We start from the raw sequence: 230686 nt of genomic DNA, 5'->3' as shown, positions 1-230686 counted from the left end.
CAATTTCTCTGATCGGGGCAGCGATCATCGTCGCAATCTTTGCACCAATCACGGTTCGTGCTTATATGCGCCGGACATAATTGAACAAAAGCCACTATCTATGGATTACTCCATGGTAGTGGCTTTTTAAAAGTTAATTGCCTAACTCCGACTTCTAACCCTACTTCTTCATGTCCTTCGATGGTAATATGATATAAAAATAGAATGGTAAACACGGGAAAGGGCGACAGTATGAGAAACTATCTAATTTTGGGGGCAAGTAAAGGTCTGGGAGATGCATTTGTGAAAGGTTTGCCTGAGTATGGTGATCAAGTGTGGATCGTTTCCAGAAGCAGGCCGGGCAGTCTGGATCTTAATGATGGCATACAGCGGATATGGATTGCAGTAGATCTATCGCAGCCAGATGCCGCACAAGTCTTATCAAAGGGCATTCAAACGGAGAAGATTGATGTTCTAGTTTATAACGTGGGTATTTGGGAGAAAGAAGGTTTTGAGGATCACTATACGTTTGACAAGGATGAGGCGACTGACATTGCCAACATTATTAATGTGAATATAACTTCAACAATTACCTGCATACAGGCTGTACTGCCTAATCTTCGCCAATCGGAAGCAGGAAAAATTATTCTAATTGGCTCGACAGCAGGACTTGACCATACCAATAATGCCCAGGTATCATTTGTAGCTTCCAAGTTCGGTCTACGTGGCATTACTCATGCTTTGCGTGAGCATGTTCGTAAGGATGGCATTGCAGTTACTTGTGTGAATCCGGGTGAGCTGGCAGCAGAAATTCCTTATGAGGATGGCGCGGAAAAAGCGATTGCAGCATATAGTGGCACAAGAATTCCTGTTCAGGATATTGTCTCCATTGTGAAATGTATCGTTAACCTCTCTAGAGCTTCCTGTGTCAAAGAAATTCATATTCCAGCAATGGCGGATTTGAATGCATAATAAACCTTATATGTCCTGCACATAAATTAAGAAAAGACGCTATTTATGGATTATCCGACGATAGCGTCTTTTTGCTATGGTATAAAGCCGTAAATGATATCAATTACGGTCACAAAAAGCAAGCTCATCCGCATCAAGACATGGATTAGACTTTTTTTGCCTATTTTTCCCTAAACTACTTCATCTGTCGTAGTAATTATGTTATACTGCAACTACTACGACAGATGAAGTAATCGAGGAGGTATACCATTTTTGATCAGCAGTGATGTTATACGTGGCTACAATGATACGCTGATCCTCTACATGCTGTTGGATGGAGAATCCTATGGGTATGAAATTTCCAAAAATATCAGGAAGGTGACGCAGGAGAAGTACGTTATGAAGGAGACAACATTGTATTCCGCTTTTACCCGGTTAGAGAAGAACGGTTACATTGAATCCTTTTTCCAGGATGAGAGTCTTGGCAAGCGGCGCACGTATTACCGGATTACTCCGCTAGGTCTCGCCTATTACAAGGAGAAATGTGAGGAATGGAAGGTCACACAGGAGGTTGTTAACCAATTTATCAGGGAGTGGTGATAGTACATGGAGACGATTATAGTATATCTGGATAATATGTTCACTGGTCTGCCAAAAACCCCGGAACTGGAGCATCTGAAGCAGGAGCTGCTGTCCGGGATGGAAGAGAAGTATCAGGAGTTGAAGCGTGATGGCAAGTCGGAGAATGAAGCGATCGGCATTGTCATTTCGGAATTCGGTAATATTGAAGAGTTGACTGCTGAGCTCGGCATCCATCCTGTCGAATCGGAGCAGGTTGTAAATGTGCATGTTCTGACAGAAGAAGAGGCTTACACTTATGTGGCTGCCAGACGTAGCTCGGGGTTATGGACCGGTATCGGTGTTTTTCTCTGCGCATGTGGGGTTGCGCTTCTGATTGGTCTTGATACACTGTTTGAATATAAAAATGCTATTGTGGCTGATAAAGGTTCGATGTTAGGGCTGGTTGGTATGTGCGTGCTGGTTGCCGTGGCAGTGGGGATGTTCATCCATAGTGGAATGAAGCTTGAGCGCTTCAAAAGTCTGGAGAAAGGCTTTCAACTACCTTATGCTCTAAAAGCGTCACTTCAACGCAGTCAAGCCCTTTTCGCTCCGACTTATCGCCTTTCTCTGATTACTGGAGTTTGCATATGCGTGTTGTCATTAGCTTTTATCTTCGCAACTTCATTTGTCAATGATGACTTCGCTCCTTATGGAGTCTCGGCCTTCCTACTGATCGCTGCAGTGGCAGTGTTCCTGTTCATCTATTATGGAAACATTCAAGGTGCATATACGAAGCTGCTAGAGGAGATGGAAATCACTGCACTGAAGAAGGAAGAAAATCGATTTATGGGAGCTGTGGGAGCAATTTTGTGGCCATTGGCGACAGTGATCTTCTTGTTCACGGGCTTTGTTTATCAGCGCTGGGATGTCAATTGGGCCGTATTCCCGATTGCCGGTATTCTGTCGGGCATGTTCAGTAATGTCTATCATATTCTGAAACGCAAAAATGTCTCCTGATTGTGCTTTATTGTTGGTGTCGAAACAATAACGGGTTTCATAATGCTGTGAAAGGGAAGATGACAAATTTAAAAAAGCCGCAAGGAAATGCAAGGGGAGACTGTATACCTGTTCCTAGGACCACACATGTGGAGTGTTGTCACTGTTGGTGAAGCAGTGTAGCCCCACAATAAACTTGTAGCATTAATAATAAAGTCACTACTATCCAACCCGACTCAGTTATAATAAAGTCTTTGCTCTCGATCCCTCCGGCGGAAATAGTAAAGAGGGGTGGCGAACCCCTTTTTTGTGTTAGCGTCCGCTATGGTACTATTTTAATTCTTGAATATATACAGGGAGCATCACTTTCAATAACGAACGGATGTTGTACTTGCAAGCCTCCCACGCTCCAAATCTTGTTCTTTGGATATGCTGTAAAATGATTACGTAGAACAATTTTATTATGGAGGAATACATCAAATGTCAGACGTAGTTGAAGAGCTCAAGAAAATGTCTCAAAAAAAGGGATTTGAAAATAAAATTGATTTCCAACAGCTGCTAGAAAAATGCAAGACCATAGCGTTGTCAAGTGCAGATGTTGAATTTTTAACAGAACTATATTCTTTAGCAAAAAAATTGTACATTCGTAACACGATAATGATGTCACTTGTGTTTTGTGAGGATATTGATTTAAAGGATTTTTTCTTCAAAGCCTTTAAAAAAGAACGCTATCTAGATATGAGATTGACTGCAATCCGAGGATACGCGAATCATGCCACTGAAAAAGAAGTAGAGAAACTGATGTCTAAGTTTATAGAGATTCTGATGAAGCGTCCTGAAAATACACCATATAACTATCAAGAATATGAGTTGATTCGTTCTGCTTTTGGGTTACCGTATTTAGTAAATAGATTTGGATACGCTTGTTTTATTCAGGCATATACACAAGAAGAAAAACAATACAATGCAATGCCAGATGCTTTCAAAGGACATTTTACGATAAATGAAAAAGGGAATTCTGTCCAACTTCGGTCACCAGAAGAAACCAAGAAAATGCTTGATGAATTTTGGGGCAGAGTATAAGTATTTTCTAATTAATTCATTTATAGATTATGTAAGTCGGTGGGGGAAAGCAACGCTAGAGCATGTCGATGAAATTGCGATTAAAGGGAACTTGTAATTTGCCGATCCCGTTTATGAAATGTATAAGGAGGAAAGAGAATTGAATCCGAAGAGAATATTGCTTACAAAACCGAGCAAAAATTATAAACAATATATTCATTTGATGATCACGGAGACTTCGTCAGATCTACATATTTTAAATATCGTGAAAGGCCGGTTAACATTACGGAAAAAAACCACGAATGCGGTGTATCAACAATATCCAATGGAAGAAGCGCTTTATCAGCTTGAGCAATTGTCTCTGGAATACCAAGCGAAAGGATATATCGAAGAGCCTGAATCGATTCTAGATGCAATAATGATTCCTGAGGATCGTGTATTAGATAAAGCGAAGTGGCACTATGAAGGGGATTTCCCGGAGGATTTAACAAAAGATGCTGCTTACACCGCTACGGGCATGTTCATCACTTGGTTAATTAATAATAATTGGTTTTCAGAGGAAATAGAGCATCAGTTCGCTACTGAAATAGAGAAAGTAAAGCAGAAGCAGCTTACGGGTGCTGAATTCTATCGGAAATGTCTGGACGGCGTGTTTTCAACCCAAGAACTTGCAGATGGGATTAAACCATTCGTCAATGAATATTTGAATATTCAAAAGGACATTTATACAGCCGAAGACTATGTCCATACCTTTCAAGGAGTTGGACTTACATTTTATCATGTTGCTAATACATGGGAAAATTATGACTTGATTGAACCTGTAATTGAACAACGTTTTAAAGAATTTTGGGAGAGAATACAAAAGATATAGGATGATTCATTACGTGGAATTCACCTGAATTTTTCTTCCTTGTACGTACAGAAAGACATTCGTGAAATTTTTAGATGGGTATAACAAGCCTTAACTTCGGCTCAATTGTAATAACTATTTCGTCAGGCACTGGGTGGGGGGATAATAAAAGAGCGACTGTTGTCAGCCGCCCCTTCATTGAGCAAATGCTATTCCTGTAACTTGTTTTCAGTGTTTATACATCACATGTGGAATGTGGTGTGTCGCTGTTAAGAGAGAATATTTTGGAACCATATTTAACACTAGTATTATTTGTAGTTGTAAGTAATTAATAAAGAGCGTTCCAACATGTTTTCTGTCGTTGGTACGCTCTTTTTTTAATAGACCTTTCGTTTTGTCATAATTACAAGTAATAAAAGCAAGATCAGCTGGTTTCCAATTTTTTTATTTAAAATTTATATATTCGTTAAGATTCCATTAAGATTCAAAACGAAGATAAACCATATAATTGGATTATGGTGATCAAAAAAGTGTTACGTAAGCGCGCCAACCAGCACGACGTATTATTATGTAGTGGTAACGAAGTGGCGAAAACGCGGCACAGTTTGTATTGTCTACTCAATAAAGGAGAAGCAACAAGCTTCACGATCAAAGCGAAAGATGGTTTGGCAACAGGCACCTATTCTGCAATAGTTACCATAACTGCAGAAAGTCCGATCCCAAGATAATGCTCTTGCAATATTTCAGATACTTTATGCATTTCAACAAGAAGCTCTAACTTTTCCTCATCCTTCCGAGAAATATCTAATAAATGATGTGTCATGGCGTTATAATGCGACATGAGCTGGCCAATTTCGTCTATTTTCGAATCCTCTAGTACAGTGATTTCACATTCATCCTTCTTCATATGGTAATAAATCTATCTTGTAAAGAATCTATGAAGAAAAGGATGAATTCAAAGAACTATTATCTGCTACTATGAGAGCGATGGAACATGAACCAGCTTTTGTAGGTACTTGTGGATCTAATCGATGAAAGAATAATTAGTTACCTTACACATTACACCAACGAATGAGTGAAGAACTAATTTAACTTGCTAGTTTTAAATGAATTTCAGAGAGCAAAGCAGTAAAGATAAAAGGCAGTCTACCAGTAGGATCATACTGGTAGACTGCTTATTTCTGTTGGAGTTTAATAGAGATTCGGGTGGATCTATTAAAAAGAAGGCATATAAATTCCCAACTCTTTTTGGACATATATTGGGATAACGAGAATATAAATATACAATAAAACACTTGTTGAAGAAGACGAAAATACATTAACGGTTAGGAGAAATGAAAGATGGAATTCGAACTAGGCAGCATCTTGAAGCTAGTGAAACGTAGGCTGCTGTTCATCATTGTGTTATGTATCGTTGCGGTCGGTCTCGCTAGTTTCGTTAGCTACTATGTTTTGAAGCCGAAATACGAGGCGACAGCTTCTATTCTTATTCAAGGTGACAGGCAACAGAAAGCAATCAATGACATTATGGCTGGGCAAAAACTAGTAACCACTTACGGGGAAATTATCCGAAGCAGTAGAATCGCTGAAGAGGTCGTTAGAAGGCTGCAATTAAACATGACCCCTGAAAAACTATTAGAAAAAGTTAAGACAAGAACAAATAGTGAGTCACTCGTGACGACGGTTATTGTGACGGATTCTAATGCTCAGCGGGCAACGGATATCGTGAATGGTTTTGGGGAGGCTTTCAACGAGAACATCCAAGCGATTATGGGGGTAGAGAATGTTGTGTTTCTCGACCGAGCCAAGGTTCCTTTCGAGGCGATCACGCCCAAGCCGCTCTTCAATATGGTCGTTGCTTTCGGACTTTCATTGATTGCTGGGATCGCAATTTCCATTCTACGGGAATTGGCGGAGAAACCTGTGAGAAGCGCCAAAAACATTCAGTTGGATTTGCAGCTTCCTCTTCTGGGAACGGTGGGGAAATTGAAGCCACGGAAACGGCGGGCGAAGACGAAATCCAATTCAGTAGAAGGAGCCAGCAGACATGAAGAAGAAAACGCCAAGACTGTATTGCCTGGAACAACCGAAATCATCTAGTGGAGATCAATTTCGAACGATACGATCCAATATTCGCTATACCCGAGTAGGTGGAGAAATCCGATCTTTATTAGTCACAAGCTCTCTTCCAGATGAAGGAAAGTCGACAGTGGCGATGAACTTGGCCATAGCGATGGCGGAAACCGGAAGAACCGTGCTACTGATAGATGCAGATTTGCGCACGCCAACCGTGCATAAGGCATTCGATCTGCCCAATTGGGTCGGATTAAGTAGTATCTTAGTGGATCAAACCCGTGTGGATGATTGTATTTTTCCTATTGAGGATTCAGAAGGACTTTCTGTACTGACTTCTGGTCCAATCTCCCCGAATCCGGCTGATTTACTAAGATCATCAGGAATGAAGAGGTTATTCGCAGAGCTTAGCGATCGATTTGATACGATTGTCATCGATTCTTCTTCTGTGTTAATGCCCTTCTCGGATGCCCTTATCTTGGGAAAGATGACAGAAGGGGTACTGTTAGTTGTGAAATCTGGGAAAGTGCTCTTAAAGCATACGAGCTCTGCGAAACAGATGCTTGAGCAGCAAGGGGCGCATGTATTGGGAGCAGTTTTGAATTATCGAAAGAGTAGCAAACGCTACAAGATTCGCAGTGAAGATTTTGCCGATTGGGCTTCATCTTCCGGAATGGTCTAACGTATTATGACATTTGCTTCTCTTCGTTATTTATTCGGGAATATCACTTACGCAGGTGCTCAGTTCGTGATTGTAATACTTCTTAATAAATTTGGGTCACCCGAAATCGTTGGGCAATATTCACTAGGGCTTGCGGTAACCGCTCCCATATTCATGCTGTCGCATTTACATCTTCGTTCGGTCTTGATCGTTAATACATCGGGGAAATACCTTTTTGGAGATTTTTTTGGGCTTCGTCTCGTGACAACCGCTGTTGCATTCACGATCACAGCAGGTTTTTGCATAGTCAGTGGTTTTGATTGGAATACAGTTTTAGTCATATTTTTCATCGGATTGTATAGAATTGTTGAGTCGGTCAGCGATATTTTATTGGGTATTGTTCAGAAGCAGGAGAGGCTAGATCAAATCTCTTTCTCGAGAGCTGCTAAAGGATTGTTCTCCATACTTGTCTTCGCCCTCGTATTTATCCCTACACAGAGTCTCGTTCTAGCGTTATTAGTCATGATTATCGGATGGTTAGCGATAACGATTGGATATGATGCTCGCAAAGCGAGAGTGTATACGTCGCTCAGGCCACTTTTTAACAAAAGACGCCTATGGGGATTGCTGATCGTTAGTTCCCCCCTTGGTGTTGTGTTGGCGTTGATGTCGCTAAATACGAATATCCCACTATACGCGATCTCTTATTTTAAAGGGGAACATGACCTAGGTGTATACGCTACGCTCTCATACATGATTGTTGCCTGCAATGTTGTTGTTACTGCACTCGGTGAAGCGATAACACCACGTCTAGCCCGTTGGCATGCTGCCGGACGACATAAGGAGTTTGTCTCATTACTCAGTCGAATGATTGCAATGGGCGTGGGAATTAGTGCGTTCGCTTGTTTGATCGGGTGGATGTTTGGTCATCAGCTACTAACCCTATTGTTCAGTCCTGAAGTGGCTGAGGAGATAAGTTTGTTTCATTGGTTGCTCGTTTCTACCACGTTGGTATTTGTTTCGTCTTACCTGTGGTATGCCATAACAGCCACCGGGAAGTACAAAGCGCAGATTCCATTGTTTCTGTGTTCGGTGATCACTAATGGGCTTTCATGTCTAATATTCGTACCTAATTACGGGGTGATAGGCGCTGCGATGGGGGCCAGTTTGGCATTATTCGTTCAGATGATTGGCAGTGTGATCGTACTTTTCTTGGTAATCCGTCAGGCAAGGAAACAGGTACAACGGGAATTGGCTGCATAGAGGCATCTTCTCATAGGAAAGTAGGGGCTTGTATGACATCTGTATCGGTTGTAGGGAAACCCTACACCATGCGTAATTTATTTCTGTTTGCGGTTATGGGTTACATCATCTGCCTTCCGGCTCAAATTGATTTCGGTGGCGCCTTTCGAATCGCACTCTCTGACCTTTTCTTAATGCTTGGTTTGTTTGCAGCAGGTTTACACCTCAAATTGGACCCGAGGCAGTTCAGTTCATGGCATTGGGGGATGTTATTTATTTTCGTCCTCGCTTCATTTGTATCCATTTGGCGCAATGGATTCATTACGCAATACGCTCTATTGCAAAAAGATTTTGGGTTTATACTCCTACTGCTGACTTATATCATGCTTATTCAGGCTGTTGACAGCTGGGATCGGTTATATAAAATGCTACGAGCTTTTCTGATCAGTGTACTGATCTTCAATGGCGTCGCTTTGTTCGATTTTTTTAGTGGAGTCAAGGTCCCGTTTATGGTGCAAGACGGTCGACTGTCTGGGATGCTAATTGATCCGAATGCATATGGTGGATTATTAGTGACGGCTTTTGCCATTCATATCATGACGAGTGGGGATGGGGTGAAGCTACTTAGGGGATGGGTGAGTACCCTAGCGACAATAACCCTAGCCGGGGGAATTATGATGACCTTTTCGCGATCGTCATGGATTGGTCTGTTCCTTGTCCTACTTACGCTTCTGCTGACTAATCCATCTCGACTTCTCAAGATTGGTATGGGGTTTAGCGTCGCATTTGTAGCACTGCTGTTGTATAAAGGAACAGCTTATCTGGATGTTCTTGGGAATATGTCCAGTAGACCCTCGCAGATTCAGTCACGCCTCGACATCATTGGGAAGGCGGTGGATTGGATCGCACAAAGTCCGTTGTTAGGAATTGGACTTGGCTCCTATAACTATGAACTGCGCATTATTATTCATAACACTCCGATTTGGTTTATGACAGAATTCGGACTACTGGGCTTGATCGTGTATGGCGGATTCATGATCTGGTTCTTTATCGTAGGTATCCGATCTTATCGCACGGCAGAACCGATTCACAGACCGATCATTATGGCATTACTGCTGTCTCACGCTGCGATGATTGGACTTTCGATGGGCATCGAAGCCTTATTCCAGCGGTACTGGTGGTTCATGATGGCTATGAACGCAGCTTGCATCCGATTAACGAATACTGGACGGAAAGGAGTGATGCGGTATCGAACCAAGGGCATTGAAAGGTCAACCGGACGTAAGTTACGACAACAAACAGAACAAGCGCAACAAGCGCAATAACAAGAGGTTTGGGAGCACACCTGCTGAAGGCTGTGGGCCATTAAAAGCTGCTTTTGTAGCCTCCATTTATGGGCATTTCGAGAGTTTTCATTTACCTTACATGGAGTTATTGCAACAAAAGGGGTGTGAAGTGCATGCTTACGCGCAGCCTGGGGAAGCGAGGTTACGGTTAGAAGAGAAGGGGATCGTGTGCCACGATGTGCCTATACAACGTAGCCCTTTGCAGGTGCAGAACTGGGCCGCTCTAGGGATATTAACTGAAAGCTTCATGAAGGAGGGGTTTCAGTTCGTCCATGTACATACGCCAGTCGCTTCGATTCTCGGACGGATTGCGGCCCGTAGGGCAGGTGTGCCCTGCACATTGTATACAGCTCATGGCTTTCATTTCTTTAAGGGAGCCCCACTCCTGAACTGGATGCTTTATTATCCGCTCGAGCGATTGATGGCTCGCTGGACAGATGTGCTGATCACCATAAATAGTGAAGATTATGAACGCGCCCAGAAATTTTCTGTACGAAAAAAAGTGACCTATGTGAGTGGTGTCGGACTTGATCTCCAGGTTTACGGCAGCGAACAGGAACATCCTGAAGCTGCGACGGAAAAAACAGATAGGCGACGCCAACTATTTGATCTACCGAAGAGTAACAATGATGAACCTCCCTTTGTCGTACTATGCGTTGCTGAATTGAACGTTAACAAGAACCAGAAGCAGCTGATCGAATCGCTGGGTCAGTTGGGTGATGAAGCGGGCAATATCCATCTGGCTTTAGCTGGTACGGGGCCGTCCGAGCAAACACTACTGGAACTAGCCAATCGGCTAGGTGTTAGCGATCGGGTGCATATGCTTGGGTACCGTAAGGATATTCCAGATCTACTTAGAGCGTGTGATGTTGCCGTTCTTGTGTCCTATCGCGAGGGACTACCTCGGGCGATTATGGAGGCGATGGCAGCAGGTAAACCTGTTATCGGTACGCATATTCGGGGGATTCACGATTTGATCGAACATGAATTAACAGGCATGTTGGTTCCAGTTGATGATATTACTGCTACCGCTAAGGCATTAATTCAACTACGAGATCATCCAGCATTAACCGCTACGATGGGAGAAGCAAACAAGGACAGGATTATTCGCTACGGGTTGCCTGCGGTGCTCTGTGAAATGGACTCGATCTATATAGAAGCGCTGAATATGGGGGGAAGGAAGCGAGTTCCGTCTGAAATGCATGTGAGCCTGTCAGGAGATTGATCATTCGCTCACACATAAAAGGCTAGTAAATGAACATTTTTAGTTAATTAGGGAGAAAGAAGTGATGAGAATGCGGATCTTCCGTTTGGTCATGTTGGATGCGGGGATTATTGCGGCTTCAGTGTGGCTGGTGTTTTTACTTCGGTTTGATTTTCAAATCCCAGAGATGTACGTGTGGATGCTTCCGTGGGCAATATTCATTCACATTTCAGTGTACGCGGTCTTCTCATTCGGGTTCAAAGTGTATAACAGTATTTGGCGATACACCGGAATGGGAGAGATACTGCAGCTTCTTAAAGTGAGTGCTTTAACACTCGTAGGAGTCATTGTTGTTAATGTATCCGCTCATGTACTCGTCGCTTCATATCGACTGCCGATATCCATTTATTTTGCAGCTGGATATGTGTTTCTTGGCATTGCTGGTTTGCGAATCGTCAACCGTCTTATGAATGATGGGTTAGTCTCGTCGGGAGCGAAGGATTCATTCGAAGGTAATCTTCTAATCATTGGGGCTGGAAAGGCAGGAATCCTCGTTAACAAAGATATCAAGCATTCAAAGTTTAAATTTATGAATCCGGTCGCCTTCATTGATGATGATACATCCAAACAAAAGCTGGAGATTATGGGTCTGCCGATTGTGGGTAACCGAAATTTCATTCCCGAGGCAGTGAAGCAGTTGGACATTTCTTTCATTATTATTGCGCTTCCGACGGCTCCACAAAACGACTTAATGGAGATCATCGAGATCTGCAAATCTACAAAAGCACAGATTAAGCTAATGCCTAGTATGACGGATATTTTAGATGGAAAAACGGCAATCAATCGGATCCGTGAAGTGTCCGTAAATGATTTGCTAGGTAGAACTCCAGTAGAAATTAACACGGAAGAGATACGCGAGAATTTGGGGAGTGAGTGTATTCTCATTACGGGTGCAGGAGGCTCCATAGGCTCGGAACTGTGCCGGCAACTCGCTGCATATCGTCCGAAGGAAATGCTGCTTCTTGGACATGGAGAGAACAGCATTTACCTTATTGAACAAGAGCTTCGCCAGTTATATCCCGAACAGAATATTCAACCCATCATTGCTGATATTCAGGATGTGTCGCGAATCGAAAGTGTTTTTCAGAATTTCCGACCTACGATCGTGTATCACGCCGCCGCGCACAAACATGTTCCCCTCATGGAAATGAATCCGGTGGAGGCAGTTAAGAACAATGTCATCGGAACAAGGAACGTAGCGGAGGCCAGTGCCAAATATGGTGCTAAACGGTTCATTCTCATCTCTTCAGACAAAGCGGTTAATCCAACCAGTGTCATGGGAGCTACGAAACGAGCTGCAGAAATGATTATTAATGATCAGAATTCATCCAGCAAGACGGTTTTTGCCGCTGTACGTTTCGGTAATGTACTCGGTAGTCGGGGAAGTGTTATCCCATTATTCAAAAGACAAATCGAGAGTGGTGGCCCGGTTACTGTTACCCATATGGATATGGTGCGGTATTTCATGACGATCCCTGAAGCTGTGCAGTTGGTTATCCAGGCGAGTGTGCTGGCACAAGGGGGCGAGGTGTTCGTGCTTGATATGGGTAAGCCGGTTCGTATTTACGATCTAGCGAGAGATTTAATACGTTTGTCGGGCTTAGAACCCGATAAAGATATCCCTATCGTGATCACGGGCATTCGTCCTGGAGAAAAACTATATGAGGAACTCCTGACGGAAGAGGAAGGATTGATGGTCACCAATAACTATCGGATAATGATCAGTCGTCCTCAAAGTGTTTCCAGATCCGAACTGAATTTGGTCCTTGGTGTTCTGGAGAATTTGTGCAAACGGTACGAATTTGTGCCAAGCAGCTATCAGATCAAGAAACTATTAAAGCAGCTTATACCGAGCTATTCGGGCTTTCAGGAAGAAGCACAGGTGGCTACTCAAGAGCTTGAACGGATCAAATCCGAAGTTCGTGCGGGGATCTGAGTGATGAAGTGGATTATGAGTAGTTGGAAAAAAAGATTGCCTGGCAAGCGAGACCGGGAATTCACAAGAAAGCGTATAGTCATGAGGCGAATTGGAAGATTCGCCCTGATTGGTTTTCTTATTGTGATTGTCGTTGGTGGCATCTGGATCAGAGGGGTGCTAAATCCTGAACATCGCTTCCAGAAGGCTGTCCTTAATCCCTTGACGATACCTAATTCTGAAATTTCTTTGGTACCTGTGGGGAAGACGCAGTCGGATGGCACTCCGAATAACTCTCAAAATACGAATGAGCTTGCACTGCCACCGACTACACCTCCGCCTACAGCAACACCAGCGGCAACAGACAAAAAAACATCATCCTTCAATGTTGTGTTAATTGGAACCGACACCTGGGGCGGGGAAAGCTCACGTGCTGACACGATTATGGTAGCGCATGTGATGCCGGATCAGCGAAAGGTGAATATTGTCTCAGTGCCGCGAGACACAAGGGTTTATGTGCAAAATGTCGGATATACCAAGATTAATCATGCTCATATTGTTGGGGAGTCCAAGGGTGGGAATCAGCAAGGAACGCTGACGCTTATTCAAGCGGTGAGCGACTTTATGAATATCCCCATTCATCATTACATCAAAACGAACTTCTCCGGTGTACGTGATTTCGTCGATTCTATCGGCGGAATTGATATGGTGATCGATCAGGATGTGACCATAACCCCAGAGATTACCATCAAGAAAGGTGAGCAGCATCTGGATGGCGTGCATGCACTCTACCTAGCGAGGGAGCGGCACTCGACTCCAGATGGTGACTTTAGTCGTCAAGAGGAGCAATTTAATATCGTTAGAGCTGTGGCCAATAAGCTGTTGAGCCCTGAGCATCTTCCGGATCTGGCGGGATTATTACTTCATGAAAAGAAAGACATTATCGATACAAGCTTCAGCGACAGTGATTTGCTCAGCTTAGCTTGGTTGTTCAAGGGGATAGCTTCTCAGGATTTCACATACGAGCAGATTCCGGGTAAAAACAGTTTCGCACCTGATCCATTAGTCGGAACTAAGGTGTACTACTGGAGTGCAGATTCGGAAGAAGTAAAGTCGCTTACGGAACGTCTTTTTACGGATTAAGAGAAAGGCGGGAGGAGTACTGACATGTATCGCCATATGAAACGAGGCTTCGATATTGTAGGAGCGATCGTTATGTTATGTATATTTAGTCCAGTCATGGCTGTGGTGGCGTTGTTGATTCGAATGAAGCTTGGAAGCCCAATCTTGTTCAAGCAGCAGCGACCAGGACGGGGAGAGAAACCCTTCTTCATCTACAAATTTCGGACCATGGCTGAACTGTATGATACGCAGGGCCAGCCGTTACCGGATGAGCGGCGATATATCAAGTTTGGCGGAATAATCCGGAAGCTAAGTCTGGATGAGCTACCGCAATTGGTGAATGTTCTGAAGGGAGAAATGAGCCTGATTGGCCCAAGACCCTTGCTCATGCGTTACAGCCCTTATTACTCCGAACTGGAGAGGATGCGATTCTCTGTAAGACCAGGAATTACGGGATTGGCACAGGTGTCAGGACGCAATACTTCATCGTGGAAAGACCGGCTTTCGTATGATGTCACCTATGTCGAGAAGCTAAGTTTCAGACTTGATGCTCTCATATTATGTAAGACCGTATTGAAGGTGATTCGACAAGATGATGTTGTAGCCAATCCAGGTCGGCATAGCCTACCTCTGGATGAGTATAGGCTGAATAAAAAGGAGGGCCAGGCATGAATGTGCAGTTTAGACCGCTGCATGAAGACGATATTAATCATGCATGCCGGCTCTTGAAGAGCAACTTACCGGAGCATGTTTACAATCAAACGATATTTGCTTGTGCAGGTTATCCAGCGTATCTGCAAGCGGCTTGTAAGTGTGGAGGCCATTCAGCCACATTGTTGATTGGAGCCTATATTGGAGATGTTCTCATTGGATTCGCTGAATGGCGAAGAATGGAACAGATGTTAGTTCTGAATAACTTGAATGTGGATGCGGCCTATCGTAAGGATGGCATTGGCGGAATGCTCATGGCTTACGGAGAGAAATTAGCCAAGAAGGATGGCATCCAGAAGCTGGTACTTGATGTGTTCTCATGGAATGAACAGGCTCATGCTTGGTATCTTCGCCTTGGCTTTACAGAGGAAGGACGTACTTATTGGTACGTGAGGGATTTGGATCGTTCAGTAGCGGCAAGTGCGGATGTTACTGCTACTGGAGCACATATAGATGACGAAGAAGTGGTGTACATCATTGATGATTACCCAATGGCAGAGGCACATCATCTAAAGTACGGATTCTCTTCTTTTAGGATTAGAACGAAGCAGAAGACTTCTGTCGTAGGTCGGCTCGGCGAGCAGTATTTTCGCATCCAACTGCAAAGTGGAGAGTGGGATGGAGGTTATCAACTGACCGATGTGTTACTCGACCTAGACCGGGAGAGAAGGTTGTTGTTACTCTCATCCGATGCATTCTTACGTGAGAGAGACCCCGAGCTAAGCTTAAGCACTGAAAGTATACGTATGATCAAGATATTGGATTAGCAGCGAATGCTTCCGAAGTAAGTTTTGTCGAAGTACCTCAAGGAAGCATACGCTAACATAACTTTTAGGAGGCGACGTATGAGTAATTTCCTCGTTCTTAATAGCTCGCATTCTGAAGAATGGGATGCTTATTTGAATCAGATGGAAAGAAAAGATATCTATTTCTCTGCTGATTTTTTTCGGCTGTTCGAGGATGATGATCATCAACAGGCAGAGCTATTTGTATTTAAGCAGGGTGACCAGCTTATTATTTATCCATACTTGCTTCGCTCCATAAGCCATCTTCCCGCAATAATTCAACTGGGGCTTGAAGGTGAGTGGTACGACATTAGCACACCTTATGGATACGGGGGACCGATATCGAATGTGCCGCCAGGAGCTGAACGAACGGAGCTGTACCGACAGTTCAGTGAAGCGTTCACCGAATACTGCAAAGCGAAAAGGATCATGACCGAGTTTGTAAGATTTCATCCGTTAATAGGTAATGCCACCGAATACCAAAATGGGCTTACTACAGAGTTGAATCGGAATACAGCTTATATGGATTTGACGGTTGGCTCGGAGTCAGCACTTATCCAGAATTATGGCAGCAATCATAAAAGAAATATTCGCAAAACAAAGTCATCTCCATTAACCATTCGAAAGTCGGATCTAAGGGATCGGATCGAGATTTTCACCGAATTATATTACAGAACGTTAAATGATTTACAGGCAGATTCCTTCTATTATTTCCCCAAAAAATTTATAGAAGATACAAGCCGTTTGTTAGACGGGCGGGTAGAGTTGTTCGAGGCGATGGATGGGGAGAAAACTGTAGCGGCCAGTATTGTGCTTCATGATGGACCATGGATGCATTATCACTTATGCGGTTGGGATCGGGCCTATCTGCAGTGGTCACCAACCAAATTTCTCATCCACTCAGCAGCCGTGTGGGGGATGGAGAATGGATACGAAAGATTTCATTTGGGTGGGGGATATAACGGCAACGACGAACTATTTCAGTTCAAACTAAAATTTGCTACTCAACTAGAACCACTGGACTATTACCTTGGTAAGCGAATATTTTTTCCTGAAGTGTATGATCGCATTTTATCGCTCTGTGACACTGGGTTAGCCGGGAATTATTTTCCACTATATCGGAATCCGTCTTTTTTGAATCAAAATATCATGGACCACGCTCATAAATAAATCAATTTGATATGTATTCCATCTGGATGAAAGCATCCAAATGGAGAAAGGAGCAAGGCATGAGTATTCGTCAACCAAGCATTCTACCACGAATCTTGTTATCCCCGCCGCATGTAAGTGGACGTGAACAGGCCTATTTAGAGGATGCAATTCATTCTGGCTGGATCGCTCCTATTGGACCGCAAGTCGATGCTTTCGAGAGAGAGATGGCAGAATATACAGGTTCAAAGGGTGCGCTTGCGTTAAGCTCTGGAACAGCGGCAATTCATCTCGCACTTCGTCTAGCTGGCGTCTCCCGAGGAGATTATGTGATTTGTTCGACGCTAACGTTCGTAGCCAGTGCTAATCCTATTCTATATTTGGGGGCTAAGCCTGTATTCGTAGACTCAGAGCCAGAGACGTGGAACATGTGTCCACTAGCCTTTCAGAGAGCCTGCCAAGATTTGAATGACAAAGGGCTACTGCCTAAAGCAGCTATTGTCGTCAATTTATACGGACAGAGCGCAGACATGAAGCCTATTGTAGAAATCGCTAATCGATATGGTATTACTTTGATAGAAGATGCTGCTGAATCGCTGGGCGCTTTTTACCACGGAAAGGCAAGTGGTACTTGGGGCCGATTCGGAATCTATTCTTTCAACGGTAATAAAATCATTACAACCTCAGGTGGAGGCATGCTTGTGTCGGATGATACCGATGCATTAGATCAGGCTCGTTTCTGGTCTACACAAGCACGTGACGCTGCACCACACTATCAGCATTCCGAAATGGGTTACAACTATCGGCTCAGTAACCTATTGGCAGCTATAGGCCGCGGTCAATTGGAACTGCTTGAGGAAAGAGTCGAACGGCGTAGACATATTAGTCAAACGTACTTAGAGCGATTGGGATCCGTTCCGGGTCTTCATTTCATGCCGGAAGCGCCAGATTGTCGTAGTACACGCTGGTTAAGTGCGCTAACGATTGATGAAGAGATCGCTGGATTCTCCGCTAATCAACTCTTAAAGTGCCTTGAATTTAACAATATAGAAGCTAGACCTGTATGGAAGCCATTGCATTTGCAACCTCTGTTCGAGAACGCCATCTATTATCCATACATGGAGGGACATAGTATATCTGATCAATTGTTCACAAAAGGTGTATGTCTACCCTCTGGAAGTTCCTTATCGGATGATGATCTGGTACGTGTAATGGATGCGATAGAGTCATGCATTCAGAACCGCTGAAAGTTTACTTGGCAACCCAACCGTTAGCACCGGTTCCGCTTTCTTTCACATAAAAAGTGGCTTTTGGTATACCATCTGTTCGCATAGCTAGACTGCCAACCGGAGCGGTTATGGTGCCCTCGGGCGAACCTTCCACGATGAATACTGCGGGAAGTAATGTACCCCCAACGAGTCGAATCGCTCGTTTGAAGTTGCCATAGGTAGAGAACCATTCAGTTAGTGAATACGGATTATACAAGGTGCCAAGAGACGTACCCTGCATAGCAACCAACGTTTCGAATTCTAGAATGCGTTTTACCTTTACAGCACGAGTATCGAACACTGCCACATTGTTCAGGAGCAAGGAAGGTTTAGCTGTACCATAAGAAGAGACTAGCACTACCTGATTAGTTCCGCTGTTACGGACAATCATATTGTCGACAGTAACCATCGTGTCTGATTGCGTTGTGAACAAGTACAAGGTACTACCCATTAAGTCCTGTGCATCCATCGTCCCCACATAAAGATCTCCTCCGTCGATTCGGACTCCGCTAGCTAAGTTGGAGCCTGAGCCGTACATTCCTAAAGATCCAATATGCAATCTTGGTCTACCTCCGGAAGCATTGAACGCAGCATAAATGGCAGGACCTCCAATGCCGTCGAACTTAGCGCTCGCTATATCGATAAATTGTGAATAAATCGTCTGTAAACCGTAACTAGCTTTATGATCAGTGGAACGAATAGACAAATGACTAATTTTCATAGTCAGTCCATAAGACAGTAATGCTGGACTTACGGATCCACTAACACGCATATCAAGTGAACCGATGTCCAGGGTCCAGAGTCTGGCGATTTCATCTGTAAGTCCTGCTGACAGATCATTACCGAAACCAATGGTAGTTAAGGAGTCGAAGCGTTGATAAAAGCTGCGCGTTCCCTTGAATTCGTCGGGTTCCAAATCTAACGAGTTGGCCCCATTGAAGCTAGGCGCTCCACCGCGACTGTTGTTTAGGACTGCGCTGTTGACATGAAGCTGATCTACAAAATGGATGACGAAGTTCTTTCGTCCAGCCGTCTCACAGCGCGCATACCCGATCTGCACATTAACGGATGGAACTTCTTCCGTACCTCCAATAAAAATATTATCACCGTAGCAATCATGGGAGTAGACCGATTCGATGGATATATTTTGCGAAGAAGAAATGAACAAGCCGTGAAGTTGATCGTTGACGGTTGATTTCACAGTCGAAGCACTTCCATCGATTTCGAGAGCGCCGGTTATCGTGATATTAGCGGCGTTTAAGATGACAAGTACTCTAGTATCTGAAGGTGGGTTCGATGCTAGTAACAGCTTGGACCCTGGTTCAAAGCTTAGATTGGTTCCGGATGGAATGCGAAGACACCACCATTCAAGGCTGGAAGGATTACGCATGCGACCAGAAGAGACTTTGTATACACCAGGCGGGAAAATAACAACTTTACGTTTGATGTTTCCAGCATTGATTGCATTTTGAATCGCGACTGTGTCGTCTTTGAGACCATTCCCTACGGCTCCATATGATCGGACATTCACATAACCGTTAGTCTCAGGGTCTAATTTAATAGAAGTGACTGCGCCGTCCACAATTACGGACGTTGTTACAGAATTATCTGGAATAGGGGCAGTTGCCATATACTTCACTCCTTTATTCTTTGATTTAGTATTTTATGTGAACTTTAAGAAGATGCCTGTACAAAGAGCACTCTTATAGGGCGAAAGGAGTTTTTTATTTGAAAGTACTAGTAACTGGGGGGCTTGGCTTTATTGGGTCTCATGTTGTTGATCGGCTCATAAGAGAGGGTATAGAAACTGTAATTGTAGATAATTTATCGGGTGCCTCCGGCTCATTCTATAGAAATCCTTCCGCACTTCTATATCAATACGATATTCGGGATGAGACACTGGGCGAAGTCTTTAGCCGTGAGAAGCCGGATGTGGTCATTCATCTAGCAGCACAGATTGACGTAAGGGAATCACAGCGGAATCCGTTGTTTGATGCGAACGTGAATATTGTCGGAACACTAAACGTCCTGCGAATGTGCGAAGCTCATCATGTTGAAAAGATCGTATACGCCTCGTCGGCGGCTGTATATGGGAACCCTGAATATTTGAGCATTGATGAGAAACATCCCTTGAATCCTGAGTCCTGCTATGGCGTATCCAAAAGTGTTCCTGAGACCTACATTCGGATGTTTGCCAGCATGCATGGGCTGAAGTATACGATACTTCGTCTTGCTAACGTATATGGACCTCGGCAAAGTTCGCATGGTGAAGCTGGTGTAGTTTCGATTTTTCTGGATCGCATGAAGCAAGGCAAAGAGCTCTTGATCTATGGGGATGGTGAACAGACACGGGATTTTGTCTATGTTGAGGATGTGGCACAGGCGTTTGTAGATGCGGCACTTTCGGATGACAAAGTAGATAATCAGACCATGAATATTAGCTGCGGAGTAGCTACCTCGATTAATACTGTTGTGGAGATGATAGGCAGCATTACGGGACGTGAATCCCAGACAACCTATGAACAAGCTCGGCCAGGCGATATTCTTCACAGCTATTTAAACAATAGCAAAGCACAAGAATTGATGTCCTGGTCTCCTAATCATGACCTCTACAAGGGGCTCAAGAAGACGATCGCTGCCCGATTAACTGTAGGAAATGCTGTGGATCACTAATCGTAAATATCGAAAGGGGTCATCCCCATGGAACGAAAATTGAATTCGGAAATGTTTGTTCTGCGTAGCATAGCCTGCTTAAGTATAGCGTTGCTGCATGCTTTATATCGAGTCTATGACGACGGAAATACGCCTTGGGTAGAGTCGGTTGGTCTACTGCTGACATTTGGCACGCCGGTATTCGTATTTATCTCCCAATTCGTATTGTCGTTTGCTTACCCAGATGGAATTCCTGCGAGATTTTGGGAGAAGCGGATTAAGTACATTTTACTTCCCTACTTTTTTTTCGGGGCTTTGTACGCAGGATTAAAAGGACTGGACATGTCGAGCAGCGAAGGTATTCCACTTCTTCAGGCTTTTTGGTATTACCTCTGGCGTCATTTGTTACTCGGAGATTTTCACGGCTACTTTATCCTCATTATCTTTCAGTTTTATGGCTTGTTCATCTTGTTTCAAAAGCATGCAAAAAAATTCACTCCCCGCACTATGCTGATTGCATCGTTCGTAATAAACGTAGTGTACTTGGGTTTCTTCAACGTCACCAAGCCCGTGGATACGGTAGCCGCTCATTATATCTGGGATAAATTGTATTGGGTTTTCTCTCCGGGGTGGATTTTCTACTTTACTGTGGCTTATTACTTGGGGCGAAATGAGAGTTGGTTCCGGGAAAAATTAAAACAGTTCCATTTAGCCGTCTACATTCTTCCGGTTGTAACTGGGGCGCTTGTGCTGTTCGTGAATGGGCAAGGCTGGATTACAGCGCATAGCTCCAAGAGAATTGATATGTTACTATTCGCTATGAGTATGATTCTATTACTCTTCACAGTTGCTTCTTCATTGAAAAAAGTGCCGCGTGTGCTGGAGTGGAGCAGTAGATACTCCTTCGGCATATACTTGCTTCATCCGTTGCTGTTGGCTCTATTCGTCAAACTTCCTTCTTCGTTCGGATTGCAAAACCTTGGACTATTCAGTGTTCTACAACAATTTGTGGGATGTGTAGTGGGTTCGGCGATCATAATGAACTTAGCGAATCGTATTCCAGGCGGAGCCTATGTATTCGGTCGAATTGGGATTGGGATCAATCAGAGAAAACCCCCGAAACCGCTGGATAAGTCCATAAGCTCGAGTATTGGGAACATAAACTAGCTAAAAATTGACCACTAACATTCCGTTTTTCAGGTGATTAGTGGTCTTTTAATATTCTCTTGGTAAATCACCATTACATCGCACTAGTTACCCCTCAATTCTCGTTAAAAAAGCTAAATAGTTGTAAAAAGTACAATTGCGCTTTTTCGTTTGCGGCTTAGTCCCAGTTTAATTGCATACCTGTACAACTATTTTTCGAGAATTCCGCCATATGGAGGTAAATGTTCATTTTTAAGTGTATAGAGTGCAACTAAATCCCAATAAACTACCTTCAAAGTTAATGTAGTTGCACAAAATACAATTAAACCAACTTCGTGATTGCAATGCATTAGCTAATCTCTCGCACATTAGCGGCGTAATCCCAGTTTAATTGTTGTGTTGCAGCCAGATAGCACGTAGCCCTGCCGTTACGGACCGTAATGCAGCTATTTGAGTTTGGAGTAAATAGCTGCATCAGAGTTCGATAATCTAGCAGAAATGGCCTAAATCATTAAATTAAGGGCTCCTCATACCGATTTATTATCGAGGGGATCTGAAATAGTTGGAATTATCGGGGAATCCTATTATAATTGACTTCTTGCTTAAAAGTGATCATGAATAATTAACCATTTACAACCAGAGAATAATGCAACGCGCAGACATTAGGAGGAAATGAAAAGTGGAACTTGGAATAAGTACCTTTGTCGAGACAACGCCCGATGTCCAAACGGGTGAGACAATAAGTCATGCAGAACGGCTACGTGAAGTAGTGGAGGAAATTGTACTTGCTGAACAAGTGGGACTAGATGTATACGGAGTGGGTGAGCATCATCGTCATGATTATGCGGCTTCATCACCGGCGGTTGTGTTAGCTGCGGCTGCATCGTTGACTTCCAAGATTCGGTTGACCAGTGCCGTAATGATCCTGTCTTCAGCTGATCCGGTACGGGTATTTCAGGATTTTGCAACGCTGGACGGAATTTCGAATGGACGTGCGGAGATTATGATCGGCCGTGGTTCGTTTACAGAGTCTTTTCCATTATTCGGCTATGATCTGAAAGATTATGAAGAACTGTTCAATGAAAAGCTGGAATTGTTATTAGCCATCCAAAAGTCAGAAAAAGTAACCTGGAGCGGCAAACATCGAGCGGCTATAGACAATCTGGGTATTTACCCACGACCGGTTCAAGATCCTTTACCGATTTGGATTGGAAGTGCAGGAAGTCCAGAGTCTGCGATCCGCACAGGATCACTAGGTTTGCCTTTTGTTTTAGCGATAATTGGGAATGTTCTACCGCTTGATTATGCGACACATGTGCAGCTCTACAAAAAAGCAGCGGCTGAAGCCGGATATGATATTTCAAACTTGCCCATTGCATCACACTCTCACGGGTTCATTGCTGAGACTAATGAGTTAGCACTGGAGAAGTTTTTCCCTTCAACGCATGCTCGGACCAATGTGCGGGCGAAGGAAAAAGGGACGCCACCATACCATCGTTCCGATTATGATGCAGCGTGCAGCTTTGATGGCGCTTTATACGTAGGTGATCCAGAAACAGTAGCTAACAAAATCATTCATCTGCGCAAGCATGTGGGGATTACGCGATTCTTTTTACATGTGCCCCACGGTACAATGCCTCATGAGGATGTTATGAAGGCGATTAGACTGCTGGGAACGGAAGTAGCCCCTCGTGTTCGTGAAGAAGTATCGCGCTGGGAAGCAAGTAATCGTTAAATTAATAAGCTGCGTCCTTAGGACGTGGCTTTTTTGTGAGGTATACTGGAATGAATAACGTTTTACACAGGAGGGGCAATGGAGAATATTCATTATTTATCTCAATTCAATTTGCTTCAAGTGTTAGAACTTGATGATCTAATTGAAATGGAAGAGTTAACTCGAATAACAGTAGTCCCGAAAAATACATATATACAAACACCAGAAACCTTTTCTGAAGGATTGTTTTTTGTGAAAAAGGGGAAGGTTCGCTTATACCAATTGAACGCAGACGGTAAGCAATTTACGTCGGATATCCTCAGTGAAGGCAATGTTTTTGGTGAAATGGATGTGATTTCTTTTGGAACTAGGGAACATTACATTGAAACAATCGAGGAATGTCATATCTGCACAATTGATCCTACAAGATTTGAAGAATTCATCTCTCACCGACCTAGATTTTTGAAGTCACTACTTCAAGTATTGAGTGATCGCATAAAAAGTATGAGTCAGTTAACACAAAATCTAGCCATCGGAAATCTGCATGATAAAATATTGTGCGTTCTTTTAAAGCTATCTGATCAGCTTGGGGTTAAAAACGAGGACAATTATTACAAAATCAATGTTCCTCTTTCGCATCAAGAAATCGCTAATTTGATTGGTGCGAGCAGAGAAGCGGTTACTGTGGCATTGCAAGAATTGGTGAAAGCTGAAGTGATTCAGACAGGGTTCAGAACTATACTTATCCATCGTGATAAGGTCTTGGAAAGAAAGTTATAAAGATTATGAGTTGTAAATGAGATTACATCTTTATTTTTAGAAATACCCGATCCTAGATATAACAAGAAGGTTATCCAAGCCTTTAAAATCATAGGTGAAGGGACGATTTCTATGGAGCATAGGAAGGGAACTCGAAAAGTTAGCGATATTCCCGCTGAGGTTGTAGAACTACTGCATAAAGGAGAATTACAGACTGTAAATCTAACGGAATGGCTTGCTGTGGATCATCTTGTGCTGTTGGAAAATGTGCTGGACGAGCTAGGTTTTGGGCAGGAATCCAAACCTATTTTACATAGGCTGCGCGATTCATCGGAAAAGAAAATAATGAAGCTCATACCGGCTATCGCGCGGGAGTGGCAACAAGTATTGGACTGCAAATCAGAGGTGGAACAATCCCGGGTATTCACAGCTTTAGCACAGCATCGTTCCGATAGTGTTCGGTGCTGGGCTGCTTATATGGTTGGTCAGAATCCACAATGGAGTCTAGATCAAAAACTAACAGCAATACGTCCTTTTGCAGCTGATGATCATTTTGGGGTGCGTGAGATTTCTTGGATGGCTTTAAGGGAATCGGTGATTGCAGAGTTGAGCGAATCCATTGCATTGTTAGAGGACTGGGTTCATGATCAAGATACGAATATTAGGAGATTTGCGATCGAATTGACACGACCACATGGGGTATGGGCGAAGCATATTATAGCGCTCAAAGAAAATCCAGCGATTGCACTTCCGCTATTAGAACCGCTTATGTCTGACCAGGCAAAATACGTTCAGGATTCTGTAAGCAATTGGTTAAATGATGCTAGTAAAAGCAATCCAGCATGGGTACGGCAAATCTGTGACAACTGGTTGATAATTTCAGATACCAAGGAAACGAAGCGGATTGTAACCCGAGCTATAAGGAGTATTACTGATCAACGTTGAAATTAAGGCATCACTTTAGGATGGAAGAAGAAACGCCAAACACTATGGGCAAGTGGCTCCTGTATTCAGCAGGAGCCCTTTTTAGTGCAGAATGGCGGTATTTGGATTGATGAGTCAATGCGATAAACGAGAATAAATTGTTTTTATGTGAAAAGTGAAAGGTGAAAAAGTGGAAATTATGTTAAGATTATAGGATACACGTGATTTTTGGATTAACATGATAGTCTAAAACCATAATAGAAAATTAGGAGCGGTAATTTGAGAAGACAAAAACCAATGACAATGGAAGAATTGATGAATGAGTTACAAGGTCAGAAAACGAATCAAGAAGATCCCAATCAAATATCTTTAGAGAAGTTGTTTAATGAAGATTTCATGAGTAAGTATTCCAGTTGCAAGAGTTTCAACGAGTTTTTAATCAAAGGGAACTTTCAAGTAAAGACAGAAGAAGATGTCGATAACATACCTGACGAACTTTTTGATCGTCATGTTGTTAGGGAGACGGAGTTTGCTGATTGGAAATCTATGTTGGAAACAGCAAATAGGGAATACACCCGTATTTCATAAAACAATTTGCAGAAAAAAATCCCCTTAACGGGACCGAGTCCGTTTGTGATACGGATTTAAACACCTTACAAGTTTAAGTAGCCAGTCACCGGAAATCCATCGGTGACTGGTTATTTAGTTTCGCATGAATCCGAATTGAGTTAGATGCTGACACCTATGTATCTTGTGATAAAGTCTTGATAATCAACAATCCAAAGAGTTATCTCGTTTCAATTTCTCAAGTTGCGTACCATTCGATAGACATGATACATGTCCCCCCTAAGCTGACGAGATTCAGGTATATATCCTGTTTTTCGCTCGGCTTTTTCTTTTGACAAGAGTTTTGGATTTTCGGGGTAAGTGCGAGAATGATCAACGCTACAACCTATTTTATTCGTTTATACTCAGTGTTTCGTCCATACACTTTTCTTCTTTGGTCATAAGATATTTCGAAAATGAGTAAAGGAGGATTTATATGGCAGAAAAAGTGAAGGTTAGCCCGCAATTCAAAAGACTTTGTATGCAATTCGGAAAAATTCTAGGTGGTGAATCGGAAGTTGATGCAGGTCCGGTTTGTTTTGTCATGCGCATGACGAACTTAAGGGAGACGATCCTGGGAAGAAGAACGCGCTCGCCTTTGGTGCAAATGCAAATGTTTTCGTTTGAATCTCTTGATAAGTCGGGCCGCGCGCTTTGTTTGGGCGAGACTGCCGTACATCAAAATCAAGTGAATCGATTGATGTCGAATCTCCGTAAACGTGGGATTAAAGTGACTTCGCTTCATAATCACTGGCTAAATGAAAACCCTCGTTTAATGTATATGCACTGGGAAGCCATTGACAATCCTATTGCGTTTGCTAGAAAAACCAAAGACTCCATTGCGTTCTTGGGTTAATGCAGTGGAACGATGAAATTGTATTCTTAACTTATTCTGAAAGGATGATTTCGAATGGTCGAACAAGTGAAAGCAAGTCCCCGTTTTAGAAGACTATGTAACCAATTTTCAACCATTTTAGGTGGAACCGAGCATGAAATTACAAAGGGGCCGGTTTGTTTTGTCACCAGAAACAGGAAAATAAACGCCTCAATTTTAGGAAGAGTTACCACATCTCCATTGGTCCGTTATCAATTGTTCTCGTTTGAATCACTGGACAGTTCAGGCCGCGCACTGTGTTTAGGGGAAACAGCCCTTTTTCAGAATCAAGTCAATCGATTGCTGTCAAACCTTCGCAGGAACGGGATCAAAGTAACAGCAGTCCATAATCACTGGCTGTTTGAGAATCCACGGCTTATGTATATTCACTGGGAGTCGATCGATAATCCCGTTGCATTTGCAAGAAAAGTAAAACGTTCGATTGCCTTCTTAGGTTAATGATGAGGAATAATCTGCAATTCTTATCTCCCTAAAAGTGGGTTTTAGTGTTAATATATAATTCGAAATCTTTCTGTAGGCATTTCGGGGGATCGGCGCTTACTGGTTTTCTCACTGGACACTCGACACATGTGGAAACTATCGCTCTGCTGAGACGTATAACATCAGTATTGTTAAGAAATAATTAAACTTTAACGAGCCCTACCTGTGGCAACGTCAGAAATTATTTATGCATCAGGATCTGTGCTTATTAGGAAAGTGGGGCAATAAGAGAATGAAGTTTTTAGGAGCAGGTACTTTTATTCTATATAGCATCGTTACAGGAGGGATTGTTGGGCTTTTCGTATGGAGCTTTCTCGCTATTCTTTCTGTAACGACTCGCTTTTTATGGGTTGATTTGCCGAATGTAATTGATATTGGATATTGGACACTAATCGTGAGTGTAGTTGGCGGTATTTTGATAGGTTTATCTCAAAAGTACCTTGGTAATTATCCGCGATTAACAGATGAGGTAGTAGCAGAATTCAAGCAAACAAAAAGAATTGATTACAGATCAGTGTTTAAGGGCGCCATAATTGCAATTTGTGTACTTTCTTTTGGAGCCAGTCTTGGTCCCGAGGCGGCTTTGGTCGGGATTGTAGGAGGCCTTTCTACGTGGGCAGGAGATGTTTTGAAATCATTAGTAAAGAAAAAATCTGTATTAAATGAACATGGAGATATCATCATCGAATATAGTATTGAGACAACAATGGGTATGGTTTTTAGGGCGCCGCTATTTGGAGTTAGTACATTGTTTGAAGATAATAAAGAATCAAGGTATATTAAGCTAATAAAGACAATTGTATATTCATTAACTACTGCCGCAGGTTTTTCTGTATTTATTCTATTATCCAAAATAGATAACAGACAATTTTCCATAGCGGACTTTGGTACACCAACATTAGGCGGATATGAAATATTAGCTATAATTCCGCTGATCCTTTTAGGAGTATTGCTTGCAAAATTATATGAATTATTTAGTCATAGTGCCCAAAAAGTACTTAAACCACTTGAAAATTATAAAGTCATTAGAGCTGTTATTGGCGGGATAGTACTAGGATTAGTCGGTACGATTCTCCCTATTACTTTATTTTCGGGGGAGCATGAGTTAACCGAATTAGCTGCTAAGTGGACCGATATGTCAGTTTATTTATTATTGGCAATAGGTATTTTAAAGCTATTTTTAACTGAATTTTGTTTAGCCTCTGGTTGGCGTGGAGGACATATCTTTCCTATTATTTTTGCAGGGGTAAGCATAGGCTATGGAATTGCGTCGTTATTCTCGATAGATCCGGTAACATCCATTGCCATAGTCACTACATCTCTAACCAGTGCAGTACTCCGGAAGCCGCTGGCAGTTTTGTTGCTTTTAATCATGATCTTCCAAGTGAAGCTGTTTATACCTATGTTAATTGCAGCATATTTGCCAGTGTATTTATTAAAGCTGAAACGGGGATAACTTAAGGTTACTCTCTGGGGAAAACTTAAATTTGTAAGTTAGTATTAGCTGAATTCAGCCACATCTTTGTTTATTTTACTGTCAGTACTCGATACGTGTGGAGTGCTTGGTGGTTCGCAATGTCTAGATGAGATGTGACAGTATTGCTCAAAAAAAGTAGAGAACCGTAACTGTTGTCATCATCATTGGTAAACCTGGTATGAAATACGATAGCAAGGCTCTTATGCATGTTGCATGGAGCCTTTTTTGTGCGTTCGCCAAAAGCAGTTATATTACACATACTCCAGATCTATAATTCAACACTATCGGGAAGAGGGCTTCGTTTCTGAGGGAACTTCTAATATCCGTCGGCGGAGGATAAGCATTCGTAAGCAAGTAGGATGGAGATATGAACACTACCCTAGCCTCCATACCTAGACATCAGACTATTGAATGTGATGTATGCTTCAAGTTTAAGAAACTTTAAGAATTATATAGTCAATCTATTAAGCTTCTTCCTGTAGTATTGATTTCAGTAATCTACAGTAACAAAAGGAGGAAGTGGTAACTTGGATGCAAGTAACAAAATAAAAAAAGGATTCCTGATTGCGACCGTTGTTTTACTTTTAGTTCCCGCTCTGTTTATTTTAAAAGGATACTTTGACGGGGCTTTTAGCTCTATGTCAGCATCTCAAATATATATCGGGCAGCTTGGTTGGTGGGGACCCATTACGCTGACACTCTTCCAAGCACTTCAAGTAGTAGTTCCAGTCCTTCCGGGCTGGTTAGGATGCGCTGTGGGAGCGGTAGTGTTTGGACCTGTCGTGGGATTCATTTGTAATTTTATTGGAATTAGTGCAGGGTCTATTGCCGCTTTTTGGCTTACCAGAAAATACGGCGTTAAACTTGTAAAGAGTATCATTAAAGAAGAAAAATATGAGAAGTACGCATGCTGGATCAGCAATAAAAAAAGTTATTCGCTGACGCTTTGGCTCATGATCTTATTACCGTTTGCACCGGATGACTTTTTCTGCTTTTTTTCAGGTTTGACTAAGATGAGTGCAAAAAAATTTACATGGATTATCATTACCGCGAAGCCATGGTGTATATTACTGTACAGCATATTTTTCGGCGTTTTCGCATTGAATTGAGGAGGAACATATGATTGGTTATTATAACTACACAGTAGTGCTTACTTATTTAGGAATGCTGATTTCTTTCGCAGGGATCATGAATGCAATGAATGGAGATGTAAAAGGCGCGGTGATCTGCCTTATCCTTTCGGGAGTTTGTGATATGTTTGATGGGAAAATTGCCAGCACCAGAACCAGGACGAGCTCGGAAAAGCGCTTTGGAATCCAGATTGATTCGTTAAGCGACTTCCTTAGTTTTGGTGTATTGCCCGCGGTCATTGGATATTGCCTTAACCAGGTAAGCAAGGGCTACTTTTATATCGCATGTATTTATGTATTGTGCGCCTTGATCCGCCTTGCCTACTTCAATGTGAATGAAGAAGAAAGACAGAGAGATACTACGGCTGCAAGATCAACCTATCAAGGACTTCCAGTAACGACAGCAGCAATCATCATCCCTGTAACTTATGTAATAAGTTCGATGATGAATCAATCCTTCGTATATTCTTTCGGATTAGCTTGTATGGCCATATGTTTCTTGCTTCCGATAAAAGTTAAAAAACCGAACAGGAAGGGGAACATGATCATCGGAATTGCCGGATCTATTGAACTTGTTCTCCTTATGATAGGAGTTGGAGGGTATTAAAGATTTGCTTGAAGATCACAGTCAGGTATCATAGATATAGTTACATTGATAATAGCTCGATAAGGAAAAAATTATCTGCAAGAGAGAAAGGTAATTATCATGGATCAAAAAAATATTTTAATCGTTGACGATCACCCGGAAATCCGTGAAATACTCAGAGTTTTATTAAGAAGTGGAGGATACCATGTCATCGAGGCAGTGAATGGAACAGAAGCTTTGGAACTGCTGAATCAATCGATTGACCTCGTTATTTTGGACATTATGATGCCGGGGATATCAGGATTAAAAACCTGTGAAAAGATCAGAGAAGACTATAATGTTCCTATTCTTTTTCTGACCGCCAAAACACAGGACTCTGATAAATCGATGGGCCTTCTGATGGGTGGGGATGATTATCTTGCGAAACCCTTTTCTCATTCTGAACTGACAGCAAGGGTAAAGGCATTGCTGCGAAGGTACCATGAGTATAAGGGAAAAGATACTGTCGAACGCGATCATTATTTAAGAATTGCTGACATGCAAATCAATAAGGACTTTAACGAGGTTTTCCTTAACGGGGAGGAAATAAATCTGACCGAAATCGAGTATCAGATCCTAAGGCTGATGGTAAGTTACCCTAGAAAGATTTTCTCGACACAAATGTTATACGAATCCGTATGGAACGAGCCTTATTTCTACACTTCGAACGGAACGGTGATGGTGCATATCCGAAAGCTGCGCCTCAAGCTGGAAGACGACCCGCAGAACCCTAAGCGTATTGTTACCGTATGGGGAAAGGGGTATCATATTGGATAAAAAAAGAACCTGGATAGGAAAACTGCATTTGGAACTTATCTTGGCCGCAACGCTTTCATTGGCTATTTCAGCTATATTCTTTGTTATCCTACAATTTGCCACTACCTCTGTTCTTGATCATTATTTTGAAACATCAGAATACATGGATAAAAAGAACAACCAAACAGCCTCCGAGCTGCAAAATTTTATTACAGAAAATAAGCTATCAGTTACAGATACCGATAAAATTCTCAAATGGGTTAAGGAACAAAAGGTCGTTTTTGTAGGAATATCCGTTGATAATAGAATTGTATTTAATTCTTCTCAGTACAACACGCCGGAGTATGAAAGATATGGCTTTGATGGAGATATGCCGTGGTTTAAAAAGTACACGATTACTTTTTCCGATACAGAAGCGACTGCATATTTGATGGGTTTTTTTGATTACCGGACATATGTGAATTTATATTATGCAGAGGTTGTTATGTCTGTTCTGCTGTTTATTGTCATACTTACGCTGTTGATACGAAATAAGCTGAATTATATTACCCTACTAGAGAAAGAAATCAAAATACTAGAGGGCGGGAATCTAAAGTATGCCATCACAGTCCAAGGAAATGATGAACTGACGTCCTTGGCAAGCAGTCTGAATGATATGCGGGTATCGTTTATCAATCAAATAGAAACAGAGGAAAAGGCGCGGCTTGCCAACAAGGAGTTGATCACCGCTCTGTCTCATGATCTTCGTACACCACTGACAACACAGACGGGTTATTTAGAAATCCTGAAGGAAAAACATTGGTCAACGCAAGAGGAACATGATCGGTATGTAGAAAAATGTCTGGCCACCTGTGAGCAGATGAAGCAAATGACAGACCGGTTATTTGAATACTTTTTGGCATTTAAAAGTGATATGGATGAACCGGAAATGGAGTTGAAGGAATTTAATTCACTCGAACTGTTTATGCAGTTAATTTCTGAAAAAACATTCCTTTTGGAAGAGCAAGGGTTTACCTTTACGATTTCAGTATCTGAGACGGACTTTAAGATTAAGGTATATATAAGTTCCTTATTACGGATTTTCGATAATATATTTTCTAACTTGATGAAGTATGCCGATAAAACAGAGAATATACGAATATCCATCGAAGCCGATGAACACTACTACATGATTCAGTTTGATAATCATATTTATGAGCAAAATGAAAAAAATGCAAGTACAAAAATAGGGTTGGGAAATATAAGGAAATTAATGGAACAGCAACAAGGAAAATTGATCATACATGAGGGTGATAAACATTTTTCGTTGAAGCTTAAATTTCCTATCGTTTATTAAAGAAAATCGACACGCTCACAGAAATATCAAGTCGTTTTGATAGGCTGAAAAGCCTGTCAAAGCGACTTTTTTAAAAAGACAAATCTGAAACGCTTTCGCTTCATAATAGAACGTGCTTATTGAAATTTGTAGGACGCCACACATTGCTGAAGTTACCCCTTTCGTGTATTACGATAATCGGTAGGAGACTTCCCCATTATTTTTTTGAAAGTTCGCGAAAAATAGTAAGGATCATTGAACCCAAGTCGAATGCTAATTTCTTTGACGCTTTGCTCGGTTAAGTCAAGATGTTGGCAGGCTAGCTGTATTTTGAGTCGCAAATAGTAATCGATTGGCGAGTAGCCAGTCGTTTTTCTGAATAGTAAAGAAAAATGAGGGACAGAGAGATCAGCACGATCAGCTAACTCTTGCAAGGAGATATTCGTCTCCAAGTGCTCTGTCATGAACTGGAGCGAGTGTTCAATATCGTGTTTCTTCTTATGATTCAATTTTATGTGTGGCTGTTGCTGCGAGAATCGAATTAAAGCTGCGAGATGACAGGCCAATTGAGAGACGTAAATAATTCGGTTTAACGAATATCCTTTCTCCAGAAGATCGTAGCATTCATTAAAGAGCTCAATAAATGTGGTGGATTTCTCGACGGTTATATGGGTAGGTGTAGCATATTGATCGATGCCTTCAAAAAATGCAGAGGCATTCTCCCCCTTCATATGAAACCAATAAATAGTCCATGGATTGGTTTTTGAAGAGGCATATTCGTGGGGCATATGAGCGGGAATAACTATGATTGATCCTTTATGCATGATTTGCTTCTTTTGACCATTAAGGCTAACCCACCCTTCTCCTGTGATACAGTAGATCACGATATGAGCTTCGCTGCCTGTGGGGCGCTTATGATAGTGAGATATCAAACGCGGGAAAAATCCAATGTCTGAAATAAAAAGAGGTCGGATGAGCGGATGCATTGCGCATTCAGAAATAATATTATCTGGAAGGATGATCAATTTTTCTGAAAAGTAGCCGTCTTGTTTTTTTATATGATCCATGTAAACTTCCCCTAACTCATTTGTCGATTTCGTAAGTAAGAAAAAATCATAATATAATTCATGATGAAGAAAAGGGTATCGACTTGAATGGATTTTACTCATCTGGAATTATTCGACAAACGCTCTAAAATACCTTGTTGTGAAGGATTGTCTTCTTCCTTAAGAGATTTGAGAAAGATATAATAATTTTTAAAATATCATAATATAATTCATCTTATAATTATATATTACATTGCACTAATTTGAAAGCGCTTTTATACTTGTCGATGTAAGCAATATATCCATAAACGAAAATGAAGGGGAGGCAATTGAACATGTATAAAAAAATAACGGGTATTTTGCTAAGTGCTTTGATGGTTTTTGCACTTGTAGGATGCAACTCGGGTACCGAAAGCAAGAAAGAAGACGCTGCTAAAGGCGACAAACAAAACGTTGAATTAAAAATGTTTTTCTGGGATAAAAACCAGGAACCCGGACTTAAAGCCATGGCCGACGATTTTATGGCCAAAAATCCAACTTACAAGATTACGGTAGAAACCATTCCGTGGAACGAATATTGGACGAAACTTCAAGCAGCCGCTACTGGCGGCGATATGCCGGATATCGTAGTCATGCATCCCGACCAAGTGGAGAATTATGCACAGGGCGGCATGCTCATGGATTTGACGGATATGCTAACGAATAGCCAAACAGCCAACAAGGACAAATTCCCGCAATATGTAGTAGATGACTTTGAAGTAGACGGTAAATATTACGGAGTGCCGAAAGACGTTGGAACCTTGGCTTTAGTCTATAACAAAGATTTGTTTGATCAAGCAAAGGTACCTTACCCGAATGACAATTGGACATGGGACGACATGATGAACGCGGCGCAGAAAATAACGGATAAATCAAAGGGCATCTACGGTATTGCCGCACAAAATGATGGTCAAAACTTTTATTGGAATCTAATTTGGCAAAACGGCGGCGACATGTTTTCAAAGGACGGCAAAACCAGCACCTTTGATTCGCAGGAAGCAATCGATGCTGTGAAATATGGGGTATCCTTTATTGAGAAAGGTTACTCGCCGACTATCGCAGATTTTGCCAACTTGTCACCCAATAAATATTTTTCATCTGGAAAAGTCGGGATGGTGTTTGACGGTTCCTGGATGTTGACTGAATATCTTGCCGTGAAAGATCTGAATTTCGATGTGGCGGAGCTGCCGAAAGGTAAAGAGCGTGCTGCGATTGCCAGCGGTATGGCGTTCTCGGTTTCAGCAAAAACAAAGAATAAGGATGCCTCATTGAAATTTGTGGAGTACCTGGGGTCTAAAGAGGCGCAGGAGATTGGAGCGAAATTGGGTATTTCCATCCCGGCATATGAAAATATAGCAGATCCTTGGGTTGCCGGCTTTAAAACCATTGATGCGTCCCCATTCGTAAAAGTTATCGAATATGGACATCGCAGTCCTGGACTTAATACAAGCAATGAGGGATCGGCGGTTGTTCACAAATATATGCCTGAAGTCTTCTCCATGAAACGGCCTGTTGATGACGGTTTAAAACAAATAGCGAAAGAGATCAACGCCCTAAATAAATAGTCGATGATCAATTTGGTACCTATTAGCGAACCTAATAGGTACCAATATCGATCAATGATATCTTCTTATGGCGTGATCAGTTTGGGATATGGCAGGAGGGATACAATTAATGAAAATGGTTAACCAACAACATTTTCTGAAAAATCGTAAGTTCACTACTTGGTTCTATGGTTATCTTTTTATTGCCCCGACAATATTGGCGATTATCGTATTGTATCTCTGGCCGATGGTGCAATCGCTGTATTATAGCTTTAACGAAGTGAAGGGCTTTCAGTCACCCGTATTTGTAGGCTTGGACAACTATGAACGGTTGATTCAGGATACGGAAGTATTTGGGGCGCTAGGTAATACCTTTTTATATGCCTTGCTGACAGTTCCGCTAGGCATATTTATCTCGCTTATAACTGCTGTATTGTTAAATACAAACATTAAGGGCAAAGGGATTGTCCGAACTCTTTACTTTTTGCCGGTTGTTTCGGCTCCGGCCGCTGTCGCTTTAGTATGGAAGTGGATTTATAACAATCAATACGGCCTGCTCAATCAGATTTTGGGCTTTTTCGGAATACCGGGTCAGGATTGGCTAGGAAATCCCAAGCTGGCTTTGATATCCATTGCCATTGTGGGGATCTGGAGCATGGTCGGCTATAACATGATTATTTTAATCGCAGGCTTGCAGGATATCCCACGCTCTCTATATGAATCTGCCGATATCGATGGGGCGGGACCTGTAAGGAAATTTTTTAATATTACGTTACCGATGGTATCCCCGACGTTATTTTTTGTATCCGTGACGACGGTTATGGGTTCGCTTCAGGTCTTTGACCACATTTATATGATGTTGACTCCAGAAAGCCCGTCATTCAAATCTACAGAATCCATCGTCTATTTGTTCTTTCGCTATACGTTTCAAAACTATAACAAAGGTTATGGGTCTACCATCGTTATTTTCTTGTTGCTGATTATCTTAGCCCTGACATTCGTTCAAATGAAGTTGCAAAAGAAATGGGTTCATTATAATGATTAGGGAGGTATTGTTGGCGTATGACAAATAGAAAACAAGGGCTGACGATCGTCTATCTCATTTTATTAGTGGGATCAATCATTATGGTTTTCCCCTTTTTATGGTCAGTTTTGACATCTTTCAAAACACAAGCAGAATCGTTAGCAGTGCCTCTTAAATGGATGCCGGAGTCCTGGGGCTTTTTTAATTATAAGAAAATCAATGAAACCTTGCCGTTTGTAAACCTATTCTTGAATACCACTCTAATGGTCATTTTCAGATGCATATTTTCGGTCTTCCTAGCTGCATTGGCGGGATATGCTTTTGCCAGGCTCAAGTTTCCATTAAGGAATTTCTTCTTTATGATGGTGCTGATTCCAATGATGGTACCCGGTCAGGTCTTTATCCTTTCTCAGTATTTAATTGTCAGTAAATTGGGCTTACTGAATACCGTCACCGCTTTGGTTATTCCCGGCATCGTAAGTACATTCGGTACCTTTTTACTTAGGCAGTTCTTTTTAGGCATTCCCAATGACTTGGAAGAAGCGGCTATATTGGACGGATGCTCCATTTGGCAAATCTTTTCGAAGATTATGCTTCCGCTGACCAAGTCCGGGTTGGTTTCGGTCGGCATTTTTACGGCACTCTTTGCCTGGAAGGATCTGATGTGGCCGCTAATTGTCAACATGTCCGTTGACAAATTGACATTATCCGCAGGTCTGGCCACGTTGATCGGACAATATTCCATCAATTATCCGGAATTAATGGCCGGTTCGCTGATTGCCATTGTTCCCATGATCGTTTTATTCTTGTTCCTCCAAAAGCAATTTATAGAGGGCATCGTCACGTCAGGGATCAAAGGATAATCACGAATCCGTCATTCCGTGCAATGAAGAAAGAAGTCGGAAAAAAAGAGAAAATATGTTTTGGTGGAGGAGTTCCAGATGTCGATAACGGTTTATCAAGACAAGTATTTCCTGCTTAACACGAAGCACACATCTTATGTATTATACGCCGATCAGGATCAATTGCTTTGTAACGTGTATTGGGGCAAGCGAATAGAACGCATCGAAGATTTCGCAGGTATGGAACTGCAGAAGTATCACGAGTCTTTAAGGTTTCAAGAAAGGATGGAAGAATGCTCCTCCTTTGGAGGCATGCGATTTAAAGAAACCTCGATGAAAGTCACCTTTGCCGACGGAGTCCGTGATTTTCGGTATAAGATTAAGGAATATCGGGTGGAAGATAACCATCTTGCCATCGTTTTGGAAGATATATATTATGCTTTGCGGGTTACCTTGCATTATCATGTGTATGAAGAAGAGAACATCATTGAAAAATGGCGGCAAGCTGAAAATATCGGACAGGACAATATCATTCTGGAACGGTTTTATTCCGCTGAATATGGGGTAGCCGGAACCGGATTTCAGACCATCAATTTTAACGGACATTGGAGCAGCGAATTCCAGCAATACAGTGAATCGATAGACTGTGGAAAAAAAGTGTATGAAAGTCTCTATGGACTGACAGGCCATAATGTGAATCCGTTTTTTGTTGTTCATCAGAATGCGAATGAAGATCAGGGCGATGTATATTACGGTGCTTTGCAATATTCTGGCAACTTTAAGACAGTAGTAGAAGCCGTTTCTACTGAGTATGTCAATATACTCACTGGAATTAGCGATACGGATTTTGAATGGGTATTGAAGCCGGGAGATATATTCAAGGCCCCATCTGTCTTTTCAGGATATTCTTCAAACGGATTCACCAATATGTCGAATACTCTTTCCACCTTCGCAAGAAAACATGTAATGCCCAAGCCATTAGCGGATAAAGCGCTGCCGATCCTTTACAATTCATGGTACGCCACCTTCTTTGATGTACGGTATGAGGATCAAATCAAATTGGCCGAAAAAGCGGCAAAGATAGGTGTCGAGCTTTTTGTCATTGACGACGGTTGGTTTGAGGGGAGAGCAAACGATGAAGCGGGATTAGGCGATTGGTACGTCGATCGTGAAAAATTTCCTTACGGACTGGAACCCCTCATTAAACGAGTGAATGAATTGGGCATGCAATTTGGGATTTGGATTGAACCGGAGATGGTTAATCCGAATAGCAATTTATATCGAAACCATCCGGATTGGATTTACCGGTATGCTACCCGAGAAGTTCTTATGGGAAGAAACCAATATATACTGGATTTGACGAACAACGAGGTAATCGATTACTTGATCAATTGCTTTGACGCTTTATTGTCCGAGAACAATATTGCCTACGTCAAATGGGATATGAATCGATATGCTGCGGAAATCGCATCTTCTTCTCAAGATACCGGGGAATATAAATCGATCTGGCATAAAAATACACAAGGTATTTATACGATTATTCAAACCTTAAGAAAATTGCACCCTACCGTTGAATTCGAGGCTTGTGCTGCAGGCGGCGGCAGAGTTGATTTTGGTGCGATGGCTTACTTTGACGAGTTTTGGACAAGCGATAACACAGATCCTTTGGACCGTCTTTTTATACAGGAGCATTATAGTTTAATTTACCCGATCAAATATATGCGTGCGTGGTTGACCGATGATAGCATGAACCATCGTACCACTCCCTTAAAGTTCAGCATGTATTCTGCGATGTGCGGCTCTCTTGGCATCGGTACGAATTTGAATGAAGTTGAAGAAAACAAGCTGAAGCAGATCAAAGAGTATATCGAAGAATATAAAGGAATTAGGGAGATTGTGCAGTTCGGTCATGTATATCGGTTAAAATCGTTGAAAAACGCCGACATTCAAGCCGTTCAATACGTGAACGAGGATAGTAGCGCTTTATTTGTTTTTCTGGATCATGGGAGATATGGGAAAAAATATCATTGTGTCAACCTGAAAGGATTGGATCCTTCCTCTATCTATCGGTATGAAATAGATGGAACGGAGTGGACGAAATCTGGCGCCTTTTTAATGAATAGGGGCATCGACGTTCAATTGGTTGGCGACTTTGACAGTCTATTGGTTCGTTTTGAAAAAATATAAGTTTTGTAGCGGACAAATCCGCAGAGCAAGAATAAGCAGATACTCTATAGGATAGCTTATTTTTGCTCGTCGAGTCGCAAAGGGTGGACTTGAATTGGCTGTAAAGAATCCGCTCAGTGAGCGGGTTTTTACCTTTATTCCTAATATATAGAAATGATAGTGTTGATTGTTAACGAAATCAGTTGATTAAATCGAGAATGCACCTGATTTTCAATCGGGTGTTTTTCTTTTGAAAGACCTTTAGTATTCCTAAAGAGTGTTACGTGGGCCTCACAACGATTATAATGAGAAGTTGAAAAGTGTTAGCGAGGAGGGATTGATGAAATGGATCATCAGATCGCTGCAGCTTCATAAATTAAATGTTCTATATCATTCACTTCACTTTTAATAGTCCGCCACTGCATAGCGAATAAAGCCCCATAGGAACGACAGTTCACCTGTTTTCCTGTCATTTATCCGCGACTCTCCCCTCAAGTGGAGGTTTTTAAGCCTCTCCTTATCTTCTCTAAAATATCTTGCTGCATTGGTCCAGATTCGGGCCTACGGTTCTAGCTCCTTGAGTTGAATGCTGGCTATCGTTATATATTCGAAACAGGTAGTCTAAAGCTACCTCACCAAGCACTTGTAGCAGAACACTCCGAAGGATTGTGGATTTGTATAGCCACGGTTAGCTACATGAATTTCGAACTGAGAAAGAAGCTGTCGCAGAGTATCCTCTATGATGGCTGCTTTTTCTATTACATCCTCAACAGCTAGTAGTTTTTGATAATGTATCCTAACAAATCTTTCAACTCCAAGCACTGAATTTTTTTCAAGATCTTAAGTGTAGATAAAGAATCACATGCAAACCTTCTTTTGTTTTTAAAATCAAATAAAAATAAATTTGTACCTTTCTTTGTTGCGGAAATAAATATGTTTACAAAGTGTAAAATTGCACTAGCTTTATAATTCGGATAATTATATAGTTTATACAATCAGTTACATAACCATGTTGCTAGATTCTTAAATACATACAATAGTTCCAAAACATGGATCGGGAGGCGGGGTCTATAAGAGTTACCGATCGAAATAAGAGAAGTAGGTAGGTTTACCGCTGACTGGTTTGAACGACGTAATTGTAGTCGGCAAGACGCGTATGAGTGAGCTGACTAAGGTGTTGGGGGCCATCTATCCAAGGCAGTTGTCTGTGTTCTATGGCAATGAGATTCAAGGAATACCTAATGTTACGCGTTGCCCTGCTCGAAAAGCGAGGGTTTTTTCTAGAGGGTGCTATCGCAGAAATGGTCACGACAAGCCCGGAGGAATTAAGTAGGATATGAAATTTTCAATGCCCGATTTAAGGAAAGTTGATTTGTATATGAAAAAAAAGGTCTTCAGCGTTAGAGATTAACATAAACCCAGAGGGGGAATTTTGTATGAAGAATAATAAACGATGGCCGATAGGCGGATTACTACTCTCTTTTCTTTTGGCGGCAATGCTGCTTCCGGTGGGAGCGAACGCCTTGGCGGCGGAGCCCGCTGCCCAAGTCGTGGAACAGTCTGTCGCTTACCCTGTCTCCGTGAAGGGGAAGCCGGCCAACCAGCAGTCTGCAACCGTGTATCGCTACACGCCAGCCAACTTCAAGTTCCATGGAAACAACACGCCCATCGTATTCGTTCTGGGCGATAAGCCCTATACCGTAGCGTCTGCGTCCCAAGCTCTCACCGATTATGGCTTTGACCGGATGATGGACGATGAGAGCGGGCACGTCGTCTTCGTGAGTCCTTCCAAGGGTAATACTTGGACGGAAGCCGATTATCCCGTCCTCCAGGCCCTGGCCTCCAACATCAACGACGAATACTCCTATGAGAAGGAACAGGCAGGAGCCTACAAAAAGGGCGTTCGGGAGGATGGCTTCTTCTATTCCAGCCGCGCTCGCTTCTACGTCTACGCTGAAGGCTCGGCAATGGACTTTGCCAAGAAGCACCTTGACACCAAAGACGCCAACTACCCGATTACCGAGTGGAGCAGCATGGTAGACGGCTTTGGCGCGGGTTTCCATTATGCCAGTCGCTTCGACAAGAATGATAATTTGAAGGCTTGGGAAGAACTCAAGCGCAAGAACCGCATCATTATGATGGACGGGGTTACCTATTTAGACAAGTACGATGTCTACAAGGACTATAATATTGATGTGAGTATTCATACCTTCACGACCAAAGCTAACAAAACTTTCGAATATTATCAATACGTCCCCGCAAATGTTGATTTAAGCAGCAAGACGAAATCTTATCCGCTGCTCTTCGGCTTCCATGGACATAACTTGCATCCAGACGTCTTCATGCAGCTCTCCAAATGGCCCATCATCGGTAGTGAGCAGGGCTTTATGTCTATCGCCATCAACGGCAACCAGGCGGATGAGGACATTCTGGAATTCTTGGACTGGATTGAAGCCGCTTATCCTATTGATGCTTCGAGAGTCTATTCCACCGGTTATTCCATGGGTGGAATTAAAACCTGGAGCCTGGGCTTTAACCATCCCGAACGTTTCGCCGCCATCGCGCCTACCGAAATGATATGGTCGTTCGACGCTCCTCCAGCGAAGACGATTCCGACCTTCTATGTCGCCGGCGAAAAGGAAATATTCGATATGTTCCCGTACAACACCGATAAAGCAATCACCACGATATCTCATTTGGGGACAGCCAACGGCTTCTCCTATAACGGCAAGTACGAGGCAGATATCAACCATTATTGGGGGATGGATTTTGACCGGAGTTACACGTATTTGCAACGTCCTTCTTCTCTCGCATCAGGAAAGGGAGTCTGGACGCTTAACGAGTTGAAGAGCGAAGACGGTAACGTCTACACCATTCTCTCCTCCGTCTCGGACATGGGCCACAGTATCTATCCCGTTACCGCCGAGCGCATTTGGTCTTTCTTCTCCAAGTTCAGCCGCAACACCGACGGCTCGCTTAATGTCCTGAAGAGCCCATACAACGACGTTGTTGATAACGCGTGGTATGCCACGGCTGTGAATGGAACCGCAGAAAGAGGGCTCATGGCAGTTTCTTCTGGGAATGGATTTTCTCCCTCCGCTTCTATGACCCGAGAAGACCTCGCCGAATCTCTGTATACCTTGGCCGGGCGTCCCGCAGCGGACAGCGCGGCAGACTGGATGGCTTCCAACAACCTGCTGTCCGACGCAAAGGGCAGTCTCACCCGGTCGGAAATAGCCGATATTTTCTACCGCTTCGCCGGTCAGATGGGGGCGAACACCACCGCCACCACCGACCTTTCCGCCTTCTCCGACAGCGCGGGAGCTTCCGACGGCCTACGCTGGGCCGTGGGCGCCAGCCTCATGAACGGCAAGGGCGGTGGCGTCTTGGACCCGAACGGCAGCGTTTCACGGGCTGAAGCCGCGGCGCTCTTCATGCGCCTGACGGTGTACTTGGCCAAATAACATCGCACTTTCCACCTTTCGGGCCCGTCCCATGCCGTCCCTCTCTGTTTCCGAGGACGAAGGGGGCGGGCCCCTTTTTTTCGCCTAATTCCGTCGGTAGACTGCCAATTGCGGCCTCTTTCTCACATTGTTACTTGACTGTAGGGCTGGGCCTTGTTTTTCGATATAATAAATGAAAATAAAGTAGAGAGAAATTTATTGATCTCAAGTTCTCATAGTGAAAATGCTAAAAAGGGCTTCCGATGAACTTTTGATCTCCGGAAGATCATGATTTGCAGTTGGTGGATTCTGACGCAGCAGTCGAATGATAATCATCATCTATGATAATCAAAATAACCTAAGGGCAATCGCTATTCTCAGCGATTGCCCTTAGGTTATGGAGCTATGAATGAATTCTTATAAGACCCGATTCGATCTTCCCGCCCGAAAAAGCGTTACTGCCTCGCTGGACCTGCAAAGAATTGAGGAGGAACATAACCGGCTTCGTGAAGGTGAATAGCTGTAGGATTTCGTAACTCTGATGCTGCAATATATCGGCAATCCATTTTTATAAAAGAGTCTGATCATTTGAATGAATTAAATCGTGTGATCCTCTCTCTATAACATAATTAAAAACATTATATATTCTGAACTTCGATTTTCTCCAACTCTTTCTGCCTCTTCGTTGAAACAACTTTACGGATTCAGTATCTATAACAAACGAGGTTCTAACTTACAAATTCGGTACATGAAATGAACGGCAGTCGAATGATAAGCTTCATCTATTTTGCTGACATCTGCATTGAGAGGAGTTTTTCCTGCCGTGCGTCATGTCATTTAAGTTTCGTACGCGACAAATCCGAATGACTATTACTGAATTTTATTACTATAGTTCTAAGAGAGTCACCTTGTTAAACATATGCATCAAAACGCGGCGGCCAATTGTGGATTTGCACAGCCACGGCTCGCCTCCACCATGTAAATCCAAACCGCATGAGGTTGTGGATTTTGCTTTCTATTACTTTTAACTTTAGTATAACTTCAACATGTTCTTTGTAGATGATGACTTTTTCTACATAGCTTCCAATGAACTTCTTGATCTCTGGAATGTTTCTCTCGGCTACATGCTGTTTGAGTGTAGAAAATTGCTGCTGCAGGCGGCGGCAGAGTTGATTTTGGTGCGATGGCCTACTTTGACGAGTTTTGGACAAGCGATAACACAGATCCTTTGGACCGTCTTTTTATACAGGAGCATTATAGTTTAATTTACCCGATCAAATATATGCGTGCGTGGTTGACCGATGATAGCATGAACCATCGTACCACTCCCTTAAAGTTCAGCATGTATTCCGCGATGTGCGGCTCTCTTGGCATCGGTACGAATTTGAATGAAGTTGAAGAAAACAAGCTGAAGCAGATCAAAGAGTATATCGATGAATATAAAGGAATTAGGGAGATTGTGCAGTTCGGTCATGTATATCGGTTAAAATCGTTGAAAAATGCCGACATTCAAGCCGTTCAATACGTGAACGAGGATAGTAGCGCTTTATTTGTTTTTCTGGATCATGGGAGATATGGGAAAAAATATCATTGCGTCAACCTGAAAGGATTGGATCCTTCCTCTATCTATCGATATGAAATAGATGGTAAGGAGTGGACGAAATCTGGCACCTTTTTAATGAATAGGGGCATCGACGTTCAATTGGTTGGCGACTTTGACAGTTTATTGGTTCGTTTTGAAAAAATATAAGCTTTGTAGCGGACAAATCCGCAGAGCAAGAATAAGCAGATCTTCTATAGGATAGCTTATTTTTGCTCGTCGAGTCGCAAATGGTGGACTTGAATTGGCTGTAAAGAATCCGCTCAGTGAGCGGGTTTTTACCTTTATTCCTTATATATAGAAATGATAGTGTTGATTGTTAACGAAATCAGTTGATTAAATCGAGAATGCACCTGATTTTCAATCGGGTGTTTTTCTTTTGAAAGACCTTTAGTAGAGTAAAAAGGCGCGGCACGAGCCAATCAAGAGGGGGAATTCAGAAATCGGAGGAAAAGCTAGAATAGCATAAGTGAAATTGCATTTCGTGAGAGTTATAGAAAAGACACTTAGAAGTCTAATGCTTCTTTTGTAATCTTTTTGATATCAACAGGACAATTGGAACTTTCCTCAACAAGATCAGGAAGTATGTGCTGCAAGAAATAATCTACACAATGTAGTTTGATGTTCTTGATTTTAATCAATGCCTCGCGGTACATGACAACAAATTCTTTCTCCGTGTTGCCCCTTCTTAGTTCAGTAAAGGCTTCGTAGACTTGATCGAGTTTGTCCGCCATTTCAAGAATTAACCCTTCTACGGAATCATCTTTACCTTCACGTAATTGTCTACGGAAGATCGATTTGAGTTCCTCAGGAATATTTTCGTCAATGAAATGTGCAATCATTCCTTCTTCTACTTTCTGGAGCATACCACGAAGTTCGAGAGAATAATGTTTCACGGGAGTTTTGATATCTCCAATAAATATTTCACCGTAATCGTGGCTGCTTGTAATTTCGTAAAGTTTTTTCCAATCCACAGTTACGCCATTACTTTCCTCAATATCGGCTAGTGTTTTAGCATATTGCACAACTTTCCATGAATGAGCAGATACACTGTGTTCTTCAAATTTGAATTTACCTGGACAGCGAATAATACGTTCGAGATCGTTGAGCGATTGAAAATAGGTGTGAATCCCCATAAGTGTCGATCCTTTCTGTATATAAAGTGATGGTATTACCTTATCCTAGTATAGGGATGATTTGTTATAGGAGAATTAAACCGAAATAGTAGATTATAGAATCTGTAATGTGCTGTGTTTATATTTTCCCTGAATCAGGTGCATGAATAAAGTATGGAGGTTATACTAAGTATAAAGAAGAACCGATGCTTACTGACCGTCAGTACAATAGACCGCGTACCTTACGAGGGGCGATCTATTTTTTTTGGTGTTAGGTTTTTATGGGAAAACTGTGGCTATAAAATGGGGTCTTGACCAGTTAACAGACCGGTGTTATTTCTAGTTGGAATAACGTCTTTCAAAAAGAATTTCAAGTTAGTGAGTAAATCGGATTTACTACTAATTTTATTTCTAGGTGTTATTGATGTGTTTATAAATCAATGGTCCTTTTTTAAGGGATTGCAATTGCAAACAGCTGATCCAACAACATATGTAATAATTTTAGCTATGACTCCTATTTTAACTGGCTTGTTAGCAACTCTTTTTTTAAGGAAAAACTAACGATCCGTATGTTGATGGGGTCAATTCTAGTGATCATAGGCATTTATTGTGTCGTTGTAAAGGGCGTTTCATCCGCTTTGCATATTGATAACGTATCAACGAAAAATGCTATATAAGCGAACAATGATTCTTTAGTGAATCTTCGTTGGGAATATCACTACTATGGAGTGATATATTCGGACAGGGGTTCGACTCCCCTCACCTCCATACAACAAATCCACAACGGGGACCTTAAAGATAACTTCTACATGCTTTTCGTAGACGATTACCTTTTCCACATAGCTGGCGATGAACTTCTTGATTTCGGGAATGTCTCGCTTTTCGATGTGGTCCCTGAACTGAGAAAGCAGTTGTCGCAGAGTATCCTCTGTGATGGCTGCTTTTTCTGTTATGTCCTTAGCTGCAAGAAGCTTCTGCTCGAACTGTAGTTTCTGCGCCTCCAGTTCCCCGAGCTTGCTGAGCAGTGTGGGATTGGTTCAGCCTTCTTTATTGACATTGACGATTGGGAAGGCGGACCATTCCTCTCGGGGCATGGCGAACAGTTCTGAAAAAACCGCACTAGTCCTCATTGATCTACAGAAAGGAATTACTGCCTTAAAAGGTGCTCCTCACGACACTTCCAAAGTTATTCGGAATAATGGGTTTAATAAAGAAGATGTAATGAAATATTTAAGGAATAATGGTGTTATAGGATAGACAATCTTATCAAATACCGTCAAAAATCACAAAAACCATTGAATCTATGATTACTTTATAGATTCAATGGTTTTTTAACTGAGGACTGAAAAAACAAGTCACTTGATGGTTACATATAACCGCAAAGTGACCTGTTTTATTCGTAGTCTTATTCTTTGAATGTGTTTATAAAAAGCTGAACGCTTCTGGGCAAAAGGCGATGTTTTAGATAAACGAGAGCGATTTCCGAACGGATGGAGGTTCCTGTCAAATTTTTAATGCTGAGCGGAAAATGGATGGATGAAGCGATTGCCTTATGGAGAACAGTTACGCCGATCCCTTCCTTTATTATGCTGAGAATGGTGCTTATGTTTGAACATTCGCATACCACATTGGGTTCAAATCCGATACGTCTGCACGCTTCTTTGATAATGTCTTGAGTACCGGTAGCGTTCTCGCTTCGAAGAAGAATGAAAGGCATCTTCTGCAGATCGGCCAGTTGAATGTCGGAGTTTGTTCGGTCCGGGTCCCACTCGGGCGGTAAAATAGCCACAAACGACTCTTCTTTGATCTTGATGATTTCAAACTGATTGGAATCGTATTCCGTTTCCAGAGGAAGTCGGATGATCCCGATGTCGATCTCGCGTTTTGCGATCCGCAGCGTCAATCCATTCGGATCACCTTCCCAAATTCGAAATTTTACTTTCGGATAGGCTGCCCGGAATGACTGGATGCGCGGCGGAAGAAGAGGACTGCAGGAAAGGGCTGACCCAATCATCAAAGTACCGGTTATTCCGTTATGAAGTTCCTTAAGTTCCGTAACCGTCTCTGACAATTGATGAAAAATCGATTCCGCACGTATGCTCAGAAGTTCCCCTGCTTGTGTGAGCTGCATATGTTTCCTCGTTCGTTCGAATAAAACGACACCCAGTTCCTCTTCCAACGCTTTCAGCTGCATGCTTAAGGGCGGCTGCGCCATGTTTAGATTTTGAGCCGCACGGGTAACTTGTCCTTCCTTGGCAATAGCCAAGAAATATTTGAGCTGTCTCAATTCCATTAATGAGCCTCTTTCGATATATTTTATATATAGTATACCAATAAACTATATATTTTACATATAAAAAATACAATGATACCATGAACTCATCAAAACAAAAGTCGGAAATTATGAAAGAAGGTGATGGATATGATTGATGTGATACGAAGCGAAGACATGGGGAAGGCAGATTTCGGATGGCTACAAAGCAAATCCGTTTTTTCATTCGGGGTATATTATAATCCTGACAGAATCAAATTCGGACCACTTCGGGTGTTTAATGACGATATTATTCAACCAAATGAAGGATTCGGTCTACACCCTCACCGCGAAATGGAAATCGTGACGATAATGATTGAGGGAACAGCACGGCATGGAGATTCGCAAGGGGACGTTCACCTCATTCATGCTGGAGAAATCCAACGAATCAGCGCAGGAACTGGGATTGAACATTTTAACTATAACGATTCCGATATCCATCCGCTTCGATTGCTGCAAATTTGGCTGTTTCCGAATCAATCCGGCTTAACCCCGTCTTGGGAACAACGAAAGTTCGAGCCGGAAAGCATGCAAAACCTTCTTTTACCGGTTGTATCGGGGGCATCACTGGAAAATACGCTTTATATTAATCAGGATACGACGTTTTATATGTCTGTTCTCGAAGCGAATCATTCACTTTCCTACGAGCAAAAACCAGAGCGTCTGACGTACTTTTTTCTGATCGATGGCAAGGTTTTATTGAATCAGGAGAGCTTCTTTCAGAGAAGCGATGCTGCCTGGATCACTAATTTGGATCATTTGACGATTGATGCTATAGAGGATGCCCGCATTTTGATCATTGACTTGCCTCAAAGCTAATCGAATTTCACTTATAATGGAGGATTTTTATGAAAACATTAGTCATTGTTGCCCATTCCAATCTTGAAAGCTCGAGAGCGAATCGTCGCCGTGTGGAAAACGTAAAGAAGTATTCCGAAATTACTGTACATGAGTTATACAAAGCATATCCGGACTGGCATATTGACACTCAGAGAGAACAGCAACTTTTACTTGAGCATGACCGGATTGTTTTTCAATTCCCGTTGCACTGGTATAGTACGCCTGCCTTGCTTCAAAAATGGCTCGAGGATGTGCTTGCATTTGGTTGGTCCTATGGTCCAGGCGGAAACAGCCTAGCGGGGAAGGAATTTATCCTGGCAGTTACATCAGGCGGAGCCAAGGAATATTATCGTCCTGAGGGAATCAACTTATTTACAGTCGAGGAGTTATTGAGACCGTTTCAGGTCACGATTCATCGTTCGCAAGGAAAGTATAAGCTCTTGGATGTGCTCTACGGAGTCAAAAACTTGACAGATGAGGAACTGGATCGAGATGCAGAAGCATATGCTTCTAGAATATTGGGATGACAGGCAATTCAGTTGAGGAAGAAAAGAAAACGTTCTGGACGCGAAATTTCGTTCTCGTCTGTTTATCGAATCTGCTGATCTTTGCCGCATTTCAGATGCTGCTGCCGATTATGCCTTTCTATATGAAAGCAAACGGCGAGAATCCTTCACATACCGGATATGTGATTGGCATTGCGACACTTGCCGCCGTACTTGTCAGGCCTTTTATCGGAAAGGGGCTTGATACCTTGGGCAGAAGACCTCTATTCCTTGTTGGAATCATTCTGTTTTCCATTGCCGCTGTCAGTTTTTATTTTGCCAAAAGTGCAATTTGGATTTACATGTCGAGTATATGGCTGGGTTTGGGATGGGGGGCTACAACGGTTTCTTTAGCCACTATCGCTTCCGACTTTGTTCCCAAACAGCGGCAAGGAGAAGGGATGGGTTATTTCGTACTATCCAGTCTATTGGCGCTCGCATTTGCTCCAGGTCTCGGTTTGAGACTGGCGGCGGGAACCGATTGCATCGCACTCGTTTTTCTAGTATCGCTCATGTTCCTTCTATTGACTCTGGCCCTTAGCAGTGCGATCAAGCTGACAAAAAAAGACACGAGTAAGCAAGCATCTCCACGCTTCTGGCCGACGAACAAATCCATCCTGCTTCCTCCTGTCGCGATGATGACCTATGCATTCGGTTATGGAAGTATCCTTTCCTTTCTCAGCTTGTATGGAGAGAATCAGCACATCGAGCATATCGGATGGTTTTATGTCGTCTGCTATGCGATGGCTGCCTTAACGAGACCGTTTGCCGGAACTTGGTATGATAAGAGCGGTTATCGACAAGTTCTTGCATCGGGTCTCGCGCTATCCATGATCGGATTGTTCCTGTTGTCTTATACCCGCAGTGACATTATGCTAATTGCCGCAGCGATCTCATTCGGACTTGGGTTTGGATTGGTTCAGCCTTCTTTATTGACATTGACGATTGAGAAGGCGGACCATTCCTTTCGGGGCATGGCGAACAGTTATTTCTTTATGGGCATGGACCTTGGAATTTCCATCAGTTCCATGGTATTAGGAGGTCTTGTCGATGCAATCGGTTTTCCATGGATATATCGTTTTGTATCCTTCCTTATGATTCCTTTGATTCTGGGGGTTACGGGAATCGTTAGGTTCGGAAGCGCGAACAAGAGCTACGATGCCGACTAATATATCGAACATTGGAGGATAACTTATGTTAATTGTTGGGTGGGATGAATCTTAGTGTTGTACATGCTCAAGGATGATGATCTGATAAATTGTTACTTTGCTGCTGTTGAATTAAATTCTGATGAAGATTTTCTACAAATTTTGTTGGAAGAGATCAAGCGTAGACACTTGGATAACAATATACGAGGTATAAAACCTACTAACTCACATGAAATATAATCCGACTGCATGACCGTTTTTTTTTTTTTTTTTTTTTTGATTCTTTCGCATGTCTAAAAAGAGAAGGCCATCCCACAAAGGATGGCCTTTAGACTTGCCTTTACAGCCAACGCGGTGAACTGATAGCATGTGCAGACAATCTCGAAATGGTTCGTAAGAGGGGACTGGAGGCAGCCTATTTTTACTATGTTGAGCATCAAATAAGGCTGTTGTGCAGAAGGACAAGGGTTTTATGATAACAGGCGAATTGTGGATTTGCCAAGCCACGGCTCGGCTCCACCATGTAAATCCACAACTACATGAGGTTGAGGATTATTGCGATTGTTTTTGTAGCCATGGTCGATTTCGATTGGGGAATGGCGTTATATGTGCGCAGTTTAGCTCATGTTAGATCGATTCTGTTAGGTGTATAGCACCGCTTTCTTCCGCATTAGGTTTGCGTACCGGCATTCATTATCCGCATTCCCCAAAAAAGAAGCTTGCGCCTTGTTTATACAGGTACTTATAATGTCATTAACATGTATTCTAAATGGAGGATGACAATGTCTCCTATTCCGTATGACATAAATATTGCTCTTGAGATTTTTGGCGGAATCATTATGTTGGCCATTGTTGTCATTCTTTCACTCAATGATTTTCGAAATAGAAGTCAGACGCGGTATTTTATTCTTATGCTTTGCAGTAATATGGCAATGCTGATAAGCAACGCTTTGTCGTGGACATTTGAAAGCACTACACAGCCTTCCAGTCATTATGCAGTAAGCATGTCCAACTTTTGCGTTTACTTTTTTGGATACCTTGCCACCGCATTCTTTGCGAATTATTCGATCAACATCATCTCAAACAAAATCAAGACTCCGAAAAGCCTACTATATATGTTTTACGGAGTATGCAGTGCTGCAATTGCGTGCCTCATCATTTCGCAATTTAACAATATGTACTACTACATTGATGATTACAATCGGTTTCATTTGAATAGCCTGTCGTGGCTGGCTTCTTTATGGATGGTTATTTTTGCTTTTATACAGATAGCAGTTGTCCTCTATTACCGGAAAGCTTTGGGTTATCGAGAGAGTTTCCTTTTGCTGTCTTATATGGCGCTGCCCATGTTGGCATTGATATTTTCAGACAAGTTTCAAGGATTGGATTTATTTAGTATAGCAGTACCTGCTTCCATGCTGCTTATCCTTAAGGGACATAAAGCTTCCCAAGGCGAAGCTACAAATACTGTAAAATTAAAAAACTCCATTAAAACGAAACTTTGGTTGTCCATCGGATTTTTTGCGGTAATTGTTTTGCTTGTAGGGGGTGTTGCCGTTCTTAATCAGGAAAGAACAACTGTCCGTGAGGAGTCCTTGGACGATGCACAACAATATAATGCGTTGCTTGCGGCAGATTTGAGTGCCTATTTCCAAATTGGAGCTGCTTTGGCTGTGAAAACGTCGTTAAATGATTCTATTATGAATTGGATGAAAGATGATGATGATTTAATAGCTAAGAAATTGGCTTTTGAAGAATTATCTGATGCTTCGAAATTTATTAATGGCAACATGTTCAATATCGTACTGCTTCAGTCGGGAAATGTATACAAGGTTGATGAAAATACAGTTTTTTACGATTTTAAACCTTATAAAAAACTTGCCAAAAGCAATCGGTTTAAAGAAATAATTGTAAATCCCGATACATTTACATACTTAATTGACTCAAGCAGGTATAACCTATTGAATAAAATATATATAGTGACAAATGTGATGGATGGAGAAAATTCAGTCGGGACAATTGACATTGGCGTGGGCTTAAACGACAAAATCAAAAGCATTTTTGATGCGAATCAGAAACAAGGCATGAAATCCGTTATCATCAACAAAGAAGGTCAAGTGGTTATTGATTATGACACAAAGAATATCAACAAAAATCTGCTGAGTGATGATATGACAATGTATAGTGACGATTTGAACGACTCTGCGGTCAATTGGCTCACACAACGATTGAATGAAGACTCGGAGCCGGCTTCCATTCAGCTTGATAAAAATAGGAATCATTATATTGCGTTTGCCCCCATTCATGGGACGGATTGCTATGCGGTTACTTTCTATGAGACCTCCGGTTATTATATACGAAATGTTGGCACAAGTTTATCTCTCATTTTTATGCCTATGTTCCTATATCTGGCTCTGCTTATTTATATCCTTAGAAAAAGTGTTATGGTACCGCTCAATGAACTCCAACGAGTTGTTAATGAAACAACGCTGTATAAAGAAATGGATATGACGATAGCAAAGCGTAAGGATGAAATCGGGATATTGGCTCAGAACATTAAAAACATGGCTGACAATTTGGTGAAAAGTATACCAGTAGGGATATTCATAACGACTCCGGATACAAGCTTCGAATATGCCAACGCTTATTTCTTGCAGCAGTTTAAGTTCGATTCCTTGGAGGAATTTAAGACTGCTCTGATCAATAACCCTGATTCTTTCCACGTTAATATCGAAGATTACTTTAAGATTAAAGATATTGTTGTGGAAGGTAAGTTTGAATTTGCTGACAAAATCCGGTTCATTGACAAGGAAGGTACTCCGTTCTGGGCTGAGATGAAGCTGACAAAAAAAGAATTGGATAACGGAAAATTCTGCTATGAGGGAATATTGATCAATGTCGATGAAGCCGAGGCACAAAAAAAGAGTATGATCGAAAAGATGTATACCGACCGATTAACCAATGTTTATAACCGTGTTTATTTTTATGAAATTGCTATTGAAAAGGTTAAAGAGTGCAGGGAGGCCGATAATTCGGTCTACTTGATTATTTTTGATTTGGACAATTTCAAACAAATAAATGATACCTATGGGCATAATGTTGGTGATGAGGTTCTGATTGAGACTGCTGAAATTGCAAAAAGCTGTTTACGAAGCGGGGATATATTATGCAGATGGGGCGGAGAAGAATTCATAGTTATCCTGTTAGGTGCATCAACCACATCAACATATAATGTGGCATCCAAAATAAGAGAGCAAATGGAAGCTCACACCAGCAAAACGGCAGGAAAAGTTACTGCGAGCTTTGGCTTTGCTGAGTTGTCTTATGATGATTCCATTACGGAATTGATCAAACATGCCGACGAGGCGCTTTATGAAGCTAAAAAGACAGGTAGAAACAAGATTATTCAATACCAAGTGAAGCTGGATTAGCATCAGAACTTTGAACTTAGAAAGCAGTTGACGCAGAGTTTCTTCTGTGACAGCTGCTTTTTTGTTTCATGCTCTGTACTCTATGATGTGTTATTCCAGTTAGCTTCAATAGTACATGATACACATACGTGGGTTTATTACGAAATGTAGTTAGATTAAAAAACCACATCTTTTGAAATAGGCATAAAGACCTATTTATTGTCGAATAAAGTCGACCGATAATATAAAAAAGGTCTTTTTTCATAATAAAGGAGTGGGGCTAATCATGAAGATTTCTACCTGGCTTAAGACGATGAGTGGAGTTTTTATTTTTCTGACAGTCCTGAACGGAATTAGTATTTATAACCTTCAAAAGAGCGTAGCTCAGGAACGCGTCACTGTAAAAAGGCAAGCAGAATTTAAGCAGTTAGGTATCGATTTAGCCAACTCCTCGGACTATTTGACGAACGAAGCAAGAGCTTTCGTGCAGTTCGGAGATAAAGTCCACTATGACAACTATTGGAAGGAAGTAAATGAGACCAAAACGAGAGATCATGTAGTGGAGAGATTAACTGAATTGGGTGCGCCCAAAGAAGAGCTGGATCTTATATCACAGTCAAAACAAAATTCGGATGCTCTTGTCAAAACGGAAAATGCGGCAATGAAAGCTGTGGAAGGCAAAGATTTTACCAAAGCCCGGGAGCTCATGTTTGACAGCAATTACGATGCAAACAAAAAGACCATCATGGAGCCGCAGCAGCAGTTTCAACAAAAGATGAATATTAGAGCGGAAAATGAAGCAAACACTGCAAAGCAAGAAGCAAGCTTGATGCTTACGATAACTGTGCTTTTGCTTATAATTACATTCCTGGCATTACTTGCAATATTTATTATTATTTTTGTTAAGTTGAGACCGCTTAAGTTAGTTAATGAAAAAATCGCCGAAATTGCGCAGAGCGGGGGTGATCTAACCGGAAGACTGGATTACTCCGGCAAGGATGAAATCGGAGAAATCTCGAAATCTTTAAATGCTATGTTGGAAACCCTGCAATCCATTATTAAAGATGTCAGTGATACCTCCCGTAGTGTATTGAGTTCGTCGAGTAAACTGGTTGAAAATACGAAAGAAACTGCAAGTGCGACGGAGGAAATTACGAGACAGGGAGCCAGTATTGAGCGAGGGGCGACAACATCCGTGCAAAGCACACTTGATGCTTCTCATGCAATCAATGAAATGTCTACAGGTGTGCAGCGTGTCGCTGAATCCGCGGAGGATCTTGCTAATGCCGCAATTGAGACGGAGAAAGAAGCAGCAAGCGGCGTGAACTTTATACAGCAAGTTAGCGAGCAGATGGCCCAAATTAGCGATTCTGTAAGTTCAACAGTAGAAATTGTATCTAATTTGAAAGAACGCTCTTCTCATATTGAGAAAATTGTTAGTGCCATCACGGAAATATCGAGTCAGACGAATTTGCTTGCGTTAAATGCTTCAATCGAAGCGGCAAGAGCAGGCGAACATGGAAGAGGCTTCTCGGTAGTGGCCAGCGAAATCCGAAAATTATCAGAGCATTCCTCTACTTCAGTAGGGCAAATATTCGGATTGCTGCAAGATATTGTGAAAGACTCTCAAGAAACTGAACGTGCGATGCAGCAAGTGACGGGAGAAGTATTGACGGGCCAAAAGAAGATGGAAGAAGCAATCGAATCCTTTGAAAACATTTTGAAATCCACTCAGAGAGTAGCTTTCCAAGTTCACGAGGTTTCTGCGATCAGCGAACAAATGGCGGCAGGCTCAGAAGAAATTGCAGCATCTGTTACCGAAATGGCAACTGTAGCTGAAGCATCGCTTACAGGAGTTAAAGCTGTGAACGATATGACAGCCAAGCAAAACTCTTTAGTTCAGGAGGTTGCTTCACTTACTAACATGCTTAGCAAAGATTCTCGAAGCTTGGAGGCTCTCGTGATGAAGTTTAAAGTGTAAAATGAATAGTACAGTGAATCATACGGGCCAAAGTTACCTCCCGAAACAATCTCAACATCACGCGGCGGCGAAATGTGGTTCTGTACAGCCACGGTTCGCCTCCATATGGTGCACACAGAAAAGACACCTTAATCGGTGTCTTTTTTCGTTTTAACGACTGTTTTGGACTATGTGTGATGGTTAAAATGCTTGCGGAGAACGTGCTCCTTTTGGGTATCACCGGAAACGTGATGGTGCCAAAGTCACGTATTGCCTGGGACCGAATGAAGAGGTGGGATTGTCAGAATTATTTTTGAGCTGGGGCTGTTGAAGGTTGGAGCGGAAAGCGTATTATGCGTGAACTGAATCGTATAGGTGCTGGTTGGAGACGGTGGACACCCTCAACTGTGCTTTCTATTCTTAGCAACCAGGCTTATCGCGGCATCGCATATGGAATAAAAAATGCATTGTAGAAGGCAGCAGAAATGCTGAGGTAGAATGGATCATCGTAAAAGACGCTCATCCCGCAATCATAGATGATAAGCTCTGGAATGCTGCTCAGTCAGTTTTGGAGTTACGTAGGCCAACAAATTTCAAATGAGAAATACCCAATCGAACAGCTTTTCCCAAGCAGGTATGCCGCATTGATAGTGTACCTGCTTTTTTTGTGCCAAAAATAATCCATACAAAGGAGAATGAATGCAATGAAAGTAGTCGTATATGTAAATTTTCTGCTTCTCCAACCTCTCCAACTTCTGCAGTAGTGCAACTTGTGCCATGCCGCCAGCGATGGCATTTACAAGTTTGTCGATCTGCTTTTCCGTCTCCCGTAAATTCTTCTCCAGCCTTGCTCCTTCGTTTTTTTTAGGTTACGTCCTATTCGCTTGGAACTCCCATCAGTTGAATTTTCTAAAACTGGAATTGCATCGTCGTTAAAAATTTTATCTAGCAGTTCAGCCGGAACGTAGGTTTCAATGTACTCGCGCCGAAGTTCCGTATTCTTACAGGCTTTGGTACGATCACGGTAACCGATAACGGTAGATGAGGTATTTCAGCTTGTTACGTCCGCAATGCTTTGTATTGCCCATCATTGCGTAATCGTAGCCAAGGTTCCTCAAGCATTCTCCGTAAATCGTAAGCCCACTTAGAAGGTAAAAGTTCTTTAGCTTTTTGTCTACCAGGCGCGTGCTTGTTGGCATCCATCTTATCTTGTACTTGCTGGAACAGTTCCTTGGAGATAATCATCGACATGCCGCCTTCGACTCGAATCACATCCTCTGAGTCCTTTCTACGATGACGGCTTGAAACAGTCCTTTACTACTATCATTAATCATGTTCTGTTAGTCAGAACGCTTGTCCGAGGTTGCAGTCTTGGCGCGGTCGGCGTAGATGGATTCGTCACGCAGGCATAAGACTTATCCTTAGGTTTAACAAGCAAATAAATTCCATTGCTATTTACATTTCTTGTTGGTAAAATATTTAGTAAATTAAACCGAGGGTGTGATGGTGAAATGGTCACAATAAAGGATGTTGCAAAAAAAGCGGAAGTTTCTAGTGCTACGGTTTCGCGCGTGTTGAACAAAGACTATACATTGCAGGTTTCAGAAGATACGAGACAGAGAATCATCGTGGCGGCTAAAGCATTGGGTTACCGAAAGGGAGGAATCCGTTCGAAAAGACCGGTTGATACAGAAATAGTGAAGAAAAACGTAGGGCTGCTTATTACGTGTTCGGAGCAATTAGAGTTTTCAGACCCCTACTTTTTGTCTATTCGACAAGGAATCGAACAAGAATGCGTTAAACAAAACATCAACGTATCCAAGATATTTCGGCTCATGGATGAATCCGAACATGCTATCGACTCGAACGAGTTGGATGGTTTGTTTGTCATCGGCAAAGTACACAACGAGCTTCTAAACCACTTGACACGGATGAAACAAGTTATTTCCGTTGACTACATGATCGATGATAAATTCGACTCCGTCATGATCGATTTGCAAAAGGCGACTAGCCAAGCCATTCATCATCTCATCGCGCTTGGTCATCGAAAAATCGGTTATATCGGCGGAATCAGTTACATTCGTAAGATAAACGGTAGATGTTATGCTATGGATATTCGTCAACTTGAATACGAAGCGATTATGAAAGAAGCAGGATATTATAATCCGAAGCACATCTTTGTGGGGGAATGGCGAACAGAGGAAGGGTATGCGCTCATGAGACAAGCATTGGAACAGGATGATCGACCTACAGCTTTCTTGATTGGGAGCGATCCAATGGCCATTGCGGCGTTGAAGGCCGTGAGCGAGTTCAAGTTCAAAGTACCTGAAGACATTTCTATCGTGAGCTTTGACGATATTCCGTTCGCTTCTTTCGTTACTCCTCCGTTGACAACCATAAAAGTATTTTCCGAAGAGATGGGAAGGACAGCCGTAAAATTAATGGTCGATCGCTTCAATGGGCGTGAAATTCCTCTTCATGTCACAATACCTACGAATCTTGTCATCAGGAATAGCTGCGGATCGGACAGCGGAAGTACTAGTATTGATTTACTAAATAGTGATGCTATGAGCTAAATGCCGAGTATTGAAGAACCGTTATGCGGTTCCTGAGCTTCTGGCATTTGAATTTAAATTCGATAAAAACGATAGCCTAACTCGGGACTGGATGTATTGGCTGTCGTTCGCTCGATCTTGCATGAGGAAGCACTCACTCTTCCAAACCTGAAGCAACTTGTTTCTCCTCCCTCAGATGGTAAGCAGTGAAGTCGTCCTTGCCCCTATCCAGCACCTAAATACCTTATTGTTGCAGTTTATTTCACCCAGAAGAGTATCGATGTTCAAGTGATACTATGTAATAAGTAAAATATTTCAGTAGATGTATTGACATTTACTGAAATATAGGTAAAATAAAGCCATGTTTATTGTTTGTTTTACTAAATATACATGCTTTACATTGTTATCAAGTTCAAAAAAGGGGAAAGTCAGTGCGTGCAGAAGGAGGAGCTTTTTTTTTAGATTCGGAATGAAAGCGGTGTCATTGTTGGATGTCAACTTTATTTCTAACGAGAGAAGGGATTTCTATGAAAAAACCTTAAGGGTCGTTCTAGCGTTAATCTTGGTCCTGTCCACGCTTGTTTGTTAAATTTCAATTCACCTAGAAGAGTATCGATATTCAGGTGATGCTGCATAGTAGGTAGAATATTTCAGTAAATGTATTGACATTTACTAAAATATAGGTAAAATAAAGTCGTATTCATTGTTGTTTTACTAAATAACACAATGTTATCAAGTTCGAAAAAAGGGGAAAGTCAGTGCGTGGGGAAGGAGGAGAATTTTTTTTAAGATTCGCAATGAAAGCGGTGTCATTGTTGGATGTCAATTTATTTCTAACGAGAGAAGGGATTTCTGTGAAAAAAACCTTAAGGGTCGTTCTAGCGTTAATCTTGGTCCTGTCCACACTTGCGGCATGCTCGAATAAGAATAACGGCGGCAATGAGGCGCAAACTACCCCATCCACTACTGAATCCGCATCCACAAATCCGGAGGCCAAACCGAACGAGTTTGGTTGGGAACTCCCGGAGAAAACGATTGAATTTAGCTATTATGCGGGTCAAGCCAATCCGGATAAAGCGGGGAAAAACGCCAAGCAACTGCAGCAGTACATCCTAGATAAATTTAACGTAAAAATCAACAAGCTCGTTTACGACGTTAAACGCGACGAAAGACAAAACCTGATGCTCGTATCGAATGATTATCCTGAAGTTATCGCAGGTATGGACGAAGCAACCGTATCTAAATGGGTTGCCCAAGGCAAGGCGATCGAGCTTGGTCAATTCATCGACAAGTATGCTCCGCATATCAAAGAGCAGCTTGGCGACCTGTACAAAACTTACTTAACCGACGGAAAGTTGTATGCGCTTCCTAGCTATTGGGGACTATTGCCGATTCCGGACTACGCCGCACATATGCGTTATGACTATTTGAACGAGTTGGGCAACCCGACATTCGAGACGCCCGACCAATTCTACGACATTTTGAAGCAAATGCAAGCCAAGCATCCAAAGAACGATAAGGGAGAAAAAACGTACGCGCTTACGTCATACGCTCCGGTTACGACCAATACTGTGCCGACGCTTGCGGGCATTTGGGGTCTTAAAGAAGGTTATAAAGTAACGCCGGAAGGTGTAATGACGCATTGGGTCAATACGCCGGAAGGTCTCGAATTGACGAAATTCATGAATAAAATTTTTAGGGACGGCCTGCTTGATCCCGACTCGTTCATCAATAAATACGAAAACATGAAAGCGAAAATGTCCACCGACCGCGTCATGGGCTATGTCGGCGCTTGGTGGATCGGCTGGAACGCCGGCCACGAATTATGGCAAAAAGCGGATACGAAATGGACGGAAGACAAGCGCTTCATGCAATATGCCCTGAAAGCGCCTAATGCGGAAAAATCGTATATGTCCGGTAAAAATGCTAGAAGCGGCAATATGACGATTATTACGGACAAAGCGAAAAACCCTGAAGACATCGTCAAATGGTTGGATTTCTCCATGACTGATATCGGAACCCGTTTGATCGGGTGGGGCGTTCCGAATACGGATAAATCCACTTGGAAATTCGAGAACGACCAACCAAGCTTCGTCGACGCTGCAAAGCAAGCGATTCTCGATTCGACGTTCGACTATGACGCCGGTGAACTGATCGGCATGGATCAATTAAATTTGGTTTCGCCCGATGGAACGATGAAGGACGACGGCAAGAGCACCTACTGGTACGATCAAAATTTCAATGAAGAAGCCAAATGGAAGAAAATGTTGAACGACAACCTGAAGGATACAATCTACGACAATACTTTCGGCAACATTCCGATCCTGGCGAACAATCCGTTGGCAGTAACCGATAAACAAATCACCGATTTGCTAGAAACGTTATGGGCGAAAGCGGTCATGAGCAAGACTGAGGAAGAAAGCGTCGCGAATTTCAAAGCGATGCAGGATAAGTTGAATGACGCGGGTCTGAACAAGATCGAACAATTCAAATCGGAAGAATACCAAAGAAGATTGAAGGAGTGGAAGTAAGGACGCCCGGGAGGAAGGGGGTTCCCCCCCTTCCTCTTGTTAAAAAAAAGATTTGGAGGCGTATGCGTGAACAAATTGAATCAATTACATCCAACGGCACCATCGCAAATGAAAATTCGGAACGCGATGAGAAGTTTGTATCGGGAACGGCAATTATGGCTGATCAGCATCCCTATGATCATTTGGGTTCTAATATTCAGCTATATGCCGATGTATGGTATTTTGATGGCTTTCGTCAACTATATTCCCGGCAATACGATTTTACAGAGCGATTGGGTAGGGCTTACCCATTTTAAAATGTTCTTTGATTCGCCGGACTTCTCGCTCGTCTTGCGAAATACGTTGGCTATTAGCGGACTGAGTATCTTATTCGGATTTCCGGCGCCGATCGTGCTGGCCATCTTGCTGAACGAGCTGAATAACAAACGATTCAAAAAGACGATTCAGACGATTTCTTATTTGCCTCACTTTATTTCATGGGTTGTCGTGGCTAGCATTCTGTTCGCCCTCCTAGGCAACGAGGGTATCTTGAACGACGTGTTAATGCGATGGGGTATCATTGATCAACCGATCTCTTATCTGGGCGAAGGAAAATACTTCTGGGGGATCATCACTTCAGCGAATTTGTGGAAGGACGTCGGTTGGTCCACCATTATTTACTTATCCGCGATGGCGGGCGTCGATTCGGAGATGTACGATGCCGGCAAAGTCGACGGGTTGAACCGATTCGGACTGATCTGGCATATTACGCTTCCAAGCATTCGGTCGACGATCGTACTGCTCTGGATACTCGGCATCGGCGGCATCTTGAACGCGGGATTCGAACAGCAGTTGTTGATCGGAAACGCGCAAACGAGAGAGTACTACGAGGTTATCGATACGTATGCCTATAAATACGGCATCGAGCTAGGGAACTATTCGTACGGTGCAGCCATCGGGCTATTGAAGGCGATTATCGGGGTTACTCTCGTGTTCGGTGCGAACAGGTTCTCGAAAAAAGTGCTGGATACGTCGATCTTTTAATACGATATATGTCAATGACAGGAGGCGCGACCCGATGAATTCGTCTTTTCAAAAGAAGTCGCTCGGAAGCAAAATTTTTGATTATGCCAATGTCGGCTTTATGTTGCTTTTTTCAGTGCTCATGATATATCCCTTTCTGAATTTGCTGGCCCTCTCGTTAAACGACGGTGCGGATGCAGCGAGAGGGGGCATCTTTCTTTGGCCGAGAATGTTTTCGTTCGATGCATACAGCTTCATGCTTCACGAGAATAAATTGTTTTCGGGGTTCGGCATTTCGATCCTGAGAGTGCTTGTAGGTACGACCACCTGCGTGATGGCAACAGGTTTGCTGGCTTATTTAAGCACGATAAAGCATTTTTCGGGCAGAAGATTTATGCGATTATTGTTTTTGATGACGATGTACATCAGCGGTGGATTGATTCCGACGTATATGTTGATCGTGAAGCTGGGGTTGATCAATTCATTTCATGTTTATTGGATCCCAAGCCTATTGAATGCGTACTACATGCTCATTATGGCTTCCTATATGCAAAATTTACCCGAATCGCTATTCGAATCGGCGCGCATCGATGGGGCCAATGAGCTTGGCATATACTTCCGGATTGTCATTCCAATTTCGTTGCCGGTATTCGCGTCGATCGCCGTCTTCAGTTCGGTCGGACATTGGAATTCTTGGTTCGACGTCGTCTTGTACAACTCGAACGGACATTGGGATACGCTACAGGTTTACTTGCGGAAATTGCTACTCGAAGTGGAATCGTTCGAAGAGATCAAAAATCAGCAGATCGCGCAATCCAAATTCAGAACGTTGTCTCCGGTCACCTTGCGGGCTGCGGTTACGATGGTCGTGACGCTACCGATCGTGTTTATCTACCCGTTCCTTCAAAAATATTTTGTCGGGGGCATTACGCTGGGCGCGGTAAAAGGTTAATCCGACGCGATAGAGAGGAGTTATGATGTGCAAAATATTTCTTCAGGCGGTTATACGTTTACCTTGACGGGAGGAGAAGAAGATTTTAATGTTTCGCTCTCCTTGAAACAATCGGCAACTGGCATTATTCGTTTGAACATGAAACTTCAGTCCGATGAACCTAGAACTCCCGGTACGATGGAGTTGACCTGGAAACTTCCGGTTATCGATGTGTTCGCCAGCTGGCATCCGGGTTTTTATCGGAACAAGAGGCTTCGAGTGGACTGGGAGAATGGATTCCGTTCGAAGGCGACATCGTCCGCACCAGTTTGCGTCCTTTACGGCTTCCAAGGAAACAACAAGATGACGTTTGCTTTTTCCGACGCGCTTAATCCGGTCGAATTGAAAGCGGGCATTCACGAAGAAACATCGAATTTTCTTTGTTCTGTCAAGCTGTTTCAGGATCAGAGCTCGCCGATCCAGTCTTACGAAGCGACGCTCCATATCGATACGCGTGACATTCCATACGAAGAAAGTCTTGCGGATGTGCAACGATGGTGGTCTACGATGCCGGGATACGAACCGAGCCCCGTTCCTGATACGGCAAAGCTTCCGATGTACGCGACCTGGTATAGCTTTCATCAGCAACTGTCGGCAGAGGCGGTCGAACGACAATGCGAGATGGCCAAAGCTTTGGGCTGCGAAGCCGTCATCGTTGACGATGGGTGGCAAACGGCAGACAATGCGCGCGGGTACGCCTATTGCGGCGATTGGGATGTGTTCGAGGGCAAAATTCACGATATGAGGGCGCATGTCGATCGCGTTCACGAGATCGGAATGAAGTTTCTGCTCTGGTATTCCGTTCCGTTCGTCGGCAAGCACAGCAACGTTTGGCCAATGTTCGAGAATAAGCTGCTCGGCAAAATCGAAGATTTGGGCGCGGGCGTGCTCGATCCGCGATTCCCGGACGTCAGGGAATATATTATTGGAACGTACGAGAACGCTCTGCGGGACTGGGATTTGGATGGGTTTAAGCTCGATTTCGTGGACAGCTTTAATCTCACATTAGCCAGCGACATTGAAGGAAGAGACTACGAATCGGTACCGGAAGCGGTCGACCGTCTCTTGAGCGACGTGATGTCCAGGCTAAGAGCGATCAAACCGGATATCATGATCGAATTCCGCCAATCGTACATAGGACCGCTCATGCGCAAATACGGCAATATGTTCCGTGCGCTGGACTGTCCAAACGATGCGTTGGAGAATCGTTCACGTACGCTGGACGTTCGTCTGCTCGCGGGAGATACCGCCGTTCATGCCGATCCGCTCATGTGGAATCCGGAAGAGCCGACGGAGAACGCGGCGCTGCAATTGGTGAATACGTTGTTTGCCGTCCCACAAGTATCGGTTTTGCTAGATCAACTTCCCGAATCCCATCTCCGGATGTTACGGTTCTGGCTGTCATTCTGGCGCGAGAAGAGAGAGGTTCTATTGGACGGACGGCTGACCGCGAAGCATCCGGAGCTGGTCTATCCGCTGGTGACTGCCAGCGACGATAACGAAGCCATTACTGCCGTTTATGCGGATATCGTCGCGAATCCAGGATCCCGAATACCGAAAACGTGGTTCGTCGTCAACGGCACGCTTAACGATAGAATCGTGATCGAGCTCGAGGAAAGTATGGGCGAGCGAAACGTCGTCATTCGGGATTGCCAAGGCCAGGTAACGGCTACGTACAAATCAGTGTTCGCGATGGGGCTTCATCCGATCGCGATCCCTCCGGCGGGCATAGCCGTATTCGAAGCGTAATCCCGACCGCGATCAAAAATTTGTGGAAGGATGAATCCACCAATGAGCATTTATGATCCACAACTCGGACGAGTGACGATTGACTCCTCGAGCCCGAAACTTATTGCAGGCTTCGACTGGGCGAAGAGACAAGCGCTTGCCTATGTCTCGGACGGAAAGCCGGTCGGTAAATTTTACGAAGCCGCGCTGCCGGGCAGGGATGCCTTCTGCATGCGCGACTTAAGCCATCAGAGTGTCGGGGCTAACGTACTCGGTCTGCAGGACTATACAAAAAACATGCTGTTCAAGTTCGCGGAGGGCATTTCCGATTCTCGGGATTGGTGCACGTTCTGGGAGATCGACAAATACGATCGGCCAGCTCCGGTCGATTATACGGATGATTCCGACTTCTGGTATAACCTTCCCGCGAACTTCGACATGCTGGATTGCTGCTACAAGCAATACCTGTGGACGGGAGACCGCGATTACGTGGATCATCCGGTATTTCGGAATTTCTACGAGCGGACCGTCACCGATTACATCGATCGTTGGGACAAGGACAAGGACGGGTTTCCGGAGCATTACGCTTCTTACGGCCGAAGAGGTATCGCCTCCTACGTGGAAGACGGCCTTCATCCGCTTCTTGGAGGCGATGTGTTGGCGGCTCAATATGCGGCGTTCGGCGCCTATTCCCGTTTTCTCGCGATAAGTGGACAGGCGGCTCTGGCAGAGCTTTATGAGAATAAGGCGAAAGTCATCCGGGAGCTTTACAACCGTGAGTGGTGGAACGAAGAGAATGGCAGATTCAACGGTGCACTCATGCAGGATCGCCGGGGTTATCCTGGTTTCTACTACTCGGCTACCTACTTGCCGTTCTATTTCGATCTGGTAGAGCCGGGCGACAGAAAAAAACGCGCCTTAAGGGATGTTGTCCATCACGGCGGCTCGAATGTCGAGGAAAAGTCCCACTTGGCCGAGATTTTCTACAAACACGGCTTGAATCGGGAGGCCTATTCGGCCTTGCTGGAAATGATGGATCCGCAACTGAAGAGACGGGAATATCCCGAAGTAAGCTACAGCGTCATCGGAGCTATGTTCACGGGTGCGATGGGCTTGTCCGCAGACGCTCATCGTCAAAGCTTGGTCACCATGTCCCGCCTGACGGATACGATCGAATGGATCGAAGCGAAGAATATTCCCATAATGAGCGGACAAATCGATATTGCTCATGCGAACGGTCGCGAATCGACGTTAACGAACGGGACTGGGCGCACGATTCGGTGGGAGGCGCGATTCTCCGGTAGCCATAAGAAGTTATGTGTGAACGGAACCGATACGCCTGCGTCGATCGGAGGCGACGGGAATGGAGAATTCGTGAGTACGGCGGTAGTTGAGTTGAACCCGGGCGACCGGGCTACGGTAAAAATATAATCTAGCAACATAGAGGAGTTGGGGAAATCATATGTCCAAAATTACTTTTCTCGGTGCGGGAAGCACCATTTTCGCCAAAAACGTTTTAGGGGATTGCATGCTGTCGCCAGCGCTTCAGGATTTCGAGCTAGCGTTGTTCGATATTGACGAGGAACGTTTGAAAGATTCGGAGAACATCATACTGAACTTAAAACAAACGCTCGGCAGCAATTGTTCGGTTAAAGCCTATCGTAATCGTAAAGAAGCGCTTCACGGGGCCAAGTATGTCGTTAACGCGATCCAAGTCGGTGGATATGATCCGTGCACGATTACAGACTTCGAAATTCCGAAGAAATACGGCTTGCGGCAAACGATCGCTGATACCATCGGCATCGGCGGTATCTTCCGCAACCTGCGGACAATTCCGGTCATGCTTGATTTCGCAGAAGACATGAAGGAAGTTTGTCCCGACGCGTTGTTCTTGAACTATACGAATCCGATGGCCGTGTTGACGAACGTCATGAATACCTACGGTGGAATTAATACGGTAGGCTTGTGCCATAGCGTTCAAGTGTGCGTCCCGCACATTTTCGACCATCTGGGGATGGATCACGAGGGTGTGCAATGGAAAATCGCGGGCATCAACCATATGGCCTGGTTACTAGAAGTGACGAAAAACGGCGTCGATTTGTATCCGGAAATCAAACGACGGGCGGCGGAAAAGCAAAAGGAAAAGCACGACGACATGGTACGGTTCGAGCTGATGCAGAAGTTCGGATACTACATCACGGAATCGTCCGAGCATAACGCTGAATACCATCCGTATTTCATCAAACGGCAATATCCGGAGCTGATCGAGCGATTCAACATTCCGCTGGACGAATACCCTCGTCGGTGCGTTAACCAGATTGAGCGTTGGAAGACGATGCGGAACGAATTGATCGGGAACAAAAACCTATCGCACAAGCGGACGTCCGAGTATGCTTCCTATATTTTCGAAGCGATGGAGACGAACGTACCGATCAAAATCGGAGGCAATGTTATGAATACTGGCCTTATCACGAACTTGCCTAAGGAAGCCTGCGTGGAAGTGCCGTGCATAGTCGACTCGAGCGGAGTCACTCCGACATTCGTCGGGGATTTGCCACCGCAATGTGCCGCGTTGAACCGCACAAATATCAATACGCAATTGCTAACGATCGAAGCGGCGATGACGGGTAAGAAAGAACATATTTATCACGCAGCAATGCTCGATCCGCATACATCCGCGGAATTGTCTATGGACGAAATCGTTTCCTTATGCGACGACCTGATCGAAGCGCACGGCAATTGGCTACCTGAATTTAATTGAGCGTAAAGTTCCGCTTATCAAATATCGACATGTTGTCGCGTCTGTCACTTTGCGTCGTCTTGTTGTCGACCGGGATGACGTTGGTCTGGCCGATCAACATCGTGTACATGCACGATGCATTCGGGCGGACAGCTTCTGCGGCGGGTTTGGTGCTTCTTTTCAATAGTGGCGCGTCTTTCGTCGGCAATGTACTCGGAGGGTTTATCTATGACCGCTGGGGCGGCAAAACGACGGTATATGCGGGAATTGTTGGTTCTGCCTGCATCGTCACGGCCATGGGGATCGTTCGTGACTTTTATGGTTACGCTGCTTTGCTGACTCTGCTCGGATTTTTCGGCGGTCTCGTCTATCCGGTTATCAATGCTGTTGCGGTTGCCAGCAGCCCGGGAGACGAACTGAAAGCTGTCAATCGGATATTCGTGTCGCATAATATCGGCATGGCATTGGGTGCGTCGTTAGGCGGCTTGATCGCCGATATGTCCATCCAGGCTTTGTTCTTCGGGAATGCATTGCTGTACGCTTTGTTTCTGGTCGTGTTCGCCGCGTTTATCCGTGAGCCGATCACGCCGGGGCAAGCCGCGCGTTCGAATCGGAGCGGAGATGGCAGGGAGGTCGCGCACGGGAGCAAGTTTATCGTCATCATATGCATCGCCTTTGCCATATCGTGGCTTTGCTACAGTCAGTGGGCCGCAATCGTGCCGCTGCATTCGCAGGCAAATGGTATCTCCTTTCGTTCGTACAGCATGTTATGGACGATTAACGGCGCACTCATCATGCTTTCCCACCCGGTGAAAATGAGATTATTAATCCGGTATTCCGTTACCGCGAGAGGGCAGGTTGTTATCGGCTCGATGCTGTTCGGACTGGGCTTGTTGGCCGTCGGATTGTCCGTCCATTACAGCCAGTTTGTCGTCGCTATGATCGTCATGACACTCGGGGAAATTCTTGTTTTCCCGTCAGTACCGGCTTGGGCGCTGGAGAAGGCGGGCCCTGGGGCAAGAGGCAGAGTCATGGGCTGGGTAGCGGCTTCTTCTACGGCGGGCAGGATGGCTGGACCGTTTATTGGTGGTATCCTATACGAAAACATTGGCGGTAAAGGCATGTTTGCGATCATGGCGGTCGTCTGCGTCGCGGCTATCAGCTTGTATTTGATCGCCGACAAGCTGTCCGATGTGCAAAGGGTACGGACAGCTTCCGAATAATGCGAATAACTCATGCGGCAAGAGATCCCCGCTCCCTCACGGGAAGGGGATCTTTTTCACACGTTTCGACAGTTACTTCAAGGGTTATACTGGTGGGAATGCTAACGAATCGTACGGGTTCGTCGCATATAATATTGATGGGAGCGGTCAGCAGCAAACCGCAAGGAATCGCCTTAATGAATAACGTAGCATTCATCTCCGATCGTTAGCTCAAGCGTTCCCTCCGCCATCATCAAGAACTCTTCCACGACGTCATGATGGGCATCCGATCAGTGAACGCTTTCCGGATCCATCACCACGGAATAAATCTCCAAATGAGGTTGGGGATCGAAAGGGAACAAGGGATATGAACGGAATTTACCGTCGTCGGAAGCGAGCGGCACGATGTCGGATTGACGAATGACGGCAACTTCGGGGTGCGATTCGTTGATCAGGCGTAGCCTATTGGCTTTTTCCATATCGTCGAAATGTAAGGGCTGGACTCGCCTTATTTCGGAAGTGATCACAATTGCTTAAACCCGAGCAAAAAGTATATTGAACAAAAAGAAGAAGGGGTGATGGGAATGAGCAGTAAAATTCTAATGACGTTTCTTCAGAACGGTCTATCCGAATTGAAGAGCAAAGGTTTATATAACGAAATCGATCCCCTGGAGGGGCCGAACGGTCCTATCATTATGATCGGGGGCGTGAAGCGGATCAACCTATCCTCTAACAATTATCTTGGCCTTGCAACGGACGATAGGCTTATTGCTGCTGCCGTGAAGGCAACTGAGAAGTACGGTGCCGGATCAGGAGCCGTTCGAACCATCAACGGAACGTTCGACCTGCATGTGCGACTTGAAGAGAAGCTCGCCAAATTCAAGCACACGGAAGCTGCAATTGCTTACCAATCCGGTTTCAACTGTAATATGGCCGCCATCTCGGCCGTCATGGACCAACATGATGCGATTTTGTCCGATGAGCTGAATCATGCCTCCATCATCGATGGATGCCGCTTGTCCCGAGCGAAAATCATTCGCTATCGCCATTCTGACATGGAAGATTTACGCGCAAAGGCAGAGGAGGCTACCAGATCCGGTGCATACGGCAAGGTAATGGTGATCACGGATGGCGTGTTTTCAATGGATGGGGACATTGCGAAGTTGCCCGAGATTCAGCATATCGCTGAAGTATTCGACTTGATTACGTATGTCGACGATGCTCATGGCTCAGGGGTGCTGGGAGACGGAGCTGGGACGGTCAAACATTTCGGGTTATCTGATCGAATCGATTTTCAAATTGGGACATTATCCAAGGCAATCGGCGTGGCTGGCGGTTATGTGGCAGGGCGTCGCGATTTGATCGATTGGCTGAAAGTACGAAGCCGTCCGTTCCTGTTTTCTACTTCGCTCCCTCCGGCGGCGATAGGAGCTTGCATCGAGGCGATCGGTATTTTGGAGCGGAGTACGGAGTTGCAAGATCGTCTTTGGGCAAACGGAGACTATTTGAAGCAAGGGCTTATTAAGCTCGGTTACAACGTCGGAGCGAGCGAAACGCCGATCACCCCGTGTATTATCGGAGACGAAACGTTGACTCAAGCGTTCAGTAAGCGGCTGATGGAGGAAGGCGTCTATGCGAAAGCGATCGTGTTTCCGACAGTACCGAAGGGTACGGGACGCATTCGCAATATGCCAACAGCGGCGCATACAACGGATATGCTCAATGAGGCGTTAGCCGCATATGAACGGGTGGGACGCGAGATGAGCTTGATATGACAAGACTATCGGGAAAGGAGAGTTATGCAGTATGAAAAAGATCCTAGTAACCGGTGCCCTCGGGCAAATCGGATCTGAACTGGTGTGCCATTTGCGTCAACTTTATGGCGCGACTCAGGTGGTGGCAACGGATATTCGATTAAGTGATAATGCCGCGGTTCATTCGGGACCTTTTGAGCTGTTGGATGTCATGGACGGCGCGTCGATGCTGGAAATCGCGAAGGCGCATCAAGTCGATACGATCCTGCATCTGGCTGCTCTACTGTCCGCCACCGCCGAAGCCAAACCGCTTCTAGCTTGGAACCTTAACATGGGCGGATTAACCAATGCCCTAGAGGTCTCGCGGGAGCTAGGCTGTTCGTTCTTTGCACCGAGCTCGATCGGCGCGTTCGGGCCCGGCACGCCAAAAAAGGGAACGCCTCAAGATACCGTTCAGAGGCCGATAACGATGTACGGCGTGAGCAAAGTAGCAGGTGAACTGCTCTGCGACTATTATCATCAGAAGTATGGTGTTGATACGCGTAGTTTGCGGTTTCCCGGGTTGATATCGTACATGGCGCCTCCCGGGGGCGGAACGACGGACTATGTCGTCGATATGTACGTCGAAGCCCTTGCAAAGGGACAATATACTTCTTATATTGCAGCGGGCACCTTCCTAGATATGATGTATTTGCCGGACGCATTGGAGGCGATCGTGAAGTTGATGGAGGCGGACCCAGCGCGGCTTCAGCACCGCAATGCTTTTAACGTAACGGCCATGAGCGTAGATCCAGAGACAGTTGCAACGTCGATTCGGCGTTATATCCCTGGCTTCGTCCTGAACTACAATGTGGATCCGGTTCGTCAAGCGATCGCAGAGAGTTGGCCGAATTCGCTCGATTCGACCGCTGCAACGCAGGAGTGGGGGTTTTCTCCAGTATACGATTTAGGGGGCATGACCAAAGACATGCTTGAAAACTTGAGCGGTCGTCTGACTTAGCATTTTGACCGCAGGAGTACGGTATCATCCAAAGGTACGAAGATGGGGCATTCCACCCAAGCAATACGATCACCCGCCAAGAAGCAATGGCAGTGATTACGAGCGATGAAGTGGACTGGACTTTACGCGAGCGTCAACAGAGCAGAGGCAGAATCCGCACTTGCCTCGTTTACAGATGGATCGGCGGTAGATGCGTGGGCGAAGCCAACTGTTGGCGCGGCGGTGAAGAGCGGTCTGGTAAAAGGTTCTGACATAGGACTGAAGCCAACAAGCCCCATCACGAGTGCGGAGACGGCGGCCATCGTACAGCGGATGCTGGAAAAGATCCAACTGATCGACGTGAGAAATTCCAAGTAAAAAGCAGCCTTGAGCGGGCCGTCCACAAGCGGAAATGAAGCTGAGGGACGGCCCTTGCTTTGGTATTAGAAGATTGTGGCAACCAACATCGGTTACAGAAGGAGGATGTTTCACGGTTAAGGTTAATGGTCGTAGACGATCAGTATTGATGAGGGTACTCATCAAAGGGCATGATCCACAGCAACGGGCATGAACTCGTAGGTGACGGTCACTAAGCCGTAAGGCTCTATGCTGGGGTTAATCTAAATCATCATGTAGTATTGAGAAGAACGGAGTTAGATTACAACGGTCCAACAAAAGAAGCATCGAAAACAGAGCTTATAGCTACTGTTTGTTCGGTGCTTTTTTTCTCTCATAACGAAATAGAGCTTGAAATAAGCTAAAATAAGAAATATTAACGAGAAACTTTCTCTTTTTAAATAGGGACTTCGCCTTTATTCTTAAATCGTAAGATGAATTGGGCAAGAAGAGGAGATCAACATCATTGAAACCAATCATTCAACTACTGCATTTTGGCTATCATCAGGCGATGAGCTGTATTTTTCCAGTTGTGATCTTTGGAACTTTAGCTCTCACAAGTGTAATAGATATACCTTTCATTTACCGTTATGATGCCATTCTACTGATACTACTTGGTGTGCAATACTTCATGTACCGCAGCGGATTAGAAACACTTGATGAAATCAAAGTCATCTGTGTATTTCACGTTATTGGTCTGATGCTGGAATTATATAAGGTATCGATGGGTTCATGGGCATATCCTGAGCCTGGGTATACTAAGTTGTTCGGTGTCCCACTTTATAGCGGTTTTATGTATGCAAGTGTAGCAAGCTTTATGTGTCAGGTATGGCGGAGATTGCGGATGGACATGACAGATTGGCCTGGGTTAATGCCTTCGGCGCTGCTTGGAGGGGCTATCTATTTAAACTTTTTCACACATCACTTTATTCCCGATTTTCGTTGGTGGCTGACGGCGCTTGTGTTTATCGTCTTCTGGAAGACACGGATTATATATCGGGTACGGACTACAACTTATCGGATGCATTTATCAGTTGCTTTTATCCTTGTAGGTTTTTTCATCTGGTTAGCGGAGAATATCGCCACATTCTTTGGTGCTTGGAAATACCCAGATCAGGAGCAAACCTGGCAGTTGGTGAGTTTCAGTAAGATCAGCTCTTGGTTCCTTCTGGTAATCATTAGCGTCATCATCGTGGCCCAGCTTAAACATGTTAAAGCTAGTCGAACACAGTGATTTAGCTTTCTTGTCCTGATTTGTTAAGGAGTCGAAATGCGGTTGGAGATAGACCGTAGTTTTTTTAAACAGTTTTGAAAAGTGGAATTCGTCATAAAAATGCAGGGCAGATGCGATTTTCTTCGCCGATAAACTTGTCGTATCGAGAGATACTTTTGCAGACTCTAGCTTTAGTTTTAACATATAGTTGCTGGGGGATAGGCCAGTTATGGAACGAAAACGGGTAAACCTCAGTCATTTTACCAGTTGCAACGATCTCACCGACGGGAAGCTGGAGAAAGTGGGTCATATCCAGGCTACTAAAGTCAAGAAAGTAGAACTTCCAATCATCATTTTGACATCTATAGTGAGACGGAATACCTTCCTGAACGAAAAAATATGAATCTGCATGTAGTTCATATTGGTTTGTTGATTGAGATAAGGTTCCTTTTCCTTTATAGGTGATAAACAAGCCGGGAGCATTGAATCCCTCTCCTTTACTGACTTGGTACGTGTCATTAGCTAGCACTTTCCAGATGGAAATAAAATTACAAAGTGGAATAGCCAACTGTTCCACTAGACCATAGGGATGTTCAAGTAGGACATTGTAATCCATCACCTCAAATAAGTTCTAAAATACATTGAAATAAGGAGACAATTCAAATATTTAATACATTTATTGTACAATTATACATGAAATAAATACAAAAGCCGCGAGGGCACTTTAAATAAAGAGAAGAATTACTCTGTATCCATTCTACTCGCAGCTTTAGCTGATTTAGTGATAAATTATTTAGTCTATTACAGCAGGAATAATACATTCTTTAATCAGAGTCCACCGATCTCTAGGATGAATAATGAATTCTGATGCTATAGCTACGACAAGGTCTTTCTCTGGAATGCAACAAATGATATTGCCGCCATCGCCTAGTGCGGAGTAAGTAAAAACACCATCCTCTTCGCGTAGCCACCATAGATAACCGTAATTATTGGAATTCATCGCTGTTGATGCATCAATCCATGTCTCCGAAATCATATGATGATTATCCCAAAGGCCACGGTTCAGATATAGAAATCCAAAACGTGCCATATCACGTGGATTTAATGTTAGACCCCAGCCTCCTGTGGAGTTACGGTTGGGGTCTTCAACCCATCCTTTCACATTTACTCCAAACAAATCATTAAACCCAAATGATTTCATCTCATAATCCGGGATTTCCTTCATGCCGATAGGTTTGAATAAACGCTCGTTGGCAAACTCACGGGCACTTTTTCCTGTGCAACGAGTGATGATAGCTGAAAGCATGTGCGCCCCTGCGGTGGAATATTTAAAAGCTCCAATGTTTCCTTGGTGGCCAAGTATGTCTAGCGTGTATTTGACCCAGTCAGACGCTATACACATTTGGTCCAGCGGTTCGTGCCAGTCCTCAAAAGCAAAGGGGGCTGTCATGGTGAGCAAATGCCGTATGGTGATTTCTTGTTTTTGCAGATTGGCAGCTGTATCGTCGGGAACATATTCGGGGAAAAAATCCAGCACCTTCTGATCTGCATTTTTGATATATCCAATATCTATGGCAATACCAATGAGGGCGGATATGATGCTTTTCGTTACAGAAGCCGCATGATGCATATCATTCGGGCCATAGCCATTAAAGTATTTTTCATAGGCTATATATCCATTTCTCACCACAACAATCCCGTTTATATTGCTATAGTCGGATTTAATCTTCGCTTCTAGTTCTGAAAGTTGTTCAGCGTCCATTCTCAAGGTTGCCGAATCTGACGTTTGCCAGTCTGTCGTGGGCCAGTAGTTTCTGTGCATATAGGTAACTCCTTTAATCAAATTTTTGTGTAGATATCAGTTTTGCTACGATCTTTTCTTAACAGGAAAATACACCTCAGTAACAAGATCCTCAGGAACAGTAGCTTGCGTGGGGTCCGTTAGATATATCTCATAGGGTGATTTCACCAATTCATATCCTTCATTTTCTATCCATTCTCTAAGCTTCGCATAAACCGAAGTCAATTCTGAATAGGGGCCCTTATAAACAGACTTCGCGCACAGTCCCACTGGTATTTCCCTCGTTTCTTTAACGATTTCCTCAATAGGTAGGGCAAACTCTGTATCATTCCCGGCAGGATTATATTCATGACTGTGATAAATTGTTATTGGCGTGCCAAGCAAGGTCAAACTTTCAGAAGCTATTTTTTCATACAGTCTGCTAAAATACATTCCATATCCAAGCTCATAGTCATCACTGCTCAACATCTGACGTGTAAAAAGAATATTCATCGGTTTGGTATCAACAAGTTGTACTTCTATCTTGTTTAGGTAGGACATCATAGATATACCATTCTCTAAATTTATAACATCACTATTGATTTGTTTTAGGGTATATTCATAAGCCCGTAGTTTCTCCTGTATTTCTCTTTTTTTGAGATTTAGGGCTGCGCAGAGCTTCTCTTCAGATTGATCTTGTTCCCATTCCAGAATGTCTTTGATTTCTTCCAGAGAGAAATAATATGATTTCAAACGGTTGATAAAGAGTATTTTTGTTAGTTGTTTGGTGGAGTAATACCTATATCCGTTCTCAGGATTAATCTCATCTGGATGAATTAATCCAATTTCATCATAATACCGCAGTGTTTTGGTCGAAACTTCGCATATCTTCGAGAATTCTCCAATGGATAGCAATAATCTCATCTCCATTTCTTAGTTTTTTTATCGATCTAAAAGCTTTATTTTCGAGGGTTTGTTCATTTCCACTATGCACCTTCCCCTAAGGGTAAAGTCAATAGCAAAACTAGTGTACCTATTCCAAGGTTACGATAATATTGGTGCATGCGGGTCAACACTGGATATACGATACAACTGAAGAAGAACCCCAAAACCACCTGTATGGTGATTTTAGGGTTCTTTTTTGTTTTATTTTTGCACAAGAATTCTGTAAATCAGCATAGCTGCTTCGGCACGTGTGGAATGGGTAGTTGGTATAAGCTGCTGCTGTGCATCTCCTGTAATGAGACCTGCTGCTACCAAAGCCGCAATATCAGGCTGAATTGGGGCAACGCATTGGCAAACGGTATATCGGTAGTGGACCGGTTATAACGGCAACATTTGCGGCTCAGAACGCGAGGTATATTAAAGTGGTGCAGACCGGGACAGCTACAAGTTGGTGGTCTGTGCGTGAAGTGAACTTGTATAACTAGATAGCAGCGAATTTCTCCGCTTAGATCGGAAAAGACCATCCCCGAAGTCATCTAGATAGTGATGATGACCGAAGGGATGGTTTTTGTTATAACGGTTGTTTCTTAATAAATTGGGTTAGATCATTTAAATATTGATTATCAACCAATTGTCGTGGGAACAAGACTGCGGTTAAAAAAGTTCTTAATGGGGATGCGGCATTCTTCTTCGATAGCATAGAGTGGTCAGCGTCAGGAAAATAAGAGACGGAGAGCAAGCTGGCAGGAATTTTTTCACGGTAAATACGTTCGGTTTCCTCAATATCTACATTGATATCTTGACCGCCAAGCACTAAATGGACAGGAGCGTTGAAGTAACTAAGTTCTTCAGTGGCATCAGACTGATAATTTTTGGCGATAAATCCCCATCTTTCCCTTGGAATCAAATCCTCGGATTGTGCAATATGCAAGTAATCTTCATAAGATGCTCGTTCGTTAAGTAATTGCAAGACTTGCGAGTTATAATGTTCATTCACTTTGATCTCATGTTCCGATAGGCCTTCTTGTTTCATTACTGCGCGGGTATTGTATTTACCTTGAGAAATCCAGTTAACGGCAGGCGATACAAGAATGCTGAACGCGAGATCAGGAACTTCTCTTACGATTTTGGGAATCACCCATCCGGCCTGACTTGCTCCCCACAAACCAATGGATTGCGTATCAATCATAGGTAAGGACTTCGCCCAGTTAATCGCAGATATAGTTTCCTGAGCACGATCTTCCATACTTTGCTCCAACCAGTTACCAGAGGAACCACCAATACCAGGCTTGTTAAGAGACAAGGAAGCATATCCGGCAGACGCGAACTTCTCCCACAAAGGTTTATATGCATCATCGTATGTGTCATTAATAGGGCCATCACCATGGACAAAAACTACTAGCCCGATGTTTCCAGAGTATTTTTCGGGCAGGATTAAAGTTCCAGTTAGATTACCCTGAGAAGTTTCGATTTCTATCTTTTGCTCAGTCATCGCATATGAATGCTGCTTTAATACGAACAAGAATCCTGCAACTACTAGACCAGTGATTATCCATGTGGTTAATTTAATATATTTTTTCATTCATTGAACTCCTAGGGTGTAGCGGTGCTCTCCATGTCATGTAATGCCAAATAGGCTCTTTAAAAAGTAGGCGTCTAATCCCGTTATAGTTAGATTGTTCGATATCAAAGTCCATCTGCTGGTACATGTTAATGGCTCGTTTATTGTTGTCAGCAACATGTAGCGTTAATTTGTCAATTTCGGAACGATTGTTTGCAAAATCTATTGCCCAACTAAGCAACTGCTTGCCAATTCCCTTATTGCGGTGGCTTGATCGAACAGCCAAGTGCTCTACATAACATTCATTTGCCTCAGGCTGATAATTCAAAAAATATAACCCAACCATAAACTTGCATACATTTAGGTATCCAAACTGCTTAAATAACTGCGAAAAGGAGATCGGGTGAGACGATTTTAATTTAATTCTGTCTGAGGATCGGTTGTCTTTCCACTTTAAGCTGAGCGTACCGACAACTTCTCCATTTTCTTTGGCGACGATTTGTTGTGTTGTTGCGGACTTAGGATCTTGCTCCCAGAGCCCAATGAGTAGGTTAGCAATATCATCGTCTTCTAGAGGAACAAGAGTTTGGAACTTTCCTTGAAATGAATTTACTAAAAGTCTACTTACAGTTATATGGTCTTGTTCATGGAAAGGATCAATGGTGATCGAGTTCAGACTTATCATGCTACACCTTCCGGGTTAGGATTGATTTTAATTTGTATTTCATAATGAAGCTTGTCATTGTTGAACATGGATAGATAGGATTTTTCCAAAATGATCAATTGCCCCTGTGTTGTGTAGTGATGTTGTGTTAAATAGAGTTCCAGCTCAGCAATCTCATGTTCAATGTCCTGATCATCCGTCACGAAAAATGATTTATAAAGGTAGCTACCTTTTTCTAGAATGATGTCCGGTGAGTGAGTGGTTTCAAAACATAATGTTGCTTTCTTCGAATCGTACAAATAATGCAGATCCGTTTCAAACAAATGAGACAGTTGCGGCTTTTTTTCATACAGACTTCGAGCGGTAAGTGTCGTATTTTCTTCGAGTTCTATCCACTTTTTTAGATGACGAGTGTCCACATGTTTAATGTGATAATTGCCCTCCAGGTTGTTCCAATCTTCATGCTCTTTCAGTACCTTTTGTATAAACTGCTGTAACATAATAAGCTGGTTTATTTCAGTGGTTACCTTGCTTAACGATTGCACCAAAAGCTGATGATAGTCATTTGTGGTGAAGCTATTCAAACTTTTGTTAATCGTGCTGACAGGCACGTTCAATTTGCGGAGTAATAAGATTTGGGCCAACTGATATATTTCATCGATGCCGTACATCCGGTACTGATTATTGTCTGTATAGGCTGGGTATAGAATCTCTTTTTCTTCAAAATATCGTATTTGGTGTACGGACACATTCATAAGCTTTGAAAGTTCACCAATCGTAATGTAATGATTCAATGGCGGTGCTCCTCACTGTAAGTTATTTGTTGAATTAACTATAAACCTTAGGTCTGACCTAAGGTCAAGTGTAGATTAACAGTCAGGCTCAATGCCAAAACACCTTTTTATTCTAAATGTCCTTAGACCGAGGTAATATATGTAGCGGATTACGGTGGTCTTTTTTATTCTTACTGTTGTTTGTATTTATCTTTCTTATGAACATTTTGAATTCGGATGACGCTTGGGTGGGCGACCCAATATTTGAAAGTAACTTAGCCAAGATATTCGTTTATTGCCGCCTCTTTAGGCGGTTTTATTGTGATTGATAAACCATATTGGGATACCAGATGAACGTAACGGACCGTAGAGCGCCCCTACAAAAGTCAGACTTAATTTAAAATCGCGGCACATAGGATACGTTGAAAAGAGGCGAAATCAAATGGGATTGAATCCAATTATTAATGATGTATTTCAGGCAGGACAATCAGGGGATGCTTTGCGACTTAATGAAATCCTGGAAGCTCATCCGAGTCTAGTAAATACGGAAAATAACGACGGTCTTACGCTTTTGGGATATGCAGCTCATTTTAGTAAAAAGGCAGTGGTGCAGGTATTGTTAGACAATGGTGCACAGACCAATATTTTTGATAGTGATGGACATACTGCCTTGCATTCTGCAGCTTTTCATGCTGATAATGTGGAGATGATCCGCTTGTTGATCGAACATGGAGCTGATATCCATGCTAAAATTGAAGGTGGTGAATCAGCATTAGCTGTGGCCATCCAACAAGGAAACCATAACGTTAAGGAATTTCTTATTGAAAAAGGAGCAATTTAGAATGGAAATCACAATAAACCGCAAAGACAATTCAACAGTAGCTTTGATCTCCGGCGAGGGTATCGTAATTCATAATGTAAATGATGCTTTGGATCTAATGGCAAACGTGAAATATCAAGAATTCGATAAAATGCTTTTAAGAAAAGAACAAATCACTGATGATTTTTTTGAGCTAAAGACGGGAATTGCCGGAGAGATTCTTCAGAAATATACAAACTACCAGATGCGAGTGGCTATTGTAGGAGAATTTACTGGCTATAATAGTAAAAGTCTGAATGATTTTATTTACGAATGCAATCAAGGGGATAAAATCCTATTCAAAGGTTCAGTAGAAGAGGCTTTGACAGCCCTGCATCAAAGTGAAACGTGAACTTGAAACTGAGAGGTGACTTATTATGGAAGGTAAAATTTCGTATGAATCGATCGATGACTATATTTCCAAGTTTCCACCTGAAATTCAGGAAATCCTTAGTACATTAAGAAGAGTTATAAAAGAAGCGGCACCTGAAGCAAAGGAAAAGATTAGTTATCAGATGCCTACTTTTGCACTGCACGGAAATCTGGTTCATTTTGCTGCTTTCAAAAACCATATTGGATTTTATCCAACCCCTAATGGGATTGATGCTTTTAAAGAAGAATTGTCAGGCTATAAAGGAGCAAAAGGATCCATTCAATTCCCTATTGATCAGCCGATGCCTTATGAATTAATTAGTAAGATCGTTAAATATAGAGTGGCTGAGAATATCAAAAAAGCAGAAGATAAGCGCCGAAGTAAATAGTATCTCTGAGGTGGCTAGTTTTTTAGGAAGTACAGGTGCTTCAACGATCGCTGGGAACTCCTGATAGTTGAACAGAAGGTTTTCGTGAATGCCGATGATTATCTTACATTAACAATAGCATACTTATACCATGAAGCTATCCATTATTTAGTATTACTATATTCGTGTACCGAATTATTCCTTAGCGCCTGCACATAAATCGACATGACCAAGAAGCCTTGTCCCAAATTTACACTGCTCCCCATGTAAGTTGATGAATATGGGCTTTTCAAGAATGTTTTTTATTTATATAGTATGGATGACATTGAGTAAAAAGGCTGTTTTAGCTCAATGTGAGCATTTCTGCGAATTCGTTCGGAAATTCCAAGCTCGGGTTGAATAGCTTCAATCCTTGCTGCAATAGCTTCATTATCAGAGAGCATATTTCTGCTAGCCAATTGAACTGATTTTTCAATGCCGATGCCCTGTAATATATAGTCTAAGGTGAACACACCCAATGTAGCAGAAGCCAAATCATGGACAAACCATAGATGTCCTAGAACCTCCTGATAAGGGCTTACCAGAGACTGGGCGATACCAATAAAATTCATGCTGTTATGCCGAACATCTGAACAACCGCTGTAGCATGCATTTAATATGAGGCGTCTTCCGGATTCTCTGGAAAATGAAAACTTTTGCAGTTCCCAAGCAGTTACAGTTTCTGTTGGGGAGACATAAATATAAGAATTCGGCGGGTTATTAAACTCAAATTGTCCATGAGTAATAATCCACAATAAATCATAGTCAGCATCCTGGTATTTTTCCAGAAAAAGCTCTTTGGTTAATTCCTCTCCGCTATAAATATCTATCTAAACATTATTCCGCCGCAATAAAATCTCCAAAGCCTCCAATTCAAATTGGGCAAAAGACATCCCCTCATCGTTTATCCAGATCATGGCCTTGTGAATAGCGGATGCAGGCTTAGTCTCATATCCACTTGTGATAAAGAAAGGGTTAGACAAATCAGCGGACAGTACAGAGATGATAGGTATGTTAAGCCACGTTGTCTCAATATACTCAAAAGAAATATCCTGCGGAATATCTGCGAAGTTCTCAATTAAAGAATCTATGTTGATGAATTCACGGATTTTTTTTATGTATTCTACCGAAGCGTCGACCTGCCGTTGTTGTTCCTCTAAAGCCCGTAGATCATAGTTCAACGCTTGCCTGGTGATGAGATGCCAACCTTCCTCAATTATATTTTTCAGATCAAGAATCTCATCAAGCGTTACCTCGCTCTGAAGTGGGATTATCTTAATCGTTTGATTATATTTCAGAATAATAATGACACCATTAGGACTTGGAAGGTTAGGTAGCAGCACACAAATATTCTTGTCTTCAACCGATTGGAAATCCGTATTTTCTGGTTTATAGGCATTCCAGTTATACGTTAGTGAGATCACGAAATCATAATTTCCTTTTTTCATAGATTCATATAATAAGTAAGTATACAGCTTCGAATTTTTTTGTTTGCACAAGTCAAACATCATTCGATCGCTGCTCATTTCATTTGCTATTCCTAAAAATTCCCACAGAATGTTCAAGGCCTGCTGCTCATTGAATGTTTCCGCGTAGCACGCATGGAGCAGAAGCATTTCATAATATCCTTCCCAATCGTAAGTTTCGCGTTCTTGCAGCGCCGCTTCAATCCAGGACTTTTCTTTTAATGTTTTTGCAAGTGCAGAGGCGATTAAGAATCTGTGATTAGGGTTCCTTTCTTGAGCATACCCATCTTTAAGAATAGAGATTACTCTCTCGATTTCAGGGGAGTAATCCAAATTTCCTGTATAATAAACTTCCAAATAATTGGCATAAAATTTAAGATCAAGCAAAGTTAATTCGGATTCCACTGCATAAATTTTGTACTGTTCGAAAGCTAAGCCGGCCTCATTATTAACATTGCCCAAGACGGATAATAATTTGAAGTGCGTATAGGCACGTCTTAGAAAAAACGAACGAACGAGCTCCGGATTAATTTTTCCAATGTCCAACAGAAAAAGGTCCATCTCTAATGTTCTGCTAAGTGTAGCTCGACCCTCACGTGTAACAAAATCAAAAGGGTGTACACATGGATCTTTGGATTTACTTAGAATGTTAAATGATTTTGCATATAATCCAACATTCTCCAAATATATGGAAAGGCTTGAATTTATGAAGGCAATCGTTAGGTGGGGAAAGCTTAATGAGTCTTTGCCGTCCGTACGGTTGTCTTCTTCCAATTGTAAAAGCTCATCGCTTAATCTTTCGACCATATTTATGGCGGAATTGTATTTTTATTCACGGAGAAAAACCAAGATTTGTTCTATTAAATCCGCGATCTCAAAGAAAGAAGTTACATCAATAGCACCACCCTTTAGTATCGAAATTAACTGGTTTATTCTCCCCTCTGTTTGCTCTGAAATTCCATCTAAAATTAACTCTTCTAGTATTTTTATAGTTCTACTGAAAATATTGATTCCACCTTTATTAACCAACGAATAATATAATCAAATTTATTTTGAAAGTAAGGCAGTTTTTTATATGAAGAACTTAACTCTAGCTACTTTGTAATAATATCACGGCTTATATGAGATTTTAAAAGAATCAAAGTTTACCGATTATATAATTGAAACCATAAAACAAGATTTAACTTAAATATACAAAAAAGCAATCCTTGCCTTGAGGCAGCAGGGATTGCTTTTTGTAGTTTATTCAGCATTTATTATTGGATTCAATGTGAGTTCGGTAGTTGTTGGACAGCTATTCTTAAAGCTCTTTATCATTAATGCTGTTCAACCATCCTTCAATATCCCCGATAACCGAGCTGATGCAGCCATCTTCAAAAGGCGAAGTCAGACCCGCAAGCTCAACCAGCTTAATAAAGGACTTGCTTCCTCCAGCTTGGCACAGCTCCAAATAATCGCTCCAAGCGGTTTTGAAATCTTCATTTGAACGTTTCCAGAACTGGAAGGCACATAGCTGTGCTAGTGTATAGTCAATGTAGTAGAACGGTGAGGCAAAGATATGGCCTTGTTTATGCCAGAAACCACCTTGTTCCAGATAAGTGTTACCTTCATAATTACGATGCGGTAAGTATTTCTTCTCGATTTCTCTCCAAGCCTGTTTGCGTTCGGTAGCGGTTGCTTCAGGGTTGCTATAAACAAAATGTTGGAATTCATCGACAGAAACACCGTAAGGAATAAACTGAAGGCTATCTGATAAATGATTGAAGCGGTATTTGTCCGCATCTTCCTCAAAGAACAAATCCATCCATGGCCAAGCAAAGAATTCCATACTCATAGAATGAATTTCACAGGCTTCGTAAGTTGGGAAAGCATATTCAGGTACGTTAATATTACGGCTTTCGTAAACCTGGAAGGCATGACCCACTTCATGAGTTAGGACATCAATATCCCCAGAGGTTCCGTTGAAATTCGAGAAAATAAAAGGGGCTTGGTATTGGCTGAAATAGGTGCAATATCCACCGCCTTGTTTTCCTTTTTTGCTTACTAGATCCACTAGATTATTCTCTAGCATAAAAGTAAAGAATTCATCCGTTTCAGGGGAGAGCTCTTTATACATCTTCTTTCCGTTAGCTACAATCCAGTCTGGATCTCCTTTAGGGGTAGCGTTCCCGGTCTTAAAGCTAAAGTTCTCGTCGAAATATTTCAATTCATCGAGACCCAGGCGTTCAGTCTGACGTTTCTTTAGCTGTTGGGATACAGGTACGATATATTCAAGAACTTGTTTGCGGAAATTAGCAACCATTTCAGCATTATAGTCGGTCCGCATCATTCGGTCATAACCTAGCTGAACAAAGTTGCTGTACCCAAGCTTTTTAGCTATGCGGTCACGGACCTTGACGAGCTCGTCATAGATACGGTCAAACTCAACCTCATGTTCGGACATAAAACCAAAACGAGCTTCTGAAGCACTTTTACGCATAGCACGGTCTGTAGACAATTCGAAAGGTGCGAGTTGAGGCAGTGTACGCTCTTCACCTTCAAAAAGAATCTTGGCAGATGCGATAAGCTGGGAGTATTCTGTTGAAAGTTTGTTCTCCAATTGTAAATCTTCAATGATTTCCGGACTAAATGTCCGCAGCGAAACTTCAGCAAGCTGGAGTAACTGAGCACCCCATTCCTTTTCAAACTCGGCTCTATATTTGGAATGTACGAGTGCTTTGTAGTAGTCGGTTATGTATTCCTGAACGACAGGCCCAATTTCGTCCATGAATTCTTGTTCGGCTTTGTAAAATTCATCCGTCGTGTTGATAGAATGGCGAACGCTAACCAATGTCTGCATGGTATCAAACTCATTGCGAAGCTTGTTAATGGCAGTGACGGAAGCTTTTTGTACCTCTAATGGTGATGTGTCGTTGAGATCTTTCAGCAGGTTGTTAAAGTCTTGCTTGAACTTCTCTACATCTGGCCGTTCGTAGCGGTAATCATCAAATTTCATAAACGAATCAACTTCCTTTCTATTCCATATAGTATCTATTATATATTCTGAACAGCCATTTACGATAGACCTGTGTAAGCTTTTTATGGTCGAAAAAAGAACAAATGAGCAAAAGTGTAAAAACTTGTTAAGAGAAATGCGGCTTGATATTATTTAAAAATAGAGTTGATTAATGCTGCAAACTACATTCGTATTTTTTTAGAGGAGGATTTATGTGTTCACGCAAACTTCCCGAGTATTGATCCATGCATCAGCGAAGAAGGTATGGGATGCAATTACAAAGCCAGAATTAGTTAAACAGTGGCAGTATGGGAGCGATCTACTTACAGATTGGCAAATCGGCAGCGAGATTCGTTTTCATAGTGAGTGGGATGGGAATGTCTACGAACAGTGGGGGAAAGTATTGGAATATGAACCCTATAAGTTGATCAAGTACACACTCTTTGCACCTCGTCCAGATTTGGAAGATAAGCCGGAAAATTACTTCATCATGAGCTATACACTGATTGAAGAAGGAAATGAAATTTTATTGATTATCGAACAGAATGATAATAGACCAGGGACAACCCATCAGGAATCTCAAGGTGAGGAAGGTCAGTCGATTTTAGCTGTACTTAAGGATGTGGCAGAGTCCGTATTCTAAGAAGATAACTGCTGTAACTAAAGCGAAGGGTGCCCCTGAATGGGACACCCTTTTTTCATGTATCAAATCCCGCCAACGTAATAATGAAATTCTGCTGTGATCTCAAAGCCAGCTCTAAGATATAGATTTAGAGCAAGTTCATTATCGGTGACGACGCCTAAGCGGATGTGTGTAAATGGATTGGAAACCAGAAGATCTACTGCATGTATTAGAATTTCCCGCCCAAGACCCTGCCCTTAAAAAAAAGAACGGTTGTAAGATTCTTTTTGAGGATGGTATTTATGGAGAATACGTAGTATTTGAAGAACAGGAATTAGAGGGGTGTACCTATTCCGAAGGAAGAATAGTCTGGAAGAAATCATTTTATGAGAATGAAAGTATCGTGAAGCCTATGAAGCAAGCTCCTAGCTTGAGATCAGAAACTATTGACCGTGAAGTGAATGAAGCGTTAACCAATTTATATGTGGGACTTGGCAGATACGCTAGAGGAGAAAAGTTATCTGCTACAAGGTTTGTTGAGGGGCATGCAGTGGACAGATTATTGTCGGAAACGCATTTACTCGAGTCAGAAGTGTATGGTTATCCCGACATTTTTGGAAACGATAGAAGGTTTGAGGCAATATATCTCAATTTTCGAATACTCTGGGTGAAATGTTACAGGGCTATAACAAAGTACCGGAATCTGCAATTAATATATTGAATTATTTGGATCAAATCTATCCAGTCAACGAAAGGATGTCCTCTGAAATTAGAAGGCTATCGGAGTTATGTTAGGCAAAAAGCTAAGGGAAAACACAAAAAAAACGCACATGAAAGGACAGGAATAACGCTGTCATATCTCAGCAATAGCTCAACCACTTAAATCCCATTAGGCCTTATTTATGGTGACACATGTGAAAATAACTTATGAGCACACTTAGCTTCTGAACTGAGGCGGACCGTATAGCCCTTATTGCCATACATTTGGTCAGAATAGGGGGGGCATTTGAACAAATAACTGCATCTGAGTCCAATAGGACGTCGAAATGACATGTTTTTTCAAAATAAGGACTCCTCAGTTCGAACCAACGATGCGAGAATGGAAAACCCGCAATAGGATATCTCAAAATAAGTCTCCCAAAAGGTTACCTTAAGGCAAAGACAATATTGGTATTTGATTAGTTTAACCTTTATCTCGGGATCAAATTTGCATGACCAAAACTCAATTTCCACAGATTTACTTGGAATTACCAACGGAGTGAAGACAGAAGTAGGGAATAGCTTGACCTTCCATTTTTAAAAGAAGATTTATGCAAGTCCACCCTGATAGATGAATAGAGCATTGATTCATTAAATCCGCGCTGGACGCGGATTTTTTGTTTTGGACTCGTTCTTTTTTATACTGTAAATATGAATAAAGTTTTGCGCTTATCTTTGTGACATTGATCACAATTACCATTTCTTATCTTTGTGAAAATAATAACTTTTCGTAAATGTCGAAATGAGGTTGACGAATGAAAATATCAGTCGTATGATTGACTCTACCGAGTATGCTAGTAATTAAAAGTAAGTTAATGAATATTATATAACAGTGGGAGGAATGAAAGTGGAATCATCAACATTTGTGCTTTTTGGCGCTACAGGAGATTTGGCAAAACGAAAAATTTATCCTGCACTATATAACCTCTTTTTAGATGGTCAAATTTCAGGTCCTCTCTCAGTGATTGGATTAGGAAGAAGAGAAGTTTCGAACGAAGCCTTCCGCAAGCAAGTCCTGCAATCTTTACAGACATTTTCTAGACAGCCGGCGGTTGATTCTCCGCAGTTGCAGATTTTCTTGGAGGCCTTTGAATATAGCGTTCTAGATGTGGGGAATACGGAAAATTATATGAAGCTTCTGGAGCATGTTAAGCGCCGCGAGCAATTGCTCAATATTCCTGAGAATCGGATGTTTTATTTATCGGTGGGTCCCGAGTTTTTCAAGGAAATCGCAGCCAATATTCACTCCAGCGGTCTGGGTTCCACGAAGGGCTGGAAGCGTCTGATTATTGAGAAGCCTTTTGGTACCGATTTGAAGACAGCAAGAGAGCTAAATGACAGCTTGAATGCTGTGTTTGCTGAAGAAGAGATCTTCCGGATTGACCATTTCCTAGGTAAACCGATGGTGCAGAATTTGGAAGTCCTGAAGTATTCTAATCCTGTGCTTAGAGCATTGTGGAAAAATCGATTTATCGCGAATGTTCAAATTACGGCGAGTGAGACTGTCGGCGTTGAAGAACGGGCAGGCTATTACGATAAAGCTGGCGCACTTCGTGATATGTTCCAGAACCATATGCTGCAATTGCTTATGATGATGGCGATGCAGCTTCCTAAAGGCAGTACACCTGAAGAAATCCGTGGTAAGAAAAGGTATGTTATGGAGCGCCTCATTCCACTTAGCAAAGACGAGGTTAATAAACATGTTGTCCGTGGACAATATGCAGAGGGTGAAATTAAAAGGGAATCTGTTGCAGGTTACTTGGATGAGCCAGGAATTAACCAATCTTCGCAAAATGAGACGTTTATCGCAGCGCGTTTATTTATAGATGATCCGCTTTGGAATGATGTACCTTTCTATATTCGTACCGGTAAGAGAATGAAGGAGAAATCCACACGTATCGTTATTGAGTTTAAAGAACCGTTTAATGATAGTAATAACATGAATAAAGGGAACGACGTACCGAATCTGCTTATTATCGAGATTGGTCCGAATGAAGCGATTACGCTTCAGTTGAATACGAAAGATCAGTTGCAAAAAGGTAAGCTCGAGCCTGTTCGCGCTACTTATGAAGCCGGCGCTTCAGATGTTCCGGAAGCTTATGAAAATCTGATTTTCGATGCGCTTCGTGGAGATGCTACCTTCTTCGCTCACTGGAGAGAAGTTGAACTGTCATGGCAGTGGGTTACACCTATCCAGGAGGTAATGGAAGAGGGGCTTATGCCACTTCACACGTATACATCAGGTTCTTATGGTCCAGATGCGGCGATGGAGCTTTTGGGGGAAGATCGCTGGTGGTTTGATGAGGCCGATCAGGAGACAGAAGTTCTCACTGTTCAGGCTGAAGTTGCAGCAACGCAGGAATCTATACGGCCAGGGGCGTAAGCCCCTGTCTGTTTTTTTTTACCAATTTAAGCTAAATTACATCATAAGAATCTATATATCGGAGGGGAATTACATGAAAGTAGGATTAGTTGGGTTAGGAAAAATGGGCTTTAATTTAGGCCGGAATTTGCTCGATCATGGACATGAGGTTGTTGCATTTGATCTGAATACACCTGCTGTGGAGGAAATGAAAGCAAAGGGCGCTAATGGAGCAGTAACACTTACTGAACTGGTACAGCAATTGGAAACGCCTAGAATCATTTGGATCATGGTTCCGCATCAGGTGGTCGACTCAGTAATCGCGGAGCTTACACCTTTGTTATCTAAAGGAGATATCGTTATTGAAGCGGGGAATTCGCATTATAAGGAATCTATTCGCCGATATGAGCAATTGAAGGAACACGGGATCAGCTTCATGGATGCAGGTACATCCGGAGGAATGGAAGGGGCGCGTAACGGCGCTTGTTACATGGTTGGTGGAGATCCTGAAGCTTGGGAGGTTTTGGAGCCGATCTTCCATGATACGGCTGTGGAAAGCGGCTTTTTATATGCTGGTAAAGCTGGTAGTGGCCATTTTCTGAAAATGGTGCATAACGGTATTGAATACGGTATGATGGCTGCCATCGGTGAAGGCTTTGAGGTTCTGGAAAAGAGTGAGTTTGATTTCAACTTTGAGGAAGTTGCTCGTGTGTGGAATCATGGTTCTGTAATCCGTTCTTGGCTGATGGAACTGGTTGAACGTGCGTTCTCGAAAGACGCTAAATTGGACGAGATCAAAGGGATTATGCACTCCTCCGGTGAAGGCAGATGGACACTCGAAACCGCATTTGATTTGCAAGCAGCAACTCCAGTTATTGCGATGGCGTTATTGATGCGCTACCGTTCACTGGAGACCGACACATTTACTGGCAAAGTAGTAGCTGCGCTTCGGAATGAATTTGGTGGACACGCTGTTGAATCGAAGTAACTAACGTAAATAATAAGCTCGAATCTCCCCGTAATTCATCCTGCGGAGGAATTTGGGCTTTTTATTTTGCAAAAAATAATAAATGGAAAGAATAGATCGTGTACGGCTTTAATCTTGTTAACATATTTTAGAACTAGATGGGAAACTTACGAAACAAGGGGGAGATTACATGCGAAGCGGAGTTCGAGAGAGACTTCATTTTCTGTATAAATTTCTGCATGCACCCCGACAATTTGGAAGCGTTACTCCCAGTTCGCGCTGGCTGGCAAAAACGATGCTGGGCACAATTCCATGGCATCAAATGCATAATATAGCAGAGCTGGGTGTGGGTACTGGAGCAATCACAAGGTTTATTCCAAGCGGGGAAGAAAGCGATATGAACGTGCTCTTGTTTGAGAAGGACCCTGATTTTCGTCACCAATTAAGATTTAAATTCCCTGACCGTATTTATTATAAGGATTGTCTACGACTACGGCTTGCTCTTCATAATATCAGGTTGGAGAAGTTAGACTGTATTGTGAGTAGTTTGTCTTTTAAGAATTTTTCTACCTCTGATCGCGCCCTATATATAGAACAGATCACATCTTCTTTAAAAGAAGGTGGGTGGTTCATAACTTTTGAATATCTTCCTCAGATGAAAAAGGAGCTAATGCAGCATTTTGAAATCTTGAGCATAAAATGGGTACTGCTGAATTTTCCGCCTGCTTTTGTTTATATTTGTAGGAAGAAGGCCACTGCGCAAGTAAAGCAGCCCGATAATACTAATCCTTCAGTGGAAGTAATTTCAATTTCTCAGGTTTCTACGAAAAGTTAATGATGAATATACAACAGATGCCGTCACCCATAGCTCGCTGGGGAACGGCATTTTTTTTAGTCCTAGTTAGAGCCTACAAACTGTTAATAGAGAACCTCAATATTCTCCTCGTTCAGATGTTTCAGCCAAGCTTCAGAAGGCTTACGGTCAGTGATCAAAAAATCGATATGGCCAAGCTCTATCAGCTTCGTAAAAGCAGTCTTGTCGAATTTGGTGTGATCTGCCAGGAGCACGACCTTATTGGCTTGCCGTAGCATGTACTTCTTGAGCTCACACTCGGGTTCGTTGGAATCTGTGATGCCTCGTTCCATATCAATTCCTTTACAACTAATTACCGCAGTATCCACATTGTATCTTTGAATGGTGTCATGGGCTACAGGTCCAACGAGTGACATGGAGCGGTAACGTAGCGAACCGCCAGTAGATATAATATCCATCCCTGAATTCGAGAACTCATGCAAAATATTAATGGAGTTTGTGATGATGCTCAGATTGTTTTTGTTGCCGAGTAATTTTAGGAACTCAAAGGCTGTAGAGCTTGGATCTACCATTAATGTATCTCCATCATTGATTAAATCGAGTGCCTTCAGGGCGATTCCCCGTTTTATATCTGTATTTAGCGCATTACGTGTAACAAAAGGCAAATCCTCATTCGTATGACGATTAAGCATAGCACCGCCATAGGTACGACTAAGGATGCCATCCTTCTCGAGCTTCTCCAAATCTCTGCGTATCGTTTCTTCTGTGACCTCAAACATTTTACTTAGGTCGGAGACTAGTACTCGTTTATCTTGATGGACAAGATCTATTATTTTTTTGCGTCTTTCGGCTGCAAGCATAGGAATCACCTTTCCAAAGCTATATTTTACAATCATAGCGCTAAATATCTGTGTTTTGCAATAAAAACAACGTATAAACATCTGTATTTTCCAATAATATTCACAAAACAGATTCAAAACAAACAAAAACAACATAAATAATATTTAAATTGTTGACAACAAAGATTTCGGAGCATACGATGAAGGAGGAAAGAAATCCCTCAGAGATTAGTCGATTTAGAGAATTACCAGAGCAGGCCCAGTTGCGATTCAGAGGCCAGCCTGAGGCGCTACAGCCGAAATATTACGCTCTTGCTTGCAGAACAAAGTGGAAAAACTTTGGTGTTGATTAATTATCATTAGGAGGCTGGTCAAGAAATGAGCACGCATGTGTATTACGTTCCATCGATCAATATTATGGGCAAGGGATGTTTGCAGGAAATTGGTCCTTATATTCAAGATCTAAAATTAAAAAAGGCACTTGTAGTCACTGACAAATTCCTTATGAAGAGTGGTATTGCCGGTAAATTGCTGGCGGTATTGGATGAAGCGGGCATTGAATATGCCATCTATGATGAAGTGAAACCCAATCCGACCTGTAAAAATGTTCATGATGGCGTGGATTATCTTAAAGCACAGGATTGCGACTATCTGATTTCCATCGGCGGCGGTTCGCCACAGGATACGGCCAAAGCCATTGGGATTATCGCCACGAATGGCGGACATATCAAAGAATATGAGGGTGTGCACAAGTCGAAGCATAAATCGCTGCCGATTGTTGCTGTTAATACTACAGCTGGTACTTCGGCCGAAGTAACGATTAACTATGTAATAACAGACGAAGAACGTAAAGTAAAGATGGTAATGGTGGATAAGAATAGCATTGCTACAATTTCGGTTAACGATCCTAAGCTTATGATTGATAAACCCGCTGCGCTTACGGCAGCAACAGGAATGGACGCTTTGACTCATGCGATTGAAGCTCTGGTGACGCCGGGGGCTTATCCAGTAACCGATGCTACCGCGCTTGCCGCAGTGGAGATTATTTTCGCTAACTTGGCTCGTACCGTTAAGAATGGTCATGACATCGAGGCTCGTGAGCAAATGGTGTATGCGATTTTCTTAGGTGGATTGGCCTTCAATAATGCAGGACTTGGATATGTGCATGCTATGGCGCATCAGCTTGGCGGTGTATATGATCTACCGCACGGTGTATGTAACGCGATGCTACTTCCGTATGTGGAAGAAGAGAATGCCAAATATGTGCCTGAAAAATTCAGATCTATCGCTAAAGCCATTGGACTAAACGTAGAGGACCAAACCGATAAGCAATGTGCGGACTTCGTAATCGAGTCGATCAAGGGGTTATCTAAAGAAGTAGGAATTCCATCTAAATTATCTGAGCTTGGAGTAGATGAGGTCGATCTTGATCTTCTAGCCGAGAACTCCATGAAGGATGCTTGTGCACCTGGTAATCCGTTTATTCCTACTAAAGAAGAAGTCATTACATTATTCAAAAAAATACTATAAATCATCCCTACCCTTAGGAGATTCTCTATGAATAATCATATCGCCGTTGATATCGGTGCCTCTAGTGGGCGGCTGGTGCGCGGAATACTTAAGGAGGGCATCCTCACATTAGAGGAGCTTCATCGGTTTAGCAATAGTTTTACAGAACAAGAAGGTTCCTGTTTCTGGGACATTGATTATTTATTCGAGCAGATTATTATAGGCCTTCAGAAAGCCAAGGCTCAAGGAATTACAGCTTGTACGCTGGGTATAGATACATGGGCTGTGGATTATGTACTCTTGGATGCGGAAGGGCATCGTGTCCAGGAAGTTTACGCTTATCGTGATCGTAGAACCGATCTGGTTATGGAAGAGGTAGCTAAGCATATTTCCCCACAAACGATTTATGAAAAGACTGGCATTCAGCAGTTATCTTTCAATACGTTGTACCAGCTTTATGTTCATAGTGAGGAGGAAATAGCCAAAGCGGATCAAATCCTACTCGTGCCCGATTATCTGTATTACAGATTAACTGGCTGCAAAATCAATGAGGTTACTAACGCATCTACAACACAGCTGTTGAATCTGGACAGTCGGGATTTCGACGACGACCTGTTATCTCTTCTGAATATTAAGAAAGAACAGTTCGCTACTTTGACTGAACCGGGATCAGACCTTGGTCCCCTCGACGAATCACTAATACAGCAATATGATCTTCCCGAGTGCCAACTGATCTGTGTTGCCACACATGATACAGCTTCTGCTGTATTGGGTGCTCCTCTCCAAAAGGCATCGGCATATATCAGCAGTGGAACATGGTCTTTACTCGGTGTGGAACGAACCCAGCCTCTTAATTCTATGAAGGCCATGGAGGCCAACTATACCAATGAATGGGGCGCATACGGCACTTATAGATTCCTCAAAAATGTTATGGGCCTCTGGCTCATCCAAGAGGTTCGCAGGCTGATGAACGAACGTTATAGCTTTGCGGAGCTAGCAGAGCTTGCATGGGGGGAGGAAGGCTTCCGCAGTCTGATTTCCTGTAATGATCCAAGATTTCTCAATCCGACGAACATGATCGAAGAAATTCGTAGTGCTTGCGCGGAGAGTGGTCAGCCAGTTCCTGAGACGCCGGGCCAGTTGGCTCGTTGTATTTTTGATAGCTTGGCATTATCTTACCTTACTTATTTGGTAGAGCTGGAGAAGATGACAGAAAGTCTGATCGAGGGGCTTCAGATTGTCGGCGGAGGTGCGAACAACACGCTGTTATGCCAACTGACTGCTGATGTGATTGGCAGAGAAGTTAAGGCTGGGCCAACAGAAGCTACCGCACTTGGAAATATAGTGGTGCAGATGATTAGCTCGGGGAGCATTTCTGATATCAATGAAGCGAGAGACATTATTGATAAATCTTTTGAGATTAAATCGTATATTCCGCGCCCGATAGCTCATTTTGAAAGCATTCTAAGTCGTTGGAAAGATCTTCAGAGATTCTAGGAGGAACTACAGCATGGATCTAAGTATTATCACTAGCTTTAACGAAGCCAAAAAATTATACGCAGCTCATGGTATTGATGTAGATGAAGTGTTGGAGAGGCTAGCGCAAATCAAGATATCTCTGCATTGCTGGCAGGGAGATGATGTGCAAGGGTTTCTTTTTAAGGATAAAGAACTAAGTGGGGGAATTGCGGTAACTGGTAGTTATCCCGGTCGAGCGGGCACTCCAGATGAATTACGTCAAGATTTAGAAAAGGCATTATCCCTTATTCCTGGTAAGCACAAGGTGAATTTGCATGCGATCTACGCAGATACAGATGAAGAAGTAGACTTGGACGGATTAGAGCCACGCCACTTTCAATCTTGGGTAGACTGGGCGAAGGAACAGGGGCTGGGTCTTGATTTTAACCCTACCTGTTTCTCGCATCCGAAAGCAGCAGATGGGTTTACGCTTAGCCATGCGGATGAGGAAATTCGTAACTTCTGGATTAAGCACTGTAAGGCTTCTCGCACGATTGCTGAGCATTTTGGTAAGGAGCTGGGTCAACCTTGCGTAACTAACTTTTGGGTCCCTGACGGATATAAAGATACACCAGTCGATCGTTTAGCTCCAAGAGTGCGGTTAAAGGAGTCCCTGGATGAGATTTTTAGTGAGGAAATAGATCCTCTTTATAATATTGATGCTGTAGAAAGCAAACTGTTCGGAATCGGTTCAGAGAGTTATGTGGTTGGTTCACACGAGTTCTATATGGGCTATGGTTTAACTCGCGGCAAAGCCATCTGTTTGGATGCCGGACATTTTCATCCTACAGAGATGATTTCGAATAAGTTGTCTTCGATTCTTATGTTTAGTGAGCAGTTGCTGCTACATGTTAGCAGACCCGTCCGTTGGGACAGTGATCACGTAGTAACTATGGATGACGAACTACTGGAAATCGCCCGCGAATTGGTGCGAGGAGATTTACTCTCCCGAACGAATATCGGACTAGATTTCTTTGATGGCAGTATTAATCATATCGCCGCATGGGTAATTGGTACACGCAATACCATTAAAGCGCTGCTGCGGGCGATGCTGGAGCCGATTGAAGAGCTAAAACGAATTGAATTATCTGGAGATTACACCACACGTTTAGCATTGGTTGAAGAATTCAAATCGTATCCGTTTGGAGCGGTATGGGATTACTACTGTGCGTCACAAGATACACCAGTTCGTGAGCAATGGCTGGCTGAAGTGAAGCAATATGAACAGGAAGTTCTGTCTGCAAGATAGAGTGTTAGAGTGGATTTGGAGAGCAACATATACAAAGGAGAGATTGACAATGAGTACATCCGTATTAGAATCCAAAGGGTATATTGCCAGTAGTGAGGCTCCATTTATTCAGGAAATGTCAGAGATTACCCGTCATATGTGGGAGCTTGGCTGGGATGAGCTGAATGGCGGTAATGTCAGCTATCTACTGGATGAGAATGAAGTTGCAAAATATATTAACGTTTTGGAGCCGCTACGCACCATTAAACTTACCTTTCCGGTAAAAGAATTAGCTGGCAAGTATTTTATCGTAACTGGTTCGGGCAAATATTTCAGAAATGTGATTAAAGACCCTGAAGCAAATCTTGGTGTGCTTCGTGTTAGTGACAATGGAGAGAGCGTAGAAGTGCTATGGGGATTGCGTAACGGAGCTATACCTACGAGTGAGTTGGCTTCCCATTTCATGAGCCATATTGAACGCCTGAAGGTAGACCCGACACACCGCATCGTTCTGCACACGCATGCTACCAATGTAATTGCGATGACCTTCACTCATGAACTGGATGAAAAGAAGTTTACGAAGACATTATGGGAAATGTGTACAGAGTGCCTTGTTGTTTTCCCAGATGGCGTTAGCGTTATTCCTTGGATCGTTCCTGGCAGCAGTGAAATCGGTCGCGAAACGGCTAAGAAAATGAAGGATCACCGCTTAGTCATCTGGCCGCAGCACGGGATTTTCGGCACAGGTTCAACTATGGATGCCACCTTTGGTCTAGTAGAGACTGTAGAAAAAGCTGCCACGATCTACAACCTGATTGGCGGAAGAGAAATTAAGCAAAAGATTACGGATCAGCAGCTGTGGGATTTAGCTAAAGCGTTCGGAGTTACGCCTAAAGCTGGTATTCTTGAGGTTTAAAAAGTTCTTAATTGCAATGATGAGAACCGGGCATTCGCAGATTCTGCGGTGTTCGGTTTTTTTTTAATATTTTTTTGAAAATCATTCATTGAACTTATTAGCAGAATTTAGTAGCTTTAATAGTACAAACCGTCACGTGGATTACTAAGGAGAACATACAAGCATAAACGACTTTGGCGTCCTTATAAGGACGGTAAGCGTTTAAGCGAGAAATATTAGACGTAAAGTATAGGTGAAAACCTTATACTTTCTAGTATTTTGAAAAAAGTTTTTATCATTGGAATTGTAGCTAGTGGTAAAACCACATTGGCAAAGCTGCGGAAGCGTAAAATCAGAATTTTCTTTCGGTTTCTAAAGCAGAAAATGGGTATTGAGAAGTGTCATTATAAATCGGATATTATGATGTTAAAAAAGATGTATCAATGGACACATGATTTTGAAAATCATCGAGATAAATTTGAAGCTAAGTTGCTGTTATATCAGAACAAGGTTAGTAGATTATACAATAATTAAGATCTTAAAAATTTGCATTTTCCATCTTCTGGGTAGATAATTAGCCTTACTTAAAGTAATCAAATAATCAATTGGAGGTAATATGTATGAATACAGAGCTATTATTTTCACCTTTTCAAGTGGGGAATCTTTTGCTGTCAAACCGAATCGTCATGGCGCCGATGACTCGGGTGTACTCACCGGATGGTGTACCAAGAAGTAATGTTGCTGCATATTACCGTAGACGGGCAGAGGGTGGAGTTGGATTGATCGTTACCGAGGGTACAGCCATTAATCATCCTTCGGCAGTCAGCCACGCCAATATTCCCAATATACATGAAGAAGCAGCTTTAGAGGGCTGGAAGCAGGTTGTAGAAGAGGTTCACGCGGCTGGTGGTAAGATCATACCGCAATTATGGCATGTGGGAATGGCACGTACTATAGGGGAAGGTCCTAATGTTGAAGCTCTTCCTATTGGCCCTTCTGGTCTGAATTTAGCAGGAGAACCTGTGACAGAGCCACTGACTACAGCTGAAGTTGAAAGCTTAGTCTCAGCATTTGCTCAAGCGGCAGCGAACGCGAAAAAAGTGGGTTTTGATGGCATCGAGATTCACGGCGCACATGGTTATCTGATAGACCAGTTCTTCTGGGAAGGAACGAACAAACGTACCGATCGTTATGGTGGCGATTTGGTAGGTAGAACTACATTTGCAGTAGAGGTTATTGAAGCGTGCCGTAAAGCGGTTGGGCCAGATTTTCCGATCGTGCTACGATTCTCTCAATGGAAATTGGGTGCTTATGATGAGAAGCTGGCAAAAAATGCAGATGAGCTCGAAAGCTTTCTAACTCCACTAAGCAATGCTGGGGTGGATATCTTCCATTGCTCCACTCGTCGCTTCAGCCAACCTGAATTTGAAGGATCTGAGCTTAATCTCGCAGGGTGGACCAAGAAAATCACGGGGAAACCATGTATTACGGTGGGTTCCATCGGTCTTCACAGTGATTTTTTTGCAGAAGACAAAGCTCAGAAGACAGAAGATAACATTAATGAATTACTAGAAAGAATGGACCGTGAGGAATTTGATTTGGTTGCTGTTGGCAGAGCATTAATTAGCGATCCAGCTTGGCCTGCCAAAGTTCAAAGTGGAGCTATAGACGAGATCATTCCATTCACGGCTGAATCGACAAAAACTCTATACTAAAGGAATAGAAAAGTGGGTTATGGACAGCTCTATTTTTAGAATAATTTTCATTAAGGGCTAATATTATCATAGATATTAAAAAGCATAATAGGTAGGGAGGATATGGATTGATAGATATCACAGAAGTCTTCATAGATACTCTAGCACCGAACAGTGCTGCGATTAAGAACGGGCAAGGACTAGTTAAGAAGAAACGATTCGTACAATTTAATCAGTCGGAAGACGGCGTGGTTCTGTTTGGTGAATGCGGTGGTAGCGGTAGCAGCAACTATTATCCTTCTGCTGATTTTGTTGTATCTGACAAGCCGGTGATGCGTTGTACTTGTCCAAGTAGGCAGATTCCTTGCAAGCACGTTCTTGGATTGCTATATGCCTATGTGGGCAAGGAGACTTTCGTATCTGCAACGATTCCTGAAGATCTTGCTGCTAAGCGGGAGAAGATGAGTAAGCGTGAAGAACGAAAGTCTGAGCTTGCTGCGGAAGGGGCTAATGCTAAGCCCAAGAAAGTGAACAAGTCCGCACTCAAGAAAAAGATTGGAGCTCAACTGGAGGGCTTAGCAGTACTGGAGAAACTGGCCCTCTCGCTTATACGCGCAGGACTTGGAACAATAGACGCCAAGGGTGTAAAGGATATTCAGGAGCATGTGAAAAAGATGGGCAATTATTACTTAAGCGGTGCACAGATTGAATTAAGACGATTAGCCTTATTGCTCTCCTCTTCTGATAACCGTGACGAGTCTTATTCGTTAGCTGTAGAGCAACTAACACGAATTCATGCGTTCATCAAGAAAGGGCGCGCTCATCTAACGATGAAGCTGGAAGATCCGGATATGGCATTGAACCATGAATCTACGATTGAAGAATGGCTTGGTCATGCTTGGCAGCTAACTGAGCTTAAGGAATATGGTTTGATGAGTCAGGATGTGGAACTGATCCAGCTTTCATTTGTCAGCTATGATGATGCAGCCAGACAGGAATATGTAGACTTGGGCTACTGGATAGAAAAGTCTACGGGTGATATACATCGTACGCTCCAATATCGCCCTTATAAAGCAGCTAAGTATATTCATGAAGAAGATAGTTTCACTGATGTTGCACTCATCCCTTCCTTATATCGTTATCCTGGTGACCGGAATCAGAGGGTCCGTTTCGAGAATATGTCAACACGGCCTCTAACAAATCAGGATTTAGAGTGGATTGTTTCTAGGGCTTCTCGTTCTTATTCCGAAAGCTTCAAACAGATAAAGAATCAGTTAAAGAATCCGCTAGCAGATAAGAATCCTGTGATCTTGCTGCATGTGGATAAGATTAGGAAAACTAAAGAAGATCAGTTCGTCATTACGGACGAATCGGGTCAGCATTTGGTGTTAGATCAAGTAGTGGCACTCGATCAGGATACACTCCCGCTGTTACAATACTTTGCACTCGATCAATTATCGGATACTACGATGCTGCTTATGTTTGAGCACCAACTTGATACTGGACGATTGAAAGCACAACCGTTAACCCTTATCAAAGGGACGAGTATGATCCGTCTCTTATATTAAAATATAAGAAAGTATAAGTTTCACATTTACTTTGGGAGGAATATCCATGAGTACTGCATTACTACAAGAGCTTCATCAAGAGGTAAAGCGGCTCTATATAGCAGGAAGTGAGCTTGCTGCTGGGGATTTCCGCTTAAAGCGGCTATTGCCGCAGTTTCAACAGTTGGGTGAACGTGCTCCCATATTCAAAAGATTAGGTGAAGGAATCGTTGCGGTCATTGAACCAGATCATTCTGAAGGATCTTCGTCTGCTCAGCATCTACAGGAGCTGAGTCTGCTGCTAAGCTCGGTGCTACATACACAGGGAGCAACTTCTCCTAATGGTGAACTGCTAAAGGTGCAAGTCCATCCGGTAAAATTACCTACTCAGTTCTCTTATCGTAAGTTGTCAGCGGTACAAATGTCACTAAAGACTCGTGGTGGAGGACGTTATGAGATCATCAAGGAAGCTTATGAGGCTGGATTGTTCCAAGATCTTCGAATGATTCATCCCGCGTTAGCAGCCCTCCAAGATCCATATGTTGAGATCGCCGAGCTTGTGATGAAGCAGATACTGCCAGCCTATGGCCCTCAGATTATTCCGATCCTCATTGATCAATTTGATCCTGCTGGAGGAATAGTGGAGACGAGAAAGCTGTACGTGATCGCAACATTAGGTGGTGATACCGTTCAGGATCTGATCTATCAAGCTGCTGATTCAGGATCAGAAGATGTTCGGGCCATGGCTATTTCTCTGCTCGCAGGTAAGGGACAATATGAAGAAGAATTGCTTGCTTGGAGTACAGATAAGAAGAAAAAGATTCGCGAAGCTGCCTATAATGCGCTGGCTAAGAGCGACTCGGCAAGTGCGCTGAATCGGCTGCATCAGGCATTTACTGGAAAAGATAGTGAACTGGTAGTGCCTGCACTGAGACAGTGTCAAGCCCAAGAGCTCACACAACGACTTGTTGAAGAGTTCTCAGTTATGCTTCAATCTGTCCCGGAGATTATGGGCGATACGAAGAAAAAAGACGGATTATGGATCAGGGTAGTCCAGTATCTTCGGGTTTTATCTTACAAACAAAGTCCTGAACTAGAAAAACTATATTTAAATGTACTTGAGCAGTATCCATTATATATGAACCAGTTGAGCTGGAATTCATTGATCGAGGAAGCGACCTCCTATTTTAGACAGATAGACTCTATGGAAGCCAAGCGTGTATTACAACAAACACTTGAGCAGGATCTTGTCTACTATAGAAACAACAGACGATACGTAAATGATGTTTTCAAAGATGCGTATCTCTACTTGTCGCCAGAACGTGTGTATGAACAATACCTAGATGTTTTAAAGATTCATGCGCCTTCTTCAACTAACCGCGCTTCTGCTATTACGCAGCAATTGCTACACTCAATATCTGAAATAGTAGTTCAGCGATATCATGGAACTTATGATGCAGTATGGAATTCACCTGTAGATCAAATTCAATATATGTATAAGGTCGAAATGCAGCCATCAGAAGTACTTGCTACACAATGGGATTTACGCTGGCTTGATGCTTTTATAGAATTTGACCAATACGAACTGGTAAGTGCCTTTGCCCGGCCGGGACATGACAAGGCATTGCAGTATTTGCTTCGCAAATTGACCGATAATCCTGAATTTCGCCATCGGCAAGCCAATATACTATTGATGGGCCTAGAGCGTATAGGAATAAGTAAACAACACCTGCAAGAGGCTCTCCTAACAGCTTTGGAGGATGAAAGAAATACAGAATGTCGATTAATTGAACCGTATACGTTTGAGCAGCTATGCCTGCTTCCTACAAATTCTGTAAATCGAATAACAACAGTCTTACCTCGATTCAGTGATGTTGCAGAAGAACAACTTGGGTATGTCATTCGCCTCATGCAGGGGCCATCTAACTCAAAAGAAGAGGTGTAATAAACGATGAGTCAAGAACTATTACAAGATATTATGCGTCTGCCAGCAGAAAGGTTGTATCAGCACGAGTTGGAAGCGCTTCGGAAAGCGGACACCGGTAAGGTTCCAGCTGGATGGCAGATGTCGCCCCAATCTGTGCTGACGTTTATCATTGGCGGTAAAGCAGGGAGTACCGAGATTACCCCTAAGTACATTGGTAACAAGCGATTGATAGAGATGGCAATAGCCACGCTGGTAACCGATCGTGCACTGCTATTAATCGGTGAGCCGGGTACAGCGAAGTCATGGTTATCTGAGAATTTATCAGCAGCCATATATGGACAATCAGGACTTGTCGTACAAGGGACCGCGGGTACGAGTGAAGAGCAGGTCCGCTATTCGTGGAACTACGCAATGCTTCTAGCACAAGGCCCTACGCCGGAAGCATTAGTGAAGAGCCCCATCATGCGAGCTATGGAGGATGGGGGCATTGCGCGTTTCGAGGAGATTTCTCGCTGTGCATCTGAGGTACAAGACGCGTTGATCTCCATCTTATCGGAGAAGACAATATCAGTTCCTGAGCTAGGTAAGGAGATGAGCGCGCGTAAAGGCTTCTCAATTATTGCAACAGCTAATACGAGAGACCGCGGTGTCAATGACATGTCAACTGCCTTGAAAAGACGTTTTAACATTATCGTCCTTCCAGCACCTGCGGATTTGTATACTGAAGTTGAGATTGTGAAGAAACGGGTACGTGAGATTGCCTCCTCCTACGATTTGCAAGCTGCGCTCCCTGCAGATGAAGCTTTACATAAGGTCGTGACAATCTTCCGTGAGCTGCGCAGCGGGATGACATTGGACAAGAAGGAGAAGGTGAAGTCTCCAGCAGGGGTCATTTCCACAGCTGAAGCGATCTCACTCTTAACGAATAGTATGGCGCTGGCCGCAAGCTTCGGCAATGGAGAACTGACGGACGAGGATCTGGCCGCAGGGCTGCAAGGTGCCATTGTGAAAGATGATGATAAGGATCAACTCGTCTGGAGAGAGTATCTCGATAATATTATGAAGAAACGTGGCGCAGAGTGGCGGGGGTTATATACGGCTTGTAAGGAGATGAACTAGTGGAGAGCGAAACTACTGGAGCTGGCGTGCATATTTTTGGGGTGCGGCATTTGTCTCCTGGTGGTGCGCAGCATCTTTTAAGCTTCCTTCATGAAATAGAGCCCACAGCTGTGTTAATTGAGGGTCCATCGGATGCTACACCTGAGATTCGCCATGTCATCAACATGACAACCAAACCTCCTATAGCCATTCTAGCTTTTACGGAGGAAGTTCCTGTGCGAACAGCTCTTTGGCCGCTTGCGTCATATTCCCCCGAATATCAAGCGATGAGATGGGCGGAGCAGCAAGGAGCTTATACAGCATTTATAGATTTACCTTCATCAGTGGTCATAGCGTTGCAGGATATACGAACCCAAAGCAGAGTGGCTGCTGAACAGAGTGTGCATTCTGAAGATAACGATGCTGTAGTGCAAGCTCCTGAAGAAGCTTCTCTCTATGATAGAGTAGCTGAGCTGGCTGGCGAGCTTGATTATGATATGTATTGGGAGCGCAATTTCGAACACAACACTAACAAGGGTGCGTATCAGGAAGCGATCATTTCTTTCTCATCCCAGATGCGTCAGATTTCGGAAGAGAATGAGAGACATAACAACGTAATAGAATATGCACACAACACGATACGTGAAGCTTATATGCGTCGTCAGATTCAGGATACAATCGCTGCTGGCCATCAACCAGATAAGATCGTTGTTGTATGTGGAGCATACCATGCAGCGGCGCTTGCTGATCTGGTGTCTGGCATGTCGGATGAGGAAATAGATGCTCTTCCTTCACTAAATACGAAGCTAACACTTATGCCCTATACGTACTATAAGTTATCTTCTTTGTCTGGCTATGGAGCAGGGAACCTCGCTCCTCATTATTATCAAATGATGTGGGAACGTATGATGAATGGTTCACTTGAGGACTTGCCACATCATTATCTGTCTACCGTAGCGAGATACTTGCGTAATACCGGGACACACCGTTCTACAGCAGAAATTATCGAGGCCGTGCGCTTAGCAGAATCATTAGCTGCCCTTCACGGTGGAAGTGCGCCGACGTTAAGAGATCTGCGAGATGCGGCGCTGACGTTACTGGGGCGTGGAGAGCTTAGCGTGATCGCTGAAGCGCTTGCGCGTACGGATATTGGGACAGCTATCGGTGAGCTAGCAGAGGGGATCAGTCAGACACCGATTCAGGATGATCTGAATCGGCAATTGAAACGCATGAAGCTTGAGAAATATAAGACCCCTGTAGCAAATGATCTTGAACTAGATCTCCGAGAGAATCGAAGAGTGTCTTCCGAGGAAGCGGCTTATCTAGACTTAAACCGTTCATTTCTTTTCCATAGGTTCAGATTGCTCGGGATCGATCTAGTGAGCTTAAGAGCAAGTGGTCAATCTAGTGCAACTTGGGCAGAGCACTGGGTAATGAAGTGGTCTCCTGAAGTTGAGATCCAGGTCGTTGAATCTACGCTACTTGGGGAAACGATTGAGATTGCTTCAGCTTATGTATTGCAACAAAAATTAGATGGCAGCAGTACAATTGCGGAAGCGTCAGCACTTATTCGAACGGCTTATGAGTGTGGAATGTTACACCAGATGGAAGCAGGACGGCAGACGCTTCAGCGTCTAGCTGTTGACACTCGAGATGTGGTGCAGATTGCTGCTTCCATTCATGAGTTATCCCTTCTGATTCAGTATGGCGATGTTCGCCGGATCGATACCAAACCGCTCATTCCTTTGCTGGAACAACTGTTCAGACGAGCCTGTCTATTCTTACTGGATGCGAGCCAATGTAACGATGAGGCTTCAGGTGAGATGCTTAGAGCTATGAACATACTGAATCAGGCAGCTATTGAGCATAGTGAGGAAGTAGATGAGCTGTTATGGGTACAAGAGCTAAAGCATTTGTCGGAGAGGGATGACTGCAATCCGCGTTTGTCTGGAGTGGCGTGTTCCATTTTGTTGGAACGTAATGCAATGACTGCACAGCAATGTTCAGAAGAAGTATCCAGGCGCTTGTCACCAGGTATACCCGCAGAACTTGGAGCTGGCTGGTTCGAAGGGATGTCAATGCGTAATCGATATGTACTTTTGTCTCGATTAAGTCTGTGGGAGCAATTGAATGAGTACATTAATTCTTTGGGTGATGAAGAATTTGTACGTGCGTTAGTGTTCTTAAGGCGTGCTTTCAGCACCTTTGAATCAAGAGAAAAGACGATGATTGCCGAACTGTTAGGTGAATTGTGGGGTGTGAACACCGAGCAAGCTGCTGAGATTCTGACGGGTGAGCTGAAGGAGGCCGAAGCGAAGATGATTGAGGATTTGAATGAATTTGACTTTGGAGATATATGACGATGAGTACATCAGTGGATTCAAGTGTTGTAGCTCGGTGGCGCCTTATACTTGGTCAGTCTGCAGAAGAGCAATTGACGGTTTCTAGCGGAAACACAAGTATTCACCTGTCTGAAGATGAACTCATCATGGACCAAGCACTGGCTGCTATCTATGATGAGACAAGCGATATCGTAAATAGTGGTGCTGCTAACTCTTCAGCCACGGGACAAAGAGGAGCAGGATCAGGTAAATCAGCACCTCGGTTGGCAAAATGGTTAGGAGATGTTCGCAATTTCTTCCCAGAGGATATCGTATCGGTTATTCAACATGATGCGATGGAACGGAAGGGCTGGAAGCAACTATTGTTTGAACCGGAAGTTCTGGCAACAGTGAAGCCTGATATACAGTTAGTAGGTACACTACTATCACTAAAAGGGAAGATTCCTGAGAAGACAAAAGATACGGCTCGCCAGTTAGTGAAGGCGGTTGTGGATGATCTTGTAAAGCGTATGGAAGAAGATCTGCGTCGGGCGGTGACGGGTGCGTTGAATCGCAGACAGCATTCTCCATTGCCGTCACTTAGTGGTATAGACTGGACTCGGACGATAAAGCGTAATCTGAAGCATTACGATACCGAACGTCGGCAGATTATCCCTGAAAGATTCTACTATTATGATCGGGCAAGACGCAGTAAGGAATGGACGGTCATTGTGGATATCGATCAGAGTGGTTCGATGGCTGAATCGATTATTTGGGCTTCAGTAGTTGGTTCTATCTTTGCAAGCATCCCATCACTAAGTACTCGAGTAGTTGTATTTGATACAGAGGTCGTTGATCTGACTGAGCAATGTGCGAATGATCCTGTTGACATGTTATTCGGGATACAGTTAGGTGGCGGCACAGATATACAAAAGTCTGTTGCTTATTGTGAACAGTTTATTGACCAGCCGAAGAAGACATTATTCATCGTCATTTCGGATCTGTACGAAGGTGGGAACCAGGCAGGCTTAATCCGTCGTATGCGTCATCTGAATGAATCAGGTGTTAGAACGATGTGTTTACTCGCTTTATCTGATGAAGGCAAACCTTTCTATGATGAGCATGTGGCGAGATCCTTGACTCGTGATGGAACGCCCTGTTTTGCGTGTACACCTGCACTGTTGCCACAGTTAGTAGAAGGTGCACTAAAAGGACAGGATCTTTCTGAGTTGGCCAAGAAACTTGGAACGAAAGGAATTTAACTGGGTCATTAAGTCACAAGTTTCATAAAAAGTGCTTTTCAGACGAAAACTGTGTTTCATGACAGTTTTTGTGGCGTATATAGATATTATACCCCCTTTATACAATAGAATTTGGCCCTGTCGCTCGTCGGCAGGGTATTTTTTATGGAAATCTAAGGATAGGTTCGAAATAGTCCTTATTATATTGTCATTCTGGGATTTGATTTAGAGAGTCATTGAAGTTTAGAGTATGCTCTGCAATTGTCCTGTGGTAAAATAGACCTGATTTTTCAAATAAACTAAATTTTTGAATAATGGGATAAAGAGATCTATCACAAACTAAAATGGCATGCAAAGGTTGACATCTAAGATGGATGTAATGTTACAGAATGTGCTATAATTTTATATTGGGTTAAAACATCAATGAGCTATATTTTAGATAGAGGACGTGAAAACAGCATGACTAAAGGGAACCACAACTCACCGGACTTAAAATCCGGCAAGGGTTCGAAAGATTATTCGAAATATTTTGATTTTAGCGATGCGAAGGTAATCAGTGAAGAAGAAGGTAAGGTTACCTACCGGATCAAAGGAAGAAATGTGCAAATTAATAGCCAGCCTGATTATAAAGAAGGAAAACGGCGTGGCAAGGAAGAAATAGAAGTGCATTATGATTTCGAGATTCCTGAAGAGATGCAGAATTTCGGAGTAGGAAAATTTTATCATATTACGACTTATGGCTGCCAAATGAATGAGCATGACACGGAAACGATGAAAGGCCTATTGGAACAGATGGGCTATAGAAGCGTCGCTGACCGTAATCATGCTGATCTCATTCTGCTCAACACTTGTGCAATTCGTGAGAATGCTGAGGATAAGGTATTTGGAGAGCTAGGCCATCTTAAGAACTTGAAGATCGAGAAGCCAGGTCTTCTACTAGGCGTGTGTGGTTGCATGTCGCAGGAGGAAGGCGTAGTTAATCGAATTATGTCTAAGCATGGATTCGTGGATATGATTTTCGGTACGCATAATATTCACCGGCTGCCGCACCTCATTAAAGAAGCCGTATTCAGCAAAGAGCTTGTGGTTGAGGTATGGTCTAAGGAAGGCGATATTATTGAGAACTTACCGAAGAAACGCGAAGGCATGCGCGCTTGGGTGAACATTATGTATGGCTGCGATAAGTTCTGTACGTACTGCATCGTTCCGTTTACACGTGGTAAAGAACGCAGTCGTCGTCCGGAGGATGTCATTGCTGAAGTAAGAGAGCTCGCTCGCCAAGGCTTCAAGGAAGTGACCCTGCTGGGGCAGAACGTAAACGCATACGGCAAGGATTTTACAGATGTAGATTACACTTTCGGTGACTTGATGGATGACATGCGTTTAATCGATATTCCGCGCATCCGCTTCATGACATCGCATCCACGAGATTTTGACGACAAATTGATTGAAGTACTTGGCAAAGGTGGCAACCTGGTGGAGCATATCCATCTACCGGTTCAATCGGGAAGTACTGCCGTACTTAAGAAGATGAGTCGCAAATATACTCGTGAAGCTTATCTGGAGTTAGTTCGCAAGATCAAGATAAGTGTGCCTAATGCGGTGTTGAGTACCGATATAATCGTCGGTTTCCCTGGAGAGACGGATGAGCAATTCGAAGATACCCTTTCCCTGGTGCGCGAGGTTGGGTATGATATGGCATATACGTTCATTTATTCCCCTCGTGAGGGCACGCCTGCGGCTGCCATGGAGGATAATGTACCTATGTCGGTGAAGAGCGAACGTCTGCAAAGACTAAATGATCTCATTAAAGAGAACAGTCGGATCATCAATGACCGTATGTTAGGTGAAGTCGTCGAGGTGCTGGTAGAAGGGGAGAGTAAGAATAACTCGGAAGTCCTTTCTGGCCGTTCCCGTGCGAACAAGCTGGTCCATTTTGAAGGTCCGAAGGAGCTTATCGGCACATTTGTAAAAGTGAGAATTACAGATACCAAAACATGGTACATCAAAGGGGATATTGTAGCAGAAGCTGCAGCTGTTCATTAATAATCACATACGAATGGGGAGATGGCTTGTGAGTACAGAGGAACAACGATTGAATAAATATGGAATGAAGACTTATAATACCCGTGACTTGATCGTACGCGAGGATATTATGGGCAAAGCTAAAGAACTAGCTACATTGATCTCGACAAGTGAAGAAGTAAAGCATTTTCAGCAGGCTGAGCAAAAAATCCTGAACCACGAGCGGGTACAAGGCCTGATTGCAACGATTAAGAAAAAGCAGAAGGAGATTGTCGCCTTCGAAAGCTTTAATAATAAAGACATGGTAGCCAAGATCGAGCGTGAAATTGAAGTGTTGCAGGATGAAATTGACGGCATTCCGGTCGTGAACGAATTTCAACAGAGCCAGAGTGACATCAACTATCTACTCCAGCTCGTCATTTCCGTGATTAGAGATACCGTTTCGGAAAAAATAAATGTGGAAGCTGGCACTGAAGCGCCTCCGACCACATGCGGATAACCACTCAGTTCAGGGGGCGGATGTAGATCCGTCCCTTTAAGTTTCACACTATACATAATCCTAATCTTTCTATTGTCCAGTTGTTGATTTTAGAAGTTAAGGTTTGGTACATTTAAAGATACGAATCAGTAAAATTATAGCTTCGGAAAAGGATGGGGCAATTATGAGCGAGAATGGGGAACAAACCTATAACGCCAAAAAATATCGTACACCGGACGGGGTTCCGGCCGACATCGTAATGTTTACACTGACCAAACGCGAACGTAAGACGGTCACGAAGACGCTTCCCTTACGTGAGCTAAAGGTAATGTTAATTAGACGTAAGAAATGGCCATGTGCTGGAATGTGGGCTCTCCCAGGCGGATTCTGCCAGGAGGATGAGTCCATTTATGCTGCGGCAACACGTGAACTCAAAGAAGAGACTGGCGTAGATGGCGGTCATTTGGAATATCTGGGCGTCTACAGTACACCAGGCCGCGACCCTCGCGGATGGATTATCAGTCATGCCTTTTTCGCCTTAGTAGAGGAATGGATGCTTGAGCAAAGACAAGCTTCGGATGATGCTGGTGAGGTAGGTTTATTTACATTGCAGGAAGCGCTTGAAGAGCTGGAACTCGCTTTTGACCACCATGATATCATCAAGGATGCATACTTGCGTATTCAACAACAAATGCTGCAGACTACGATCGCAAGACAGTTTTTGCCTAGACATTTTACCCTTAGTGAGCTCTATCAGGTGATTCAGACCGTAGTGCCGGAATTTAAGGAACCCAATTTTATTCGTAAAATCACTTCAACGCGTAGTCGTCAGGGTATATTAAAAGAAGTGAGGGACGAAGAGGGAAATGCACTTAGTTCCAATCAATACTCCCAGCGTCCAGCTCAACTCTATATGTTCACAGATCACGAGCCTTTGTTATCCATCTATACGTAGTGGCTTAAATCCGGAGAGGGGATTAATCTCATGAGAGCACTAATAGTAATCGACTTTACCAATGATTTTGTGGACGGAAATCTCCCGGTTGGTCAGCCAGCCGTAGATATCGAGCTTAGAATCAGCCAATTAACGTCTGAGTTTGTCCAGAATGGCGATTATGTTGTTATGGCCGTAGATTTGCATGAAGAGAATGACCCTTACCATCCGGAGAGCAAGTTGTTTCCTCCTCATAATGTCCGCGGGAGTGAGGGGCGTGAGTTGTTCGGAAGCTTGAAGTCTGTTTATGAGAACAATCGCGATTCCATCTATTGGATGGACAAAACACGTTATAGTGCCTTTAGTGGAACCGATCTGGAGATCAAGCTGCGGGAACGCGGCATTACTGAACTTCATTTAATTGGGGTCTGCACAGATATTTGTGTACTGCATACGGCAGTGGATGCATATAACAAAGGGTTTGCTATTACTGTGCACGAAGATGCGGTCGCCAGTTTCAATAAAGATGGCCACTCTTGGGCATTAGAACATTTCCGGGGAAGTTTAGGAGCAGACGTTGTAAATGCATAATACTATAACAGAACTTACACATACAGCAGCGTAGATATTAGGAGATGAGGACTTGAGAAGAGAACTTGCGCTACATACGGATAAATATCAGATCAATATGATGTATGCTCACTGGGTGAATGGAAGTCATAAACGAAAGGCAGTATTTGAAGCTTATTTCCGTAAGTTACCTTTCGGTAATGGCTATGCCGTGTTCGCAGGGTTAGAGCGTATTATAGGTTATATCGGAGGTTTGCGGTTTACCGAAGATGATATCCGTTACTTGTCGGAGCAAGAAGAGAACTATGCTCCCGCTTTTCTGGAGGAACTGCTGCAGTTTCATTTTCAGGGAACGGTTTATTCGATGAAAGAAGGAGCGTTGATTTTTCCGGATGAGCCATTAATCCGTGTGGAAGGGACAATTATGGAGGCTCAGCTGGTGGAGACAGCCATTCTGAACTTCATGAACTACCAGACGCTGATTGCTACCAAGGCTTCTCGAATCAAGCAGGTGGCTCCGAATGATATCTTACTGGAGTTCGGTACCCGGCGTGCGCAAGAAGCTGATGCAGCGGTGTGGGGAGCCAGAGCAGCCTATATTGGCGGCTTTGATGCAACCTCCAACATGTTGGCGGGCAAAATGTTTGGTATTCCTACAAAAGGAACACATGCGCATTCCTGGGTTCAGAGCTTTAGTAGTGAGCAGGAGGCTTTTGATGCCTATGCCAAGGTGATGCCGGACGAGGTTACGCTATTGGTCGACACCTTCGATACACTTCGTAGTGGTGTGCCTAATGCGATCAATACGGCCAAGAAGCTTGAAGCACAAGGTAAGAAGATGGTCGGTATCCGTTTGGATAGTGGTGACTTAGCTTATCTATCTCGTCAAGCACGTAAGATGTTGGATGATGCTGGCCTTGATTATGTGAAGATTGTCGCATCCAATGATTTGGATGAGAACACGATCATGGATCTGAAGCTGCAAGGTGCGGCAATCGATACTTGGGGTGTGGGTACACAATTGATAACTGCTTCGGATCAACCGTCTCTGGGTGGTGTCTATAAGCTGGTGGAAATTGAGTCCGCTACTGGAGAAATGATCCCGACGATCAAAATTTCCTCCAACCCTGAAAAAGTATCCACGCCTGGTAAGAAGGACGTGTTCCGGATTATCGGTAAAAATGGCAAAGCGCTTGCTGATTATATCAGCTTCCCAGATGAGGAATCCCCACGCAATGGTGCACGGTTGAAACTGTTTAATCCGCTGCATCCATACATGCATAAGTATGTTGAGCGTTACGAGGCGCTGCCTATGCTAGAACCGATATACGTTAACGGATTTCAGGTGTATACATTACCGGATTTGAATGAAGTTCGCCGCTACCATCGGGAGCAAAAGGACCTATTCTGGCCGGAATATCAACGTAAGCTGAATCCCGAGGTGTACCGGTTGAATTTGAGTGAAAAGGTCTGGACTAGCAAGCAGCAGTTAATCGCTGAGCATATACGACCGGATATTGAATAGATTTTGCAGGATTAATTCTGTCAACAGTGTTAACGCGGGAGAGTGATGTACCCGCGTTTTTTTGTTTTTTCAGGGGCAAGTAAATAAGGAGGAGAACTTAATGGAAAAGGGTAAACTTGCTTTTGTGCCGAACAGGAACATTAAGCCTGGCGAGATTATTACATTCGGCACGTATTCACAATCAAAGGACGGTAAAGAACTGCCGATTGAATGGCGTGTTCTCCATAACTCAGGTAGCAAACTGTTTGTTTTGAGTGAGTACATTTTGGAATGCAAGAGGTATCACGGCAAGAGTGTAGATATAAAATGGCGTGATTGCGTGGATATTACGTGGCACGACTGTGATTTGCGCGAGTGGCTGAACGATGAATTCTATAACACCGCATTCAATATCGCCGAGAAGGAATTTATAAAGACGACTCATTGCACAGACAATGGAGAAGGCAGCCCGGATACAGAGGACAACGTTTTTTTGCTTAGCGTTAAGGAGATAGAAGCATTCTCTGATATACACAGCAAAGATCTGCGGCGTGCCGTTGGAACGGACTTTGCCAAAACGAAAAAGCCCGATGGATGCAGCTTATATGTATATGATAAAACGGACAAAGATAACTATATCATCAGAGACGGCGAAGAAGTTGGCTGCTCCTGGTGGTGGCTGCGAACACAGGGAAACAAGCCTTCACGTGCGTTTTTTGTCGGTCCGAGCTACAGTATTCGCAGCTATGCGAATGTCAGTGTAGCTCGTGACGGCGTGCGCCCCGCTTTAGTAATTATTCTTCCATGATAAAGGAAATCCGGTTTGGTGTGGCAACAATAAAAAGAGGAGTTTCCCTCTCTTCGCTAAAGTGAAGAACAAGGGATACACCTCTTTTTGATAAATCAGTCTGAGCTAAATGCTTCAGTTCTTCTTTTTGAATTTCACGAATGACCAGATCGTAAGCATCACCACTACTGCCAGACACGAGCCTATACTGATGCGGTTTTGAGCATCGAAGAGGAAGGAAATCGCGATAACCGCTAAGCAGACAAGTGTCAGAACGGTTATATAAGGGAATCCCCATACCTTAAAGGTCGCTTCTTTCGGATAGGATTTTCTCAATTTTAGCTGTGACATACAGATACTGATCCAGACCAGTAAAACTACAAAGCCTGGAACGGCCATCAGCACACGGAACAGTCCATCCTGCGCGAAGTACGCTAACAGGGAACCAATAACAAGAACAACGGCGCAAAGCTTCAGACTGTTGATCGGTACGCCTTTTGTAGAAGTTTTTGCCAAGCCACGGGGAGCTTCGCCCTGCGAGGCCATAGAGTGCAGCATCCGAGTGGCACCATAAATACCAGAATTGGCAGCAGAGAGTACCGCTGTAATCAGAATGAAGTTCATAATGTGATCGGCACCCTTGAGTCCTGTTGCAGCTAACACCTGAACAAACGGGCTGGTATGATCATTCAACTGATTCCATGGAATTAAGCCACAGATGACTAAGATTGGCAAGGAATAGAACAGAATAACGCGCAGAATGAAGCTTTTGACAACCTTAGGTAAGACCTTCTCTGCATCCTTTGTCTCCGTCAAAGTTAGTCCAATTAACTCCGATCCACCGTATGAGAACATTACGACGAGAAGGGCAGAGAAAATCGGGGCCCATCCACGTGGGAGAAATCCGCCATGATCCGTAAAGTTGTGTAAGTAAGGAGTAGCCTCAGTCATGGGTAACAGTCCAAATATTAATGAGGTTCCCAAAACAATAAAGATGATGATCATTGCAATCTTGATTCCGGCTAACCAAAATTCAGTTTCCCCGTAACCGGCTACACTCATCATATTGATGCCAATAATTAAAGCACCACATGCTAGACTAAGCAGCCATAATGGAGCATCCGGTAACCAGTATTGCAAGAAGCTTCCTGCCGCCAGCACTTCAATTACACAGACGGTCAACCACATGAAGCAATATAACCAACCCACGATAAAGGAGAGTCGTTCTCCAAAAGCCTCACGGATGAAGTCCTTCATGTTCCTATTCGGGTATACCGTAGCCATTTCGGCTATTGCCCCCATTACCACTAAGAGTAGCAAGCCCGCTAATACATAGGTAAGAATAACCGCAGGTCCAGCAATGCTTATGGTCTCAGAACTTCCTTTAAAAATCCCTGTACCGATTACTCCGCCCATCGCCATAAAGCTGATATGCCGAGGAAGCAATTTCTTCTGTAATGATGCTTCGTTTGACTTCACATTTAATGCCTCCTAAGCTGTGTTCGAAAAATTACACCAAGCATCAGTTTATCCTGAAATGGACTAGTTGAAAAGTAAAAATAACACACATTTTTTTGAAAACGGGTGACTTTTCACTGGAGTGTGATATTTATCATGTGGAATGTGATAAATTTAACATCTTAATTTTTAATTTTATTGCTAAATAAAAGTAGATAAATAAGCTTAGGTAACACATGGAAAATGCAAGATTTGTCACTTCGCGACTTGCAAAATCAAGTTACAATCGTTGAAAAAGTCAAAAGGATATTATACTGATGACATTCTGAAAGGGGCTATGTCGGTGGTACAGTTACCAAAAGTGAACGAACTCGGATTTTTTGAGATTCGTCTGGAATCAATTGGAGGGCTAGGCGCGAACTTAGCTGGTAAAATGCTTGCAGAAGCAGGCGTTGTCGGTGCTGGAATGAATGGAGTGAGCTTTTCATCCTATGGTTCTGAGAAGAAGGGATCAGCGGTAAAAGCGCATATCCGTTTTTGTGATTTGAACACGCATATTCGTGACACTTCACCTGTTGAACGTCCACATGTCGTAGGAATATTCCATGAAGCGTTGGCAAAGACCGTCAACGTGACTAGCGGAATTTATGATCATAGCACGGTGTTAGTGAACTCGGCCAAGTCGCCGGAGGAATTGAAGTCTTCCCTGAATATGATGGCAGGAACCATAGCAGTTGTTGATGCCACAACGATCGCATTAGATGAGAAGAACCGCGTAAACATGGCGATGTTAGGTGCATTGTTCCGGATGTGTGATTTCTTGGATCCTGAAATAATGAAGGGTGTTATTGAGAAATCGCTTGGTAAAAAATATCCGCAGGCTGTCCAGTCAGCACTAACTACTTTCGAACGTGGATTTAATGAAGTTACTTTCATGCATTTTCCATTGCCAGAAGGTGCGATTATGCCTGAGTACGTTCGGTCCGATATTTCGACCTTAGGTTATGAAACACAGCCTATCGGTGGAACCATTACGAATCCTGGCAGCAGCTTTTTAAAAAATCTCAGTATTTCACGTTCCGGTTTATTGCCTCATTTTAAATTAGATGATTGTATTCATTGTGCGCAGTGCGATACGGTATGTCCTGATCTATGTTTTGTTTGGGAGGAACAGCCTGATAAGAAAGGGCGCCCGCAAATGTTCCTGCAAGGGATCGATTATCAATACTGCAAAGGCTGTTTGAAATGCGTAGAAGCCTGTCCGACAACTGCCTTGTCTGGCGAACGTGAGGAAGATGGATACGCAGAGAGCCATACGGTACGTCATATTTTTGATCTCGTTACTGAGGCCTAATTAACAGAGGAAAGGTGGAACACACGTGGCTATAGATTTTGAAAAAGAAGTAAGCTCTACGAAGGTTGAGCAGAAATTCCTATATGAATCCGGCAATGAAATGGCAGCTTATGCTGCTCATCAGATTAATTATCATGTCATGGGTTATTTTCCAATCTCCCCATCGACAGAAGTAGCACAATTTCTTGATACAATGAAAGCCAATGGACAGCATGATATTATGCTCATTCCATCAGATGGTGAACATAGTTCTGCTGGAATCTGTTATGGAGCTTCGACAGCTGGTGGACGTGTATTTAATGCTACAAGTGCGCAAGGTTATATGTTCATGCTTGAGCAATTGCCAGTACAAGCTGGTACACGGATGCCTATGGTTATGAATCTGATCTGCCGCTCGATTTCCGGTCCGCTTAATATCCATGGTGATCATTCTGATTTGTATTTTGCGCTAAATACGGGCTGGCCGATTCTGATGTGCCGTGATCCACAATCTGTTTATGATATGAACCTGATGGCATTAAAGCTTGCTGAGCACGCCAAAGTGCGTCTTCCAGTAATGGTAGCATCAGATGGGTATTTTACATCTCACCAGAAACGTCGAGTACAGGCATTTACTCACCGTGAGGATGTTCATAAATTCGTTGGGCCACAACCTCCGGTAGGCTTTACAGATACACTGGACCGCAATAATCCAGTTACCGTAGGTCCTTACATGAACGAACCTGACTATATCAATAACCGCTATCAGCAGTCTGTAGCGATGTATAATGCGGGTGAAGTTTTCGAAGAAATCGCTAAGGAATTCGCTGAATTGACCGGACGCCACTATCCAATGATCGAAGAGTATCGGATGGAAGATGCGGAAGTAGCTGTATTCTTGATGAACTCTGCGTCAGAGATCATTAAAGATGTAGTGGATCAGCTTCGTAAGCAAGGTATCAAAGCAGGTTCAATTTCGCCAAATATGATTCGTCCTTTCCCGCAAAAGCAAATAGCTGAAGCACTGAAGAATGTTAAGGCAATCACCGTAGGCGACCGCGCGGATTCGGTTGGTGGTCACGGCGGTAATATGGTAAATGAAATCAAGGCAGCCTTGTTCACCTATGGTAACACTACTACAAAGGTAATTAGCCGTATTTACGGGTTAGGTGGTAAGGACTTCTACGCAGAAGATGGTCATGCGTTCTTCCAATTGGCATTGGATGCCGTTGCTGCAGACCGTGTTGAAGTTCCATTTGACTACTATGGCCACAATCCAGGTACACCTGACAAAGCTCCACAGCGTCTTTTGAAGCCGATGGACTTTGATTCGCTTAAGACTGGGTTAATTACTGTGAAACAAGACGAAGCAACAGGCAAATTAAGTGTGCGGATACCACCTCTGCGGAGCTTGACGAAGAAACCTAAACGGCTTGCACCAGGTCATGGCGCATGTCCGGGCTGTGGGATATTCTCAGGACTGGAGACTTTCTTCAAAGGCATCGAAGGGGATATCGTAGCGCTTTATCACACAGGTTGTGCTATGGTAACAACTACGGGATATCCATATTCATCTCATAAATCTACGTTTATTCATAACCTGTTTCAAAATGGTGCAGCTACCTTATCCGGTGTCGTAGAAATGTTCTGGGAACGCAAACGCCGTGGTGAGCTTGATGGTTTAGGGCTTAAAGACGACTTTACATTTGTAATGGTAACCGGTGATGGCGGTATGGACATCGGAATGGGGCCTGCGATTGGGGCTGCACTACGCGGTCACAAAATGATTATCGTAGAGTACGATAACGAAGGATACATGAATACTGGTGCTCAGCAGTCCTATTCCACACCACTGGGTCACCGTACTTCTACATCCAGCATTGGTAAGAATCAGCAAGGTAAAGTAACACAGCATAAGGATACTGCGCAAATCATGGCAGCTACTAACATTCCTTACGTCTTCACTGGATCCGAAGCTTACCCACAGGATCTTGTGAAGAAAGCGGCAAAAGCTCAGTGGTACGCACAGAACGAAGGACTAGTGTACGGAAAAATCCTGATCGCATGTCCATTGAACTGGATGTCTGAAGATAAAGAAGGCACCAACATCGTATCGCTTGCCGTTGAATCTTGCTTCTTCCCTTTATATGAAGTGGAGCATGGTTCTACGAATATTACGTACAATCCAGAGGACAAAGGCAAACGTGTTGAGCTTTCAGCTTGGCTGAAGACGATGGGTAAAACTCGTCATTTGCTGAAGCCTGAGAATGAGCCAGCTTTACGCAGCTTCGAGGAAGAAGTGCAGCGCCGCTGGAATCGTCTAAAAGCGAAACATGAGCATCCTGATTTGTAAGATGTAATCATCATTCATCCGCAAATTGGATATAGATAGTAAGAAATAAACCCGGCAGATTGGTCTGCCGGGTTTGTTGTATATATTGGAATAGGGGAGGAATGATTCTATTGAGCTGGATTCTTTGGATATGCTTCTTTGTACATTGAAGTTAAATGACTGGATGATAATCATTGGGGCTTTTTTACTTTGTGAGTTCTATGTCAAAAAGATAAAAATCCAAAGCTGTAGACGATCCTCATGTAGCGTTCAATATATGGGTTCTCCAGCATAGAAATGAAGCTATTAGAGAATTAGATTTTATGTTGTTTTTAATGAAGTTGGGTACATGGGTGTTTTTGAAAAAGAGAATGAGAAAGAACCCTATTATCTTCGAACGATCTATGAGTTTGACCGCCTTAAAGAATGGACTCAGATGATACCCTAATTATGACTTTGAACAAAAAACTTTCATGAGCTCCAGCTCACACCTAAGAATAAAAATGTTATTTCCTCTTATTAATCTATACCTTTCGCTGGAGTAGAGATGTCAGAAGACAAGAATATAGTTCTTTAAGAACCCGCGCTCAGCGTGTTTTTTTGTATTTTGAGGTACCAAGTACTTGTCCTTTGCTCGGGACAAGAACTTGGTACCATTGCCGATAATGGACAAGAACATAGTCTCGTTCCCGATATGGTTAATATCCAATAATCGGGTTAATTGCCAAATAAAAATATTAGACCAAAGCATAAACTTGTACTCTAATAAAAGAGAAGATTACTAGGCGGTATTCTAGGAAAAGGGAGCATTTCGTCTTAGAAATCGCTAGAGAAGCTAAAGAGATTTCAAAAAAATATGCAAAGAACGACTTTATCATAGATTATCACTTAACAGTGTAGATATGAAATTTTTCGCTAACATGATATTCATTAATATTTTATAAAAAGCCCAAATACATCCTCCAATGTCAATCCATACTTAAAAAGAGCCCAGCTAAATTTTTATGCTGACTTCTCCACTTGAAAGATATTCCTCGTCACCATTCTCGTATCTGACTTTCAGAAGACAATCGTTATTGATATCAATGGCTGTTGCTCTACGTTGTTTATTATCCTTCATCACCGTTACGGGTTTTCCCAGTGAAATTATTCGTTTTCTATATTCGGAAAGAAACAATCTGTCCGTTAAATGCTCATAAAATCCCATGAAATTATTTAGTATTTCTGCCACGAGTCGATTGCGAAGAGCACCATAATGATTGCTTTCGGAAATTACAGATGTTGCAATCTCGGTAAGGTCGTTTGGAAAGCCGTCGGACGGTAGCGCTACATTAATACCAATGCCGAGAACGGCATAATCAAGCCAGCCGTTTTCCAGTGACACGGAAGCTTCGGTAAGGATCCCGCATACCTTTTTGCCTTCCATGAAAACGTCATTAACCCATTTAATCTGCGTGTCTTTACCAGATACGCTCTCGATGGAAAGGGCAACAGCAACTGCGGTGCAAGTGGTCAGCAGAGCGGAGTCTGTTGCTGACAGCTTGGGACGCAGCAGGATACTCATATAGATACCCGATCCTGGTGGAGAAAAGAATTTTCGGCCCTTTCTCCCACGGCCAGCTGTCTGTTCTTCCGAAAGGATCACCTTACCTTCAGCTTCTCCATTTGAGGCAAGAATTTTTACGGCTTCGTTCGTTGAAGATATTGTTTTAAAGACTTCAACACGTAACTTTTGCCCCTGTGTATCCAGGAACTTTGAAATGGCACTGGCAGATAAGATATCCGTTTGAGGTGACAAGGAATATCCTTTATTGGTTACAGCTTGTATGGAATAACCGTCTGTCTGTAGCGATTTTATGGCTTTCCAGACAGCGCTGCGCGTCACGGATAACTGTACTGCTATTTCCTCGCCGGAAAAATATTCACCTTTGTTACTGTCGAGCAAGGCTAGAATATGTTCTTTAACTGTCATGGACTTAAACCTCCAGAAGTATAACTCTCCGACCAAAACCCATCGAATAGATTAACATTCAACGATTGCGACTGAATACTCTAATTCTATATAACAATAGGAAAAACTCAAGCGTGGTATTCCACTCAATTGTAAACCTGAAAATATATTAAGGTTTACAATTGAATGTGCCTCCACTATAATTCAGCTTACTGGACGTATTTTCTAACCAGAATACAATTATTCTTGCCCAATGGAGGTCATTTTCTTGAAGACAAAAGAACTTATTTATGCTGCATTATTCGCAGCTCTCATCGCGGTGTTGGGCATGATTCCGCCCTTACCCCTCGGCTTCCTCCCCGTTCCGATTACTGCCCAGACGCTTGGCGTCATGTTGGCTGGATGTTTTCTAGGGAAACGGATGGGCACCCTCAGTCTAGTCATTTTCATCATTCTCGTAGCCATTGGCTTGCCTGTACTGACCGGCGGTCGCGGCGGAATCGCGGTTCTCGTTGGACCTTCTGCAGGGTACATATTCAGCTGGCCGATCGCGGCCGGCCTCATCGGCTGGTATTCCGAAAAAATCTGGCCGAAGCTCCAAACTTGGAAGCTGTTAGCCGTCAATCTGATCTTTGGCGTAATGCTGGTGAATCTGATTGGCGCACCCATCATGGCATTAATAACAAATACGTCGATCTGGACCGGACTTGTCGGTGCGTTGGTCTTTCTTCCGGGAGACATCATAAAAGCCGTTATTGCAGCCGTCTTAACAATGCAGCTTAAAGCAATCAGCCCTATTGAAGAAAAAGCGCAGGCGTGATGAAATCTATGCACCTGATACAGCACATAATAAAACGTGCATTGAGAATCACAGTATTGCGATCTTAGACGGCCGGGAAGAACGTACATATTCTCAGTTCATGAGGCCGGTTCAACAGGTTTCAAATGGATTGCGGCATGGCAGACATGCGAAACGCAACATCTCTATCCTGTCCGGAAACCGCATGGAATTCGCCGAGTGTGTTCTCGGCGCCATCTACGCGGGATGCGTTTGCGTGCTGCTGGACCCTAAATCAGCTACATTACAATGGCTATCAAAGAAAGAAAGTTTGCATGAGGGGAGATACGATAGACGATTTTTACTCTTTATCCAATCTTAGCAAAAAGCTTTTTAAACAAAATGTTGATTCCTTTCAAACAGTTGATCCTTATATAAGAAGAAGGCTAGTAAAAGATCATTTACACTCTATTAGACAATTTGGCGTCTTCTTAAAAATGAGGATGAAAAGTTTCCTGAGATTTGCCTTGTTGCGTATTTTTTGCCTAATTGCTGCAGGCGATGGCGGAAATGGGACTCGGCGCGGATATGGTAAATTTTTGCAGGCTGGCGTAGATAATTTCCGAGAAAAGTTTTATAGAGGATCCCTTATGTATTGGAACGTGCTATTACTTGGAGGCCCATCACTGTAAGCTTGACCTGGAATATCTACCACTAGAGGCAAGAATAAAGTATCCTCGTCCCAGCCAATAAGCAGGTGTGGAAAAATGAAGGAAGAAGGAAACGCATATACTTGCTGCAGAGTTTCATAAGGAAAGTGATGCGTGAGCGCCTTTTACTTAGTTCCTCAATCAAATCCTTTACAGGTCCACTGGTTTCACCTAGGGAAAAACTTCTCTCCGATCCACTCATCCACGCTACAACTGCACTTAATGTGACTTTTTGGTTCATCATTAGGTACACAAGCTCTGCATCAGGAAGGTTACTCAGCATGGAGATCCCTTGGTGGCATGAAATAGGAGCACCTATTCGATCCGGAAGATCGTGAAAAGGGCTGACAATTGTTTTGATTTTTCGATTTAATGTGGGGAGTGAGCTCATCTCATTCCTTTCCGATTAAATGTTTGGTTAATCAAAAACCACTTTCGCGTAAAGTGTTCAGAATTATAGGGTGAATGGACCATGTTGTCAATTGTTTTATGCAGAAAAAAAGCGAGAGAAGTCCCAGTGCATTTAGCACTGATCTTTCGCTCACTTATAAGATACTTTTAATAGCGACGTGAAGTAGAGTTATCTTCTGCCTCTAGGCATCATGGAGTTATCGCACATCACATCTTTAACAGAATAAGTGTAGCAGTGACGAGGTACAGGTACACAGTGATGGCGTCTCACGATTTCCACAGGGTGAATAACATTCACTACTTGAGGGTGGAAGTAATCTTGATAAACCACTCTTGGTGGGTCAGTAACGGTTTGATCCGGGCATTTTGGACTTTCAGGCATTTCCTTCAGCTCCTTTGTGTGTGAACTTACCGTATTATACGCACAGAACAAAAGCCTGATTGGTTGTTTGTCTATTGTATATAAAAATGGGTACTTGTTTAATGCTTGTAAATTTCGCGCATAACATGGCGAAGTTCCGGCATAATTAACCGTTCCATAGCCAGTTTAACGGCTCCAGTAGAGCCTGGCATAGAGAAGATTGCGGTCTTTCCCATGGTACCGGCGATAGCTCGACTAAGAATAGCGGCTGAACCGATGTCCTCTGCGAAGCTTAGCATCCGAAAAATCTCACCGAAGCCGGGTAATGTTTTATCTAGTAAAGAGGAAACAGCTTCATAGGTCGTATCTCGTGGAGAAATCCCTGTTCCACCAGTCAGTAGAACGGCTTCTATTCCGGTATGATCGACGCATTTATACAGTAGCTCACGAATATCCTGATAATTGTCTTTAATAATGGTGCTGCCTATCACTTCATACCCGGCTTCTTCGAGCAAAGATTTAATCAAAGCTCCTCCGGTATCTGTTTCAGTAGTCCTAGTGTCCGAGACAGTAATGATATAGCAGGAAACGGTTTGAGGCGCTTCTTTCCGATGTTCTTCAACAGATGACAAATGGCTCAACTCCTAAATTAGAGATGTTATTATGATAGGGTATAGCTGAAGTAAAGACAAGCTGACTTATACCCACAGAATGCAGCTGGAATTTTGGGTGCAGCTTGCGTGCTTCGCGCGCATGTAGTACACTCGCTACACATAACTGTAATTTGCTGGGGAGCGATGAAACATGGAACAGGTCGTACCTGTGTATATATTGTCAGGATTTCTGGGCAGCGGCAAAACAACATTGCTGCAGCGCCTACTAGATCATTGGAAAAGTCAGGGTTTACGCCCCGCAGTAGTGATGAATGAGCTGGGTGAAGTGAACTTGGATGGATTGCTAGTTGAGCAAACTGTCCCTATGGCAGAACTACTTGGTGGATGCATATGCTGTTCTATCCGAAGTGATCTCAGTACAGAGCTAGCAACACTGATCAAGAAGGAGTCTCCGGATGTCGTAGTGATTGAGGCAACAGGCGCTGCGAATCCGCTGGAAATTGTGGATGGAGTAACCGAGATTTCGTTATATCAAAAAGTTGAACTGAAAAGCTTGATCACCGTCGTTGACGCCGCGCATCTTCTTGAACTGTATCGCGCACAGCAGGGGGCAACTTATCGCTTGATGCAGGAGCAGATTCGCTGCGCTTCTGTCTTAATATTGAATAAAGTCGATCGTGTGACAGTTGAAGAGGTAGAAGAGGTTACCGCTGTACTGCGGAAATGGAACTCATATGCTCCTATCCTGCCAACTGTGCTTTGTGAGGTGGAAACAGAGGAGCTTCTGCGTAATGCAGGTGGAGTGCTTACGGATGCACAACTGGAAGAGGTTGGAGACGTCAATGAAAGTTCCGTACATGATGAAGATGAACATACTACAGGTGGCACACATGCTACCCACGATCACGTTATGGCGTACACACATTATTTCAAACGTCCGGTAAACAGTGAGGAATTCGAACAGTTCGTTAAGGAACTGCCGCGAGATGTATATAGAGCTAAAGGGATCGTGACCTTTAATGACACCTCCAGCCGGTTTCTTTTCCAATATGCCTATCGTGAAGCTGATTTTATGAAAATTACACCACAGGGCGAAGTGCCTGACGTAGCCGTATTTATCGGTGAACATTTCTCATCTAGTGAACTACGCACTAGGCTCTTGGAGATGGAGCGACGCACTTTCGTTCGTCCTGGCACAGTTAAAAGAAGTCTGTAATTAGTTCTCCTTGTCAGAAGTTGTAATGGTTCATTCCTAATCTTGTAGGTTAATAGTATCGCATACCCTATAAAAATACAGGAGGTTTAAGGCTATGACCCGAATTCAATATCAGGAGTGCATTGACGCTTGTCTAGAAAGTATGAATGCCTGTAATTATAGCTATGTCTCAAGCCTAAAAGAATATGATCTTGCTTCTCTGCGTGAAAGCATGCGACTGGATCGTGAATGTGCGGATATTTGCTCTTACGCCATACAAGCGATGACCCGCCAAAGTCCGTTTGTATCCGGAATTCTCCGTCTGTGTGCAGAAATTTGTGAAGCCTGTGCAAATGAAAGCAGCAAGCATATACATACTCATTGTCAGGAATGTATCGATGCCTGCCGCAGATGTGCTGAGGCGTGCCGTTTGATTAGCGATGCTGTTAAGGTATACGCATAAGGTTGTATATCCTAACTCACTATATAACAAGTTAATGACCCGACCATTGCTGTATATGTACAGCAATGGTCGGGTTTTCTTTTTATCACAGATATAATTTCGATTCTAGAAGAGGAAATTTGCAAGGAACTGGAGAATTAACAGTAGATGTGAAAGGGAACACATACTTCTTCGAATCACCTGGATGATACCAGTTTATTATAGGCCCCTGGCAGGGCATACAGAAGTGAGGGGAAAGATGAAGCATACACAAGTACCAGAGAGTGAACAATCGAAGGAGTTATTTGCGTATTTTGGACTAGCAGTCTATTATGGTCAAGCCTTAGAACAGCAGTTGACCAATTTGTTATTGCTCACCAAATTATCACAAGGGAAAGCGCCCACGGAAGCAGATCTGACTGATCTGTATCAGCGAAAACTCAGCAATTCACTCGGTCAACTCATCAAAGAAATCCAGCATCACTTTCCTTTCTCGGAGCAAGAAACCGCTCAGCTAGAAGAAGTGTGGAAACAACGTAATCATATCGTTCACGATTATTTCAAAGAACGGATACAAGAAACGTTCACCCCTGCTGGAAGGGCAAAAATGATCGTGGAGTTAAAACGATTCAAAAATAAAGCTAGAAGGCTAGAAATCAAATTACAGGGCTATTGCACAGAAATGTTCACGAAGCTGGGGTTAGAAGAGGAGACTTTGTTCTAATAATCCTTCTAACCCGCAATCCTCTACAACCTCCGGTCTAAATTGAATCTTAGAAGCTCTAACGCAGCGTGAGAGTGCAGATAGTGCTTCGCCTAATGCCGGAAGCATCTCTGGCGTTAGGCGCTCACCTGGTTCCCACCACCAATTCACAATGTTCAATGTTTGGCTCTTCTTATCCATCACCGGTTCAAATCTCCCAATAAAACGATCATTATATAATAACGGCAGTACATAATAACCATACTCCCGTTCCAAGGCAGGTTTATAGACTTCCCAGCGGTAATGAAATCCAAATAATTGTCGGATTAATTCTCGATCCCATAACAAGTTATCTAGTGGAGCTAATGCAGCCGCAAACGAATAACTTGAATGACTCTCAGCATCTTCAGACTCCTGCTGTATTACAGCTTCTAAGGTTAGAGCGTCCATGCTACGGATGTAGAGAGGAAGCTTAATACCCTCCACTAGAACTTCCCTGAGACAGTCCGTCAGTAACAGCCTTTGAATCGCTGCATTACGCTCCTTGCTCTTCAGACCGGAAATACCAAGCCATCCGTCTCCGGATTTATTCCATAGCATTCCGATGCTGCCTATTCTACGCAGCACATACCAATCATGAAATTGTTCATCAGTGGGGTTAGGATCTTCAGTGTTTAAAAGATTATGAGGAAGCAGACGTTCAGTGAAATCGTAATAACGACGGGTATGAACACGATGATGAACGACTACTTCACCCCAAAAGTACATACTTTCCAAAGCGGCCCGTGTTAATCTAGCCGGAGCCCAAGCCCAATCTACCTTGTCCTTACCATCTAGATCCAGAGAGGAGAGGGGACCACGCTTTAATAGCTCTTCCCGAACCTGCTCTACTGTAACCATTACAGGCTCATTGACTTGATGATACGAGGCTGATGCCTCTCTTCTACGTTTAAAATAAGGCCAGTCCTCGGTACAATAAATGGACATGTTCTTGTCCCAGCCATCTAATAGAAGTCTGTCTTGATACAGTAGCTCTTGGGCTAGTTCAGGTGTAAACCCGGGAACTCGTGCTTGGAGGACAAGCTCATGGTTATGGCCTGCGATGTTAAGTGGATCATATTGAATACAGCCTACGTGACGGACATAATCATAAATGCTAAGTTTACCGGCAGGAAGAGCACCCGTAGTTAACTTTTGGTGAGCCAGGAGAAAAAGTCGAGCTTGCTTCTTAGTTATAGTGTATGTATGCATCAAATGCCTCCTCCACCTATATGTATTATTTTTCATTTTACAGAACAAACGTTCTAATATCAAGTATAGAAAAACCCTGAATCACTGGATATGACTCAGGGCATCGATTACATTTTCTCAAACGATGGTTGCAAGCTACCTAACGAAGGTTGGGAGGGTGCACCATTATTATTGTCTATACTGTTAGAACCAGCGCCTACTTGTAGCTGATACATCCGGAAGTATCTACCGCCGAGTGCCATTAGCTCATCGTGGCTACCGCGTTCTACGATCTCGCCGTGATGCAGAACAAGAATCTGATCTGCACTGCGAATCGTGGATAGACGGTGCGCGATGATGAATGTGGTGCGTCCTTTTTTAAGGACTTCTAGCGCATCTTGAATGACGCTTTCTGTCTCCGTATCGATATTGGAGGTAGCTTCATCAAGAATCAGAATAGCTGGGTCGAAGGAGAGCGCTCTGGCAAAAGAAATCAATTGCCGCTGACCTGCTGATAGGGTGCTCCCTTTTTCAATAACAGGTTCATTAAAACCTTGAGGAAGGTGGGCTAGCAATTTATCTGCTCCGACTTCCCGTAAAGCCCGTTCAACCCGTTCGCGTGAGATTCGTTCATCCCCTAGGCTGACATTGGAAGCAATAGTGCCAGTGAAGAGGTAAGGGTCTTGAAGAACAATCCCCATGTGATTGCGTAGCCATTGCTTCGGAATATCTGTAACCTTCTGGCCATCAATCGTGATTTCCCCTTTTTGTGGATCATAGAACCGGAATAACAAGTTGATAATCGAGCTTTTACCAGATCCCGTGTGACCCACAAGAGCAACAGTTTCACCAGGGCGTGCTTCAAAGGAAATATCGCGAAGGACGAAGTCTTTTTTATAAGCAAAGGATACGTTTTTAAATTCCACTTTTCCTTTATAGCGCGGCATGGAACCGTCGGTAACATTCTCTCCGGGCTCATCCATAAGTGTAAATACACGACCCGCAGACACCATAGAAGTGTCGAGGTTTGCGAGCTGATTCACCATACCAGTAATCGGTTGGAACAAACGTCCAAGTACATCGACGAAGGCGTACAGAACACCTAAAGATACAAATGTAGAACCCGTAATACTGCCATGTCCGAAATACCAAAGCACCATCACAAAAGAGAGACTGCGCAGAGAGTTCACCAGGTTGTGGGAGGTGAAGGCATTCAGATTCAGCATTTTATTCTGATATTTCAAGTAGTCATCGTTCAGATGCTCAAATTCTTCACCAAGCTGCTTCTGACGGCGGAATATACGAACAATGGACATTCCTTGAATTGATTCATTAATGATTGCGTTGATCTCACTCAGACGTGAGCGGATGATTGTATTGTATTTTGTAGCAATTTTGCGATAGAGCACGATCCATAGAATAAGAATCGGGATGATGAACAAGCTGATCAGACCAAGTCGAACGTCGAGCAAGAACAAGGCGATGTAAACGCCAGTAATATTAATAATACCGGTACTGAAATTGGAGAGAACGGCAATAAATAGATCCTTAATCGCCTCGGTATCATTGGTTACGCGGGACACTACCTTACCTGCTGGCAAGTTGTCAAAAAAGTAAACCGGAAGGCGCTGGATATGCGCATACACATCGGTCCGCAGTTTTCGAATAACCTGATTTGCCGAAGATTGTAGCCAATAGGTTTTACCGAATTCAGCAAAGATCGAGATCACTAGGAATATAGCGTACAAACCGACTAACTGATAAATGCCAGGTAGTTCAGGTTTGTAAAAAGCGAAAAGCTCATCACCTGAAAGCTTAACCGCAGGATAGATAGCTTCGTCATGCCCGCGCGTGATATGCATTTCCCCATTGCTGAATTTTCGCTCACCATCAGGCTGTGTTACGGGTTCGTTAATAAAGTAGAAACTTCTTCCCTCTTGAAGAATGCGAATTTCTTGACCTTTAGGTTCCCCTGGTTCAAAACGGTCTCCGCGTTTGTAATAAGTATTGTTATACTGAACCGCCTCATCTGGAGACGTAGTGCTAAAATAAGGCTTTTCGATGGCCAGCATATGATTGTCAATCATGCTTTTGGCGATAAATGGACCTGCCAGCTCAGCCGCTACCCCGATGGAGAGGAGTAGAAGGGCTGCGATAAAAGTTTTTTTTGCGGTCAATGCGTATTCAAGCAGGCGTTTGCCTGTGCTCTTTGTCAACGGTGACACCTCCTAAAAATTTTGCATAGTCATAGCTAGTATGTCTTTAATCATTCGATAAATTATTCTCTACTTGCTGCCGGTCATACTGCTCACGGTACCACCCATTCAAATCCAGTAGCTCTTGATGCGTACCACGTTCAACGATATGTCCGTTATCAAGTACGATGATCATGTCGGCATGTTGAACAGCAGAGAGGCGGTGCGTAGAGATCAATGTAGTCTTTCCCGCACGCTCTTGGCGAATATTCTCAATGATCTGAGCTTCAGTACGAGCGTCAACAGCGGATAAGGCATCGTCCAGAATCAGTACATCTGGATTTGCGATAAATGCTCTGGATAAGGATACACGTTGTTTTTGACCACCGGATAAGGACACACCACGTTCACCAACCAACGTATCTAAACCATCGGATAAAGTTCCTAAGTCATTTTGGAAGGCGGCAGCTGTGATGGCTTTCATGATCGTATCGTCATCCGCGTTGTCTAAACCAAATTGAATATTCTGACGTACTGATTTGGAGAAAAGGATCTGTTCTTGAGGAACATAACCCATCCAGCTGTGTAGTTGATCCAATGAAATCTGTTGAATAGGAACACCAGAGATGAGAATTTCACCATTGCCTGTCGGATATTCACGAAGCAGCTGTTTGAGCAACGTTGATTTACCGCTTCCCGTACGACCGACTACACCTAGTGTTTGCCCTTGGTTCAAGGTCAGACTGACATTAGTTAGATTGTCAATCGTCGATGAGGGATAACGGAAGGTCACATCGTTAAGTTCAATTCGGGTAGGATTAGCAACATGAACCGGGTTGGTAGCACTCTGAACATCAGCTTTGGAATTTAGCGTCTCATCAATACGTTCGAGAGAGGCACCACCACGTTGCATGATGTTAATTAGCTCTCCAATGGCGAACATCGGCCAAACGATCATTCCGAGGTACATATTGAAGGAGACAAGATCACCTAGCGTGATCTGATTACGGAACACAAGATAAATCCCATAGGTAAGACCGATAATGTAGCTGAGTCCTACGCAGAACCGAATCGTCGGTTCGAAGAAGGCATCGACACGGGCGACGGCCATGTTCTTGTTGTATACATCTTCTGTAATATCCGAGAATCGCTTCTCATCGAGCCTCTCTTGGACATAAGCACGGATAACTCGCACACCTGAGACAGATTCGAGCACCTGATCATTCATATCTCCGAACGCATCTTGTGCTAAGCTGTAACGATCATGGATCGCTTTACCATAAAAAATCATAGCTATTGCAATTAGTGGTAATGGTAAGACTGCTGCAAGAGTCAGCTTCCAGCTGACGAGAAAACCCATTGCGAACAGTACGACTGTGAGGTAGATTGTAGAATCCACCAGTGTGAGCATCCCGAAACCAACGGTAGCTGAGACAGCTCTGATATCATTGGTTGCCCGAGCCATCAGGTCGCCGGTTCTATTACGTTCGAAAAACGATGGAGTCATGGTCATCAGATGATTCATAAATCGCGAGCGCAGCAGGCGCTCTACGAGGTTGGAACCTCCGAATAATTTGTGCATCCATATGTAGGTAATCCAATAAATAACTAACAGTAAAATGAAGATCATACCGATATACTTGGCTAGAGATGCTGTAGTAATTGAACCGCGTACTATGTCGTCAATGGCATTGCCTAGCAGACGAGGGGGGAATAATTCAAGAACACCTACACCAATAAGTAAGATAAGGCCAATCAGGTAACGCCTTTTTTCTCGACGAAAGAACCAGCCGAGATTGCGGAGAACGGAGAACAAGTAAATCCCTTCCTTTCGGGTTGTAATAATAGCTGTGTCGTTGGTAAAAGTGCAAGTGGTTATCTCAACAGCCAAGAAAAAACGACGTTGTCGTCCTTCAAAGATGACAACCGTTTCTCGTAGAAATATAAGGAAAATTTATATCGTGGAATATATAAATTCTTATATTTAAACAAAAAAGGCATATCATCCGAAAACGGACGATATGCCTGTAATTTACAGCTATCATGCGCACGGTGCTTTACAGCACCAGGCATGTGAGAGACCTTCAAGAACTAAAGTTATACGATCAATTACACTCGCAGGGAACTTCAGGACGGTTTCACCACTTGGGCTGCTTCGGTATTCGGTTGATTGGAAATTCCAACAATAGTAATATGATATGGCTGTAACTTCGTAAACACCGCGCTCACCCCTTTCATTGATTTAATAATAACTTTTGGTAATAACTAGTAGACGGTAAGTTATGTTCAGAGTTTATCACTCGCTTTGCAAAGTTGTCAAATTAATTTTTGAGGAGCTTGGGAAATTATTAATTGTATAAAGGTGTTTGAATATCGATTCATTTTCAGTATGATTAGACTATACAAAGGAGCTGAGAGAGATGAACATGGAAATTAGTCAAGCAGCGGCAGCTTGGTTTAAAAGAGAACTGGATCTTAACAATGGAGACTATATTCGTTTATTTCCCCGTTATAGCTCGGGAGGTGGACTTCACCCTGGCTTCTCACTGGGTATCGCAACAGAAGCACCTGGACGTCCGGCAATACAAGTTGAACAAGACGGTATTGTGTTCTACATGGAGGAGCAGGACTTATGGTATATGGAAGGCTACGGCTTAACTATTGTGTATTCTGAAGCAGAGGATGACATTGAATATAAGTATGAAGCTAAATCGGTGCCTGGCGGCATACAGGTTTAAATGTCTTAATTTTGTTTATTAACTAATGATGAAAAGCCCTTGCCAAAAGGCAGGGGCTTTTTCTACGTTGATATAATCAGTGCGAATTGCGGAATGTTTCTTCCTCCATAGCAAAATCGAAATCGTCAATGTCGTATACTTGAACAGGGACTCCGCCTTCAATAATGCGTTGAATCAGCTCGAATTGATCGGTAAGAATAGGCACCTTCTCACGTTGAGAGGACAATAGTAGTTCCGTTTCGATGGGATCGAACGTTTCGCCGTAGACAGCGGTATCCATGCTATTAATAATGGTAATCTTTGATTGTCCGCCGAGCAATATACCAGAGCTTTTTGCCCAAGGAACGGCCAGACAGCGGTTGATTTTTTTAGCATTAAGTGGCTCTTCGAAATAGGCAATGAGCTCACCAATCTTGAGTTTGACATGCTTGTCATCATCTGGACGGTTCATTAACGGATCATCGCTGTCTCGCAGTTCGTATAATTCCATCACGGTCGTATAAGGCACTATATATTCTACAGGGCTGCTCGATATGAGAAGTTGGCCGTAAATCGCCATCATGACGGCTTCCGTCACAAATTGTCTAGACATCTTTATCCTCCTGAAGTTCGGGTACTGCTATCGTACTTATGGACTTAAAAATATAAAAACACTGTAGAGCGCAAAAGTCAACTGTACTTAGCAACTCAGTAAAGAGAAAGGACAGAATAATCCTGTGAAACAATGGAAATCATATTTTACTTTCGTACGCCCTTACATGAAATGGATTGTGTTTACGCTCTTTATAGGAATGATCAAGTTCAGCATCCCGTTGACATTGCCTATGATTCTGAAATACGTAGTCGATGACCTGCTAATGAACCCTGTCATGAGCGTAGAGGAGCGGGTATCCCAATTGATGCTTATCCTCGGAGGCGCTTTTATTTTATTCGTAATCGTGAGGGGACCGGTGGAGTATTACCGTCAGTATTTTGCTCAGCTGATTACAAGCAAGGTATTGTTCGATATGCGTAATAAGCTATACAGTCACTTACAGCGGTTGTCGCTGCGGTATTATCAGAATACAAAAGTGGGCGAAGCGATTTCGAGATTTATTAATGATGTGGAACAGACCAAAAATTTAGTAGAAGTCGGCATGATGAATGTATGGCTGGATTTATTTACGCTAGTGTTTGCGCTCGGTTTTATGTTTTATTTGAATCCGGTGCTGGCGCTAGTATCTATCGCTGTACTTCCGTTTTACGCCTTCGCGGTAAGTAAATTGTATAAGCGACTTAAGGTGTTAACCAAAGACCGTTCGCAAGCTCTGGCTGGCATTCAAGGCTATCTTCATGAACGGATTCAAGGCATAGCGGTTATTCGCAGTTTCACCATGGAAAAAGTGGATCAGAAGCAGTTTGAAGATATCAACGGTAACTTTCTCAAAAAAGCGATGGCTCAAACCCGCTGGAACGCAATTACCTTTGCAATCATCAATACACTAACGGATATTGCACCACTTCTGGTCATCGGTTACGGTGGTTATCAAGTTATTCACGGTAATTTGACGGTAGGAACCTTTGTTGCTTTCTTCGGATATCTTGACCGAATGTATGCGCCGCTGCGGCGTTTGATTAATTCCTCGACAGTGCTCACACAGGCCTCGGCTTCCCTTGAACGGGTGCTTGAGCTTCTGGATGAGCCTTATGATATCGTGGATAAACCGGGAGCGAGACCTCTGACTAATGCACGAGGTGAAATAGATTTTCATAATGTATGGTTCAAATATAATGAAGAGAATGAATGGGTACTGAAGGATATCAATTTAAGTATCAAACCTGGACAGACCGTCGCTTTTGTCGGAATGAGTGGTGGTGGGAAGTCCTCTCTCATAAGCTTGATCCCACGATTCTATGACATCAGCAAGGGGAGCCTTCAGATGGATGGTCAGGATATACAGGATTTGACGCAAGAGAGTTTGCGAAGATCCGTCGGGATGGTGCTTCAAGATAATTTCTTGTTCAGTGGATCTGTACGTGACAATATTCGGTTTGGTAATCCTGAAGCAACGGAGAATGAAATCCTCTCAGCGGCGAAAGCTGCCAACGCGCATGATTTTATTGAGCAGCTGCCGTTAGGCTATGACACAGAAGTGGGAGAGCGTGGAGTGAAGCTGTCTGGAGGACAGAAGCAACGGGTAGCCATTGCAAGGGTGTTTCTCAAAGACCCGAAGGTACTTATATTAGACGAAGCTACATCAGCGCTAGATCTGGAATCGGAGCATTTAATTCAGCAAGCGCTGCAATCCCTCTCGTCGGAACGTACTACACTAATTGTCGCACATAGACTGTCTACGATTACACATGCTGATCAAATTGTGGTGCTTGAGAACGGTGAAATCACGGAGCGTGGTACCCACGAACAATTGATGGCGATAGATGGAAGTTATGCGAGGTTGTTTAATGTGCAGCATTTGGATGCTTGATACGATCTAACATTTCTTTAAATACTTTAGTGGTCTTCTCCGGAGAGAAGGCCACTTTTTGAATTTAAAGAGATGATTTGAGCACAGTATTTTATATCTTGGAAAATAATTTGAACTCCACTTGAGTCTTTTTGAATATCACGGGCGTCTAAAAAATATAAGCAACATGAAAGGTAGTGAGAACTTGTATACAACTGAGCTGGAGGAAATGGCGATAGCGGGTGATGAGGACAGCTTTACAGCATTGATTGACGGGATGCAAGAGCGGATTTACCGTATGGCATACTCCTATGTGAGGAATAAAGATGATGCGCTGGAGATTGTACAGGAGACCGTCTATAAAGCGTATATCTCTATTCATAAACTACAGCAACCTCAATATTTTAAAACTTGGATCATAAAAATAGCTGTCAATTGTGCCTTGGATTTTATCCGAAAATCTAAAAAAGTCGTGTATATGGACAAAGATCCCGAGGCCAGCTACGTTTCTAAACCCATTGAAGATGTCATCGATCTTCAGGAGGCATTAAGTGTCCTAGATGAAAGATCAAGAATGATCATTGTCATGAGATATTTTGAAGACTTGCCCATAAAGGGAATTGCTGAAGTGTTGGACATGCCAGAGAGTTCCATAAAATCTGTCATTTATCGGGGATTAGGAAAATTAAAAATTAATTTGAAGGGGAGTGGATACTTTGGATAATCGACTTGAACGTTTGCAGCAAGCATACAGCGATATTGAAATCCCTGAAGAATTGTCATTGGCTTCTCGTAAAGGCATAGAAAGAGGAAAGCAATATAAACAAGATCAAAGTCATCAACTAGATAATCAAACTAAACAAGTGAAAAGAGGAACAAAAATGAGTGGATTGAAATGGACAGGATCAGTTGCAGCAGCTATATTAATTTCTTTTACGGTGGGCGTAAATACAGTACCGGCCTTCGCAGACAGTTTACATGATGTGCCGGTTCTCGGTAAGCTGGTAAGTGTATTGAAATTTACGGATGGAAGTGCAGGAGGCGGCACGATTCAGGATGGAGTAGATGTTAATTTCATTTCGTTGAAACAAGATAAGAACAGTGATCAAATGATCCTGAACTTTGCGAATTCGGACAATACACAAGACCTTGCAAGCTCGTATAATGTGAAATTCACGGACAATCCTTCTATAATGACCGTTACTGTGCATGGGGCTAGAAATTTCTCAGCTGTCAAAGATCTCGAGACTTTAAAACAAAGTAAGTATGTTCAGGATGCGTATCCTTTAATAACATTGGATGACTCGGCTATACGTTTCAATGTAACTTTAAAAGAGCCGGTTGCTTATGAGGTGAAGGAATATAAAGATCCAGCTCAGGTGGCAATTACATTGAAGGATAAGAAGGGTGACGTGGGGGAAGGAACTTCTATATATTCGCTTAGAACGGTCTCAGAACCTTCCGGCGAGAGTCAGGGAATGGCTGAAGAAATGCTATTCGAGTTAAAGGACGTACGCGTATTGAAGGATCAGAAGGGATTATTCCTCGTGGAAGCTGGATATTTCAATACTGAAGCAGAAGCTTTGGATCAGTTGAAAAAAATTCAAACCGAGTATGGTATTGGAGATTTATTGTTTGTAGAAAAACGATCTTCTCAGGAAATTCCACAGTCTATTTCTCAGGCTGAATAAAAAGACAGTAGAGCAGCGATTCTCTCGTTAGTGGAGAATCGCTGCTCTACTTTTGTGTTCAGTGGTTGCGCTACTTTTACATTTTGCCAATCAAGAGCGATAACATACCGGCTGCGATAAGCGGTCCTACAGGGACACCCTTGAACAATGCAACGCCAATCACTGTTCCGATCAGGAGACCTGCAACAACTGTAGGTTGGTTGGTCATAAGGATGGCTCCGCGCCCACCAAGATAAGCGACGAGAATGCCGATCGCAATCGCAAGAAGAGACTTCCAGTGGAGGAAGGATTGCCCGACCATCTGCAGCGATATTTTACCGCTGGCCAAAGGTGTCATGACCCCGATCGTAAGAATGATGATCCCGATGGTTAAACCATATTTTTCAAGCCAAGGGAAGGTCTGCTGCAGGCCAAGAACTCTTAGCAGTAGTAGGACGACCATTGCTATTGTTACAGGGGAATTACTGCTTATAATACCGAGCGCAGCAAGTCCAAGCAAAAGCAAAGAGGTCATGTCCATCTTAAACGTTCAACTCCTTATTGTGAGAACTGCGCTTCGCAAGAATGTGATCAGCGATAAGTTTTCCATGCCCACGTCCCGTCTCAATAAACACTTCATTCGCATTGCGACCTGAGGCGATTACTCCTGCAACGTAAAGACCTGGAACATTACTTTCCATGGTTGAAGGATTAAAAGCTGGCTTATCCAGATCGTCATCCATGACAACGCCCGCTGAAGTAAGAAGCACCCGGCTAGGCCGGAAGCCAGTCAAAGCAAGAACGAAATCATTATCTAATGATTTCTTGTCACCATTGTGATTCGTAACAATGACCGAACTTGCAGTAATTTCAGTGACACGTGCTTCCAAATGAAGAGCGATTTTCCCTTTTTGCACCAGACCTTCAAAGATTGGCCGAACCCAAGGTTTTATATTCGTGGAAATGCTCTCACCACGATAGACCATATCTACTGTAGCTCCAACGCGCATAAGCTCCAGAGCTGCATCTACCGCGGAATTACTGCCACCAATTACTGTAACCTTCATCCCTGTATATGGATGGGCTTCACCGAAATAATGGGTAACTTTAGGAAGTTCTTCACCTGGAATACCGATCATATTCGGCTGATCAAAGTAACCCGTAGCGATAACTACATTTGCGGTGATACGTGTTTGATGCTCACCACTCATATTGGACGTATGTACAGCAAAAGTCCCATCTTCCAGAGGCTCAATGGATAACGCTTCTTCGTAAGCTGCGATATCTAGACCATACTGTTTCGCAGCTCGGCGGTAATAGACAAGTGCTTCATGACGATAGGGTTTATCATTGGTCGAGGTGAAAGGAACGTCTCCGATCTCCAATAACTCAGCTGTACTGAAGAATTGCATATTTGTTGGATACAAATAAATGGAGTGAACGATAAAGTTTTTTTCAATAATGAGACTGGATAGTCCTTGGCGCTGGCATTCGATAGCTGCCGAGAGGCCGCAAGGACCTGCACCGATAATAATTACATCTTTCATACAGCGGGTTACCTCCTGATTGTTACTATCTTTTCTTTAAATCCTACTCTAAATTCATGAATTTTGCCATAAGCGCTAGATTAAACACAATAACCATTGCAAGTGTAATGTTGATTGTTATATAATTAGATATATATCTAATATGCATTTTGCGTGTGAAAGCTAAGGAGTGTGATTCCAATGCAGTTGGAAAAAATAGTGAACTATCATAAAGCTTTGGCTGATCCAACGCGTCTGCGTTTATTGTTGCTTCTGTCTCAAGGAGAAATGCACGGACAAGCGCTGGCCGAGAAATTGAATTTATCGCAACCAACAGTAACTCATCATGCTGCGAAATTACGTGAAGCGGCTCTAATTAAGGAACGACGTGACAAAAATACGGTTTATTTTAAGTTGAATCCAGAGTTCATTAGTAGTGGCGCTGAGGCTTCACTTCAGTTTATTTTTTCGAAAGGAGCGAGAAATATGGAAGAGAAATCACCTGAGAATAGTCTAAAGGAGTCTGTGCTTCGTAATTTTTTCTCGAAGGATGGGCGGCTTCGGCAAATCCCGGCACAGTATAAGAAGAAGCTGATCGCACTTCAGTACATGGTTGAGAAGCTAGAGCCTGGGATGGTTTATACTGAAAAGGAAATCAATGAGTTCATTAAGCAATTTCATGAAGATTTCGCCACGATTCGGCGTGAATTTATTATGCATCAGTTTATGTATCGTGAGAATGACAAATATGAGCTAAATCCCCGAGAAATATGGACACGTTGGGAAGATGTCAAATAATGATCATAAGATTGTTAACAATTTGTGTCGATTAGAAATATGCTGATTAAGAGGGAGGAATTCGAATATAATAGAATTGTAAGCGTTAACAAAGATGGTTTTTCGAAAGGAGACTTGTCTTATGTTTTTCAAACGCACAAAAAAACAACCCCAAACCGATCATGTCACTGTTACCTTAAATCAAGTCAAGCAGGCGATCAGACAGTTTGAAGAAGATATGCCTGCGCTCATTAATAGAACATCCTTAATCCTTGACGACAAAAGAATAGATTTGAGCCGACTAAAACGCTATTTAGGTGGAGTTCCAGAGCAGAATTTCTATATGTCACGTGAGACGTATGAAGTTTTCGAGGAAGGAGATAAGCTTGTTCCGTATTACCTTGATATGGTTCAGTCCGCTGTAGACAATTACATCAGTGATACAGGTCAGCTACCACTTGTTGAAGATGCTTGGTTACCTGAAGTCCATTATCGATTGCTAGCCACAGAAAGTTATCTCAAAGAAACCCCTCCTTTCCCACTGTATATCACAGAAGAGGAAATGATGCTGACACATCGAGCGGAGCATTTTGAGTAAATGAATAAATCAAATATAAAGCCTATAAAGACTGTTCGGTAGAAGGGGAGACAGCTATTCCTTTTTACAGAATGGTCTTTTCATTGTCTCCAAAGGCATAGTACAATAGATTACTGAAAGTTTAATTCTTATAATCAACAGCATATAAGGGGAATCGCTTTATGAAAGAAGTACAAGCCATATTATTTGATCTGGATAATACTTTAATGGATCGCGATAATACGTTTCGTAGTTTTAGTACTCAGTTTGTTCAGGATTTTCTAGAACATCTAGAACCTGCGGAAGCGCAGGGTGTTATAGAAGATATGATCCACAGAGACGCTGATGGATATCGTGATAAGGACGGATTCTTCGCAGAGCTAAGTGGGGTACTACCTTGGGAAACGCCAGTTTCGGCTGAACATATTCGTACGTATTATGACGCGAGCTATATCAACCACGGAGCAACGATGAAGGATGCTGTGGATGTTCTGAAGTACTGTAAAGTGCGTGGTTATATACTTGGACTGGTTACCAACGGCAAAGTAGATATCCAGAACACTAAAATTGATACCCTTGGCCTGCGAGAGTACTTCAAGACTATTGTCATTTCTGGAGAAGTAGGTATCGCTAAGCCCGATCCTAAGATTTATCAACTTGCATTAGAGAGATTGGGAGTTACTGCGGATCAGACGTTGTTTATCGGAGATCATCCAGTGAACGATATCTGGGGTGCAGGCAAAGCGGGGCTTCAAGGCATTTGGCTGCAAAGAAAACATGCCTGGGACGATCAGTTGGACATACAACCTTGGAAGAAGATCAGTGAGTTGAATGAGCTTAAGTCCATTTTGTAATTTTTTTTAAACTTGCAGTTGACATTTTACTGCTAAGCCGATTATGATAACACCATCTTATTTCGGAAGGAGACGATGTTTTATGACAGTTTTTAACGTAACGAATTTAACTGTTGTGGATACGTGTCTTCCGGGAACAGCGGCTGCCGAATAAGTTATTCGTGCAGTTTAGCAGGTAAGCTCTATTACGCTTATTAGAGCCGCGGGAACCGTATCGGGTCCGGCGGCTTTTTTGCGTGTATAGAACTGATAGAATTTGTAGTTAAGTGTCTATTTGTCTATATATCGCACGGAAAAATGAACTTATCCTAGTCTTTAGGATGAGACACTTTTCTGATTGTGTGTGCACTGTTTGTCCTTTTCGTCACAGAAAAGTTCATGAGTGTAAACCGCCGCCGGAGTCTTAAGTTCCGGCGGCTTTTTGTGTTCTCGGAAAACGCTAGAAGTACAAGAATAATAAAAACATAAACATTTCTTTAGGAGGATTCAAATGACTAACATAAAGCAATATGGATGGAATGAAAATTGGAGCACAAAATGGGTTGAAAAGTGGAAACAACCGGAGGATAAACAACTTGTTCCCGGAAGGATTGTAGGTGATTTTGGAAGTAAGTATAGGGTAATGACTGATTTGGGAGAGACATGGGGAGAGCTATCAGGTAAGCTGAGACATACGTTTGTTGCTTCAGGTGATTTTCCAGCGATCGGCGACTGGGTGGCTCTTGCAATGCAGGATGGCGGTGAGCATGCGATTATACATGGGATATTGCCTCGACATAGTGTCATCTCACGCAAGGTAGCAGGTAACACACAAGAGGAGCAAATTGTTGCCTCGAATGTGGACACCTTATTTCTGGTCAGTGCTTTGAATGATGACTTTAATGTTCGGCGCATGGAGAGATACCTAATCATGGCTTGGAACAGTGGGGCAAATCCAGTCATTCTGTTGACCAAAGCGGATCTTTGCCTAGATGCAGAGAGTAAAATCGCCGAAATGGAAAGTGCAGCTCCAGGAGTTTCAGTACATGCAGTTAGCGCTTTGCAAGATGATGGGCGTGAGAAGCTGCTTCCTTACATCGGCAGTGGACAGACAGTGGCACTAACGGGCTCATCAGGCTGTGGTAAATCAACTATGGTCAACTGGCTTTGCGGAAAGAACCTTCAGCTTACACAGGATGTTAGAGAAGGAGATAGCCGCGGACGTCATACTACTACGCACCGTGAACTGTTTGTTATGCCAGACGGTGGGATTATAGTGGATACACCGGGGATGCGCGAGCTGCAGCTGTGGGAAGATGAGGGTGGGCTGGATCTAGCGTTCAGTGATATCAGCAGCTTAGGTGCTACATGTCGTTTTAGTAACTGCAGACATGAACGAGAAGAGGGCTGTGCCGTTCTGGAAGCAGTTCGAAGCGGTGAGCTGGAAGAGAAGAGACTGCTGAACTACAGAAAGACACAGCGTGAGCTGCTGTACCAAAGTACCAAAGAGGTGAAACTCAAGAGAAAAAGCGCTGCTTCTTCTAAAGTTGGTTCGTCAAGGACCAGAGGGTACGGATGGCGTAAAGAACTGGATGAGTATTAGAAGAACTTTGAAAGACAGCGACGGGGCCATTCGTAGTGTATTGATAGCATAGAAAATCAAAAAAGGGTGACCCTAAGCGATAGTGATATGCTCCCCATACAGTAGACAGGTGAAATAATAAAAAACTGTTGCTGTATGGGGAGCATTTTTATGGAACGAAAAAGGTTTACGGCACTTGAAAAACTAACGATTCTTCAAGAAATCGAATGCGGCCAAATCGGGTTGAAAGCTGCGGCGCGAAAGTACGGATTATCTAAAACATCTGTAGTGAAGTGGCGGAGGCGTTATCAATTGTACGGTTACGCTAGCCTGGAAGTTCGAACCCACAATCAAAAGTATTCAGCAGAACTCAAACTCCAAGTGGTTAGGGATTATCTCGAGGGGGATTTGTCGCAAAGCCAAATCATCTACAAGTATAAAATTGCAAGTTCAACTCGCCAATTGGATTAAGAAGTATAATGGTCATAGCAACAGCTTAACTGCTAATCTAGGAGGAACTAGAACTATGACCAAAGGACGCGCAACGACTTGGCAGGAACGGATGGATATCGTGCTGTACTGCCTGGCGAATGGACAAGACATATCGAAGGCGGCAAGCCATTTTCACGTTTCTTACCAATAAGTATATAGCTGGGTAAAAAAGTACGAAGCAGGCGGCGAAGAAGTGTTGCGGGACGGCAGAGGACGTACCAAAGCGCCTGAAGAGCTTACGGAAGCAGATCGCCACAGACTCGCTATGAAAAAGCTGGAAAACGAGAATGCACGGCTGCGTGCGGAGAATGCTTTCCTAAAAAAGTTAGAGGAATTCGAAAGGGGGAGAGATTAAGTCAGATTCGTCAGGAAAACATCTGTTCAGTTCGCCTCATGAGGATCCGGGGCATTCAGTCCGTTATCCGCAGAAAGAGGAAGAAGACGTAGGCTCCACGCCTCAGCAGGTCGCAGAGAATGTGCTAAACCGTAACTTTGAGGCGGAAGCTCCAAACTAAAAATGGGTAACAGATGTAACGGAATTCAAATACGGCAACGGGCAGAAGGCGTATTTAAGTGCAATAAAAGATCTGCATGACAAGTCCATTGTTGCTTACGTTCTAGGCCATGCTAATAATAATTCGCTGGTCTTCAAGACGCTGGGCGAGGCGAAATTGACGCAAAGCATGTCACGAGTGGGATGCTGCATTGATAATGGACCGATGGAATCCTTTTGGGGAACCTTGAAATGCGAGAAGTACTACTTACATACCTACCGAACCTTTGAAAATCTCCAAAAAGATATTGATGCCTACATTCACTTTTATAATAACTAGCGGTTACAGGCAAAACTAAACGGCCTCAATCCCATTGAATTCAGGACTAAGGCCGCATAAAATACTTTTATTTTTTGTACTGTCTACTTGACGGGGTGCAGTTCAAAGACAGCTTAGGGTCACCGTTATATATTGAATTGGATCTAAATAGGCTTGGATTAGAACGACGCAGCAGTTTCCTTGGCCAATTGTAGTCCGTTCTCAATGATTTCAGCGGATTGCGCAGGAAGTTGGTTGTGACCTTCGATGATTACTTGTGTAATATCTTTGATACCCCATAGGTTAAGGTTACCAACGATGAAGTTTACAGCCATTTCAGCACTTGCTGCAGGACCTTCGGAATAAATGCCACCTCTAGCGTTCAGAACGATTGCTTTCTTACCTGTCAAAAGACCAACTGGGCCTTCAGCAGTGTAAGAGAATGTTTTGCCAGCTTGGCAGAGGTAATCGACATAAGTATGCAATACTGCTGGTACGGTCATGTTCCACAGTGGGAAACCGAATACTACTTTATCTGCAGCGATGAACTGTTCCAGATATTTATTAACTACAGCAGCACCTGCTGCTTCTTCAGCTGTTAGTTCGTAACCTTGAGCTGCTTTGTACATGCCAGTAATCAAGGTATTGTCGTAGTAAGGAAGTTGCTCTGCGAACAGATCAAGTTCAGTGATCTCATCTTCTGGGTTGTTGAGTTTGTAGTTCTCCAAGAACTCGTTGTAAAGCTTAACACTTACGGATTGTTCTGCTGGACGGTTATTTGCTTTGATGAATAAAACTTTAGACATTATGATTACTCCCTTGGATGTGTGTATTTAATATTAACTATAAATAATATAGCACGTATTATTTTGTTTGTAAATTATTAATTTGTAATTTCTTTTTTTGGAATTGAGTATTTTATAAAGGTACAAGAGTTTGAAAAACAGAATTCCCGGTTAAAAAACTTACAAGGAAACAGGAAAAAATTCCCTATATCCATGAGTATCTGAATGAATTAAAAGGAGCGATGGACATGTCCATTGATCGGTTTATCATTAAGAAATTGGATAGCTGTCACGAAGAGCATACACGCCAAAATTTAGTGAGACTATTTAAACTTCGAATACAGAAAGCTGAAAAAGCAGAGAAGGCAGAGAATAAGAACTACAAAATTAGCTGAAATTGCCTAATACCTGTGTAATCCTTCACTGAAGCTGCAAAACTTTAAAACAGCAAGTCTCATTCAGAGACTTGCTGTTTAGTGTGCGAAATCCTGAAACTTTACAAAAAAACTACCCCTCTATTAATAGAGGGATAGCGCCAATGAATCATTCTCACTATAACTGTGCAATATAGCTTCAGAGCCTTTAATTTCGATACTAATCAGAGAATTTAGGCATTTCTGGATGGCATTTTTGCCCTTTTGAATTTTGAGCTCCAACGTACTGTTAAGTAATCTAAGTACTTTTTGTGTGGGCTGTTTATTTTCTGTTGTGAAATACACAGGTACAAGTTTGTTCTGAAATGTGATGAGCATTCTCATTTTGAAGACACCTCGCTAAAAGTATTTCATGTTAATGATAATACCCTTTGTTTCTTAATTTTACCTTAAAATTAGCTTATGATAACATAAAGATTGTTAGATTAATATACATATATATGAAATACAGGAAGGATGCAATGGTGTGAATGACAATGGATTGACCGATTTAACGCATTTTTTATTTCCAGATGAAGCAAAAGGGCAAGTAGTTCTGGACCAGTTACATACAGGTTTAACCACAAAACGGATCTGTAGATTGAAATATAAAGAAAAGGAGGAAATGAAGGATCTGTGTCTGCAAATACATAAAGACCGAATACTAGTAATCTGCAATAGTAAGCCAGAAACCCTACCCTATGAATTAAAGGATGAAATCGAAACGGAGGGCTTTTGTCTTCAGCTGTTCGAATGTGAGAACATGAAGGAGCTCTACAATCATAGGATTCCGGCATTACTAATGTCAAAAAAAAAGTTTGAGGAGCTGAAAAAAAGCTCATGCTCATCCACGCTGCAAATGCTCTCAGATTGTTTAGCCGCAGAGACAGGGGATGATGTACATTCCATCCAATTAGCACGGGTGATGAAATGCTACATGGCGGAAGGAGAATTACGACTCTGTACGCCCAGTGACAGTGGATGGAAGTTCCAAAAGGCTCGCTTCATGGGCGATCATTCCAGTGGCTGGTTGCTACGAATGAGCAGTGATCCATCCAAAGACTGGCTTATAGCTCTCCCGATTACAAAAGCTCAATTATGCGGATCAGTAACAAAGTGGGTGTTGCATTCCTCCTCATATCTTACTCTACAATAACCGTTGAATAAGGAGGAAGGGAAAGTTGATCTGAATTCAAAGTAGCTTTGTCAGCAATCGTCTTAAAGATCTTGGAGTAAGAGATACCATCAACGCTGGGATGTAATGCAATTTTTTGTTCTTCACCGGTAAGGTTATGAATAACGAGTACCTGATCTTGCGTTGTTAGTCGTTCGTAGGCCATAACCCCGGTGTTGCCAGATGCATAGTCACGGATTCCGCCATCTCGGAGCGCAGGAACTTCATTTCTTAATGCAATGAGTTCGCGATATCTTTCTAGCAATGAGCTGCTGTTATTAGTCTGGCTCTCGACATCAACGCCGATCGCATCAGTATTATTGCTTCCAGCCTCCCAAGTAGTCTGCCCCTCGACTTGATCCGTTGCCATCCATCTCATAGGCTCTCGAATCCCTTCATCTGGTTTCACACCCAGCATTCCGATTTCTTCACCATAATAAATAAAAGGATTTCCAGGCAAAGTTAACAGTAGGGCTGCTGCCATTTTAGCATGATTTGGGTTGTTGTCTAATTGACTCATGACTCTGTTTTGATCATGATTCGTCAAGAAAATAGCATCGGTAAAATGGTTATCGGATATTTTGGAATACAACTTATACGATCGTTCCAGCGTAAAGGCAGTCCCACTGTCTTTTTCGGTTTTTACAGAATTAACCAGTGTTTCAGCTAAGCCAAAGTTAAAGCTTGAGTCAAAGGCTTGGTCTAAATAAGCACCGACAGTGACAGCAGAATTTTCCCATACCTCGCCGACTATATAGGCCTCTGGATTTACTTCATTCATGGCTTTGCGGAACTCTTGCCACCAAGATACATTTTTAGCGGTTGTAGCCTCACTTTTGTCACTCAAAAGATCTTCGTAGATATGTTTCGCAGCATCTAGACGGAATCCATCCACACCTTGCTCCAGCCAAAACTTTCCGATGTCCTTCATTTCAGTGCGAACTTCAGCATTATCGAAATTTAGATCAGGCATGCCTTCCCAAAAGCCGCCCAGATAATGACTTCCAAGTAAAGCGTGCCATGCATTTCCACTGCCGGCGGCGCTGGCTCCATTTGCTGAACGCCCTTGATCTTCTGCCCAGACGTACCAATCGCGATATTTGCTGTCGGTGTTTTTAGCCGAATCTACGAACCATGGGTGTTCTTTGGAGGTATGATTCACAACTAGATCCATAATCACTTTAATTCCCCGCTTATGTGCTTCCTTAGTTAGCTCCTGCAAATCCTCAAGTGTCCCATAATCAGGATTAATCGCACGATAATCGGTTACATCGTATCCATGATAGCTTGGTGATGGGTTGATGGGCATGAGCCAAATCCCACCAATCCCCAAATCAGTCGTGGTTTCAGGATTCCCATCATTTAAGTAATCCAGCTTTTGGGTGATTCCTTTGAGATCTCCAATGCCATCCCCGTCTGAATCATAGAAGGAACGAACAAATAATTCATAATAAACCGTGGAAGGTTGTTCGTCCGTTTTATTTATGACTTTTGCAGCTTGGGGAGTAACGGTACTCTGAGAAGTGTTTGCTTTTGGGGAAGGAGAGGCCGTTGATTGATTGTTGCTTTGATTTCCAGTACAACCGGACAGCAGTAATGTGGTTAGGCTGATGCCCACCAGAGAGCATATTGTGATTTTTTTGGTTTTGAATGTAGCACCTTTATACATATGTAATAACCCCTTTTATTGCAATTTTTCTTATACAAGAAATGGAAAGCGCTTTATTTCCTATAGTACTCGAATGCATCCCCTTAGGTAAAACGTTTGCACAGATACAAAAACAGCAAATTAATCGATATTTATCCATTATTTCAATAAAAGTCGCAAGTATCATGGTTATACTTGGATTTCCATATGTTATTGGAGGTTTTAACCTTTTAGTAGGCATCTGCATATGCTTTAAGCAAGGGCGAAGGACCCGGTAAGAAAGGAGAATGAAGAATGAAGATTAGGAAAAAGCTGTCATTGTCGCTCATGATCATTACTTTATGCTTTTCAGTGCTTGCCGGTTGCGGCGGAAAGTCAGAGATGGTAAAGGTGAAGATTGGTGAAGTTACCCGTTCTGTCTTTTATGCACCCGAATATGTTGCCTTATCACAAAACTTCTTTAAAGATGAAGGTCTTGATGTAGAACTACAGACGATCCCCGGTGGAGATAAAACCATGACTGCACTCCTCTCAGGTGCCATCGATGTTGCGTTGGTAGGTTCTGAAACCTCCATTTATGTGTATCAGCAGGGTTCAGATGATCCGGTCATTAATTTTGCACAGCTGACTCAGAGGGATGGAACGTTCCTGTTTGCCCGTAAGGCTGACGGAGCGTTTAACTGGGATAAAGTGAAGGGGTCTACCTTCCTGGGGCAAAGAAAAGGTGGTATGCCTCAAATGGCTGGCGCGTTTACTTTATCTAAAAAAGGAATAGATCCTACAAAGGACATTACCTTAATCCAAAATATTGACTTTGCCAATATTGCTGGAGCATTTGCTTCAGGTACTGGCGATTATGTTCAGTTGTTTGAACCACAGGCTTCTATCTTTGAACGTGAGGGACGAGGGCAGGTAGTGGCTTCGTTTGGGGTGGAAAGCGGCTATTTACCGTACACCGTGTTTATGTCTAAGAACAGTTATATTAGTGAAAATGGAGACACAGTACAGAAGTTCACAAATGCGATCCAGCGTGCTCAGCTTTGGGTGAAGGAACATAGCCCTGAAGAAATCGCGGATGCGATTATGACTTATTTTGATAAGACGGATAAAGATATCGTGGTTTCTGCAGTCAAACGTTATAAGGAACAGGATACCTATGCGGTTAATCCAATTATAGATCAAGAAGAATGGAACAATCTGCTTGATGTCATTGATAATGCTGGTGAGCTTAAAGAACGCGTACCTGCTGACAAAATAGTGAATAACAGTTTTGCTGAGAAAGCTGAGAAGAGCATAAAGAGCAGCACTTCAAAATAAGAGAGAACCCAAGATTCTAAGTAAGATGATGTGAAATTGAAGGAGGGGCTGACAATGCTTCCAGTAGTGCAATTAAAGGGAGTAACGCATGCCTATCTTGGCGACCGTGAAGCTTCACTGGCCGTTGAGGACCTGAACCTTATTGTCGAGCAAGGAGAGTTCGTTAGCTTAGTTGGACCAAGTGGTTGCGGCAAGACGACTCTCCTATCGATTATTGCAGGACTGCTGCAGCCATCTCAAGGTGAAGTAGTCGTAAATGGCCAACCCATTATGGGTCCCTCACCAGAGGTTGGATATATGCTGCAGCAGGATTATCTTTTTCCTTGGCGGAGTATTCTGGACAATGCCATTCTGGGTCTAGAGCTGACTGGAAGCTTGAACGAGGAGAGCAGAAAGCGGACGCTGGAGCTACTTCGAGAGATGGGTTTAGAGGGGAAAGAGCACGCCTTTCCTTCTCAGTTATCAGGTGGGATGCGGCAGAGAGTAGCTCTGGTACGGACCTTGGCTACGAATCCTGGACTACTTCTACTAGACGAGCCGTTCTCGGCGCTTGATTACCAGATCAAATTACAGCTGGAAGATTTGGTCTCAGAGACCTTACGTAGCAGGGGAACGACTGCAATATTAGTCACTCATGATCTATCAGAGGCTATTGCGGTAAGTAGCAGTGTTATTCTTCTACAACGAAATCCAGGGAAGATCCGCAAAGTGTTTTCAGTGCCAGAGCAAATCCGGACAGCGCCTCCGCTGTTTGCGCGTGATCAGCCAGGCTTTTCGGAGCTTTTTCATGAAATATGGAAAGAGATGGAGATTGCAGGGAGGGAAAGCTAATGAGGCATACGGAGCAATCGGGGTTATTAGCTTCCCGTGAACAGTGGCTACAACAAATGCATGGCGATTATAAAAAAACGAAGCACCGCTGGCGCAATCAGGTGATTGTCGTGAGGAGCACCCTGTTACTATTGTTTTTTGTTCTCTGGGAAGCAGGTGCAAGAATGGGCTGGATTGATGAGCTATTATTCAGCTATCCCACAAAAATATTCCAGCAGATCTGGGCAGATATGGTTAGTGGAAGCTTGTGGCCGCATCTGGGGATTACGGTAGGTGAGACTGCGGTAGGCTTTGTACTAGGAACGCTGCTAGGGACACTGTTGGCTGTGATCATTTGGTGGTCTCCTTTTTTATCAGCAGTACTTGATCCGTATATGGTCGTATTTAACAGTATGCCGAAGGTGGCGCTGGGGCCGATTTTTATCGTCATGTTCGGGGCCGGATTCACTGCTATCGTTGTTACTACTTTATCTATAACGGTGATTATTACGACGCTTGTTGTATACAATAGTTTTTGTGGTGTGGATCCGAATCTGGTCAAGGTGGTTCGTTCCTTCGGAGCTTCCAGAGTTCAGGTGTTCTTTAAAGTGATTCTTCCAGCCTCATTCGGAGCGGTGGTATCCACCCTAAAGGTGAATGTGGGGATGTCATGGGTAGGGGTTATCGTAGGGGAGTTTCTTGTCGCTAAATCGGGGCTGGGTTATCTGATTATATATGGTTTCCAGGTCTTTAATTTCACGCTCGTGATGTCCAGTCTTTTGATTATCGCGGCCGTGGCTACGGCAATGTATCAACTAGTGGTATATCTAGAGAAGCGATTGTTATCCAGGCGATGAACCTTATATAATATTGTGTCTGTACACAAAATCTTGTAACATGTCTATATCTTTACCTATATATTGGGTTAGTGCTTGTAAGGAGAGATAAGGTTATGGGATTTCGTGTAATTAAAACAGCTGCAGCTACGTTATTATCCGTACTAGTTGCGTCTGCAGTGGGTATACCTAATGCGCAGAGTGCAGGCTTACTGGCAATTTTAGGTGTAGAGGTTACTTTGAAAAGGAGTTTCCGAACGATAACGGCTCGTTTTTTAGCCTCGCTCGTGGGACTCTTTTTTGGCTGCATCCTTTTCTGGCTTCTAGGGTTCCATTACTGGGTACTCGGGCTGTATGTACTCGTAGGCTTCCCGATGATTGTAAAGTCTGGCTACAAAGAAGGAATTGTCACCAGCTCGGTTATCGTGTTTCGCGTGTTTGGACAAGCTGAACTATCGCTCCATGTCCTGCTGCAGCAAATAGAGCTTCTGGCTATTGGGCTCGGTTCAGCAGGGCTGGTGAACTTGGTTTACATGCCTCAGACTGGTGGAGTCATTTATGGGATCCGTAAGGAAGTGGATCGCTATTTTTCGGTTATTTTTACCCAGATGGCCCGTACGCTTCGTGATCCTGCGTATATTTGGGATGGCAAAGAATTAATTGATGCAGATAATGCAGTGCAGCGGGGACTAACGGCAGCTACCCGCGAGATGGAAAATCATGTCATTCATCCTGATGAAGCATGGAATGTCTATTTCTATATGCGGAAGGAGCAACTGGAATCGATTCAAAGTATGATGCAGCTGCTTTCTCAAGTGTATCGCCACTTACCACATGGGGAGATGGTTGCAGAATTATTCGACCAGCTTAGCGGGGATGTGCTTGCGGAAGAATATACTGGACGAACTGAACATTTGCTGGACGAGCTAACACGAGAATTCGAAGAAATGGATCTGCCAGAGACACGTGAGGAATTTGAAGTGCGCTCAGCTATTCTTCAATTATGTAGGGAACTGGCACTTTATTTAAAGGTCGCTAAGCGACATAAAATCCCGGTCAGTTACAAACCGGAGAAACGTCTGAAGATTCGAAATAAGGCTTAAATTGAGCTTTAATATAAACTGAAGTATTAACTATCTCTGTCAAAATCACGATAAGATATGTATGAGCTAAAAGTTGATCACTGGATATGATTAACGATTTTATGGTGAGTTCAAATAATAGCAGGAAGTTCGGTAGTCGAATTTTCCGCATTGGCAGGTGAGGCGTATGGACAAAGTTATGGAATCATTTATAGGAAAACAGCTTGTAGCTAACCTTTTTAATGACAAAGGAGTATTTGTTTTACCCGCATTGACTTTATTAAATGCTGAGCATATACGATTAATCAGTCAACATAAGATCATCCTAGAGTCTCATGACGTCGTACACTTGGATAGCGCGGAATTTTTCCAACTTGCAATTGATGATTGCACAGCGGCAATAGAGAATATTTTTGATCAGATTCGTCATAACAAAAACAAACGAATTCCTATGCTTGAAGTTAGAAATGAAGTCATTCCGTTTATTCAGCAGGTAAGCGAAAAGAATGACTTCTACGGCGTATTGGCTGCATTGCAGTCCAAGGATGATTATACCTACAGACATAATGTAGCGGTTGGTATTTTATCTACATTGTTAGGTAAATGGCTAAAATTAAAGCCTGAGGATTTGAGTACGCTGACGATCGCAGCGACCCTTCACGATATCGGTAAAATGAGGATTCCGGATGAATTATTAACCCGGCCAGGCCCGTTGACCGATGAGGAGTATCAGCTTATGAAAAAGCATACGACCTATGGTTACGAGATGATCCGGGATACCATTGGAACCAATCATTTGCAAGCGCTCGTCGCCCTGCAGCATCATGAAAGAATGGACGGCAGCGGTTATCCATTCGGCGTGCTTGGGAATCGGATTACTGATTTCAGTAAAATTGTTGCAGTAGCAGACGTGTTCCATGCGATGACATCCGACCGGTTTTATCGTAAAGCCTCACCTCTTTATGAAGTGTTGTTACAGATGGAGGAAAGCGTATTTGGCAAGCTTGACCCTTATATTTGTAGAGTCTTTATTAATAAGTTAATGCAGTCAATGATAGGGAATGAAGTGGAATTGACAGATGGACGGACAGGGAAAATCATTATGATTCTTACTACTGATCCACTGCGTCCACTCGTGAATATTGATGACGATTTTATTGATCTGAGTAAACATAGATCCATTGGTATTATGCGCGTAATCCCGCAATAGCGGGCTTTATAAGGTTTTTTTAACGTTCAGAACGGATATGTATTAGGCTGGACCATTTTTATAATCTACTCATATCTGTACAAAATTTGAAATAAAATGAACTATAAGTCTCCTGATAAGACCCTCTGGAGGGCTTACTCAAATTTATTTATAGACTAACAATCAACAAATGCCTAGAACCTGCATACACTTGATAGTGAATGATTGTATGGAGGAGGTTTAAAGATGTCATTAAGCCATAAACGTCAAACAAGGGAGATCATTACGAAGGCAATTTGCGGCAAAGGTCGTAAGTTCTCTACAGCAACCCATACCGTGACTCCGCCACATCACCCGACTAGTATTCTGGGGGCTTGGATTATCAACCACCAGTACGAAGCGGTTGCCGCCGGGAACGGAATCGAAGTAATTGGTACTTACGATGTAAACATCTGGTACTCGTACGACAAGAACAAGCAGACCGAGGTAGCTAAAGAAACGGTCTCCTATGTGGAGCTCATTCCACTTTCGTACCTGGACACGAGACACCGCACTTCTACCGTTGAGGTCTCTGCGGAGGCAACGCAGGAACCCAACTGTGTAGAAGCAGGCGTATCGCCAGGCGGAGGCAGTGTGACACTTCGCGTAGAGCGCGAATTCGAAGTGGAGTTGGTGGCTGAGACCAAAGTCCGTGTGTATGTCACTGAGCAAAGTGATGATCCAGAAGACAAGGATTATGATTTTGACGGTGATAGCTTCGATTACGATGATCTGGACCCTGACAATCTGGATGATGAACTGTAAGGAAGGATACGCCGCCGTTAACTGAGTATCGATGGGTTATGGTCCATTATATGTAGGGAGGGCGGCGGCGTAGAGGGCGAATGCCCTCCTTTTTTTTATTTATTTTTCAGATGGGAATTGCAATTAGAACCTGATATGGGAAAAACTTGGTTTGGCTTCATTGAAAAGGTTTAAACCGTTTACTGCAAAGACGGACGGACTAACATTAGGGCGAGTAAAAGTAACATTTTTTCGTTTTATTAGCTAAGGACTGAAGGGGTTGTACGCTACTACAGGGCTTTCAATCTTGGGCTGCGATGGATGGAGGGGCGAGAGAATGAATGAAGGGCTTAGGGTGTATTCGGGATTGTCAGCAGCGCAGAGAGAGTCCAGATTACTCCGGAGTGGTATTGAAGCTACGCCGACGTCGTCCAGAAGACGGGAATTGTCAAGAAAGAAGGGGACAGAAGAACCATTGAGAACCCTGACCATTCAGATACCTGATGAAAGAAATCGCTCAGTCGATACATATGTTACAGAGACATCTGATAAGGCCCATAAACAGTGTTATAGAATATTAGTATATAATTTGACCGTTCTTCAGATCATTCCACTTGGAGCAGGTCTAGGAATGCGTGCAGCCTCAGATATGCTTTCTGGCGCTTTAAGTGAGGATAGCGGTGATAGTAGCGAATCAATGGGGGTTGCACCAGGAGAGTGGCGCGGGGTAATGAAATTACTACAGCGTATTGCGGTTCGGACTTTGTACAGCTTGGGGCTGGATAGCGGGGAGGTACAGCTGAGGGCAATGGGGAACCGGAGGTATGTCGTGGAGCAAATAGCTCCACTTCTACAGACTTCCGGACGACGATTGCCAGAGCCTTATCGTTCCGCAGCGTTAGCGCTGGAACGAAGCCTTGCTCTGGAGCAGCAGGACCGCAGCGGCCTGCTGATGGGCATGGACCCGGAGTTCATCATCCTCCGGGAGTCCACCGGCCGCGTCGTGCCTGCGTCGCGGTACCTGCCCACGGACGGCGTCGCTGGCTGCGACGCCGGACCTCCGGGAACGCGCGGCGCGTTCCCGGTCGCCGAGCTGCGCCCCCAGCCGCGCGGGGAACCACGCGCGCTGCTGGCGCAGCTGATGTCCGCTGCAGCCACGGCGGACCGGCTCATCGCCGACCGCTCGCTGCGCTGGCGGGCGGGAGGCATGCCGCTGACGGGCTGGGCCCTCGGCGGCCATTTGCACTTCAGCGGCGTGACGCTGACGGCGCCGCTGCTGCGCGCGCTCGACAACTATCTCGCGCTGCCCATGCTTCTGCTTGAGGACGTTCGCGCCGTAGCGCGTCGTCCGCGTTACGGCGTGCTCGGCGATTTCCGGACTCAGCCGCATGGCGGCTTTGAGTACCGGACCTTGCCGAGCTTCCTGGTATCCCCGATCATCGCTAAAGGCGCGGTCTTTTTGGCTCACCTTATCGTGAGCCATTATGAAGACCTGACGTTGCGCCCGCTCGACCGGGAAGACCTGCATATCGCCTACTACAGTGGCGATAAACCTCCGCTGCGCGACGCAGTGCCCTCTCTGCTGGCGCAGCTACGCTCTCTAGGCGGCTACGAGAAAGCCGCCCAATACATAGAGCCTTTATTTCAGTATATAGCCGCTGAACGAACGTGGGATGAATCTCGCGATATCCGTGAACTTTGGTGCAGCAAAGCTAAAGCTTGAGCTAATATTTCAAAATATTAGAAAGTATTAGTTTTTCACATATCCCTTATATCTAATATTTCTCGCATAAACGCTTACCGTCCTAATAAGGACGCCGAAGGCGTTTATGCTTGTCTACATGTACACGATGGTCCAAGAGCCGATATCCTGAAATCCAAGTCTTTTATATATGACCCCAGCATGAAGGTTATCATAAAATAGACATAAAGATTTCCCTTCATGGAGCAAGTCTGAACATAGCTGTGCAACTACGCTTGTAGCTAATCCTTGCTCCCTGAATGCTTGATGAGTGGCAACCCCTACGACCATAGCTGACATAGAATTTTCCGCTGATGTTGAAGCGGTTGCAACAACCTTATCCTCGCGTTTCATATAATACGTGCGGCCGGTGCCGCTCGCCAATGTTTTACGTAGGCTTGTTCTCGATCCATCCCGACTGCTTTCAAACTCTACTATAGTATCCGTAAGCGAACAAATCGCTTCTACATCCTGAACGGTTGCTTTTTTAATGCCCTCAGACGAAGAAAAGGACTCTCCAATTTTTACATTCATTTCCTTCAGTTCAGCAAAGTACAAGTGCTTTTCTTGTTTAAAGTTATTCACTCCGTCAAAGGCCTTCACAACGTCGGTTACACCAGAAATCATATGAATATCGTTATCTTTTTGCATAATTTTAGCGAATCCTTCCACATCAAACGGTCCATCTGCATAGGGAAGATAACTTCTATAGAAACGTAGCAGAACGGCTTTCATCCGACCATTAGATGGATCTATCTCTCCCCACAATTCCATGAAATCCTGTTCAAACCCGAAATTCTCTACATCTCCGATGATGAACAAATTAAGAGCAGGCTCTTTCCGCAACAACGCCATTAGAAGCTCCCGATCATCCTCCGTAAGTCTTCTTATCATTTTGTATTCTCCTTTGATTTTCTTATGACCTGACACTCTGTGCTAAGATTTTACAATATAAAAATGCAGAAGAATACACTTCCTTCGGATGAACGATGGATACTTGAAAGATAACCTTACTTTACTTTCCAATTTGCTTAAGTAATTGTGTGGAATTACGCTAATTTCCGCCCGAGGATGGATTAGGATTTACTTCTATGAGGTTGCAGGGTGACTTTGTACAAATATAAGAAAGTATAAGTTTCACCCTATACATTATCCTTATATTTCTCGCACAAACGCTTACCGTCCTTAAAGGGACGCCGAAGGCGTTTTTGCTTGGCCTACTTTCTGTTATAATGGAGGACAGCATTAAATAGGCTTGGAGGTTGACCATGGCACAATATACGCCGATGATTGAGCAATATTTAAAGGTAAAAGAAGGGGCAAAGGATGCCTTCCTATTTTTTAGACTAGGCGATTTCTATGAAATGTTCTTTGAAGATGCCATTCTGGCTTCCAAGGAGCTTGAAATTACGTTGACAGGCCGCGAAGGCGGGGGTGAAGAGAAGATCCCTATGTGTGGAGTGCCTTACCACGCCGCCGAGGGTTATATTCAGCGCTTGATTGAAAAAGGATATAAAGTAGCCATTTGTGAGCAGTTAGAGGATGCTTCTGTGACTAAGGGCATGGTGAAGCGGGATATCGTACGCGTCGTGACACCAGGAACTGTGATGGATGGAAAAATCATTGCCGACAAAAGCAACAATTACCTCGTTTGTGTAACCGAAAGTGATGGAATGATGGCACTCGCGGCTTGTGATTTAACTACAGGTGAATTATACGTTACTTCAGTCTTATCTGGAGCAGAGTGGCTGCGGGATGAAATTGGCATTTACGAACCAGCTGAGATTATCGGAGACGCTGCACTACTGGAACTTTTACGTAGTGAAACGCCACTGTTAGCGAAGCCTGTCGTGTATACGCCTTGGGAGAAATGCGAGGAGGAGCTGGCACGTCGTCAGTTCGGTGAAGCCGCATGGGTACGTCTTGAGAAAGAACGCGGGCAATGTCTAGCACTGCTGATCTCCTATCTAAACGAGACGCAGCGGCGTTCAATGGGACAGCTTAGTCAGATTTCCCCTTATGAACCCGGCAATTATATGATTCTTGATCCGTTTACTCGCCGAAATCTGGAGCTTACAGAGACTGTCCGAGAACGCTCCAAAAAAGGATCTCTGCTATGGCTATTAGACCGCACTGAAACGTCCATGGGCGCGCGGTTGTTACGTCGTAGAATAGATAAGCCATTGCTCCAACGGGCTCCGATCGAACGACGCCTTGAAGCTGTTGATTATTTGTACAATCAGTTTATTGTTCGCGAGGACCTGCGTCTGGCGCTTAAGGAAATTTATGATTTGGAGCGACTGGTTGGACGTATTGCCTTTGGTAGTGCGAATGGTCGTGACATGAATGCCTTGAAGCTATCGCTGGCGCAAATCCCTGCTTTGAAGGAATTATGTATGACTTCCGGGTCTGCGACCTTACGCGAGATCGGTGATAATATGGATGAATGTGCCGAGCTGCTGGAGGATATAGACCGAGCTATTGTTGAGGATGCCCCGGTGTCTGTGCGAGACGGTGGAATTATTCGTTCTGGTTATCATGCACGATTGGACGAGCTGCGGGAAGCTAGCAGTAATGGTAAGCGTTGGATCGCTGAATTGGAAGCTAAGGAACGGCAAGCCACAGGCATTAAATCACTGAAGATCGGCTATAACAAAATCTTTGGTTATTTCATAGAAATCACCAAATCTAATCTGGCTTCGTTGCCGGAAGGACGCTATGAGCGCAAGCAGACACTCGCAAATGCAGAGCGGTTTGTAACTCCGGATCTTAAAGAGAAAGAAGCTCTTATTCTTGAAGCTCAAGATAAAATGACGGATTTGGAGTACAGTCTCTTTACAGAATTACGTGATCGAATTAGTGGTCAAATCCCTCGATTACAGAATCTTGCAGAAAAGGTGGCTGAAATCGATGTTTATCAATGTCTGGCGGCTGTCAGTGCAGAACATCGCTTCGTGAAACCTGTTTTGTCTGATGGTTATGATCTTCGACTTGAAGGTGGTCGCCATCCTGTTGTGGAGGCGGTGCTGAAGGATTCGGCATTTATAGCAAACGGAAGTACGCTCAGTAAGGAAGATGGAAATATTCTTCTGATTACTGGTCCTAATATGGCTGGAAAAAGTACCTATATGCGGCAGGTTGCACTCATCTGCATCATGGCTCAAATTGGCTGTTTCGTTCCGGCATCCAGTGCAGAAGTTCCGCTTATTGATCGAATCTTCACACGTATAGGGGCAGCCGATGATTTGATCGGAGGTCAGAGTACGTTTATGGTAGAAATGGCCGACATTCAGGTCATGACAGAAAAAGCAACAGCCCGGAGTTTAATTATTATTGATGAGCTTGGAAGAGGAACCTCTACTAGTGAAGGCATGGCGATCGCACAAGCGGTAATTGAGTATGTGCACGATACCATTTCTTGCAAAGCTTTAGTTTCGACGCATTTTCATGAATTGGCTCACTTAGAAGAAAGTCTTAAAGGGCTGAAGAATTACTCTATGGCCGTTCAAGAGAGTGGCGATAAAGTAAACTTCCTGCGCAAACTTGTTCCGGGAGCGGCAGACAGCAGCTATGGGATTTATTGTGCACGCCTTGCAGGGCTTCCTGAAGGGATCATTGATCGTGCTTACGGTCTGCTTCAGAGCATCGAGCAGGCGGTTCATCCGGGTGGTTCCTCTATTCATTATGGGGGTGGACTAGAAAGTCAGGCCGCTGCAAAAGAGGTCGCAACTACATCTATCCAACAACCCGATAGTGTCATCGCAGAAACTTCGGGGATTCCTGCGGACTCATACTCATCAATAGCAGATGAAGTAGTTCAACTGTCTATCTTTGGCGAGGAAGAACCACGTAAGAATCGGAAAGGTAGTGCAAATCAGGCGGCAGTTGTAACTGAAGTACAAGAGAATCCTGCGATAAAAGAATTCATCACTTCTGTGCGTAACGCAGATCTTATGAATATGACTCCGCTTCAGGCTATGAGTCTGCTGAACGATCTGAAGATGAAAGCGAAGGATCTTTAAATATTGATTGCCTAAATAAGAGGTGAATGAAATTGGCCAAAATTCATATATTGGACGAGCATATTGCCAACCAGATTGCTGCGGGTGAAGTTGTAGAGCGACCAGCTTCTGTTGTGAAGGAGCTAGTTGAGAATGCTATTGACGCAGGAAGCACAAGGATTGAGGTTTCGGTAGAAGAAGGCGGTTTACAGAGCATCCGAGTGAAAGATAACGGCTCGGGGATCGAGCCTGAGGATTGCGAGACCGCCTTTTATCGTCACGCCACAAGTAAAATCGCTAATGGGCGTGATCTATTCCAGATCACAAGCTTAGGGTTCCGTGGTGAGGCGCTCCCCAGTATTGCTGCGGTATCCAAAGTCTCTCTTCTAACGGCTACTGCCGATGACGGCAAAGGACGCCTGATTGATATTGAGGGTGGTAATTTAATTCGGAATGAGGATTCCCCTTCGGGCCGTGGGAGCGATCTAGCGGTGCGTGAATTATTTTTTAATACGCCGGCAAGGCTGAAATATATGAAAAGTATACAGACGGAGCTTGGTCATATATCGGATGCCATGTATCGAATGGCATTAGCCCATCCGGGAATCTCTTTTACCTTGCATCATAATGGCAATCAGCTGCTGCACACGCTTGGTAATGGTGATCTGCTGCAAGTGATCGCTGCGGTGTACGGAACCTCCGCAGCCAAGGCTATGCTGCCGATTACGGCGGAGGACTTGGATTACCGCATTTCTGGTTATATAAGCCGTCCGGAATGGACACGCTCGAATCGAAACGCAGTAACTACCATTGTGGGAGGACGATATATTCGCAGCAATGGTCTGAATGCAGCGATCATGCGTGCATATCATACTTTGCTTCCGATTAACCGATATCCGCTGCTGGTGCTCGAACTGGACATGCATCCTTCTCTTGTGGATGTCAATGTTCATCCGGCTAAGCTGGAGGTTCGATTTAGTAAAGAGAATGAGCTTTACACGTTTGTGGAACAGGAAATCCGTAAGGTATTGCTGGGGCAAAGTCTGATTCCGCGACCAGGTAAAGAAACCATCGGACCGAAGGGCAGCAGTTCATTTATTCAGGAGCAGTTTGCTTTTTCCAAAGGAGCAGTTCCGCCACCGCCATCGACTGAGGTGGGCAAGGATTCAGTTCCTCAGGGATCTGGTAGTTCTTTTAGTAGACAACAACCATCAAATGTTGAGCACAGCGCCCGTGAGTTCAGGAAGGAGGGGCTGACTGATAATCCGGTGACCCGTGAAACGGCTCCATCCTATGGGTCAGGATACCAGTCTTCCTCTTCGCAAGGACTTCAAAATAATGTGAGCAACAACTATGCTAATAGCTACCGTCCGCAAGAAACTTCATCGCCGCAGAAGCAGATCCCTTCTGCCCAAGCGTTATGGGCACCGCCAGTCCATGAAGAATCTGGACTTCCGGCCTTCCCAGAACTAAATTATATTGGTCAGCATCATGGGACTTATATTATCGCTCAGAATGACGGAGGGCTGTATCTCATCGATCAACATGCGGCTCACGAACGTATAAATTACGAATATTTTTATGAGAAATTCGGTCGTCCTGAAGATGCTTCTCAGGATCTGCTTTTGCCAATTACGCTTGAGTTCACCCCTTCGGAAAGCCGTCAACTCAGTGAACGTCTACATTGGTTTCAACAGGCTGGAGTATACCTTGAACATTTTGGTGGACAGACCTTTCTGATTCGGTCTTTGCCTTATTGGTTTCCTGAAGGTGAGGAGAAAGCGATCGTTGAAGAAATGGCGGAGTGGGTCTTAAGTGAACGATTGATTGACCTAGCGAAGCTGCGAGAGAAATCATCTATTCTGTGTTCATGTAAAGCATCCATTAAAGCTAACCAGAAACTAACAGAACAGGAAGTCGAGGCATTGTTGTCTCGTCTGGCAGCATGTAGGCAGCCGTATACTTGTCCACATGGGCGACCGATTGTGATTTCGTTTTCATCCTATGATTTAGAGAAATTGTTCAAACGGGTGATGTAATTGTAAGTCTATATTAGTTGAACTTGAAATTTTTCTATTAAGGTAATTGCGTGACTGCGGTGAATGCTTGGACTTCCGGCCGCTGTTGTCCCCGGATTTCTTGATTATATACCGTGTTTCACGGTTGAAATCCGGGGACAAAGGCGGTCGCTATCGCTCCTACAGTTCCAAACTTCCCCTCCGTCACTCTTCCTTTTAGAATGTTTTTAAGATCAACTTATATAGAAATTTGTTGTAAGTATGACTGGAGGCAACATGATTATAACTACGGGTTATAGCCCGATAATGGAAATTGTAGAGCGGGCTCGAAATCTCGCAGAGAGAACGGGCTGTAATTACGCTCCACGTGAGAAATTCTCCATACCCAAGATGGTAGAACACTACGGAGATGAGGATATTCTAATTCTTTCTCAAGAAGCAGTTCGTTTACATCGATTAGGGATGGAGCCTATGGAGTTTCACCCGAGCATGGGTTTCGTTCGCGCGAAACGAATTCTAAAGGGTGATATAGAACCGATGCTTGTCGCCGCTCGAATGCTTCCCGGAGATAGTGTGTTAGACTGCACAGCGGGTCTAGGCGCTGATTCCTTGCTGTTTGCTGTGCATGGTGGCGAGTCCTCAGAGGTTACCGCTCTGGAGAGCTCATTGCCGCTGTACGCGCTGCTCTATGAAGGGATGCGTCACTATACCTCTGGGCAAGTAATGGTTAATGAGGCCTTGCGTAGAATTAATGTCGTGCATAGTGAACATTTGGACTACTTACGTGCTCTACCGGATCGAAGCATAGATATTGTGTACTTCGATCCTATGTTCCGGGTGCCACTGACTGGTTCTGCTTCGATTTCCCCACTGCGTCAGTTTGCTAATCGTGCAGCATTATCACTAGAGAGTGTAGCTGAGGCAGTTAGAGTTGCTCGTAAAACTGTTCTTTTGAAAGAGAAAGCTTTAAGCGGCGAATTCGAAAGGCTTGGCTTTACAGAGCTGCTTCGGAGCAACTCCAAAACATCGTACGGGGTGATACACATTGACAACTAAAGAGAGACATAAGGTTCTAGTTCTATTAGGACCAACAGCTGTAGGTAAAACCAGATTAAGTCTGGAGCTTGCGGCCGCATATAACGCAGAGATCATTTCTGGCGATTCGATGCAGGTTTATCGTGGTATGGATATTGGTACAGCTAAGATTACTCCAGCTGAAATGATGGGCATTCCTCACCACCTAATCGATATTCATGATCCGCAGGACCCATATTCTGCTGCTGAATTTCAGGATCAAGGTAGCAGACTTATCGAAGAGATAAGCAGCCGTGGGAAACTTCCATTAATTGTAGGAGGGACGGGTCTATATATTGAGTCCTTGTGTTACGGTTTTCAATTCTCTGAAGCTGTGGCTGACGAAGCTTTCCGTAAAGAACAGGATCAATTTGCAGAAGAACATGGAGCGCTTGCATTGCATGCCAGACTTGAAGCGGTTGATCCGGTCAGTGCGGCGAAATTGCATCCGAATGACCGTCGTAGAATTATACGGGCTCTGGAAATTCATCACCAGACAAACACCACACTTTCCGCTTCTCATGCAGCTCAAAAGAAGGAGTCGTCCTATGACTTATGCCTTATAGGTTTGACAATGGACCGGAAAATACTATATAAACGTATTGAGGACCGAATTGATAGCATGCTTGCAGATGGTCTTATTGCTGAGGTAAAAGGACTGCTGGATAACGGTTACAGCAGAAGCCTTGTGTCCATGCAGGGGCTGGGCTACAAGGAAATCGCCGCTTACCTCGCGGGAGAACTGACGCTAGAGGAAGCTGTGATACTGCTCAAACGCGATACTCGCCGATTCGCCAAAAGACAGTTGTCATGGTTTCGCCACATGAAGGAAATCGAGTGGATCGATGTCGAAGGTGAACAAAACTTTTCTGAGAATTTCTCGAAAATACGTGCTATAATAGCAGGAAAGTTTCTCTCAGGTCTTGAATATACTTCTGAACAATATAATTGAACCATTGGGGGTACGTCATATGAACAAGTCCATTAACATCCAAGATACATTCTTGAACCAACTACGCAAAGAAAATATCCCTGCTACAGTATATCTTACCAACGGTTTTCAAATCCGGGGAATTATTAAAGCGTTCGACAATTTTACAATCGTTATTGACAGTGATGGGCGTCAGCAAATGGTGTATAAGCATGCGATTTCCACATTTACACCACAGCGCAGTGTGTCACTCATGCAGGACAATAGTAACGAAGAATAACAATTAACAAATTTGAAGTGAAACCTTTCTTGTTAATAAATCGTTTGAATAGAGTGTGAGAGAGCAACCTGAGAAGGTTGTTCTTTTCATTCAAGGATGACCATTTATGATTTATTCAAGGAAGGGAGTCAGGAGGCATCATGTCTAGAGACGATACATCAAGGACGAATAATAATAGAAATAGAGGATCGTCCAATTCCAATTCAAAACCAAAACCGAAAAGTAAGAAGAAAAAGAAATTTTTGACTAAGAAGCGTGTGCTGTGGAGCTTGTTCTTTGCTACGGCGTTGGCCATTTTCTGTGCACTCGGCGGTTATCTGTTCATTATGCTGAATGGGCAAAAACTTCTCCTAGAGAACCAAGATAAGCTAACCGTTAATGAAACTACAAAAGTATATGACCGCAATGCTAATTTAATCGGCGAATTATCCCTTGAGAAAAGTGATCCTGTAGAGTATGAGAAGATCCCACCGTTATTGATCAATGCCTTTGTGGCTACAGAAGATAAACGCTTCTTCGAACACTCTGGTGTGGATTTATGGTCTATCGGCCGGGCAGCGGTAAAAGATATTGCTGCACGCAGCATGGTAGAAGGTGGGAGTACCATTACTCAGCAGCTAGCCAAAAACATCTTTTTGACACGGGATAAGACATTTTTCCGTAAAGCGACCGAGGTATCCATTGCAGTAGCGTTAGAGAACCAGAAATCTAAAGAAGAGATCATTACCATGTACCTAAACCGAATAAACTTTGGGGGTACGATCTACGGAATTAAAGCAGCCTCGGAAAGATATTTTGGCAAGAGCGATCTGAATGATCTTAAGGTTTGGGAAATCGCGACATTGGCTGCGATGCCAAAGGGGCCGTCTCGGTACAACCCCCTCCGCAATCCGGAACTTTCAAAGGAACGTCGCGCAGTAGTGCTTCAGCTTATGTATGAGCAAGGTTACATTACAGAGCAAGAGAAAAACGAAGCACAAGCCGTGGATTATAATTATAAGCCGCCTGTAAAGAAACAGCGTTATCAAGCTTTTATTGATTTCGCAGTGGAAGAAGCGGAAGAGAAGTTTGGCTTGTCCGAAGATGATCTGAATATTGGTGGTTATAAGATTTACACGACGATGGATAAACATGCTCAAGAAACCGTAGAGGACGCTTTTGCAGACAGTGATAACTTCGAGAAGAGTGTAGATGACGAGCTGGTACAAGGTTCTATAACCATCGTTAATCAAGAGAATGGTGGCATTGTCGCACTCCTTGGTGGACGGAATTATGAGAAAAAAGGCTACAGTCGTGTAACTGGCAGCCGACGTTCTCCAGGTTCTGCCTTTAAACCAATCGTTTCTTACGCTCCAGCACTGGAAACTGGAAAGTACAACATGAATTCTACGTTAAGTAACGAGAAGCAGTGTTTCTCAAACTATTGTCCGACCAACCTTCACGGGTATTCAAAGAGTATCAGTATGAGTGATGCTATACAGAAATCGGAGAATATTCCTTCGGTCTGGCTGCTTAATGAAATTGGAGTGAATACTGGATTTAAATTCGCCAAGAAACTGGGTATTGGTCTGGAAGATGAGGACAAGAATCTCTCGCTCGCTCTCGGAGGCATGAGCAAAGGAACGAATACACTGGAAATGGCACAAGCCTACAGTGCTTTTGCAAATGGCGGTGAACTACGAGAATCTTATTCCATTAAATCGATCTCTGACAGCAGTGGAGAGACCGTCTTTAAAGCCAATACAACGCCTGAACGTGTTATGAGTCAGGAGACGGCTTATCAAATGACAGAGATGATGCAAAAGGTTGTAGAAAGTGGTACGGGTAAAAAAGCAAGAATTGACCGTCCTGTTGCCGGTAAGACCGGTACGACTCAAAGCGGATATTCTGGAATCAGTTCGAATCGCGACGTATGGTTTGTAGGTTATACACCAGAATGGACAGCAGCAGTGTGGATGGGTTATGACAAGCCAAGCAAGAAGCATCTGCTTAAGAATAGCAGTGGGCTTGCCGCAGCATTCTGGGGTAAGGTAATGGAGGAAGCATTAAAGGATGTTCCTAAGAAATCCTTCCCGCAGCTAGATAATGTTATAGCTCCTGAACCTACAGAAACGCCTGAACCAGCTAAGAACATTAGTGGACTTACAGCAGCTTATGATCCATCTACGATGACAGTAAATCTCAGCTGGCAGGCAGTTCCTGTAGCAGGAATAGAGTATCGTATATATCGTAGAGAGACCTCCGAGGCTGATTTTAGCTTACTGTTAAATACGGTCACGACTAGTGCAGGGGACTTTAGTGCAATGCCTGGTCTGGTTTACGAGTATTATGTTACTTCTTATGATCCTGCAACCCAACTGGAAAGTGAACCATCGAATGTGGTTACTGTCTCTGTGCAAGATGAAGTGCCAACACCTGAACCAACCATTGATCCTAATCTACCGACACCAACACCTGAGGATGGTGGAGACAATGGTTGGGATAATGGCAATGGTGGTAATAATGGTGGTGGCAACAATGGAGGAGGGGATAATGGTGGAACAGGAACCTTGCCTGAATTCACTACTCCCCCACCGTCAGCAACTCCGATTCCTACTAACCCACCAGAAATACCTTCTGGAGGCGGAAGTTCAGGGAATGAGAGTGGGAATGTAACCACAAGCCCCGATCAAGAGGCAGGCTTTGTGAATGGTGATTCTTCTGTTCAGTAGTAAAAGAGTCGGAATTTCATAAAGTAAACTTTTCGATTAATCGAGGCTGTCTCAAAAGTAGTGAAGACTACTTTTGGGGCAGCTTTTTTTATTTCTTCTTACATCTACAGGAATAATTTGCTGTATTTTGCGGGATGTTTTGAGTGTATCCTCTAAATGTGGTAAGCTGAAGACACCATACTGGAGAGGGTAATTTCTATGAAACGTAAATTCGGAGACCGGGCCAACTGGCGCCGGATTACGCGTCGCCATTTTGCCTGCCGCTATGTGGAGAGCCGGGAATTCAGCGGATATATTACGCTTTATACCATTTACGGGCTGAAAGAACCACTGTGGAAGAGCTATGGACGGCATACATATCGCATTGCGGATAAAGGTTATTCCTGGTTGCAATATTTCCCTAAAGACAGTCACTATATTGTGACGGCTATGTTTGACGAACGGCAAAATATTATTCAATGGTACATAGACACCTGCAAGGTGCAAGGCGTCACAGACCAAGGAGTTCCGTGGTTTGATGATTTGTATCTGGATGTGGTTGTGCTTTGGAACGGCGAGGTTTTTTTGCTTGATGAGGATGAATTGGAGGAAGCGCTGGAGAGGGAAGATATCTCAGAAAGCGATTATAAACTCGCTTGGGAGACGGCCAATACTATTTTACGCGGCATCGATGCTCACGCTTTCCCTTATTTCTCACTATCTTTGAAGCATCGTGCCGAATTATTTCATCATGGAGAATTCAGGAGGAAATAAAGAAATGGAATGGTACGTCTACGGAAGAGACTCTTCCCCGATTCGGATTGTTTCCAAAAAACGCAGATTCTGGTCAAAACGAACGTTGCTTATTGCTTTAACGATTATTGTGATTGCTGGATTGTTGTGGTGTGCTTATGCGTTAAGGAATATTAATAAAGCTGCCACGACTGATCCTATGCAAAAAGCGGACACTGGGATCATTCTTGGCATGTCGATGTGGGGGGATGAGCCTAGCCCTGGACTGAAGGAACGCTTGGATTACGGGCTGAAGCTTTATCGAGAGGGAATGTTCCCTCGTATTATTGTTACTGGTGGTTTAGATAAACCAGATTTACAATATACCGAAGGTCAAGGGATGCGAAATTATTTGGTAGCTCAGGGTGTGCCGGAGAGTGCTATTTATGTAGAGAATAAAGCTACCAGCACTTACGAGAATCTTTTGTTTAGTAAAGAGATTATGACACGTGAGGGTTTGTCTTCAGCGATTATCATTACACATACTTATCATGGATGGCGGTCTTATGAAATTGCAGATGAGCTCGGATATGTGAATCCTGAGTTAGGACTTACAGAATCAAACGTTCTATCGATGACTATGCATAAGTCGCGCGAGATTCTAGCCTACACGAAATGGAAGCTTCAGCAGCTATTCCTGTGATTTGTCCAAAATATCCCGAATCTTCTAATAACACTCCATAAGCCGGAATAGACTTGATTAGAGAAGTCAGCCCTGGATAATGAGGTGATACCGATGAGCGGACGCGTAGCAGCGGCCAGCGGACGGGAGGAAGAAAGACCGTCTCGACAAATCAATATTGTATTGCGGAGTCAAGAGCCTCCAGCTATAACTAACCCTTCTGTAGAGACCCGGCCGGTGCCTCCAAAAAATCACGGCCACACTAGCCTATTCCAAGAGTTAACGCAAGAATTGGAAGGTTTAGTGGGTCTGGACAATATCAAAGAGCTAGTCTTTGAAATCTACGCCTTGTTACAGATTGCTCAAATGCGTGCTGAGGCAGGACTTGTAAGTGGCGGGCAAGCGTATCACATGGTCTTTAAAGGGAATCCCGGAACTGGCAAGACTACCGTGGCTAGAATCGTAGCTAAGCTGTTCCAGCGTATGGGTGTGCTGACCAAAGGACATCTTATTGAGGTGGAGAGAGCCGACCTTGTCGGTGAATACATCGGTCATACTGCACAGAAGACTCGCGATCTGGTGAAAAAGGCTTTGGGCGGTATTTTGTTTATCGATGAGGCTTATAGTCTTGCTCGCGGTGGAGAAAAGGATTTTGGAAAAGAAGCGATTGATACGTTGGTCAAGGCTATGGAGGATCATCGTAGTCAATTTATCCTTATCTTAGCTGGATACTCTGGAGAGATGGAGTATTTTTTGATGAGTAATCCCGGACTTCCTTCACGCTTTCCGATACAGGTGGAATTTCCCGATTATACGATCGATCAACTACTGCAAATCGCTGAATTGATGGCAAAAGAGCGCGACTATATTTTGATGCCTCAGGCGACACTCAAGTTAAAACAGCATTTGTTAGTAGAGAAGACGGAAAGCCTTCATGCTTTCAGTAATGCGCGGTATGTTCGCAACGCCATTGAGAAAGCTGTTCGTGGTCAGGCTGTAAGGTTGTTAAATCAGTATGAAAGTAACAGCCCGGGCAAGCAGGAATTAATGACGCTTCGAACAGAAGATTTCAAATTATGAAGTACAGGATTCTATCACCGTCATAAGGAGCATGGCATACATGGCAATAACTACGCATGATACGGAAACAGATGTACAAGATCGAGCGATATTGGTAAGTCTCGTCACAGATAAAATTAAAAGAACAGGAATTGATCCAGAGCTTTCTCTGCAGGAATTGGTGCAATTAGCAGAAACAGCAGGCGTTGAAGTCCTGGATGTGCTTCGTCAGAATAAGGAAACGCCCGATTCTAGATGGTTTATTGGCAAAGGCAAAGTAGAAGAGCTCCGAATGGCCGCTGATGGTCTTGGAGCTAATACGGCTATCTTTGATCAAGAACTGTCCGGAGCGCAAGTACGGAACCTTGAAGAGGCTCTGGATCTTAAGATTATTGATCGGACGCAGCTTATTCTGGATATTTTTGCGGGTCGTGCCAAAACGCGAGAGGGTATTATTCAGGTTGAGCTTGCACAACTCTCCTATCTGTTACCTCGGCTTTCCGGTCAAGGCAAGAACTTATCCAGACTAGGTGGCGGGATTGGTACCAGAGGTCCGGGTGAAAGCAAACTGGAAACAGATCGCCGGCATATTCGTGATCGGATTACTGAGCTGAAACGCCAGTTGGATGAGGTCGTTAAGACTCGGGAGCTACATCGAGAGCGTCGCCGCAAGGCAGGAGCAGTGCAAGTTGCACTTGTTGGGTATACGAATGCAGGGAAATCAACACTGCTTAAGCAACTAACGGATGCGGATGTCTATATTGAAAACCAATTGTTTGCTACACTGGACCCCACTTCACGTGTTCTTCAGCTAGCAGGTGGCAAAGAGGTTGTGCTTACGGATACTGTAGGCTTCATTCAGAATCTTCCGCATGATCTTGTCGCATCATTCCGTGCAACGCTGGAGGAAGTCAATGAGGCTAACTTGGTGCTACATGTGGTGGATGCCTCTTCACCAATGCGTGAGGAGCAAATGGAGGTTGTTCAATCCATTTTGCAGGACCTAGGTGCAGCTGGTACACCGCAAATCGTGCTTTTTAATAAAATTGATCTATGTCAGCCTGAGCAACTGGAAATGCTGCCAACAGGTACAGGGTATTTGAAGATCAGTGCATTTAACCCTGAGGATCTAATTCGGATTACCGAAATTATTGCTGATGAGTTGGCTGGAGACACGCTTAACTTCCGCATTCCCGGAGACCGTGGTGATATTTCTTCTTTGCTTTATAGGGTAGGAGAGGTACTGGAAACGACTTATGACGAGAATGATGTGCTCTATAACGTTCGTCTCAACAAAGAGGATTATGACAAATGGAGTTATATGCTTGCTGATTTTGTGGACCAGCAGTAATCTAGTCATTAATTCCTAAAGTGGAAATGCTTTGTCTATAGGTATAAAATAATAGCTGATCTAGAAAGCGTCAGGTAACTGCCGCTTTCTGTCATTATGATGGCAAGTGAATGTAAGGAGCGAATAAGATCTAATGGTAGTTTTTGCAGAGGATATTTTGAGGGCGGCAGAGGCCGCAGAAATTGAAATAGAAGGTGCTGTCAAAGCCCTTGATCGTATTGTAGATAAGAATCAGTGGAAGGTTATAGAAGCGTTTCAACGTCATCAGGTCAGTGATTTTCACTTTGCCGGTTCAACGGGGTATGCGTATAATGACCGTGGCCGTGAAGTGCTGGATCTTGTCTATGCTGACGTATTTTGTGCGGAATCAGCTCTTGTGCGACCGCATTTCGCTTCAGGAACACATACTATATCAACGGCCCTATTTGGTGTGTTGCGTCCAGGAGATGAACTTCTATACATCACAGGACGTCCGTACGATACCCTTCACAAGGTGATTGGTAAAGCAGGAGATGGGACAGGCTCCCTCGCAGATTTCGGAATCACTTACCGAGAGGTTGCCCTAACAGCAGATGGAAAGATCGATTGGGATGAGGTAGCTCTTTCTATTAACGAGAAAACTAAAGTGATCGGAATCCAAAGGTCACGTGGATATGATTGGCGTGCTTCTTTCACAGTAGCTGAAATTGGTGAGATGACTTCGAAGGTGAAGTTGTTGAAATCAGATGTTATTGTCTTCGTAGATAATTGTTATGGTGAGTTTACTGAAGAGCTTGAGCCACCACAAGTTGGTGTAGATCTAGTAGCGGGATCGTTAATTAAGAATCCAGGCGGAGGTATTGCTGAGACGGGCGGATACATCTGCGGTCGACAGGATCTTGTTGAACTGGCAGCTTACCGACTGACTGCTCCGGGCATCGGTGGTGAAGTGGGGGCCATGTTAGGAACTACTCGTGGGCTTTACCAAGGACTTTTCATGGCACCGCACACAGTAGGACAAGCACTAAAAGGGAGTATCTTTGCTGCATCTGTATTTCAGCGCTGCGGGTTTGAGACAAAACCAGCGTGGAACGAGCCTCGTACAGATCTGATTCAGGCGGTGTCTTTTGACGGGCCAGATCACTTAATTGCCTTCGTTCAAGGGATACAACGTGCTGCGGCTGTTGATAGCCATGTAGTTCCAGAGCCATGGGATATGCCTGGGTATGAACATCCTGTTATTATGGCGGCAGGTACGTTTATACAAGGTGGTAGTTTGGAGTTATCTGCAGATGCGCCTATACGAGCTCCTTATATTGGCTATATGCAAGGTGGATTAACCTATTCACATGTTAAATATGGCGTTTTAATGGCACTTCAAAGTATGCGGGAGAGAAAATTGCTGTAAGAATATCTCACATACCATTGACGCGATGTATTAGGAAATGTACAATGAGATCAGAAAAAGATCATTGGAAGGTTGGATGAGTCATGGGTGATGAAATCCGCAGAAATATGGCACTATTTCCTATTGGAATTGTAATGAAGCTGACTGATTTGTCCGCAAGACAAATTCGTTATTATGAGCAGCACAGTCTGATCGTACCAGCACGTACGTCAGGGAATCAGCGTTTGTTCTCTTTTAATGATGTTGAGCGCCTATTAGAAATTAAAGCTCTGATTGAGAAGGGTGTTAATATTGCTGGCATTAAGCAAGTGATGAATCCTGTCTCTAAGGAATCCGAAGAAGCTACTGTTATTACCCCTGATACAGAGGTTAGACGTAGAGAGTTGTCCGATTCCCAGCTTCACCGAATGTTGAAGCAAGAACTAGTTTCCGGTAAAAGACCGGGACAAGTGTCTCTTATTCAAGGTGAGTTATCCCGGTTTTTTAATAAATAATAATATATAGAGTTCGAAAGGGAGAGGATCATATGAGCTTTTCTAAAGAGGATATTTTACGCATTGCCAAGGAAGAGAATGTTCGTTTTATTCGTCTGCAATTTACGGATCTATTAGGTACTATCAAGAATGTAGAGATTCCAGTTAGCCAATTGGAAAAAGCGCTTGATAACAAAATGATGTTTGATGGTTCTTCCATCGAAGGTTACGTACGGATTGAAGAATCTGATATGTATCTCTTCCCTGACCTTGATACATGGGTAATCTTCCCTTGGGTGACAGATAGTCGTGTTGCACGTCTGATCTGTGACGTTTACATGCCAGATGGTACACCTTTTGCTGGAGACCCTCGTGGTATCCTCAAACGTTGTCTGAAAGAAGCAGAAGAAATGGGTTTCACAGCTATGAACGTTGGACCAGAACCTGAATTCTTCCTATTCAAGACAGATGAAAGAGGCAATCCTACTACTGAATTGAATGACCAAGGTGGTTACTTCGACTTAGCGCCAACGGATTTAGGGGAAAATTGCCGTCGTGAAATCGTATTGACCCTTGAAGAAATGGGCTTTGAAATCGAAGCTTCCCACCATGAAGTAGCTTCCGGCCAGCATGAGATTGACTTTAAATATGCTGACGCGATCACTGCTGCTGACCAAATTCAAACCTTTAAGCTCGTCGTGAAGACGGTTGCCCGTCAACACGGCCTGCATGCAACTTTTATGCCTAAACCATTGTTCGGTATCAACGGATCTGGTATGCACGCTCACCAATCCTTGTTTAAAGGCAAAGAAAACATGTTCTACGATGAAAGCGACAAGCTGGGTCTGAGCAAAACTGCACGTTACTACATGGCTGGTATTTTGAAGCACGCTCGTGCTTTTGCAGCGATTACTAACCCAACAGTGAACTCATACAAACGCCTTGTTCCAGGTTATGAAGCACCTTGCTACGTAGCTTGGTCTGCAAGTAACCGTAGCCCAATGATTCGTATCCCGGCTTCAAGAGGACTTAGCACACGTGTTGAAGTTCGTAACCCGGACCCAGCAGCTAACCCATACCTCGCACTTGCTGTTATGTTGAAAGCAGGGCTAGACGGAATTAAGCGTAAGCTTGATCTTCCAGCTCCAATTGACCGTAACATTTATGTGATGTCTGAGGAAGAGCGTATTGAAGAAGGCATTCCGAGCTTGCCATCCGATTTGAAAGAAGCATTGAGTGAAATGATTCGTAGCCATGTTATTACCGAAGCTCTCGGCGAACATGCTCTGGCTCACTTCTACGAGCTGAAAGAAATCGAATGGGATATCTATCGCACTCAAGTGCACGAGTGGGAAAGAAACCAATACATGACTCTTTACTAGAATCTTTAAACCCTTGACGCCTTTGGCGTTGAGGTTTTTTTTTGTGTTTGGGCAAGTTAGAATTTTGAACATTGATTAATGATGTACCCACAAAATGCCCGCATATAGTTAAGGTTATTAGAGGATACGTTACATGTGAGCTCCAAATTTTGCAGATTAAGTCTTTCGGTGTGATCTGAACCATGGGAGTTATTTGGAGTGGGAATGGTGGTATGGGTAGGCAACGTTGTGGTTTTGATACTGAGATTCTAAAGAAGGGAGTGTTCCATTAGCATTAGCAATGGCTGTTGGGGCGCTCCCTTCTTTTTGGAGCCTTACTTGAGGTGAACCGCCAAACTTCATTAGAGTAGACGTTTGATTAGGTTACGAATTGACGTACGAAGCCGCTATCGGACCCCATAACCGTTATTGGCCTGATAAACACCCAATATGAACACTAGCATTGCACAGAACCTGACACATGAAGGGGTTGTTTGGCAAATATGGATTTATATTTTTATTATAAAAAATATTTACAATCACTCTCTTCCTCATCAAGAAAAAAGGTTGAACACCATATAAACCTAGGATCATTTTACCAATTAATGTATTTGTTTGCCTGTTTTACTGGTTGGCGTACTTCTTTACCGTCTTATATTTCTTCGGCTTCGTTTGGGGACGACCTGTCTTTCCTTTTTTCTGCCTTCCCTTTGAGAACTTCTCTGGTTTTCGCTGGAGTTCTTGTAGAAATCGGTTCCATGCCTGGCACATGTAGCACCGTAAAAGCTTCAAAAAAGACCACGGGGACTGCGCTGCGTCCGTCTCATTGCGAAGCAGAAGAACCAATGCATATCCAATCAGTGCTAAAAAGATCTGATTCCACACCGCTTTTTCTCGTGAACTATACAGGTGGATCAAGCTAACATGCTGCTTCATCCACTTGAAGAAGATCTCAATTAGCCACCGGTGGTGATAGATTTCACTAATCTGCTCGGCCGTTTTGTCCCACACATTGGTTATAACCCGATATTGACGCCCTTTTTCGTCAGTATATTCCACTAAACGCAGCTGAACCTCGACGAGTTGTTTTTCCGCATTTTTGTAACTCACAAGCACATCGGCATCCCGCAACACGGGGGGATGGGGGGCGACCTCACGCTCATGAAGAACGAGGGTTCTGCTGTTCTGCTGGATGCGTGCGACAAACCGCAGACCTTGCTCCAGCCAAGTTTCATACAAACGGTACACCCTATACCCACGATCCAAGACATGAATGGCATCTTTGTCGACGACTAAATCCAAGGCCACTTCAGAGTCGGCGACCCCGAGCGTCGAGCAAATGACTTGGGTCGGGTACACCGTATCGCTATCTGCAATCACAAGCTTCAAATGAACCTTGACCCCGTTACTATGCTTGGAACAATAGGCCCACTTCCCAGCGAGTTCAGGGAGAGACAGACTCGTAGAATCAATGAGATGAAGTTTACCCAGACCGGTAACGCCTTGTTCAGGATACATCTGTGCGACTTGCTGCGTAAGCAGGAGCCACACGCGCTGCAACACCTCGAGCGGTAGATTGTCCAGTGTACGCACCACTTGAGAAGGACTAATCGATTTTAGACCTACTGCTTGCTGAAGTTCTCGGTTCGCTCGTAAGGCCTGGCTAATTTCGTCGAGGTCTGCTCGTTGGTTGAGTTGGGCTTCGACAAGTAGTTTCACGGCCTTGACCAACGTCAATCTACGTCGATGATTAAACAGCGGAAACGCTTCGTCGGAAAGCGGAAGTAAATCAAGGCATTTACAAATGACAGATTGATTTGGTATAGTACCCATTGGTTGCTCCTTTTGTAGGTGGAATGGGTAAAATGCCTATCCTTCTACTTTAGGGGTTTTTTTGGGTTTAACCAGTAAAATTACATCAATATATTGAAAATAAAGTAATTTATGCAAAAATGATTTTTCATGTTAGGTTTAATGCAAGGCTAGTGCAATATGAACCTTTTTCGAAGGAATAACGTCACTGGAGTCTGAAACCCTGCGCAAAAGGCGATTATTTTGCAAATAACATCATCTGGGTCCGAAACTCGCAGAGGGTGATGGAAACTCGGTAGAGCGCGGTTCCAAACTGACTTAGCTGCATGAAATACACTAGAACGAATATGCAGCCAGAGGCAGGCAGTAGTTTCCTCGTTACAACTACGACTACAGCTTATATAATACGCAGGTTCATAAACCATACAGCCAACTCAAAAAGTGTGCTGTCGCAAAAATTTTCCAATTAGAGGAAGTGGATAATGTTAAAATATCTTATATATAGACAACTAATGCTCTCCTGGGAGGAGTAATAACATGCAAATTTTCATAGATATTGGACTGGCCTTTGTTGTAGTTTCTGGTTTATGTGTTGGAGGATTTACGACAGGTACTCAGCAAAGAGGTAACTTTTATTCGGAATCCCAAAAAGACCGTAAAATTAAAAACAAAGTGGCGAATTGGTCTGCTTTAGGAGGAGTTATTTCATTTGCAGTAGCTGGGGTCATATATTTGTTTTGATCCTTATTTATATAAAGTTCCAAAATGATTATATTGAATGCATAACTTAACGAATGAGGGGTGTTGTATTTGGTGAAGATTTTCAATGAAAATACTGTTTCTTTTATACAAAAGTTGTCTCTAATCCCTGAGTTTGCTTGACATACGAGTGAGAGATTAGCTGAAATGGTGGGTTCGAAGCATTTGGTTTTTGATATCAGATCTTTAGATCCAAATAAATATTCTTTTCCTTATCATTTTCATAGAAATGCTGAAGAGATATTTGTGATTTTAGCAGGAAAAGCAATGTTAAGAACTCCAGAGGGTTTTAAGGAGGTTAGTGAAGGCGATGTGATATTTTTTGAAATTGGTCCCGATGGTGCGCATCAACTTTATAATCATACGGAAGCACCATGCAGGTATCTTGATCTCCGAACGAATCAGGGCATAGATGTTTGCGAATAACCAGACTCAGGAAAAATCAACATTCTCCCATATCAAGAAATCTATCAAGCGGATGAACAGGCGGACTATTATAAAGGGGAAGAACTAATACGTGAGAAATGGAATGGAGGCTCGTAATTGATTAAAGATCGTTGGTTCACAGTTAAGGGAATTGATCCGACAACCTATGCAATCAGTGAATATGGGCATTGGGAAAAGGTACATTCTTTTTTACTGTTAGGGAAAGAGAAAGCTGTGTTAATTGATACGGGATTAGGCATTGATAATATAAAAAGAATAACGGATCAGATAACAGACTTACCTATCGCAGTCATAACTACACATGTGCATGCAGATCATATTGGTAGTCATGGACAATTCGAGACGATATATGTTCATAAAGAGGATGAGGATTGGCTTATTAATGGAATAAAAGGCTTGTCCCTATCCCAGATAAGAAAAGATATGAGCCGAGACATTACCCTTCCTCTTCCTGAAACCTTTGATCCTAATACCTATACACCTTTTCAGGGAGAACCTACGGCTCTTTTGCAAGAGGGTGATGTGCTCGACATTGGAGGGCGTAAATTAGAAATTTACCACACTCCAGGTCATTCTCCAGGTCATATCAGCATATTTGATCATGCCAACGGATATCTATTTACAGGAGATTTATTGTATGACGTTACGCCTATCTATGCTTTTTACCCTTCGACTAGTCCGGTTGATTTAGTAGCTTCTTTAGAAAAGATTACGGAAATTCCAAATGTTACTCAAGTATTCGGCTCTCATAATACGTTGGGTCTGGATCCAGCTATTTTGCAAGAGGTGAAGAAGGCAGTTCGTGAATTGCGTGAACAGGATCTTGTCGCTCATGGTACGGGCATTCATCAGTTTAACGGATTTAGTATGCAATTTTAAAAATAATGTTGGGTGAACGGAATAAGGTGAATGGCTTATACTTATTTTTGTGGGTTGAGGATAGACTTGGGGAGCGGATTGAATAAATTTCCCGACTGTATCGGAATAGACCGATTGGATTATGCGGAAACAGATATCGTCCATGACTTAAACTAGCCAATTCTACTTCAAGATAACTCTGTTGATTTTGTGATGGCTTCGAATAGCCTACAATATGTTGATGATACAGAGTTGAAAATGAAACTAACTCCCGTGAAGACGAAAAAATCAAAAGTGCAAACAAAAACATGCAAATCTGCTGTTGTGAAAACACGAGTAAAGCGTAAAAAAAGCGTAGTTGAAAATAAGTGATAAAAATGCGGCCCCTAAAATAGGACTGTTTTTTGTCATTATGAGCGAATAAAGTTACATGATAAGGAAGGGGAAGTGGTGAGATGTTATCAACAACGGAGGCTTTTGCAAAATCGCTGAGTTCCTATTTAAATTATATCCAAATGCCTTGGGGGAGTTTGTTTTATCATTCTGCTTGGCGGCAAATTGAAAATCACTTCACATCAGAAAAGAAACAATCGATTTTAGATATCGGCTGTGGGTTTGGTATAACAAGTCATGAATTTGCAAAAAGAGGGTATACAGTAACCGGTATAGATCCGACTTCGGAGATGATAGCCATTGCTCAAGATTCAGCATTAAAAGAAGGACTTAATATAGCTTATACTACGACTATTCTACAGGATACAGACTTGTTGGCGGATAGTTATGACTGGATCTTTTGCCACAACGTGCTTGAATATCTCGATCATCCCAAAGAAATGTTAATGGCCATTAGTGAAAAACAAAGTGTAAACGGAATGCTCTCTCTGATCGCTCATAATCCAGTGGCCAAGGTGATGAAGAAAGCCATTATAAATAAAGACCCTCAGGGAGCTCTGGACAGCATTGGAAATACGCAGGAATATAGCGGCGTTATTCAAACAGACATTTCGATCTATACGAAAGATCAACTAGTGGAATGGCTTGCAGATTGTGGTTATGAGGTTAGAAGTACATACGGAATTCATAATATTTACGGCTATATTGCAGATAATGAAATAAAAATGGATGAGGATTGGAATGAACAAATGGTGGAGCTAGAGCTTAAGTTAAGCTGTGTATCTCCATATAAGGACATAGCTATTTTTACACATCTTATTGCAGAAAAGAGCAGTTAATTATTCGGATATGATCGACCTGAAGAATGCATGCAATTGCTGTACTTGGGAGTAGGCTTCTTTATACTGATTGTCAGATTGTTTAATGGGCAATAAGCCTGGCAAGAAGGAGATGCTATACACAGGCATTTCACTGCTGTTCATATATATTTTAAGCGTAAGTTCCTCAATAACACTAGCCTCTTCGTCAGCGCTATTAAGCACATTAATATTCGCACTTGAAGCAGTTGTTTTGCTGCTTTGTTGTCTTTTGGATACTTTTGAAAGGGTTAGTGCGTTAACAACAATCTCTGATCCCAATACATTATCGAAGGAGTATAGCTTTGCTATAGCTTTTTTGCTTGTCTTCGGATTGCTGGTGCCTATAGCTATTTTCTTATAAGGTTCGTTAAGGGCGATCAAGTGAGATTGATTGGGGGGAATGAATGTTTTGCTGAATATGATGTTAAAAGATGAGATTGCGTTTAACAGCTTTGAAAGTTCTGAAGAAGTAGATAGCTTTTTCAATTCCAAAATACCGGCACTTAGAATTAAGACAACTCCTAAAATAGCAAACAGGTATATCAAGAAAATCAGCATGTAATCACACCTCCTAGTTATCTCAGTAGAGCAAGATTTATTGCTTATTGAAAGATATGCCTGAATCTTCTCTACTAGTATCTGTTAAAAGTGAAAATCGCTGAAATATAGGAACGATTAGAGGATAAGCAAAAAAGAAAGCACCCAGAGCTACCGATTCTGCAAATGGAGTGCAAAATTAGAGCAGCGATTTGAGTGCTTTGTTTAATGCTTTTTTAATGTAAATATGTCAAAATCATAAGAAATTGAAGGCTGTGATTTGATCGGTATAAACAATTAGCTGTTTGTATTCGATCGGAGATTCATAGTTAGCATAGGGTCTTACAGAAACATCATTGAGGACTATAAAGTTATAGCTGAAATTTTTATCGGGATGTTCTGCGCCTAGATAGGATATGTATTCGTCCACAATGACATCATCCATCAAAGATTTTAAGTCAAAAACGTCCTCTTTATTGGAGGTGGTAGGGGAGATCGTCCCTTGTATGCTGCCAAATGAGGTGAGGAGGTTTACTTTTTTTCCACTAGCTTGATCGTTATTTAACAATAAGCCGGAGAGTTTAACAAGTGCATCGACTTTAAAATCGACGAGGGTTCTAATTTTTGAGTTGTTCAAAACTAAACACTTCCTTTCAATTTGAAATCCTGTTAACAATATTCGACATATAACCACAAGATTCCTATTACGCCATCAAAAATACTTAATTACAAACACACCCCATCCATTGAACTATGATTGAGGCGTGTTTATCTATGGATAGATTTAATTCCTGATCGTTACTCGTGTTCCAATCGGAACAATCGCAGCTAGTGTTAACACATCCTCATTGTACATACGAATACAACCGTGGGAAACTTCGTGCCCTATGGATGCGGGATCGTTATTTCCATGTATCCCATAGTGAGGCTTAGATAGACCCATCCAAAAGACCCCAAACGGACCGCCTGGATCAGGCTGTTTGTTAATAATTGTGAAGTCACCGAGTGGTGATTGAGTTAACATTTTACCGATTCCGACTGGGAAGCCCCTGATCACAATGTCGTTATCAAGAAGATAAAGCATACGTTGCGTCAGATCAACTATTATTCGGTAATTTGGCATTGTGCAACACTCCTTTCTAATTAGGATATGAGCAGGACGCATAAACGGTTATTCATTAAAAATGGCCATTTTAGCCCATGGGAACAAATGTTCTGAACTTGATTGATGGAGTTAGATAACAGTAAAATAGCTGTTCTGCATTTGCAGAACAGCTATTTTAAAAATAAAAGAAAGTATATATTTTACGGTATACATTATCCTTATACTTCTCGTAGAAACGGATACCGTCCTTTAAAGGACGGTATCCGTTTTCGGTTGGTAGGAGTGCATACTTAGTGGATATCTCGAAATAATCCGATAACTCTGCCGAGAATGGTCACGCGATTAAGGCGAAGAGGCTCGTACGCCGGATTCTCCGGCTGAAGACGTATATGATCACGTTCTTTATAAAAGGTCTTAACGGTTGCTTCATCTTCTTCGGTCATAGCTACAACGATATCTCCGTTATCAGCCGTTTGTTGTTGGCGAACAATTACATAGTCACCATTCATAATCCCAGCTTCGACCATACTGTCACCTTGAACCGATAACATAAATACTTTGTTATCTCCAACATAGTGAGTTGGAAGCGGGAAGTAGTCTTCAATATTCTCAGTAGCAGTGATAGGAACCCCGGCGGTAACCTTACCTACGACAGGAATGCGAGCGACGGTTTGTGCGAAATGATGGACATTCTCGGAATCCTCTTGGCCAAGCAATTCTATCGCACGAGGCTTCGTTGGATCTCGACGGATAAGTCCCTTCTTCTCTAGCCGATCCAAATGACCGTGAACTGTGGAGCTGGAAGCAAGGCCAACAGCTTCTCCAATCTCCCGGACGGAAGGAGGATAACCCTTGCTGCGGACTTCGCTACGTATAAATTCCAGGATCGCCAGTTGGCGACTTGAAATCTTTGACATTGGAATCAACCCCATATAGTAATGTTTGGGAAAATTATAACATAGAACTACCGTTCGCACAAACATAAGTTCTAACTATTATAAATATTAATTCGAAAGAGTTAATAAATGGTAGTCTTGTATTGATTACGTTTCCTTCATCTAAATGATAAGAATGGTTCTTTATATGAATAATATGGTAAATATCAACCTCTGAAAAAAAGAGAACAATTGTTCTAAAATAGTATTGAACAAAACACATGTTCGTGTTATTATAATTTCAAAAGTAAGAACAAGTGTTTGGAGGATGATATTCATGTTAAAATACAGTACATACCGTAGCATCTACGATAAAGCCCCAGTGGTTGAATCTTTAGGAAATAATCCTATTCCCCGTTATTCAGCTCAGATTAAAGAGATTACAGAGCTTTTGCTTGAACGATTAATGCGTTTGTTCCGGAGAGATTTTGTTGTTAAACTGACATTGATCATTGTGCTCGTACTATCAGGACTTACAGTAGTAGGCAATGTATTTGCAGGATCTACTACTTTAATGAAGGATGAGAAGCGCGTAGTGGTTGAACGTGGAGATACACTTTGGAGTATTGCTCTTGAGAATAAACCTTCTGATATGAAGACGGCTGTATATATAGAAGGAATTAAAAAATCCAATGGCATTAAAGGTAGTCAGATTAATGCTGGAGATATTCTCACTTTACCTTTTTATTAATATTCTAAGAACATAATAAGAGGACATGAAGAGCTTGCAGGGAGTAAACCTTGACAAGCTCTTTTTCTCATGGCAGAGTTAGAATTAATTTATATGGGGAGGGAAAGTTTTGAATATTGATGAGTTGGTCGCGCGTATTAACGAATTGGCACGCAAACAGAAGAGCGTAGGCCTTAATCAAGAGGAAACGGCGGAACGCGCCAAGCTTCGTGAAATTTATTTGGGGAATATTCGCAATAACTTCCGAGCACAATTGAATACGATTGAATTGGTCGATAATGAGGAGCATGAACAAGGTAACAAGGGGCTTAAACATTAACACCCTGTTCCTTTTCATAGATATTACTGGATGACTAGGGGGAACGCATATGGCCCGTTCTTGGGAAAGAATGGTTCAACGCAACACACAGCAAATTAACAAGCAAAGAAAGAAACAGGGGAAGGAAACGATTTACGCATCTAAATCTAAATCTCCTGGTAAGAACAGCGAAACCTTTAAAGGCCGTAACATTGCATTTCCAGTAGTGTTATTAGTGCTTGGTACTATGTTTTGGATGATTGGTTCAGTGGACCAGGCCAAAGGCAATGGTATGCTTATGAACTGGCTAGGAGTCGTTTTGTACTACTTACTAGCTGCACTTCTGTTCTTCCGACGTCCGTACTTGAAGGTAGAGAATGCTAGACTATCTACTATAAAATTCAATCGTGAACGTTATCTACCAGCTTCTGATATTGAGAAAATCATCCTTTCGCGTGGAGCTGTTGTTATTAAGCATAAAGGCAAACGCACGAAATGGATTTTTACCAGACTTATGAATCGTTATGATACCAATGCGATGGGGACTCGACTGGAAGCATTCGCAAAAGCTCACCAAATTGAAGTAGTTCACGATTAGAAATTAACCAGCCATGGGAGAGGGAGACCTGTAATGCCAATTTCCGCCGTACTATTTGACCTTGATGATACACTGCTCTGGGATGATCGGAGCGTCAATGAAGCATTTCGTTCTGCATGTGAAGCCGCTGGGGATACGATTGATCCACAAGAACTGGAACTTGCGGTGCGTAAAGAAGCCATAGGACTATATGAATCCTACGAAACGAACCCTTTTACAAAAATGATTGGGATTAATCCGTTTGAAGCACTTTGGGGGAACTTTACTGCAGGTGAACAGCCGGAATTCCGTCAATTGGAGCAGCTTGCACCGGGATATCGTAAAGAGGCATGGCGTCGTGGTCTTGCAGCACTTGGTGTAGAGGACGAAGCTCTTGCTGAGACATTAGCAGCCAAATTCGCAGCAGAGCGTAGAAATCGGCCTTACATCTATGAAGAAACAATTCAGGTGCTTGAAGAGCTGAAGGGAAAAGTTAAGCTATTGCTATTGACTAATGGATGCCCTGCATTGCAACAAGAGAAATTAGATGGCGTACCTGAAATCGTTCCTTTCTTTGATCACATCGTGATTTCTGGAAGCTTCGGCAAAGGAAAACCGGATAAGGATATTTTTCTGCATGCCCTAGAGCTTTTAGATATTGCACCTGAGCAAGGAGTCATGGTCGGAGATAAGCTTACAACGGATATTCGTGGTGGGTTGGCAACAGGTTTGACTACGGTTTGGATTAATAGAAAAGGCAAACAGCCAGATCCGGAAATTCAGCCGGATTATGAAATTAAACATCTTGGAGAGCTTCTTTCATTAGTCCAATCTTTATAAAGTTGAGTAAAAGGCTTTCATTCATTTAAGCCTTAAGAAGGCAGTGAGTTCCTGGGTTACTAGGAGGCTTGCTGTCTTTCTTTATATCTAAATAATGCTTAGTAAGATTGATGCAATTTGCTAGTATATGATTTTAGTCACAAGAGTTAAGCTGAATTGATGCGAAATACTGAAAAACCAATAATAATGTGTATAATAGATGGAGAATGTATAACATGAATTGGTAGATTCTTAGTATTCAAATCGGCTGGGAGGACTCTATATGAAGATTTCAAGAACAATCGTTCCTTTATTATTAGGTGCAACACTTTTAGTTCTAGGAGGATGTTCATCAGACCAAACCAAACATTCTGGAATACATAACATGAATATGAACATGTCTATGGAACCTATCAAGGTCGAGTTACATTGGAGTCCTGAAGAGGTTGTTGTAAATCAGAAGGTGACCTTTGAGGCTGTGGTGACGCAAGACAACTTGGCAGTGGATGATGCGAAAGAGGTTCTGTTCGAAATTGTGAGTAAAGATGATAGTGAACACAAAATTGAATTTAAAGGGAAGCTAGTCGGTGATGGAATCTATCAAGCAGAAGGAACACTTGCGAAAGAAGGACAATATATTGTTACATCACACGTAACTGCTAGAACTCAGCATTCTATGCCTAATAAAGAACTCTCTGTGAAACCATAATAAAAAGAATAGCAATTCCTATGATTACAGATAATGCAGAGTGGAAAGGAAGGCTTTCCGAAATTCCTTTATTCTGCTAAACTTACTCTAATGTTTTACTGGGGGGATTAGACGTTGGCTAAATTTACACTTGAGGAAAGCTTACAACAAAGGATCTTGATTCTAGATGGTGCAATGGGCACAATGATCCAACAGGTGCCTCTGACAGGTGAAGATTTTGGTGGGGAAGAATTGGACGGCTGTAATGAAATGCTAGTATTAACTCGTCCAGAAGTAATTCAGACGATTCATGAGCAGTATCTTGAAGCAGGTGCTGATCTTATAGAAACGAATACATTTGGTGCAACGTCTGTTGTACTTGCCGAATATGATATTCCGCAACGGGCTCGTGAAATTAATCTGGTTGCAGCAAAGCTAGCTCGCAATGCCGTTGAAAAATATGATACGCCTGACCGTCCCCGATATGTCGTAGGTGCGATGGGTCCTACAACAAAGACTCTCTCTGTCACAGGAGGCGTCACTTTCCAAGAGCTCGTTGATAGCTACGAAGAACAGGCAGTGGCACTAATTGATGGTAAAGTGGATGCGTTACTGCTAGAGACCTCTCAGGATACTCTGAACGTTAAGGCTGGAAGTATTGGAATTCGTAATGCGTTTGAGAAGACGGGTATCAAATTGCCGGTCATGATTTCGGGAACGATAGAACCGATGGGCACAACACTTGCCGGTCAGAACATTGAAGCTTTCTATATTTCACTAGAACATTTGAAGCCAATCTCTATTGGTCTGAACTGTGCGACGGGTCCAGAGTTCATGCGGGATCATATTCGTTCGCTTTCGGCGATCTCTTCAGCGGCTGTGAGTTGTTATCCGAACGCTGGGTTGCCAGATGAGAATGGACATTATCATGAATCTCCCGATTCTCTTGCTCGTAAGATTGCTGCGTTTGCGGAAAAAGGATGGCTTAACATTGCAGGGGGTTGCTGCGGAACGACACCGGAACATATCCGCGCAATGTCTGATGCACTTTCACAATTCCCTCCACGTCCGCTTTCAGGGAATCATCCACCGGCACTTTCAGGTATTGAGCCCATCTATATTGAGAACGACAACCGTCCATACATGGTTGGTGAACGTACGAATGTACTAGGCTCTCGCAAGTTTAAACGTCTTATCGTCGAAGGCAAATATGAGGAAGCCTCAGAAATTGCCCGTGCTCAGGTGAAGAGTGGTGCGCAAGTCATTGATGTCTGCGTGCAAGATCCGGACCGTGATGAGACTGAGGATATTAAGCTTTTTCTAGAGCTAGTTGTGAAGAAGGTTAAGGTTCCTCTGATGATAGATACAACCGACCCTAAGGTTATTGATTTGGCGTTACAGTACTGTCAAGGTAAGGCTATAATTAACTCCATTAACCTTGAAGATGGTGAAGAAAAATTCGAACTGGTCACTCCGCTGATTCATAAGTATGGCGCAGCTATCGTTGTAGGTACGATTGATGAGTCAGGACAAGCGATCAAGGCTACGGATAAACTGGAAGTTGCTAAACGTTCCTATGACCTACTGGTGAATAAGTACGGTTTAGCTGTAGAAGATATCATCTTCGATACACTAGTGTTCCCTGTAGGAACTGGGGATGAACAATATATCGGCTCTGCCAAAGAAACGATCGATGGTATTCGCTTGATCAAAGAAGCCCTTCCAGGTGTTCATACAATTCTAGGGATCAGTAATGTCTCCTTTGGATTACCGGAAGCGGGACGTGAGGTTCTGAACTCAGTATTCCTCTATGAGTGTACTAAGGCTGGATTGGATTATGCGATCGTGAATACAGAGAAGGTGGAGCGCTATGCTTCTATTTCTGCTGAAGATCGTCACCTTGCTGAGGAATTGATTTATAACACGAATGACGATACGCTTGCTGCTTTTGTAGCCGCCTTCCGAGGTAAGAAGGTAGAGAAAAAAGAGAAGATTTCCAACCTATCGTTGGAAGAGCGTCTAGCTTCTTATGTGGTTGAAGGCACCAAAGAAGGACTCATTCCTGACCTTAATGAGGCTCTTACCAAATCAGGACCTTTGGAAATTATCAATGGCCCACTAATGGCTGGGATGTCAGAGGTTGGACGGTTATTTAATAACAATGAGTTGATTGTTGCTGAAGTACTGCAAAGCGCTGAAGTGATGAAGGCTTCTGTTGGTCATTTGGAGCAATTTATGCAGAAGGATGAGACAGCCGTTAAAGGAAAAATAATGCTGGCAACTGTAAAAGGTGACGTTCATGATATAGGAAAGAACTTGGTGGAGATCATCTTATCCAACAATGGTTATCAGATCATAAATTTGGGTATAAAAGTACCACCTGAGACCATTATCGAAGCGTTTCGTCGTGAAAAAGCTGATGCGATCGGATTGTCTGGATTGCTTGTAAAGTCGGCACAGCAGATGGTATTGACCGCACAAGACTTACGCACGGCTGGGATTGATGTGCCGATTATGGTAGGTGGCGCCGCCTTGACTCGTAAGTTCACCAAAACGCGTATACGACCGGAATATGATGGTCTAGTGTTGTATGCTAAGGATGCTATGGATGGACTAGATATTGCTAATCGGCTTATGAACCCTGTTGAACGGGAGAAAATTGCCGAGGAAATTCGAGTGGAAGCTGAATCGGCAGTAGCAGTTGCTACTAAGCAAGAGCTTCCAACACTAACTAGAGCAGTACGCTCCAAAATTTCTCCAGATGCACCTGTATTTGTTCCACCAGATTTAGAACGCCACGTAATTCGTAATTATCCAGTGGGGCATATTATTCCTTATGTGAATATGCAAATGCTGCTGGGCCATCATCTAGGGCTACGAGGTCCTGTAGAGGCGCAATTAGCTGCTGGTGATGAGCGGACTGTGGAGTTGAAAGGTACAGTGGATGACATTCTACATCAAGCGATGCTGGAGGGTACGATTACTCCTCATGCGATGTATCAATTCTTCCCTGCGCAATCAAGTGGCAATGATATTATCGTATATAATCCACAGAATACAGCCGAGATCCTGCATACCTTTACTTTCCCAAGACAAGGTGTAGAGCCTTATCTGTGTCTAGCGGACTTTTTGAAATCGGTCGACAGTGGAATTATGGACTATGTTGGATTCCTTGTTGTAACTGCGGGACATGGTGTTCGTGAATTATCTACAGTCCTTAAGGATAATGGAGATTATTTACGCTCACACGCTTTACAGTCTGTTGCGCTTGAAATAGCAGAAGGATTAGCCGAACGTGTTCATCATATGATGCGTGATACATGGGGCTTCCCAGATCCTGCAGATATGACCATGAAGCAAAGACATGGAGCAAGATATCAAGGGATTCGTGTATCATTTGGTTATCCTGCATGCCCAGATCTGGAAGATCAAGGACCACTGTTTAAGCTGTTATCTCCGGAAGATATAGGTGTCCACCTTACAGAAGGCTTTATGATGGAGCCCGAGGCTTCCGTTTCGGCGATGGTATTCGCCCATCCAGAAGCGCAGTATTTTAATGTGGAGAAGCTGTAATTCTTTCGTTATACACCCGGTCTGTAGTGGGATTGTATCCCTTTCAGCGGAACCTCCCGTAACTGGGGGGTTTTTTGCTGGAAGAATGACGTTTAGACAAGTTAAGAGATTGTTCAACCAATAAGAAGAAGGGAGGAAGAAAGATGGACTTATATTTTTTAGGTACAAATGCAGGAGTGCCAACTTTGCAACGCAATGTAACCTCGGTTGCATTAAGACTGCTGGAAGAACGTCGCAGTATTTGGATGTTCGATTGCGGGGAAGGTACTCAGCATCAGGTGCTTCGCTCACCGATTCGGCTAGGAAAGCTGGAAAAGCTATTCATTACTCACTTACATGGTGATCACTTATTTGGCCTTCCAGGTCTGTTATCAAGCCGTGGATATCAGGGAGGTACATCGCCGTTAACGGTATACGGACCTCCTGGATTGAAAGCATATCTAGACATATCCTTAGCTGTGAGCCAATCCCGAATTCCATACAAGATTGAGATTGTTGAGCATACTGGAGGAACTGTATTCGAGGATGATGGATTTAAAGTTGAGGCCGCACTACTAGAGCACCGTATTGACAGCTATGGTTACCGGGTAACGGAAAAGGATAGTCCCGGAAGCCTTAATACGGAATTGCTTAAGAGTTATGGGTTGAAACCGGGACCGTTATATGGAAAATTAAAAAAGGGTGAAGATGTTATTACGGATGAAGGTATGCGAATCTCTGCTGCTGACGTTGTCAGAGAACCTAAACGAGGTCGTATTGTTACGATCCTAGGAGATACAAGACCTTGTTCGGGAGCTTTAGAACTCTCCCTTAATGCAGATCTCATCGTTCATGAAGCAACTTTTGCTCACGATCTAGCTGAAATGGCGTATCAATATCATCACAGCACAGCACATCAGGCTGCAGAGTTAGCTAAGGAAGCCAACGCAGGACAGCTATTGCTGACTCATTTCAGTTCTCGTTACAGCTCGTCTGAAGAGTTAATTCCTTTGCTTGAGGAGGCTGAACGCATATTCCCAGAGACATTGTTAGCTGAGGAATTCAGTGCATTTCCGGTTTATCGCAGACTCAGTGGGCAATTGGGGAAGTGATTATTTTCCGGGAAAGCGCAGGAAATGACAGTACTATGCTAAAAAATGCTTGATGAGACTTTCGTTCGATTTCTTTCGACGAAGTGTGTTAGATTTATAGTAATCACGGTGTGAAAGTCGAACGAATGGCTGGGAATATTGCCGAAAACCAGCGGGTAATATCTCCAAACAAAGAGAATTAATAACAACTGTAAACTCAAGCAGGGCATAGGCTAAACGTTAGTTAATACCGTTATTCATTTATTATATTAATTAAATTTCTTATGGAAATAGAGGGATTAATTATGGAACAGATTAAAGGATTACTAATTGATCTTGATGGTACATTATACCATGGGCATAAAATGATTCCCGGTGCTGATCTACTGATTAAAGGGTTGCGCGAAGCGGACATTCCTTTTTTATTTGTTACCAACAATTCATCGCGTACAGCGACTAACGTTGCTGCCCACTTATGTGGAATGGGAATCGATGCGAAAGCTGAAGAGGTATGTACCTCTTCTATGGCGGCTGCACGTTACATAGCTGAGGAATCACCTGGGGCTGCAGTGGCGATACTTGGAGAAGAGGGACTGCGTGTGGCCTGTGACGAAGCTGGGCTCCGAATCGTCACAGAATCTCCTGATTATGTATTGCAAGGTATCGATCGTTCCTTTACTTATGCTTCGCTCTCGCAAGCTTCGCGCTGGATTCTGGGAGGGGCCAAGTTTGTACTCACCAATCCGGATTTAATGCTGCCATCAGATGATGGGGTTATGCCGGGGGCAGGTACGATTGGTGCAGCCATTGAGGCTGCTAGTGGTGTGAGTCCGGTAGTGATTGGCAAGCCGGAATCTCATCTAATCAAATTCGCGACAGATCTTCTTGGTATCGAGCCTGAATATGCAGTGGTTGTCGGTGATAATATGCGAACGGATATAGCAGCTGGAGTAAACGCGGGCTGTCGTACGGTTCTTGTTTTTACCGGATTAACGAATGCAGGAAATATAGAACATTATAAAAACATTACCGGGATCACACCGGATGAAATTTGTGCCGATTTAACTGAACTTAAAACGTTTCTCGGTGTATAATAGCTAGGATCTTATTAACTTCACCAACCTAGAGGGGACGATGAGTTATGCCGGAACTGCCGGAAATGGAGAATTATAGAAAGCTGCTGAGTCAGCATATTATAAATGTACCAATATCTAATGTAATCGTGAACAGAGAAAAATCAATTAACATGGAAACAGACGCTTTCAGAGATGCATTAATCGAAGCACGTGTTGTTTTTGTTGAGCGGCGTGCCAAGTATATTTTGTTTCACCTTCATGATGGACGAAGATTACTTTTACATTTGATGTTAGGTGGACTACTTTTTTATGGTTCGGAGGAAGAACGGCCGGATCGTAATACGCAAGTCGAAATCGTATTTGGTGATCATATCCTTTACTTCATGGGACTTCGTTTAGGGTATCTACATTTGCTGTCGGTTAAGGAAAGCGAAGCCACAATGGGTAAACTTGGACCTGAGTTGCTGGATCGTCGAATGACACTGGAACGATTCACAGGATTATTAAAGGGACGGCGAGGTGCACTCAAAAGCCTGCTTGTGAATCAGCATGTCATGGCTGGAGTCGGGAATTGCTACGCCGATGAGATTGCTTTTGAAGCTGGGCTGTTGCCTTCTGCACTAGTTCAAAATTTATCAACTGAATCTGTAGCCCGTCTTTATGAGAGCATCCAAAAAGTATTGACTGAGGCCACTGAAATTGGTGGGTACATGGAAATGCCGTTTATGACTGGGGATACAGTTACAGGATCATATAATAATCAATGTAAAGTGTATGATCGTGAAGGCGAACCTTGTCTTCGTGATGGGGGAACGATTATCAAAACAGAGCTGTCTGGACGCAAAGTGTTTTATTGCCCAGACTGTCAGCATGACGAATAGTCCCCAAATAGGGGCTCATGTCAGCATTCGCGGTGGATATGGGAGAGCTGCCCGATTTGCTTGGGAGAGCGGTGCGACATGTTTTCAATATTTTCCGAAAAATCCACGTAGTTTGAAACTTAAACAGGTGGATGTCCGAGATACGAGGGATTGCGCTCTCTATTGCCAGGAGAAAGGGATCACTTCGATTGCTCACACTCCTTATGGAATCAATATGGCGGCCGGTACAGATGATGCTACTCCTCGAAAGGTTTATGTAGCGTCTCTCTTAAATGATCTGGAGATTGCAGAAGCTTGTGGTTCATTAGGCATCGTTGTTCATTTTGGACATTTTGGTGGAATGGAGCCGTTACAAGGCTATCAAAATATTATACAATGTATGAATGAGACGCTTCAGTCCTGGGATGGTCGTGCTAAGCTCCTAATTGAGAATCAAGCGGGCAACCATGGAATGGAAGGAATTACGCTTGAAGAACTCGTGAAAGTTCGAGAGCTCAGCCAATATCCTGAGAAAATAGGATTTTGTTTGGACACCTGTCACGCTTATGCTTCTGGGATCTGGAATCCTGAACGAACGGAAGACTTCCTAGAACGAGGAAAGAATCTCGGATTTTGGTCACATCTTGTTGCTGTTCATCTTAATGATTCTAAGTATCCTTTTGACTCAAGACGTGACAGGCATGCTGGAATCGGACAAGGTTATATTGGTGAGCAGGGGCTGAAAAGCTTTTTGACTTCCGGGTTTTTACGAAGAACTGCTGTTGTCATGGAAACCGAGAAGGGTGCAGATGGCAGTCACCGAAAAGAAATTGCTACTGTGCGTGGTTGGTTTGAAGCGGAGGCGTAATTGTGATTCATATCTATATGGATGATCTTAGAAAGTTACCTAAGGGTTTCACTCTGGCTCGTACAACAGAAGAATGTCTTCTAATGCTGCGTGAGTGCGAGGTCGATATTTTATCGTTGGATTACGATATGGGGCCGGATGATTATTCTGGTGCTGAAGTAGCCAGACGGATCGTACTGGAAGGACTATACCCCCGAGAGATCTATTTGCATACTTCCAGTCTGTTGGGGCGGAGAGAAATGTATGAAATCTTATACACGGCTAAACCTGAGGGGATGCTTTTGGTAAATGGTCCCCTAAGTTCTGATAAGCTTCGTGATATCGCCGAGGAGACGGACTTGAAATGAAGGAAATGCAGGAAGTGGAATTGTTGGAGGTACTCAATAGCGTAGGAGAACCGCTTGTAGTATTCTTACACACTCCATTGTGTGGTACTTGTAAGGCTGCTGAACGAATGTTAGAAGTGGCGGCCCATCTATTGCCTGCTGAACTCAAGATGGTTGCAGGAAATGTGAATATGCTGCCCAATCTGGTAAGACATTATCGTATAACCAGCGTACCTGCACTACTAGTGGTTTCAGCAGACCGGGTAGATGATCCGAATATTTATTATTCAATGGTTTCAGTTGAGCGGGTACTGGAATACATAAGGGGTGTTATATCATAATCATTTCATTACAACATTTATCTCTTCGTAGGGAAGAAAGCTTAATCTTGGACAATGTGTCGCTAGAAGTTAAGGAAGGTGAGAACTGGGTCATTTTGGGACGAAACGGTTCTGGTAAAACAACAATTCTAGAGATTATGACAGGTTACTTGTTTCCTAGCAAAGGGACTGTAGAAGTGCTGGGTTATAAATATGGGCAATGTGATGTACGTGAGGTTCGTAAAGAAATCGGCTATATCGGTCCTTCCTTGATGGAAAAGATGTCCTTAAATGATCCGGTGTGGGAGGTCGTAGCTACAGGTGCTTACGCTTATTTGCGTTTTTACGAGACGATCCCTAACGAAGTAAAAGAGAAAGCAATCAGCATGCTGGAAGATATGAATCTAGGCAATATGGCATTTCATCCTTTTGGGACCTTGTCACAGGGAGAACGTAAAAAAGCCATGCTGGCAAGATGTCTTATGGCTGACCCTAAGCTATTGATTATGGACGAGCCATGTGCTGGCCTTGATTTGTATGAAAGGGAAAAAATGCTGGCTGAAGTAGATAAACTGAGACAACGTAATGTTTCTGTAGTATATGTAACACACCACGTTGAAGAAATCGTCCCATTATTTACTCATGTCGCGCTAATCCGCGATGGAAAGTTGGCTGGATCCGGACCGAAAGAAGTAGTGCTAACACAAGAAATGATTTTGGCCACCTATGATGTTCCTGTTGATGTAGAATGGGATGGTGGTCGTCCTTGGATTAAAATTAGACCTGGAGGCAAAACGATTTGAACGATTTTAGAGAAGAAACCGAAGAGCAGCACACTGCTCCGGAAGAAGTAGTGTATTCCCGATATATTTGTACAGCTAATCATGGCTTTGCGCCTTATGCGCAAGAAGAGCTTCGCCGTTTATTCGGTGCTGTGAAGAGTACCTTGTTGCTGCCGGGAGAAATCTTTTTCGCTACATTGCAGAGTGAACCAGAGGAAGTAACGAGGCTGCTCACACAGAACCTGCCTATTTTCCTGCGTCATATTCAGCCTGTTCAGTTTCAGGATGAAGGGAATATGGAGGCTCTACAACGTTTGGCTGTGTATTTAAGTCGCCGCAGTGAGCTTGAAGGGGAGAAGGTCTCACTGAACGTTCGTAAAGGTGATCCTTCATTCTGGCAGAATAGTCCGGGAGAACTTCGTGAATGGCTGCAGGAGCAATTGCAGAGCTTAGGCGCAGAATTTACAGTACAAGATCCAGCATGGGTCATTTCAGTCTATGCAGATGGGAATGCCTTGTATGCAGGCGTTTCTCGTCCTGAGGATAATTTATCTAGCTGGAATGGCGGGGCGATTCGCTTTCGCAAGGAAGACGGACAAATCTCACGCGCCAAGTTCAAACTAATGGAGGCAGAGAAGGAGTTTGATATTCCTTTTTACAGCTTCCGCAATGCGCTAGATATTGGCGCCTCTCCAGGCGGTTGGACCTCTTTCCTGCTGGAACGTGGAATGAAGGTAACGGCGGTTGACCCTGCGTTAATGCATGAATCACTTCGTAATTACCCTGGACTTAAGATCCTTCGCAAAAATGCCGGAGAAGTGAAGTTCCGTGAGAATGAATTTGATCTGCTCGTATGTGATATGAGCTGGAGTCCCAAGTTGATGGCGAAGCTTGTAACGGGACTGCTACACAGCCTGTCACCAGGTGGAACAGCTATTGTGACCGTAAAGCTGATGCATAAGAAACCGCTAGCTATGATCAAGGAGATCATTGCGATGTTTGAAGGGGAGCGCATGCAGATTCAGCGCGCGAAGCAGCTATTCCATAATCGTGATGAGATAACTCTTTATATGATTAAGTACTAAGTCAATCCATATTTTGAATTTCTAAGGGAAAGCATCCCGTTATTTAACGCTAACCGTATTTTACGGTCTGAGCGTTAATGGCGGGAGCTTTCTCTTTTTTTGCAAAAAGGGGGAGATCAATTGCATTTTGAGACGAAACTTAAGATAGGACAGGTTATTGATGACAGGTACAGAATTACAGGCCAGATTGGATCAGGGGGGATGAGTCTTGTTTATGTGGCGGATGATTTACGGCTAAAGGGAAAACGATGGGCTGTAAAAGAAAGCTTGTGCTTAGATGAGCTGAATTCGGACATCCAAGCAGAAGCGAATATGTTAATTACACTAGACCACCCACGCCTTCCGCGTATTGTCGATTTCTACCTTCCAGATAAAGAAAGGTATTCCTATTTAATCATGGACTATATTGAAGGCGTGAGCTTGAGCCACCTAATGAAGGATAATCCCGGACCTATGCCGAGTGAATTCATCATTCAGATAGCCAAACAGCTGTTAGAAGTCTTTCAATATCTGCACGGTCATCATCCACCCATTATATATCGTGATCTAAAGCCTTCAAATATTATGTTGACCCTGCAAAAAGAACTGATGTTAATTGACTTTGGGATCGCTCGAAGCTACAAACGCGGTATCTCCGAAGATACGGTTAAGCTTGGTACGGTTGGCTTCGCGGCACCTGAGCAATATGGAAGTGGTCAAAGTCAGCCGGTATCCGATTTATATGGGCTAGGAGCATTAATTCTCTTTATGGCAACTGGAGGGCAATGTAGTCATTGGGATTCCGGGATGGAGGATCGGCTATATAACCATATGCCAGAACGGATTATTCCAGTAATAAGACGCTTATTACGTCATCAACCGGAGGAGCGTTATCAGAGTGCAGAGGCTGTTCTCCAGGCGCTGATTCGTGTGGAATCAGAGATGGACAGAGGATATGGTTTAGCAGTTTCATTACCACTTCCACTCGAAAAGCGAAAAGCGATGGTTATCGCTTTGCTCGGCGTAGCTTCAGGCCTTGGAACAACACATACATCCTTTGCGGTAAGTAGCTTACTTGCACAGAAGGGGTCGACAGCATGGGTAGATTTTTCTCCTGATTCATCGGTTTATGATCGCTTTCGCAGCTTGCTATTTTCTCAGATTTCAGCAGTCCCATCGAAGGACGAGCAAACTGCCTTTTCGTGGAAAGGAGTACATTATTGGAAACGACCTATTCACGGAAAAATGACTGAGCTGCTGAGAGGGGACTATCAATATGTAGTGTTGGATCTTGGCACTGGTGAATATGAAGGGGCTCTTGATGAGTTCAATTATAGCGATATTCCGATTCTAATTGCCTCAGGAGCTGATTGGCGATTCGAAGATATACTTGTGTGGATTAGGCGTAAGGGTTTGCAGCCTGAAACGAATTGGAGTATAGGGTTACCACTCGCTGAACGCTCATCTGCACAACTGCTACAAACCACTATAGGTACAAGCAAAGTTTATGGACTACCATTCCAACAAGATCCATTCTCACGAAAGGGAAAGTTGGTAGAAGTGCTTCATGAAATGTTTGAGAAAATAGCTGATGTGCGGAATATGAGGAAAAGTCGTGGTTTTTTTCAAAAAAAAGGCTAAATGAAGTGGTTCTCTATGCTTCCGCGGTTCACTCAACTAACTTTTAATTCAGTGTTGCGTTAAAGTGTGTTAAAATATATATTTATACGTGTTTTGAATTATGCATTATTTAAGTATAGATAGGAGCTTGCGGAGAATTTATGAGTTTACTTAGTGTAGAAGACGTTTCCCACAATTTTGGGGATCGGACGTTGTTTAAGAATGTTTCTTTCCGATTGTTACCGGGAGAGCATGTAGGAATTGTAGGAGCGAATGGCGTAGGTAAATCGACGCTTATGAATATTTTGACAGGAAAACTGTTGAAGGATAGTGGAAGAGTAGAGTGGACGCCTCGCGTTCGTTACGGTTACTTGGATCAGCATACTATCTTAACGCCAGGTAAAACCATCCGTGATGTTTTGAAAGATGCTTTCTTGCCACTCCTAGAGCTGGAGCAGGAAATGCTGACTATAACTGAACAGATGGGCGACGCTTCCCCTGAAGAGTTAGAGGTGCTACTCGAGCAAATGGGGGACATCCAGGAACAGCTGGACATCGGGGATTTTTATCTTATTGATGTAAAAGTGGAGGAAATGGCGAATGGTCTTGGCCTATCCATCATTGGCCTAGACCGTGATGTCGCTTCACTAAGTGGGGGCCAGCGCACAAAAGTCCTGTTGGCGAAGCTTTTGCTTGAGAAACCGAATGTACTATTGCTCGATGAGCCTACCAACTATTTGGATGTTGAGCATATTGACTGGTTAACTAACTATTTGAAGCAATATCCATATGCGTTTATATTGATATCCCATGACACGGAGTTCATGAATAAAGTCGTAAATGTTGTCTATCACCTGGAGTTCGGCAAACTTACACGTTACACTGCGAACTATGATAAATTCTTGGATATGGCTGAGTTGAATAAGAATCAACACATTGATGCTTATGAGAAACAACAGGATTTTATTAAGAAACAAGAGGACTTCATCCAGCGTAACAAAGCTCGTGCCTCCACATCTGGACGGGCGAAGAGCCGTGAGAAACAGTTAGATCGTATGGATCGAATTGATCGTCCAGAAGAAGCTGCAAAGCCGACCTTCAAGTTTAAAGAGAGTCGAGCCAGCGGTAAAACAGTCTTCGAAGGGATTGATTTCGAGATTGGTTACGACCGTCCGTTGCTACCTATGCTGAACATGACCATTGAACGTGGAGAGAAGATCGCTATCACTGGTTGTAATGGTGTGGGTAAATCGACACTATTGAAGACCATTCTCGGAGTAATTCCAACGTATAGCGGTAAAACCTATCTTGGGGATTATCTGAGCTCAGCGTACTTCCAACAAGAAGTGAAGGCAGCAAATCTTACGCCTATTGAGGATGTATGGAATGAATTCTCTAGTCTAACTCAGAATGAAGTACGTGGTCATCTGGCTCGCTGTGGTCTGAAAAATGAGCATATTACTCGTCCACTTAGCATGCTTAGCGGTGGCGAACAAGCTAAGGTACGTCTCTGTAAGCTGTTGATGCGCGAGAGCAACTGGGTTCTATTCGATGAGCCTACGAATCACCTTGACGTTATTGCTAAGGCTGAGCTAAAACGTGCATTACAGGAATACAAAGGAACTGTGTTGCTGGTATCCCATGAACCTGACTTCTATGAAGATTGGGTTACGAAAATTTGGGATGTTGAGCAGTGGTCAGCTGTACAAGTATAGAATAATCATATATCCGGAGAATAGCAGTCAAACTGCTGTTCTCCGGTTTTTGGATATGGGGAGGGAAATCGAATGATCCATAATGATGGGCGTGAAGAACGTTATTCTCGTCAGGTACGTTTTGCACCGTTTGGTTCAGAGGGACAACAAGGGCTCGCGCAGTCTAGTGTATTGGTAGTTGGTGCGGGAGCGCTAGGTACTGGGATTGCGGAGACGCTGGTACGTTGCGGTGTAGGACGAATCATTATAGCTGACCGAGATTATGTGGAATGGAGTAATCTTCAGCGTCAGCAGCTCTATACCGAGGCAGATGCGCTAGAACGTATGCCTAAGGCTGCCGCTGCGCAGAGAAGACTTCAACAAATTAATTCTGAGGTAGTTATTGAAGCCCACCTTATAGATGTTCGTGCCGAAGAGTTGGAACGGCTCATTTCAGGGGTTGATCTGATCATGGATGGTACGGATAATTTTGATACTCGGCTCATTATTAATGATATGGCGCAAAAGCATAATATTCCTTGGATCTATGGCGCATGTGTAGGCGGTTATGGAATAACATACACGATTTTGCCTGGAGAAACCCCATGTCTCCATTGTCTCTTAGGCACAATACCACTAGGGGGCGATACCTGTGACACGGCCGGTATTCTTCCGCAGGCTGTACAGCTAGTTACGGCTAATGCTACTGCAGAGGCGCTGAAACTTCTAGGGAAGCGTAAGGCTCAATTAAGAAACAAACTGTTAACGTTCGACGTGTGGCGCAACGAACATCAAGAAATTGGAGTAAAGGCTGCTAAAAAGGAAAATTGCCCTTCCTGTGGGAGTCATCCGATCTATCCGTATCTTACGGCAGCAAATACAGAACGAAGCGATGTCCTTTGTGGAAGGGATACGGTACAAATCCGCCCTGCACAACCACAGAAGCTTAACTTACAGGAAACTGCAAAACGCTTGTCACGATTAGGAAGCGGTAGAGTGGACAGCAACCCTTATCTGGTTTCTTTTATAGAAGGGCCCTATCGGATGGTTATTTTTGCTGATGGTAGAGCTTTAATTCATGGGACTAAGGATATTGCTGTTGCTCGAAGCTTTTATCATCGATATTTTGGTTAAGAAAGCTGAATAAAGGTGTTCAGACCATTCCTTAGGAATGGTCTCAGAGTGTCGAGAAACCCAGGTCATTTTACGACCGCGGGTTTCTTTTTAGGTTCTGGCATAAGTAGAATCGGAAAAGGGAGGGGGTTACCCCCTCTGTTCCAGGCGATCCAGGTGGATCGCCATCTTCTTCATGTTCTGCACGGCTGCCGTCATCAGTGCCTGTTCTCTGACATTCGGAAGTCCGCGCAACCGGCAATAGCGAAACCCATGGAGCTCTTTAGCATCCGCGAAGCTTCGCTCAATCGTCTCTTTTCGTTTGCGGTACAGTTGCTTGCCCGACTTACTGAGTCGGTTATTCCGCACCCATTCCTTGCTGTCCTCCCAGACGTGCCGGGTCACCACCTTTCGGTGATTTCGGGACTGAGTGCATTGGTCCAGCAATGGGCAACTCTTACAATGGTCCGGATCAGAAGCATACTGCCGGTAACCCTTTCGGTCTGTGGTCCGGTAATTCAGTTCATGACTGGCTGGACAAACATACAAATTTCGCTCGGCATCAAAGGTGAACTTCCATTTCGGAAACAATCCTTGCTTGGGATGAAATCTCCGGTGTGCAATCACCGCAAAAATCTTTCGGCTTTGTAATCCTCGACAAATCGGTGTGGTTAAGTAACCTGAATCGAGCGCAACGGCTTCAATCTTAAATCCAAAACGTTCTTGCTGACGGTCTAAACGCGACAAATATGGCACGGAATCATGAACATTGCCGGGCGTTACATGTACATCGGTAATGAGATTGTATTTGGTATCTACGGTACGGTGATCTAGATAAAAGAAGCCCTCCGGTTTGCCATCCCGGATCATATATCCACTATCTGGGTCGGTCTTGCTCACTTTAATCTCTTTCTCCTCGTTCACTTCCTCTCTTGGTTTCAGGGCTTTTTTCCATGCTCTTTCCGGTCTTCGGCCACAGCAGCGTTGAGTTCATTCACGTAATCTTTGGTGTTCTGCAGTACTTGTTGTTTGGTGTACTGGTGTTTATTCGCATTTGCTTTTACATGGGTTGAGTCGGTCACGAGAACCCGTCCACCGACCATCCGGTGCGAAATAGCCTGAAGAACAATCTCATCGAAAATGTCCTGAAAAATGTTCGTATCTTTAAATCGGGTTCGCCGGTTCCAACTAATAGTCGTATGGTCTGGAACCTTGTCGGTTAATCCCAGTCCTAAAAACCAGCGGTACGCCAAATTGGTTTGGATCTCTCGCTCCAATTGACGTTCGGAACGAATGCCGTAAAAGTATCCAAGAAAAATCATCTTAAATAAGATAACTGGATCAACAGCAGGACGTCCGTTATCTGCGCAGTACAACGGCCTAACTTTTTCATCGATAAAGGAAAAATCAATATACTTATCTACTTTTCGTAGCAAATGATCTTGAGGAACTAAATCTTCGATAGAGACAAACTCGTACGCTTGTTGTTTTTCTCGGTTGGAACGCAACATACAAATCACCATCCGTTCTATAAATAGTTACCTATATTATACAACATTAACGCGGTGTCGTGTAAAATTATTAAGACATAAAGAAGGCTGTCGAGACTTTCTCGACAGCCTGAGACCATTCCTTAGGAATGGTCTTTTTGTTTTCCGGGGATTCTATATGTACCGCAGTGATGCCGGTGTAAGTCATACAGATACGGGGGAACTTTGTGATTGAGCAAATGATATGGTATATGGCTGATAGCACTAGTAGAGAAGAAGATCGAGTCGTTATAGAAAGTGTCCTAGAAGATATCGGACTTGAAGCAACAAAAAGCGAAGATCCCGAGGATCTCCGCTCATCCATATCAAAAGTAGAACCGGTACTGCTGCTTGCTGAGTTATACGAGGTAGGGAGATGGGAAGGCTGGGATATAATTTCCGCTGTAAGAGCTGAGGGGATGATAATACCGATTATGGTGATTTCCGGTGAACAATCTGAATCTGAAAATGGGGCAGTTTCAGCGTTCTCAGCCGGGGGGAATGAGTATATGACAAAGCCTTTACATACCGGTGAATTCAAGTGCAGAATTCTAAATTTGTTAGCCCTTACTGGACGGCGTCGAAATTTAAATCATTTATTGAGAGTAGATGGTTTAATGCTCGATCCCAGTCGCAGGTTTGTAAGTCGCGAAGGGATCGAGTTAAAGATGACGCCTAAAGAATTTGATCTATTGTATTATCTCGCTGCGAACCAAGGAATTATTTGTTCTCGCATCGAAATACTAAAAGAAGTATGGGGATACCAATTTCACGCAGATACCAATGTCGTAGATGTTTACATCAGGCATATCCGTTTGAAAATTGATAAAGGTCACCGGAACAAGTTGATTCACACCGTTCGCGGAACAGGATATGTAATGAGGGCGCCCGAAGGCGGCACCACATCCTGAGACTATTTCTCTATTATAGTTAAAACTCTACTACAGAGTCGTTGTTTACAGTACGCGGCGAGCCTTTAAATATGTTCTTTTCCAAGTACCAGAGTTCAGATCGGAAATCGTAACACCTGGTTTACCATAAGTGTGTAGAATTTTGCCATTGCCGGCATAAACAGCGACGTGAGTTACATTTTTACCGTTTGCTCTGCTACCGCTGGAGAAAAATACGAGATCGCCTACACGTAGATTAGCCTTAGATACGGCTTTTCCTTTTTTGGATTGTTCTACAGCCGTACGAGGCAGTGTCACGTTATACTTTTTAAAGATGTATTTTGTAAAAGAAGAGCAGTCAAAAACTTTTGTAGTAGATGTGGATGCACCAAATTTGTAAGGCACTCCCATGTATTTCTTTCCGAGATTCACTACGCTTTGACCTTTAGACACGGAAGCTGCTTCAACTTTTGTTGCTCCTACGCCTGTTGCCATCATTGTACCTAAGCCCATTGTAGTAACCATTCCTATAACAATCGCTTTTTTAATCCATTGTTGTTTATTCATGTTGTAGTACCTCCAAGGTGTTAGTCTTTGTTGTTGTGTTACTCTGTCTTGCTTTCCTGATTCGTAGTATAGCAGGTTATCTATGTCATAAAATTTGGAAGAGGTGCAATAAAGTGAGGCTGGGCATGGGTTGTAAGCGTTATATTAAAAATTCATTAAAAGTTACAAAAAATTAATAATTTGATTTATTCGGATATTAAAAAAGCCGTGAAACCCTTGATATAAAAGAGTTTTCATGACCTTTTCAAATTTGAGATAAAAGTTACAATGATGTTTCTAAACTATAAAAAAGTAGCATTTTTACGTTATACATGATCCCTATGTATCTAATCTTTACTCTGAATGATCAGCAACAATCCACTTCGAATGGTAACCGTTCCTGAGGATGAAATCAGTTTGTTACTCACGCCAAGCGATTGTCCAAGCTTCAGCGTAGCGTCCGTCAATGGATATTGAAATCCTTCTAAGGTAATACCCGATACTTCTGGGGTTAAAGGCAGTAAAGAAACGTAGGTGTAGCCTAAATCGTTGATAACAGCCTGGGATCCTGTAAGGGTTATATAATTATGAGTGTCCATGACGTAGCAGTTGATTTGACGTTGTAGGGCTCTCGTCATCATTTGAATGCTAGCCAGGGAGTGGTCAATTCGAGTACCCGTAACACCTAATAGTAGAATAGAATCGGGTTGCTGATCCATTGCAATGTCTAGCGCCATCTCGCTATCTGTCAAATCTTTGTTCACGGCATCACAGGTGATAGTCTTCTTACTTTTGGATTCAATATCTTGAAGTGCTTCAGGCGAAACGGAATCAAAATCACCTACTGCTATATCTGGTGTATATCCGTGTGAAATGAGAAATAGCGCTCCCTGATCCGCACCGATAATAAAATCATCTTCATCTAATAGATCGAAATATTCTGGAGACAGTTCTCCACCTGCAAAAATAACGACACGTTTGGATGACATAACATCCATTCCTCCTCTTAAAGCTCTTGTTGAGTATCCTATCCAGTATAATGCAGATCGAAAGGTTGCACAATTGACCTCGACAACGCTAAAATGATAGTGTGCGATCTTTTGAGTATAAATTCACATATATTTAGGTTTAATAACTGGGAGGTGAACGAATTCGTAAGAGTGCTGTTTGTATGTCTGGGTAATATTTGTCGATCACCAATGGCGGAGGCTGTTCTGCGGCATAAGATTAATGAACGAGAACTATCTGACAAGATTCTTGTAGACTCTGCGGGAACTGGGGATTGGCATATAGGAAAAGAGCCGCATGAAGGAACAAGACGTATCCTTGATCAGAACGACATTAGCTATGAGAATATGTTAGCACGACTAGTCGACAGTGAAGATTTTCAAAAGTTTGATTATATCGTCTGCATGGACAAGTCTAATGGAGAGAACGTTCGAAAGATTCCAGGTGGGAAAGACGCCGAGCTAATGTTCTTTATGGATTTATTGCCTGAAGAGGAACTGCGCGAAGTGCCGGATCCTTATTTTACAGGTAATTTTGAGCAGGTGTATGATTTGATCAACGCGGGCTGTGATGTATTACTGGAAAGAATGATAAGAGAAAAGCTGTAACCCATTTGGATTGCAGCTCTCTCAGTATGATTCATGTGGTAAATCGAGGTAAGTTGCTGGATTAATTAAACTGTAAGCGCAATCAAGTAATCTACATACTGTTCTTTAGATGTTCACTATTTGCTTCTATCAATAGGGCTTTATGCGTTTAAAAAATAGAGTAGAGACTCTGGTAGCTCTTTCTGCCAGAAGCCCCAGAGATGATGTCCGTCTTTCTCTCGGTAGGATACGGTTGCTCCACGTGATTCAAGCAATGCTTTCGTTTCTCGATTCATCTGAACAAAATCATAAATGCCAGTATCCGTTTTGTAGTCTGTTTCCTGTAGTCCAACGACCATATTAATGGTGAGCCAGGATAGATCCTCTTCCTTAGCCAGCATGTCACGAGATTCAGGATAGAATGCGCCGGAAAGGCTGATGATACGTGTGAAGATCGCAGGATATGCAAGTGCAAGATGGAGCGATACACTGCCCCCAAGGGAGTCGCCAGCTAAGATTCGTTCATCGGGAGTACGGCGTACAGGATATTTTTGTTCAATAAAGGGAATAATCTCCTCGGAAAAGCAAGATAAGTACTGTTTGAATCTGCTTCCAAAAGGGGCATATTCTTGAGTCCGAACAGCGACGTCTACTTCGACACCAACAATGATGAAAGGCTCAACGTCTTCTTCTATAATAAGACGTCCAGCAAGTGTAGCGATGCGGCCGAAGTTAAAGAATTCTTCTCCGTCTTGGCAGTACACCACTGGGTAACTCAAGACTTCGTTGAAGCCGGGGGGGAGATAGATGCGTAACTTACGCTCCTCGTGCAGATGTTCACTCCAAATCGTTTCTTTTACAATTGTGCGTTTCAGAAAAACAGAATCGCTCATAGTTGCACGTCACCTTTCTTGTCGGATTTTGCAATACACACAGGTTTGCTCTAAAATAAATAACTGAGTGACTGTGTCATTAATCATTTACTTGTTTCAAAAGCTGTAAACTGTTATATAAAAACACACAACCTGTTATACATACAAAATTTGAAGGAATATAAATTTTATAAGTATTTCTTTGACGAAAGTAACCAAACAGGTGTATAATAATATTATAACAGAGGCAGCTGATATTCAAATTTTTTTATTGAGGTGAAGATAATGAGTAAAGTTCCTTATGAAGTGTATACAGAGGACGTCGAGGCTCTAACGGTACTTTCCCCGGATGGAGAAATTATCAACAAGGATAAAATGCCTGATTTAACCGACGATCAACTGAAAGAAATTATGTATCGTATGGTATTTACCCGTACTTGGGATGATCGTGCAGTAAATCTTGGTCGTCAAGGCCGTCTTGGTTTCTACGCACCGGTATCCGGTCAAGAAGCTACTATGATTGGTAGCGAGTACGCATTGGAGAAAGAAGACTTCTTATGCCCAGGCTACCGTGATATTCCGCAGCTAGTATGGCACGGACTTCCATTGTACCAAGCATTCTTATATTCCCGTGGACACCAACATGGTGGTGCTATTCCTGATGGCGTTAATGTATTGATGCCACAAATTATCATCGGCGCGCAAATCCTGCACGCTACAGGAATTGCAATGGGCTTTAAATTGAAGAAACAAAAGAGTGTTGCAATTACTTACACTGGTGATGGCGGTTCTTCAGAAGGTGACTTCTACGAAGGATTGAACTTTGCTGGTCGCTTTAAACTGCCTGTTATCTTCTTTGTTCAAAACAACGGTTACGCGATTACGACTCCGTTCGCAAAACAAACAGCTTCCAAATCGATCGCTCACAAAGCGGTTGCAGCTGGTATTCCGGGAATCAAAGTTGACGGCATGGACATCTTTGCAGTTATCAGTGCTGTTCGTGACGCTGCTGAGCGTGCGCGTAATGGCGAAGGTGCTACATTGATCGAAGCTGTAACTTATCGTTTCCGTCCACACTCCCTTTCTGACGATGCAAGTAAATATCGTTCGAAAGAAGAAGAAGGACAATGGAGTGAAAAGGATCCAATCAACCGTCTTGCCAAGTATTTGGAGAAGAAAGGTCTTTGGACTGAAGAAGATACGCTGCGCGTGAAAGATGAAGCGAAAGCTACAGTTAACGAGCAGATTAAAAAAGCTGAGCAAACCGAAAAAATGACTATACCTGGCTTGATCGACAGCATGTTCGAAGTAACACCTAAACATCTGGAAGAGCAAAAAGCCGATTTTGAATAAGGGGGATATCAGGCAATGGCACAAATGAATATGAAAGAAGCGATCCGCGACGCGATGCGCGTTGAACTGAATCGTGACCCTAACGTTCTTATCTTCGGAGAGGATGTTGGTAATGTAGGTGGCGTTTTCCGTGTAACGGAAGGGCTGCAAAAGGAATTTGGCGAAGATCGTATTTTTGATACACCACTAGCTGAGTCCGCTATCGGCGGTCTGGCATTTGGTCTTGGTGTACAAGGCTTCCGACCAATTGCAGAAATTCAATTCGTAGGTTTTATTTTTGAAGCACTTGATCAGATCGTTGTACAAGCGGCACGTCTGCGCTGGCGTTCTGGCGGTAAATATAATGCTCCAGTAGTATTCCGTACTCCTTTTGGTGGCGGAGTTAAAGCTGCTGAGCTTCACACAGATTCACTCGAAGGTTTGATCGCACAAAGCCCGGGTATTAAAGTTGTAATTCCTTCAAACCCATATGATGCTAAGGGACTTCTTATCGCGTCTATTCGCGACAATGACCCTGTATTCTTCATGGAGCACTTGAACCTTTACCATGCATTCCGTGCTGAAGTGCCAGAAGGTGAGTACACTATTGAACTTGGCAAAGCAAACGTAGTACGTGAAGGTTCTGACGTATCGATCATTACTTACGGGCTGATGGTACATACAGCTACCAAAGCAGCCGAGCAACTCGAAAAAGAAGGCATTAACGTTGAAATTATTGACCTTCGTACTGTAAGTCCAATCGACATCGACACTATTGTAGCGTCTGTGAAGAAGACTAATCGTGCTATCGTAGTACAAGAAGCTCAAAAGAGCGCTGGTGTTGCTGCTGAGGTTATTGCACAAATTAATGAAAAAGCATTGCTGCACTTGGAAGCACCTGTGCTTCGTATCGCAGGTCCTGACACTATATATCCATTCGCACAAATTGAAGATACATGGCTTCCGAACCCTGCGCGTATTATTGCAGGCGTGAAGAAAGTTTTGGATTTCTAAAAATATTTCTACGAGAAACGGTTGTCATCCAAAAAGGATGACAACGTCGTTTCTTCTTCTAAATTCTAATCATAAGGTCAGTCCCAATTTCACAAGGAGGTTTTCAAAGTGGCAAAGTTTGAATACCGATTCCCTGAACTAGGTGAAGGTTTGCATGAAGGTGAAATCATCAAAATGCATATCAAAGCCGGTGACAAGGTAACGGATGATGATATCGTAATGGAAGTTCAAAATGACAAGGCGGTAGTTGAGGTGCCTTGTCCAGTGAACGGTACTGTGTTGGAAGTTCTGACTAAAGATGGCCAAGTATGCCGTGTTGGCGAAGTTGTAGCTATTATCGAAGCTGAAGGTGACGTACCTGAGCAAGAAGGTCATGCTGCTGAAGAAGCTCCGGCGGTGGCTCCAGCTGCTCCAGTTGCACCGGCATCTTCGAATGCCAAATCAGCAAATTTTGAGTATCGCTTCCCAGAACTGGGTGAAGGTCTGCATGAAGGTGAAATCATCAAAATGCATATCAAAGCCGGTGACAAAGTAACGGATGATGATATCATCATGGAAGTCCAAAATGACAAGGCAGTAGTTGAAGTTCCTTGTCCAGTGAACGGAACAGTTTTGGAAGTTCTGACTAAAGACGGCCAAGTATGCCGTGTTGGCGATGTTGTAGCTATCATCGCTGCAGAAGGTGACGTTCCTGAACAAGAAGGTCATGCTTCCGCAGAAGCAGATGTAGCAAAAGGAAGTGCAAATACAACTTCTTCCCCAGCAGGCGGATCTGCTAGTGCAGCACCGGCTCCTGATCGTGATGTATTGGCTACACCTAGCGTTCGCAAATTTGCTCGTGAGCAAAAAGTGGATATTTCCAAAGTGAACGGAACTGGAAAAGGCGGCAAAATCACCCGTGAAGACGTTGAAGCGTTCTTGAAAGGTGGTTCAACACCTGCGGCAGCTGCAACACCTGCAGCGGCAGCTTCTGAAGCGCCGAAGGCTGCTAAAGCTGAAGCTAAAGCAGCACCTGCAGCAGCGAGCGGTAATGTTAGTCTAGAAGAAGAACGTGTACCGTACAAGGGCATTCGTAAGGCGATCGCCAACGCAATGGTTAAATCGGCTTACACTGCACCACACGTTACAATTATGGACGAAGTAGATGTTACTGAACTGGTAGCATTCCGTACACGTATGAAACCTATCGCTGAGAAAAAAGGCGTTAAGGTTACTTACCTTCCGTTCATCGTTAAGGCTCTGGTTGCGGCTTCCCGTCAATTCCCAGCGCTCAACGCTATGATTGATGAAGAAGCAGGCGAAATTGTCTACAAGAAATACTACAATATCGGTATCGCTACCGATACGCCAAACGGTTTGATCGTTCCAGTTATCAAAGACGCTGACCGTAAGAGCATCTGGATGATCGCTAGCAGCATCACTGACCTTGCAGTTCGTGGTCGTGACGGTAAATTGTCTGCTAACGAAATGAAGGGCAGCACGATCTCCATCAGTAACATTGGTTCTGCTGGCGGTATGTTCTTTACTCCAATCATCAACTTCCCTGAAGTGGCTATCCTCGGAACTGGCCGTATCAGTGAAAAAGCAGTTGTGAAGAATGGTGAAATCGTAGTTGCTCCTGTAATGGCGTTGTCACTCAGCTTTGACCACCGTATTATTGATGGTGCGACTGCTCAAAACTTTATGAACTACATTAAATCGCTGCTCAATAATCCTGAGCTGCTGGTTATGGAGGTATAATTATGGTAGTAGGAGACGCTTCTCTAGATATTGACACATTGGTCATTGGTGCAGGTCCTGGTGGGTATGTGGCGGCAATTCGTGCCGCCCAGCTCGGCCAAAAAGTCCTCATCGTGGATAAATCGGAACTCGGCGGTGTATGTTTGAACCGTGGATGTATTCCTTCTAAAGCACTGATTGCTGCTGCACACCAGTTCGAATCTGCTAAGCATGGTGAAGTTTTCGGTGTTACTGCTGAGAACGTTAAAGTGGATTTTGCCAAAACTCAAGAGTTCAAAAACGGCGTAGTTAAGAAAATGACTAGCGGCGTGACTAGCTTGATGAAGGGCAACAAAATTGAAGTATTTAACGGCGAATGCATGTTTATCAGCGACACAGAAGCGCGTGTGTTCAATGATCATGAATCCCCACGTTACCGCTTCAAACACTGTATCATTGCTACAGGTTCCCGTCCGATTGAACTAAAGCCTTTCCCATTCGGTGGACGTATTCTGTCTTCGACTGAAGCTCTTGAGCTTCCAGAAATTCCGAAGAGCATGATCGTAATCGGTGGTGGATACATCGGCGCTGAGCTTGGTCAAATGTACTCCAAGTTTGGTACTAAAGTAACGATCATCGAAGGTCTGGATACCGTTCTTCCAGGTTTCGATAAAGATATGACTCGTCTTGTTGCGAAAAACATGGCCAAAACTGGCATCGAAATCGTAACTAACGCTAAAGCTGAAAGTGCTGTACAGAACGACAAGGAAGTTACCGTGAAATATTCTGTTGGTGGCGAATCCAAAGAAGTTACTGCGGATTACTTGCTTGTTACTGTAGGCCGTCGTCCTAACACTGATGGTGAACTTGGTCTGGACCTGATCGGTCTTGAGCTCGAGGAGCGCGGATTGATCAAAGTCGATCACCAAGGTCGCACAAGCATTCCTAACATCTTCGCTATCGGCGACGTTGTTCCAGGTCTGGCTTTGGCACACAAGGCTTCTTACGAAGGTAAGATTGCTGCAGAAGCGATCGCAGGACTTACATCTGTTGTTGACTACAAAGTCATCCCAGCTGTTGTGTTCACAGATCCTGAGTGCTCTAGCGTAGGTTTGACTGAGAAAGAAGCGAAAGACAAAGGCTACAAAGTGAAAGCTGGCAAGTTCCCATTTGCAGGGAATGGTCGTGCAGTATCTTTGAACAGCCCAGAAGGTTTCATCAAAATTGTTGCTAACTCCGAGAACAATCTTGTGCTTGGTGCACAAATCGTTGGTATCGAAGCTTCCAATTTGATCGCTGAACTTGGTTTGGCCATTGAAATGGGCGCAACACTTGAAGATATCGCTTTGACTATTCATGCGCATCCAACCCTTGGCGAAATCGTCATGGAAGCTGCTGAACTGGTTGAAGGTCACCCAATTCACGTAATGAAATAATTTCTCTAACAAATTGCTCTAGCAGGCACAAAAAGGCGGAACGCATTTGCGTTTCGCCTTTTTGAGTTTTCCACTTTTTTGAAAAGAGATATAATGGGAAGAGATGAAACAAATTGAATGATTCTATTATAGGGAGGACAAATGATGAAACCCAATAAGTTAAAGCCTGGTGATGAGTTGCGTATTATCTCACCTGCCAGAAGTCTGTCATTAATCGCTGCTGAACAAAGGAAGATTGCCAAAGAACAGCTTCAAAAGTTAGGGTTTCGGATATCATTTTCCGTAAACTCCTTTGAGAAGGATGATTTTGTTTCCTCTTCGATTGAATCTAGAATAGAGGATTTGCATGAAGCTTTTTTAGATCCGAATGTTAAAGGGATACTTACGACCATTGGTGGTTTTAATAGTAATCAACTGCTACGTTATATCGATTATTCAATCATTGCAGAGCATCCTAAACGTTTATGCGGGTATTCGGATATTACTGCTTTAAGTAATGCAATATATGCTCAAACAGGATTAGTTACATATTCCGGACCGCATTTTTCGAGCTTTGCGATGCTTCACGACAATGAATATACAATTGAATATTTCCGCAAGCTGATGATGGACAACAAAGAAATTTTGGTGAAGCCATCGAAGCATTGGAGTGATGATGAGTGGTATTTGGATCAGGAGAACCGTGTTTTTATCAGAAATGAGGGACCGTTCATTATCAATGATGGAGAAGCGAAAGGGACAATTATCGGTGGGAACCTTTGTACCTTAAATCTTTTGCAGGGAACGGAGTATATGCCTAGTTTAAGAAATTCGATAGTATTCCTAGAGGATGATTATGAGTCATCACCTGCAACTTTTGATAGGGATTTACAATCGCTAATTCATCTACCTGAGTTTCAGCATGTCAAAGGATTGGTTATTGGCAGGTTCCAACAAGGATCACACATGACAAAGGATCTGTTAACCAAAATCATAACTTCGAAAGAAGAATTATCAGGCATTCCTGTAATTGCGGACGTGGACTTTGGACATACATCGCCTATGATTACTTTCCCTGTAGGTGGACAAGCCTCACTTCGTGCTTATGGGGTTAGAGTAGAGTTAAGGATATCAGAGTAGTGGTGCAGTGGCCTGATAGGAATAAAGATTCTTAGGAGTGTTGTGGTTGGGGGGATATTTATTTGTATTATTTGTAGGATTGGTGGCAGGGGCTGTAAGCGGCGTTATAGGGACAGGCTCATTCATCATGTTACTGCATGTTCTAGTCTTTACATTTGGTCCAAAGCAGGCCGTACTCATCATGGCAGTTGCTGCTGTCATGGCGAATATTTCAGGGGTTATTGCCTGGTGGCGTGAAATCAACTGGAAAGCTTTTGCCGCATGAGGAGAATCTTACTGATCGTGTGGACTATCAGGAGGCAGCGAAAATTGCCTGCTGTTCGGAATATCATTTTACACGGATGTTCTCATTCCTTGCAGGCATTACTCTGTCGGAATACATCCGCCGAAGACGCCTAACTTTGGCAGCACTCGAGCTAAGCCACAGTGACATCAAGATCATCAATGTTGCGATGAAATACGGATATACCTCGCCGGATTCCTTTACTAGGGCTTTCCAAAGCATGCATGGGATTACTCCCTCGGAAGCTCGGATCCATGGACAGTCCCTCAAAGCCTTTCCGCGGATGACGTTTCAACTAACTATTAAAGGAGGAAGTGAAATGAACTGCCGAATTGAAGACAAAGAGGCTTTTCGCATAGTGGGGATCAAAAAAAGAGTGCCAATAGTATTTCAGGGGGTGAATCCGGAGATTGCATCGATGTTTGAAGGACTTACACCAGTAATGATTGAAAAGATTAAGGGCTTTTCGAATGTTCAGCCTTCAGGACTAATTAGTGCTTCCACGAATTTCAGTGAAGGGCGGATGGAGGAGAAGGGAGAGCTTGATCATTACATCGGGGCGGCCACAACGAATGAAGCACGAGATGGCTTCGCCCAGCTGGAGGTGTCAGCCTCTACATGGGCTGTATTCACGGCCGTTGGCCCTTTTCCGAGTGCGCTTCAAGAGATCTGGGGACGCATTTATTCCGAATGGTTTCCATCTTCGGAATATGAGCTAAGCGAAGGGCTTGAAATGCTCTGGAATGAGCAGAAAGATGTAGCATCACCGCAATTTAAAAGCGAAATATGGATACCCATTAAAAAGAAATAAGAAGCGTTAGTTGAAGTAAAGGGACACGATAGTTGAATCAATTGTCTAAAACCTCCTATTAGAAGCAAACTAGAATTAATTGCTCTAGTAGGAGGTTTTATTATGATTTCAAGCGAACTTTGGCGTCATAAAAAGCGGACAAGCGAATCGAGGGGGTTAGTCCAAATACATTGAAAGCATATGCCCTACAGCTCAGGATACTGGTTACATATCTCGGGGATACAGATATTTCCAAGGTAACTTTGAATCTACTGAAGGAATACCTAGCTAAGTAGTCAGACCGATTAAAGCCAAGTAGCCTAGGGCACTGCATCCGTTTTGTGCGCTCCCTATTCCGTTTTGCATATGAAGAAACCTATTTACCCACTAACCCTTCGGTCAAACTACGTGTGCCTAAAATGGATAGGCGAATTCCTAAGTTTTTGATGGAGGAAGATGTAATCATCTGAAGATCTCTTGTCAGACACTAAGATAAAGAGCTCTACTTGGAGTTTCATTAATAAGCATCAACTTCTGTTCCTCTCCACAAAATGATTATTTAGGGTGGCATCGTCGAAGCAATATATGCCACTTTGTTGTAATCTCTAATTGAAATCACTGGTTTTACCCGCTACAATTGATTTGCAAAAACAACGTGATAATTGAATAGTAATTTATTCTATTAAGGCAGGATTTCGTCATTAGTGTAGTTACTTCGATTTACTTCCATCGACGGCATGATATTCCACGAACACCTGCAACATTTGAGTGTTAAAAATCACTCTCTTTTATTTGCGTTATTTAGCAAATAGAGGGGTTTTTTTTCATGATCAAAATCAAAGAACTAATTGAGATTTTTAGCTGCGGCAAGAATATACTGCTAGCCATAGCCAAGTGCTAAGCCTGACAAGTAACTTCTACAGGTAAAGAATACACTTCCCGATGGGGCACTCATTGACCTGTTTCTGTTTTTTTGTATGGATAGTGCGAAGAGTAAATCGCCAAATCGATAGAATGGTCAGACTGAAGCCAATGATTCCATAGCATACATCAGCAGCATCCGTCTTGACCCGTCTTAAATTAGTTTTTTTGGCTTCATATGAGATTAACGGATTAATGACGATGTACAGATACTGGTGCTGATCCAGAAACTGAACAACAGGGCTATGATAATGACCTGTTGCCTCCATTACAATGCAAGGGCTCATCCCAGCAGCTGATTCCACTGCTCTAACATAATTAAGAAAAGACGATAATCCCTCTAGATCATGATTAAATCTAAAGATCTTCCCATGAGGTACTCCACGGTCTAAAAAAGCTTGTGCATGGCTCTCTCCCTTGAACACATCCAAACCAATGACTGGATTCATGACATCACTCCTGTAGTATTTTCACCGGCAATTCCTAACCTTCTTGTCTTCCACACTATCGCATGTGATACGGGATCAACGTCCCAACCAGCCTAACCATGGTTGAACAAGTAGGGGGATGAACAGAATAGCTCTCGGGATCCAAGTCCCACGGGCAGAAACGTTTGATCCCCGGCTACCGCTATCTTACGACCATACAAAAAAAAGGTCGACCCGAAAGATCTGGTGACCTCATAATACGAACGGGCAGGATAGTTCGAAATCAATGTTGAACTATTGAAGAATGAAGTGCATGAATAAGAGGTGTGAATATGAGGTTTGAACTTATTGAATTAAACGGTGTACCCGTTATATCTTTGCCCGCAGGTTATGATTTGTTAGAAGCTTTTATTGGGACAAACCTTCAAGATAAAGATGAAAATGGTGTCTGGCTAATCGACTCAATAAACGAAGTATTAAATGGGAAGGTAGAAAATTCAACTCTCGGCGATGTAAAATACTTTGTAATCCAGCTTAATAATACATCTGTGAAGATTATCGACCCATATTCTGATAATGAAGCCTATTGCAAGTTGCCAATAATAACATTTAAAAACATCATTGTAAATTGGCTTAAACAAAAGGATAATTACTACATTGATTAAGCTCCCATGAAAATTAAATCTGCAGTTATTGTAAAAAGGCAAACGTAAATAAGACGCAGTCCATTCATTTTTTTGAAGGTCACAGCATCTGAAATAAGGAATATTGGTATATTAATAAATTAAGAGACTTCTGCAATAGTTACAGAATAACCTAAGTTTTCTAGTCGTCGAACTGCGTATTTCACAATAGATTGTTGCTTCTGTTTGTCAAAGTAGTCTTCTCCTAGGTCCAAATACATTTCTTCACGTGTTAACAGATAGTAGGCTATTCTCAACATAGCATGTGCAACAGAGACCGCTGCTCGTTTCCTTCCTTTTCGCGCTGCTGTTCGTCTATACATGGCACCGAGATAGTTCTTTGACGCTGCAACAGAATGGGCTGCTTCAACTAAGGCGGACTTCAGATATTTGTTTCCATTTTTAGCTTTAGCAGATTTTCTCTTTCCTGCACTTTCGTTATGCCCAGGTACAAGTCCAGCCCATGAGCATAAATGCGCAGCACTGGGAAACTGTTTCTTAATATTGGTCCCAATTTCGGCTAAGATTTGTTCTGCCATTCGAGTAGCTATTCCAGGAATTGAATCTAAACGTTCGACATCGTCATGAAATGGAGTTACCCTCGTAGCGATTTCCTGATCTAGAATCACGATCTGTTCACTTAAAAAATCAATGTGCGTTAAAATAGTCTTAATCATCAAGCGTTGGTGAGGGTTTACATAGCCATGTAGAGCGAGTTCAAGTTCATCCTCACCATCAGCGATGGCACGGAGCATGTCGCGAGAGGAGACACCCATAATATCAGAGACAACAGAGCTGAGCTTAATATTGGCTCCTTCTAACACTTTTTGAATTCGGTTATGTTGTCTAGCCCGTTCTTCAATGATACTACGACGATATCGAACAAGTTCTCGAAGCTCCCGTTGATTTCGATCTGGAATGAAACTTGCTTTAAGCAGCCCATGACGAAGAAGCTTTGCAATCCATTCTGAGTCCTTGACATCTGTTTTACGCCCAGGCAAAGCTTTCATATGTTGGGCATTCACCACTAAAAATTCAATTCCTTCGGCTTCAAGTAAATTAACAATAGGCTTCCAAAATACACCTGTGCTTTCCATAGCAACGTGAGTACACTCATGCTGTTTAATCCAGTCAATTAATTGTAATAGAAACACAGTTTTAGTTGAAAACGTTTGAATCTCCTTTCCGTTAGACGTTAGAATACATGCGGTAATATTATCCTTATGGATATCCATACCACATGCCCGTTCAACTACGATTTCCACCTTAAAGCATCCTCTCTACGGCTAAATTAGAAAGAGGCTGGTGCAACAATCAGAGTAGGATTAATCTCCCATGAGTGCTTCCCAAAAGGGAGCGACAATCTGTGATGCACCGTGATCGTTGGAGTCAGACTAACGGATGGGCTCTAAGGCACCATAGTTCATCGACCTTCCTCTCCCAGCCATAGTAGCAGTATTGGCACATATAACCATTTTCATCATCTGTGGTGCGGCGCTTGCGCTGCATGTATGACTAACGGGCAGGATAATGGAAATGATTTGTAGAAAAAAACCTATAAATGAAAGTGACAAAAGTAGTGTAGAGCGTGTGGATTCCAGATCTCGCAGATGCTGCAGGATCATATGGCTACCCTCTCTGGCGATTTTCAATTTGGACAATTCTACCGGCAGTTGAATAAAGCGCATGTGACAATTCAACCATCGCTTGATAGGATTGCGTTTGCGGAAATGCTATGCTGTTTTCGACAGTGCGCACTGTACATTTTGTTTTATTGGAGGTTTACAATGCTCGACTTGCGTAAAATTGGAGCTTATATTTCGAAGCTTCGCAAAGACCAGGATTTGACCCAATTGGAACTTGCCGATCAACTGAATGTAAGTCATCAAGCGGTATCGAAATGGGAACGGGGCGACTCGCTACCGGATATCGGAACGCTTCCGCAGTTTGCGAGGTTATTCGGCAAAACGGTAGACGACATTTTAAATGCAGGAGACAACGCAGAAAATCGGGAGCACCAGCACCTAGGAACGATCGTTGAGGAGATCGCAGAGAACAGGCCGGACCAAGTTGCAGAGATGGTCAATACCGGTGAGGTGGAGGTGGAAGAGCTTGTAGAAGTAGCGCCGTTTGTAAAAGCAAGCGCTCTGCATAAGGTTACAGAACGATTAGACAGCAGCGTCCTTAAGTTAGACGTGATCATGCAGCTGGCTCCGTTCCTTGGAACAGGTACATTGGATGAACTGGTTCGTCAGGCAGAAGAGGGCGAAATTGTGTGGAATGCCATTACTGGACTCGCTCCGTTCGTCAGCAGCGACACATTAAGCCGACTGGTAGATAAATCGATTGACGGTTCCTTAGAAGTGCACAATCTAGTTGGAATTGCCCCGTTTCTTGGAAGAGAACATGTAGATCGGTTGGTACAACAAGCAGAAGAGGGCAGCTTGAGCTGGCATTCCGTTCAAGGGCTGGCACCCTTTATTAGCAGAGAAACGTTAAGCCGCTTGGTAGACCGGGTTGCAGATGGCACTATCGATGCGAACCGGATCATAAGCCTCGCACCTTTTCTGGACAGGGAAAATCTCGAGAAGTTGATTAGTGGAGTCGAAGCTGAACATCATAGCCCAGATCTGCTGGCAAGCCTTGCTCCTTTCGTCGATCAAGGGACATTGAGCAGAATGGTGACAAACTTATTAAATAAAGTAAAGTAGACACGTATATCGGAGATCGGAGATTGGTGATGCATAGACCGTCGGCGATCCTCAAAGCTACCGGCTTGAAATTCGGTAGCTTTTTGTTTGGACTTTCGGATCATTGTGAACCAGCATTACACAGAAACCTTCCAAAGTTTTATGAGAATAATGTTCTAGACTAGGCAACGGCGTTAAGCTCCCATGAAAATTAAATTAGCTCAAAACCTGAAAAAGAGCATAATAAAGCAAACCCAGAATAACACTTTTTAAAAAAAGGCTGAGCCTCTTGAGTAATCATATAAAGATTGTTAGATCTTTTAAGCACAAAAAACATCATAGATAACAAACAAAAAGGCAAGGCTGGTGCAACAACCAAAAAAGGATTAATCTCCCATGAGTGCTACCCATATAGGGTGTGACATTCTGTGATGCACCGTGGTGGTCGGAGTCAGACTAACGGTTGGGCTCTATGGCACCATAGCTTATCGACCTTCTTCGCCAGCCGTACAAACAGTATAGACAGAGGTATCCATTTTCATCCTCTGTGGTGCAGCCCGCTCTTGGGCTGCATGTATGGCTAACGGATAACAGTAGGTTCAAGTAATCGTGAGACGAAGAGGGGGAAACCGAAATGAAGACGATCAAGCGCATGATGGACCACCTGTACTGGGCGGACGGACGCATCTTGGACGTGCTCGAGGAGAGTGAGACGAAGAACAAGGACCTTCTGAAGCTGGTTCAGCACGTCGCGGTCGCGGAACGAGTCTGGCTGTCCCGATTGCAGGGCAAGGGCAGCGCGCAATATTCGTTGTGGGAGGAAGCGGAAGACCTGACGGCGATCCGGACGATGTTCGAAGAGAACGCCGAGCAATATCGCGTCTATATCGAAGAGCTTGAGGAATCCGAGTTGGACGAGATGGTCGACTATGCGAACCAGAGCGGGGTTCCGTTCCGAACGTCCGTCCGGGACATCCTGTCGCAGGTCCTCTTACATGGGCAATATCACCGGGGACAGATCAACCGGGTACTTCGGATCGAATCGGCAGAGCCCGTCCAAGTCGATTACATCACGTTCGCGAGGCTCTAACGGGGCCTAATAATCACCTTCTTGTCTTCCACACTATCGCATGTGATACGGGATCAACGTCCCAACCAGCCTAACCATGGTTGAACAAGTAGGGGGGGATGAACAGAATAGCTCTCGGGATCCAAGTCCCACGGGCAGAAACGTTCGATCCCCGGCTACCGCTATCTTACGACCATACAAAAAAAAGGTCGACCAGAAAGATCTGGTGACCTCATAATACGATTGGGCAGGATAATTCAGTATATGTTCATAAGTTCATTGCCAAATTATGTAGTTCTATTTTTACATTCGTGATAGATTATGATGGTATATTTTCCTTTTCAATAAAATCAATATGATTTCAAGGGAGTGGAACTATGTTAGTACCACAGCTATATTTGAATGGCGCTTGTTTCGAAGCTATCGAACTTTATAAAAAAGCCTTTAAAACCGAAACTGATTCAATCATGTACGACACTCAAAAAGATCCTGAAAAATTCGTCATTCACGCGGAAATGCAAATTCTTGGAACTAGATTGATGCTCAGTGACTTCGGAGGAGCTAAGGAGTCCTCATCTGATTCCACTATGGAAATTGTCGCTATTTTTGAAAATGAGGAATTGTTAAAAGAGGCCTATCGAATAATAAATGATGGCAGCAAAACAATTACTCCAATAGGTCCAATATTTTTCAGTCCATGTTTAGTCTCATTTATTGATAAGTTTGGCGTTAGATGGTGTTTTATGGTACAAGTGTAGCTAAAAATATGATTGAGCTAACGGGACACTTATAGTTGAATGACAGACATTGATGAGCAGGTACTACGGTATCCTGCTCATTTCATTAAGATAACAGGCAGTTTAGCGCAACGTAGCAGAAAAATATGGTATATATAAAGAGTAATTAAAAGGAGGGTTTTAATGGTTGGCGAATTAATTAATATTCGTGGGAAACGTCTATATGTAGAGCATGCAGGTTTACAAGCGTTCTTTTGATACGGGAGTAAAGGCGGAATAGATATTCATCAAAACACTAGAGGACAGATGACTTGAGTTAGGCCAGACAAGGGTTAAAGTCATTTAAATAAAAAGACGAAGCCAATTATGGCTCCGTCTTTAGTAGGTTTGCATACCCTTTTAATCCTAGAGAATAAGGTCCTTTTTACAGATGAACTATTGCACCGAAAGTACAGTCTCTAGCTCAGGGATGTATTTCTTGACCATATTTTTGTCTTCCCACCGTCCTTTAACCCCTGGGGCTTGACCTTCGGATACGACTAAGTACGGTTTGATGGTTACGGTACGCGGTAGAGTCTTGAAGGGTTCAAAGAGAATATTATAAGATTCGCTAATGGGGTGAGAACCAATGGGCTTCAGTTGAACGCCATGTTCATCCACAATGTCATACTGAAGAGCGATGATGCCCCCGTTAGCACCCTTGTATTTCGAAGGGATAGAAGCGAGCATTTCTTCTGTGCTCTGGCCCGGTTTGGTTTTGTACTCAACGGATAACTGCGTTGTGATTGGGGTGATTTCCAGCTTACTGTTCTGCAAGTTAATGTTATCGTGATGCTTGGTCTCCTCTGAAGTTAGAACGGTAACGGGTGTTGATCTTGTAACAGGCAGAACGAAATGGAACGGGACATCGTAACCCTTTAACGTTACATTTACAGTCAAGTCAAACTGATCAGGGAACTGGACAGTCTGGTTTATGCTAGTATTGCTGGTAGCCTGAACGATTAGGCTGGAAGCAGTCTCACCGTCCATGAATTCGTAACCCGAGGCCAGAGGTTGGCCTTTATAGAGAACCTCTAACGTATCCACCGCCCCTTTATTGGCATCGGAAGGCAGCGAATTGGGCTCCGAAGCCAGACGATTTCCAGGAGTGGTTACGTTCATAAGAATTCGGGTTCCGTCAAATAACAACGTTGGAATATTCATAGTCACCTTGCCATGGGTCACGCTTTGGTTTACGTTTGTGATGAAATCCTCGGCTTGTTGAACACCGGGATCTCCGTTGTTTTCGCCCCATAATGAATAGATTTGTCCCAGAACCGGAATTTGCTTGAGTGTATCTGCCATTGCGGGCGATACAAATCCGGAAGCAATGAGGGTAAGTCCAAGGATTGCAGCGGCTGCAGTGGAAACCCACCATTTATTAAAAGTTCTTGATACATCTATCTTTCTCTGAATGGGGGAAATGGAATTATCGGTTTCCCTGATGATTTGGTAAGTCTCATTCAGCTTGGAGCGGGTAATATCAGATAACTGATCGGGAAGTAGGCTTTGGCAGTTCTTTAATTGTTCTTCTAACTTAGTGTTCACCATGTGCAACTCCCTTTTCTTGATTGATTTGAGATGAATGCTTTAGCTTTTTGCGGGCGCGATGCAGCCGGGTCTTCACGGCTACCGTAGAAATTTCGAGAATGTCGGAAATTTGACTGATCGGCATGTCCTGTAGGTAATGAAGGATAATGACAATCCGTAGGTTCTCATCAAGATGTTGAACGGCATCCCATAATTCGATTTTCTCATAATCCTTGGAAGGGGAAGGGACGTCGGGAAGCTCTCCGTAAGGGAGGGATCTTGATCTGCTTTTGACCATTTTGTTGCATTCATTAATCAGAATCCGGAAGATCCACGTTTTGAAAAAAGCGGGCTCTCTGAGTGTATGGATGGACTTAAGGGCTTTAAGCATCGTCTCCTGCAGGGCATCTGCACAATCTTCGTCTTTGTTGACGATGGACCTTGCAGTTCTATATAAAGGTAACTCTATCTCTTGCATCAACTGCATGAATGCTTCAGGGTCTCCCTCTTTGGCTTTGACGACAATAGGATCTAAATGCAAAGGTTTACCTGCTTTCTTGACTAGAAATTTTAGTTTGTTCGTAACGTTACGTATATATTAGATCGGGTAGGTAGCTAGAAGGTTACATGGAAAAAAACCAACGTATTCAAGGACAGCACCCGGTTTGTGAGACAGGGACCAAACAAGGGCCAGGAAAGCAAGCTTGCATCCGAGCTAAAAGCTCCGCACAAGCATGTTGTGATGCGGAACGCTGATGGTGCAGGCTTAAGTGTGGATGACAGGAATATTATCACATTATAAACCGCTAACCATGCGTTTTTCTCATTTATGTGGTAAGACTCTTGTCATTTAATTATGACAAGAGTCTTACCACATTGCCGATTTTGACAAGATACTTACCACATTCCCAATAATTTCAATGAGCTTCTTCGTAACAAGAATATGGTCTGCACTGAACCCGCATTAAATGCGGGTTTTCTTTTTCAGCGGTACAGATTCTTGTCAAAAGTCAATGTCAAGAATCTGTACCGCTAACCGAAATAGGCAAAGAATATGTTCCAGTGGCTGATGATGATTAAGCTAACTGGCAGGTTAGTTGAGTAGTATACCGAAATAAGTTATATAAGAAATGGCTAAAACGGGGTGGTTAATTATTGTGGATAATGTGATTCAAAAATTGACAAGCATCGAATTAGATAATCCCTTCCCGTATAGGGACACTGATAAAATACAGGTTGATTTTCGCTCTGACTTTATGATGCTAACGGACGATAAAAACTCTTTAGTCGGTGATTTTAACACTTACTGCATGAATATTGCGGGTACTTTAAGTTACGTTTTAGCTGGTAAAACAGCAGAAATTCCTCAAAGACAAATCGAAAAATTACAGTTGTCATTCTTTAATTGGTTTCAACAGTACAAGTTTATTGAGGATATAATCAATGATTACGAGGTATTTAGTCGTGAGTACAAGAACTTTGAGGAAGCTCGAATGTTGCTACTGAAGTATTTATCAAAACGATTATGTGATTAACCAAGCATTGGGGCTATCGCCCCTCGGTCTGCCCGAGGGATTTCGGAATTAAGCTCCCATGAAAATTAAATTAGCTCTAAACCTGAAAAAGAGCATAATAAAATAGACTCAGAATAACACTTATTAAAAAAAAGGTTGAGCCTCTTGAGTAATCATATAGAGATTGTTAGATCTTTTAAGCACAAAAAACATCATATAGACAACAAACAAAAAAGGATTAATCTCCCATGAGCGCTACCCAAATAGGCTGCGACATTCTGTGATGCACCGTGGTGGTCGGAGTCAGACTAACGGTTGGGCTCTATGGCACCATAGCTTATCGACCTTCTTCGCCAGCCGTACAAATAGTACAGACAGGGGTACCCATTTTCATCCTCTGTGGTGCAGCGCCGCTCTTGCGCTGCATGAATGGCTAACGGGGAACGATACCGCAATAATAAAAAGGGGTTTTGCTGTTCACTAAACTATGGGGTGATATTCTATGGATTATACTACGTGTTATATGGAAGTCTTACTGAAGTATTCTTTTATTGACTCTTTCGTGGAATTGATTCGTCATAATGAAAACATTACATATAAAGTAACAGAAAAGAGATCTGAAGATACTTACTTGTTGCGAATGCATAAACCCATTACAAAAAACATGCAGGGTGTGCATAATACACGCGAGGCTATTCAATCGGAATTAGAGTATCTGTTAGCTTGGTCGTCTCATTCCGAATTACCTGTTCAAATCCCTGTTCCAAACCTAAACAGTGAACTGGTAACAACCGTTGTCATTGAACACGAAGAAGTGCACTGTTCAGTCTTAAAATGGATTTTTGGGAAAACCATGTCTAAGCAAGATTTAATTAGTGAGGGGACAGTTAGTACCTTGGGGACGCGTATTGCAGATTTACATCAGTTTTCGCATAGTTTTCAACATGGTTCAAGTTTTATGAGACCCGAATACGGGATGGAGTGGACAAATAGCGTATTGACCAAATTGCGATCAGGTGAAGAGATGGGTATTATCACGACCAAGGATTTTCATATTCTTGAAAATACATTTTCATTGATTAATGATCGTATGAAAGTATTGAGAAAAACGATTGAGACATGGGGATTTATCCATGCCGACATCAACTATAGTAACTTAATCCATACATCAAGAGGGATTTCATTCATTGACTTTGGTTTATCAGGGTTTGGATATTACGCGATGGACGTCGCTATGGGTGCCTTATTGACCGAAAACAAATTGCGAGATGCCCTAATTTCCGGCTACACTAGTGTTATTTCCAGAAGAATAGATATTGAGCAACTAGAGGGCTTTATGTTTTTGGCAATAGTTGCATACTACGCATTTCTCGTAAGCAATAAAGATAAGCATATGTGGATACATAAAAATATCCCAGGTCTGATTGAACATTTTTGCAAACCTTTTCTAAATGGTAAAACGGTTTTTTATCATATTTGATTTGATCGAAGAAATCAGTTCTGTTCTATCGGGAAACGATAGTTGAACAAAAGAAGGAGCAGTTTTGCCATGGCAGCTGCTCCTTCTTTCTATTAAGCGAACGGGCAGGATGGTTGAAAATACCGTTGGTTCATATGTAATTTTATGGTACAATAAACATTCAGTGTTTTGAAACTTTGTTTCACTAAATGAAACTATAAGGAGGATTTAAATGCCTATTAACTTCCACGAAGACAGAAACAGAATGACATATACAACAAGAGATGCTGATGAATCTTGGATTTCTCTAATTGAAAAAAATGTTGATGTTATTGGTAGTAAAGTTGTTGATATCGGTTGCGGCGGAGGCATTTACACAAAATCCTTTTTAAGTATGGGTGCATCACAAGTTACGGGCGTAGACTTTTCTGAAGAAATGTTAAAAGGTGCTTCACAGAACTGTCTGGATTGCAATAACGTTACGTTTGTGCAAGGAGATGCTTATGATACGAAGCTTCCTGAGTGTGAATACGATACAATTTTAGAGAGAGCTTTAATTCACCATCTAGTTGACTTGAATAGGTGTTTTAAGGAAGCAAATCGCATTTTGAAGAACAACGGTATTTTAATAGTTCAAGATAGGACATCTAAGGATTGCTTAATGCAAGGAAACGAAAGCCATCTTAGAGGTTGTTTTTTTGAGAAGTATCCAGAATTAGTTGATAAAGAAATTAATCGCCGACATGAATCTATTAACGTACGAAATGCACTCGAATCTAATGGATTTAGACTGATTAGTGAAAATCAGATATGGGAAACTAGACGTAAATACAATGATGTTGAATCATTACTCCAAGACCTTCAAGAAAGAACAGGTCGTTCAATTTTGCACGAGTTAACAGATAATGAACTTAATGAACTAGTATTGTATATTGAAAGTAAAATTGATGGAACACAACTTCCGATAATTGAAAAAGACTCTTGGACGGTGTGGTTTGCTGTAAAAATAAGTTAAGCTCCCATGAAAATAGAATCAGCTCAAAACCTGAAAAAGAGCATAATAAAGAAGACCCAGAATAACACTTTTTAAAAAAGGCTGAGCCTTATGTGTTCTTTAATAAAGTTAGATAGAGCGAAAATAACAAACTTCCTTCCACAACCAATAAAGGCTAGGCTGGTGCAAAAACCAGAGTAGGATTAATCTCCCATGAGTGCTTCCCAAAAGGGAGCGACAATCTGTGATGCACCGGGGTCGTTGGAGTCAGACTAACGGATGGGCTCTAAGGCACCATAGCTTATCGACCTTCTTCGCCAGCCATAGTAGCAGTATAGACTGATTTTCCCATTTTCATCATCTGTGGTGCAGCGCTTGCGCTGCATGTGTGGCTAACGGGACACGATAGTTGAATGACATACATTGATGAGTAGGAGCTACGGTATCCTGCTCTTTTTGTTGAACTCCCATTAAAATTAAATCCGCGAAAAACCTCAAAAAGACAATAATAAATTAGACCTAGCCGAATGATTTTTAAAAAAGGCTGAGCCTGAGAAGAATTGTGAGATTAAAGTACCAAAGACCTTTCATAGCTGAAAATAAAAAATGAGGCTGGTGCAGCAACCATAGTAGGATTAATCTCCCATGAGTGCTTCCCAAAAGGGAGCGACAATCTGTGATGCACCGTGGTCGTTGGAGTCAGACTAACGAATGGGCTCTAAGGCACCATAGTTGATCGACCTTCCTCTCCCAGCCATAGTAGCAGTATTGGCAGATATAACCATTTTCATCATCTGTGGTGCGGCGCTTGCGCTGCATGTATGGCTAACGAGAAACGTTAGTCCAATGAAACCGCGACAGTCTAGGACTTTATCTTCACGTCCTTTGCTGTCGCTGTTTCAATTTCTAGGGTCAGTCAAAAACTTATTTTATGGAGTCTGACGGTATGACAATTTGAAAAGCCGCGTGGAATAGAGACATTCAGTCTAATGCTTTATTTTCTGCTGACACCATTATCTGAAACTTGACAGCTGATTGAATATGTAGCCATTATTAAATATCTTTAAAAAGTATCTGACCTTCTACAAAAATCGAATTTTTCAGATATAATATATAAGGTGAAATATTACGGAGGTGCAGAAAATTGACGAATGAGTTAGAACAAACATATTTGAATTTTCTACAATATATTTTAGATAATGGTGTGAAAAAAGAAGATCGTACCGGAACGGGTACAATTAGTGTATTTGGTTATCAAATGCGATTTGATTTATCAAAAGGCTTCCCATTATTTACAACAAAACGTACACCGTTCCGCTTAATCGCAAGTGAGTTATTATGGTTTATTAAAGGCGACACCAACATTCGTTATTTATTGAAACATAATAATCATATTTGGGATGAATGGGCTTTCAAAAGATGGGTTGAATCAGATGAATATGCTGGTCCAGATATGACAGACTTCGGGAATCGTTGTTTAGTTGATGAAGATTTCAATCAAGTTTATCAAGCAGAGATGAAAGCATTTTGTGATCGTGTCTTAGAAGATGATGAGTTCGCAGCGAAACATGGCGACCTAGGGAATGTTTACGGTAAGCAATGGCGAAATTGGACATCTTCTACTGGTGAATCCATTGACCAATTACAAGATGTTATTAATCAGATCAAAACAAATCCTGATTCTCGTCGATTAATTGTAAGCGCATGGAACCCAGAAGATGTTATAAATGCTGGGGCAAAGGGGAGTAAAGCAGCGTTACCACCTTGCCACGTTATGTTCCAGTTCTACGTTGCAAATGGTAAATTAAGCTGTCACTTGCTGCAACGTAGTGCTGACTCTTTTCTTGGAGCAAACTTCAATATCCCATCTTACTCATTACTTACACATTTAATAGCACATGAGTGTGGTCTAGAAGTAGGCGAGTTTGTATACAGCATTAGTGATGCGCATATTTATTTAAACCATGTTGAGCAAGTAAAAGAGCAATTATCAAGAGACTTAAGACCATTGCCTACATTGGTTATTAAATCAAATAAGAAATCAATTTTTGATATTGAGCTGGAAGACCTAGTCATTGAAGGGTACAATCCACATCCTTCGATAAAAGCGCCGATCGCAGTTTAACTCAATTGTTATAAAACAAGATTGGTAAATATAACTAGTAGGTGAATTGTTTTTTGATCTTTGTATGTAGGAAGGAGGGAGTTTCATGAGTATTAGCTTAATATGGGCAATGGGGACCAATCATGTCATTGGTAAAGATAATGATATGCCTTGGCATTTGCCGCTGGATTTCGCATATTTTAAAGCAGAAACATTAGGCAAGAGAATGCTTATGGGCCGCAAAACGTGGGACTCGCTCGGAGGTAAGCCCTTAAAGGGCAGAACGAGCTTAATTATGACAAGAGATACTGATTATGCTCCTGAAGGTGCAGAGGTTGTACACACGCTTGAGGAAGCTCTCAGTGAGGGTAGAAAAGACGATGAACTGATGGTGATCGGTGGTGCGGAAATCTACAAGCTGATGTTGCCATATGCAGACAAGTTGATGTTAACGCAAATTGAACAGGATTTTGAAGGGAACACCCGGTTTCCTGATATTGACTGGAGTGTGTGGAAAGAGGTTTCCAATAAGAAGGGAATTCGTGATGAAAAGAATCCGTATGATTACCGTTTTCTTGTTTATGAACGTACGGAATAGCAATAAAACGTTTTCTCTGACATAACATGTGAAATAGTACAAAAAAACAGTAGATTAATCCATTACTGTGCAAAAGTGATGAGTGCTACTATAATTAAAATTAGAAATGATAATCTAAAGGTATAGAATGTGCAGGTACTTCATTGCGCTGCTCACGACGATACGAAGCCGCAATATGCTACAATGTACTATACTTCAACATGAAGAGAACGGATGGGGGAAACGTAAACATGTCTACACCTACAGGTTTTATGGAGTATAAACGGCAGCTCCCAGGTGATCGGGATCCTGAGCAGCGGGTAAAAGACTGGGAGGAGTTCCACCATCATTTATCCGAAGACGAGCTTCAGACACAAGGAGCGCGCTGCATGGATTGCGGAACCCCTTATTGCCATACAGGAATTGATATGGCTGGAGGAACCTCGGGTTGTCCAGTTCACAATCTAATTCCAGAGTGGAATAATTTGGTGTACCGCGGACTCTGGAAAGAAGCACTGGAACGTCTGCATAAGACGAATAATTTCCCTGAATTTACTGGAAGTATTTGTCCTGCTCCTTGCGAGGGCTCTTGCACAGTGGGTCTAATTGGACAGCCGGTGACCATTAAGACCATTGAGCTTGCTATTATTGATAAGGGTTTTGAAGAAGGCTGGGTTGTACCTAATCCACCAGAGAAACGTACAGGCAAAAAGATTGCAATCGTAGGCTCTGGACCTGCTGGACTCGCAGCAGCTGCGCAACTGAATAAAGCTGGACATTCAGTAACTGTATTTGAACGCAGTGACCGCATCGGCGGACTGCTAACATATGGCATTCCGACTATGAAACTCGATAAGAGAGTTGTACAACGTCGTGTAGATTTATTAGCTGCAGAAGGTATTAATTTTGTAGTGAATACAGAGATTGGTAAGGACATTCCTGCTCAGCAGCTTGTTGATGAGTATGATGCGGTTGTTCTGTGTGGTGGAGCAACTAAGGCACGTCGTTTTAACGTTGAAGGCAGTGAGCTTAAAGGTGTTATGTACGCCATGGACTATTTAAATGGTACGATTAAGAGCTATTTGAATTCCAATTTTGAGGATGGCAACTATGTATCCGCAGAAGGCAAAGACGTGATCGTTCTGGGCGGCGGGGATACAGGATCTGACTGTGTTGCCACTGCGCTTCGTCATGGTTGCAGCAGCATCACTCAATTTGGTACACATGAGAAAGCACCTTTGCAACGCGACCCGATTGCTAACCCTTGGCCACAATTCCCGAATGTGTACAGCCTGGATTATGCGCAAGAAGAAGCTAAAGCCATTTTTGGGGATGACCCGCGTGAGTTCTCTATCATGACCACTAAATTTGTTGGTGATGAAGAGGGCAACTTAAAAGAGCTTCACACCGTACAGATCCGCCGAATCGTGGATGAGACAGGTCGTAAGATCTATCAACCTGTTCCAGGCACCGAAGCTGTATATCCTGCTCAATTAGCTCTTATAGCCATCGGTTTCGATGGACCTGAGCAAGATATTGTTGAGGAGCTTAAGCTTGAGACAGATCGACGTACAAATGTGAAAGCACGTTATGGTAAATTCAATACGAACGTGGATAAAGTATTTGCTGCTGGCGATATGCGCCGTGGTCAAAGCTTGGTCGTCTGGGCAATCAACGAAGGACGCGAAGCTGCGCGTGAAGTGGATAAATACCTGATGGGATCAACCGTTCTTGTTTAAGCGTTAAGATAATAATTGTTTAATAAGCCGTTTCAAAAGCAGTTTGTCTGCTGGAGAGACGGTTTTTTTATTAACTGATACTTGACGTAAATATCATTATCCTATAGATTTAATAAAATATTCACATGACAAAAGCATTGACCAAGGATTTACGATTCTAGAAGCGTTAGAACAGAGAGGGAACTCACCGGCTGAAAGGTTCCTCAAATACGTGTGAGTGGTATCCTGCCTTGGTAGCTGTAGCGATAGTATCTTCTAACCCGCTACCGGAATCGACCGTTATCCGATTTGAGGATTGCCAAATCAGAATGGATCGTATGTTGAACTGGCAGTTGAATAAGGGTGGTATCACGACACATTCGTCCCTGACGAATGTGTCTTTTTGCATTTAAAGAAATGATTTAAGGGGGGCCAATGTATGCGTCAAAGCAATTTATTATTAACAACTCTTCGTGAGGTGCCTTCGGAGGCGGAGACCAATAGTCATCAGTTATTATTGCGTGCGGGGTATATCCGCCAATTAGCTGCCGGAGTGTATACTTATTTACCACTTGGTCGGCGGGTTCTGCGGAAGATTGAAGCGATTGTAAGAGAAGAGATGGATCATTCCGGAACTCAGGAGATTTTAATGCCATCCATGCAACCTGCGGAACTTTGGAAGGAATCAGAACGTTATGATGTTTATGGCAAGGAGTTGATGACTTTTAAGGATCGTCATGAGCGGGAATTCGTACTCGGTCCAACGCATGAAGAAGTAGTAACCTCACTTGTGCGGAATGAGATCAGCTCCTATCGTAAGCTCCCTATTACCGTTTATCAGATTCAGACTAAGTTCCGGGATGAACGGCGACCACGTTCTGGATTGCTAAGAGGCAGAGAGTTCTTGATGAAGGATGCGTACTCTTTTGACATAAGCTCAGAAGGACTTGATAAATCTTATCTCCAAATGTTCGATGCTTATCACCGGATATTTAAGCGATGTGGATTAAATTTCAGAGCTGTTCATGCAGATTCTGGTGCGATTGGTGGGGAAGGGGGCAGCCATGAATTTATGGCACTGGCTGATATCGGGGAGGATACGATTGCAGTATGTTCCTCTTGCGATTATGCGGTCAATCTGGAACAGGCAGAAGCCGTACAGCCTACTAAGAAAGAATTGAACTTCGAATTACCTGTAATAGAGAAATTCCACACGCCTAATCTTCGCACTATTAATCAATTAGAGCAGGAGCTGGAGATCCATCCAGAGCAGATTATGAAAACATTGATCTATGAAGGTAGCGGTCAATTCTTTGCTGTAGTGGTTCGGGGCGATCATGAAGTCAATGAGATAAAAGTGAGTAAATATATCGGTGCGGCGGAGATCGGGCTTGCTGACTATGATGCTGTGAAATCCTTAACGGGCGTAGAGAGCGGGTTTGTGGGACCAGTGGGTCTTCAATTAACCGTACTAGTTGATGCCACAGTTGCAGGAATGACGCAAGGGACGACGGGAGCAGGAGAAAAAGATTATCACTTCCGTAATGTTGTACCTGGTAGAGATTTTGGGCTTGAGCATGTGGGGGATTTTCGAAATGTAGCGGAAGGAGAAACTTGTCCGAACTGTGAGAAAGGTGTTCTGCATTTTCATCAGGGCATCGAAATCGGACATGTCTTTAAACTAGGTACCAAATACAGCGAGAAGCTTGGAGCTTCCTTTTTAGATCGTTCTGGCAAGAGTCAGTCTGTGATCATGGGTTGTTATGGAATTGGGATCTCACGTCTATTGTCCGCGGTTGTAGAACAGAATCATGATGATCAAGGAATAATGTGGCCAGTTGCACTTGCACCTTATCAGGTTCATATTTTGATGATGTCCGTTAAGGATTCGGAGCAACTGGCAGTTGCAGAGGAGCTCTATAATAAACTCACTACGCTCGGTATTGAGACGCTGCTGGATGATAGGGATGAACGTGCTGGCGTTAAATTTAAGGATTCAAGCTTGATTGGTATACCTGTAACACTAGTGGTTGGTAAGGAAGCAGCACAAGGTAGGGTAGAGTATCTAGAAAGAACCTCAGCGGGAAAAGAGGTCTTAGAACTGGTTGAGGCAGTTTCCCGTATCCAAGCGTTCTTTTCGCAGCTGGTTTAAATTTCTATAACTCAAAACGAAATCCATTGTTCAGGGCGGGATAGTGCCGGCGGTAATTTTGTATGGTCATCGCCTTTCGCCGCATTAATCTGACCCTGAGTTAGAAAAATGCTCTCTGTTAGATTAGCGCCTCTAAGGTCAGTGTCACGGAGATCTGCACCAATGAGATCTGCACCTCTAAGATCAGCGCCTCTAAGATCTGCGGCAATCAAATAGGCTCCTCTCAGGTTGGCTCCCCTGAGATCTGCACTTTTAAGATTTGCGCCGACAAGGTCAACACCTCGGCTGAAAGTTCTCGATGCTTTTTTTAGTTTACGACGAGCCTCAGTACGTACAAGTTCACTGACTTGCAGCAGCAACAGATTAATCTTTGCTCGATGAGCGTCAACATTCACTTTCAGTAGAGAATCAGGGCTAAGTAAAGTGAGTTGTTCTGTCTCATCGAGTGCTGTTAGCAACTCAACATAGATTGTATGGGTTACTACTAAGTTTAAAGATTCATTTAAGTACCATAGCAATTCGTGTAAATGCCACATGGTCGGAAATACCTCGAACATTTGCTTCGCAGTTTTTGAATTCTTCCGCCAGTCCTTACCAGTATAAGTAACCTGAGAGAGCTTTTGCCCAGCGCCAAAACAGTCATATACAGTACAACCGCGAAATCCAAGCGCTCTTAAATCTGTATGTATACCACAGCGAAAGTCTGATTGCAGGTTATGGCACGGCTGGCCAGCTGCTTTATCCATAGCAAAATCAACTGAAGCTGAAAAAGGTAGTGCGGAACAGCACAAACCGAAGCAGTTCTCACATTCTGCTTTTAGATAATGGCCGTTTCTGTCCGTAAAAGGTTCTGTAAATTTGTGATTCTCAGACACGTTTTGATTCCTCCGATATATAAAACTCGTTTACCAAACTATTCTAATTCATAGAAAAGACTAAGGGAAGTCTGAATTTTACCAAAGCCTTCTAACCTATCCATTAAAAAAAACCGAGGTTAATGTTATAATAGAATACTGGACGCATTTTGGACTTAAGAACGAAAAGGTAAGGAGCGATTGTTTTTGAAGACACTCATTATTGCGGAGAAACCGGATATGGGGCGGAATATCGCCGCCGCAATAGAACCGAAAGCCAAAAATTACCGTTCCTATCTTGAAGGGGAGCAGTACATTATTACATGGGCAATAGGGCATCTAATCGGTTTGGCCGAGCCGGATGCTTATGATGTTAAATACAAAAAATGGAACATTAATGATCTGCCCATTATTCCAGACCAGTTCAAACTGGTTCCTAATGCGCGGACAATCGATCAGCTGAAGGTAATCGGAGATCTTGCGAAACGTAGTGATCTTCTAGTGAATTCATGCGATGCGGGGCGAGAAGGGCAGCATATCTTTTCACTCATTCAACGGCATTTGAAGCTGGAGCATCCTGTGAAGCGGTTGTGGATCTCCGATCTGACGCCAGAGACCATTCGCAAAGGATTTCAGGAGCTGAAGGATGGATCGGAGTACGAGAACTTAACCAAAGCGGCAAAAGCACGCAGCGAAGCAGATTGGCTCATCGGCATGAACGGATCACGTGCATTTACTACAAAGCATAATGTTCTGCTGTCGGTAGGTAGAGTTCAAACTCCCGTGCTCGCCCTGATTTATGACCGTCAAAAGACCATTGAGGCGTTCTCTTCCCTTAAGTTTTTTGAGGTGGAGGGACATTTTACTCAGAATGAAATGACCTATAAAGGCATGTGGCAGGGAGATCGGCTGACTGACGGGGATAAGGCGGAGTCGCTAGCTGCCAAGGTCAAAGGAAAACCAGGCCGGATTGAGTCTTACGAGGTTAAGGAAACGAAAGAGTATCCGAATAAGCTGTACGATTTGACGCTGCTGCAACGGGAGGCGAATGGAAAGTACGCTTTTTCCGCAAAAAAGACACTAGATATTGCTCAAGCGTTATATGAAAAGCATAAGGTGATCTCTTATCCGCGGACGAACTCCAACTATGTTACAGAACAGAATATTCCTGAGATGCATAAGACGTTATCTGCGCTGCAAGGGACGGCTTATGATGAGTGGGTAAAGGGTGCGAATCGCAATCTCGTACATAAAGGGAATAAATTTATCTGCAACCCCTCGAAGGTCGAGGATCACCACGCGATTTTGCCTACATATCGTAAAGCATCAGGACTTAGTGCAGATGAGGGAAAACTGTATGATTTGATTGTGCGGCGCTTTTTGTCTCAGTTCTATCCGGCAGCAGAGTATAAAGTGCATACGGTGATGACTGAGGTAGAAGAGGAAAAGTTCAAAACCACAGTCAAGGAATTGTTAAGCCTCGGCTGGAAGGTCATTTACGCGGACCAGAAGAAGGATAAAGCGAAGTCTTCCAAGGGTAAGAACAAGGATGAGGAAGAGGACGAAGAGATCGAAGTGAATGAACCATTTTCTATTGCCCCGGCAGAAGAAGTGGTTTGTAGTGAGGCTATCGTTAAAGAGAAAGATACACAGCCACCCAAGCACTATACAGAGGGCACACTGCTTCGAGCGATGGAAAGTGCCGGAAAGCAGATTGAGGATGAAGAGCTCCGTGATGCTATGAAGGATTCAGGGCTTGGAACTCCGGCTACCCGCGCAGCAACTATAGAACGGCTGAAGAATGTCGGATACATTGAAATGCAGGGCAAAAAAATTGCCATCACACAAAAAGGACGAACAGCCATTGAGCTGATACGTGGAGCGGGTATTGAGCTGTTGACTTCACCGGAAATGACCGGACAATGGGAACGTCGTTTGAACGAAATATCCAGAGGAACGGCGTCGGA

208 protein-coding genes and 1 pseudogene (2 of these 209 only partly in view) are annotated in these 230686 nt (G+C 43.2%); 162 read left to right on the top strand and 47 right to left on the bottom strand.

Going from position 1 to position 230686, the window contains the following annotated elements; all coding sequences use genetic code 11:
* The 6 genes from MHH52_RS16590 to MHH52_RS16565 all read left to right on the top strand — a co-directional run.
* Window positions 1-80, top strand: partial view of an ABC transporter permease gene (locus MHH52_RS16590; protein ID WP_340003657.1) — the 3' portion only. Its footprint begins 736 nt before the window's first position; the window shows 80 of its 816 coding nt (coding positions 737-816); its start codon lies off the left edge, out of view; the stop codon is at window positions 78-80.
* A gap of 151 nt (window positions 81-231) precedes the next feature.
* Window positions 232-951, top strand: a complete 720-nt coding sequence (locus MHH52_RS16585) for an SDR family NAD(P)-dependent oxidoreductase (RefSeq protein ID WP_340003656.1) — start codon at window positions 232-234, stop codon at window positions 949-951.
* Between the two features lie 252 nt (window positions 952-1203).
* The gene (locus tag MHH52_RS16580) at window positions 1204-1530 is read left to right on the top strand and encodes a PadR family transcriptional regulator (RefSeq protein WP_340003655.1); all 327 of its coding nucleotides are present in this window, start codon (window positions 1204-1206) and stop codon (window positions 1528-1530) included.
* 6 nt (window positions 1531-1536) lie between these two features.
* On the top strand, window positions 1537-2508 hold the full coding sequence (locus MHH52_RS16575) for a permease prefix domain 1-containing protein (RefSeq protein WP_340003654.1): 972 nt from the start codon (window positions 1537-1539) through the stop codon (window positions 2506-2508).
* Between the two features lie 459 nt (window positions 2509-2967).
* Window positions 2968-3570, top strand: coding sequence for a hypothetical protein (locus MHH52_RS16570; RefSeq protein ID WP_340003653.1), 603 nt, complete (start codon window positions 2968-2970; stop codon window positions 3568-3570).
* Between the two features lie 139 nt (window positions 3571-3709).
* Window positions 3710-4420 (top strand): hypothetical protein, encoded by a 711-nt coding sequence (locus MHH52_RS16565; RefSeq protein WP_340003652.1) that lies wholly within the window; start codon window positions 3710-3712, stop codon window positions 4418-4420.
* A 658-nt stretch (window positions 4421-5078) separates the two neighbouring features.
* Here the strand turns inward: MHH52_RS16565 and MHH52_RS16560 are convergent.
* On the bottom strand, window positions 5079-5306 hold the full coding sequence (locus MHH52_RS16560) for a hypothetical protein (RefSeq protein ID WP_340003651.1): 228 nt from the start codon (window positions 5304-5306) through the stop codon (window positions 5079-5081).
* A 434-nt stretch (window positions 5307-5740) separates the two neighbouring features.
* Here MHH52_RS16560 and MHH52_RS16555 point away from each other — a divergent pair, with 434 nt between their 5' ends.
* The 11 genes from MHH52_RS16555 (at window position 5741) to MHH52_RS16505 (ending at window position 17914) form a co-directional block, all read left to right on the top strand.
* Complete coding sequence (locus tag MHH52_RS16555; RefSeq protein WP_340003650.1) at window positions 5741-6499, top strand: Wzz/FepE/Etk N-terminal domain-containing protein; 759 nt, start codon at window positions 5741-5743, stop codon at window positions 6497-6499.
* Window positions 6447-7154: a CpsD/CapB family tyrosine-protein kinase gene (locus MHH52_RS16550; RefSeq protein ID WP_340003649.1), complete on the top strand. Its 708-nt coding sequence runs from the start codon at window positions 6447-6449 to the stop codon at window positions 7152-7154. The genes MHH52_RS16555 and MHH52_RS16550 overlap by 53 nt, the downstream gene beginning before the upstream one ends.
* A gap of 6 nt (window positions 7155-7160) precedes the next feature.
* Window positions 7161-8396 (top strand): oligosaccharide flippase family protein, encoded by a 1236-nt coding sequence (locus tag MHH52_RS16545; RefSeq protein ID WP_340003648.1) that lies wholly within the window; start codon window positions 7161-7163, stop codon window positions 8394-8396.
* A gap of 32 nt (window positions 8397-8428) precedes the next feature.
* Window positions 8429-9700: an O-antigen ligase family protein gene (locus MHH52_RS16540; RefSeq protein ID WP_340003647.1), complete on the top strand. Its 1272-nt coding sequence runs from the start codon at window positions 8429-8431 to the stop codon at window positions 9698-9700.
* Complete coding sequence (locus MHH52_RS16535) at window positions 9639-10946, top strand: glycosyltransferase family 4 protein (RefSeq protein WP_340003646.1); 1308 nt, start codon at window positions 9639-9641, stop codon at window positions 10944-10946. The genes MHH52_RS16540 and MHH52_RS16535 overlap by 62 nt, the downstream gene beginning before the upstream one ends.
* A 64-nt stretch (window positions 10947-11010) precedes the next feature.
* Entirely contained in the window at window positions 11011-12921 is a 1911-nt protein-coding gene (locus tag MHH52_RS16530) for a nucleoside-diphosphate sugar epimerase/dehydratase (protein WP_340003645.1), read from the top strand.
* A 3-nt stretch (window positions 12922-12924) separates the two neighbouring features.
* Window positions 12925-14043 carry an LCP family protein gene (locus tag MHH52_RS16525; RefSeq protein WP_340003644.1) on the top strand — a complete coding sequence of 373 codons (1119 nt, stop codon included), beginning with the start codon at window positions 12925-12927 and terminating at the stop codon, window positions 14041-14043.
* Between the two features lie 36 nt (window positions 14044-14079).
* Window positions 14080-14694: a sugar transferase gene (locus MHH52_RS16520; protein ID WP_313638054.1), complete on the top strand. Its 615-nt coding sequence runs from the start codon at window positions 14080-14082 to the stop codon at window positions 14692-14694.
* Entirely contained in the window at window positions 14691-15500 is an 810-nt protein-coding gene (locus tag MHH52_RS16515) for a GNAT family N-acetyltransferase (RefSeq protein ID WP_340003643.1), read from the top strand. Before MHH52_RS16520 ends, MHH52_RS16515 begins: the two co-directional genes overlap by 4 nt.
* 78 nt (window positions 15501-15578) lie before the next feature.
* Window positions 15579-16688, top strand: coding sequence for a GNAT family N-acetyltransferase (locus tag MHH52_RS16510; protein WP_340003642.1), 1110 nt, complete (start codon window positions 15579-15581; stop codon window positions 16686-16688).
* Window positions 16689-16747: 59 nt separating this feature from the next.
* The gene (locus tag MHH52_RS16505; protein ID WP_340003641.1) at window positions 16748-17914 is read left to right on the top strand and encodes an aminotransferase class I/II-fold pyridoxal phosphate-dependent enzyme; all 1167 of its coding nucleotides are present in this window, start codon (window positions 16748-16750) and stop codon (window positions 17912-17914) included.
* Between the two features lie 4 nt (window positions 17915-17918).
* Here MHH52_RS16505 and MHH52_RS16500 read toward each other — a convergent pair whose 3' ends face one another.
* Window positions 17919-19565, bottom strand: a complete 1647-nt coding sequence (locus MHH52_RS16500) for a glycosyl hydrolase family 28-related protein (protein ID WP_340003640.1) — start codon at window positions 19563-19565, stop codon at window positions 17919-17921.
* Between the two features lie 98 nt (window positions 19566-19663).
* Between MHH52_RS16500 and MHH52_RS16495 the strand changes: the two genes are divergently transcribed.
* The 13 genes from MHH52_RS16495 (at window position 19664) to MHH52_RS16435 (ending at window position 32435) form a co-directional block, all read left to right on the top strand.
* A complete protein-coding gene (locus MHH52_RS16495) occupies window positions 19664-20608 on the top strand; it encodes an NAD-dependent epimerase/dehydratase family protein (RefSeq protein ID WP_340003639.1) in 945 nt (314 codons plus the stop codon).
* A 27-nt stretch (window positions 20609-20635) separates the two neighbouring features.
* Window positions 20636-21754 (top strand): acyltransferase family protein, encoded by a 1119-nt coding sequence (locus MHH52_RS16490; RefSeq protein ID WP_340003638.1) that lies wholly within the window; start codon window positions 20636-20638, stop codon window positions 21752-21754.
* Between the two features lie 658 nt (window positions 21755-22412).
* Window positions 22413-23468 (top strand): LLM class flavin-dependent oxidoreductase, encoded by a 1056-nt coding sequence (locus tag MHH52_RS16485; protein WP_340003637.1) that lies wholly within the window; start codon window positions 22413-22415, stop codon window positions 23466-23468.
* Between the two features lie 78 nt (window positions 23469-23546).
* Window positions 23547-24227 carry a Crp/Fnr family transcriptional regulator gene (locus MHH52_RS16480; RefSeq protein WP_340003636.1) on the top strand — a complete coding sequence of 227 codons (681 nt, stop codon included), beginning with the start codon at window positions 23547-23549 and terminating at the stop codon, window positions 24225-24227.
* 111 nt (window positions 24228-24338) lie between these two features.
* Window positions 24339-25151: a DNA alkylation repair protein gene (locus tag MHH52_RS16475; protein WP_340003635.1), complete on the top strand. Its 813-nt coding sequence runs from the start codon at window positions 24339-24341 to the stop codon at window positions 25149-25151.
* A gap of 276 nt (window positions 25152-25427) precedes the next feature.
* The gene (locus tag MHH52_RS16470; RefSeq protein ID WP_340009699.1) at window positions 25428-25718 is read left to right on the top strand and encodes a hypothetical protein; all 291 of its coding nucleotides are present in this window, start codon (window positions 25428-25430) and stop codon (window positions 25716-25718) included.
* A 454-nt stretch (window positions 25719-26172) separates the two neighbouring features.
* Window positions 26173-26592 carry a DUF1259 domain-containing protein gene (locus MHH52_RS16465; RefSeq protein ID WP_340003634.1) on the top strand — a complete coding sequence of 140 codons (420 nt, stop codon included), beginning with the start codon at window positions 26173-26175 and terminating at the stop codon, window positions 26590-26592.
* A gap of 54 nt (window positions 26593-26646) precedes the next feature.
* Window positions 26647-27069: a DUF1259 domain-containing protein gene (locus MHH52_RS16460; protein ID WP_340003633.1), complete on the top strand. Its 423-nt coding sequence runs from the start codon at window positions 26647-26649 to the stop codon at window positions 27067-27069.
* A 274-nt stretch (window positions 27070-27343) separates the two neighbouring features.
* On the top strand, window positions 27344-28567 hold the full coding sequence (locus tag MHH52_RS16455) for a chloride channel protein (RefSeq protein ID WP_340003632.1): 1224 nt from the start codon (window positions 27344-27346) through the stop codon (window positions 28565-28567).
* Between the two features lie 548 nt (window positions 28568-29115).
* Complete coding sequence (locus tag MHH52_RS16450; protein WP_313638012.1) at window positions 29116-29697, top strand: VTT domain-containing protein; 582 nt, start codon at window positions 29116-29118, stop codon at window positions 29695-29697.
* Between the two features lie 10 nt (window positions 29698-29707).
* A complete protein-coding gene (locus MHH52_RS16445) occupies window positions 29708-30325 on the top strand; it encodes a CDP-alcohol phosphatidyltransferase family protein (RefSeq protein ID WP_340003631.1) in 618 nt (205 codons plus the stop codon).
* 99 nt (window positions 30326-30424) lie between these two features.
* The gene (locus tag MHH52_RS16440; protein ID WP_340003630.1) at window positions 30425-31120 is read left to right on the top strand and encodes a response regulator transcription factor; all 696 of its coding nucleotides are present in this window, start codon (window positions 30425-30427) and stop codon (window positions 31118-31120) included.
* A complete protein-coding gene (locus tag MHH52_RS16435) occupies window positions 31113-32435 on the top strand; it encodes a HAMP domain-containing sensor histidine kinase (RefSeq protein WP_340003629.1) in 1323 nt (440 codons plus the stop codon). The genes MHH52_RS16440 and MHH52_RS16435 overlap by 8 nt, the downstream gene beginning before the upstream one ends.
* 152 nt (window positions 32436-32587) lie before the next feature.
* On the opposite strand, the gene MHH52_RS16430 is transcribed toward MHH52_RS16435, so the two are convergent.
* Window positions 32588-33481, bottom strand: coding sequence for an AraC family transcriptional regulator (locus MHH52_RS16430; RefSeq protein WP_340003628.1), 894 nt, complete (start codon window positions 33479-33481; stop codon window positions 32588-32590).
* Between the two features lie 314 nt (window positions 33482-33795).
* On the opposite strand from MHH52_RS16430, the gene MHH52_RS16425 reads away from it, so the two are divergent.
* The 6 genes from MHH52_RS16425 to MHH52_RS16400 all read left to right on the top strand — a co-directional run bounded on the left by MHH52_RS16425 (window position 33796) and on the right by MHH52_RS16400 (window position 44268).
* On the top strand, window positions 33796-35064 hold the full coding sequence (locus tag MHH52_RS16425) for a sugar ABC transporter substrate-binding protein (RefSeq protein WP_340003627.1): 1269 nt from the start codon (window positions 33796-33798) through the stop codon (window positions 35062-35064).
* A 109-nt stretch (window positions 35065-35173) separates the two neighbouring features.
* Window positions 35174-36088, top strand: coding sequence for a sugar ABC transporter permease (locus tag MHH52_RS16420; RefSeq protein ID WP_340003626.1), 915 nt, complete (start codon window positions 35174-35176; stop codon window positions 36086-36088).
* 17 nt (window positions 36089-36105) lie between these two features.
* Complete coding sequence (locus MHH52_RS16415; protein WP_340003625.1) at window positions 36106-36930, top strand: carbohydrate ABC transporter permease; 825 nt, start codon at window positions 36106-36108, stop codon at window positions 36928-36930.
* A gap of 78 nt (window positions 36931-37008) precedes the next feature.
* On the top strand, window positions 37009-39096 hold the full coding sequence (locus MHH52_RS16410) for an alpha-galactosidase (RefSeq protein ID WP_340003624.1): 2088 nt from the start codon (window positions 37009-37011) through the stop codon (window positions 39094-39096).
* Between the two features lie 1415 nt (window positions 39097-40511).
* Window positions 40512-42539: an S-layer homology domain-containing protein gene (locus MHH52_RS16405; RefSeq protein WP_340003623.1), complete on the top strand. Its 2028-nt coding sequence runs from the start codon at window positions 40512-40514 to the stop codon at window positions 42537-42539.
* A gap of 1162 nt (window positions 42540-43701) precedes the next feature.
* Window positions 43702-44268, top strand: coding sequence for an alpha-galactosidase (locus MHH52_RS16400; RefSeq protein WP_340003622.1), 567 nt, complete (start codon window positions 43702-43704; stop codon window positions 44266-44268).
* Between the two features lie 356 nt (window positions 44269-44624).
* Here the strand turns inward: MHH52_RS16400 and MHH52_RS16395 are convergent, their stop codons facing one another.
* Window positions 44625-45254 (bottom strand): YfbR-like 5'-deoxynucleotidase, encoded by a 630-nt coding sequence (locus MHH52_RS16395; RefSeq protein ID WP_340003621.1) that lies wholly within the window; start codon window positions 45252-45254, stop codon window positions 44625-44627.
* 309 nt (window positions 45255-45563) lie between these two features.
* Between MHH52_RS16395 and MHH52_RS16390 the strand changes: the two genes are divergently transcribed.
* Complete coding sequence (locus MHH52_RS16390; RefSeq protein ID WP_340003620.1) at window positions 45564-45794, top strand: EamA family transporter; 231 nt, start codon at window positions 45564-45566, stop codon at window positions 45792-45794.
* A gap of 369 nt (window positions 45795-46163) precedes the next feature.
* Window positions 46164-46490 (top strand): hypothetical protein, encoded by a 327-nt coding sequence (locus MHH52_RS16385; protein WP_340003619.1) that lies wholly within the window; start codon window positions 46164-46166, stop codon window positions 46488-46490.
* 148 nt (window positions 46491-46638) lie between these two features.
* On the opposite strand, the gene MHH52_RS16380 is transcribed toward MHH52_RS16385, so the two are convergent.
* Window positions 46639-47526 carry a LysR family transcriptional regulator gene (locus tag MHH52_RS16380; RefSeq protein ID WP_340003618.1) on the bottom strand — a complete coding sequence of 296 codons (888 nt, stop codon included), beginning with the start codon at window positions 47524-47526 and terminating at the stop codon, window positions 46639-46641.
* Between the two features lie 129 nt (window positions 47527-47655).
* Between MHH52_RS16380 and MHH52_RS16375 the strand changes: the two genes are divergently transcribed.
* The 5 genes from MHH52_RS16375 to MHH52_RS16355 all read left to right on the top strand — a co-directional run bounded on the left by MHH52_RS16375 (window position 47656) and on the right by MHH52_RS16355 (window position 55468).
* Window positions 47656-48363: a pirin family protein gene (locus tag MHH52_RS16375; protein ID WP_340003617.1), complete on the top strand. Its 708-nt coding sequence runs from the start codon at window positions 47656-47658 to the stop codon at window positions 48361-48363.
* A 29-nt stretch (window positions 48364-48392) separates the two neighbouring features.
* Window positions 48393-48911: an NAD(P)H-dependent oxidoreductase gene (locus MHH52_RS16370; protein WP_340003616.1), complete on the top strand. Its 519-nt coding sequence runs from the start codon at window positions 48393-48395 to the stop codon at window positions 48909-48911.
* On the top strand, window positions 48908-50098 hold the full coding sequence (locus MHH52_RS16365) for an MFS transporter (protein ID WP_340003615.1): 1191 nt from the start codon (window positions 48908-48910) through the stop codon (window positions 50096-50098). Before MHH52_RS16370 ends, MHH52_RS16365 begins: the two co-directional genes overlap by 4 nt.
* Before the next feature lie 761 nt (window positions 50099-50859).
* The gene (locus MHH52_RS16360; protein WP_340003614.1) at window positions 50860-53508 is read left to right on the top strand and encodes a diguanylate cyclase; all 2649 of its coding nucleotides are present in this window, start codon (window positions 50860-50862) and stop codon (window positions 53506-53508) included.
* A gap of 265 nt (window positions 53509-53773) precedes the next feature.
* A complete protein-coding gene (locus MHH52_RS16355) occupies window positions 53774-55468 on the top strand; it encodes a HAMP domain-containing methyl-accepting chemotaxis protein (protein ID WP_340003613.1) in 1695 nt (564 codons plus the stop codon).
* A gap of 1038 nt (window positions 55469-56506) precedes the next feature.
* Here MHH52_RS16355 and MHH52_RS16350 read toward each other — a convergent pair.
* Window positions 56507-56719 (bottom strand): hypothetical protein, encoded by a 213-nt coding sequence (locus tag MHH52_RS16350; protein ID WP_340003612.1) that lies wholly within the window; start codon window positions 56717-56719, stop codon window positions 56507-56509.
* Between the two features lie 239 nt (window positions 56720-56958).
* On the opposite strand from MHH52_RS16350, the gene MHH52_RS16345 reads away from it, so the two are divergent.
* The 8 genes from MHH52_RS16345 (at window position 56959) to MHH52_RS16310 (ending at window position 68217) form a co-directional block, all read left to right on the top strand.
* Window positions 56959-58023 carry a LacI family DNA-binding transcriptional regulator gene (locus MHH52_RS16345; protein WP_340003611.1) on the top strand — a complete coding sequence of 355 codons (1065 nt, stop codon included), beginning with the start codon at window positions 56959-56961 and terminating at the stop codon, window positions 58021-58023.
* A gap of 776 nt (window positions 58024-58799) precedes the next feature.
* Window positions 58800-60533, top strand: a complete 1734-nt coding sequence (locus MHH52_RS16340) for a sugar ABC transporter substrate-binding protein (RefSeq protein ID WP_340003610.1) — start codon at window positions 58800-58802, stop codon at window positions 60531-60533.
* 66 nt (window positions 60534-60599) lie between these two features.
* Window positions 60600-61556 (top strand): ABC transporter permease subunit, encoded by a 957-nt coding sequence (locus tag MHH52_RS16335; protein WP_313637995.1) that lies wholly within the window; start codon window positions 60600-60602, stop codon window positions 61554-61556.
* Window positions 61557-61590: 34 nt separating this feature from the next.
* Window positions 61591-62487, top strand: coding sequence for a carbohydrate ABC transporter permease (locus tag MHH52_RS16330; protein WP_340003609.1), 897 nt, complete (start codon window positions 61591-61593; stop codon window positions 62485-62487).
* A 27-nt stretch (window positions 62488-62514) separates the two neighbouring features.
* Window positions 62515-64275: a glycoside hydrolase family 36 protein gene (locus tag MHH52_RS16325; RefSeq protein ID WP_340003608.1), complete on the top strand. Its 1761-nt coding sequence runs from the start codon at window positions 62515-62517 to the stop codon at window positions 64273-64275.
* Between the two features lie 42 nt (window positions 64276-64317).
* Window positions 64318-65685: a hypothetical protein gene (locus tag MHH52_RS16320; RefSeq protein ID WP_340003607.1), complete on the top strand. Its 1368-nt coding sequence runs from the start codon at window positions 64318-64320 to the stop codon at window positions 65683-65685.
* 31 nt (window positions 65686-65716) lie between these two features.
* Complete coding sequence (locus MHH52_RS16315) at window positions 65717-67015, top strand: alpha-glucosidase/alpha-galactosidase (protein ID WP_340003606.1); 1299 nt, start codon at window positions 65717-65719, stop codon at window positions 67013-67015.
* 29 nt (window positions 67016-67044) lie between these two features.
* The gene (locus tag MHH52_RS16310; RefSeq protein WP_340009697.1) at window positions 67045-68217 is read left to right on the top strand and encodes an MFS transporter; all 1173 of its coding nucleotides are present in this window, start codon (window positions 67045-67047) and stop codon (window positions 68215-68217) included.
* 269 nt (window positions 68218-68486) lie between these two features.
* On the opposite strand, the gene MHH52_RS16305 is transcribed toward MHH52_RS16310, so the two are convergent.
* Window positions 68487-68675 carry a hypothetical protein gene (locus tag MHH52_RS16305; protein WP_340003605.1) on the bottom strand — a complete coding sequence of 63 codons (189 nt, stop codon included), beginning with the start codon at window positions 68673-68675 and terminating at the stop codon, window positions 68487-68489.
* A gap of 105 nt (window positions 68676-68780) precedes the next feature.
* Between MHH52_RS16305 and MHH52_RS16300 the strand changes: the two genes are divergently transcribed.
* The 4 genes from MHH52_RS16300 to MHH52_RS16285 all read left to right on the top strand — a co-directional run bounded on the left by MHH52_RS16300 (window position 68781) and on the right by MHH52_RS16285 (window position 72559).
* Complete coding sequence (locus MHH52_RS16300) at window positions 68781-69971, top strand: glycine C-acetyltransferase (RefSeq protein ID WP_340003604.1); 1191 nt, start codon at window positions 68781-68783, stop codon at window positions 69969-69971.
* Between the two features lie 31 nt (window positions 69972-70002).
* Window positions 70003-70950 (top strand): NAD-dependent epimerase/dehydratase family protein, encoded by a 948-nt coding sequence (locus tag MHH52_RS16295; protein ID WP_340003603.1) that lies wholly within the window; start codon window positions 70003-70005, stop codon window positions 70948-70950.
* 105 nt (window positions 70951-71055) lie between these two features.
* Entirely contained in the window at window positions 71056-71307 is a 252-nt protein-coding gene (locus tag MHH52_RS16290; RefSeq protein ID WP_340003602.1) for an S-layer homology domain-containing protein, read from the top strand.
* A 484-nt stretch (window positions 71308-71791) separates the two neighbouring features.
* Complete coding sequence (locus MHH52_RS16285; protein WP_340003601.1) at window positions 71792-72559, top strand: DUF817 domain-containing protein; 768 nt, start codon at window positions 71792-71794, stop codon at window positions 72557-72559.
* Window positions 72560-72650: 91 nt separating this feature from the next.
* Here the strand turns inward: MHH52_RS16285 and MHH52_RS16280 are convergent, their stop codons facing one another.
* From MHH52_RS16280 to MHH52_RS16270, 3 genes are all read right to left on the bottom strand, one after another.
* Window positions 72651-73115: a hypothetical protein gene (locus MHH52_RS16280; protein ID WP_340003600.1), complete on the bottom strand. Its 465-nt coding sequence runs from the start codon at window positions 73113-73115 to the stop codon at window positions 72651-72653.
* A gap of 216 nt (window positions 73116-73331) precedes the next feature.
* Window positions 73332-74360 carry a serine hydrolase gene (locus MHH52_RS16275; protein ID WP_340003599.1) on the bottom strand — a complete coding sequence of 343 codons (1029 nt, stop codon included), beginning with the start codon at window positions 74358-74360 and terminating at the stop codon, window positions 73332-73334.
* Window positions 74361-74405: 45 nt separating this feature from the next.
* Window positions 74406-75233 carry a MerR family transcriptional regulator gene (locus MHH52_RS16270; RefSeq protein ID WP_340009695.1) on the bottom strand — a complete coding sequence of 276 codons (828 nt, stop codon included), beginning with the start codon at window positions 75231-75233 and terminating at the stop codon, window positions 74406-74408.
* Window positions 75234-75598: 365 nt separating this feature from the next.
* Between MHH52_RS16270 and MHH52_RS16265 the strand changes: the two genes are divergently transcribed.
* Complete coding sequence (locus MHH52_RS16265; protein WP_340003598.1) at window positions 75599-75748, top strand: hypothetical protein; 150 nt, start codon at window positions 75599-75601, stop codon at window positions 75746-75748.
* 86 nt (window positions 75749-75834) lie between these two features.
* Here MHH52_RS16265 and MHH52_RS16260 read toward each other — a convergent pair whose 3' ends face one another.
* Genes MHH52_RS16260 through MHH52_RS16250 form a run of 3 tightly spaced genes read right to left on the bottom strand, consistent with a single transcriptional unit; the run spans window position 75835 to window position 78282 of the window.
* Window positions 75835-76845, bottom strand: coding sequence for a CocE/NonD family hydrolase (locus MHH52_RS16260; protein WP_340003597.1), 1011 nt, complete (start codon window positions 76843-76845; stop codon window positions 75835-75837).
* On the bottom strand, window positions 76829-77509 hold the full coding sequence (locus MHH52_RS16255) for a GNAT family N-acetyltransferase (RefSeq protein WP_340003596.1): 681 nt from the start codon (window positions 77507-77509) through the stop codon (window positions 76829-76831). Before MHH52_RS16255 ends, MHH52_RS16260 begins: the two co-directional genes overlap by 17 nt.
* On the bottom strand, window positions 77506-78282 hold the full coding sequence (locus MHH52_RS16250) for a MerR family transcriptional regulator (RefSeq protein WP_340003595.1): 777 nt from the start codon (window positions 78280-78282) through the stop codon (window positions 77506-77508). Before MHH52_RS16250 ends, MHH52_RS16255 begins: the two co-directional genes overlap by 4 nt.
* A 421-nt stretch (window positions 78283-78703) precedes the next feature.
* On the opposite strand from MHH52_RS16250, the gene MHH52_RS16245 reads away from it, so the two are divergent.
* From MHH52_RS16245 to MHH52_RS16235, 3 genes are read left to right on the top strand one after another with little or no spacing between them, the layout of a single operon-like run.
* Complete coding sequence (locus MHH52_RS16245) at window positions 78704-79102, top strand: ankyrin repeat domain-containing protein (RefSeq protein WP_340003594.1); 399 nt, start codon at window positions 78704-78706, stop codon at window positions 79100-79102.
* A gap of 1 nt (window position 79103) precedes the next feature.
* Complete coding sequence (locus MHH52_RS16240; protein WP_340003593.1) at window positions 79104-79472, top strand: DUF4180 domain-containing protein; 369 nt, start codon at window positions 79104-79106, stop codon at window positions 79470-79472.
* Between the two features lie 25 nt (window positions 79473-79497).
* Window positions 79498-79881, top strand: coding sequence for a DUF1801 domain-containing protein (locus MHH52_RS16235; RefSeq protein WP_313637357.1), 384 nt, complete (start codon window positions 79498-79500; stop codon window positions 79879-79881).
* 281 nt (window positions 79882-80162) lie between these two features.
* Here the strand turns inward: MHH52_RS16235 and MHH52_RS16230 are convergent, their stop codons facing one another.
* From MHH52_RS16230 to MHH52_RS16215, 4 genes are all read right to left on the bottom strand, one after another.
* Entirely contained in the window at window positions 80163-80723 is a 561-nt protein-coding gene (locus tag MHH52_RS16230) for a CHAT domain-containing protein (RefSeq protein WP_340009693.1), read from the bottom strand.
* 6 nt (window positions 80724-80729) lie between these two features.
* Window positions 80730-82172, bottom strand: coding sequence for a hypothetical protein (locus tag MHH52_RS16225; protein WP_340003592.1), 1443 nt, complete (start codon window positions 82170-82172; stop codon window positions 80730-80732).
* 21 nt (window positions 82173-82193) lie between these two features.
* Window positions 82194-82394 carry a hypothetical protein gene (locus MHH52_RS16220; protein ID WP_340003591.1) on the bottom strand — a complete coding sequence of 67 codons (201 nt, stop codon included), beginning with the start codon at window positions 82392-82394 and terminating at the stop codon, window positions 82194-82196.
* A 271-nt stretch (window positions 82395-82665) separates the two neighbouring features.
* The gene (locus MHH52_RS16215; RefSeq protein ID WP_340003590.1) at window positions 82666-84360 is read right to left on the bottom strand and encodes a M3 family oligoendopeptidase; all 1695 of its coding nucleotides are present in this window, start codon (window positions 84358-84360) and stop codon (window positions 82666-82668) included.
* A 214-nt stretch (window positions 84361-84574) separates the two neighbouring features.
* Here MHH52_RS16215 and MHH52_RS16210 point away from each other — a divergent pair, with 214 nt between their 5' ends.
* From MHH52_RS16210 to MHH52_RS16190, 5 genes are all read left to right on the top strand, one after another.
* On the top strand, window positions 84575-85003 hold the full coding sequence (locus MHH52_RS16210) for an SRPBCC family protein (RefSeq protein ID WP_340003589.1): 429 nt from the start codon (window positions 84575-84577) through the stop codon (window positions 85001-85003).
* A 175-nt stretch (window positions 85004-85178) separates the two neighbouring features.
* On the top strand, window positions 85179-85703 hold the full coding sequence (locus tag MHH52_RS16205; RefSeq protein ID WP_340003588.1) for a hypothetical protein: 525 nt from the start codon (window positions 85179-85181) through the stop codon (window positions 85701-85703).
* An 885-nt stretch (window positions 85704-86588) separates the two neighbouring features.
* Window positions 86589-88124, top strand: a complete 1536-nt coding sequence (zwf, locus tag MHH52_RS16200) for a glucose-6-phosphate dehydrogenase (RefSeq protein WP_340003587.1) — start codon at window positions 86589-86591, stop codon at window positions 88122-88124.
* 73 nt (window positions 88125-88197) lie between these two features.
* The gene (gnd, locus tag MHH52_RS16195) at window positions 88198-89091 is read left to right on the top strand and encodes a phosphogluconate dehydrogenase (NAD(+)-dependent, decarboxylating) (RefSeq protein ID WP_340003586.1); all 894 of its coding nucleotides are present in this window, start codon (window positions 88198-88200) and stop codon (window positions 89089-89091) included.
* 169 nt (window positions 89092-89260) lie between these two features.
* A complete protein-coding gene (locus tag MHH52_RS16190; protein WP_340003585.1) occupies window positions 89261-89905 on the top strand; it encodes a phospholipid methyltransferase in 645 nt (214 codons plus the stop codon).
* Between the two features lie 83 nt (window positions 89906-89988).
* Here MHH52_RS16190 and MHH52_RS16185 read toward each other — a convergent pair whose 3' ends face one another.
* Window positions 89989-90744 carry a DeoR/GlpR family DNA-binding transcription regulator gene (locus MHH52_RS16185; protein ID WP_340009691.1) on the bottom strand — a complete coding sequence of 252 codons (756 nt, stop codon included), beginning with the start codon at window positions 90742-90744 and terminating at the stop codon, window positions 89989-89991.
* Between the two features lie 179 nt (window positions 90745-90923).
* Between MHH52_RS16185 and MHH52_RS16180 the strand changes: the two genes are divergently transcribed.
* The 17 genes from MHH52_RS16180 (at window position 90924) to MHH52_RS16100 (ending at window position 112020) form a co-directional block, all read left to right on the top strand.
* The gene (locus MHH52_RS16180) at window positions 90924-91076 is read left to right on the top strand and encodes a hypothetical protein (protein WP_340003584.1); all 153 of its coding nucleotides are present in this window, start codon (window positions 90924-90926) and stop codon (window positions 91074-91076) included.
* 25 nt (window positions 91077-91101) lie between these two features.
* On the top strand, window positions 91102-92253 hold the full coding sequence (locus MHH52_RS16175) for an iron-containing alcohol dehydrogenase (protein ID WP_340003583.1): 1152 nt from the start codon (window positions 91102-91104) through the stop codon (window positions 92251-92253).
* A 27-nt stretch (window positions 92254-92280) separates the two neighbouring features.
* Window positions 92281-93729 carry a rhamnulokinase gene (rhaB, locus tag MHH52_RS16170; protein WP_340003582.1) on the top strand — a complete coding sequence of 483 codons (1449 nt, stop codon included), beginning with the start codon at window positions 92281-92283 and terminating at the stop codon, window positions 93727-93729.
* A gap of 13 nt (window positions 93730-93742) precedes the next feature.
* Entirely contained in the window at window positions 93743-94999 is a 1257-nt protein-coding gene (gene rhaA, locus MHH52_RS16165; protein ID WP_340003581.1) for an L-rhamnose isomerase, read from the top strand.
* A 49-nt stretch (window positions 95000-95048) separates the two neighbouring features.
* Window positions 95049-95894: a rhamnulose-1-phosphate aldolase gene (gene rhaD / locus MHH52_RS16160; RefSeq protein ID WP_340003579.1), complete on the top strand. Its 846-nt coding sequence runs from the start codon at window positions 95049-95051 to the stop codon at window positions 95892-95894.
* 599 nt (window positions 95895-96493) lie between these two features.
* Window positions 96494-97588 carry an NADH:flavin oxidoreductase gene (locus MHH52_RS16155; RefSeq protein WP_340003578.1) on the top strand — a complete coding sequence of 365 codons (1095 nt, stop codon included), beginning with the start codon at window positions 96494-96496 and terminating at the stop codon, window positions 97586-97588.
* A 107-nt stretch (window positions 97589-97695) separates the two neighbouring features.
* A complete protein-coding gene (locus MHH52_RS16150; protein ID WP_340003577.1) occupies window positions 97696-99135 on the top strand; it encodes an SWIM zinc finger family protein in 1440 nt (479 codons plus the stop codon).
* A 46-nt stretch (window positions 99136-99181) separates the two neighbouring features.
* Window positions 99182-101059 (top strand): HEAT repeat domain-containing protein, encoded by a 1878-nt coding sequence (locus MHH52_RS16145; protein ID WP_340003576.1) that lies wholly within the window; start codon window positions 99182-99184, stop codon window positions 101057-101059.
* A gap of 6 nt (window positions 101060-101065) precedes the next feature.
* Entirely contained in the window at window positions 101066-102160 is a 1095-nt protein-coding gene (locus tag MHH52_RS16140; RefSeq protein ID WP_340003575.1) for an AAA family ATPase, read from the top strand.
* A complete protein-coding gene (locus tag MHH52_RS16135; protein WP_340003574.1) occupies window positions 102160-104499 on the top strand; it encodes a DUF5682 family protein in 2340 nt (779 codons plus the stop codon). The genes MHH52_RS16140 and MHH52_RS16135 overlap by 1 nt, the downstream gene beginning before the upstream one ends.
* A 2-nt stretch (window positions 104500-104501) precedes the next feature.
* Window positions 104502-105722: a VWA domain-containing protein gene (locus MHH52_RS16130; protein ID WP_340003573.1), complete on the top strand. Its 1221-nt coding sequence runs from the start codon at window positions 104502-104504 to the stop codon at window positions 105720-105722.
* A gap of 438 nt (window positions 105723-106160) precedes the next feature.
* Window positions 106161-107747 carry a tRNA (N6-isopentenyl adenosine(37)-C2)-methylthiotransferase MiaB gene (gene miaB, locus MHH52_RS16125; protein WP_340003572.1) on the top strand — a complete coding sequence of 529 codons (1587 nt, stop codon included), beginning with the start codon at window positions 106161-106163 and terminating at the stop codon, window positions 107745-107747.
* Between the two features lie 28 nt (window positions 107748-107775).
* Window positions 107776-108225, top strand: coding sequence for a YlbF family regulator (locus tag MHH52_RS16120; RefSeq protein ID WP_234539396.1), 450 nt, complete (start codon window positions 107776-107778; stop codon window positions 108223-108225).
* A 163-nt stretch (window positions 108226-108388) separates the two neighbouring features.
* Window positions 108389-109159, top strand: coding sequence for an NUDIX domain-containing protein (locus MHH52_RS16115; RefSeq protein WP_042128449.1), 771 nt, complete (start codon window positions 108389-108391; stop codon window positions 109157-109159).
* Between the two features lie 30 nt (window positions 109160-109189).
* Window positions 109190-109729 carry an isochorismatase family cysteine hydrolase gene (locus MHH52_RS16110; protein WP_313637401.1) on the top strand — a complete coding sequence of 180 codons (540 nt, stop codon included), beginning with the start codon at window positions 109190-109192 and terminating at the stop codon, window positions 109727-109729.
* A gap of 52 nt (window positions 109730-109781) precedes the next feature.
* Window positions 109782-111233 (top strand): nicotinate phosphoribosyltransferase, encoded by a 1452-nt coding sequence (locus MHH52_RS16105; RefSeq protein WP_340003571.1) that lies wholly within the window; start codon window positions 109782-109784, stop codon window positions 111231-111233.
* Between the two features lie 100 nt (window positions 111234-111333).
* The gene (locus MHH52_RS16100; protein WP_340003570.1) at window positions 111334-112020 is read left to right on the top strand and encodes a DUF6273 domain-containing protein; all 687 of its coding nucleotides are present in this window, start codon (window positions 111334-111336) and stop codon (window positions 112018-112020) included.
* Between the two features lie 114 nt (window positions 112021-112134).
* Here the strand turns inward: MHH52_RS16100 and MHH52_RS16095 are convergent, their stop codons facing one another.
* Window positions 112135-113478, bottom strand: coding sequence for an amino acid permease (locus tag MHH52_RS16095; RefSeq protein WP_340003569.1), 1344 nt, complete (start codon window positions 113476-113478; stop codon window positions 112135-112137).
* Between the two features lie 322 nt (window positions 113479-113800).
* On the opposite strand from MHH52_RS16095, the gene MHH52_RS16090 reads away from it, so the two are divergent.
* Window positions 113801-114811 (top strand): 2-oxoacid:acceptor oxidoreductase family protein, encoded by a 1011-nt coding sequence (locus tag MHH52_RS16090; protein ID WP_313637409.1) that lies wholly within the window; start codon window positions 113801-113803, stop codon window positions 114809-114811.
* 25 nt (window positions 114812-114836) lie between these two features.
* Window positions 114837-117143: a thiamine pyrophosphate-dependent enzyme gene (locus tag MHH52_RS16085; RefSeq protein ID WP_340003568.1), complete on the top strand. Its 2307-nt coding sequence runs from the start codon at window positions 114837-114839 to the stop codon at window positions 117141-117143.
* A 973-nt stretch (window positions 117144-118116) separates the two neighbouring features.
* Here the strand turns inward: MHH52_RS16085 and MHH52_RS16080 are convergent.
* Complete coding sequence (locus MHH52_RS16080; protein WP_340003567.1) at window positions 118117-119094, bottom strand: biotin--[acetyl-CoA-carboxylase] ligase; 978 nt, start codon at window positions 119092-119094, stop codon at window positions 118117-118119.
* Window positions 119095-119341: 247 nt separating this feature from the next.
* Between MHH52_RS16080 and MHH52_RS16075 the strand changes: the two genes are divergently transcribed.
* Window positions 119342-119893, top strand: coding sequence for a biotin transporter BioY (locus MHH52_RS16075; protein ID WP_340003566.1), 552 nt, complete (start codon window positions 119342-119344; stop codon window positions 119891-119893).
* On the top strand, window positions 119871-120233 hold the full coding sequence (locus MHH52_RS16070) for an AMP-binding protein (RefSeq protein ID WP_340003565.1): 363 nt from the start codon (window positions 119871-119873) through the stop codon (window positions 120231-120233). Before MHH52_RS16075 ends, MHH52_RS16070 begins: the two co-directional genes overlap by 23 nt.
* 908 nt (window positions 120234-121141) lie before the next feature.
* Here MHH52_RS16070 and MHH52_RS16065 read toward each other — a convergent pair.
* Window positions 121142-121354 (bottom strand): hypothetical protein, encoded by a 213-nt coding sequence (locus tag MHH52_RS16065; RefSeq protein WP_313637415.1) that lies wholly within the window; start codon window positions 121352-121354, stop codon window positions 121142-121144.
* A 98-nt stretch (window positions 121355-121452) separates the two neighbouring features.
* On the bottom strand, window positions 121453-121965 hold the full coding sequence (locus tag MHH52_RS16060) for a MogA/MoaB family molybdenum cofactor biosynthesis protein (RefSeq protein WP_340003564.1): 513 nt from the start codon (window positions 121963-121965) through the stop codon (window positions 121453-121455).
* Window positions 121966-122137: 172 nt separating this feature from the next.
* On the opposite strand from MHH52_RS16060, the gene MHH52_RS16055 reads away from it, so the two are divergent.
* From MHH52_RS16055 to MHH52_RS16045, 3 genes are all read left to right on the top strand, one after another.
* Complete coding sequence (locus MHH52_RS16055) at window positions 122138-123163, top strand: GTP-binding protein (RefSeq protein ID WP_340003563.1); 1026 nt, start codon at window positions 122138-122140, stop codon at window positions 123161-123163.
* 94 nt (window positions 123164-123257) lie between these two features.
* Window positions 123258-123605: a four-helix bundle copper-binding protein gene (locus MHH52_RS16050; RefSeq protein WP_313637421.1), complete on the top strand. Its 348-nt coding sequence runs from the start codon at window positions 123258-123260 to the stop codon at window positions 123603-123605.
* A 238-nt stretch (window positions 123606-123843) separates the two neighbouring features.
* Window positions 123844-124308 (top strand): hypothetical protein, encoded by a 465-nt coding sequence (locus MHH52_RS16045; protein ID WP_340003562.1) that lies wholly within the window; start codon window positions 123844-123846, stop codon window positions 124306-124308.
* On the opposite strand, the gene MHH52_RS16040 is transcribed toward MHH52_RS16045, so the two are convergent.
* From MHH52_RS16040 to MHH52_RS16030, 3 genes are all read right to left on the bottom strand, one after another.
* Window positions 124285-125538, bottom strand: a complete 1254-nt coding sequence (locus MHH52_RS16040) for a winged helix DNA-binding domain-containing protein (protein WP_340003561.1) — start codon at window positions 125536-125538, stop codon at window positions 124285-124287. The two genes, MHH52_RS16045 and MHH52_RS16040, sit on opposite strands and share 24 nt — an antisense overlap.
* Window positions 125539-125645: 107 nt before the next feature.
* Complete coding sequence (locus MHH52_RS16035; RefSeq protein ID WP_340003560.1) at window positions 125646-127733, bottom strand: ABC transporter ATP-binding protein; 2088 nt, start codon at window positions 127731-127733, stop codon at window positions 125646-125648.
* 46 nt (window positions 127734-127779) lie between these two features.
* Window positions 127780-129528 (bottom strand): ABC transporter transmembrane domain-containing protein, encoded by a 1749-nt coding sequence (locus MHH52_RS16030; RefSeq protein ID WP_340009686.1) that lies wholly within the window; start codon window positions 129526-129528, stop codon window positions 127780-127782.
* 604 nt (window positions 129529-130132) lie between these two features.
* Between MHH52_RS16030 and MHH52_RS16025 the strand changes: the two genes are divergently transcribed.
* Window positions 130133-130450, top strand: a complete 318-nt coding sequence (locus MHH52_RS16025; RefSeq protein WP_340003559.1) for a HesB/YadR/YfhF family protein — start codon at window positions 130133-130135, stop codon at window positions 130448-130450.
* A gap of 76 nt (window positions 130451-130526) precedes the next feature.
* Here the strand turns inward: MHH52_RS16025 and MHH52_RS16020 are convergent, their stop codons facing one another.
* Window positions 130527-131042, bottom strand: coding sequence for a hypothetical protein (locus MHH52_RS16020; RefSeq protein WP_042128412.1), 516 nt, complete (start codon window positions 131040-131042; stop codon window positions 130527-130529).
* Between the two features lie 124 nt (window positions 131043-131166).
* On the opposite strand from MHH52_RS16020, the gene MHH52_RS16015 reads away from it, so the two are divergent.
* From MHH52_RS16015 to MHH52_RS16005, 3 genes are all read left to right on the top strand, one after another.
* A complete protein-coding gene (locus MHH52_RS16015) occupies window positions 131167-132915 on the top strand; it encodes an ABC transporter ATP-binding protein (RefSeq protein ID WP_313637428.1) in 1749 nt (582 codons plus the stop codon).
* 166 nt (window positions 132916-133081) lie between these two features.
* On the top strand, window positions 133082-133618 hold the full coding sequence (locus MHH52_RS16010; RefSeq protein WP_340003558.1) for a sigma-70 family RNA polymerase sigma factor: 537 nt from the start codon (window positions 133082-133084) through the stop codon (window positions 133616-133618).
* Window positions 133611-134585, top strand: a complete 975-nt coding sequence (locus MHH52_RS16005) for a DUF4179 domain-containing protein (protein WP_340003557.1) — start codon at window positions 133611-133613, stop codon at window positions 134583-134585. The genes MHH52_RS16010 and MHH52_RS16005 overlap by 8 nt, the downstream gene beginning before the upstream one ends.
* A 76-nt stretch (window positions 134586-134661) precedes the next feature.
* Here the strand turns inward: MHH52_RS16005 and MHH52_RS16000 are convergent, their stop codons facing one another.
* Together MHH52_RS16000 and MHH52_RS15995 are read right to left on the bottom strand one after the other, a co-directional pair.
* The gene (locus MHH52_RS16000) at window positions 134662-135105 is read right to left on the bottom strand and encodes a DUF441 domain-containing protein (protein ID WP_340003556.1); all 444 of its coding nucleotides are present in this window, start codon (window positions 135103-135105) and stop codon (window positions 134662-134664) included.
* A gap of 1 nt (window position 135106) precedes the next feature.
* A complete protein-coding gene (locus tag MHH52_RS15995; RefSeq protein WP_340003555.1) occupies window positions 135107-136111 on the bottom strand; it encodes a YpdA family putative bacillithiol disulfide reductase in 1005 nt (334 codons plus the stop codon).
* 180 nt (window positions 136112-136291) lie between these two features.
* Between MHH52_RS15995 and MHH52_RS15990 the strand changes: the two genes are divergently transcribed.
* From MHH52_RS15990 to MHH52_RS15960, 7 genes are all read left to right on the top strand, one after another.
* Window positions 136292-136888, top strand: a complete 597-nt coding sequence (locus tag MHH52_RS15990; RefSeq protein ID WP_340003554.1) for a metalloregulator ArsR/SmtB family transcription factor — start codon at window positions 136292-136294, stop codon at window positions 136886-136888.
* Window positions 136889-137009: 121 nt separating this feature from the next.
* The gene (locus MHH52_RS15985; RefSeq protein ID WP_340003553.1) at window positions 137010-137465 is read left to right on the top strand and encodes a DUF3939 domain-containing protein; all 456 of its coding nucleotides are present in this window, start codon (window positions 137010-137012) and stop codon (window positions 137463-137465) included.
* Window positions 137466-137626: 161 nt separating this feature from the next.
* Entirely contained in the window at window positions 137627-138298 is a 672-nt protein-coding gene (locus MHH52_RS15980) for an HAD family hydrolase (RefSeq protein WP_340003552.1), read from the top strand.
* 490 nt (window positions 138299-138788) lie between these two features.
* Complete coding sequence (rsgA, locus tag MHH52_RS15975; protein WP_340003551.1) at window positions 138789-139880, top strand: ribosome small subunit-dependent GTPase A; 1092 nt, start codon at window positions 138789-138791, stop codon at window positions 139878-139880.
* 150 nt (window positions 139881-140030) lie between these two features.
* Window positions 140031-140330: a transposase gene (locus MHH52_RS15970; protein WP_340003550.1), complete on the top strand. Its 300-nt coding sequence runs from the start codon at window positions 140031-140033 to the stop codon at window positions 140328-140330.
* A gap of 214 nt (window positions 140331-140544) precedes the next feature.
* Complete coding sequence (locus tag MHH52_RS15965) at window positions 140545-140706, top strand: hypothetical protein (RefSeq protein ID WP_340003549.1); 162 nt, start codon at window positions 140545-140547, stop codon at window positions 140704-140706.
* 328 nt (window positions 140707-141034) lie between these two features.
* Window positions 141035-141184 carry an integrase core domain-containing protein gene (locus MHH52_RS15960; RefSeq protein WP_340003548.1) on the top strand — a complete coding sequence of 50 codons (150 nt, stop codon included), beginning with the start codon at window positions 141035-141037 and terminating at the stop codon, window positions 141182-141184.
* 158 nt (window positions 141185-141342) lie between these two features.
* Here MHH52_RS15960 and MHH52_RS15955 read toward each other — a convergent pair whose 3' ends face one another.
* The gene (locus MHH52_RS15955; RefSeq protein WP_042128394.1) at window positions 141343-141969 is read right to left on the bottom strand and encodes an FMN-dependent NADH-azoreductase; all 627 of its coding nucleotides are present in this window, start codon (window positions 141967-141969) and stop codon (window positions 141343-141345) included.
* A gap of 497 nt (window positions 141970-142466) precedes the next feature.
* Window positions 142467-142706 carry a hypothetical protein gene (locus MHH52_RS15950; protein WP_042128392.1) on the bottom strand — a complete coding sequence of 80 codons (240 nt, stop codon included), beginning with the start codon at window positions 142704-142706 and terminating at the stop codon, window positions 142467-142469.
* Between the two features lie 142 nt (window positions 142707-142848).
* Here MHH52_RS15950 and MHH52_RS15945 point away from each other — a divergent pair, with 142 nt between their 5' ends.
* Window positions 142849-143517, top strand: coding sequence for a hypothetical protein (locus MHH52_RS15945; protein WP_340003547.1), 669 nt, complete (start codon window positions 142849-142851; stop codon window positions 143515-143517).
* Here the strand turns inward: MHH52_RS15945 and MHH52_RS15940 are convergent.
* The gene (locus tag MHH52_RS15940) at window positions 143504-145204 is read right to left on the bottom strand and encodes an alpha-amylase family glycosyl hydrolase (RefSeq protein ID WP_340003546.1); all 1701 of its coding nucleotides are present in this window, start codon (window positions 145202-145204) and stop codon (window positions 143504-143506) included. The genes MHH52_RS15945 and MHH52_RS15940 overlap by 14 nt on opposite strands.
* 273 nt (window positions 145205-145477) lie before the next feature.
* Between MHH52_RS15940 and MHH52_RS15935 the strand changes: the two genes are divergently transcribed.
* The 7 genes from MHH52_RS15935 to MHH52_RS15905 all read left to right on the top strand — a co-directional run bounded on the left by MHH52_RS15935 (window position 145478) and on the right by MHH52_RS15905 (window position 152923).
* On the top strand, window positions 145478-146500 hold the full coding sequence (locus tag MHH52_RS15935) for an ABC transporter substrate-binding protein (protein ID WP_340003545.1): 1023 nt from the start codon (window positions 145478-145480) through the stop codon (window positions 146498-146500).
* A 54-nt stretch (window positions 146501-146554) separates the two neighbouring features.
* A complete protein-coding gene (locus MHH52_RS15930) occupies window positions 146555-147331 on the top strand; it encodes an ABC transporter ATP-binding protein (protein WP_340003544.1) in 777 nt (258 codons plus the stop codon).
* The gene (locus MHH52_RS15925) at window positions 147331-148167 is read left to right on the top strand and encodes an ABC transporter permease (RefSeq protein ID WP_340003543.1); all 837 of its coding nucleotides are present in this window, start codon (window positions 147331-147333) and stop codon (window positions 148165-148167) included. The genes MHH52_RS15930 and MHH52_RS15925 overlap by 1 nt, the downstream gene beginning before the upstream one ends.
* A 95-nt stretch (window positions 148168-148262) precedes the next feature.
* Window positions 148263-149249, top strand: coding sequence for an aromatic acid exporter family protein (locus MHH52_RS15920; RefSeq protein ID WP_340003542.1), 987 nt, complete (start codon window positions 148263-148265; stop codon window positions 149247-149249).
* Between the two features lie 178 nt (window positions 149250-149427).
* Window positions 149428-150438 carry an HD-GYP domain-containing protein gene (locus tag MHH52_RS15915; RefSeq protein ID WP_340003541.1) on the top strand — a complete coding sequence of 337 codons (1011 nt, stop codon included), beginning with the start codon at window positions 149428-149430 and terminating at the stop codon, window positions 150436-150438.
* Between the two features lie 225 nt (window positions 150439-150663).
* Window positions 150664-151221: an outer spore coat protein CotE gene (locus MHH52_RS15910; protein WP_042128379.1), complete on the top strand. Its 558-nt coding sequence runs from the start codon at window positions 150664-150666 to the stop codon at window positions 151219-151221.
* Between the two features lie 850 nt (window positions 151222-152071).
* Window positions 152072-152923 (top strand): hypothetical protein, encoded by an 852-nt coding sequence (locus MHH52_RS15905; RefSeq protein WP_340003540.1) that lies wholly within the window; start codon window positions 152072-152074, stop codon window positions 152921-152923.
* 114 nt (window positions 152924-153037) lie between these two features.
* On the opposite strand, the gene MHH52_RS15900 is transcribed toward MHH52_RS15905, so the two are convergent.
* Window positions 153038-153835, bottom strand: a complete 798-nt coding sequence (locus MHH52_RS15900; protein ID WP_340003539.1) for a GNAT family N-acetyltransferase — start codon at window positions 153833-153835, stop codon at window positions 153038-153040.
* Between the two features lie 374 nt (window positions 153836-154209).
* Between MHH52_RS15900 and mutS the strand changes: the two genes are divergently transcribed.
* The 13 genes from mutS to glnA all read left to right on the top strand — a co-directional run bounded on the left by mutS (window position 154210) and on the right by glnA (window position 171001).
* The gene (gene mutS / locus MHH52_RS15895) at window positions 154210-156963 is read left to right on the top strand and encodes a DNA mismatch repair protein MutS (protein WP_340003538.1); all 2754 of its coding nucleotides are present in this window, start codon (window positions 154210-154212) and stop codon (window positions 156961-156963) included.
* Between the two features lie 32 nt (window positions 156964-156995).
* Window positions 156996-158981, top strand: coding sequence for a DNA mismatch repair endonuclease MutL (gene mutL / locus MHH52_RS15890; RefSeq protein WP_340003537.1), 1986 nt, complete (start codon window positions 156996-156998; stop codon window positions 158979-158981).
* A 255-nt stretch (window positions 158982-159236) separates the two neighbouring features.
* Complete coding sequence (locus MHH52_RS15885; protein ID WP_340003536.1) at window positions 159237-160016, top strand: class I SAM-dependent methyltransferase; 780 nt, start codon at window positions 159237-159239, stop codon at window positions 160014-160016.
* A complete protein-coding gene (gene miaA, locus MHH52_RS15880; RefSeq protein WP_340003535.1) occupies window positions 160006-160986 on the top strand; it encodes a tRNA (adenosine(37)-N6)-dimethylallyltransferase MiaA in 981 nt (326 codons plus the stop codon). Before MHH52_RS15885 ends, miaA begins: the two co-directional genes overlap by 11 nt.
* 19 nt (window positions 160987-161005) lie before the next feature.
* A complete protein-coding gene (gene hfq, locus MHH52_RS15875; protein WP_042128368.1) occupies window positions 161006-161245 on the top strand; it encodes an RNA chaperone Hfq in 240 nt (79 codons plus the stop codon).
* A gap of 140 nt (window positions 161246-161385) precedes the next feature.
* A complete protein-coding gene (locus MHH52_RS15870; protein WP_340003534.1) occupies window positions 161386-163956 on the top strand; it encodes a PBP1A family penicillin-binding protein in 2571 nt (856 codons plus the stop codon).
* 198 nt (window positions 163957-164154) lie between these two features.
* Window positions 164155-164709 carry a DUF402 domain-containing protein gene (locus MHH52_RS15865; protein ID WP_042128364.1) on the top strand — a complete coding sequence of 185 codons (555 nt, stop codon included), beginning with the start codon at window positions 164155-164157 and terminating at the stop codon, window positions 164707-164709.
* A gap of 4 nt (window positions 164710-164713) precedes the next feature.
* Complete coding sequence (locus MHH52_RS15860; protein WP_313641122.1) at window positions 164714-165370, top strand: YdcF family protein; 657 nt, start codon at window positions 164714-164716, stop codon at window positions 165368-165370.
* Window positions 165371-165463: 93 nt separating this feature from the next.
* Window positions 165464-166429, top strand: a complete 966-nt coding sequence (locus MHH52_RS15855) for an AAA family ATPase (protein WP_313641123.1) — start codon at window positions 165464-165466, stop codon at window positions 166427-166429.
* A 40-nt stretch (window positions 166430-166469) separates the two neighbouring features.
* Complete coding sequence (hflX, locus tag MHH52_RS15850; RefSeq protein WP_340003533.1) at window positions 166470-167759, top strand: GTPase HflX; 1290 nt, start codon at window positions 166470-166472, stop codon at window positions 167757-167759.
* A gap of 133 nt (window positions 167760-167892) precedes the next feature.
* Window positions 167893-169146, top strand: coding sequence for a methionine gamma-lyase family protein (locus MHH52_RS15845; RefSeq protein ID WP_340003532.1), 1254 nt, complete (start codon window positions 167893-167895; stop codon window positions 169144-169146).
* Between the two features lie 83 nt (window positions 169147-169229).
* A complete protein-coding gene (locus MHH52_RS15840) occupies window positions 169230-169640 on the top strand; it encodes a MerR family transcriptional regulator (RefSeq protein ID WP_042128355.1) in 411 nt (136 codons plus the stop codon).
* A gap of 32 nt (window positions 169641-169672) precedes the next feature.
* The gene (gene glnA, locus MHH52_RS15835) at window positions 169673-171001 is read left to right on the top strand and encodes a type I glutamate--ammonia ligase (RefSeq protein ID WP_340003531.1); all 1329 of its coding nucleotides are present in this window, start codon (window positions 169673-169675) and stop codon (window positions 170999-171001) included.
* Between the two features lie 603 nt (window positions 171002-171604).
* On the opposite strand, the gene MHH52_RS15830 is transcribed toward glnA, so the two are convergent.
* Entirely contained in the window at window positions 171605-172813 is a 1209-nt protein-coding gene (locus tag MHH52_RS15830; RefSeq protein ID WP_340003530.1) for an IS4 family transposase, read from the bottom strand.
* A gap of 516 nt (window positions 172814-173329) precedes the next feature.
* Between MHH52_RS15830 and MHH52_RS15825 the strand changes: the two genes are divergently transcribed.
* From MHH52_RS15825 to MHH52_RS15810, 4 genes are all read left to right on the top strand, one after another.
* The gene (locus MHH52_RS15825) at window positions 173330-173533 is read left to right on the top strand and encodes a DUF5316 family protein (RefSeq protein WP_340003529.1); all 204 of its coding nucleotides are present in this window, start codon (window positions 173330-173332) and stop codon (window positions 173531-173533) included.
* Between the two features lie 165 nt (window positions 173534-173698).
* Complete coding sequence (locus MHH52_RS15820; protein WP_340003528.1) at window positions 173699-173977, top strand: cupin domain-containing protein; 279 nt, start codon at window positions 173699-173701, stop codon at window positions 173975-173977.
* 117 nt (window positions 173978-174094) lie between these two features.
* Window positions 174095-174877: an MBL fold metallo-hydrolase gene (locus tag MHH52_RS15815; protein WP_340003527.1), complete on the top strand. Its 783-nt coding sequence runs from the start codon at window positions 174095-174097 to the stop codon at window positions 174875-174877.
* 434 nt (window positions 174878-175311) lie between these two features.
* The gene (locus MHH52_RS15810; protein WP_340003526.1) at window positions 175312-176088 is read left to right on the top strand and encodes a methyltransferase domain-containing protein; all 777 of its coding nucleotides are present in this window, start codon (window positions 175312-175314) and stop codon (window positions 176086-176088) included.
* Here MHH52_RS15810 and MHH52_RS15805 read toward each other — a convergent pair whose 3' ends face one another.
* The 4 genes from MHH52_RS15805 to lexA form a co-directional block, all read right to left on the bottom strand.
* Window positions 176089-176667 carry a hypothetical protein gene (locus MHH52_RS15805; RefSeq protein ID WP_340003525.1) on the bottom strand — a complete coding sequence of 193 codons (579 nt, stop codon included), beginning with the start codon at window positions 176665-176667 and terminating at the stop codon, window positions 176089-176091.
* A gap of 235 nt (window positions 176668-176902) precedes the next feature.
* Window positions 176903-177283 carry a hypothetical protein gene (locus MHH52_RS15800; RefSeq protein ID WP_340003524.1) on the bottom strand — a complete coding sequence of 127 codons (381 nt, stop codon included), beginning with the start codon at window positions 177281-177283 and terminating at the stop codon, window positions 176903-176905.
* 147 nt (window positions 177284-177430) lie between these two features.
* Window positions 177431-177769 carry a L,D-transpeptidase gene (locus MHH52_RS15795; protein ID WP_313641133.1) on the bottom strand — a complete coding sequence of 113 codons (339 nt, stop codon included), beginning with the start codon at window positions 177767-177769 and terminating at the stop codon, window positions 177431-177433.
* A gap of 272 nt (window positions 177770-178041) precedes the next feature.
* Window positions 178042-178668, bottom strand: coding sequence for a transcriptional repressor LexA (lexA, locus tag MHH52_RS15790; RefSeq protein ID WP_042188849.1), 627 nt, complete (start codon window positions 178666-178668; stop codon window positions 178042-178044).
* A gap of 295 nt (window positions 178669-178963) precedes the next feature.
* Here lexA and MHH52_RS15785 point away from each other — a divergent pair, with 295 nt between their 5' ends.
* The 17 genes from MHH52_RS15785 to MHH52_RS15705 all read left to right on the top strand — a co-directional run bounded on the left by MHH52_RS15785 (window position 178964) and on the right by MHH52_RS15705 (window position 196146).
* A complete protein-coding gene (locus tag MHH52_RS15785) occupies window positions 178964-179377 on the top strand; it encodes a LysM peptidoglycan-binding domain-containing protein (RefSeq protein WP_340003523.1) in 414 nt (137 codons plus the stop codon).
* 109 nt (window positions 179378-179486) lie between these two features.
* A complete protein-coding gene (locus MHH52_RS15780) occupies window positions 179487-179696 on the top strand; it encodes a DUF896 domain-containing protein (protein WP_313641135.1) in 210 nt (69 codons plus the stop codon).
* Window positions 179697-179745: 49 nt separating this feature from the next.
* Window positions 179746-180273: a hypothetical protein gene (locus MHH52_RS15775; RefSeq protein ID WP_340003522.1), complete on the top strand. Its 528-nt coding sequence runs from the start codon at window positions 179746-179748 to the stop codon at window positions 180271-180273.
* Between the two features lie 33 nt (window positions 180274-180306).
* Window positions 180307-181092 carry an HAD-IA family hydrolase gene (locus tag MHH52_RS15770; RefSeq protein WP_340003521.1) on the top strand — a complete coding sequence of 262 codons (786 nt, stop codon included), beginning with the start codon at window positions 180307-180309 and terminating at the stop codon, window positions 181090-181092.
* A 262-nt stretch (window positions 181093-181354) separates the two neighbouring features.
* Entirely contained in the window at window positions 181355-181780 is a 426-nt protein-coding gene (locus tag MHH52_RS15765; protein WP_340003520.1) for a FixH family protein, read from the top strand.
* Window positions 181781-181894: 114 nt separating this feature from the next.
* A complete protein-coding gene (gene metH, locus MHH52_RS15760) occupies window positions 181895-185332 on the top strand; it encodes a methionine synthase (protein ID WP_340003519.1) in 3438 nt (1145 codons plus the stop codon).
* A gap of 143 nt (window positions 185333-185475) precedes the next feature.
* Window positions 185476-186423 (top strand): ribonuclease Z, encoded by a 948-nt coding sequence (gene rnz / locus MHH52_RS15755; protein WP_313640922.1) that lies wholly within the window; start codon window positions 185476-185478, stop codon window positions 186421-186423.
* Window positions 186424-186707: 284 nt separating this feature from the next.
* The gene (locus MHH52_RS15750; RefSeq protein WP_340003518.1) at window positions 186708-187496 is read left to right on the top strand and encodes an HAD-IIA family hydrolase; all 789 of its coding nucleotides are present in this window, start codon (window positions 186708-186710) and stop codon (window positions 187494-187496) included.
* Window positions 187497-187543: 47 nt separating this feature from the next.
* On the top strand, window positions 187544-188359 hold the full coding sequence (locus MHH52_RS15745; protein WP_340003517.1) for a DNA-formamidopyrimidine glycosylase family protein: 816 nt from the start codon (window positions 187544-187546) through the stop codon (window positions 188357-188359).
* Entirely contained in the window at window positions 188349-189206 is an 858-nt protein-coding gene (locus tag MHH52_RS15740) for a deoxyribonuclease IV (RefSeq protein WP_340003516.1), read from the top strand. The genes MHH52_RS15745 and MHH52_RS15740 overlap by 11 nt, the downstream gene beginning before the upstream one ends.
* A 2-nt stretch (window positions 189207-189208) precedes the next feature.
* Entirely contained in the window at window positions 189209-189553 is a 345-nt protein-coding gene (locus MHH52_RS15735; protein ID WP_340003515.1) for a cyclic-phosphate processing receiver domain-containing protein, read from the top strand.
* The gene (locus MHH52_RS15730) at window positions 189550-189873 is read left to right on the top strand and encodes a thioredoxin family protein (RefSeq protein WP_313640916.1); all 324 of its coding nucleotides are present in this window, start codon (window positions 189550-189552) and stop codon (window positions 189871-189873) included. The genes MHH52_RS15735 and MHH52_RS15730 overlap by 4 nt, the downstream gene beginning before the upstream one ends.
* The gene (locus tag MHH52_RS15725) at window positions 189873-190655 is read left to right on the top strand and encodes an ATP-binding cassette domain-containing protein (RefSeq protein WP_340009684.1); all 783 of its coding nucleotides are present in this window, start codon (window positions 189873-189875) and stop codon (window positions 190653-190655) included. Before MHH52_RS15730 ends, MHH52_RS15725 begins: the two co-directional genes overlap by 1 nt.
* Window positions 190652-191719, top strand: coding sequence for an SAM-dependent methyltransferase (locus MHH52_RS15720; RefSeq protein ID WP_313640915.1), 1068 nt, complete (start codon window positions 190652-190654; stop codon window positions 191717-191719). The genes MHH52_RS15725 and MHH52_RS15720 overlap by 4 nt, the downstream gene beginning before the upstream one ends.
* A 120-nt stretch (window positions 191720-191839) precedes the next feature.
* Window positions 191840-193339, top strand: a complete 1500-nt coding sequence (locus MHH52_RS15715; protein ID WP_340003514.1) for a serine/threonine-protein kinase — start codon at window positions 191840-191842, stop codon at window positions 193337-193339.
* Window positions 193340-193479: 140 nt separating this feature from the next.
* On the top strand, window positions 193480-195033 hold the full coding sequence (locus tag MHH52_RS15710) for an ABC-F family ATP-binding cassette domain-containing protein (RefSeq protein ID WP_340003513.1): 1554 nt from the start codon (window positions 193480-193482) through the stop codon (window positions 195031-195033).
* Between the two features lie 72 nt (window positions 195034-195105).
* On the top strand, window positions 195106-196146 hold the full coding sequence (locus MHH52_RS15705; protein ID WP_340003512.1) for a ThiF family adenylyltransferase: 1041 nt from the start codon (window positions 195106-195108) through the stop codon (window positions 196144-196146).
* Window positions 196147-196275: 129 nt separating this feature from the next.
* On the opposite strand, the gene MHH52_RS15700 is transcribed toward MHH52_RS15705, so the two are convergent.
* A protein-coding gene (locus tag MHH52_RS15700) for an IS1182 family transposase (protein WP_340003511.1) occupies window positions 196276-197636 on the bottom strand; the annotation gives its coding sequence in 2 pieces (ribosomal slippage) (window positions 196276-197066 and window positions 197066-197636; 1362 coding nt in all).
* Window positions 197637-197842: 206 nt separating this feature from the next.
* On the opposite strand from MHH52_RS15700, the gene MHH52_RS15695 reads away from it, so the two are divergent.
* Complete coding sequence (locus MHH52_RS15695; protein ID WP_340003510.1) at window positions 197843-198565, top strand: response regulator transcription factor; 723 nt, start codon at window positions 197843-197845, stop codon at window positions 198563-198565.
* A 45-nt stretch (window positions 198566-198610) separates the two neighbouring features.
* On the opposite strand, the gene MHH52_RS15690 is transcribed toward MHH52_RS15695, so the two are convergent.
* Together MHH52_RS15690 and MHH52_RS15685 are read right to left on the bottom strand one after the other, a co-directional pair.
* Window positions 198611-199111, bottom strand: a complete 501-nt coding sequence (locus tag MHH52_RS15690) for a C40 family peptidase (RefSeq protein ID WP_340003509.1) — start codon at window positions 199109-199111, stop codon at window positions 198611-198613.
* Window positions 199112-199437: 326 nt separating this feature from the next.
* Complete coding sequence (locus MHH52_RS15685; protein WP_340003508.1) at window positions 199438-200079, bottom strand: thiamine diphosphokinase; 642 nt, start codon at window positions 200077-200079, stop codon at window positions 199438-199440.
* 153 nt (window positions 200080-200232) lie between these two features.
* Between MHH52_RS15685 and MHH52_RS15680 the strand changes: the two genes are divergently transcribed.
* Window positions 200233-200706: a low molecular weight protein-tyrosine-phosphatase gene (locus tag MHH52_RS15680; RefSeq protein ID WP_340003507.1), complete on the top strand. Its 474-nt coding sequence runs from the start codon at window positions 200233-200235 to the stop codon at window positions 200704-200706.
* A gap of 140 nt (window positions 200707-200846) precedes the next feature.
* Here the strand turns inward: MHH52_RS15680 and MHH52_RS15675 are convergent, their stop codons facing one another.
* Entirely contained in the window at window positions 200847-201578 is a 732-nt protein-coding gene (locus tag MHH52_RS15675; protein WP_340003506.1) for an alpha/beta hydrolase-fold protein, read from the bottom strand.
* 264 nt (window positions 201579-201842) lie between these two features.
* Here MHH52_RS15675 and pdhA point away from each other — a divergent pair, with 264 nt between their 5' ends.
* The 7 genes from pdhA to MHH52_RS15640 all read left to right on the top strand — a co-directional run bounded on the left by pdhA (window position 201843) and on the right by MHH52_RS15640 (window position 209271).
* On the top strand, window positions 201843-202910 hold the full coding sequence (gene pdhA / locus MHH52_RS15670; protein ID WP_042188812.1) for a pyruvate dehydrogenase (acetyl-transferring) E1 component subunit alpha: 1068 nt from the start codon (window positions 201843-201845) through the stop codon (window positions 202908-202910).
* 15 nt (window positions 202911-202925) lie between these two features.
* The gene (locus MHH52_RS15665) at window positions 202926-203903 is read left to right on the top strand and encodes an alpha-ketoacid dehydrogenase subunit beta (RefSeq protein ID WP_340003505.1); all 978 of its coding nucleotides are present in this window, start codon (window positions 202926-202928) and stop codon (window positions 203901-203903) included.
* Window positions 203904-204011: 108 nt separating this feature from the next.
* Window positions 204012-205643, top strand: coding sequence for a 2-oxo acid dehydrogenase subunit E2 (locus tag MHH52_RS15660; protein WP_340003504.1), 1632 nt, complete (start codon window positions 204012-204014; stop codon window positions 205641-205643).
* Between the two features lie 2 nt (window positions 205644-205645).
* Window positions 205646-207058 carry a dihydrolipoyl dehydrogenase gene (lpdA, locus tag MHH52_RS15655; RefSeq protein ID WP_094872930.1) on the top strand — a complete coding sequence of 471 codons (1413 nt, stop codon included), beginning with the start codon at window positions 205646-205648 and terminating at the stop codon, window positions 207056-207058.
* A gap of 144 nt (window positions 207059-207202) precedes the next feature.
* Entirely contained in the window at window positions 207203-208177 is a 975-nt protein-coding gene (locus MHH52_RS15650) for a S66 peptidase family protein (protein ID WP_340009682.1), read from the top strand.
* 46 nt (window positions 208178-208223) lie between these two features.
* On the top strand, window positions 208224-208442 hold the full coding sequence (locus MHH52_RS15645; protein ID WP_340003503.1) for a TSUP family transporter: 219 nt from the start codon (window positions 208224-208226) through the stop codon (window positions 208440-208442).
* The gene (locus MHH52_RS15640) at window positions 208411-209271 is read left to right on the top strand and encodes a GyrI-like domain-containing protein (protein ID WP_340003502.1); all 861 of its coding nucleotides are present in this window, start codon (window positions 208411-208413) and stop codon (window positions 209269-209271) included. Before MHH52_RS15645 ends, MHH52_RS15640 begins: the two co-directional genes overlap by 32 nt.
* A gap of 1028 nt (window positions 209272-210299) precedes the next feature.
* Here MHH52_RS15640 and MHH52_RS15635 read toward each other — a convergent pair.
* Window positions 210300-210620, bottom strand: a pseudogene (locus MHH52_RS15635) (transposase); the annotation flags it as partial.
* Between the two features lie 311 nt (window positions 210621-210931).
* On the opposite strand from MHH52_RS15635, the gene MHH52_RS15630 reads away from it, so the two are divergent.
* Entirely contained in the window at window positions 210932-211264 is a 333-nt protein-coding gene (locus tag MHH52_RS15630) for a hypothetical protein (RefSeq protein WP_340003501.1), read from the top strand.
* A gap of 119 nt (window positions 211265-211383) precedes the next feature.
* Here MHH52_RS15630 and MHH52_RS15625 read toward each other — a convergent pair whose 3' ends face one another.
* Together MHH52_RS15625 and MHH52_RS15620 are read right to left on the bottom strand one after the other, a co-directional pair.
* A complete protein-coding gene (locus MHH52_RS15625; protein WP_340003500.1) occupies window positions 211384-212547 on the bottom strand; it encodes an IS110 family transposase in 1164 nt (387 codons plus the stop codon).
* Between the two features lie 129 nt (window positions 212548-212676).
* Window positions 212677-212970, bottom strand: a complete 294-nt coding sequence (locus MHH52_RS15620; RefSeq protein ID WP_340003499.1) for a hypothetical protein — start codon at window positions 212968-212970, stop codon at window positions 212677-212679.
* A gap of 99 nt (window positions 212971-213069) precedes the next feature.
* Between MHH52_RS15620 and MHH52_RS15615 the strand changes: the two genes are divergently transcribed.
* From MHH52_RS15615 to MHH52_RS15605, 3 genes are all read left to right on the top strand, one after another.
* Entirely contained in the window at window positions 213070-213993 is a 924-nt protein-coding gene (locus MHH52_RS15615) for a helix-turn-helix transcriptional regulator (protein ID WP_340003498.1), read from the top strand.
* A 613-nt stretch (window positions 213994-214606) separates the two neighbouring features.
* Complete coding sequence (locus tag MHH52_RS15610) at window positions 214607-215062, top strand: DinB family protein (protein ID WP_340003497.1); 456 nt, start codon at window positions 214607-214609, stop codon at window positions 215060-215062.
* A gap of 356 nt (window positions 215063-215418) precedes the next feature.
* Window positions 215419-215799, top strand: a complete 381-nt coding sequence (locus MHH52_RS15605) for a hypothetical protein (RefSeq protein WP_340003496.1) — start codon at window positions 215419-215421, stop codon at window positions 215797-215799.
* A gap of 414 nt (window positions 215800-216213) precedes the next feature.
* Here MHH52_RS15605 and MHH52_RS15600 read toward each other — a convergent pair whose 3' ends face one another.
* A complete protein-coding gene (locus MHH52_RS15600; protein WP_340003495.1) occupies window positions 216214-217368 on the bottom strand; it encodes a DUF4179 domain-containing protein in 1155 nt (384 codons plus the stop codon).
* On the bottom strand, window positions 217355-217888 hold the full coding sequence (locus tag MHH52_RS15595; RefSeq protein ID WP_340003494.1) for a sigma-70 family RNA polymerase sigma factor: 534 nt from the start codon (window positions 217886-217888) through the stop codon (window positions 217355-217357). The genes MHH52_RS15600 and MHH52_RS15595 overlap by 14 nt, the downstream gene beginning before the upstream one ends.
* 616 nt (window positions 217889-218504) lie before the next feature.
* Between MHH52_RS15595 and MHH52_RS15590 the strand changes: the two genes are divergently transcribed.
* The 7 genes from MHH52_RS15590 (at window position 218505) to MHH52_RS15560 (ending at window position 227865) form a co-directional block, all read left to right on the top strand.
* Entirely contained in the window at window positions 218505-218882 is a 378-nt protein-coding gene (locus tag MHH52_RS15590) for a YxiJ family protein (RefSeq protein WP_340003493.1), read from the top strand.
* Between the two features lie 541 nt (window positions 218883-219423).
* A complete protein-coding gene (locus tag MHH52_RS15585; protein WP_340003492.1) occupies window positions 219424-220341 on the top strand; it encodes a phosphotransferase in 918 nt (305 codons plus the stop codon).
* 211 nt (window positions 220342-220552) lie between these two features.
* A complete protein-coding gene (locus MHH52_RS15580; RefSeq protein ID WP_340003491.1) occupies window positions 220553-221335 on the top strand; it encodes a class I SAM-dependent methyltransferase in 783 nt (260 codons plus the stop codon).
* 1123 nt (window positions 221336-222458) lie between these two features.
* Entirely contained in the window at window positions 222459-223439 is a 981-nt protein-coding gene (locus MHH52_RS15575; protein WP_313639914.1) for a thymidylate synthase, read from the top strand.
* 85 nt (window positions 223440-223524) lie between these two features.
* Entirely contained in the window at window positions 223525-224016 is a 492-nt protein-coding gene (locus MHH52_RS15570) for a dihydrofolate reductase (RefSeq protein ID WP_149647325.1), read from the top strand.
* A gap of 230 nt (window positions 224017-224246) precedes the next feature.
* On the top strand, window positions 224247-225734 hold the full coding sequence (locus MHH52_RS15565) for a glutamate synthase subunit beta (RefSeq protein WP_340009680.1): 1488 nt from the start codon (window positions 224247-224249) through the stop codon (window positions 225732-225734).
* A 418-nt stretch (window positions 225735-226152) separates the two neighbouring features.
* Window positions 226153-227865: a proline--tRNA ligase gene (locus MHH52_RS15560; protein ID WP_340003490.1), complete on the top strand. Its 1713-nt coding sequence runs from the start codon at window positions 226153-226155 to the stop codon at window positions 227863-227865.
* 11 nt (window positions 227866-227876) lie between these two features.
* Here MHH52_RS15560 and MHH52_RS15555 read toward each other — a convergent pair whose 3' ends face one another.
* Window positions 227877-228740 carry a pentapeptide repeat-containing protein gene (locus tag MHH52_RS15555; protein ID WP_340003489.1) on the bottom strand — a complete coding sequence of 288 codons (864 nt, stop codon included), beginning with the start codon at window positions 228738-228740 and terminating at the stop codon, window positions 227877-227879.
* 186 nt (window positions 228741-228926) lie between these two features.
* On the opposite strand from MHH52_RS15555, the gene MHH52_RS15550 reads away from it, so the two are divergent.
* On the top strand, window positions 228927-230686 hold the 5' portion of the coding sequence (locus MHH52_RS15550) for a DNA topoisomerase 3 (RefSeq protein ID WP_340003488.1). It continues 496 nt past the right edge of the window; only the first 1760 of its 2256 coding nucleotides appear in the window; it begins with the start codon at window positions 228927-228929; its stop codon lies off the right edge, out of view.

Source organism: Paenibacillus sp. FSL K6-0276 (genome assembly GCF_037977235.1).
In the GTDB taxonomy this organism is placed as follows: Bacteria; Bacillota; Bacilli; order Paenibacillales; family Paenibacillaceae; genus Paenibacillus_AQ.
The sequence above is the reverse complement of the archived record's forward strand: the minus strand, read 5'-3'. Positions and strand labels throughout refer to the sequence as shown.

Excerpts from the sequence above, each read along its gene's own strand:
- MHH52_RS16240 (WP_340003593.1), top strand. The coding sequence starts at position 79,104 with ATGGAAATCACAATAAACCGCAAAGACAATTCAACAGTAGCTTTGATC.
- MHH52_RS15910 (WP_042128379.1), top strand. The coding sequence starts at position 150,664 with ATGTCATTAAGCCATAAACGTCAAACAAGGGAGATCATTACGAAGGCA.
- MHH52_RS15775 (WP_340003522.1), top strand. The coding sequence starts at position 179,746 with ATGGCCCGTTCTTGGGAAAGAATGGTTCAACGCAACACACAGCAAATT.
- MHH52_RS16515 (WP_340003643.1), top strand. The coding sequence starts at position 14,691 with ATGAATGTGCAGTTTAGACCGCTGCATGAAGACGATATTAATCATGCA.
- rhaB (WP_340003582.1), top strand. The coding sequence starts at position 92,281 with ATGAATAATCATATCGCCGTTGATATCGGTGCCTCTAGTGGGCGGCTG.
- MHH52_RS16235 (WP_313637357.1), top strand. The coding sequence starts at position 79,498 with ATGGAAGGTAAAATTTCGTATGAATCGATCGATGACTATATTTCCAAG.
- MHH52_RS16080 (WP_340003567.1), bottom strand. The coding sequence starts at position 119,094 with ATGACAGTTAAAGAACATATTCTAGCCTTGCTCGACAGTAACAAAGGT.
- MHH52_RS16510 (WP_340003642.1), top strand. The coding sequence starts at position 15,579 with ATGAGTAATTTCCTCGTTCTTAATAGCTCGCATTCTGAAGAATGGGAT.
- MHH52_RS16355 (WP_340003613.1), top strand. The coding sequence starts at position 53,774 with ATGAAGATTTCTACCTGGCTTAAGACGATGAGTGGAGTTTTTATTTTT.
- MHH52_RS16255 (WP_340003596.1), bottom strand. The coding sequence starts at position 77,509 with ATGATAAGTCTGAACTCGATCACCATTGATCCTTTCCATGAACAAGAC.
- MHH52_RS16130 (WP_340003573.1), top strand. The coding sequence starts at position 104,502 with ATGAGTACATCAGTGGATTCAAGTGTTGTAGCTCGGTGGCGCCTTATA.
- MHH52_RS16145 (WP_340003576.1), top strand. The coding sequence starts at position 99,182 with ATGAGTACTGCATTACTACAAGAGCTTCATCAAGAGGTAAAGCGGCTC.
- MHH52_RS16520 (WP_313638054.1), top strand. The coding sequence starts at position 14,080 with ATGAAACGAGGCTTCGATATTGTAGGAGCGATCGTTATGTTATGTATA.
- MHH52_RS16025 (WP_340003559.1), top strand. The coding sequence starts at position 130,133 with ATGAACATGGAAATTAGTCAAGCAGCGGCAGCTTGGTTTAAAAGAGAA.
- MHH52_RS16360 (WP_340003614.1), top strand. The coding sequence starts at position 50,860 with ATGTCTCCTATTCCGTATGACATAAATATTGCTCTTGAGATTTTTGGC.
- MHH52_RS16140 (WP_340003575.1), top strand. The coding sequence starts at position 101,066 with ATGAGTCAAGAACTATTACAAGATATTATGCGTCTGCCAGCAGAAAGG.
- MHH52_RS16050 (WP_313637421.1), top strand. The coding sequence starts at position 123,258 with ATGACCCGAATTCAATATCAGGAGTGCATTGACGCTTGTCTAGAAAGT.
- mutS (WP_340003538.1), top strand. The coding sequence starts at position 154,210 with ATGGCACAATATACGCCGATGATTGAGCAATATTTAAAGGTAAAAGAA.
- MHH52_RS16465 (WP_340003634.1), top strand. The coding sequence starts at position 26,173 with ATGGCAGAAAAAGTGAAGGTTAGCCCGCAATTCAAAAGACTTTGTATG.
- rnz (WP_313640922.1), top strand. The coding sequence starts at position 185,476 with ATGGACTTATATTTTTTAGGTACAAATGCAGGAGTGCCAACTTTGCAA.
- MHH52_RS15750 (WP_340003518.1), top strand. The coding sequence starts at position 186,708 with ATGGAACAGATTAAAGGATTACTAATTGATCTTGATGGTACATTATAC.
- MHH52_RS16100 (WP_340003570.1), top strand. The coding sequence starts at position 111,334 with ATGGAAAAGGGTAAACTTGCTTTTGTGCCGAACAGGAACATTAAGCCT.
- MHH52_RS15740 (WP_340003516.1), top strand. The coding sequence starts at position 188,349 with ATGACGAATAGTCCCCAAATAGGGGCTCATGTCAGCATTCGCGGTGGA.
- hflX (WP_340003533.1), top strand. The coding sequence starts at position 166,470 with ATGGCAATAACTACGCATGATACGGAAACAGATGTACAAGATCGAGCG.
- MHH52_RS15825 (WP_340003529.1), top strand. The coding sequence starts at position 173,330 with ATGCAAATTTTCATAGATATTGGACTGGCCTTTGTTGTAGTTTCTGGT.
- MHH52_RS15765 (WP_340003520.1), top strand. The coding sequence starts at position 181,355 with ATGAAGATTTCAAGAACAATCGTTCCTTTATTATTAGGTGCAACACTT.
- MHH52_RS16055 (WP_340003563.1), top strand. The coding sequence starts at position 122,138 with ATGGAACAGGTCGTACCTGTGTATATATTGTCAGGATTTCTGGGCAGC.
- lpdA (WP_094872930.1), top strand. The coding sequence starts at position 205,646 with ATGGTAGTAGGAGACGCTTCTCTAGATATTGACACATTGGTCATTGGT.
- MHH52_RS15810 (WP_340003526.1), top strand. The coding sequence starts at position 175,312 with ATGTTATCAACAACGGAGGCTTTTGCAAAATCGCTGAGTTCCTATTTA.
- MHH52_RS16305 (WP_340003605.1), bottom strand. The coding sequence starts at position 68,675 with ATGGAAAAAGCCAATAGGCTACGCCTGATCAACGAATCGCACCCCGAA.
- MHH52_RS15795 (WP_313641133.1), bottom strand. The coding sequence starts at position 177,769 with ATGCCAAATTACCGAATAATAGTTGATCTGACGCAACGTATGCTTTAT.
- MHH52_RS16340 (WP_340003610.1), top strand. The coding sequence starts at position 58,800 with ATGAAAGCGGTGTCATTGTTGGATGTCAATTTATTTCTAACGAGAGAA.
- MHH52_RS15770 (WP_340003521.1), top strand. The coding sequence starts at position 180,307 with ATGCCAATTTCCGCCGTACTATTTGACCTTGATGATACACTGCTCTGG.
- MHH52_RS16575 (WP_340003654.1), top strand. The coding sequence starts at position 1,537 with ATGGAGACGATTATAGTATATCTGGATAATATGTTCACTGGTCTGCCA.
- MHH52_RS16040 (WP_340003561.1), bottom strand. The coding sequence starts at position 125,538 with ATGCATACATACACTATAACTAAGAAGCAAGCTCGACTTTTTCTCCTG.
- MHH52_RS15730 (WP_313640916.1), top strand. The coding sequence starts at position 189,550 with ATGAAGGAAATGCAGGAAGTGGAATTGTTGGAGGTACTCAATAGCGTA.
- MHH52_RS15865 (WP_042128364.1), top strand. The coding sequence starts at position 164,155 with ATGAAACGTAAATTCGGAGACCGGGCCAACTGGCGCCGGATTACGCGT.
- MHH52_RS15570 (WP_149647325.1), top strand. The coding sequence starts at position 223,525 with ATGAGTATTAGCTTAATATGGGCAATGGGGACCAATCATGTCATTGGT.
- MHH52_RS15885 (WP_340003536.1), top strand. The coding sequence starts at position 159,237 with ATGATTATAACTACGGGTTATAGCCCGATAATGGAAATTGTAGAGCGG.
- MHH52_RS16475 (WP_340003635.1), top strand. The coding sequence starts at position 24,339 with ATGGAGCATAGGAAGGGAACTCGAAAAGTTAGCGATATTCCCGCTGAG.
- MHH52_RS16320 (WP_340003607.1), top strand. The coding sequence starts at position 64,318 with ATGAGCATTTATGATCCACAACTCGGACGAGTGACGATTGACTCCTCG.
- MHH52_RS15970 (WP_340003550.1), top strand. The coding sequence starts at position 140,031 with ATGGAACGAAAAAGGTTTACGGCACTTGAAAAACTAACGATTCTTCAA.
- MHH52_RS15805 (WP_340003525.1), bottom strand. The coding sequence starts at position 176,667 with ATGCTGATTTTCTTGATATACCTGTTTGCTATTTTAGGAGTTGTCTTA.
- MHH52_RS15980 (WP_340003552.1), top strand. The coding sequence starts at position 137,627 with ATGAAAGAAGTACAAGCCATATTATTTGATCTGGATAATACTTTAATG.
- MHH52_RS16020 (WP_042128412.1), bottom strand. The coding sequence starts at position 131,042 with ATGTCTAGACAATTTGTGACGGAAGCCGTCATGATGGCGATTTACGGC.
- MHH52_RS16555 (WP_340003650.1), top strand. The coding sequence starts at position 5,741 with ATGGAATTCGAACTAGGCAGCATCTTGAAGCTAGTGAAACGTAGGCTG.
- MHH52_RS16550 (WP_340003649.1), top strand. The coding sequence starts at position 6,447 with ATGAAGAAGAAAACGCCAAGACTGTATTGCCTGGAACAACCGAAATCA.
- MHH52_RS15995 (WP_340003555.1), bottom strand. The coding sequence starts at position 136,111 with ATGAAAGATGTAATTATTATCGGTGCAGGTCCTTGCGGCCTCTCGGCA.
- MHH52_RS15860 (WP_313641122.1), top strand. The coding sequence starts at position 164,714 with ATGGAATGGTACGTCTACGGAAGAGACTCTTCCCCGATTCGGATTGTT.
- MHH52_RS16310 (WP_340009697.1), top strand. The coding sequence starts at position 67,045 with ATGTTGTCGCGTCTGTCACTTTGCGTCGTCTTGTTGTCGACCGGGATG.
- MHH52_RS15955 (WP_042128394.1), bottom strand. The coding sequence starts at position 141,969 with ATGTCTAAAGTTTTATTCATCAAAGCAAATAACCGTCCAGCAGAACAA.
- MHH52_RS16415 (WP_340003625.1), top strand. The coding sequence starts at position 36,106 with ATGACAAATAGAAAACAAGGGCTGACGATCGTCTATCTCATTTTATTA.
- MHH52_RS16180 (WP_340003584.1), top strand. The coding sequence starts at position 90,924 with ATGAAGGAGGAAAGAAATCCCTCAGAGATTAGTCGATTTAGAGAATTA.
- MHH52_RS16300 (WP_340003604.1), top strand. The coding sequence starts at position 68,781 with ATGAGCAGTAAAATTCTAATGACGTTTCTTCAGAACGGTCTATCCGAA.
- MHH52_RS15845 (WP_340003532.1), top strand. The coding sequence starts at position 167,893 with ATGGTAGTTTTTGCAGAGGATATTTTGAGGGCGGCAGAGGCCGCAGAA.
- MHH52_RS16295 (WP_340003603.1), top strand. The coding sequence starts at position 70,003 with ATGAAAAAGATCCTAGTAACCGGTGCCCTCGGGCAAATCGGATCTGAA.
- MHH52_RS15620 (WP_340003499.1), bottom strand. The coding sequence starts at position 212,970 with ATGCGCTTTATTCAACTGCCGGTAGAATTGTCCAAATTGAAAATCGCC.
- MHH52_RS15630 (WP_340003501.1), top strand. The coding sequence starts at position 210,932 with ATGAGGTTTGAACTTATTGAATTAAACGGTGTACCCGTTATATCTTTG.
- MHH52_RS16410 (WP_340003624.1), top strand. The coding sequence starts at position 37,009 with ATGTCGATAACGGTTTATCAAGACAAGTATTTCCTGCTTAACACGAAG.
- MHH52_RS15685 (WP_340003508.1), bottom strand. The coding sequence starts at position 200,079 with ATGTCATCCAAACGTGTCGTTATTTTTGCAGGTGGAGAACTGTCTCCA.
- MHH52_RS16560 (WP_340003651.1), bottom strand. The coding sequence starts at position 5,306 with ATGAAGAAGGATGAATGTGAAATCACTGTACTAGAGGATTCGAAAATA.
- MHH52_RS15615 (WP_340003498.1), top strand. The coding sequence starts at position 213,070 with ATGCTCGACTTGCGTAAAATTGGAGCTTATATTTCGAAGCTTCGCAAA.
- MHH52_RS16405 (WP_340003623.1), top strand. The coding sequence starts at position 40,512 with ATGAAGAATAATAAACGATGGCCGATAGGCGGATTACTACTCTCTTTT.
- MHH52_RS15600 (WP_340003495.1), bottom strand. The coding sequence starts at position 217,368 with ATGGTGAACACTAAGTTAGAAGAACAATTAAAGAACTGCCAAAGCCTA.
- MHH52_RS16530 (WP_340003645.1), top strand. The coding sequence starts at position 11,011 with ATGAGAATGCGGATCTTCCGTTTGGTCATGTTGGATGCGGGGATTATT.
- gnd (WP_340003586.1), top strand. The coding sequence starts at position 88,198 with ATGAAAGTAGGATTAGTTGGGTTAGGAAAAATGGGCTTTAATTTAGGC.
- MHH52_RS15665 (WP_340003505.1), top strand. The coding sequence starts at position 202,926 with ATGGCACAAATGAATATGAAAGAAGCGATCCGCGACGCGATGCGCGTT.
- MHH52_RS16365 (WP_340003615.1), top strand. The coding sequence starts at position 48,908 with ATGACAGGCAATTCAGTTGAGGAAGAAAAGAAAACGTTCTGGACGCGA.
- rhaA (WP_340003581.1), top strand. The coding sequence starts at position 93,743 with ATGGATCTAAGTATTATCACTAGCTTTAACGAAGCCAAAAAATTATAC.
- MHH52_RS15920 (WP_340003542.1), top strand. The coding sequence starts at position 148,263 with ATGGGATTTCGTGTAATTAAAACAGCTGCAGCTACGTTATTATCCGTA.
- MHH52_RS16480 (WP_340003636.1), top strand. The coding sequence starts at position 23,547 with ATGGAGAATATTCATTATTTATCTCAATTCAATTTGCTTCAAGTGTTA.
- glnA (WP_340003531.1), top strand. The coding sequence starts at position 169,673 with ATGAGCTTTTCTAAAGAGGATATTTTACGCATTGCCAAGGAAGAGAAT.
- miaB (WP_340003572.1), top strand. The coding sequence starts at position 106,161 with ATGACTAAAGGGAACCACAACTCACCGGACTTAAAATCCGGCAAGGGT.
- MHH52_RS16440 (WP_340003630.1), top strand. The coding sequence starts at position 30,425 with ATGGATCAAAAAAATATTTTAATCGTTGACGATCACCCGGAAATCCGT.
- MHH52_RS15925 (WP_340003543.1), top strand. The coding sequence starts at position 147,331 with ATGAGGCATACGGAGCAATCGGGGTTATTAGCTTCCCGTGAACAGTGG.
- MHH52_RS15915 (WP_340003541.1), top strand. The coding sequence starts at position 149,428 with ATGGAATCATTTATAGGAAAACAGCTTGTAGCTAACCTTTTTAATGAC.
- lexA (WP_042188849.1), bottom strand. The coding sequence starts at position 178,668 with ATGTCAAAGATTTCAAGTCGCCAACTGGCGATCCTGGAATTTATACGT.
- MHH52_RS16245 (WP_340003594.1), top strand. The coding sequence starts at position 78,704 with ATGGGATTGAATCCAATTATTAATGATGTATTTCAGGCAGGACAATCA.
- MHH52_RS16205 (WP_340003588.1), top strand. The coding sequence starts at position 85,179 with ATGGATTGGAAACCAGAAGATCTACTGCATGTATTAGAATTTCCCGCC.
- MHH52_RS16445 (WP_340003631.1), top strand. The coding sequence starts at position 29,708 with ATGATTGGTTATTATAACTACACAGTAGTGCTTACTTATTTAGGAATG.
- MHH52_RS16155 (WP_340003578.1), top strand. The coding sequence starts at position 96,494 with ATGAATACAGAGCTATTATTTTCACCTTTTCAAGTGGGGAATCTTTTG.
- MHH52_RS16400 (WP_340003622.1), top strand. The coding sequence starts at position 43,702 with ATGGCCTACTTTGACGAGTTTTGGACAAGCGATAACACAGATCCTTTG.
- MHH52_RS16470 (WP_340009699.1), top strand. The coding sequence starts at position 25,428 with ATGACAATGGAAGAATTGATGAATGAGTTACAAGGTCAGAAAACGAAT.
- MHH52_RS15930 (WP_340003544.1), top strand. The coding sequence starts at position 146,555 with ATGCTTCCAGTAGTGCAATTAAAGGGAGTAACGCATGCCTATCTTGGC.
- MHH52_RS15990 (WP_340003554.1), top strand. The coding sequence starts at position 136,292 with ATGCAGTTGGAAAAAATAGTGAACTATCATAAAGCTTTGGCTGATCCA.
- MHH52_RS15950 (WP_042128392.1), bottom strand. The coding sequence starts at position 142,706 with ATGAGAATGCTCATCACATTTCAGAACAAACTTGTACCTGTGTATTTC.
- MHH52_RS15745 (WP_340003517.1), top strand. The coding sequence starts at position 187,544 with ATGCCGGAACTGCCGGAAATGGAGAATTATAGAAAGCTGCTGAGTCAG.
- MHH52_RS16500 (WP_340003640.1), bottom strand. The coding sequence starts at position 19,565 with ATGGCAACTGCCCCTATTCCAGATAATTCTGTAACAACGTCCGTAATT.
- MHH52_RS16315 (WP_340003606.1), top strand. The coding sequence starts at position 65,717 with ATGTCCAAAATTACTTTTCTCGGTGCGGGAAGCACCATTTTCGCCAAA.
- rsgA (WP_340003551.1), top strand. The coding sequence starts at position 138,789 with ATGACTAACATAAAGCAATATGGATGGAATGAAAATTGGAGCACAAAA.
- MHH52_RS16430 (WP_340003628.1), bottom strand. The coding sequence starts at position 33,481 with ATGGATCATATAAAAAAACAAGACGGCTACTTTTCAGAAAAATTGATC.
- MHH52_RS16420 (WP_340003626.1), top strand. The coding sequence starts at position 35,174 with ATGAAAATGGTTAACCAACAACATTTTCTGAAAAATCGTAAGTTCACT.
- pdhA (WP_042188812.1), top strand. The coding sequence starts at position 201,843 with ATGAGTAAAGTTCCTTATGAAGTGTATACAGAGGACGTCGAGGCTCTA.
- hfq (WP_042128368.1), top strand. The coding sequence starts at position 161,006 with ATGAACAAGTCCATTAACATCCAAGATACATTCTTGAACCAACTACGC.
- MHH52_RS16505 (WP_340003641.1), top strand. The coding sequence starts at position 16,748 with ATGAGTATTCGTCAACCAAGCATTCTACCACGAATCTTGTTATCCCCG.
- MHH52_RS16455 (WP_340003632.1), top strand. The coding sequence starts at position 27,344 with ATGAAGTTTTTAGGAGCAGGTACTTTTATTCTATATAGCATCGTTACA.
- MHH52_RS15830 (WP_340003530.1), bottom strand. The coding sequence starts at position 172,813 with ATGGGTACTATACCAAATCAATCTGTCATTTGTAAATGCCTTGATTTA.
- MHH52_RS15650 (WP_340009682.1), top strand. The coding sequence starts at position 207,203 with ATGAAACCCAATAAGTTAAAGCCTGGTGATGAGTTGCGTATTATCTCA.
- MHH52_RS15785 (WP_340003523.1), top strand. The coding sequence starts at position 178,964 with ATGTTAAAATACAGTACATACCGTAGCATCTACGATAAAGCCCCAGTG.
- MHH52_RS16370 (WP_340003616.1), top strand. The coding sequence starts at position 48,393 with ATGAAAACATTAGTCATTGTTGCCCATTCCAATCTTGAAAGCTCGAGA.
- MHH52_RS16110 (WP_313637401.1), top strand. The coding sequence starts at position 109,190 with ATGAGAGCACTAATAGTAATCGACTTTACCAATGATTTTGTGGACGGA.
- MHH52_RS16490 (WP_340003638.1), top strand. The coding sequence starts at position 20,636 with ATGGAACGAAAATTGAATTCGGAAATGTTTGTTCTGCGTAGCATAGCC.
- MHH52_RS15705 (WP_340003512.1), top strand. The coding sequence starts at position 195,106 with ATGATCCATAATGATGGGCGTGAAGAACGTTATTCTCGTCAGGTACGT.
- MHH52_RS16460 (WP_340003633.1), top strand. The coding sequence starts at position 26,647 with ATGGTCGAACAAGTGAAAGCAAGTCCCCGTTTTAGAAGACTATGTAAC.
- MHH52_RS16260 (WP_340003597.1), bottom strand. The coding sequence starts at position 76,845 with ATGAAAAAATATATTAAATTAACCACATGGATAATCACTGGTCTAGTA.
- MHH52_RS16000 (WP_340003556.1), bottom strand. The coding sequence starts at position 135,105 with ATGGACATGACCTCTTTGCTTTTGCTTGGACTTGCTGCGCTCGGTATT.
- MHH52_RS16275 (WP_340003599.1), bottom strand. The coding sequence starts at position 74,360 with ATGCACAGAAACTACTGGCCCACGACAGACTGGCAAACGTCAGATTCG.
- MHH52_RS16190 (WP_340003585.1), top strand. The coding sequence starts at position 89,261 with ATGCGAAGCGGAGTTCGAGAGAGACTTCATTTTCTGTATAAATTTCTG.
- MHH52_RS15985 (WP_340003553.1), top strand. The coding sequence starts at position 137,010 with ATGTTTTTCAAACGCACAAAAAAACAACCCCAAACCGATCATGTCACT.
- MHH52_RS15605 (WP_340003496.1), top strand. The coding sequence starts at position 215,419 with ATGTTAGTACCACAGCTATATTTGAATGGCGCTTGTTTCGAAGCTATC.
- MHH52_RS15560 (WP_340003490.1), top strand. The coding sequence starts at position 226,153 with ATGCGTCAAAGCAATTTATTATTAACAACTCTTCGTGAGGTGCCTTCG.
- MHH52_RS15820 (WP_340003528.1), top strand. The coding sequence starts at position 173,699 with ATGGTGGGTTCGAAGCATTTGGTTTTTGATATCAGATCTTTAGATCCA.
- MHH52_RS15940 (WP_340003546.1), bottom strand. The coding sequence starts at position 145,204 with ATGTATAAAGGTGCTACATTCAAAACCAAAAAAATCACAATATGCTCT.
- MHH52_RS16570 (WP_340003653.1), top strand. The coding sequence starts at position 2,968 with ATGTCAGACGTAGTTGAAGAGCTCAAGAAAATGTCTCAAAAAAAGGGA.
- MHH52_RS16545 (WP_340003648.1), top strand. The coding sequence starts at position 7,161 with ATGACATTTGCTTCTCTTCGTTATTTATTCGGGAATATCACTTACGCA.
- MHH52_RS15935 (WP_340003545.1), top strand. The coding sequence starts at position 145,478 with ATGAAGATTAGGAAAAAGCTGTCATTGTCGCTCATGATCATTACTTTA.
- MHH52_RS15870 (WP_340003534.1), top strand. The coding sequence starts at position 161,386 with ATGTCTAGAGACGATACATCAAGGACGAATAATAATAGAAATAGAGGA.
- MHH52_RS15900 (WP_340003539.1), bottom strand. The coding sequence starts at position 153,835 with ATGATAAGAAGACTTACGGAGGATGATCGGGAGCTTCTAATGGCGTTG.
- MHH52_RS16540 (WP_340003647.1), top strand. The coding sequence starts at position 8,429 with ATGACATCTGTATCGGTTGTAGGGAAACCCTACACCATGCGTAATTTA.
- MHH52_RS16175 (WP_340003583.1), top strand. The coding sequence starts at position 91,102 with ATGAGCACGCATGTGTATTACGTTCCATCGATCAATATTATGGGCAAG.
- MHH52_RS16425 (WP_340003627.1), top strand. The coding sequence starts at position 33,796 with ATGTATAAAAAAATAACGGGTATTTTGCTAAGTGCTTTGATGGTTTTT.
- MHH52_RS15690 (WP_340003509.1), bottom strand. The coding sequence starts at position 199,111 with ATGAATAAACAACAATGGATTAAAAAAGCGATTGTTATAGGAATGGTT.
- MHH52_RS16010 (WP_340003558.1), top strand. The coding sequence starts at position 133,082 with ATGAAAGGTAGTGAGAACTTGTATACAACTGAGCTGGAGGAAATGGCG.
- MHH52_RS15565 (WP_340009680.1), top strand. The coding sequence starts at position 224,247 with ATGTCTACACCTACAGGTTTTATGGAGTATAAACGGCAGCTCCCAGGT.
- MHH52_RS16185 (WP_340009691.1), bottom strand. The coding sequence starts at position 90,744 with ATGCTTGCAGCCGAAAGACGCAAAAAAATAATAGATCTTGTCCATCAA.
- MHH52_RS16215 (WP_340003590.1), bottom strand. The coding sequence starts at position 84,360 with ATGAAATTTGATGATTACCGCTACGAACGGCCAGATGTAGAGAAGTTC.
- rhaD (WP_340003579.1), top strand. The coding sequence starts at position 95,049 with ATGAGTACATCCGTATTAGAATCCAAAGGGTATATTGCCAGTAGTGAG.
- MHH52_RS16380 (WP_340003618.1), bottom strand. The coding sequence starts at position 47,526 with ATGGAATTGAGACAGCTCAAATATTTCTTGGCTATTGCCAAGGAAGGA.
- MHH52_RS16525 (WP_340003644.1), top strand. The coding sequence starts at position 12,925 with ATGAAGTGGATTATGAGTAGTTGGAAAAAAAGATTGCCTGGCAAGCGA.
- MHH52_RS15675 (WP_340003506.1), bottom strand. The coding sequence starts at position 201,578 with ATGAGCGATTCTGTTTTTCTGAAACGCACAATTGTAAAAGAAACGATT.
- MHH52_RS15840 (WP_042128355.1), top strand. The coding sequence starts at position 169,230 with ATGGGTGATGAAATCCGCAGAAATATGGCACTATTTCCTATTGGAATT.
- MHH52_RS15855 (WP_313641123.1), top strand. The coding sequence starts at position 165,464 with ATGAGCGGACGCGTAGCAGCGGCCAGCGGACGGGAGGAAGAAAGACCG.
- MHH52_RS16225 (WP_340003592.1), bottom strand. The coding sequence starts at position 82,172 with ATGGTCGAAAGATTAAGCGATGAGCTTTTACAATTGGAAGAAGACAAC.
- MHH52_RS16290 (WP_340003602.1), top strand. The coding sequence starts at position 71,056 with ATGAAGTGGACTGGACTTTACGCGAGCGTCAACAGAGCAGAGGCAGAA.
- MHH52_RS16375 (WP_340003617.1), top strand. The coding sequence starts at position 47,656 with ATGATTGATGTGATACGAAGCGAAGACATGGGGAAGGCAGATTTCGGA.
- MHH52_RS16045 (WP_340003562.1), top strand. The coding sequence starts at position 123,844 with ATGAAGCATACACAAGTACCAGAGAGTGAACAATCGAAGGAGTTATTT.
- MHH52_RS16330 (WP_340003609.1), top strand. The coding sequence starts at position 61,591 with ATGAATTCGTCTTTTCAAAAGAAGTCGCTCGGAAGCAAAATTTTTGAT.
- MHH52_RS16065 (WP_313637415.1), bottom strand. The coding sequence starts at position 121,354 with ATGCCTGAAAGTCCAAAATGCCCGGATCAAACCGTTACTGACCCACCA.
- MHH52_RS15960 (WP_340003548.1), top strand. The coding sequence starts at position 141,035 with ATGTCACGAGTGGGATGCTGCATTGATAATGGACCGATGGAATCCTTT.
- MHH52_RS16395 (WP_340003621.1), bottom strand. The coding sequence starts at position 45,254 with ATGGGGATTCACACCTATTTTCAATCGCTCAACGATCTCGAACGTATT.
- MHH52_RS16115 (WP_042128449.1), top strand. The coding sequence starts at position 108,389 with ATGAGCGAGAATGGGGAACAAACCTATAACGCCAAAAAATATCGTACA.
- MHH52_RS16585 (WP_340003656.1), top strand. The coding sequence starts at position 232 with ATGAGAAACTATCTAATTTTGGGGGCAAGTAAAGGTCTGGGAGATGCA.
- MHH52_RS15580 (WP_340003491.1), top strand. The coding sequence starts at position 220,553 with ATGCCTATTAACTTCCACGAAGACAGAAACAGAATGACATATACAACA.
- MHH52_RS16345 (WP_340003611.1), top strand. The coding sequence starts at position 56,959 with ATGGTCACAATAAAGGATGTTGCAAAAAAAGCGGAAGTTTCTAGTGCT.
- MHH52_RS15610 (WP_340003497.1), top strand. The coding sequence starts at position 214,607 with ATGAAGACGATCAAGCGCATGATGGACCACCTGTACTGGGCGGACGGA.
- MHH52_RS15710 (WP_340003513.1), top strand. The coding sequence starts at position 193,480 with ATGAGTTTACTTAGTGTAGAAGACGTTTCCCACAATTTTGGGGATCGG.